Consider the following 228840-nt stretch of genomic DNA (forward strand, 5'->3'; position numbering starts at 1 on the left):
GGCGCCGGCGAGGTTGGGGTCGTCCAGGTCGCCGAACAGCGACAGAGCAGCGACAGAGCCGACGGCCGGCGGGGCGACGAGGATGAGCACCGTCGGCCGGAACTTCGGGGGCATCGCCTGGTGGGTGAACAGGCGCAGCAGCACGATCGGCAGGACGCCGAGCCACATGATGATGCCCACGGAGAAGCTGAACACGCTCATGCCGACGTTGCCGAAGCTCACGCCCGCCAGAGGCACCAGAACGTTGCCGACCACGGGGATGAACCATGCCGGGGTGACGTGGTCGAGGGTGATGCGCGGGTGGATCCACATGCGCATGGTCAGCAACATGCCGGCGAGGTGGCCGACGGAGCCGACCCACCACATGCCCTCGGCGACGGCGTCGGGTAGGACGGCGCGGCCGGACGTCGCCAGGATGACCAGCGACACCGTGATCGCCGTGAGGAACGTGACCTTCATCGGGTGGCGCAGGTCCGCCAGCAGGCGTTCGCGGGAGGAGATGCGCACGCCGTAGGCGATGAGGAGGGCGACGTAGACGGCGGCCGCGAGCCAGAACAGGGCGTCGGCGATGAACGCCGGGGTGCCCAGCACGTCGTGCGCGCAGCGCCACGCCATCGCGAGCCCGCCGGTGCCCATCACCGTGGCGAACAGGGGGAGCGGGGTCAGCCGCAGCTTGTCCATCAGGGTCGGGGCGGTTGCGCTTCCGGGCTTGCCGACGGCGCCGCCGGGCTGGTCATCGCTGGTCACGTTCATGAATTGCCATTAAACCCCAGGGGGTATAAATGGGCAAGTGATCGGCCACGCGGCCGGGCCTCCCCCTTGGCCGCGAGCGTGCAGGCGGGGGCGGGTATCGTCGTCAAGCATGTCTGATGTTCGCGTTCGCTTTTGCCCCTCGCCGACCGGCACCCCACACGTCGGCCTGATCCGAACCGCCCTCTTCAATTGGGCGTACGCCCGCCACACCGGCGGCAAGCTCGTGTTCCGCATCGAGGACACCGATGCCGCGCGCGACTCCGAAGAGTCCTACCAGGCCATCATCGAGGCGCTGACCTGGCTCGGCCTCGACTGGGACGAGGGCATCGACGTCGGCGGACCGCACGGCCCGTACCGCCAGTCGCAGCGCAACGACATCTACGCCGACGTCCTGGCCAAGCTCATCGAGGCCGGCGAGGCCTACGAGTCCTTCTCCACCCCGGAGGAGACCGAGGCCCGCCACCGCGCCGCCGGACGCGACCCGAAGCTCGGCTACGACAACCACGACCGCAACCTCACCGACGAGGAGAAGGCCGCCTTCCGCGCCGAAGGCCGCAAGCCCGTCATCCGCCTGCGCATGCCCGACGAGGACATCGCCTTCGACGACCTCGTTCGCGGGCGCGTCGAGTTCAAGGCCGGCGTCGTCTCCGACTTCGTCATCGCCCGCTCCACCGGTGAGCCCCTTTACACCCTGGTCAACCCCGTCGACGACGCGCTGATGGAAATCACCCACGTCCTGCGCGGCGAGGACCTTTTGCCGTCGACCCCGCGGCAGATCGCCCTGTACCGCGCCCTGGAGCGCATCGGCATCGGCTCCGGCGTTCCGAAGTTCGGGCACCTGCCGTTCGTCATGGGCGAGGGCAACAAGAAACTGTCCAAGCGCGATCCCGAGTCGGACTTGTTCATCCACCGCCGCAACGGTTTCCTCCCGGAGGGGTTGCTCAACTACCTGGCTCTGCTGGGCTGGTCCATCTCCGCGGACAACGAAGTCTTCACCATGGACGAGATGGTCGCCGCCTTCGACGTCGCCGACGTCAACTCCAACCCGGCCCGCTTCGACCAGAAGAAGGCCGACGCCATCAACGCCGAGCACGTCCGCCGCCTCGCGCCCGAGGATTTCGCGGCCCGCCTGCGCACCTACCTGGCCGAGACCCGCGACTGGCCCGTCGACTACCCGGCGAAGGACTTCGCGTTCCTGGCGGAACTGGTGCAGACGCGCATCAAGACCCTCGGCGAGGCCTGGGACCTGGTGAAGTTCCTCGTCGTGTCCGACGACGACTTCGAGCTCGACGAGCGCTCCGCCCGCCGCAACCTCAAGGACGACGCCGTCGCGGCGCTCGACGCCACCATCGCGGCGGTGGAGGGTCTGGCGGAGGAGGACTTCGCCACGCCGGCCATCGAGGCCGCGCTGCAGAAGGCCCTCATCGAGGATCTGGAACTCAAGCCCCGCAAGGCGTTCGGCCCCGTCCGCGTCGCCATCACCGGCAACCAGGTCTCGCCGCCGCTGTTCGAGTCCATGGAGCTGCTCGGCCGCGAGAAGTCGCTCGCACGCCTGAAGGCCGCCCGCGCCGTCACGCCCTGGCCGACCGACGCGTAAGCGGGAAGGTGCGCAACCGAGCGAATTACGCGCTTGTTTTCCCTCTGACCAGCGGATTTGTGTGGTTGCGCGCCTTCTGGCTATATTAGTCCTCGTTGCAACGGCAGCCGGTCGAAAGGCCGGAGGTCGAAGCGCGATGGCCTATGGTGTAATTGGCAACACTACGGTTTCTGGTACCGTCATTCTAGGTTCGAGTCCTGGTAGGCCAGCTGAATTCCAGCAGATCGGAAACGATCCGCAGCGAGTTCTGCGCCCCGTTCGTCTAGCGGCCTAGGACACCGCCCTCTCACGGCGGCGGCACGGGTTCAAATCCCGTACGGGGTACCACGAAAAGACCTCCACCTTCCGGTGGGGGTCTTTTTTCGCGTTGATTCCGGTCGCTCCGATCCTGGTTGGCCCGCGACGACCGGTGCCGGGCGCACGCCGCACGGTGGACGCGAAAATGGGGTCTCACCAGGCGATTAGGAGCGCACGGCGGGTGTTGCTAATCTTCTTCTCGTCAGCGCAGAGCGGGTGGGACGGAGTCGTTCCGGCCGCGCTCGCCGTCCGAGCCCCGTTCGTCTAGCGGCCCAGGACACCGCCCTCTCACGGCGGCGGCACGGGTTCAAATCCCGTACGGGGTACGAAGAGGAAAAGCCCCCGCGAAAGCGGGGGCTTTTCGCATGCGCGCCGCAGCTTGGGTTCTATCGGTCGTTGCAACACCCCTACCCACCAGGGGACCCAACGACCATGGCACCACGCCACCCGTTCTACTCACTGACGCCCACCGACCAACAGGCTCTTGCCCAAGCCCTGTCACAACCGGGAACTTCCATCCGCTCGGCGGCCCACACGCTGGGACTGCACTACCGGCATTGCCTCAACTTCGCCCACACCCATGGCCTGGTACCACCACGGCCAACACCACCGGCCGACACCATCAACCGGGCCGTCGACCGCGTTGCGGCCGGTTCCACCCTGACCCAAGCCGCCCGTGACTGTGGCATCAGCATCTCGGCGGTATTCAACGCCGCCCGCGCCGCCGGCGTCCACCAACCCCGCCCGATGCCTCGCGGTGCCGCAGCGACAACTCGCCGAGTCGAGTATCTAACGCTGCGTCTATCAGCACTGACCCGCACCGATGCCGCCGCAGCCTGCGGCATCAGCCCCCGCACCGCCTTGGACTTCGACAAAGGGGTAACCAAAACCGGTACCCGGCCGCGCACACGCTTCATCCCCACCGGCGCCGACGCCGCCCAGTACAACAGACTCATGACCACTTTGCTGACGCACCATGACGTCATCGAACCCGGCCGGCAACCCGATCCCGCCAATCACCCCACCATTGACCCGTATCACCGGATCCACCCGCGCTACCTGTCGCTGACTGAACGGGAAACCATCGCCGACCTGCGGCGGGAAGGATGGTCCATGCGGGCCATCGCCGGGCACCTGGGACGTAGCCCGTCGACGATCAGCCGCGAGTTAGCCAACAACCGCAGCGCCGACGGGCCCTACCGGCCCATCGCCGCAGCACGCAAAGCCGCGGCCCGTAGGCTTCGGCCCAAACAACCCAAAATCGCCGGTGACGCGATGCTGGCGCAGCTGATCCAAACAAAGTTGGATCTGCGGTGGTCCCCCGAACAGATCGCTGCATGGCTACGCCGGGCCTATCCCCACGCCAAGGAGTGGCACGTGTGCCATGAAACGATCTACCAGGCCCTCTACGTCCAAGCCCGCGGCGGGCTGAAAAAGCAAGTCGCCGCAGCGCTGCGCACCGGCCGCGCACGGCGAGTGCCCAACGGTGACCCGGCCCAGCGGCGGCGACGCTTCGTCGACGACATGGTCATGATCAGCCAGCGGCCCGCCGATGTCGAGGATCGGGCGGTGCCCGGGCATTGGGAAGGCGACTTGATCCTGGGTGCGGCCAACAAGTCCGCCATTGCCACGCTGGTTGAACGCACGACCCGCTACGTCATCCTGGTGCATCTGCCTGCCGGTCACGGTGCCACCGCCGTGCGTGATGGGCTCACCGCGGCGATCGGTTCGCTGCCCACGCACCTGCGGGGATCGTTGACCTGGGATCAAGGCTCGGAGATGGCCGGCCACAAGCAGTTCAGCGTCGCAGCCGAATGCCCGGTGTACTTCTGCGATCCGGCCAGTCCCTGGCAACGCGGTACCAATGAAAACACCAACGGCCTGTTGCGGCAGTACTTCCCCAAAGGAACTGACCTGTCGGCGCATTCGCCGGAGGACCTGGAGTTCGTCGCCCAGCAGCTCAACGGTCGTCCCCGGAAAACTCTTGGATGGGACACACCGGCTCAGCGGATGAGTGCTTTACTGGACGCGTCTTGATCCGCTGGTGTTGCAACGACTCCTAGAATCCGCCCAGTTACGCTTCGTCGGATTCTTCCTCGAGCGGGCCGAGCTCGGCGACGAGGACCTCCTGCGCGACCTTCATGGCCGACAGTGCGGCGGGCGCGCCGCAGTAGCCGGAGGCGTGGACGATGGCCTCGGTGATTTCGGTGCGGGTCAGGCCGTTGGCCAGCGCCCCCTTGATGTGTCCGCGCAGTTCCTCGGTGGCCCGCAGGGCGACCAGCATGCCGATGTTGAGCAGGGAGCGGTCGCGCTTGGCCAGCCCTTCGCGGCTCCAGACGGAGCCCCAGACGGTGGCGGTGATGTGCTTTTGCAGCGTCTCGCCGTCGGAGCCCGCGTTGCGTTCCAGGGCCGCGTCGACGAAGTCGTCGCCCATCACTTCCCGGCGGATACTGATGCCGGCGTCGTAGCGCTCGGAGGAGAAGAGGTCATCGTTGGGGTTGGTCATGGGCATCGAGTATAGGGCGCTGTGCAGGCGATTTCGGGACCTCGGGGACGGTTACCCCCATTGGTGACGCTTGCCTAAATCGGGAAGTGCTTGTGCGTGTTAGTGTTACGTTCCGAAAATCGTTGTCAAGAAGGACCTGATGAATCGAACGGCGACGCTGAGTCTGCGCGACGTCACCTCCCGTGCCGGTGACGCGACGCTGCTGCACATCGACGACCTCGATGTTTTCCCCGGCGACATCATCGCGGTGATGGGGCAGTCGGGGGCGGGGAAGACCACGCTGCTGAAGGAACTCCGGGACGCGGCCGCGGCCAAGGGACTGCCCGCGAGCTTCATCCAGCAGGACACGCTGGCGAGTCTCAATCCGCTCGTGCGCTGCGATCGCCAGGTCCGCATCCTCGCCGGCCGGGACGGAACGGAGGCGCTCGCCGCCTGCGGCATCACGCCGGAGCTCGCGCACCGTTATCCCATGAAGTTGTCGGGAGGGCAGCGTCAGCGCGTCGCCATCGCCGCGGCCTTGGCCGCCGATCCTGCTCCGGCGCTGCTGCTTGCCGACGAACCCACCTCATCCCTCGATCCGATCGCCACGCTGGAAGTGCTCGACGCCCTGACGTCCCTGCACCACGGCACGGATACGGCCATCGTCATCGCCACCCACGATCTCGGGGTGGCCCGGAAGATCGCCACGCGCCACCTCCTCGTCGAGGGCGGAGAAGTCCACGAGCGGGAGTGCCCATGATTTCCGTCGACAACGTCAATTGCCGGGGGCGTCTCACCGACGTCACCCTCGAGTTCCCGGCCGGGGCCAAGGTCGGCATCATGGGCCGGTCGGGTGCGGGCAAGAGCAGCCTGATCAGCGTCCTGACCGGCCAGCTGCTCCCGGATTCGGGCACCGTCGCCATGCCGTCGGGCGGCATCGGTTACATCCCGCAGGATCCGGGCACCACATTGCTGCCGAATCGCCCCGCCGTCGACAGCATCTGCGAGTTCGCCCGCGACTGCGTCAGCGACGTGCCGAAGGTGCTCGCCTCCCTCGGCCTGGATCCACAGCTCGCCGAGCGCAGGCCCTCGGAGCTGTCCGGCGGCCAGCGCCAGCGCATCGCCGTCGCCCGCGCCCTGATCGGCAACCCCGACCTGATCATCGCCGACGAGGCGTTTTCCGCCCTCGACTCGGACACCTCGGCGCTGCTGGAGCAGGTGCTGCTGGGAACCGAAGCGACGGTGCTGCTGATCTCCCATGACATCGCCAGACTGCTGCGGACGTGCACGCACATGGTCGTGCTCGCCGACGGCCGGGTCGTGTTTTCGGGCGACCTGGATGGTCTCGGCACCTGCGAGAAACCGGAGGTAGTGGAGTTGCTGGCGGCGGCGAAGGAGCTCGCGGGATGAGGACCGGAATGAAGGGGCTGCCCCGGAGAATCCAGGCGCTGCTGATCACCCAGATGCTCTTCAACATCGGGTTCTACCTGGTGGTGCCGTTCATCGCGGTGGAGATGACCGACTCCCTGGGCGCCTCCGGCGCCGTCGTCGGGCTGGTGCTGGGCGTGCGCACCTTCAGCCAACAGGGCATGTTCTTCCTCGGCGGCGGTCTGGCCGATCGGTTCGGCGCCATCAGGGTGCTGTTGGTCGGCGTGGCCATCAGAGTGCTCGGCTTCCTCGTCGCCGGCTCGGCCACGTCGGTGGAGATGATGCTCGTCGGCGTGATCCTCATCGGCTTTGCCGCGGCGCTGTTTTCTCCGGCGGTGGAATCGTTGCTGGCCTCCGGCGGCCATGAGCTGGAGGAACGGGGCGTGTGCACCAGGGCGCACCTGTTCGCGCTCGACGCCAGCTACTCGCGCATCGGTTCGCTGACCGGCCCGCTGTTGGGCGCGCTGCTGATCCCGGTGGGCTTTTCGTTGGTGTGCCACGTCGGCGCGGCCATCTTCGCGGGGATCTTCGTCATGCACCTCCTCCTGGTCCCGAGGTGGCGGGGCGTGCGCTCGACGAGCAGTGGATCGATGACCTCCGCGTGGGGCCGGATCCTGCGCAACCGCGGGTTCATGGTGTTCGCGCTGCTGTATTCGACCTACCTGCTGGCCTACAACCAGCAGTACCTGGCCCTGCCGGTGGAGCTGCGCCGCGCGACCGGCAGCGACGAGTATCTGAGCTGGTATTTCGCCATCGCCGCGGTGTTCGTCATCGGCCTGCAGACCACCATGACCGCCTGGGCGCAGCGCTTGGCCCCGTCGGTGGCCATCGGCGGCGGTTTCGCCCTGATGGCCCTGTCCTTCGCCGTCGTCGCGGTGTGCGCGCCGATCGAGATGTCCGGTTGGTGGGCGTTGGCGCCGTCGATGGTGATGCTGCTGGTCATGCACACCGGAATGATGATCGCGGTGCCGATCTCCAAGGATCTGGTGGGCACGCTGACCGGCAACCGGGATCTCGGTTCGGCCTACGGCTTCCTCAACAGCTTCGGCGGCTTGGCCGTGTTGCTGGGTTCGCTGGGCATCGGCGCGACGCTGGACTGGGCCGAGATTCCGCAGCCGGCGGCCGCGGTGCCCTGGATCATCATGACCGTGCTGCTGCTTATCTCCGCCGTGGGTCTGTCCAAGCTGCGCCACGGTGCCGGGCAAGAGAAATGACCATCAATTGAACGATCATCGAACGTTCATCGAACAAGGAACGCAACCAACCATGAAACGAAAGATCGGAATCCTCCTGGCCACCGCGGCCCTGCCGCTGACGCTGGCGGGGTGCTTCACCCAGGGAGCCGACGACGCCGACGCGCTGCGCGTCGCCCTGCAGTTCAATCCCGTGGCGGAGTTTTCGCCGTACTCCGACGACGCGGTGCTGGTGACCCGCGCCGGTGGCGCCGAAATGCTCGTGGGCATGGACGAAGACGGCATGGCCGTCCCGGAGCTGGCGGAGAGCTGGGAGGTCAAGGACGCCCGCACGGTCGTGTTCACCCTGCCGGAGGGCGTGACCTTCCAGGACGGCACCCCGGTCGACGGCGAGTCGGTCGCCAACTCGCTGTCCCGGTCCATCGGTGCCGCGGCGCGTCCGAAGGGGCTCGGCTCCAACACGCTGGAGGCCACCGCCACCGGTGAGCGGGAGGTCACGGTTACCTCGGACAAGGACGATCCGATCCTGGTCAACCGCTTCGCCGACCCGGGCACCATGATTCTCTCGCCGGGGGCGTACACGGGCGAGGCACCCGATCCCTTCGGCCACGGCACCGGTCCGTTCACGCTGACGACCAAGAACCCCGACGGCACCGTCTCGGCCGAAGCCTTCGAAGACTACCGCCTGGGCGCGCCCGCCACGGAGGCGCTGACGGTGTCCTTCATCGAAGACTCCGCCGCCCGCGTCAACGCGCTGCGCGCCGGAGAGCAGGACGTGGTCAAGGGCATCCCGATCGCCTCGCGCGGCGAGATCGGCGACGCCGACGTTTCCGACGTGGATCTGCCGCGCGTCAACCTGCTGCACTTCAACACGACCAAGGGCGTCTTCGCCGACGAGGAGCTGCGCACCGCCGTGGCTGCGGCCATCGACGCCGAGCCGGTCGTCCGCGACATCTTCGAGGGGCAGGCCGCCAACCCCAAGGGCTCGATCTTCAACCGGTCGTCGGACTGGGCCGACGCGACTCCGGAAACCACCGTGCAGCCCGGGGCCGAGGGCGAGGGCAAGAAGGTCACGCTGGCGACCTGGGACTCCCGTCCGGAGCTGCCGGATACCGCCAACCTGGTCGCCGACCAGCTGCGCACGATGGGCTTCGAGGTCGACGTCACCGTCGCCGACTACAACTCCCTGGAGCCCGACATGCTCGAGGGCAACTTCGACCTCATCGTCGGCTCGCGCAACTACATGATCGGCGCGTCCGATCCGGTCAGCTTCCTGCAGTCCGACTTCACCTGCGACAGCTCCTACAACCTGTCGCAGCTGTGCGACGCCGACATCGACGCCGAGATCGACAAGGCCGCCGAGCTGGCCGACCCGAAGGAGCGTCTGGCCGCGGCCGCCCGCATCGGCGCCATGATCGTGGCCGACGGCGCCGCCGTCCCGCTGGCGCACGAGCGGCTGCTCGTGGCCACCGACGGCGTCACCGGCATCGACCTGAACCCGATGGAGCGACACCTCATCACGGAGAAGACCGCCAAGTGATCGCGCGGAGGGTCGCCACGGTCGTCGTCTCGAGCGTGGCGCTGCTGGTTCTCACGGCCCTATTGCCGTGGCTGACCGGACGAGAGCCGGCCTACGCGGTGCTGCGCGCCCGCGAACGCGAGCGCGAGGCCACCCCCGAGCTGATCGAGGCCATCCGCACCGAGTACGACCTGCCGGCCAGTCCGTGGGAATCGCTGTCCCGGTGGTTCGGCGGCGCCGTCCGCGGCGACTTCGGCACCTCCTGGGTCACCGGCCGTGACGCGCTGGCCGCCGCCACCCACGGGCTCGGCATCACCATCGCGTTGACCATCGCCGCGACGGTGACCAGCGTCCTGCTGGCCTTCATCATCGTCCTGCCGCGCATCATCGGATCGCGGGCGGGGCGCTGGACTCCCGGCATCCTGGCGATTCTGGCGGCATTGCCCAGCTTCGTGCTGGCGGTGTTGCTGCTGTCGTGGTTCGCGGTCGGCTGGCGGATCTTCCCGGTCGGCGGGTGGAACTCCGTCGCCCACATGGTGCTGCCGACGCTGGCCATCGGCCTGCCCGCAGCCGGGCTCTACGGTCGTGTGTTGCTGATCTCCGTCGACACTGCGCTGGCGGAACCCTGGGTGGAATCGTGGCGTCTCAACGGTGTCGGGAAGTCCACGATCGTCGGCTACGTGGCCATGCGCGCCTTCCTGCCGACGCTGTCCCAGATCACGCTTTTCTTCGTGGGCACGCTGGCGGCGACCGCCGCGATCGAGGTCGCCTTCAACATCCCCGGCTTCGGCCGTGACGTCGTCGACGCCGCCACCGCGGGCGACATCCCGGTCCTGCAGGCCGCGGTCGCCGTCGTGCTGCTGTTCGGCATCACCTTCGGCACGGTCGCCCAGGTCGCTCGTGCGAGCGTTGCGCGCAAGCTCGCGGGCGGCGCCGCTCCGGCCGCCCGCCCGACCGTCTTCGGCGGGGGCGTGGGGTTGGCGCTGTCCATGATCCCGATCGCCTTCATCGCGGCGGGCCTGCCCCGAAGCGCCGCCATCGAGTCCTCCCGGAGGCTGCAGGCGCCGTCGTGGTCGCATCCGCTCGGCACCGACCAACTCGGCCGCGACATCTGGGCGCGGCTCGCCGACGGCATCGGCTCCACCATCGGCATCGCAGTCATCGTGACCGTCATCTGCGCCCTCATCGCGCTCGTGCTTGGCCACATGGGCCCGTCGGTCCAGTACCTCGGCGACGCCATGAACGCCGTGCCCGCCATCCTCCTGGGCCTGGTGCTCGCCGGCGTCCTGGGGCGTTCGGTGCTCACCGCGTCCATCGCGGTGCTGCTGGTCGGCTGGATTCCGCTGGCCGCCCACTGCGCGGAAGTGGCGGCGGAGGCGGCGGCGACCGGGCATTACCGATACGCCCGGACGATGGGTGCCGGTCGTTGGCATCTGCTGCGCCACCACGTGCTGCCGACGACAGTTCCGGCCGTGACCAAGCACGCCGTCACCCGCATCGCCCACAACGCCATCGCCCTGGCCTCGTTGGGCTTTCTCGGTGTCGGCGCCGCCGTGGGCAGCCCGGATTGGGGCGTGATCCTCAACGAATCCACCAATTATCTCGAACGGTCGCCGTGGATGGCCTGGGGGCCGATGATCGGTCTTGCCAGCCTCGGCGTCGCGGCCACGATCGCCACTGACCGCTTCGTCGGCCGGCGAGCCGCGAAATAGGGGTCACTCCAGGACGACCCGGCCATAGGCGGGCATGGCCAGGTACATGCGCATCCTTGGCAGCCGTACCCCGGCACACGCTGCCCCCTATGTCCGGGACCCGGCGCCTGATGTACCCGGCCATCAGGTTGGTAGCAGTCGGCTGACCGGCGGGTGGCCTCCGAGTGCGCTGTGGCGTCGTTCAGTGTTGTAGTACTCCAGCCACGGCGCAAGGGCTGCCGTCCGATCACTGTTACAGGCGTAGATCTGGCGGTAGGCCCACTCGGTGGCCAGAGTGCGATTGAGGCGTTCGACCTTGCCGTTCTGCCATGGACAATGCGGCTTGATGAACTTCTGGACGATGCCATGTTCGGCGCACACCTCACGCAATGAGTAGCGGTAGGCCCAGGCATTGTCGGTCATCAGCCGCTCGACCCGGTCGATGCCGTGCTCGGCGAAGTAGGCGATCGCCCGTTCCAGGAAACCGGAGCAGGTGGCCCCCTTCTCGTCGGGGAGGACCTCGCTGTAGGCCAGGCGGGAATGGTCATCGACCATCGAGTGGACGTAGTCGTAACCGACTCTGGTCTTGCGGTCGCGTGGGGCGTTCGGGCGGCCATGGGCGCGCCATCCACCACCGTCGGGGATCTTGCCCAGCTTCTTGACGTCCATGTGCACTAACTCGCCCGGCCGGTCGCGCTCGTACCGCACTGCGGTGGTCTTGGATGAGCGGATCACCTCGCCGGTGATCGGGTCACATTGGCGCAGGTACGGAACACCGTGGCGGCGCAGAATACGCGAGACCGTCCGGGCCGGCACCCCGACGCGGGGACCGAGGACGTCCGGGCCCTCCCGATGCTCGGCACGCGCGGCAAGAACCTGCTTCTCGACCTCGGCACTGGTCTTGGTCGGCGAGGTGTGCGGGCGCGAAGAACGAGTCTGCAGGCCGGCCTCGCCCTCGGCGGCGAAGCGGTCGATCCAGGTCTTCACGCACTTGCGGGACACACCCATCGCCGCGGCGATGTGGGATTGGGGCCACCCGCACTGATGACGCTCGACGATCAGCCGGCGACCATGAACGGTCAAACGAGCACTACCGTGGGACACGAGAACCTCCGGTTTGGAAGTGGGCCTTAGACAAGCCACATCCCATCCGGAGGTTCTCGCTTAATCAACCAGGCTCGCCGCTACCAACCTGATGGCCGGGTACACCTAGAAGGCCCAGTCGCCGTCGTCGGTCTCCTCGGCCCGGCCGATCACGTACGACGAGCCCGAGCCCGAGAAGAAGTCATGGGTTTCCGCCGAATCCGGCGCGAGAGCGGCGAGAATTTCCGGTTCCACCTTCGCGGCCTCGACCTCGTACTGGGGGCGGTACCCGAGGTTCATCAGGGCCTTGTCGGCGTTGTAATGGACGAATGCCATGACTCCGTCGATCATCTCGAAGCCGTCGTAAAGCTCGGAAGAATAGGCCTTCTCCATGGCGAGCAGTTCTTCCACGAGGCCCAAGGTGAAATCCTCCATTTCCGCCCGCCGCTCCGGATGAGCCTCCAGGCCGCGCTGGTACTTGTAGCCGGAGTAGTAACCGTGGACGGCCTTGTCGCGCAGGATCAGGCGGATCATGTCGGCGGTGTTCATCATCACGCCCCTCGAGGAGAAACGCAACGGCAGGTAGAAGCCCGCGTACAGCAGCAGTGACGACAGCAGCGTCGCGGCCGCCTTGCGCTTCAGCGGGTCGGGCCCGCGGTAGTGGGCCATCACCGCCGTCGCACGGACCTGGAGCAGGGGATTGGCGGTGGCCCATGCGTAGGCGTCGTCGATTTCGGCCGTCGAGCACATGGTGGAGAACACCGATGAGTAGCTCCGCGCGTGGACGGCCTGCATGAACGCGATGTTCGCGTAGACGGCCTGCTCGTGCTCCGTGCGGGCGTCGGGGATCTGGCTGACTTCGCCGACGGTCGCCTGCACCGTGTCCAACAGGGTCAGCCCGGTGAAGACGCGGACGGTCAGGTCCCGCTCGCGCTGCTCCATCTGCCGCCATTTCGGGAGGTCGTTGGATAGCGGCACCTTTTCCGGCAGCCAGAAGTTGGCGGTCAGGCGCTGCCAGATCTCCAGATCCTTGTCGTCCTGCAGCCGGTTCCAGTTGATCGGGCGCAGCGGGCGGGTGTCTCCGGGGCGCCATTCCGGCGGGGTGATGTCGATCATGGGGTCGCGTGGTCCTTCGTGTGGTCGTTGGTCGGGTGGGTGCGGGCTGCGGTGGCCCAGAAGTCGGCGAGGCCCGCGCGGACGACGTCGACGTCGTGGTCGGTGCCCAGCAGCTCGAAGTGGAAGAGCTCCGGGACCCCGCATTTCGCGGAGATGATCGGGCCGGCGCAGCAGAACGCCTCGCCGAAGTTGGTGTTGCCGGAGGTGATGACGCCGCGGATGAGCGCGCGATTGTCCGGGTCGTTGAGGAACCGGATCACCTGTTTCGGCACCGCGTGCCGCAGTGCGCCGCCCCCGTAGGTCGGGGTGATCAGGACGTACGGGCGCCTGACGCGCAGTGGCGGGTCTTTCGGGGCGAGCGGTATGCGCACTGCCTCGAGCCCCACTTTCTCGACGAAGCGCCGCGTGTTCTCCGATGCGGATGAGAAGTAGACGATGAGTCCCATTCATCCCTTTCCGGTAGGCCGAATATTGAAGTACGTAGCACCGTAGTTTAGAGTGTGGTGCACCGATCAATCAATCCCGCTCGAGCGGGAGAAGGAGTAGTCACATGGCGCTCATCGACGAGAGCATGCGAGAAATGCTGTCCGAGCAGCTGCCCATCCTGGCGACCGTCACCGACGGCGAGCGGCCCAACGTCGGGCCGAAGCGATCGCTGCGCGCGTACGGCGACGATGCCCTGATCTACAACGAGAACACCGGCGGGCAGCACCTGGAGAACATCAGGGCCGGTTCGCCCGTCGCGGTGGCGGTCATCGACCGCCCGAACCTCGACGGCTACCGCTTCCTCGGCCGCGCGGAACTGCATGACGACGGCCCGGCGTGGGACGATTGCCTGGCGTTCGCCGCGGCCAACGGCATGGGCGAACCGAAGCACGCGGTGGTCATCCACATCGAGGAAGTGCATTCCCTGCGTTCCGGGCCGAAGGCCGGGACCCGGGTGGCTGGAGGGCGATGAACCCGGAAACCAATCATTTCGGCGAGGGGCTGCGAACGTTCTTCCGCGGCTGCGCGGCCGGGGTGTGGGTGATCACCACGGTCGACCCCGATGGGCGGCCGGTGGGCTTCACCGCGTCGTCCGTCGCGTCGGTGTCCCTCGATCCGGCGGTGTTCACCATCTCCATGCAGGCGGGCTCATCATCGTGGCCCGCCGTGGATGCGACCGGGCGGCTCATCGTCCATGCGCTGTCCTCCGGCCAGCAAGCCGTGGCACGCCTCTTCTCGACCTCCGGCGTCGACCGTTTCCGCGGCGTGAACTGGAGGCCGACGGCGGACGGCCTGCCGCTGATCGAGGGCTCCAACGGCTGGATGAGCGCGGAAATCCTCACGATCGTCCCGGTCGGGGAGTCGAGGCTGCTGCTGTGCAGGGCCACCGAGACCCACATCCCGGGCAACCGCCGCCCGCCGCTGGTCCATCACGACCGCGCGTACTGGGCGACCATGCCCGCCTGAGGGTCAGCCGCGCGGCGCGGCGATGCGGATGGATTCCGCCACGTCGACGGACACCGCGACGGCGCCGCCCTCCGGCGAGGCCGGTTCCAGGGCGATGACGCCCGACGACGCCCCGTCGTCGGAGATCGTGAACCCCGCCCCGGGCACCACGCCCCGCGCGCCCAGATGGCGCAGCAGGGCGGGGTCGGCGTCCCTGATCCGCGTGATCTCGATGGCCTCGCCGATCCGCGACGACGTCAGCGGGCGATCACCGCGATCGCCCAGGTCGCCGTCGGGCCCGGGGATGGGGTCCCCGTGGGGGTCGTGGGCGGGCGACCCCAGGTATTCGTTGAGGCGTTCCAGCATGCGGTCGGAGACGGCGTGCTCGAGCCGGTCGGCGTCCTCGTGGACTTCGTCCCAGGGGTAGCAGAGCACTTCGGCGAGGAACGTCTCCACGAGCCGGTGCCGGCGCACCATCTGCAGCGCCAACCGCCGGCCCTCCGGGGTGAGCGACACGGCGCCGTAGGGCGCGTGCTCGACGAGTGACTGTTCCCGCAGGCGCCGGATCTGGTCCGACACCGACGACGGGCGCAGCCCCAGGTGGGCCGCCACCTCGGACGGCGGCACCGGCGCGCCCGACCATTCGGACAGCGTCCACAGGGTCTTCAGGTAATTCTGCGCGCTGTCGCTGAGGTCCGTGAGCTCCATGGCGTTCAGCCTAATCCGGGGGCGCGCGTCAGGGGTCGAGGGTCACGTGGCGGTTCTCGTCGTCACGCGGCGCTACCGCCAGCGCCGCGGCCGGGAACAGCGCCGTGACCGCGAACAGCGCGGGAAAACCCACCGCCGCGACGATCGCGCCGGCGGCCGGGGGAGTGGCGGCGTAGATGATGTTCTGGAACGTGTTCTGCGTGCCCAGGGCGCGGCCGGACCACAGGGGACCGGCGTACTCGGCCACGGCCGTGAAAGCCAGGCCATTCGGCGACACCGATGCGACGGCCACGGCGCCGATGACGATCGTCGCCATGATGCCCAGGGGGGAAGCGGCGACCGCATCCGCGCCGGACGTCTCGGAGGCCCCGGCCGTCCAGCCCGCGCCCAAGCCGTCGAAAAGCGACATGAGCACCAGCAAGCCCAGCGTGACGCAGGCGACGTGCCGGTACGGACGCAGACGCGACCGCGCCCGGTCGGAAATGAAGCCCATCGCGGCACGCGACCCCGCCCCGCACAACTGCGCCACCATGACGATGACGCCCGCGGACACCTCCGAATGGCCCCGCGCGATGAGCCACACCAAGATGAACGACCCCATCATCGACTGCGGCCACGACAACAGCGCCGAGGCGACGTGAATGCGCACCAGGTACCCCGAACCCCGGTACGGGCTCACCGCGGCCGCCGCATGGTCGGCCGAACCCGACTCCGGACGCGGCGGATCCTTGATGCCCAACAGACACGCCACCGCCAGCAACCCGCACAGCACGGCGGCGAAGATCAGCGCGGCTCGGATGCCGTGGGCGGCGGCCAGCACCGGCAGCGTCACCGCCGACAGGGCCGAGCCCAGCGGCTGCGCCATCTGCCGGATGCCCATCGCCGTGCCGCGCTGCGACGGCGGGTACCAGCCCGACACCACGCGCCCCGACGCCGAATTCACCGACGCCGCGGCGCAACCGGCGAGGAACAGGGCACCGGCGAGCAACACGGGGCCGCCGCCGGAGGCCCACGCGGCCATGCCGGTCATCGCGGCCGTCGACCCCAGGCCCGACGACAGGGCGGCGCGCTCGCCGAAGACGTCGACGAACCAGCCCCACGCGATGAGCGTGAACACGATGCCCGCCGCCGGCATCGCCGCGATCAATCCCGCCGCGGGCAGCGACAGGCCCGATGCCGTCAGCGCCGGAATGAGAAACGGCGTGCCCATGTGGACGACGGAGGAGCCGACGGCGGCCAACGTCGACAAGCCGAGGACGAAATGCCGGTACGCGGGGGAGGCGGACACTACAGCCGCTTCTCCATGTCGGCCGCAGCGGCGAGCACCTCGCGGCCCCACGCCGCGTACGGCGACGGCGACAGGCGCTCGACGGGACCCGAAATGGACAGCACTGCCACGATCTCGCCGGTGCCGTCGCGGACGGGGGCGGAGACGCTGGCCAGGGCAGGGTCGCGCTCGCCCATGGACTCGGCCCATCCCTGCTTTGCGACGTCCGCCAACTCCTCCGCATCGAAGTCCGCCTCGGGCAACACGCGTTCGGCCAAACCGGCGGGGCCGTAGGCCAGGAGGATCTTCGCCGCCGAACCGGCCGACAGCGGCATGCGCGAACCGACCGGCACCGTGTTGCGCAGGCCCGTCGGCGGTTCGAGGGAGGCGATGCAGGTGCGGGCGTCGCCCGTGAGACGGTAGAGCTGCACGGATTCGCCCGTGGTTTCCATGAGCCGGGGAAGCACGTGGGCGGCGGCGTCGGCGAGCAGGTCCGAGGTGACCGGCGTCAGGTCCGTCAGCCCCGGGCCCGTGGTCCAGCGGCCGTCGGGCGTGCGGGTGACCAGGCGGTGCACCTCGAGTGCGGTGGCCAGGCGATGTGCGGTGGCCCGCGGAAGGTCGGTGCGCTCGCACAACTCGGCGAGCGTGCAGGGGCCTGCGGCGACCGTGGTGAGGATGAGAACGGACCGGTCGAGGACCTTGATCCCGCTCATCGGGGCCACGTCGGCTGTGCTAGTCTGTCCCATGCCATGATATTAACATCCCACGATCTGGGACGTGAGGATCGGAGCCGTCATCCCGGCCCGGTGACCCGGATCCGAGGATGACACAGCAGCCCAATCACGACCCGAGAGGTGACCATGAGCACCACGGACGCCAGCCCGAAGACGCTCGCCGAGAAGGTGTGGCGCGACCATGTCGTCAAGCCGGGCGATAACGGTGAACCCGACCTCATCTACATCGACCTGCACCTCGTCCACGAGGTGACGTCGCCCCAGGCCTTCGACGGCCTGCGCCTGGCCGGCCGCAAGGTCCGCCGCCCGGACCTCACCATCGCCACCGAAGACCATAACGTGCCCACCGACGGCGCCGGCGGCGGCGCGATCGAGCTCATCAAGGAGCCGACGTCGCGCACGCAGATCGCCACGCTGCGCAAGAACGCCGAGGAGTTCGGCATTCGCCTCTACCCGATGGGCGACCGCGAGCAGGGCATCGTCCACGTCGTCGGCCCCCAGCTGGGCCTGACCCAGCCGGGCACCACCGTCGTCTGCGGCGACTCCCACACCGCCACCCACGGCGCGTTCGGCGCCATGGCGTTCGGCATCGGCACCTCCGAGGTCGAGCACGTCCTGGCCACCCAGACGCTGCCGCTCAAGCCGTTCAAGACCATGGCGGTCAACGTCTCCGGCGAGCTGCGCCCGGGGGTGACCGCCAAGGACCTGATCCTGGCGATCATCGCCAAGATCGGCACCGGCGGCGGGCAGGGCCACGTCATCGAGTACCGCGGCGAGGCCATCGAGAAACTGTCGATGGAAGCCCGCATGACCATCTGCAACATGTCCATCGAGGCCGGCGCCCGCGCGGGCATGATCGCGCCCGACGCCACCACGTACGAGTACCTCAAGGGCCGCCCCCACGCCCCGCAGGGCGAGGAGTGGGACGCCGCCGTCGAGTACTGGGACTCGCTGGTCACCGACGCCGACGCCGAGTTCGACACCGTCGTCGACATCGACGGCTCCGCCTTGACCCCGTTTGTCACCTGGGGCACCAACCCCGGCCAGGGCGTCCCCCTGGGCGAGGCCGTGCCGGACCCGGAGCTCATCTCCGACGAAGACGAGCGCCTCGCCGCCGAGCGAGCCCTGGAGTACATGGACCTCAAGCCAGGCACGCCGATGCGCGAGGTTCCCGTCGACGTCGTCTTCGTCGGCTCCTGCACCAACGGCCGCATCGAGGACATGCGCGCCGTCGCCGACGTCCTGAAGGGCCGGACGGTCGCCGAGGGCGTCCAGATGCTCATCGTGCCGGGCTCCGCAAAGGTCCGCGAGCTCGCCGAGGCCGAGGGCCTCGACGCCGTGTTCACCGCCGCCGGCGCCGAGTGGCGTCAGCCGGGCTGCTCCATGTGCCTGGGCATGAACCCCGACCAGCTCGAACCGGGCCAGCGCTGCGCGTCGACCTCGAACCGCAACTTCGAGGGCCGCCAGGGCAAGGGCGGTCGCACCCACCTGGTCAGCCCGGCCGTCGCCGCCGCCTCCGCCGTCGCCGGTCATCTGGCGTCGCCGGAAGATCTCTGACGCACGCACACCGACACGTACTCCGAAAGGAACCGCGAAAATGGAGAAGTTCACCACCCACACCGGTGTCGGCGTGCCGCTGCGGCGCTCCAACGTCGACACCGACCAGATCATCCCGGCGGTCTACCTCAAGCGCGTGACGCGCACGGGCTTCGAAGACGGCCTGTTCAGCAACTGGCGCAACAACGAGCCCGACTTCGTGCTCAACCGCCCCGTGTACGCCAAGGGTTCCGTGCTGGTCGCGGGTCCGGACTTCGGCACCGGGTCGTCGCGCGAGCACGCCGTCTGGGCGCTGATGGACTACGGCTTCCGCGTGGTCATCTCGTCGCGTTTCGCAGACATCTTCCGCGGCAACGCCGGCAAGGCCGGTCTGTTGGCCGCGCAGATGGAGCAGTCCGACGTCGAGCTGCTGTGGAAGAAGCTCGAGGAGGAACCCGGACTGGAGCTCACCGTCGACCTCGAGGCGCGCACGGTCACCGCCGGCGACACGGTGCTGCCGTTCGACGTCGACGACTACACCCGTTGGCGTCTTCGCGAGGGCCTCGACGACATTTCGCTGACTCTGCGAAATGAGGCCGAGATTAACGCTTTTGAGGAATCCCGCCCCTCTCACAAGCCTCGTACGCTGCAGTAAATCCCCTGGTCGGGACGGGGTGAGGGCGCCACGCTCGCGTGGCGCCCTTTCGCATGCGCGGTTAAGTTGAGGAGGGAATCACGGCCCGGAAACGCAATCACGGCAGCACCATGAGCCGATGATTTTCCGAACGTCGATGCCCGCGCCCGCATGCCCACCTCGAAGCCACCGGAGGTCATCCGCGATGAACAAGGCCGACCTCGTCGCCGAACTGGCAGACAAGCTCGACATCAACCAGGCCGACGCCGCCGCGGCGATCGAGGGCACCCTCGACATCATCGTGCGGTCGGTGGCGCAGGGTGAATCCGTCACCATCATGGGCTTCGGCACCTTCGAATCGCGTCAGCGCGCCCCGCGTACCGCTCGCAACCCGCACACGGGCGAGACCATCGAGGTCCCGGCGACGCGCAGCCCCGCGTTTCGGCCCGGCAATTACTTCCGCGCCGTGGTCAAGGAGGGCCTCACCGACGACGCCGGCATCTCCGTGCGCCGCACCTCCTCGCACACGGGCTTCCGCGGCTGACCCGCGGCGTTACTTCACCGGCAGCGCGCTGGCGTAGTAGTCGGCGGTGGTCAGCACGCCGTCGTTGAAGCCCAGCACCCAGGCGGAGCCCTTCTTGCAGGGGATGTCCTCGATGGGCAGGGTGCCCTTGGCCGACAGCCACGCGATGGTGTCGGGGATGACGGTGCCCTGGGCGCAAATCACGGACACGCCGCCCTCGGCGACGACGTCCATGAAGCGGCGCTGCGCGTCGACCATGCGGGCAATGGAGGCATTGTCGCCGAAGAGTTCGTCGACGACGACGTCGACGCCCATTTCCGACGCCAGGGGCTCGACGGTGTGGATGCAGCGCACCGGTTCGGCCGAGTACACGCGCTCGGGGCGGAAGGGCAGCAGTCCGGGCACGAGCAGTTCCGCCTGGCGGCGGCCCTTCTTGTCGAGGGGGCGCAGGTTGTCGTCGCCGGCCCAGTTCTTGCGGTTGTGGGCGCGGCCGTGGCGGACGTAGATGATGCGGGTGTCGGGTTCGGTGCCCAGGCGCTTGCGGGCCTTGTTGAGCACGTCGACGTCGAGATCGTAGGTCAGCAGGTCGGCGGCGTCGTCGAAGCTCACCCAGCGCAGTTCGTCGACCTCGGCATTCGGCTCGAACTCGCCGTCGAGGACTTCCGCGGTCCAGTACCAGACGAGTTTCGTGCGGCCGGTGACCGGGTAGCTGACGTTGCCCAACAGCTTGCCCAGGCGCACGGTGTAGCCGGTTTCCTCGCGGATTTCGCGTTCGGCGGTCATGGGCAGGTTTTCGCCCGGGTCGAGCTTGCCTTTGGGCAGCGACCAGTCGTCGTAGCCGGGGCGGTGGATGATGCCGATTTCGGGGTTCGCCGCGTCTCCGCGCCACAGCACGGCGCCGGCGGCGTAGGTCGGCTTGGGCACGCCTTCGCCGGGTTCGACGCCGATCTCGCGCAGTCGCCCCGTCAGGCTCTGGTCGTTGACCTTGTCCTTGTCGTTTTCGTGCATCGTCATGGGGCTGCGACTCCTGTGCGGCGGACGGGGATTGCTGTCGATCAAGCATAACCCCGGCCCAGGTGGCTCACCTCCCGAACGCGATCGCCGTCCGGCATGGCTAGGCTTTACGACGACGGCGGGTGCCCGGGATCGACCCGCGCGAAACGATGGGGAAGGAGCCGACGATGGTGAGCGTTGCCGTGATGGGCGCTGGTTCGTGGGGAACGACTCTGGCCAAGGTCTTCGCCGACGCGGGCAACCCGGTGCGGTTGTGGGCCCGCCGCGGCGAGCAGGCCGAGCGGATCCAGGCCACGCGCGAAAACTCCGATTACCTGCCCGGGGTGGTGTTGCCGGAGAACATCGCGGCCTCCGACGACGCCGCGGCCACGCTCGACGGCGCCGACATCGTGGTGTTGGGCGTGCCGTCGCAGACGCTGCGCGGCAACCTGGCGGTGTGGCGCGATCTCATCGACCCGCAGGCGACGTTGCTGAGTTTGGCCAAGGGCATCGAGCGCGAGTCCCACAAACGCATGAGCGAGGTCATCACCGAGGTCGCCGAGGTCCCCGAGGAACGGGTCGCGGTGCTGTCGGGGCCGAACCTGGCGCGCGAGATCGCCGCGGGTCAGCCCGCCGCGACCGTCATCGCGTGCACCGACGTCACCCGCGCCCAGCTCGTCCAGGCGGCGGTGGCCACCGGCTACTTCCGCCCGTACACCAACCCCGACGTCGTCGGCTGCGAGATCGGCGGCGCCTGCAAGAACGTCATCGCGTTGGCGTGCGGCATGGCCACCGGGCAGGGGCTGGGGGAGAACACCCTGGCGACGATCATCACCCGCGGCCTGGCGGAGATCACCCGCCTGGGCGTCGCCGCCGGCGCGCAGCAGAAGACCTTCTCCGGTCTGGCCGGCCTCGGCGACCTGGTGGCCACGTGTTCGTCGCCGCTGTCGCGCAACCGCACCTTCGGCGAGCGCATGGGCCGCGGCGACACGGTGGAAGAGGCCCAGCACGCCACCCGCGGCCAGGTCGCCGAGGGCGTCATCTCGTCGATGTCGGTCCGCGAGCTCGCCCACGAACACGGGGTGGAGATGCCCATCACCGAAGCCGTCCACGCAGTCTGCCACCGCGGCCAGTCCGTCGAAGAGATGATTCGCGCGTTGATGGGACGGTCCCGCAAGGCGGAATGACCTCCGCGTCGGCGTCGTCAAGCAATCCGTGCCGCGAAGGCGGACGCATCCGGGCCCGGGGGTAGGATGCGAAACCATGACTTCGCCCGCACAGCGCACCGATGACCGCATTGCCGTCGCCGTCCTCTACGGCGGCGCGAGCCCCGAACACAACGTGTCCTGCGTGTCGGCCGGTGCCATCATGGCGCACCTCGACGCCGCCACGTACCGCATCGTTCCCGTCGGCATCACCCGCGATGGCACGTGGGCCCCGGGCACGTCGGATCCGGAGGCGCTGAGCAAGCACGGCCGCGAATTGCCGCAGGTCCCCGACGTCGCCGAGGGCGGCGACGAGCTGCAGCTGTCCGCCGACCCGAAGCGCGCCGGCGAGTTGCGCTACGTCGCGGGGCCGCGCGTGGGCGAGCTTCACGACGTCGTCGACGTGGTGTTCCCCGTGCTCCACGGGCCCAACGGCGAGGACGGCACCATCCAGGGCCTGCTCGAACTGTCGCGCATCCCGTTCGTCGGGCCCGGCGTGCTGGCGTCGGCGGCGGGCATGGACAAGGAACGCACCAAGAACCTCGCCGTCGCCGGCGGCATTCCCGTCGGCGAGCAGGTGGTGCTCCTCGACGGCGAGGAACTCGGCGAGGACGACCGCGACCGTCTGGGGCTGCCGGTGTTCGTCAAGCCGGCGCGCGGCGGATCGTCGATCGGCATTTCCAAGGTCGATTCGTGGGACGAGTTCGACGCGGCGCTGGAGCTGGCCCGCGCCCACGACGCGAAGGTGCTCGTGGAAAAGGGCATCGTCGGCGCCGAGGTCGAATGCGGCGTGCTGCAGCGGCCCGACGGCGAGCTGGTGGCGTCGGTCCCGGCGCTGCTGGCCGGCACCGAAGACTCCGACGAGGGCTTTTACGGCTTCGACACCAAGTACCTCGACGACGTCGTCACCGCGCAGATCCCCGCCCAGCTTCCCGCCGAGACCATCGAGCAGCTGCAGACGTTGTCGAAGCAGGTGTTCCGTTCGCTGGGCTGCGACGGCCTGACCCGCGTCGACTTCTTCGTCACCGCCGACGGGCCGGTGCTCAACGAGGTCAACACCATGCCCGGCTTCACGCCGATCTCCATGTACCCGCAGATGTTCGCCGCATCCGGCGTCGCCTACGCGGAGCTGCTGGACACCCTCGTCCGGCGCGCCCTCGTCGCCCGGAGGTAGCCCTACTCTTCGCTGGGCGAGGTGTTCTCCAGGTTCGCCGCGATGATGTCGGAGAAGGCGGGCAGCACGCCCGACGCCTCGGCGACCGGAAGGTGGACGGCGACGAACCGCTCGCGGCCCATCGCGTACCAGGTGCCCACGTCGCCGAAGGACATCGACGGCTCCGCGAACCACACGATGTCGTTGATCTGGGTCAGCTGCTCCTCGGTGTCGGCGTAGCCCTCCGGCTCGCCGACGCCGCAGCGCAGCGACACGATGCTGCCGCTATCGTCGACCCACACCATCGATCCGGCCGGCAGGTCGGCGTCGTCGACGCGGGTGCGTTCGCCGATCTTCGTCGGCAGGGCCGCCAGCAGGGCGGAGCAGCGCTCGTCGGCCTCGTCGGCGGCCAGGTCGGTCAGGGGCACGGGATTCGGTTCGTGGGCGCCGCCGACCTCGGAGTCGGGGAGCAGCGCCTTCGACAGGTCGTCGATGGCGTCGGCGCGATCGGAGTTGGCCGTCACGGCGACGACGGGCGTGCGGCCCACGGAAAACCACGTAGCCAGGTCGGAGCCGGCGGTGGCGTCGTCGACGCGGATCCACTTCACGCCGTCGACCTCTTCGGTCACCGACAGCTCGGTGTACTGCACCGGCACGTCCGCGCCGCAGCGCAGCGTCACCCGCTCGTCCGCGGTGTTGCGCCACACCGCCGCGCCCTTGGGGGCGGGGTCGGCGAGTTCGGCGCGCACCAGGCCGTCGACGCGGTCGGGAAGGCGCTCGAGAAGCTCGGCGCACTGCGGGGAATCGTTGTCCGGCATCTCCAGCGACGACAGCAGCACCGGGTTGCGGGCCTGGTCATCCTGGAACAGTTTCGCCCCGATGATCACGCCGAAAGTGAGCAGTACCGCGAGGGCCAGTGCGATGCCCGCACGGCGCCGGTTACCCTGTGCCTGAACGTTTTCTCCCATGTGGGAAAAGTCTACTTCGCCCCCGCCCCGGGCGATGCGCCGCCCCGCGGCCTCCCCGGCGGATCAGGGCGCCGCGGAAGGAACGGTGACCCCAAACCATGACGACAGTTGGAGAGGCCGGCGAGCACGCCGTCATCGCCGCCATCCGGGAAGCCGCGCCTTCGGCCCGAAACGGCGACGATGCCGCGGTGCTGTCCATGACGACCCCCAACGCCCGGTACATCGCGTCGACGGACATGCTCGTCGAGGGCCGTCATTTTTCCCTGGACTGGTCCACCCCCGAGCAGGTGGGGGCGAAGGCCGCCGTGCAGAATTTCGCCGACATCGAGGCGATGGGGGCACGCCCGACGGCGATCCTCATGAGCCTGTCGGTCCCGGAGGGCACGCACCTCGACGTGGTGCGCGGCATCGCGCGGGGACTGCGGGAGCAGGGGCGCAAGTGCGCCGCGGAACTCGTCGGCGGCGATGTCGTCGGCGGCTCGTCGCTGGTCATCTCCATCACCGCGATGGGCGAGCTCGGCGGCCCCGGCCGGCCCCTGGTGCGCTCGGCGGCGCGTCCCGGTGATGCGGTCATCGCCGCCGGCCGCATCGGGCATTCCGGCGCGGGCCTGGACATGTTGAAGCGGTACGGGTCGCCGTCGGCGGTGCCGGAGAAGTTCCGGGAGCTCGTCGACGCCCACCTGGTCCCCGATTTCGCCTACGGGCGGGGCCCGGTGGCGCGTGCCGCAGGCGTCAACGCCCTGACCGATAACTCGGATGGCCTCGTCGTCGACCTGACCGCGATCGCGGAGGCGTCGAACGTCACCATCGACGTCGACGAAACCGCCGTCGCCCCGTCGGAATTGCTCATGGCCGCCGCCGATTGCCTCGACACCGACCCGTGGCGCTGGGTGCTTGCCGGCGGGGAGGATCACACGCTGCTGGGCACGACGCCGGGGGAGCCGCCGACGGGATTCCGTCGCATCGGCACGGTCCACCGTGACCGGGGGCTGCCGGTGTCCGTCGACGGCCGCGAGCCGTGGTTGCGCGGGGGATGGGTGAGCTTCTGATGGGCGACGTCACCGATCGGCATCAGCGTCCCCTGCCCGTGGAGGCCGGGTGGGCCCGTGCGTTGGAGCCCGTCGCCGACCGCATCCATGCGATGGGCGACTTCCTCCGTGCGGAAAACGCCGCCGGGCGGGGTTACCTGCCGGCGGGCGAGGATGTGCTGCGGGCGTTCACCAAGCCTTTCGACGACGTCCGCGTCCTCATCGTCGGCCAGGATCCGTATCCCACGCCCGGGCATGCGATGGGGCTGAGTTTCTCCGTGCACCCGGACGTGCGGCCGTTGCCGCGGTCGCTGGCGAACATCTACCGCGAATACGAGTCCGACCTGGGGCTGACGCCGCCCGAGCACGGCGACCTGTCGCGCTGGACGGACAACGGGGTGGCCTTGTTCAACAGGGTCCTCACCGTCCAGCCGGGCAAGCCCGCCTCGCATCGGGGCAAGGGGTGGGAGGAGGTCACCGCCGAAGCGATTCGCGCCCTGGCCCGCCGCGACGCCCCGCTGGTGGCGATCCTGTGGGGCCGCGACGCTCAAACGGCGCAGCGGCTCCTCGGCGACGTGCCGTGCATCTGCTCCCCGCACCCGTCGCCCTTGAGCGCGTCCCGCGGCTTTTTCGGGTCGCGCCCGTTTTCCCGCGCCAATGACGCGCTGCGGTCGATGGGAGCCGAGCCGGTGGACTGGACGCTGTAATATGCGCGCCATGTCCTCGTCCGCCCGGCCCGCCCGGCCCACCCGCATCGATGGGACGTCCCTGCTCGACTGGGCGCGTCGCTGCGTCGCCGTCCTGGACCGGCGCCGCGAGGAAATCAACGAACTCAACGTTTTCCCCGTCCCCGATTCCGACACGGGCTCCAACATGGCCGCCACCATGTCCGCGGCGCTCGCCGAAGCGGAGTCCGCGGCGGAAGGCTCCTCTGATCAGCGCCTCGATGCGCATGACATCGCCATCGCTCTGGCCACCGGCGCGGTGCGCGGCGCGCGCGGCAACTCGGGCACCGTCCTGTCGCAGGTCCTGCGGGCCCTGGCGGAGGCGGCGGCCCCCGGCGGCTTCGGGGGCGAACACGTGCAGAAGGCCCTGAGCACCGCAGTCGAACACGTCGACCGGGCCATCGCCGATCCGGTGGAGGGAACCATTCTCACGGTCCTGCGCCAGGCCTCCGCCGCGGCGGGGCGGGAGAATCCCGACGACCTCGTCGGCGTCATCGTCGCCGCGGCCGACGCCGCTCGCCGGGCCCTCGAGCGCACGCCGTCGCAGCTGCCGGCCCTGCGTGAGGCGGGGGTCGTCGACGCGGGCGGGGCGGGACTGGTGTTGCTTCTCGACGCGCTCGTCGACGAAGTGTCCGGCGAGGCCCCCGAAGAACCCGATCTGCACGTCACCCCATCCACGCCGGAGGGCCCCGAGCTGGAGGTGATGCTGCTCGTCGACGTCGCCGCCGACCGGCTGGACGAGTTCCGCGCCACCATGCATTCGCTGGGCAATTCGCTGGTCATCGCCGGCGAGGGCGGCGACCGGCACATGATGCACATCCACTCCACCGACGCCGGCGCGGTCATCGAGGCTGTCCTTGATTTCGGGCGTCCGGAGAACATCCGCATCGAAGTCATCGACGACGGTGCCGGTCACGGGGCCGCGCCGTCGCGGTCGCTGCTGGCCGTGGCGCCGACGGGCCCGATTTCCGATCTGTTCGCCTCGGCGGGCGCGACGCCGGTGGGACCGGACGGCGACGTCGTCGGTTCGATCCTCGGCGCCATCGCGGGTCTGCGCGGCGACGGCGACGTCCTGCTGCTGCCCAACGGGCTGGTCGGCAACCGGGAGCTCATCCAGGTGGAGCTGGCGGCCCAGGCCGGCGGGCATTCGATCACCATCCTGCCGACGGCGACGCTGGCCAACGGGCTGGCCGCCGTCGCCGTGCACGACCCGACGATTCCGCTGGCCGTCGACGCCTACGCCATGAGCGAGGCGTCGGCGGGCATGCGCACCGCCACCCTCGGCGAGGCACCGAGCGCCGGGCTCACCGCCGCCGGCCCGTGCGCGAAGGGCGACGTGCTCGCCACCGTCGGCGGGGACATCCTCGTCGTGGGCGACACCGTCGCCGACGCCCTGACCCGCACCGTCGAGCTGATGCTGCGCTCCGGCGGCGAACTGGTCACGGTGTTGCTGGGCACCGGCGTCGACCCCGAGGCGGCCACGGCCCTGCGTCTGCGCCTGGAGGACGTCGCGCCGGGCGTCGATGTCACGGCCTACGCCGCCGACGGCATGGTCGAGCTCGCCCAGATCGGCGTCGAGTAGCGGGCGTCGGGAATGCTGGGCTGGTTGTCGACGGCGACGGCCATGACGCCGTTGCGGGAGGTCCTGGGCGCGAAGGCCGCGAAGAAGGTGAAGGACGCCCTCGGCGACACGTCCGTCGGCGAATTGCTTCGCCGCCTGCCCCAGCGCTACGCGACGCAGGGGCACAGTCTCAACGTCGATTACGCGCAGGTCGGGGAGTCGATCACGGCCGTGGTGGAGGTGGTCGGCGTCGTCACGCCGGACTCCGGTGACCAGTCGCAGCTGACCCCGAGGGGTAGGCCCCGCCAACCGTTGCGGATCATGGTCACCGATGGCGTGCGCACCATGCCCATGCCCATTTTCGGCCAGGCGTGGTTGGGCAAGGTGCTGCATTCCGGCACGCGGCTGCTGGTGCTGGGCACGCTCGGCGAGTTCCGGGGGCAGCCGCAGATCACCAACGCGGACATCCTGGTCATCGGCGCGGACGGCAAGCCGGGGGCGGCGACGGGGAAGCTGAAGAAGCTCATCGACGGCGCCGACGGGATGGCGGAGCTCAGGGGTCTGCTGGCGCGGCCCTACCTGCCGATTCACCGGGGTCGCAAGGGCCTGTCGGGCATCCTGTTGGCGCTGTACATCCGGCGGGTGCTGCAGTGGTTGCCGCGCCAGGCCGAGCCGTTGCCGGAGTTTCCGTCGGCGCTGCCGGGGTTCGACGAGGCCCTGCGGGAGGCGCATTTCCCAGGCGTCGACGGCCCGTTGGCGGCGTTGAACCGACTCAAGTACGACGAGGCCCTGGAGTTGCAGCTGGCCCTGGCCCTGCGCCGCGCCGGCAACGCCGACCGTGTGGCGCCGGAGTGCCCGCCGACGGAGACCGACTACGACCGCGTGTCCCGTCTCGCCGCGAATCTGCCCTTCGAGCTCACCCGCGGCCAGGAGGCCGTGTTCGCCGACGTCTCCGCGGACTTGGCGCGCCCGGTGCCCATGAACCGTTTGCTGCAGGGCGAGGTCGGCTCCGGCAAGACGGTGGTGGCGCTGCTGGCCATGCTCCAGGTCCTCGACGCGGGCCGCCAGAGCGTGCTGCTCGCCCCGACGGAGGTCCTGGCGGCGCAGCATGCCCGCACCATCCGGGGGTTGCTTGACGACGCCGGCGTGGACGCGCGGGTCGCCCTGTTGACCGGCTCGATGTCGGTCGGGGAGAAGCGGGCGACGCTGCTGGACACCGTCACCGGTGAAGCGGGGATCATCATCGGCACGCATGCGTTGCTGAGCGAGGGCGTGGATTTCTTCGACCTGGGGCTGGTGGTCATCGACGAGCAGCACCGGTTCGGCGTGCGCCAGCGCGACCGGCTGCGCGAGCGGGGCCGTGACGGCATGACGCCGCACGTGCTGGTGATGACCGCGACTCCCATCCCGCGCACCCTGGCCATGACCGTCTTCGGCGATCTCGACGTCTCCGAGCTGGCCGAGTTGCCGGGGCAGCGGCGGCAGGTGACCACGGTGGTGGTGCCGAGCGTCGAAAAGCCAACATGGGAGGCGCGCGCCTGGGAGGTCATCCGCGAGCAGGCCGCGTTGGGGCACCGGGCGTTCATCGTGTCGCCGCGCATCCTCGGCGAGGGCGAATCGGTGGAGGACAATTTCGACCTGGCGCGCCGCAACCTGCCGGGCGTCGACGTCGGATTCCTGCATGGGCGGATGACGCCGGAGGAGAAGGCCGCGGCGATGGCGGACTTCGTGACCGGGCGCACGTCGGTGCTGGTGGCGACGACGGTGATCGAAGTCGGCGTCGACGTCCCCGAGGCGACGGTGATGATGATCCGCCGCGCCGAAGGCTACGGCGTCTCCCAGCTCCACCAGCTGCGCGGACGCATCGGCCGCGGCGACCTGGAGGGCATCTGCTTCCTGTGCACCGAAACGTGGCAGGGCACGCCGGAGCGGGCCAGGCTCGACGCCATCGCGGAGACCAACGACGGTTTCCGGCTCGCCGAAATCGACGTGCGCACCCGCAAACACGGCGACGTGCTGGGCGAGGGACAGTCGGGTCTGGCGGCGGGCCTGGGGCTGCTCGACCTCGGCGAGGACGGCCGCATCATCGAGCGGGCGCGGAAGGACGCCGCCAAACTGGCCGCCGAGATTCCCGACTACGCGCGGCGGTTGACCTACGACATCACCGACGAACAGGCCGGGTACCTGGAGCGGAGTTGACCCGGATCCGCGCCATGCCGCGCCGCGTCCGTAGACTCGTGGCCATGAGCGAAACGAACGGTGACGACGGCGCCGTGGTCGTGTGCGCCCCCTTCGCGGGCGTGGCGCGGCTGCAGGTCGCCGAGGGCGACGACGTGACCGCCGGGGTGCCGGTCGCGGTGGTCGAGGCCGTGAAGCTGGAGGCCCCCGTGCCCGCGCCCTGCCCCGCGACGGTGGCGTCGGTGCTGGTGGAGGACTTTTCCGACGTTTCCGGCGGCGACCCGCTGGTGACGCTGACGCCGAAGGGCGACGGCCGATGACCCGCATCATCGCCGGCGTCGCGCGCGGCCGGAGGTTGGTGACCCCGAAGGGCGACGGCACCCGGCCGACGTCGGACCGGGCGCGGGAGGCGATCTTTTCGTCATGGTCGTCGCGCTTCGGCATCGAGGGCACCACCGTGCTGGACTTGTTCGCCGGTTCCGGTGCGCTGGGTCTGGAGGCGGCGTCGCGCGGCGCGGACGAGGTCGTCCTGGTCGAGTCCGATGCCGCCGCGTGCCGGGCGATCCGGCGCAACATCGAAACCGTCGGCCATCCCCGGGTGAGCGTGGCGGAGATGAAGGCGTCGACGTACCTGGCCGGCGCCCCGGCCGATCATTTCGACCGGGTCATCGCCGACCCGCCCTATGAGCTGGCGGGGGAGGCGGTGACGGAGATGCTGGAGGCGCTGCGTCCGGCGTTGCGCGACGGCGCCGTGGTCACCGTCGAGCGTCACTCCGCCGACGACGAAACCGTCTGGCCCGCGGGATACGGCATCCTGGAGCAGAAGCTCAAACGCCGAATCCACGGCCTGGCCCGCTTCGACACCGCGATCTACCGACGAGGGGAAGACCGATGACCCATGCCTGTTGCCCCGGTTCGTACGACCCGCTGACCAACGGCCACCTCGACGTCATCCAGCGCGCCGCCGCGCTTTTCGACGAGGTCACCGTGCTGGTCACCCACAACCCGAACAAGCAGGGGATGTTCACCCCGGAGGAGCGGATGCGCCTGATCGAGGAATGCACCGCCCACTTGGACAACGTCCGCGTCGATTCGTGGTCGAAGCTGCTGGTGGACTACACCACCGAGCGCGGCATCGCGACGTTGGTCAAGGGTCTGCGTTCGGCCATGGACTACGAGTACGAGGTGCCCATGGCGCAGATGAACCGCCGCATGTCCGGCGTGGACACGCTGTTCATCGAGGCGGATCCGAAGTACGGCCACGTGTCGTCGACCCTGATGAAGGAGGTCGTGCGCTACGGCGGTTCGGTCGAGGGGCTCGTGCCGGCGCCGGTGCAGAAGGCGCTTCGGGCGCGCCTGACCTAGGTGTACTGACCGGGGAGGTCGCACCGCAAAACGCCGTGGCCTGCAATCACCGCGAACATGCAGGTCATCGCGTACCCTGAGCGGCATGTACCGTGTTTTCGAATCCCTCGATGAACTTGTCCAGACCGTCGAGGAGGCCTATGGCGTTCCGATGACGGCCAACTGCATGGTGCCGCGGCGCGATGTGCTGGTGCTTCTCGACGAACTGCGCAACGCCTTCCCCGCGGAGCTGGACGACGCCCAGGACGTGCTCGATCAGCGCGACGTCATCATCGGCGACGCCGAGGCGTCGGCCGCCGAGTCGATTGCGGCGGCCGAGGAGGAGGCCCGCCGGATCATGGACGAGGCCGAGGACCGGGCCCGCCGCATGGTGGAGGACGCCGAGAATCGCGCCCACGCCACCGTCGCCGAGGCCCAGGAGGAGGCGGCCCGTCGCCGCGAGGACGCCGACCGCGAGTACCACCAGGTCACCGAGCGCGCCGCCGCGGAGGCCGATCGTCTGATCGCGTCCGGCAACGCGGCCTACGACCGTTCCGTCCAGGACGGCCTGGCCGAGCAGGAGCGCCTGGTGTCGGAGTCGACGGTGGTCCACGAGGCCAACGAGGAGGCCCGCCGGGTCATCGAGTCCGCCTACGCCGATTCGAAGCGTCTGCGCGGCGAGTGCGACGTGTACGTCGACGACAAGCTCGCCGAGTTCGAGGCGTCGCTGTCGGAGACCCTGCGTTCGGTCGGCCGCGATCGCGCCGCGCTGCGCAAGGGCGCCGGCGCCTCCGGTGCGATGGGCGACCGCGAGGGTCGCGATGGCCGCGACGACTACGGTTCGGACCGCCAGTACGACCACGGCGGCGACTACCGGCGCTGACTCCGACCGCCGGGGTGGGAACCCGGCGGGGGAGGTAGGATGACGGCATTATGAGTGCCGATTCCCCTTTCGTGTTTGACGTGGGCCGGGTGCTGCGCGAAGGCGCCCCCGAGCCCTTTTCCCGTGTCGGCGATTCCCCCGAGCGCATCGGCGCCGAGATGATCGCGGTGCAGCCGGGGACCGAGGTCCGTCTCGACGGCGTGATCACCCCGCTCGGCGGTGGCGTGCTCGTCGACGCCGATGTCCGGGCTCCGCTGACGGGCCGGTGTGTGCGGTGCCTCGGCGATCTGTCCGATGAACTCGACATCCACGTGTCCACCGTCTTTTCGGCGGGCGAGGGGTTCGTCGTCTCCGATGGCGAAGACGACGACGAGGACGTCGCCGACGACGTTCCCGCGCTCGTGGGCGACCTGGCGGACATCACGCAGGCCGTCATCGACGAGGTGGTGCTGTCGCTGCCGTTCAACCCGACGTGCGAGACGATCGAGGATCGCCCGTGCCGCGGCGACGAGACCGGGGTGCCCGCGCCCGATGGAGTATCCGGTGAGCAGGAGAACGCTCCCGATCCGCGGTGGGCGGGTCTGGCCGAGAAATTCGGTGACCTGCGCTCCGACGATGCTGCGGATGCCGGGGAGGGCAAGTGAGCAGGAAGCGGCGCCTGAGCGGTGAGGCGGCGCGGCAGGCGGCGTTCACGTCGGTCGACCATGCCCCGTTGCTGGAGCGTCTGGGGGTCGAGCTCGAGGACGATCGCCTGTGCCTGGCGTTGACGCATCGCAGCTTCGCCAACGAAAACGGCAACCTGTCCAACAACGAGCGCCTGGAGTTCCTGGGTGACGCGGTGCTGGGCATGTGCGTCGCCGAGGAGCTGTACCGGCGTTTCCCGGACCGGGCGGAGCAGGACATTTCGAAGATGCGCGCCGGCGTGGTGAACATGTACGCCCTGGCCGATCTGGCGCGGCGCATCGAGCTGGGCCCGCACATTCTGCTGGGCCGCGGCGAGAAGGCCACGGGTGGCGCCGACAAGCATTCGATTCTGGCGGACACGGTGGAGGCGCTGCTCGGCGCGATCTACCTGCAGCATGGTTTCGAGACGTCGAAGGCGACGGTGTTGCGGTTGTTCGACGCGATGATCGACGAGGCCCCGACGCAGTCGCGCGGCCGGGACTGGAAGACGCTGCTGCAGGAGCGGCTGTCGGCGAAGAAGCTGCCGGCCGCCGAGTACGTGGTCAGTTCGGAGGGCCCGGATCATGCCCGGACGTATTCCGTGGAGCTGCTCGTCGATGGCGTCGTGCGCGGCCGGGGGACGGGCGCGACGAAGAAGGAAGCCGAGATGCTCGCCGCGCACGAAGCGCATACGGCGCTGGGTTAGGGGAGCGGGGTGCCCGAACTTCCCGAGGTGGAGACCATCCGCCTGGGTCTCGATCCCCACGTCCGCGGTCGTCGCATCACCGGGGCGCGGGTGCTGCGCGACCGTGCGGTGCGCCGCCAGCCCGGTGGCGAAGGCGAGTTCGCCGCGCGCCTGGTGGGCCGCACGATCACGGGTACGGGGCGGCGCGGCAAGTTTTTGTGGCTGTCGCTTGACGACGAGTCGACGTTGCTCATCCATTTGGGGATGAGCGGTCAACTCATCATTCCCGGGCCCGATACGCCGCCGTCGCCGCATGTCCGGACTGTGGTGGAACTCGATGGCGCGACGCTGCAGTTCCGCGATCAGCGCACCTTCGGGTGGGTGTGGGCCTGCGACGCCGACGCCGACGGTGTTCCGGTTCCGGCGTCGCACATCGCCCGCGATCTGATGGATCCGCGCGTCGATCCGGTGGCCCTGGCGCACGTCATCCGGCGGCGCACCAGCGGCATCAAGCGGGTGCTGCTCAACCAGGAGGTGGTCTCGGGCATCGGCAACATCTACGCCGACGAGATGTTGTGGGCGGCCCGGGTCCACGGGGAAACTCCGGCCGACGAGGTGTCGGTGCGCATCCTGGCCAAGCTGCTGCGCGCCGGGCGCGAGGTGATGGGGCGGGCGATCGAGGTCGGCGGCACCAGCTTCGACGCCCTGTACGTCAACGTCAACGGCGAGTCCGGGTACTTTGCCCGGGACCTGGAGGCCTACGGCCGCGAGGGTGAGCCGTGCGGTCGCTGCGGCGCTCCCATCGTGCGCGCGACGTTCATGAACCGTTCCAGTTTCTTCTGTCCGCGTTGCCAGCGGCTCCCCCGAAAGGCCGCATGATTCACCACGTCACCGATTCCGCGGCAGAGTCCGCGCACGCGCCCCTCGACCGCATCGCCGGGTTCGTCCGGCACGGTTGGGTCCGCGCCGTCATCGTCGTCGCGTTTGCGGCGTTGGCGGCGACGAAGCTCGTCGATTTTTCCGGGCGGCCTCGTTATTTCCTCGACGCCGACGTCTACGCGGTGGGCGGGCGTCGCCTCCTCGACGGTTTGCCGCTGTACGACGGCGCCTTCCCGACGTCCACGGACGTGTGGCTGCCGTTCACGTACCCGCCGGTCGCCGCGGTGCTTTTCGCGCCGCTTGCGATGATCCCGCTGCAGCTGACGTTTCTGCTCGTCGCGGCCGCATCGATGGCGTCGCTGTGGTGGGTGCTGCGGGTGGTCGTCGTCAAGCTCGGGGGCCTGCGCGTCGTCGACGCGGGATGGCTTGCGCTGGCGTTGACCGCCGCCCTGCTGTGGTTCGGGCCGGTGCACACGACCATCGGGTTCGGCCAGATCAACGTCATCTTGATGATGCTCGTGACCATCGACGCCCTCGTCGTCCCGCCCCGCTTCCGGGGGCTGCTCACCGGTGCTGCGATCGCGATCAAGCTGACGCCGGCGGTGTTCGGGCTCTGGTTCCTGCTGCGACGGGACTGGGCCGGCATCGCGCGCATCGCGGCGTCGGCCGGCGGGCTGACGCTCCTCGGGCACCTGGTCGTGCCGGCCGATTCCACGAAGTATTGGCTGGACACGCTGGCCGACACCGGCCGCATCGGCGGGCCGATGTACGCCTCGAACCAGTCCATCGACGCCGAGTTGTGGCGCCTGGGCCTGCACACCGACGACGGCGGTTCGGGATTGTGGCTGGCGCTGGTGCTGGTTGCGTTTCTGGCCACGGTCGCCGTCATGGTGCGTTTGCTTCACGACGGCCACCCGTTCCTCGCCGTGTGCGCCAACTCGCTGTTCGGCCTGCTGGCCTCGCCCGTGTCGTGGTCCCACCACTGGGTGTGGGTGCCGGTGATGCTCGTCGCCGTGGCCGTCCTGGCGTTGCGCGGGACGGATGTCGGGGTTCTGCCGTGGGTGTTCGTCGCCTCCGGATTGGTGTGCTTCGCCCTCGAACCGCAGGCGTTGGCCCCCGCCGAACAAGGCCGTGAACTGGACTGGAGCGTGTTCTGGCACGTGGTCGGCAACTCGTACCTGTGGTGGGCGATCGCCGCCATGGTGATGCTCCGGTTCCTGTCAAGGCGTTTACCCGCCGTCGACGGGGGTCTAGAGTTCCATCCATGACCTGGATGGAAAGCGCCACGGACGCGGTGACGGCCTGGAACGACAAGTACTGGCTGTTCATGATCGGATTGCTCGTCGCGACGGGCCTGTACTTCTGCGCCAGGACGTTCGTGGTGCAGATCCGCTACCTGCCGGACATGTTCCGCGCCATCGGCGAAAAGCCGTCGGAGATTTCCGAGGGCGTCAAGGGAATCTCCAGCTTCAAGGCGTTCACCATTTCCGCGGCGTCGCGCGTGGGCACCGGCAACGTCGCCGGCGTGGCGGTGGCCATTTCCACCGGCGGCCCCGGTGCGGTGTTCTGGATGTGGCTGCTGGCCATCATCGGCGGCGCGACCAGTTTCGTGGAGTCGACGCTGGCGCAGCTGTACAAGGTGAAGGACCGGGATTCCTACCGGGGCGGTCCGGCGTACTACATCACCCGTGGCCTGGGCGAGAAGTTCCGGTGGCTGGCCGTCCTCTTCGCGCTGGCCATCACCGTGACCTACGGGTTCGTGTTCAACGCCGTGCAGTCGAACTCCATCACCGCCGCCGTCGCCGAGTCCACCGGTCGGGATTCGACCGGAATGAAGACCGCCATCGGCCTGGTGCTCGCCGCGGCGACGGGCGTGATCATCTTCGGCGGCGTGCAGCGCATCTCGAAGTTCACGCAGGTCGTCGTGCCCGTCATGGCCGTCGCCTACATCGCCCTGGGCCTGATCGTGTTGGCCATCAACTGGCGCAAGGTGCCGGGGATGCTGGCGCTCATCGTCGAGCACGCCCTGGGCATCCGGGAGATCGCCGGTGCGGCCGTGGGTACGGCGATCATGCAGGGCGTGCGCCGCGGCCTGTTCTCCAACGAGGCCGGCATGGGCTCCACCCCGAACGCCGCGGCGACGTCGTCGGTGTCGCACCCGTGCAAGCAGGGTCTGATCCAGACCCTCGGCGTGTACTTCGACACGATCATCGTCTGCACCGTGACCGCGGTCATCATCCTGCTGTCGAATCCGGAGTACGGAACGGGCGCGGAAGGCACGGCGCTGACGCAGGCGGCGTTGGCCGCGCAGGTCGGCGGGTGGGCGATTCACGCGGTGACGGTGATCATCTTCTTCCTGGCGTTTTCGTCGATCATCGGCAACTACTACTACGCCGAGGCCAACGTGCCCTTCCTCACCGGAAATAAGGCGGTGCTCAACGGGGTGCGCGCGTTGATCATGCTGTGCGTGCTCGGCGGGGCGTTGGGGTCGGTGCCGCTGGTGTGGGCGCTGGCCGACGTGTTCTCCGCTCTGATGGCCACCATCAACCTCGCCGCGATCCTGCCGCTGGGCGGAGTGGCCGTCGCGCTTCTGGCCAATTATTCGGCGCAGAGGGCCAAGGGACTCAACCCCGTGTTCCACCGGGACGACCTGCCGGGCATCCGGGGCCACGCCAACATCGAATGCTGGGACGGTTCCGACCCCATGACCGTGCGCGCCGACGCCGGTGGCTCTACCGGGGTCATCCGATGACCACCGCACCCGTTCGCCTCACCGCCTGGGTCCACGGACACGTGCAGGGCGTCGGGTTCCGGTGGGATACCCGCGTGCGGGCCCTGGAGCTGGGCCTGACCGGTTACGCGAAGAACTACCCGGATGGTCGGGTGCTGGTCATCGCCGAGGGGCCCGGGTCGGCCTGCAAGGCGCTGCTTGAGTGGCTCGAGAGCCCCGACGCGCCGGGATCCGTCTCCACCGTCGTCGCCGACGTCGGCGCCGCCCGGGGCGGTTACGAGGGGTTCGCCAGAAAGTAGGGGCGCCGTCCGCCTACGACGCCGCAGCCGCGAGGAACTCGCGAATTTCCGCGACGGCGGCGAGATGATCTTCCCGATGTTCCCCGGGGTCGAGGATGCCGAGGACGCGGGCGCCCTGCTCGCCGACACGGAGGAGTCGCTCATCGGCGGTGCCGGTGATCTTGACCCATCCGATGGCGGCGGCGATGCGGGCCTGGGCTTCGGCGGCCAGCGCGTGCACCTCCGCCGGGTTTTGCGCGACCCAGGCCCGCACGTCGTCGTCGCCGGCGCCGAACAACTCCGGGTCGATGCCGAAGTCCCAGTCGGACAGGAGTTCATGGAGCGCGTCGAGGGCGTCGACGCCGTCACCGTCGGATTCGGCCAGTTCCTCGAGGACGACCAGGACGTCGGCGCCGGAGTCGTTGCCGAACGGGGCGAACTCGTCGATTTCGGAGTAGAAGCCCTCGGGCGCGAGTTCGACGAACCGGGGATGGCTGGTACGCGGGGACAGCCCCTCATCCGGATTGGTCACGTGGATGCTCATGCGGGCATGATATCCCGGCCACGGGTGGGCGCGCGCGGTGCAGTTCAGGCCCGCGACATGGCACAATGATCAGCCGTGCACCTCAAATCGCTGACCCTCAAAGGATTCAAGTCCTTCGCGTCGGCGACCACGCTGAAGTTCGAGCCGGGCATCTGCGCGGTCGTCGGCCCGAACGGCTCCGGCAAGTCCAACGTCGTCGACGCCCTGGCGTGGGTGATGGGCGAGCAGGGCGCGAAGACCCTGCGCGGCGGGAAGATGGAGGACGTCATCTTCGCCGGCACGTCGGGCCGCAAGCCGCTGGGGCGCGCCGAGGTGACGCTGACCATCGACAATGCCGACGGTGCGCTGCCGATCGGCTACTCGGAAGTGTCGGTGACGCGCCGCATGTTCCGCGACGGCGCCAGCGAGTACGAGATCAACGGTTCGCGCTGTCGGCTCATGGACGTCCAGGAGTTGCTCAGCGATTCCGGCATCGGCCGCGAGATGCACGTCATCGTCGGTCAGGGGCGGCTGTCCCAGATCCTGGAGTCGCGGCCGGAAGAGCGTCGCGCGTTCATCGAGGAAGCCGCCGGCGTGCTCAAGCACCGCCGTCGCAAGGAAAAGGCCCAGCGCAAACTGCAGTCGATGCAGAGCAATCTCGACCGTCTCGAGGATCTGGTGGGGGAGTTGCGTCGTCAGCTCAAGCCCCTGGCCCGGCAGGCGGAGGCCGCCCGCCGCGCGCAGACCGTGCAAGCGGATCTGCGGGAGGCGAAGTTGGCGTTGGCGGCGGCCGATCTCGTCGCATTGCGGGAAGCGCTTGACGACGCCGCCGAGCAGGCCAGAATGGTCGCCGCGAAGGTGGCGGCCGAGGAGCAGGTGGCCGAAGCCGCGGCCGAACGTCGCGACGAGCTCGAGTCGGAGTTGGAAGACCTCGTCCCGCGCGCCGACGCCGCCCGCGACCTGTGGTTCCGTTTGTCCGCGTTGGCGGAGCGGGTGGGCGCGACCCGCCGCATCGCCGCCGACCGTGCCGCCGATGCGGGGCCCGTGCCGTGGACGGGGCAGGATCCGGAGGAGTTGGAGGCCCGCGCCGAGCGCGCCGCCGCCGAGGAAGAGGAGCTGGCGGAGGCGGAATCCGAGGCCCGCGAACGACTCGAGTCGGTCCGGGACGTGCTGGGCGAGGCCGAGGACGCCTTCCGCGCCGCCGAATCCGAGCACATGGCCCAGGTCCGGGCGTTGGCCGACCGGCGTGAGGGCGTCGTCCGCCTCGTCGCCGCCGAGGAATCGCTGCGTGCACGCATCGAGTCCGCCGAAGCCGAATCCGCGCGTCTGGCCGAGCACGTCGCCGAAGCGGGACAGCGCCGTGACGACGCCGCCGACGCCCTCGACGACGCCGCCGAAGCGTTGGCCGAAGCCGAAACCGCCGGCCCCGAGCTCGCCCGCGCCCACGAGCGCGCCGACGCCGAGTCCGCCGCCGCCACCGCGCGGGTGAAGGAATTGCGTGACCGGGAGCGGACGCTGGAAAAGACCGTGTCGGGCCTGTCCGCCCGCATCGAGGCGCTCGACGCCTCCCGCCGGGCCGCCGCCACCGACGGCGCGGGGTGGTTGCGCGACACCCACGGCCTGCCGCCGTTGTCCGGTGCCCTGCACGTCACGGGCGGGTGGGATTCCGCCATCGCCGCCGCCCTCGGCCCCGCCGCGGAAGCCCTGGTCGCCGGCGACGAGGGCGCGCCGGATCACTCGGCCGACGACTTGATCTCCCAGCTCGCCGACGCCGAAGCCGGCCACGCCACCATCGTGGAACCCCGGGCGGGCGAGGGGTGGCGCCTCGACGTCGACGCCCCTCCGGGGTGCACGTGGGCGCTCGACGTCGTCGACCATCCGGCGGAGCTGGCGGCCGCGTTGTCGGCGCTGCTCGTCGACGTGGTGCTGTGCCCCGACGCCGCCACCGCCCGCCGCGTGGTCGACGAGGACAACCGGTTGCGCGCCGCCACCGCCGACGGACGTCTCCATGGGCCGGGGTGGGTGTCCGGCGGTGCCGGCGGCGCGCGGTCCAGCGTGGAGATCGGCGCGGTCATCGCGGCGGCGGAAGAGGAATTGGCCGCCGCCCGCGCCGATCTCGCCGATCTGGCCGGCGTACTGTCCGGTGCGGCCGCCGAGGAGGAGGACCGCCGCACCGACGCCGCAGCGGCCCGCGCCGCCCTGCGCGAACACGAGCGCGGCCTGAAGGCGCTGAAGGACGCCCGCACCCGCGCCCAGTCGCAGTTGGCCGGGGTCGACCATGACGCCGAGCGCGCCGCCGCCCGCCGCGAGGAGGCCGAGTCCCGGCTGGTGACCCTGCGCGCCGAACTCGACGAGGTTTCCGACCGTCTGGCCCGCGTCGACGACGATCCGGCCGAGGGCGAGCCCTCCACGGAGGAACGCGACCACGCCGCCGCGGCGCTCGCCCAGGCCCGCGCCATGGAAACCGAGGCCCGGCTGGCGCTGCGCACGGCGGAGGAACGCTCGGGTGGAGTGCGGGGCAAGGCCGAACGGCTTCGTCGTCAAGCAATGTCGGAACGCCAGGCCCGCGCCCGCCACGAAGCTGCCCAGGTGCGCCGGGAACGCTCCCGCCTGCTGGCCGCGACCGTCGCCGAGTTGTCCGGCGACGTCGCGCAGCAGGTATCGGTGTCGCTGGAACGCGCCGCCGCCGACCGCGACGAACTCGACGCCGCCCGCAATGCCATCGGCGCCGAGCTGAACAAGGCCCGCGCCGACGCCTCGGCCGCCGCCAAACGCGTCGCCGAACTCACCGACGGCGCCCACCGCGGCGACATCGCCCGCGCCGAAGCGCAGCTGCGCGTCGACCAGGCGGAGGAGACCATCGTCGATCAGCTCGGGGTGCCCGTCGCCGACCTGCTCGAATCCCACGCGCCGGGGGAGGACTTCGACCGCGCCGAAGCCGAGGCCCGTCTCAAACGCGCCGAGAAGGACCTCCGGGTGCTCGGCCGCGTCAACCCGCTGGCGCTGGAGGAATTCAAGGCGATGGAGGAACGCCACGACTTCCTGGCCACCCAGCTCGACGACGTCCGCCGCGCCCGCGCGGACCTGCTCGACGTGGTGGAGGAAGTCGACGACACCATCCTGCGCCTGTTCACCGAGGCCTGGCTCGACGTGGAGCGGGAGTTCCCGAAGGTGTTCGACACGCTGTTCCCCGGCGGCGAGGGGCGGCTGGTCCTCACCGAACCCGACGACATGCTGACCACCGGCATCGAGGTGGAGGCACGCCCGCCGGGCAAGAAGGTCAAGCGCCTGTCGCTGCTGTCCGGCGGCGAGAAGTCGCTGACGGCGCTGGCGATGCTCGTGGCCATCTTCCGGGCCCGGCCGAGCCCGTTTTACGTCCTCGACGAGGTCGAAGCCGCGCTTGACGACGTCAACCTGCGGCGCCTCATCGCCCTGCTGGAGGAATTGCGCGAATCGTCGCAGCTCATCGTCATCACGCACCAGAAGCCGACGATGGACGTGGCCAACGTGCTCTACGGCGTGACCATGCGCGGCGATGGCGTGACGCGGGTGATTTCGCAGCGGATGTCGCCGGATTCGCACAGCTAGCGGGAGCCGTCCGGGTATACGGTTGGGGCATGAGCATCATCGCCCGGAACGTGCGCAGGACATTCGGCGACCACGTGGCCGTCGACCACGCCGACGTCGACGTTGCGCCGGGCCGGATCACCGGTTTGATCGGCCCCAACGGCAGCGGCAAGACGACGTTGCTGCTGGTCCTCGCCGGCCTGCTGGCGCCGGATGCGGGCAGCGTGGAGGTCGCCGGCGCCGATCCCTCCGCCGACGGTCCGGGGGCCCGGGCCCGCATCGGGTGGATGCCCGATCAGGTGGGCACGTGGGAGACCCTGACGTCGCACGAGATCGTCGCGAGCTTCGGCCGCCTCTACGGTCTGCCGCGCGGCGATGCCGATGCGCGGGCCACCGAGTTGCTCGCCGAGGTGGGGTTGTCGGAGTTCGCCGGGGAGCGCGTGCGCGTGCTGTCGCGCGGCCAAAAGCAGCGGCTGTCGCTGGCCCGGGCCCTCGTCCATGATCCGGCGGTGCTGCTTCTCGACGAACCGGCCTCCGGGCTCGACCCCGATTCGCGGGTGGCGCTGCGGCGCATTTTGCGGCGTCGGGCGGATGCGGGGGCGGCGATCATCGTCAGTTCCCACATCCTGCCGGAGCTGGAGGAGATGGTCGACGACGTCATCATGATGCGCGACGGCCGCACCGTGCTCGCCGACTCCGACGCCCGGGCGCCCCTGTGGCGGTTGGCCGTCGCCGGGCCGGGCGAGGCGCTGCGCGGCTGGGCCGACACCGAAGACCCTGCGCTCGGCATCGTGCTGGGTGGCTCGGCCCCCGGCGACGGGCCGGGAATGGAGTGGGCGGATTTCTCCGCCGAACCGCAGGAAGCGTCGGCGGCGTTGGCCCGCGCGCTGGCCGTCGGAGTGGTGGTGGCGTCCTTCGGTCGCAGAACGTTGGAATCCCGATACCTGGAATGGGGTGCGCGACGATGAACGCGATGCGAGAGGTGCTGTCCCTCGAATTGACGCAGCGGGCCCGGTCGACGAGATGGCGGGTGCTGCTGGTCGCCTGGTTCGTCGTGCTCGTGGGCACGGTGGTGCTGCAGACGCTGTTCTTCGATTCGGTGGGTCCGGGCGTGATGGGCGACGAATCCACGTGGACCCGGTCGTCGGCGGAGGCCATCGCCACAGGCACGCTGCTGTTCGTGCTGCTGGTGGGCCTGCTGGTGGCGCCCGCGCAGACGGCGACGTCCATCAACGGAGACCGCCGCGACGGGGTGCTCGCCCTCGTCCAGGCGGCGCCCGTGTCGACCTGGGCGGTGGCCGTCGGCAAGCTCCTGGCCGCCTGGCTGGCGTCGCTGGCCTTCCTGCTGGTGTCGCTGCCGGTGCTCGTGTGGACGGTGATCCGCGGTGGCCTGACATGGTGGGCGCTGCTGCTGGGCGTGGCCGTGGTGGCGCTGCTGTTGCTGGCGGTGTCCGGCATGGGGTTGGGCTTGTCGGCGCTGACGCCGCGGACCGCGTCGTCGACGATGCTGTCCTACCTCATCGTGGCGGTGCTCACGGTCGGCCTGCCCCTGGTGTTCGCGCTGTCGATGCCATTGACCGAGCACCGCGAAACCCGCCAGGTCGCCTACCTGACCAGGTACGACGACAATCTCGACCTCGACGACCCGGCCAGCTGGTGCCGCGAGGAGGTCACCCCGGTGTCGACGATGGACACCCGTTCCATCGCATGGCTGCTCCTGCCCAATCCCGTCGTCGTGCTTTCCGACGCCTTGCCCCATTCCGGAGACGCCCCGGGGGTGACCAACATCGTGCGCAACGTCGTGGACCGGTCCTTCCGGGCGCCCGAGAGGCAGCCGGAGACGTGCGCCGAGCTTGCCGAATCGATGCGGGAGTCGGGCGACGACCCGATCCTCCAACCGGCGTCGGATCCCGGCAACGGCGCGCCGGGCTGGAAGTGGGGGCCGGGTTTGGCGGTCAACCTGCTGCTCGGCGGGGCCGGCGTCGCCGTGGCGCACCGGCGGTTGAAGGTGCCCGCGGGCGAGCTGCCCAAGGGAGTGCGCATCGCCTGACGGGCGCGAACCTGCAAGACTGGGGTCATGACGGTTACGCAATGGATCATTCTCGCCGCGGTTGTCGTGGTGCTGCTGTTGGTGATTCTGCTTCTGGTGGGCCTGGCCCGCCGGAAGAAGAACACCATCTCGTTCGAGGAGAAGAAGGCTCCCGAACAGCTGACTCAGCAGGAAAAGTCCGGCAATTACCAGGCCCAGGGTGGTTTCAACTTCGCCCCGGCCACGCCGACGACGAAGCCGGAGAAGCAGCCGGACCTGCTTCCCGGCCAGGAGCTGGGCACCCCGCCGGCGAAGCCGACGCCGCCGACCCCGCCGGTGCCGCCGCGTCTGGAGGAACCGGAGCCCGAGGTCATCGAGCCGGCGACCACGCCTGAACCCGAACCCGAGGTCGAGCCCGTCGAGACCGAGGTCATCGAACCGGAGCCGGAACCGGAACCGGAACTGGAGCCTGAGCCGGAACCCGAACCCGTCGAGACCGAGGTCATCGAACCGGAGCCCGAACCGGAACCCGAGCCCGAGCCCGAACCGGAACCGGAGGTCGTCCGCGAGCCGGTCGCCGACACCGCCCCCGTGGAGGATCGTCCGGCCGACGTTCCCGACGAGGAGACCGAGGCGGTCGCGCCGGTCGAGCCGGAGCAGAAGCTCGACGACATCGAGCCGACCGAGGGCCGCATTTCCCGCCTGCGCGGTCGTCTGTCCCGTTCGCAAAACGCCATCGGCCAGTCGGTGCTGGGCATCCTCGGCGCCGGCGATCTCGACGAGGACGCGTGGGAGGAGATCGAGGACACGCTGATCATGGCGGACCTCGGCACCGCCGCGACGATGAACGTGGTGGACAAGCTGCGCGAGCGCATCGCCTCCCGCGGCGTCGGTTCCGAGGCCGAGGCCCGCGCCCTGCTGCGCGAGGTGCTCATCGAAGAGTGCGGCCCCGACATGGACCGTTCCATTCGCGCCCTGCCGCACGAGGGCAAGCCGGCCGTCGTGCTCGTCGTCGGCGTCAACGGCACGGGCAAGACCACCACCACCGGCAAGCTCGCCCGCGTGCTCGTCGCGCAGGGCCACGATGTTCTGCTCGGCGCGGCCGACACGTTCCGCGCCGCCGCCGCCGACCAGCTGGAGACCTGGGGCCGCCGCGTCGGCGCCACCACCGTCCGCGGACCCGAGGGCGCCGACCCGGCGTCCATCGCGTTCGACGCGGTGGCCAAGGGCATCGACGACCAGGCCGACGTCGTCCTCATCGACACCGCCGGCCGCCTGCACACCAAGACCGGCCTGATGGATCAGCTGGGCAAGGTCAAGCGCGTCGTGGAGAAGAAGGCCGCCGTCGACGAGGTGCTCCTGGTCCTCGACGCCACCGTCGGCCAGAACGGCCTGATGCAGGCCCGCACGTTCCGCGACGTCGTCGACATCACCGGCGTGGTGCTGACCAAGCTCGACGGCACCGCCAAGGGCGGCATCGTCTTCCAGGTCCAGCGCGAACTCGGCGTGCCGGTCAAGCTCGTCGGTCTCGGCGAGGGCGCCGACCACCTGGCGCCCTTCGAACCGGAGGGCTTCGTCGACGCGCTGCTGGGGTAACATCCGCGAAACATGAACCCGCCGATCGGTGACGGAAACGTAACCGGTCGGCGGGTTCCGTCGTAACACGGCCGTTGGATCATCATCTCGTTCCCGACACCGATAAGGATCAAAGGAGACGTGATGACACCGGATACGGTTGCGCTCAACTCCGGAAACGCGGCATGGATGCTCGTTTCCGCTTCGCTCGTGCTGCTGATGACGCCGGCCCTGGCCATGTTCTACGGAGGCATGACCGGCCGTCGCGCAGTGCTCAACATGATGATGATGTCCTTCGGGGCGCTCGGCGTGGTCGGCGTCGTCTACGTGCTGTGGGGCTGGTCGATGTCCTACGGACCGACGTCGTGGGCCGGCATCGTGGCCGACCCGTTCGAGCAGTTCGGCTTGGCCGGGCAGATCGCCGATGACGCCGGCCGATACATCGAAGGCGCCAACGGGTACGCCAACGTCATCGACATCGGCTTCCAGCTGACGTTCGCCGTCATCTCCACCGCGCTGATCTCCGGCGCGCTGGCGGGGCGCGTGAAGTTCGGCACGTGGCTGGTGTTCAGCGGCCTGTGGGCGACGTTCGCCTACTTCCCGATGGCCCACATGGTGTGGGGCGGCGGTTTGCTCGGAGAATCCGCGTCCTCGCTGTCGGCGATGCTCTTCGGCACCGTCACCGAAGGCGGTGAGACCGTCGCGGCCGTCGCGCCGATCGACTTCGCCGGCGGCACCGTCGTCCACATCAACGCCGGCATGGCCGCCCTGGTGCTCGCCCTGGTCGTCGGCCGCGGCCACGGATTCGGCCGTGAGGCGCACCGGCCGCACAACCTCCCGCTGGTCATGAGCGGCGCGGCCCTGCTGTGGTTCGGCTGGTTCGGTTTCAACGGCGGCTCCGCCTTCGCCGCCGACGGTTTCGCCGGCCTGGCGTGGCTCAACACCACCGCGGCCACCGCCGCGGCGATGCTCGGCTGGCTCGTCGTCGAACGCGTCCGCTACGGCCACTTCACCTCGCTCGGCGCGGCGTCGGGCGTCGTCGCCGGTCTGGTCGCCATCACCCCGGCCGCCGGTGCGCTGACGCCGGTGACCTCCCTGATCCTCGGTGCCGTGGGCGGTGCGCTGGCGTGCCTGGGCGTGTCGCTGAAGTACCGCTTCGGTTTCGACGACTCGCTCGACGTCGTCGGCGTCCACCTGGTCGCCGGCCTGTGGGGCACCGTCGGCGTCGGCCTGCTGGCCTCCGGCGAGGGACTGCTCACCGGCGGCGGCGTTTACGGCCTGAAGCTCTTCGCCATCCAGGTGATCGTCGCGGTGGTCGCGATGGCCTTCAGCGGCATCGTCACCGTCGTCATCGCCCTCGGCCTGAAGGTGACGATGGGCTGGCGCATCGACGAGGACGACGAACGCGGCGGCGTCGACGACGCCGAGCACCGCGAAACCGCCTACGACGGTTCCACCGCCATCCCCGTCACCCTGACCCGCTGATCCACCGACCCTCCGACCCGCGGAGAAACGCGGGGGAAAGGAAATCACCGACATGAGGCTCATCACGGCGATCATCAAGCCCACCACACTCGAGGACGTCCGGGCGGCGCTGGAGGAACTGGGCGTCTCCGGCCTCACGGTCGCGGAGGTCCGCGGCTTCGGGCGCCAAAAGGGCCAGGTCGAGGTCTACCGCGGAACGGAGTACCTGGTCGACTTCGTCGAAAAGCTCCGCCTGGACGTGGTCGTGCCCGATGACCTGGCCGAGGCCGCCCTCGACGCGGTCGCCGAGGCGGCCCGCACGGGCTCCATCGGCGACGGCAAGGCCTGGGCCACCGAGGTCACCGGCGCGGTGCGGGTGCGCACCGGCGAACGCGGCGAGGCCGCCCTGCGGTGATCGGCCAGTCGGCGGGTATGGTGGGAAAGCCATGTCCATGACACCGACACCATCAGGGAGATCGACCACCCGTGTTTGAATCACTCTCCGAACGGCTCACAGGGGCACTGAAGGATCTTCGGGGCAAGGGGCGTCTGTCCGAGGCGGACATCAACGCCACCGCCCGCGAGATCCGACTCGCCCTCCTCGAAGCCGACGTCTCCCTGCCCGTGGTGCGCGCCTTCATCAAGCGCATCAAGGAGCGCGCCGCGGGCGCGGAGGTCTCCCAGGCGCTGAACCCGGCGCAGCAGGTCATCAAGATCGTCAACGAGGAACTGATCCAGATCCTCGGCGGCGACACCCAGCGGCTGCGCCTGGCGAAGAACCCGCCGACGGTGATCATGCTCGCCGGCCTCCAGGGCGCCGGCAAGACCACGCTGGCCGGCAAGCTGGCCAAGCACCTGGCCGGCCAGGGACACACCCCGATGCTGGTGGCTTGCGACCTCCAGCGCCCGGGCGCCGTCCAGCAGTTGCAGATCGTCGGCGAACGCGCCGGCGTGCCCACCTTCGCGCCGGACCCCGGCACGTCGATGGATTCCCACGACCACGAGATGGGCACCTCCCACGGCGACCCCGTGGCCGTCGCCCAGGCCGGCATCGAGGAAGCCAAGCGCACCCAGCACGACGTGGTCATCGTGGACACCGCCGGCCGCTTGGGCATCGACGAGACCCTGATGACCCAGGCCCGCGACATCCGCGACGCCATCAACCCGGACGAAGTCCTCTTCGTCATCGACGCGATGATCGGCCAGGACGCCGTCGTCACCGCCGAAGCCTTCCGCGACGGCGTCGACTTCACCGGCGTGGTGCTGACCAAGCTCGACGGCGACGCCCGCGGTGGCGCGGCCCTGTCGATCCGCGAGGTCACCGGCAAGCCGATCATGTTCGCCTCCACCGGCGAAAAGCTGGAGGACTTCGACGTCTTCCACCCGGAGCGCATGGCCAGCCGCATCCTGGGCATGGGCGACATGCTCAGCCTCATCGAGCAGGCCGAGCAGGTCTTCGACCAGAAGGAAGCGGAGAAGACCGCCGCCAAGATGGGCTCCGGCGAGCTGACGCTGGAGGACTTCCTCGAGCAGATGCTCATGGTCCGCAAGATGGGCCCCATCGGCAACATCCTGAAGATGCTGCCCGGCGGCGCCCAAATGTCGGAGATGGCCGACATGGTCGACGAAAAGCACCTGGACCGCATGCAGGCGATCATCCGCGGCATGACCCCGGCCGAGCGCAACGACCCGAAGATCCTCAACGCGTCGCGTCGCAAGCGCATCGCCGCCGGTTCCGGTGTGTCGGTCAGCGAGGTCAACCAGCTGGTCGACCGTTTCTTCGAGGCCCGCAAGATGATGGCCCAGATGGCCGGCCGGTTCGGCATGCCCGGCGGCCGTCCGTCGAATCGCAGGAACAAGAAGGGCCGCAAGGGCAAGAAGGGCCGGGGCCGCGGTCCGACGCCGCCGAAGGCGATGCGTCAGGGCGGCATGCCGGGTATGCCCGGAATGCCGGGAATGCCCGGTATGCCGGGCATGGGCGGCGGCGGAATGCCGGACATGTCCGAGCTGCAGAAGATGATGAAGAACCAGATGCCCCCGGGCATGGAGGGCATCGACCTGGACAACCTGGACTTCGGCCAGGGCGGCGGGGGCCGGAAGTAGAAGCCCCCGGCCGCCCGGCGGTCAGCGGCGCTCGAGTTCGTCGAAGATCGGCTCGAGCTCGCGGGCCAGCAGCGGCTGGAGGGAATCCGCGTAGGCCACGCTGAGGTGGTTCGAGTCGCGGTAGACGATGATGTTGCCGACCACGGCGGGGCAGTGGTCGGGCAGGCAGATCGCGTCCGACATGTCGATGGACCAGCCGTGCTCGAAGCCGTCCAGCAGGGGTGCGGCGGGGTCGCGGTCGGCCAGGCCCTCGTCGCGGGCGATGCCGCAAGCCTTGGCGGCCTCGGCGGCGTCGGTGTCGTCGCGCCAGTTGACCTTGCGTTCGGCGAGGCATTCGGGGGCGTTGGTGGGGGTGCCGTCGTCGTCGACGAGCCAGGGGTTGCTGCGCAGTCCCACCATCGGGATGCCCTCGTCGTCGAGGAAACGGAAGGCCGCGGCCATGCCGGGCGCGAGTTCGTCGGTGCCTTCGCCCCAGTCGCCCCTGGCGCGGGTCGAGGCGGTCACGACCAGGTCGGGCCGTTCGAACGCGATGCGTCCGAGGACGTTCTTCGACCATTCGATGCAGTCGTCGTCGGAGCCGTGCAGGGGAGTGTCGAGGGTGATCACGCAGCCCTGACGGGTGACGGGGATGAGCCGCCAGCCGCGGTCGCGGGCGATGCGGTCGAGGACGCTGCTCCACTGTTCGGAGTGGGAGCTGCCGATGAGGAACATGGTCCTCTTCCCGTGCGGGTCGCCGTAGACGCACGGTTGGCCGGCGCCGGGGCCGAAGCGTTTGCCGTCGGCCATGTGCGTCGGTTCTTCGTCGGAGTAGGTCAGGCAGCCGTCTTCCGCGGTGATCGGGTAGGCGTCGCCGACGTATTCGGGGGCGGGCCTGGGTTCGAGGCCGCGGGGGACCGGGTAGCCGTCGCTGAGCGCGAGGGCGCCGGGGTAGGCGATGGGGTCGAGGCGGGTCGCGGCGGAGGCTTCGGCGCGGCGGGTGTATTCCTGGCCGAGGCCGAGCAGCGACCCGTACATCGCCACCAGCACGACTGCGGCGACGGCGCGGGCGGCACCAGGGCCGGTGGCCAGGGAGCGCAGGCCCGCGCGGAGCCGTCGTTCCCCGACGAGCGGCCGCGGGGCCTTCTGCATCAGGGGCTTTTCGACGAAGCGGTGCGTGAGCCATGCCAGTCCGAGGGACGCGGCGATGACGGCGGTGCCGATGCCCGCATCGACCTCGTCGAGTCCCAGCGCCGACATGGAGATGATCAGCAACGGCCAGTGCCACAGGTACAGGGCGTAGGCGAGGTCGCCGAGCGTCGTCATGAATCCGGATTCCAGGAACCGGGACATGAAGCCGGCGCCTCCGCCGAGGATGACCAGTGCCGCGCCGCCCAGGGGCCACAGCGTCCACGGCCCGGGGAACTCTGCGGCGCCGTCGAAGAGGAATCCGGTGGACACGATCATGGCCACGCCCAGGACGGGCAGGGCGGGGGCGATGAGGCGGGGCGTCGCAAAGCGGGCGACCGCCAACGCCAGCAGACCGCCGGCGGCGAGCTCCCACATGCGCGACCAGGTGGAGTAGTAGTTCTGGCCCTGGTCCTGACCGTGCAGGACGGTGGCGTACCAGAAGGACGCGACGGTGGCGGCGACCAGCAGCGGCGCCATGATCGTGGCGACGCGCGGTCGGGCGTGGGTGGCGCGCAGCACGAACGCGATGGCGGACACGATGAGGATGCCGAACAGGTAGAACTGCCCCTGCACCGACATCGACCACAGGTGCTGCAGCGGCGAGACCTGCGCCGACGCCGCGGCGTAGTCGGCGCCCTGGTCCGCCAACACGATGTTCTGCACGTACAACAGCGCCGCGGGCAGCTGGGCGGCGATTTCGCCGTTGATCAGCGCCGGCGCGAAAGCCAGGACTCCGGCGGTGGTGGCGGCGACGACGACGATGAGCGACGGCAGCAGCCTGCGGATGGTCCGCCACAGCGAATGCCAGACGTTGATCGACCGGTCGCCGCGATCGGCGTTGCGCATCTGCGAGCCGAGGAAGAAGAACCCCGACAGCAGCAGGAACACGTCGACGCCGCCGGAGACCCGGCCGTCGAACACGTGAAAGACCACCACGAGGGCGATGGCCAGGCCGCGCAGCCCGTCGAGGTCGTGACGGTACGCGCCCGTCGATGCATTGGCCGTGGTCATTCGGAGTCCTCCCTGGTGCGGCCGGTGCGTTCGATGTCGTCGAGGATCGGGGCCATGCGGCGCTTCATTTCGGCGGACATCGTCTGCGCGAACTGGTCGGACAGGTGATTGTCGTCGCGGTAGACGTAGATGTTGCCGATGACCGCCGGACAGTGGACGGGGCCGCACAGGACGTCGGAGAAGTCGAGGGGGTACCCGCCGGGCAGGCTTTCGAGGATGCCGTGAGCCGGGTCGCCGGGGGAGAGCACCCGTTCGCGCAGCGGTCCGCACGTGACGGGGTCTCCGCCGGCGGCGACGCAGTCGGTGGCGCGGTACGGGCCGTCCGCGTCGTCGATGAGCCACGGGGTGTCGCGGATGCCGACGACGGGGATGGACATGTCGGTCAGCGCCCGCCAGAAGTCGACGTAGCCGTCGGGGGTGTAGTCGGTGTTTTCGAACCCGGGGCGACTGGAGGTGGTGACCACCAGGTCGGGGCGAACGTCGGCGAGGTGGGCGACGACGGCATGCGACCAGTCGGCGCACCGGTCGCTCATGTCCCACACGGGCGACAGGAACGTGGCGCAGCCGGGCCGGAGGATGACCTCGAGTCGGTAACCGTTGTCGCGGGCGACTTCTTCGAGAGGGGAGAACCACTGTTCGGAGTGGGAGCCGCCGACGAGGACGATCGATTTGTCGGAGTCGACGTCGCCGTAGACGCAGGGGGACTCGTCGGTGTAGCGCTTGACGGTTTCGATGTGGTCGGCGTCGTCGCCGGATTCGGACAGGCAGCCTTCCTGGGCGGGCAACGGCCACATGTTGTTGATCAGGTCCTGGCCGGGGCGGTAGGGCACGTCGTCGGGCACGGGTGCGCCGTCGGTGACGGCCCGCGCGCCGGGGTAGGCGGCGGGGTCGAGGACTTCGGCGCGGGCGAGTTCGATGCGGTGCTTCTGCACGGGGAAGGCGGCGAGCATCGTCAGGGCGAGCAGTCCCAGCGCGGCACCCGCCAGCGCGCGGCGTCGGGCTGCGGGCTCGGTGCGCAGGTCGGCCCGCGCCCGGCGGACCGGGTGGTCGCCGATCTTCGGTCGCTTGCCCTTCATCATGAGGGGCTTTTCGACGAAGCGGTGGGTCAGCCACGCCAACACCAGAGAGGCGGCGATGACGGCGGCGCCGAGCTTTTTGCCGGGGGCGTTGGCGCCGACGGCGAGCAAACCGAGGATGAGCAGCGGCCAGTGCCAGAGGTAGAGGGCGTAGGCGATGTCGCCGAGTCGGCGCATGGGGCGCGAGGCCAGCCACGCGGAGACGACGCCCGTGCCGCCGCCCAGGACCACCAGTGCGGCGCCCAGCAGGGGCCACAGCGCCCAGGGGCCGGGGAACAGTGCGGCACCGTCGAGGAAGAAGCCGGTGGCGACGATCATGGCCACGCCGATGGCGGGCAGCCAGGGCTTGAGCTTCGCGGGGATCGGAATGGCGGCGGTGACGTAGATGAGCAGACCGCCGACGGCGATTTCCCAGATGCGCGACCAGGTGGAGTAGTAGTTCAGGCCCTGCGACGTTTCGTGGAGCCACGTGGCGTAGCCGAAGGAGGCGATGGTGGCGACCAGGAGGATGGGCGGCATCACGGAGCGGACGGTGCGACCAGAATTACGTCTGCGCAGCACGTACGCGATGGCGGACACCAGCAGGATGGCGCCGAGGTAGAACTGTCCCTGCACCGACATCGACCACAGGTGCTGCAGCGGGGACACCGTCGACCCGGCGACGGCGTAGTCCTCCGCTTGGCGGGCGAGGACGATGTTCTGCCGGTACAGGACGGAGGCCGACAACTGGCCGGCCATCGACGGCGATTGCAGCTGGGGGAACCAGGCGATCGCGGCGGCCGTGGTGGCGGCGAGAACGACGATCAACGCGGGCAGGAGGCGGCGGGCGGTGCGCCACAGGGAATGCAGCGGGTTGATCGACTGACCGGATCGGTCGGCGTTGCGGATCTGCGCGCCGAGGAAGAAGAAGCCCGACAGCAGCAGGAACACGTCGACGCCGCCGGAGACGGTGCCGCCGAACACGTGGAAGAGCACGACCAGCGCGATCGCCAAACCGCGCAGACCGTCGAGGTCATGGCGGTACGCGCTGGCGCGGTCGGGCGTGTTCAGTTGGGCACCTCTGGGATCTTCTGGCTGGTCGGTGACGCTGGCAGGATAACAATTCGATGTAGGTGGGCGTCGGACCGGACGCCTTTTGGAGGTCTGCGTCGCCGCTGGTATCGTTTTCGGGGTTGTCCGCGCGCCGCGTGGGCGACGCTGCGGTTCGTCGGGCCCGACCACGGTCGACCGATGGTCACCCGCAGATCAATCCAAGGGCAAAACCGGCCTCCGCCGCGAATGCGGGGGTGTCACAAGAATTGCCCCGTGACCGAGAGGAAGACGCCACATGGCCGTCAAGATCAAGCTTCAGCGCATCGGCAAGATCCGCACCCCGCACTACCGCGTCATCGTCGCCGACGCCCGCACCCGTCGTTCGGGTCGCGTCATCGAGAACATCGGCATCTACGAGCCGAAGTCCGAGCCGTCCGTCATCAAGATCGACTCCGAGCGCGCCCAGTACTGGCTGTCCGTCGGCGCCCAGCCGACCGAGCCGGTTCTGGCCCTGCTGAAGGTCACCGGTGACTGGCAGAAGTTCAAGGGCCTGCCGGGCGCCGAGGGCACCCTGAAGGTGGCCGAGGAGAAGCCGTCGAAGCTGGACCTGTTCAACCAGGCTCTGGCCGAGGCCAACGAGGGCCCGACCGCGGAGGCCATCACCGAGAAGCGCCGCGCCGCCAAGGAGGCCGCCGAGGCCAAGGCCGCGAAGGAGGCCGAGGAAGCCGCCGCGAAGGAGGCCGCCGAGGCCGCCGAGGACGCTCCGGCCGAGGAGGCCGCCGAGTAATTCGGTTGCTTGACGCCGTCACCCATCGGGTGGCGGCGTTTTCGCATGTCCGGGGTAGCATTTTCGCCCATGGCCCCGGCACGTTGCCGTCGCTGCTGGTCGGCGAGCGCGCACCCGAACGGTGTCCGTCGACGGTGGCCGCGTGACGGATCTTTGACCCCGGCGCGATAGTCTGGGCGCGTGAGCCAGAAGAATTCGGGAAACCAGGGCGGCGCCGGTGGCGACCTCGTGCAGATCGGCCGGGTCATCAAGCCCCACGGCGTGCGCGGCGAGGTCGTCGTCGACGCGACCACCGACGATCCGGAGGGCCGCTTCGCGGTCGGGGCGGTGCTCGTCGGCAAGCAAGCCGGACGCGAGCGCGAGCTGACCGTGAAGTCCATGCGCCCCCACCAGGGGCGGCTGCTCGTCTTCTTCGACGAGGTCCCGAACCGCAACGACGCCGAAACGCTGCGCGGCATGCGCTTTTTCGCGGCGCCCGTGTTCGACGACGATGAGGCTTACTACGACCACGAGCTCATCGGACTGCGGGTGCTCGACGTCGGCGACGTCGACGAGGACACCGCCAACGCCCGCGCGTACGAGGGCCAGCTGCCGGAGCCGGAGGACATCGGCGAGATCGTCGGCGTCATCCGCAACCCCGCCCAGCGTCTGCTCGAGGTGCGGCTGGACGACGACGGCCGCGACGTGTACGTGCCCTTCGTCCACGCGCTGGTGCCGATCGTCGACGTGGACAACGGCGCGGTCGTCATCACCCCGCCGGAAGGACTGCTGGAGCTGTGACCGCCATGCGCCTGGACGTGGTGACCATCTTCCCGGACTACCTCGACCCGCTGCGCCACGCTCTGCTGGGCAAGGCGATCGAGAAGGGCATCCTCGAAGTGGGGGTGCACGACCTGCGGCAGTGGGCGACCGGCGTGCACCAGGCCGTCGACGATTCGCCGTACGGCGGCGGCCCCGGCATGGTCATGAAACCCGACGTGTGGGGCCCGGCGCTCGACGACGTCGCCGCCGGCACCGGTCCGGCCGCGCGCGCGGAGGCCCTCGATTCGGCGATGCCGCACCGCGGGCAGGCCCGGCACGACGAGCTGGCCGGTCTGCCGGAGACGTCGTCGTACCCGGAGGCCGCGGGCGCGGGCGAGGACGTCGCAAAGCCCCTGCTCGTCGTGCCGACCCCGGCGGGCGCCCCCTTCACGCAGGACATGGCGCGGCGCTGGTCGCACGAGGAGCACATCGTGTTCGCGTGCGGGCGCTACGAGGGCATCGACCAGCGCGTCGTCGACGATGCCGCGCACCGGTACCGGGTGGAGGAGGTCTCCATCGGCGATTACGTGCTCATCGGCGGCGAGGTCGCGGTGCTGGTGATGGCCGAGGCCGTCGTGCGTCTGGTGCCGGGGGTGCTGGGCAACCGGCGCAGCCACGAGGAGGACAGCTTCTCCGACGGCCTGCTGGAGGGCCCGGGCTACACAAAGCCGCGGGTGTGGCGGGGCCTGGAGGTGCCGCCGGTGCTGCTGTCGGGCAATCATGCGAAGGTCGACCGGTGGCGGCGGGATCAGGCGTTGCTGCGCACCGCGGCCCGTCGGCCCGAGCTGCTCGACGACGTGGACCTGTCGGCCCGGGACCGCAAGACGCTTGACGACGGCGTCAGCCCGGAGGAGTAGCGCCCGGGCCGGTGGGGTGCGCCGCTAGGTCGACAACATGAGCAGGAAGATCGCGTCGCGGTGGTCGGCGTGGACCGAGTGGACGACGCCCTCGGGCACGTGGAGGACGCGGCCCGGCTTGAGGTGATGGTCGCGGTCTTCGACGGTGAACGTCAGGCAGCCTTCGATGACCTGCACGGTCAGCGGGTGGGGTGCGTGGTGGTCGTCGAGGCGTTGGCCCTTGGCGAAGGTGAACACCACCATCGTCGCGCCGTCGGCGGTCAGGACGCGTGTGGCGGCGGGGAAGTCGCCGTCCTTGGCTTCGGGGGCGGCGTCGAGAACGTCGATGAAGGTTTCGGGGGTTTCGCTCATGGCTGCTCCTGGGGAGGGCTCGGTGCGGATACTCGAGCCTTAAGTGGAACGGCAGATACCACAACAATAGGTGGGATCCGGGCGACGTGCTAGACAGTTCCCATGACCCGATACCAGACCATCACGCGCGCGCTGTTCGACCCGGAGGATCTCCCGGCCATCGGCGAGCGCATCCTCGCCGAGTTCGCGTCCCTGAACCTGACCGTGGTGAAAAACCGCGTGGTCATGCCGTTGGCGGGGGAGGACGGCGCGGTCGACGCCCAGGCGGAGTCGCTCATGGACCGGTGGTTGTCGATGAGGTCGCAGCCGCCGACCGTCGAGAAGCTCCATGCGCTGCACATCGTGGCCGACGGCCCGGCGGCCCTTGAGTCGGAGGTCACCGAGGCGGTCGGCCGCGGTCTCGGCGAGTCGACCCCGTGGGTGGGCGAGACCACGGTGATCGAATGAGCCGCGTGTCCGTGGCCCGGCCGTCGCACGTCGTCGGGTGGGGCACCGCGTTGGTGGCGTTGGCCTGGTTCGCGTCGACGTCGACGGGGGCGGAGATGGACGTGCGTTTCGCCGAGTGGGTGCGCGATCTGCGGGCCGGGGCGCTCGACGGTGATCTCGACGGCGCGTTCATGGGCGTGACCGAGGTGTTCCGCCCGCTGTTCGTCGCCCCGGCGACGCTGGTGGCGGCGTTTTTCCTGTGGCGGCGCCTGCGGGCGATGGCGCTGCTGGTGCCGTTGGCGTTCGCGGCGTCGATCGCCATGACGTACGTGATGAAGTGGCTGCTCGACCGGGATCGTCCCGCTGGCCCGTTGCGCCTGTCGGAGTTGCCGGCGCTGCACGACGGCGCCTTCCCGTCGGCGCACGTCGCGGGTGTCACGGCCACCGGCATGGCGCTCATCCAGGTGCTCGCCCCGATGGTGCGCCGTGGCCTGGCCGTCGCGTTGAAGTGGGCGGTCGTCGCCTTGATCGGCGTCGTCGCGTTGAGCCGCGTGTGGGTGGGGGCTCATTGGCTTTCCGACGTCGCCGGCGGATTGGCGGCCGGTGTGGTGGGCCTGATCATCGCGTTGCTGATCATGCGGTCGGCTCCGGTACGGCGGATCACTGCAGGCGCCGCAGGTACGCCTGCGCCAATTCCGCTCCCCGGGCTGCGTCGTCGACGCCGATGAAAAGCGCCTTTCCCGTCGCCCTGTCGATGCGCAGGCCCTGTCCTCCGCGCAGGAGGATCGCGGTGCCTTCGCCGCCGAGGCGGTAACCCCAGCCGCCCCAGTCCGCGGCCTTGAGCTCGACCGCGGTCACCGAACGGATGTCGTCGATGGGGACGTGGCCGCGCGGGAGGCCGGGACCGAGCGACCACCGCACGCCCGTGGCGTCGATGCGGACGCGGACGACGGCGAAGATCCACGTCGCCAGGGCGACCAGTGCGGCCGATGCGCCCAGCACGATGGCCAGGTCGGTTTCACCGCCGCGGATGGCGAATGCCGCGGGTATGGCGGTGACGGCCACCGCGAGAGCGAGAATGAGAAGCATCGTCGACGAGGCCCGGCCACGGCCGAACCAGGCCGCGTGCGTCGATTCGGTGACCTCCACGGGCGCGGCGGCGGGGACGGTGCCCTCCGGTTCGGCGGGCGGGTGGATGAACGTCGCGACGAGCACGCCCACGACGATGCAGGCGACGAAGGCCGCGATCGTGCCCGGCATGGGCAGCGTCGCCTCCGATGCGTCGGACATGCCCGTTTGCGGGTGGGCGACGGCCACCATCAGCAGCGGGGCCAGCGCGATCGATCCGGCGCCCACCCCCGACACGATCCGGCCGGTGCGAGTGGAGGAGACGCCGGTCATGGTCAGGGCGCCGAACACCACGGCGGTGGCGACGGCGGCGCCGACGTTCGCCGCGATGAACGTGCCGGGGGAGATGAAGCCATCGGCCCGCCCGTCGAACGAAAAGTGCGTGGCCATGGGGTCGGGCAGTCGGGGCAGCACCCACAGTCCCCAGACGGCCGCGGCGAAGGTGAGCAGAAGGGGCCCCGCGATCATCGCCGCGGTGAACCGGAGGCGGGCGGTGGTTGCGTCGGTCATGTCAGCGCACCCCCCGGACGGTGAGGCCGGCGATGAGGTCCGACATGGGCACGGATGCGTCGCGTGCCGCGGCGGCGAGACGATCGAGGGCCGTTTCCACCGCCCCGTGCCCGGCGGTCTCGGCGTCGGAGGCGGCGCCGGCGATGACGGTGGCGCCGCGGCCCCGGCGCAATTCGACTATTCCGTCGTCGCGCAATTGCCGGTACGCGCGCAGGACGGTGTTCTTGTTCAGGTCCAGGGAGTCTGCGAGGTCGCCGGCGCTGGGCAGCTTTTCCCCGATTGCGACGTCGCCGTCGTGGATCGACCTGCGCAGCGCCGCGACGAGCTGCGCCCACAGCGGCGTCGTCGACGCGGAGTCGAGGTGGATGAGCATCCGGGATCACAATTCCTTTCGGTTGAATGATGCGATGCCGAGGGCGATGGCCGCCGCGATGACCGCGATGGTGACCCCGATCGCGCCCGGTTCGGCCGAGGCATCCTTGGCGGCGAGCACTCCTGCCGGGCTCCACTCCATCAGGGGCGGCCACATGCCGGCGACGGCCATCATCGCGAAGTACGCGATGCCCGCCGCTGCAGCACCGAGCGACGACGCGCCCGCCCCCGACGCAGCCATGGTCACGGCGATGACGGACAGTGCGAACAGCAGCCACAGCGCGGTGCCGGTCACGGGGGCGGCGATGCCGGATGCGGAGATGCCGTCGAAAAGCAGGGAGGTGACGGCAATGACGAGAGCCGTGGAGGCGACGGCGACGATGCATACGGTTACCGCCACTGCCGTGAACGCCGACGCCCACAACCCCGTGCGAGAAACGCCCCGGGCGAGGATTGGCGCCGCCGTGCCACGGGCGACGTCGGCGGACACGGCTGAGGCGGCGACGACTGCCACGATGACGATGATCAGCTGCGTGAGGTTCGACGCCCATTGAGCCCACGCGTCGGCGGGTGTTGGGTCCGGCAGTGCGGACACGTCGATGGGAATCATTTGATCACCGCCGATAATGCCGCCTAGGATCTCCGGCAGGTACCGCGCGGTGACGGGGGAGAGCACCGCGAAGAACACTGCGGCGCCGACCAGAGCCCACGTCGCCCACGAGGCGCGCAGAGCGCGGAATTGTCGGCCGAGGAGGACCACCATGGTCGTGGTGCTCATCGTGCACCTCCCATCGCGGTGGTGAAGGCATCGTCGAGGGCGCCGCCGGGTGTGACCCTGACGTGATCGAAACCGGCATCCGCCAACGTGCCCTTGATGTCAGTGCCGGCGGGCGCCCGGAACGTTGCGGTGACGCGCTCGGGATCCCCAAAGCGCGCGACCAATTCCGTCAATGTGCCCGTGGCGAGTATTCGGCCGCGCCCGAGGAACGCCGCCCGGTCGCACACCGCCTCGACGTCGGCCATGGAATGGGTGGAGAAGCACACCGTCGCCCTGCCGCGCAGCGATGCGATGACGTCTAGCACCTCGCGGCGGGCGATCGGATCGAGCGCCGACGTCGGCTCGTCGAGCACCACGATTCCCGGCGTCGCGATGAGGGCCTGCGCAATTCCCAGCCGCTGCCGCATGCCGCGCGACAGTCCCGAAATAGGCCTGTGCACCGACTGCAACCCCGACACCTCCAGAGCTTCGGCGACGCGCTCGTCGAGCTCGTCGCCCTCGAACCCCTCCAGGCGCGCGGACAGCCGCAAATACTCCGCTGGGGTCAGCCACGGCTCGAAGGCGGGGACGTCGGGAAGATACCCGGCCTTTCCGTCGAGCTTCACGACGCCCGCGTCCGCACGGGCCAGGCCCATGAGAATGCGCAGCGCCGTCGTCTTGCCCGAGCCATTCGGCCCGAGGAAACCGAAGACCGACCCGTGCGGCACCGTGAGTGAAACGTCGTCGAGGACCACGTGATCCCCGTAGCTCTTGCTCACCCCGTCGAATTCGATGGCTGGACCGGGCGAGGGGGCCCGGCCCTCGTACCTGGCCAGAAGCGTCGTGCCGGGCCGCACCGTTGGGCCGTCGTCGCGCCGCTCGCCCCATTCCCGGCCGACGGCGAAGAAGATGATCGGCCCGATGCCGTTGGCCAGCAGAACGACCAGCGTCCATGCCCACGGGGGCAGGAGCTTCACCCGTTCCCGCGGCGTAGTCGCCAGGACGGCGAGCGCAGCGACGATGAGGATGACCTGCACGGCGGCAATGGCCCCCAGGGCCACCTGGAGGCCCTGCGGCAGGTCCCGGAATTCGTTCAAAGTGGCCATAGTGCTATCTACACTAGCACATTGCTTCGTTGGCGGGCCGTCGTCAAGCATGCGGGGCCGGGCCACTAGACTCGCCGGAATGATCGAGACCACCATCGCCCGCGAGCTCGGGGTGGACCAGGCGCACGTCGCCACCGCCGTGAAGCTCCTCGACGAGGGCAACACCGTGCCCTTCATCGCCCGCTACCGCAAGGAGGCCACCGGCGGCCTCGACGACGGCCAGCTGCGCACCGTCGAAGAACGCCTCACCTACCTGCGCGAACTCGAGGACCGCAAGACCGTGGTGCTCAAGGCCATCGAGGAGCAGGGCAAGCTCACCGACGACCTGCGCGCCCTGATCCGGGCGTGCGACACGAAGGCGCGGCTGGAGGACCTCTACCTGCCGTTCAAGAAGAAGCGCCGCACCAAGGCCGACATCGCCCGCGAGGCGGGACTCGACCCGCTTCTCGACGACCTGCTGCGCGACCCGTCCGCCGACCCGGCGCAGCTCGCGTCCGGATACGTCACCGAGGGATTCGCCGAACCGAAGGACGCGCTGGCCGGTGCGCGGGCGATCCTCGTCGAGTCGTTCTCCACCGACGCCGACCTGGTCGGCGACGTGCGCGAGCGGGTGTGGTCCACCGGATCCGCGGCGGCGAGCGTCGTCGAGGGGAAGGAGCAGGCCGGCGCGAAATACCGCGACTACTTCGACCACGTCGAGCCGCTGGAGACCATGCCGGGCCACCGCGTGCTCGCGGTGCTGCGCGGCGAGTCCGAGGGCATCCTGCAGCTGGGCATCGACGCCGGCGACGACGCCGTGTACGAGGGCATGGTCCGCCGCGCCTTCGACCTGCCCGAATCCGAGTGGATCGACCAGGCCATCCGGTTCGGGTGGCGCACCAAGCTCGAGGTGTCGGCGGCGCTGGACGCCCGCATGCGCCTGAAGGAACGCGCCGAAGCCGAGGCCGTCGAGGTCTTCGCCCGCAACCTGCGCGACCTGCTGCTGGCCGCGCCCGCCGGCCAGCGCGCGACGCTCGGCCTGGACCCGGGGTTCCGCAACGGCGTCAAGTGCGCGGTGGTCGATGGCACCGGCAAGGTGCTCGACACCGCGATCGTGTACCCGCATCAGCCGCAGAACAAGTGGGGCGCCGCCCGCGACGCCCTGGCCACCCTGTGCGCCACCCACCGCGTCGAGTTGATGGCCGTGGGCAACGGCACCGCCTCGCGCGAGACCGGGCAGCTCGCCCGCGAGGTCGCCGACCTGCTGGTCAAGGCCGGGGGAGCGCGCCCCGAGCCGGTGACCGTGTCGGAGTCCGGTGCCTCGGTGTACTCGGCGTCGGCGCTGGCCGCGGCGGAGTTCCCCGACATGGACGTGTCCCTGCGAGGTGCGGTGTCCATCGCGCGCCGACTGCAGGATCCGCTGGCGGAGCTGGTGAAGATCGACCCGAAGTCCATTGGCGTCGGCCAGTACCAGCACGACGTGTCGCAGACGAAGCTGGCGCACACCCTCGATGCGGTCGTGGAGGATGCGGTCAACGCGGTGGGCGTGGAGGTCAACACCGCGTCGGCGCCGCTGCTGGGTCGCGTGGCCGGCGTGAGCTCGACGGTGGCGGACAACATCGTCGCCTACCGCGACGAGCACGGCGCCTTTTCGTCCCGCAAGGAGCTGCTGAAGGTGCCGCGCCTGGGGCCGAAGGCCTTCGAGCAGTGCGCGGGCTTCCTCCGGGTGCGGGGCGCGGACAATCCGTTGGACGCCTCGGCCGTGCACCCCGAGTCCTATGGCGTGGTCGACCGCATTGCGGCGGCGACGGGTCTGGGCGTGGCGGAGTTGATCGGCAATACGCGGGTGCTGCAGGCGTTGGACCCGCGGGATTTCGGCGACGAGGCCGCCGGCGTCGGCGTGCCCACGGTCACCGACATCATCGCCGAGCTGGACAAGCCGGGCCGGGACCCGCGTCCGGAGTTTAAGACGGCGACGTTCAAGGAGGGCGTGGAGAAGGTATCGGACTTGACTCCGGGCATGATCCTGGAGGGCACGGTCACCAACGTCGCCGCGTTCGGTGCGTTCGTCGACGTCGGAGTGCACCAGGATGGCCTGATCCACGTCTCGGCGATGAGCAAGGGCTTCGTCTCCGACCCGCATGAGGTGGTCAAGTCGGGGCAGGTGGTCACGGTGAAGGTCATGGACGTCGACGTCGACCGTCAGCGCATCGGCCTGTCCCTGCGTCTCGACGACGAGCCGGGCGAGAAGCCGCAGCGTGGCGGTCGTGGCGGCAATCGGAGTCGCGGCGGCAAGCCCCGCAAGTCCCGTAATTCCCGTGGCTCCGGTTCGGGCGGCGCGGGCGGCGGTTCGATGGCGGATGCCCTGAAGCGCGCGGGTTTCGGCGGTTAAGCGGGCGTAGCCTCGGGGCATGGCTTCTTTCACCACTCACCTCACCGCGTTGCTGGATGCGTCGCGGTGGGGGGACGTCGAAAAGCGCATGCGTGCGGCCCTGGCGGATGCGGGGTTGTGGAACGACGGCATCGACGTGCGGATTCAGCGCAATTACTGCGAGGAGGACAACATGCTCCTCGACCAGCATTTGGCCACGCACGAGGCGCCGCCGACGGTCGAGGAGATTCACCTGATCCGCGTCCGGTCGTCGGGGGAGCCGTTGGGCGGGCTCGTCGGGGTGGAGGCGGATCGGGCGATTACGAAGGCGCTGGTCGGCGCGTTGCCCGAGGGAACCAGCTGGTACGGGACGACCGTCGGCACGGATTAGCGTCGGTTGGGGTCGGTTTTGCTTGACGACGGCCCGTCGGTGGGCGTTCGGCCCCGCGTGGCGCCGCTCTGTGCGATGCGCATGTGGCTGATGGTGTGAAAAGAGTTCGAATCGTTATTCTGTTTTCGATGGAATTGAATCGAACGTATGTATCATGAGTGGTGAAGGCGGGGCCGGGGAGGCTCTGCATCGGGGCAGATCAGGTTCGGCGATCACGTTGAAAACCTTCGTCAAGCAGTGCATTCGGCACCGGGGGAATCGATATGGCGTTCGATCAGGGAGCAGTCGGCAGTCATCACGGCACCAACCACGACACACACGACACCAACGGCATAGGCCGCGATGGCCATGCCGGCCGCAACGATTGCGCCGAGCAGCCTCCGCCGCGGAAACGGTGGGCCACCGAGCGCGACGAACCGGCGACCAACCTGGCCCGGGCCCGCAATCTCAACGAGCTGGAATTGGCCATTGCCGTCACGCCGGAAGGCGATGCCGATGTCGCTTCCCACGCTGCATCCGTGGCGATGCGGATCGGAGGCGGCAAAGCGCGTGCGATGGACTACTGCGACGTGGGACTCATGCTGCGGCACATGCCGAAGCTCCTGGAACCGTGCCGGTCGGGAGCGTGGCCGTTGTGGCATTTGACCAAGATCGCCGATGCCATCGTGGCCGTCTCCGCTGAGCATCTGCCCGACGTCGAGGACCGGATCCTCGACTACCTCACACCGCGCCGGGATTTCCAGGCGCTGCCCGGAATCCGGGTCTTCGCCCGCGAATTGCGCCGCATCGTCGAGTCCGTCGAACCGGTGTCCACGCCGCCGGATGAAGACGAACATCATCCGGCCACCGGTGAGTCGTACGGGGCCGACAACGGATACCGCGGTGAATACGGCGAGCTCCGGGCGATCCTGCGCAAGGACCGAATGGCAGAGTTCGACGCCACGGTTCGCGCCATCCGCGATTCGAAGATCAAGGCCGGATACGAGTGTTCCTTGGCGGACGCGCTGATGGCGATGTGCCGCGGCGATTTCGCCGGGGCGACGGTGACGCTGAACGTCTACGCGGACGGCAACGCCGACGACAACGAACTCCGGCTCTGGCTGGACGGGGCCGGGTGGTTGTCGAAGTACCTCACCCGCGAGTGGTTGGAGCGGGCCGACAACGTCCGATTGTCCGCCGATTCCCGCACCGAAGGTTACGTTCCCACCGATGCGCAGAAGGCGCGGGTGCGGGGCCGTGACGGCGGGTGCAGGTTTCCCGGGTGCGAGGTGCCGGCGCACAGGTGCCAGCTCGATCACGTCATCAACTACGGCCCGGGCGAGACCGCCACGTGGAATCTGCAGTGCCTGTGCCAGCACCACCACAATCTGAAGACCAGCAGGCACTGGCACGCGGAGATCCACCCCGACGGGACGGTGACCTGGGCGGATCACACCGGTGAAGTGTTCGCGACGACCGTGCCGCATGGGCCGATCGCCCACATCAAGCGGCAGACCTTCGATCAGCGGGCCACGCGGCTGACCAGAACCGTCCGGGCCGCCAACCACGCGAAGATGCGGGCTGCCGCAGTCTCGGACTTCGCTGCGGGACAGGCGGAGAACCAGCCGCACAACTCTGAAACCGATGCCGCCCGGGAGGCGTACCTCGACGACCTGTGGCTGAACTCGCCCGCGAAGAAGAGCGACGAGTGGGGCGAGTGGAATGAGCGGGAGGCCTGGGACGATTCGGACGAGTGGGACGACTGGAAGGCGGGCGGTTATCCCGATGAGGCGGATGACCCGGATGCGTGGGACGAATGGGCCGGCCCGTGGGACCACTGCCCGGAGGACAACGACCCCCAGGCGATGGAGCGGTTGTGCAAGATCGATCCCGCCCTCCGCATGAACCCGGGCAATCTTCGGTGGGAGGGGGCGGCGAAGGAGAGGTAACCCGAGCTACCCGTGCAGACGATCCAGGCGAGCGTTGATGTCGCCGGCGATGGCGTCGGCGGTCCCGTCGGGAACGACGATCGTCCAGTTCGTGGTGGTCGTGTCGATGTCGATGGCCTCGCCGGACCGCGACGCCACGGCGATGCGCTTGCCCCTGTCGCTGCTCGGCCCCGAATAATCGACGACGCGAATGCCGACCCCGCCCGAATCGCCCCAGTCGTAGCGGGACGGGCGGGCGGCGGTGATGGTCTCCAGGGGAATCGTTTCCCAGATCAGGGCCCGCAACCGCACCGCGTCGTCGTCGACGCGCAGCCGCACGACCATCGTCTGCGCCAACAACGGCACGCACAAGAACAGCAGAACGGCCAAACCCGGCGAAATCAACGCGGACGCGGCGGAGGCCACCACCCACACCGCCAGCAACACCTTCATGCCCGTAGCGGCTCCCGTGCGCACCTCTTCGGAATGCTGTCCGCGGGGGAGCGCCGGATCCGGCGCTCCCTGCGCGGCGACGGCCGTCGGCTCCCGCAACACTGCCGCAACGGCCACGCCGACGAGCAACCCCGCCACAGTGCCGCCGATGGTCCAGACTTCCCCGATCACGACTCCCTCTGCCGTCGCCCGATCCAGCTGCGGCATCACGAGATCCGGGACCATCCCCGCCATGAACCCGGCGAACGTGGTCGCCACGGGCCCAAGGGTGCGCCGAAGAATGCGGGGGTAGCGCCGCGCCGAACCGAGCAGGCCCATCACCAGCACAATCGGAACGGTCACCACCACCAACACCACCAGCAGCGTCGTCGGTGAGCCGAAACCATCGGCCCCGCCGCCCGCGCCGAAGTGCACGGCGACGGGATCGGGCAGCCGCCCCCGCACGGACGCAGCCCACCACACGACGCCGGCCACCACGATCAGGGGAAACGCCACGAAACCGGCCAGGGCGGCACCATCCCAACGGCCGTGCGGGTCGGGGCGCCGGGACGTCGTCAAGCCATTCATGCCCCCCAACACTGCCATGGCGCCGTCAGATTTGGCTCCGACCTGGGCTTCATGACATACTGTCCCGGTTGATCGCGGGTCCGCCGTTGCCCAACGAGGCAGCGGGGAGCGTCGCGACGGCTGAACATGTTTCGGGCACGAACCGGCCGAGCGCCCAACGGGAAGAGCCGCCAGGGTCCTCTGTCCAGCACAGTAGATAGGAAACCAATTCCATGAACATTCTCGACAAGGTTGATGCCGCGTCGCTCCGCGACGACATTCCCGACTTCCGCGCCGGTGACACGGTCGAGGTCAACGTGAAGATCGTCGAGGGCAAGACCGAGCGCATCCAGATGTTCAAGGGTGTCGTCATTCGCCGCCAGGGCGGCGGCGTCCGCGAGACCTTCACCGTCCGCAAGATCTCGTTCGGCATCGGCGTCGAGCGCACCTTCCCGGTCCACTCCCCGAACATCGACTCCATCAACGTCGTGTTCCGCGGTGACGTCCGTCGCGCCAAGCTGTACTACCTGCGCAACCTGCGCGGCAAGGCCGCCCGCATCAAGGAGAAGCGCTGAGCACCGTCCGTGCTTTGCGACGGCGCCGGTTCCACCGATTCGGTGGAGTCGGCGCCGTCGGCGTTTTCGGGCCGGTGGTCGGCGCGTATAGTCGCGAAGCATGACCGAGGACGATCCCACCGCCGGCGAAACCAGCCCCACCGGGAAGAGCTGGAGGCCCTCCGGGCACCGCGACACCGCCGATGCCGATGCCGCCGACACCACCGACCGTGACGGCGACGACGACCGGGGCGTGCGGACGCCGTGGTGGATCGAGATTCCGATCATCATCGTCATCGCCCTGCTGATTTCCGTGGGCGTGCAGACGTTCGTCGGGCGCGTGTACCTCATCCCGTCGGAGTCGATGCAGCCGACGCTGCACGGCTGCGAGGGGTGCACCGGCGACCGCATTTGGGTGGACAAGTTGTCGTACCGGTTCTCCGAACCCGAGCCGGGCGACGTGCTGGTGTTCAACGGCCCGCCGTCGTGGGACGACACGTTCGTCAACCCGCGTTCCACGAATCCGGTGATCAACTCGATGCAGACGTTGGGCAGCTGGATCGGCGTCGTCGCGCCGAACGAGAACGCTCTGGTCAAGCGCGTCATCGCCACGGGCGGGCAGACCGTCCAATGCCGCGAGGACGATCCGGGGATCATGGTCGACGGCAAGCTCGTCGACGAGTCGTTCACGCTGGCCCCGCCGCAGAACCCGATCGACCCGACCGTCGGTTCCGAGGCCTGCGGTGGCCCGTACTTCGGGCCGATCACCATTCCCGACGATCACCTGTGGATGATGGGCGACAACCGCACCAACTCGCTGGATTCCCGCTACCACCTCGGCGACGAATACCAGGGCAGCGTGCCGGTGGAGTTCGTCGTCGGCAAGGTGCAGGCGATCATCCTGCCGTTCAGCCGCATCGGCGGCGTCGATGACCCGGACATCCAGGGCCAGTAGCCTTCGTCCCGCGCTCGTCGACGATCTGCCGCGGCCGACGCTGCGCAGGCTCGCCCAGGACCGGATGTACGAGGTGGCCCTGGACAAGCGCGGGTTCGGTCCGGTCGCCGGGGTCGACGAAGCGGGGCGGGGCGCCTGCGCCGGCCCGATCGTCATCGCCGCCTGCGTGTTGCCGCGCCGCACCATCCCGGAGCTGGCGGCCCTCACCGATTCCAAGGCACTGTCGCCCGCGGCCCGCGAGCGCCTGTTCCCGATCATCCGACGCTTTGCGACGGCCACGTCCACCGTCGTCATCTCCGCCGGGGAAATCGACGCCCGGGGCATCCAGCACGCGAATATCTCGGGAATGCGGCGGGCCGTCGCAAAGCTCCCGGTGCGCCCGGGATACGTGCTCACCGACGCGATGACCGTGCCCGGGCTGGAATCGCCCCATTTGCCGATGATCGGGGGCGACGCGGCGGCCCGATGCATCGCCGCCGCGAGTGTCGTCGCAAAAGTGACGAGGGATCGCATTATGTTTGAGCTCGATGCGCAACTGCCGGGTTACGGTCTGGCCGGGCACAAGGGCTACGGCACCGCCGCGCACATGGCCGCAGTGGAGATGCTCGGCGCGAGCCGGGAACACCGGATGAGTTACGCCAACGTGGCGGCGGCGCACCGGCGCCACCGCCGACAAGATGCATGAGACGACCGCACCGCAACCGAGGGGAGACGCTGACGTGAGCGCCGAAGATCTGGACAACTACGAAGCCGAAGTCGAGCTGTCCCTCTACAAGGAATACCGCGACGTGGTCAGCCAGTTCGCCTACGTCGTCGAGACGGAGCGGCGGTTCTACCTGGCCAACGCCGTCGAACTGATCCCGCACAACTCCGGTGGCGAGGTCTACTTCGAGCTGCGCATGTCCGACGCGTGGGTGTGGGACATGTACCGCCCGGCGCGTTTCGTGCGCTACGTCCGCGTGATCACGTTCAAGGACGTCAACATCGAAGAGCTGGACAAGCCGGATCTGCGCCTGCCGGACTGATCTGCGCCTGCCGGACCAGGGGTGGGCGCGCGTCGTCCACAGGACGCGATCCATCCACAAAACCCGCCCGCCGGGGCACCGGCCGGCGGGCCTTTTTGCCGTCCCCGCCGCATGGTCGGGGCATGACGCGAGCAGGACGGAAAAAACAAGCGGAGCGGCGACGACTCGGCGCGGCGGGAGAGACCGCGGCGGTGGGGTTCCTGAAAGGGCGGGGGCTGACGCTGATCGGGACCAATGTCCGGGTGGGCCGGGACGAACTCGATGCGGTGTTCCTGGACGGTGATGCGGTGGTCGTCGTCGAGGTGAAGACCCGGTCGACGGCCATGATGGGCGACGGTCTGGCGGCGGTGACCGGGCGGAAGATGCGTTCGCTGCGCCGGGGCGTCGCCCGATGGCTGCGGGAGACGGGGAGGGACTGCGATCACGTGCGTTTCGACGTCGTCGACGTCAGGCCCGCCGGCGGGGAATTGACCCTCGAGTGGTTCCGGGGCGTGGCGTAGATGAGCGTCGGCAGGTCGGTGTCGGTGGCGTTGCAGGGGCTCGACGGGGTCGTCGTCGCGGTGGAGGCCGACGTGGGCCCGGGATTGCCCGGTATGCACATCGGCGGATTGGGGGACGCCGCCGTGGCCGAGGCGCGGGATCGCGTGCGCACCGCGGCGGTGAACTCGGGGTTGACGTGGCCGCGGACCAAGGTGGTGGTGTCGATGTCTCCGGCCAGCCTGCGCAAGCACGGGTCGTCGTTCGACCTGTCCATCGTGTGCGCGGTGCTGTCCTCCGGGCTCGACGACGGCGACGAGGCGCGCGGTCGGCTCGAACGCACGGCGCTGCTCGGGGAAGTCGGGCTCGACGGGACGGTGCGGCCGGTGCAGGGAATCCTGCCCGCCGTCATCGCCGCCCGGGACGCGGGACTGCGGTGGGTGGTCGTGCCCGCCGGCAATCTCGACGAGGCGGCGTTGGTCGGGGGAATCGCCGTGGGAGGGGTGTCCACCCTGGCGCAGTTGTGGCGGTGGGCGCTCACGGGTGACGGGGTGGATGCGCCCGGTGAGGGGCGGCGGGCCGTCGTCACGCAAGAACTGCCGGACATGCGGGACATCCACGGCCAAGACGAGGCGCGCCGGGCGCTGGAGGTCGTCGCGGCCGGCGGGCACCACGTGTTCCTGACGGGGCCGCCCGGAACCGGCAAATCGATGCTCGCGGCGCGGCTGCCGGGGATCCTGCCGCCGCTGGCGGAGGCCGAGGCACTGGAGGTGACGGCCGTGCATTCGGTGTCGGGGCGCATCGGGGCGCACGAAGGCGGGCTGATCACCCGGCCGCCGTTCGTGGCGCCGCATCATACGGTGACTGCGGCGGCGCTGCTCGGCGGAGGATCGGGCGTGCCGAAACCCGGGGCGATGAGCCTCGCGCATGGCGGGGTGCTGTTCCTCGATGAGGTGACGCTCATGCCCGCCCGGGTGCTCGACGCGCTGCGCACCCCGCTGGAGCGCGGGGAAGTCACGCTGCTGCGATCGCGACACCAGGTGCGGTACCCCTGCCGCGTGCAACTGGTGATGGCCGCCAACCCCTGTCCCTGCGGTGCCGCCGAGCCGGGGGAGTGCACGTGTCCGCCCGGGGCGCGGCGTCGGCACATGGCCGCGGTGTCGGGGCCGCTGCGCGACCGCATCGACGTGCAGCTGTCCATCCACCCGCGGCATTCCGTCGTGAGGCCGGAGCCGGGCGAGGAATCGGCGGCGATCCGCGAGCGGGTGATCGCGGCGCGGGACCGGGCGCGCGCACGATGGACGGCGATGGGCATCGAGGCGGCGGGGGCGAATTCCTCGGTGCCCGGACCGGTGCTGCGCAGAAACGCACCGGCCGACGATGCGGGGATGGCGTACCTGGAATGCCGACTGGCGGACCGGAGCGTCACCCAACGCGGCGTCGACAGGGCGCTGCGGGTCGCCTGGACGCTCGCGGACCTCGACGGACGGGAGCGGCCGACCCTCGAGGACGTGGCCGCGGCGTGTGGCCTGCATGCCCCGACCGACGGCGAGGTGGCGGCATGACGCGGGCGCGCCGGGCGTGGGCGTATCTGGCGCGGACGGTCGAGGGGCCGCATCCGTCGCTGAACGTGTTGTTGGGAGAAGTCGGGCCGGAGGAGGCCGCCGAACGCGTCAAACGACGGGTCGGGTTGCCGCGGGATCTGGCGGGGGCGACGGAAACCCGGTACCACCGGGATCAATCGGACGAGGACCTGGCCGCCGCCGAGCGGCACGGGTTCCGTCTGGTCACCCCCGAAGACGACGAATGGCCCGTAGACGCGATCCAACAATTCCTCGGGTCGACCGCCACGGGGCCGGAGGCCGCGCCACCGCATGCGTTGTGGGTGCGGGGCGGCGAGTTGGGTTCGCTTTTCGACGACTCCGTGGCGATGGTCGGCACCCGGGCCGCCACGTCCTACGGCACCCGGATGACCGAGCGATTGGCGGCGGGCGTGGCCCGTGCGGGGGCGACGATCGTCAGCGGCGGGGCGCTCGGCATCGACGCGGTGGCGCACCGGACGGCGCTGGAAGCCGGCGGTCGGACAGTCGTGGTCGCCGCATGCGGTCCGGGGGTCGACTACCCGGTGTCGCACGTGGACCTGTTCCGGCGGATCGGGGCGACGGCGAAACACGGGGCGATCGTCACCGAGTACCCGCCGGGGGTCAGGCCGGCCCGGCACAGGTTCCTCACCCGCAACCGTTTGGTGGCCGGGCTGACCGGGGCGACGGTGCTGGTGGAGGCGGGGTGGCGCTCGGGGGCGCGCAACACCGCCGGGTGGGCCAGAAGCATGAACCGTCCGGTCGGGGCGGTTCCGGGGCCGGCGACGGCGGCGTCGTCCACGGGTTGCCACGATGCGATTCGGCAGGGGGACGCGGTGCTGGTGACCAGTCCGGAGCACATTCTCGGCCTGTACCGGGGCGTCGGCGCCGTCGACGAGGACGCGCAGCTGGAGTTGGATTGGGCCGCCGATCCCGTGCAGGCGCTGGGCCGCAACGAACTGCGGGTCTACGACGCCACCCCGATGGCCGGGGTCGGGGAAGGCCGGGGTGCCGATACGGCGGCCATCGCGGCAGAGGCGGCGCTGACGTTGCCGTTGACCATGCATCTGCTGCTGGCCCTGGAGGGAAAGGGCCTGGTGGTCCGTGAGGGGAGTACGTGGCGAAGGGCGAGGTAGGGGCCTTCGAAAATCGGGGGAAAATTGGGGGTTGCGACTTCCGTAAGGCTATGTAGAATAGGGCAGGCAAGCCTAAGGGAGGGGCCGATACGGGCTGGTGTCGGCCACTCTTCCCGCTAACGGTGGGCCGGACGAGGGCGTCGTGTCTTCAGGGGTCGCGACGGCCACCCGGCTCACCGGGGTAGGGTCTTGCATCATGGGTGAGGCACTGACGACGGCTTCCGGAGGGCCCGCGGATCACGCGGACCGCCGGGGGCCGTCGTCGCCGCTCTCCGACGCATTGTCCCCGAACCTCGAGGCGGTGCTGGGAGACTTCCTCGACCACCTCGAACATGTCCGGGGACTCGCGCCGCGCACCATCCGCGCGTACCGGGCCGACCTCGTGCCCTTGCTCGCGGGCATCGACGACATCGGCGAACTCGACGTTCGCGTCATCCGGGCCCACCTCGGCGCCAAGCATCGGGCGGGTGCGGCTCGTTCGTCCCTGGCCCGGGCCGTGACCTCCATCCGCCGGTTCGGGGCCTGGGCGGTCTCGGCGGGGCTTCTCGACGTCGACCCCGCCGCCCGCGTGACCGGACCCCGCCCGCATCGCCACCTTCCCGAGATCCTCACCGTCGACCAAGCCGACGCCATGCTCGACGGGAAGGGGGGAGAGGGAGAGGTCGCTTCCGGCGAAAACGCCACTCCCGCACGGCGGGCGCTGGCCCTGCGGGACCGGGCGTTGATGGAGATCCTCTACGCGGCCGGCATTCGAGTGGGCGAGTTGTGCGCCCTTGACGTCGGCGACGTCGATCTGGCCCGCGGCACCCTCACCGTCACGGGCAAAGGCGACAAGCAGCGCACCGTCCCCTTCGGCGAACCTGCGGCCCGCGCCATCGAGAACTGGATCGGCGCCCGCGACGAGGTGGCCGCCGGAGAGAACCCGGCCCTGTTCCTCGGGGCCCGCGGCGGGCGGCTGGATCCCCGTCAGGCCCGCCGCATCGTCCACGCGGCGACGTCGGAGGCCGGGGCGGACCTGTCCCCGCACGGGCTGCGCCACACCGCAGCCACGCACATGGTCGAAGGTGGCGCCGATCTGCGCGTCGTGCAGGAGATGCTCGGCCACGCGTCGCTGGGCACGACGCAGATTTACACCCACGTCTCCACCGACCGGCTGCGCGAGGCGCACCGCCGGGCCCACCCCCGGGCGTGAGCGGGCCCTTCCCTCAGCCCCTCACTCCACGGGTTTCAACACGATCGGCCTGAGCCACAGCAAATCCAGCGGATTGAGGTAATCCCGACCCCGCAGCGCGCCCCAATGCAGGCCGGGGTCCTGGCCGGCCTCCAACGTCCCGATCACGTCACCCCGGCGCACCCGATCACCGCGACGCACCGACCACCGCACCGGCTGATAGGTGGTGCGGATGCCGTCGGCGTGCATCACCGACACCGTCGGCGTCCCCGCCACCATCCCGGCGAAGTGCACGACACCGTCACCCGAGGCTCGCACGGCCGATCCGATCGGCGCCGCCAGATCCACGCCCCGGTGTCCGGGCAGCCAGCGTTGGGCCGGCGGATCGTAGGGCGTGACGACGTCGCCCGGCACCGGTTTGGCGTGCTCTATCGCTGAGATGCCGCCGGAGCGAGGGGCGGCATCGGCCACCGTGGATTCCGGAATGACGGAAATGCAGACAAAGAGCGAGCAGCACAGGACAATGCACAGGCACCGGGCCAGCGATCGAATGGCCGTATGTTGGAGGGGCGCGGTCACGGCCTCAGATGACCGTGAAGGTCGGCCGTCGTCAAGCGAAAAAGCCCGGCCCCGACGCCCGATTGTGGATAAAAGTCGACCTGTGGATGAGCCCGTTGGCGCCACCAGCGGCGTTGCGCTAAACTACCCCCCGCAGTGTGCCCGGACGACCCGGGCACGCTGACTTCGCGCGCCGCACATCGCAGCCCACGTCGCCGGGTGCCCGGTCACAACCGGGAGGCGACGCAGGTTCCAGCGGCGCCAGGGTGCGGAGAAAACCCGCACGCGACATCAACCGAACATCAATCAGAAAGCGAGGAAGGGAAGCAGCCGCGGTCCTAGTCAGACCGGACGAGAGGCCTTCCCTGAATTCACATGGCTGTCGTTTCCATGCGCGAACTCCTCGACGCCGGCGTCCACTTCGGACACCAGACGCGTCGCTGGAACCCCAAGATGAAGCGCTTCATCTTCACCGACCGCAACGGCATCTACATCATCGACCTGCAGCAGACGCTGACCTACATCGATGAGGCCTACGAGTTCGTCAAGGAGACCGTCGCCCACGGCGGCAACATCCTCTTCGTCGGCACCAAGAAGCAGGCCCAGGAGGCCGTGCAGAACGAGGCCGAGCGCGTCGACATGCCCTACGTCAACCACCGTTGGCTCGGCGGCATGCTCACCAACTTCTCCACCGTCTCCAAGCGTCTGGCCCGCCTGAAGGAGCTTCAGGCCATGGACGCCGCCGAGAACGGCTACGAGGGGCGCACCAAGAAGGAAATCCTCATGCTGACCCGCGAGCGCACCAAGCTGGAGCGCACCCTGGGCGGCATCCGCGACATGGCCAAGGTCCCCTCGGCCCTGTGGATCGTCGACACCAACAAGGAGCACATCGCCGTCTCCGAGGCGAAGAAGCTCAACATCCCGGTCGTCGCCATCCTGGACACCAACTGCGACCCGGACGACGTCGACTACCCGATCCCGGGCAACGACGACGCCATCCGCTCCGCCACCGTCCTGACCCGCATCATCTCCTCCGCCGTGGAGGAGGGCCGCCGCGTCCGCGCCGAGCGCGAGACCGCCGCCAACCGCGAGGCCGCCGGTGACGCCCCGGTCGAGGCTCCCGCCGCCGAGGCCACCGAGGCTCCGGCCGAGCAGGCCGAGACCCCGGCCGCCGAGTAGTTTCGCGGGGACGGGAAACCGTCGATGTGGGAGACTGTCCGCACGGACAGTCTTTCCGGGCCGCATCCCGACGGCCCATCCGACAAACGACACCAAGGAGGATCGCCGCACATGGCGAATTTCACCGCCGCCGACGTCAAGAAGCTCCGCGAGCTCACCGGCTCCGGCATGAAGGCCTGCAAGGACGCCCTGGTCGAGACCGAGGGTGACTTCGACAAGGCCGTCGAGATCCTGCGCATCAAGGGCGCCAAGGACGTGGGCAAGCGTGCCGAGCGCACCGCCGCCGAGGGCCTCATCGCCGTCTCCGGCAACACCATGGTCGAGGTCAACTCCGAGACCGACTTCGTGGCCAAGAACGCCGAGTTCATCGAGTTCGCCAACAAGGTCGCGGAGGCCGCCGCCAAGGTCAAGGCCAACTCCCAGGAGGAGCTCGCCGCCGCCGACCTCGACGGCCAGTCCGCCGCCGACGCCACCCAGGAGCTGTCCGCCAAGATCGGCGAGAAGCTCGAGCTGCGTCGCGCCGTGACCCTCGAGGGCGACGACGTCGCCGTGTACCTGCACCGTCGCTCCGCCGACCTGCCCGCCAGCGTCGGCGTGCTCGTCGCCTACACCGGCTCCGGCGAGGAGGCCCAGCAGGCCGCCCACGTCGCCGCCATGCAGGTCGCCGCGCTCAAGGCGCAGTACCTCACCCGCGAGGACGTCCCGGCCGAGCGCGTCGATGCCGAGCGCACCGTCCTGGAGAACATCACCCGCGAGGAGGGCAAGCCGGAGGCCGCCCTGCCGAAGATCGTCGAGGGTCGCCTCAACGGCTTCTTCAAGGACATCGCCCTCCTGGACCAGGCGTCCGTCGCCGACTCCAAGAAGACCGTCAAGCAGCTGATGGACGAGGCCGGCGTCACGCTGACCGGTTTCGCCCGCTTCGAGGTCGGCCAGCACTAAAGGCCGCCGCGACAGCGCAGGGGCGGGCCCCGGACCTTCGTCGGTTCGGGGCCCGCCCCTTTGCGCGTGTACCATCTGCGATAGCCGATTACCCCGCACAGAAAGAAGGGTCATGACCGACACCACCGAAAAGGACGCCCGCACCGGTTTCCGGCGAGTGATGCTGAAGCTGGGCGGTGAAATGTTCGGTGGCGGCTCCGTGGGCGTCGACCCCAACGTGGTCGAAAACGTCGCCCGCCAGATCGCCGAGGTCGCCCGCGCGGGCACCGAGGTGTGCGTCGTCATCGGCGGCGGCAACTTCTTCCGCGGCGCGCAGCTGCAGCAGCGCGGCATGGATCGCGCGCGCTCCGACTACATGGGCATGCTGGGCACCGTCATGAACTGCCTTGCGCTGCAGGACTTCCTGGAGCAGCAGGGCGTGGACTCGCGGGTGCAGACGGCCATTCAGATGACGCAGGTCGCCGAGCCGTACTTGCCGCTGCGCGCCAAGCGTCACCTGGAGAAGGGCCGCGTCGTCATTTTCGGCGCCGGCATGGGCATGCCGTACTTCTCGACGGACACCACCGCCGCCCAGCGAGCCCTGGAGATCGGGTGCGACGTGCTGCTGATGGCCAAGGCGGTCGACGGGGTGTACTCCGACGATCCGCGCGAGAACCCGGACGCCGAGATGTTCGACCACATCACCCACCGCGAGGTCATCGAGCGCGAGCTGCGCGTCGCCGATGCGACGGCCTTTTCGCTGTGCATGGACAACGACATGCCGATCCTGGTGTTCAATCTGCTCACGGACGGCAACATCGCCCGCGCCGTGGCGGGCGAGCACATCGGCACGCTCGTGCGCAGCTGATAGATTAAAGACCCGTAACACCCGCAGGGGACGAGACCGACAGGTCCCAGATAGAAGAGGCGACGATGATCGACGAGACGCTGCTCGATGCAGAAGAGAAGATGGCCAACTCCGTGGAGCACTGCCGCGAGGAGTTGACCCACATCCGCACCGGCCGCGCGAATCCCGCGATGTTCAACGGCGTCATCGCCGAGTATTACGGCGCGCCGACCCCGATCACCCAGATGTCCACCATCTCGGTGCCGGAGCCGCGGATGCTCATCATCAAGCCGTACGAGCCGTCGGTCATGCAGGACATCGAAGATGCCATCCGCAACTCGGATCTGGGCGTCAACCCGACCAACGACGGCCAGGTTCTGCGCGTCACGGTGCCGCAGTTGACGGAGGAGCGTCGCCGCGAGATGACGAAGATCGCCAAGGGCAAGGGCGAGGACGCGAAGATCGCCATCCGCAACGTGCGCCGCAAGGGCATGGAGGCCCTGAAGAAGATCCAGAAGGACGGCGACGCGGGCGAGGACGAGGTGCAGACCGCCGAGAAGGAGCTCGACGGCGTCACCAAGAAGTACGTCGAGCAGGTCGATGCGCTCGTCGAGCGCAAGGAAGCCGAGCTGATGGAGGTCTAGGACCTCCGCTTTCCCGTATGCCCCCTTTTTTCACGAACCGGAGCTGACGTGCCCTCGCCGAATTCCGAGCGCCTCATCGAGGAGCTCCGCCTTCCCAAGCCGCGCAATTCCGCGGGGCGCAACGTGCCCGTCGCCATCGGCATGGGCGTGTTGCTGGGTGCCCTGGTCATCGGTTCGCTGCTGCTCGGCCCGGTGGCGTGGTACGTCCTCGTCGCGGTGGCCGCGGCGGCGGCCACGTGGGAGGTGGCGCAGCGGTTGCGGGAGTCCGATTGGATGTTGCCGCGGCCGGTGCTGATCCTCGGCGGGCAGGCGATGATTTGGCTGTCGTGGCCGATGGGGGTGTCGGGCATCGCCGTGGGCCTGTTGGCCACGTTGATGGCGTTGCTGGTCAGCCGGTTGTTCTTGTACGGCGCGAACGAGGCGCCGCGGAACTGGCTTCGCGACGTCGGCGTGGGCTGTTTGGTGATCATGTGGATCCCGCTGTGCCTGGCGTTCGCCGCGAGCCTGGCGCACATGCCCACTCCGGGCGACGTGAATCCGGTGTGGGTGATCGTCACCTTCATGTTGTGCGTGGTCGCCAATGACGTCGGCGGCTACGTGGCCGGGGTGTTCTTCGGCAAGCATCCGATGGCGCCGGCGGTGAGCCCGAAGAAATCGTGGGAGGGTTTCGCGGGCTCGGTGGCCTTCGGCTCCGCGGTTGGTGCGGCGTCGGCGGTTCTGCTTCTCGACGCCCCGTGGTGGTTCGGCATGGTGCTCGGCATGGTGCTCGTCGTCGCCGCCACCCTCGGCGATCTCGTGGAGTCGCAGTTCAAGCGGGATCTGGGGATCAAGGACATGTCCGACCTGATCCCGGCCCACGGTGGCCTGATGGACCGCCTGGACGGCATGTTGCCGGCGGCGGCCATGGCCTGGATGATGTTGACGATCTTCGGCCTGTGACGGCAGGGCCCCGGGGGCGGGGGAGGGGCCGGCGGGTCAGCCGCGCTTGTGGTTGCGCTTCATTTCGAACATCTTCCAGATGCCGGCGCAGGCCATGATGAGGCCGCCGATGATGGAGGCCAGCAGGAGACCCACGCCGAGCGGGAAGTTCCACGTCCACGCGAACAGGTTGAGCTCAACGGACTGCTGGTTCTGCATGATGAACACCAGCAGCAGGATCAGCAGCAGGGCACCGACGATGAGGGCGACCCACGTACTCGACGCCGCGGTGCCCTGCTTGGCGGGTTTGGCGGGCTTGTCGTCGTGGAAGGGGGTGGGGGCCTTTTCCGTCGCCGGGGCGATCGCGGTGTCGTCGCTGCCCGGGGCGGGAGGGAGGTCCGCTGTGTTCTCTGCGGGCAGGGGGTAGTCGTCGCGGGAGCGCCCGGAGGCGGCGGGAAGGTCGTTTTCAGTCATGCACACCATTCAACCTTGCCGTGCGGTTCGCCGCCAATGGTCGCAGCATGCGATGATGAGGCCATCATGACCAAGCAACTTCCGCTCGTCTTCAAGGCGCCCCGGCGCGGCATGCCCGACACCCACCTCGCGGACCTGGATGGTCCGGCCCTCAAGGAAGCGGTGAAGGATCTCGGCCTGCCGGCGTTCCGCGCCAATCAGATCGCCCGCCATTACTACGGCCGCCTCGAGGCGGACCCGGAGACCATGACGGACCTGCCCGCCGCCGCCCGCGGCAAGGTCAAGGACGCGTTGTTCCCGCCTCTTCTGGAGCCGGTGCGGCACATTTCCTGCGATGACGGCGAGACCCGCAAGACCCTGTGGAAGGCCGGCGACGGCACGTTGCTGGAGTCGGTGCTGATGAAGTACCCGGATCGTGCGACGCTGTGCATTTCGTCGCAGGCAGGTTGCGGCATGGCGTGTCCGTTCTGCGCGACCGGCCAGGGCGGTCTGCAGCGCAATCTGTCGACCGCGGAGATCATCGACCAGGTCCGCGAGGCCGCAGCCACCATGCGCGACGAGGGCGGTCGGTTGACGAACATCGTCTTCATGGGCATGGGCGAGCCCCTGGCCAATTACAAGCGCGTCGTCGCCGCGGTGCGCCGCATCACTGACCCGGTGCCGGATGGTTTCGGCATTTCGCAGCGCAACGTCACGGTGTCGACGGTGGGGTTGGCGCCGGCGATCCGCAAGCTTGCCGACGAGGACCTGTCGGTGACGTTGGCGGTGAGCCTGCACACGCCGGACGACGAGCTGCGCGACACCCTGGTGCCCATCAACAATCGGTTCACCGTCGCCGAGGTGCTCGACGCCGCCCGCTACTACGCCGACAAGTCCGGACGTCGGGTATCCATCGAGTACGCGCTCATCCGCGACATCAACGACCAGGGGTGGCGCGCCGACATGCTGGGCAAGAAGCTGCACAAGGCCCTCGGATCTCGCGTCCACGTCAATCTCATCCCGCTCAACCCGACGCCGGGGTCGAAGTGGGACGCGTCGCCGAAGGAGCAGCAGGACGAGTTCGTCCGCCGCGTCCGCGAACAGGGCGTGCCCTGCACCGTGCGCGACACCCGCGGCAACGAGATCGCCGCGGCCTGTGGTCAGCTCGCAGCCGAGGGCGCCTGACCCACACGGTCGTCCCACGCGGACGCGAAAAACGCCCGCGCCGTGCGAACACGGTGCGGGCGTCGTCGTCCCGGGGGACCTCCAGTGAGGATTAGGCCTGGAGGGTCTTGCCCTTGTCCTCGTCGGTCGCCGGAATGCCGGCGGTCACCGGGGCCTGGGCCTTGTTCTTGCCGTAGGTCTCCGGGGTGTGGTTCCAGGCGCGCATCTGGGACTCGGTGAGCTCGGCGTAGACGCCGGTGCCGTTGAGCTGGTCGCTGGTCCACTGCGGCTCGACGTGGCCGAGCGGCTTGTTGTGGGCGGTGACGGTGCGGACCTGCTTGCCCTTCGGCGAGAAGGCGCGCAGCAGCAGGCCGATGGTGAAGAGCGCGGCGATGCCGATCAGCCAGATGTTCTCGACCTTGCCCGGGTGGTTGCCCCAGAGCATCGCGATCAGGAAGATCACGGAGATCCAGCCGGCCTTCTGCAGGGTCGCCTCGCTCAGGGCGCTCCAACCCCACTTGGCGGCGGGGACGTCGAGATTGCTGACGCCGTTGTAGAATTCTTCCTTCTTCTGTCCGTGGGCCACGGTAATCCTCCTGTTTGCGCCGTACCTTCGCCGCCGCAGTGCCTGGTGTTGCTTGTGCTCGTCACGGTGTTCGTCACCGTCGCATCCGCGGCGGTCCCGCTAACGTGCATTTTGGCACACTCTCAGCGAATGTTGAGTATCGGGTGTAACAATACCCCAGTGAAGACCAGGATTCTCGTTCTCGGCAGCACCGGTTCCATCGGCACGCAGGCGCTGGAGGTGATCGCCGACAATCCGGAACGGTTTGCCGTGGTCGGACTGGCCGCGGGCGGGGGGAACCCGGAATTGCTCGCCGCCCAGGCGAAGGCCCACGGCGTGTCGTTCGATCATGTCGCCTGCGCCGATCCGGCCGCCGCGGCGTCCATCGACGCATCCGTCCTCCACGGCCCCGACGCCGCCGAGCGTCTGGTTCGCGAGGTCGAGGCGGACGTCGTGCTCAATGCGCTGGTCGGTTCCATGGGGCTCGGGGCGACCCTCGCCGCCCTGGAGTCCGGGGCGCGTCTGGCGCTGGCGAACAAGGAATCCCTCGTGGCCGGTGGTTCGCTGGTCCTGCGCACCGCGCGGCCGGGCCAGCTGGTGCCGGTCGATTCGGAGCATTCCGCCATGGCCCAGTGTCTGCGGTCGGGCACCCTGGACGAGGTCGACCGGCTCGTGCTCACGGCCTCCGGCGGCCCGTTCCGCGGTTGGACCCGCGAGCAGCTGATGACCGCCACCCCCGAGCAGGCGGGCGCGCACCCGACGTGGTCGATGGGCCCCATGAACACCCTCAACTCGGCGTCGCTGGTGAACAAGGGTCTGGAACTCATCGAGGCATCCCTGCTTTTCGACGTTCCGGCCGATCGCATCGACGTCACCGTGCACCCGCAGTCGATCATCCATTCCATGGTGACCTTCATCGACGGGGCGACCATCGCGCAGGCGTCGCCGCCGTCGATGAAGCTGCCCATCGCCCTGGCCATGGGGTGGCCGGACCGCGTCGCCGACGCCCAGCCGGCGCTGGACTTCCGCGACGCGATGGATTGGCGTTTCGAACCCCTCGACGACGACGTCTTCCCGGCCGTGCGCCTGGCGCGCGAGTCGGTGACGGCGGGCGGTTGCACCCCGGCGGTGTACAACGCCGCCAACGAAGAGGCCGCGGAGGCGTTCCTCGCAGGCCGCATCGCCTTCCCGCACATCGTCGACATCGTCGGGGAGACCCTCGACGCCATCGACGCGACGGCGCAGCCGCGCGACATCGCCGACGTCCTCGAAGTCGAGGGCCGGGCCCGGGCGCTGTCCACCGAGTTGGCGGATAGGCTGGCGCGGTGAGTTTTCTTCTCGGGGTCGTCCTTTTCGCGCTCGGCATCGCAGTGACCATCGCCCTGCACGAGTGGGGCCACATGCGGGCCGCCCGCGCATGCGGCATGCGCGTGCGCCGTTACTTCATCGGCTTCGGACCGACGGTGTGGTCCACCAGCCGCCGCCACGCTGGCGCCGGGGGCCATCTCACCGAGTACGGCGTCAAGGCCGTGCCGTTGGGCGGTTTCTGCGACATCGCGGGCATGACCGCCCAGGACCCGGTGGCGCCGGAGGAAGAGGAACACGCCATGTGGCGCCGCCCCTGGTGGCAGCGCATCGTGGTGCTCTCCGGCGGCGTGGCCATGAACCTCGTCGTCGGCGTCATCCTCATCTACGTCGTCGCCGTGGCGTGGGGCCTGCCGAACCTCAACGCGGACTATTCGCCCCGCGTGCAGGCCACCCAGTGCGTGCCCGCCACCCAGCACGCCGACGGGACCCTGTCGGAGTGTTCCGGCACCGGGCCCGCCGGAGACGCGGGGTTGCGGGCCGGCGACGTGATCACGTCGGTCAACGGCCGGGAGGTGGAGACCTACCCGCAGGTCATCGAGGCCGTCGGGTCGTCGGAAAGCGGCCCCATCGAATTCACCGTCGAGCGGGCGGGCACCACCGAAACGATCACGGTGCAACCCGACGTCGTCGAACGCCGCGCCGCCGACGGCACCGTCGTGGAAACCCCCGCCGTCGGCGTGCTGTTCCAACGGCCGGACAACACCCTCAACGAGTACACGCCGCTGACCGCGGTGCCCGGGGCGCTGACGTTCACCGTCGACATGTTCGGCGCCGTGTGGGACGGCCTGCTGTCCATCCCGTCGAAGGTGCCCGGCGTCGTCGCGTCGATCTTCGGCGGCGAACGCGACCAGGAAAGCCCCATGAGCGTCGTCGGCGCCAGCCGCGTCGGCGGCGAGATGGTGGAAAACGACATGTGGAGCGGGTTCCTCATGATGCTCGCCAACCTCAACTTCTTCCTCGCGCTGTTCAACCTCGTGCCGCTGCCGCCGCTCGACGGCGGGCACATCGCCGTCGTCGTCTACGAGAAGCTCCGCGACTTCGTCCGCCGCCTGGCCGGCAAGCCCGCCCTGGGCCCGGCGGATTACACCAAGCTGATGCCGGTGACGATGGCGTTCACCGCCGTCCTGCTGACGTTCGGCGTGATCGTCATCGCAGCCGACGTCGTCAACCCGATCCGGCTTTTCGGCTAACGTCCATGTGTAGACGCCATCCAGGCATGGCTATCCACGTACCGCCATCCACGTACCGTCCAGGAATGAGGAAGCACTTCCCGTGAACGTCTCGCTCGGAATCCCCGAAACCCCCGCCGTCCTCGCGCCGCGTCGCAAGACCCGCCAGCTGATGGTCGGCGGCGTCGGGGTCGGGTCGGACCACCCGATCTCGGTGCAGTCGATGACCAACACGAAGACGCACGACATCAACGCCACGCTGCAGCAGATCGCGCAACTGACCGCGTCGGGCTGCGACATCGTCCGCGTCGCGTGCCCGAAGACGATCGACGCGGAGGCGCTGCCGATCATCGCGAAGAAGTCGCCGATCCCGGTCATCGCGGACATCCACTTCCAGCCGAAGTACATCTTCGCCGCCATCGACGCGGGATGTGCGGCGGTGCGCGTGAACCCGGGCAACATCAAGGAGTTCGACGGACGCGTCAAGGAGGTCGCCAAGGCCGCCGGTGACGCGGGCATTCCCATCCGCATCGGCGTCAACGCCGGTTCGCTGGACAAGCGGATCATGGAGAAGTACGGCAAGGCCACCCCGGAGGCGCTGGTGGAGTCGGCGCTGTGGGAGGCGAGCCTGTTCGAGGAGCACGGCTTCGGCGACATCAAGATCTCCGTCAAGCACAACGACCCGGTGGTGATGGTGGAGGCCTACCGTCAGCTGGCCGCGCAGTGCGATTACCCGCTGCACCTCGGCGTGACGGAGGCCGGCCCGGCGTTCCAGGGCACCGTGAAGTCCGCCGTGGCGTTCGGAGCGCTGCTGGCGGAGGGCATCGGCGACACCATCCGCGTGTCGCTGTCGGCTCCGCCGGAGGAGGAGATCAAGGTCGGCGACCAGATCCTCCAGTCGCTGAATCTGCGTCCGCGCAAGCTGGACATCGTGTCGTGCCCGTCGTGCGGTCGCGCGCAGGTCGACGTGTACGAGTTGGCCGACAGGGTCACCGCAGGCCTGGAGGGCCTGGAGGTGCCGTTGCGCGTGGCCGTGATGGGCTGCGTAGTCAATGGTCCGGGCGAGGCCCGCGACGCCGACCTGGGCGTGGCGTCGGGCAACGGCAAGGGGCAGATCTTCGTCAAGGGCGAGGTCATCAAGACCGTGCCGGAGGATCAGATCGTGGAGACCCTGATCGAGGAGGCCATGCGCATCGCCGCCGAGATGGGCGAGGATGCGGGCACCGTCACCGGTGCGCCGGAGGTCAAGATCACCGGCGCCTAGCGTCGCGCGTCCGGGGCAAGGTTTCGGGCTTGACGACGGCCGATCTTGGGGCTTTTCGGCGTGCCGTACGGGGGCGCCGGGGTGCCCGGTGATAGCGTCCGCGGCATGAGCCCCAGTTCCCCGCGCCGGCGCATCGCCGCGCTGTTCACGGCCGTCGCGATGGCCGCCACGACGGTGGCGTGCACCCCGCGCCCGGACACCGGGGAAGACGTCCTGGAGGACTTCTTCGAGGCGTTGTCGGCCGGTGACGTCGTCGGTGCCGCGGAGCTGACCGACCACGAGTCGACGGCCCGGGCGGATCTCGACGCGGCGTGGAACGGTCTGTCCGCCGAGTCGCTGGAGACGGAGATCGGGGACGTGCGCGGCGACGGGGGACGAACCACCGCGCAGGTGACCATGAATTGGGATCTGGCGGGCGACCGCGAGTGGTCGTACGACACGACGTTCCACCTGACCCGGTCGGACAGCCGGTGGGCGGTGCGGTGGAGCCCGTCGGCGCTGCATCCGCGGCTGGGCAACAATCAGCATCCGGAGTTGCGGCGCGTCCCGGCGCCGCGGGCGTCGGTGGTCGGCTCCGATGGTGCGCCGCTGCTGGAACCGGGGACGGTGCACCGGGTGGTGCTCGACCGGTCGGCGGTGTCGGACGTGCAGGGGGCGGTCAACCGCATCGCCACGGTCGTCAACAACGGCATGCCCGCCGATGACGAGGGGCGTCGGGCGGCGAGCGTGGACGCCCGCGCCGTGGGCAAGCAGGCCGTCGGGGGAGAAGGGCCGTATTCCGTCGTGGTGCTGCCGGCGGATTCGCCGGTCGAGATGCGCGACGAACTCGCGTCGCTGCCGGGTGTGACGGTCAACGACGAGGCGGCGATGGTGCGGCCGGATCCGGGGTTCGCACCGGATCTGATGAGCCGCGTGGAGCGGATCGTCTCCGACGACGTCACCGGCGACGACGGGTGGAGCATCGTGGCGGCCAACCCGGACGGGGGCGTGCTGGCGTCGCTGCATTCGGTGGATCCGGAGGTGCGTCCGGCCATCCGCGCGTCGGTGAGCAAGACGGTGCAGGACGCCGCGCAGCGGGCGGTGGATCTGCGGCCGGATGCCGAGGTCATGCTCGTGGCGGTGCGTCCGTCGTCGGGCGAGGTGCTGGCCGTGGCGCAGACGGGCAAGGCCGACGAAAAGGGTGACCTGGCGCTGATGGGGCAGTTCCCGCCGGGGTCGACGTTCAAGATCGTCACCGCGGCCGCCGGGATGGACCATCTCGACTTGGACCCGGGGTCGACGGTGCCGTGCCCGGGCACGATGACGTTGGGGCCGCGCGTGGTGACCAACTACAACGGCTCCGGCGTGGGCGACACCTCGCTCGACGACGCCTTCGCGCGGTCGTGCAACACCACCTTCGCCGACATCTCGTACCGCCTGGAGCCCGGTCGGCTGCAGTCGGAGGCCGAGCGCTTCGGCATCGGCGTGGACTACCGCATCGCGGGCCTGGACACGATCACCGGTTCGGTGTCCGACGGCACCGACGAGGCCGAGCGCATCGACGCCGGCTACGGCCAGGGCTTCGACTTGGCCAGCCCCTTCGGCATGGCGATGGTCTCGGCGACGGTGGCGGCGGGCCGCGTGCCCACCCCGACCCTGGTGCCCCAGGCCGGAACATGGGCGTCGACGCAGCCGGAGCCGCTGAACCCGGAGACCGTCCAGAAGCTGCGCAGCGTCATGCGTTCGGTGGTCACGTCGGGCACGGCCACGGCGATCGCCGGTCGCGGCGAGGTGTACGGAAAGACCGGCGAGGCCGAGGTCACGGGCGGTTCGCACGCGTGGTTCACCGGCTGGCGCGATGACATCGCCTTCGCCACGCTCATCGTCCACGGCGGCGGCTCGGAGCATGCGGTGGCGGTGACCGACGCATTCCTGGCCAACCTCGACGAGCAGGCGGACGCCGCGCCCGTCGACTGATCGATCCGGCGGCGGGGGTATCGTGTTCGCCATGACCGATCGCGCACCGTTGACCATGCAGGAGCCCACCCCGTCACGCACCGTGCCCGCCCACATCGAGCGGCCGGAGTACGCGTGGAAGGACGAGGTCGCCGAGGGAGTCGGCGAGCCGCTGGTCCAATCACCGGAGGACATCGAGGCCATGCGGGAGGTGTCCCGCATCGCCGCCAACGCGTTGGTGGAGGCGGGGAAGGCCTGCGTGCCGGGGGCGACGACGGACGACGTCGACCGGGTGGTCCACGAGTACCTGATGGACCACGACACGTACCCGTCGCCGTTGGGCTATCGGGGCTTCACCAAGAGCTGCTGCGTGTCGCTCAACGAGATCGTGTGCCACGGCATTCCGGGCCCGCAGGTCATCGAGGACGGCGACATCGTCAACGTCGACGTGACGGGCTACAAGAATGGCGTGCACGGCGACACCAACGCCACGTTCTTCGCCGGCAACGTGTCCGAGGAGCACCGTCTGCTGGTGGAGCGCACCTACAACGCGACGATGCGCGGCATCAAGGCCATCAAGCCGGGCCGCGAGATCAACGTCATCGGCCGCGTCATCGAGGCGTACGCGCGGCGTTTCGGCTACAACACGGTCCGCGATTTCACCGGCCACGGCGTCGGCACGACGTTCCACAACGGCCTGGTGGTGCTGCATTACGACGAGCCGTCGCAGACCACCGTGCTCGAGCCGGGCATGACGCTGACGGTGGAGCCGATGATCAACCTCGGCGGGTTGGACTACGAGATCTGGGATGACGGTTGGACCGTCCAGAACACCGACCGCAAGTGGACCGCCCAGTTCGAGCACACGGTGCTGGTGACCGATTCGGGCGTGGAGATCCTCACCCTGCCGGACGAGGTCGTCGAGGGGCAGTTCCTCACCGGCTGGAAGCCGGGCGCCTGATCCGATGACCGGGTCGTCGCCCCGGGGCACCGCGTTTCTCGTCGCCGGCTGCACGTCCGATGCGGGCAAGTCGGTGCTGGTCGCCGGCCTGTGTCGGCTGCTGGTGCGCCGGGGCGTGTCGGTGGCGCCGTTCAAGGCGCAGAACATGTCCAACAACTGCGCGGTGACGCCCGACGGCGGGGAAATCGGCCGCGCCCAGGCGCTGCAGGCGTTGGCGTGCGGTCTGGAACCCAGCGTCGACTTCAACCCCGTGCTGCTCAAACCGGGCTCCGACCAGACGAGCCAGGTCGTGGTGCGCGGCCGGGCGGAGGGCACCGTGTCGGCGCTGACCTACCGGGAGCGTCGCAAAGCACTGCGGTCCGTCACCGTCGACTGCCTGGCCGATCTGCGCGCGCGGTACGACGTCGTGGTGTGCGAGGGAGCGGGATCGCCCGCGGAAGTCAACCTGCGGGAATCGGACATCGCCAACATGGGCTTGGCGGAAGCCGCCGACCTGCCGGTGCTCGTCGTCGGCGACATCGACCGCGGTGGGGTGCTGGCGCATTTCGTGGGCACGCACGCGATCCTCGGGGAGTCCGACCGCCGCCGGATCACGGGCTTCGTGGTGAACAAATTCCGCGGGGCGGTGGAACTGCTCACGCCGGGACTCGACGTCGTCACGCAGCGCACGGGCGTGCCGGTGCTCGGCGTCGTCCCGTTCATTTCCGGCCTGTGGATCGACGCGGAGGATTCGCTGGGCACCGTCGCCGCGACGTCCATCGGACCGGCCACGCGGCCACTGGGGGAAGAGACGCTCACCGTCGCCGCCATCCGACTGCCGCGGGTGTCCAACGCCACCGACGTCGAGGCCCTGGCCGCCGAGCCGGGCGTGCGCGTCGAGTGGACCGTCGACCCGAGCACCGTCGCCCGCGCCGACCTGGTGGTGCTGCCCGGCACGAAGGCCACGGTGCACGACCTCGGCTGGTTGCGGGACCGGGGGCTCGACGACGCCCTGATCCGGCGGGCCGCCCGCGGAGCGCCGACGCTGGGCATCTGCGGGGGATTCCAGATGATGTGCGCGTCCATCGTCGACGAGGTGGAGGCCGGTGACGGGGCCGCCCCGGTGCGCGTCGACGGTCTGGGCATCTTCGACGCCGACATCGGCTTCGCCGAACCGAAGGTCCTCGCCCGCCACGACGACGGCTCCTACGAGGTGCACAACGGCCGCGTGACCAGAAGCGGCGAAGAGCCGTGGCCCCATGGCGAAGGGGCCGTGCGGGGAGCCGTCGCGGGCACCCACCGCCACGGTCTGCTGGAAAACGACGACCTGCGGCGGCAATACCTGCGATCCGTCGCCGAGGCCGCCGGGCTGGAACGGTTCGTCGTCGCCCCCGGCACCGACTTCCGCGCCGAGCGGCTGCGGCAGCTCGACCTCATCGCCGACGCGATCGAGGAACACCTCGCCGGGCCCGCGCTGGCCGCGGCGACAGGCGTGCGGGAACTGGGGTGATCTCGGGAAAGCGGGGCGCTGGTGCCCGGCGGCGGTTATGTTCGTGGGGCAATGGCAAAAGGCGCGCCGGCGACGGCGCCTGACCAGGGGAGCGGTAGTTGATGCGGGTGCGGCTGTCGAGGTGGATGCGCAGCGGGTGGGCCAAGGGGGCGGCCATCGCCGTGGGAGCAACGATGGCGATGAGTGCGAGCACGGCATCTGCTGTGCCCGTTGCCGCGACTCCGGCCGACACCGCGGGGGAACCGTTCCCCGCGCTGGACTGGGCCAACGACCCCGAATGCGTGCCCGACCCGGCGCACCCGGAGCCGGTGCTGCTCATCCACGGCACGTGGAGCAAGGCCGAGGACATGGAGACGATCGGCGTCCCGTTGGCTGAGCAGGGCTACTGCGTGTTCTCGCTCGAGTACGGGTGGCACCGCGAATCGCTGAGCGGAATCATCCCCGGCGTCAACGGCGTCGGCGACATCCGGGACAACGCCGCCGCCGTAGACCGGGCAATTCGCTACGTCGCGGGGGAGACCGCCACCGGCCGGGCCGCCGGGAAAGTCGATGTGATCGGGCATTCGCAGGCCGCCGCGCTCATGCACGTGGCGATGAGCGACCACGGCGCCGCGGAATTCGTCGATGACGCGATCTACCTGGCCGGCACGCACCGCGGCACGGCGATGAGCGGCGTCGACCAGCTGAACCTCCACTCCAGCCCCGAGGCCGTGGCCATCGGCGACGCACTGCTCGGACCGGCGGCGATGCAGCAGCTGAACGGATCCGACTTCGTGATGCATCTGGAGACGCTTCCGGACACGCAGCCCGGCGTCGACTACACCGTGATGGTGTCCAGCGACGACACCACCGCCACCACCGCACCCGACGCGTTCCTGGAGGCGGGCCCCGGCGCGACCGTCACCAACGTGCTGATCCAGGACGTCTGCTCCGACATCCCCTCGCCGTTCAGCCACGACGACGTGCGCGATCATCCCATCGCCCACGGCCTGATCATCGCCGCGCTGGAGGGCCGCCCCGTCGTCTGCGACTAGTCGAACTCGAGGCCGAGAATCGCGTTCTCGATGAGCTCGGGCAGCGCCGGGTGGATCCAATGCTGCTTCGCCACGACCTCGCGGACGTCCAGGTCGAATGCCATCATCTGGATGCACTGCTGCACCAGAGTGGCGGCCTGCTCGCCGATGAAGTGGGCGCCGAGCAGACGGCCGGTGCGCTTGTCGGCGATGAGCTTGGCGAAGCCGTCGCGATCCTCCAGCGCCCAGCCGTAGGCCACGTCGCCGTAGTTCTGCACCTTCACGGTGATCTCGGTGCCGTTGTCCCGCGCCCACTGCAGCGCCTCGTCCTCGGTCATGCCGACCTGGCCGATCTGGGGGTGCGAGAAAATCGCCGACGGAATGTGCCGGTGGTCGAAGGACCGCAGGTCGCCGGGGTTGAGGACGTTGTGGAAGACCACCTTCGCCTCATGGTTGGCGATGTGCTTCAGCTGATGCGGGCTGGACACGTCGCCCAGGGCCCACACGCCCTCGGCGGAGGTGCGGCCATGCTCGTCGACGGCGATGCGGCCGTCGGCGGTCATGTCCACCCCGCCGGCGGCGAGCTCCATCAGATCGCCGTTGGGGGTCCGCCCGGTGGCGACGAGGAATTCGCCGCCTCGGACCTCGGTGCCGTCGGAAAGCTTCGCGACGACGACGCCGTCCTCCTCGCGCAGCGATTCGATGGTCGTGTTGAGGCGCACGTCCCAATCCCGGGAGGCGACCTCGGTGAACCGGGCCGACACGTCGGCGTCGGACTGGCGGTTGAGGGCGCCGGAACGGACGATGACGTGGACCTTGACGCCCAGCGACGAGAAGACGTGCGCGAACTCGGTGGCGATGAACCCGCCGCCGAGGATGATCATCTCCTCCGGCAGCCGGTCGATGCGCATGATGTCGGCGTTCGTGCGGTACCGCACGCCGGATTCGGTGACGAAGCCCGGGATCGTCGTGCGCGAGCCGGCGGCGATGATGATCTGGTCGGCGGTGATCTCCATCTCCTCGTCGCCCTGGCCGGTGCGGATGCGGCGGGGCCCGACGAAGACGGCGTGGCGGTCGTAGACGTCGATGTTCGGCGTCTCCGGGCCGCGGCGGTACGCCTCGCCGCCGTCGGCGATGGCGTCGATGCGGTCGGCGAACACCCGCTCCTTGATGGAATCCCAGTCGATCGAATCGACGTGGGCGTGAACCCCCAGTCGGGCCGCCTCGGACACGGTGCGGGCGGCGTCGGCGGCGAGCACGTACATCTTCGTGGGGATGCACCCGACGTTGAGGCACGTGCCGCCGAAACGGCCCTCCTCGACCAGCGCGATGCGCACGTCATCGAAAGCGGGGGACGGGATCGAGTTGCCCGATCCGGTGCCGATGATGATCAGGTCGTAATGCCGGGCGTTGTCGCTGGTCAAAGCATCTCCTCGGTGGTTGGGGTCGTGTGCGCGGGGGTCAGCGGCCGTTGACGGAATCCAGGAACAGGATCGTCTCCCTCATCGCCTGGGCGCGCGCATGGTCCTTGGACAAATAGACGTCGTGGCGGGCGCCGGGGATGGTCCGGTGGCGCGCCCCGCTTCCCAGACAACGCGTGCGGCGGGCGATCTGTTCCACGTCGAGCACCGCGTCGGCGGTGTCCAGCGACGGCGACCACTTCTGGTTCACGGCCGAACGGTCCGAGTGCAGCACCAGGCAGGGCACTCCGACCTCGATGCCGCGGTGCAGGCGACGCTGGGCGACGAGCACGGCGTTGAGCCACGACCAGGACTTCACGTGGCCGGCGATGGGCTTGAAGGTCGTGTCGAAGTCCCACTCGCCCTTGGCGCTGCGGTGGATCGATTGGCCGTAGCCGCCCAGGCCCTTGTCGGGGGTCAGGCGGTCGGGCGCGCGGCGCGCCATGACGGTGGCCGCGAGCTTGACGACGGCGCGCTGCATGGGCGGGAACTGCAGATCCAGCCAGGGGCTGTTGAGCACCGCCCCGGCCACCCGCGCGTGGACGTCGGGGCGACGCTCACGCAACCCGTCGAGCCACAACGCGGCGATGAGACCGCCCGTCGAGTGGGCCAGCGGGACGACGGTGGGATGGCCGACACCGAGGATCAGGTCCGCGGCTGCGTCCAGGTCGGCGTCGTAAAGCCCCAAATCGGTGATGTGATGCCACCGCTGCCCCTCGCGCCGCGACCGACCGCACTTGCGCAGATCCACCGCGTAAAAGGCGTAGCCGGCCTCATGGAGCTCCCGGGCCACGTGATCCTGGAAGAAGTAGTCGCTCATCCCGTGGATCCACAGCACCGCCGGGCGCGAAGTGAAGTCGGCCCCGTCGGCGCCGGGGGGCGCGTACTTGATCACGGTGGCGACGACTTCGCCCTCACCATCCGGGTCCGGGCCCAGGTCGGCGACGGTTTCGGGGAAGTCGGCGCCCAACGAACCGGGCTTCCATTCGGGGGTGGGGGACGTCATGTCATTGAAGGTCACGGCCCACAGCCTAGCGGCACATTATGGGGGTGCACCCGGGGTTGTGCCACAATGGACGGGAACAGTGTGTCAGTCCGGGGGACGTGCGTGCGCCGCCCGATTACCTAGTCATGAAGGATGTTGACCGCAGTGTCTGAAAACAATCTTCCCGCCACCGTCGGTGATGAAGTCGACGTTGTCCTGATCGGTGCGGGCGTCATGAGCGCCACCCTCGGCGTCCTGCTCACGGAGCTCGAACCCGGCTGGTCCCAGCTCATCTTCGAGCGCCTTGACCAGCCCGCCGAGGAATCGTCCTCCCCGTGGAACAACGCCGGCACCGGCCACGCGGCGCTGTGCGAGCTCAACTACACGCCCGAGTCCAACGGCGTGGTCAACGTCGACAAGGCGCTGAAGATCAACGAGCAGTTCCAGGTCTCCCGCCAGCTGTGGACCAACCTGGTCGAAGACGGCGTCATCACCGACCCGAGCGCGTTCATCAACGCCGTCGACCACACCACCTTCGCCCAGGGCCCCGAGCAGATCGCGTTCATGCGCCGCCGCTTCGAGGCCCTCGACAAGCAGCCCCTGTTCCACGACCAGGAGCTCATCGAGGACCAGGACCGCTTCGCCGAGTACCTGCCGCTGATGGCCGAGGGCCGCGACTTCTCCACCCCGGTGTCCGCCATCCGCAACCCCAACGGCACCGACGTCAACTTCGGCGCGCTGACCAAGCAGTACCTGGCGGCCCTGTCCGACCGCGGCACCGAGATCCGCTACGGCCACGAGGTCAAGAACATCACCCGCGAGGGCGCCAAGTGGGTCGTCACGGTGAAGAACATGCACACCGGCGACACCCGCACCGTCCGCGCGAACTTCGTGTTCGTCGGCGCCGGCGGCAACGCCCTGCCGCTGCTGCAGAAGTCCGGTATCCCCGAGATCAAGGGCTACGGCGGCTTCCCCGTCGGCGGCCAGTGGCTGCGCTGCACCAACGAAGAGGTCATCGCCCAGCACAACGCGAAGGTCTACGGCAAGGCGTCCGTCGGCACCCCGCCGATGTCCGTGCCGCACCTGGACACCCGCATCATCGACGGCAAGAAGGGCCTGCTGTTCGGCCCCTACGCCGGCTGGACCCCGAAGTTCCTGAAGCAGGGCAAGATCACCGACCTGCCGATGTCGCTGCGCCCGCACAACCTGGCCACCATGCTCGGCGTCGGCGTCCACGAGATGGGCCTGACCAAGTACCTCATCACCGAGGTGCTCAAGAACCACGCCGCCCGCGTCGAGTCGCTGCGCGAGTACGTGCCCAACGCCCGCGACGAGGACTGGGAGATCGTCCACGCCGGTCAGCGCGTGCAGGTGATCAAGCCGGCCAAGGCCCCGACCTTCGGCACCCTGGAGTTCGGCACCGCCGTCATCAACTCCGCCGACGGTTCCATCGCCGGCCTGATGGGCGCGTCCCCGGGCGCCTCCATCGCCCCGGCCGTGATGATCGAGCTGCTGGAGCGTTGCTTCGGCGACAAGATGAGCGCCTGGACCCCGAAGCTCAAGGAGCTCGTGCCCTCCTACGGCACCTCGCTGGCCGAGGACACCGCCCTGTACAAGAAGGTGTGGGACGCCTCGCAGAAGGCCCTGAAGCTGGAGCGCTGACCCCGGTTTCGCACTGTCGCGCACGGCGGCGGTTCCCGCGGATTCGCGGGGGCCGCCGCCGTCGATTTTTTCGGTACAGGGTATAAGTGGGCTCATGTCTGCCTTTCCGGGTTTTCCGTTTTCCGCGATCGTCGGCCAGGAGCGCCTTCGGCTGGCGCTGCTGTTGACGGCGGTGTCGCCGGGCATCGGCGGGGTGGTGGTGCGCGGCGAGAAGGGCACGGCGAAGACCACGGCCGTGCGCGCGCTGGGGCCGCTGCTGCCGAAGGGCACGGTGGTGGACCTCCCGCTGGGCGCCACGGAGGACCGCGTGGTCGGGTCGATCGACGTGGAGTCGGTGTTGACCACCGGCCACGCGGAGTTCCGTCCGGGGCTGCTGTCGAAGGCCGATGGGGGAGTGCTCTACGTCGACGAGGTCAATCTGCTCGCCGATCACCTGGTCGACGTGCTTCTCGACGCCGCCGCGACTGGTCGCGTCACCGTCGAGCGTGACGGGGTGTCCCACGTGGAGGAGACGTCGTTCGTGCTGGTGGGCACGATGAACCCGGAGGAGGGGGAGCTGCGTCCGCAGCTGCTCGACCGGTTCGGCCTGGCCGTCGACGTCGTCGCCTCGCGGGACCCGGAGGTGCGGGTGGAGGTCATGCGCCGCCGCCTGGCCTACGAGTCCGACCCCCACGGCTTCGCCGCCCGATGGGCGCAGGCCGACGGCGAATTGCGGGATCGTCTCACCCGCGCCCGCGGGTTGGTCGGGCAGATTCCGCTCGATGACGTTCATTTGGCGCGCATCGCGTCGCTGTGCGCGGATTTCGACGTCGACGGCATGCGCGCCGATCTGGTCATCGCACGCACCGCCCGCGCCCACGCGGCCTGGCGCGGTGCCGAGGAGATCGATTCGGAGGACATTCGCGTCGCCGCCGAGCTGGCTTTGCCGCATCGTCGCCGCCGCGACCCCTTCGACGAGCCCGGCGTCGACCAGGGCGATCTCGACGACGCGCTCGACCGGGCGGAGGAGCGGTACCCCGACGAACGGGACCACGCCGAGGAGCCGCCGCAGCCGTCACACGACGACGAGTCGCAGGAGCAGCAGGAGGGCCCCGCGCCGACGGGAGGTACTGCCCGATTGGGCGACCCCTTTCGCGGCCAGGACGCTGGTTCTCGACGGCATCGGTGAGGGCGGCGACGGTCGCCGCGGCCGGGCCACGGGACCCCGGGGCCGGGACATCCGCGCCGTGCGGGGCGGCCGGGGCGTGCACGTGCCGGGCACGGTCTTGGCGGCGGCGGAGCGTGGCGCGCGCGTCGACGGGGCGATGGTGCCGCTCATCGGCACCGACCTGCGGGGAGCCGAGCGCGAGGGGCGCGAGTCGAACCTCATCGTGTTCCTCGTCGACGCCTCCGGGTCCATGGCGGCCCGCGACCGGCTCGAGGCGGTCACGGGGGCGGTGCAGTCGTTGCTTCGCGACGCCTACCAGCGCCGCGACCGCGTGGCCGTGGTGACGTTCCGGGGCGACGACGCGACGGTGGAGCTGCCGCCGACCCGGTCGACGGTGGCCGCCAGCAGACGGCTCGAGGACGTGTCGACGGGCGGCCGCACGCCGTTGGCGTCGGGGCTGGAGACGGCCCGGAAGCTGATCGAGCGCGAACACCGGCGGGATCCGTCGCGGCGCGCGATGCTTGTCGTCCTGTCGGATGGGCGGGCGACGTCGGCCGGCGGGCGCGAGGCGGCGGGGCTGGCCGCCGATGCGTTCCGCCGCCGGGGAGTCGCCGGGTCCATCGTCGTGGATTGCGAATCCGGGCGCGTGCGGTTGGGGCTGGCCAAGGAATTGGCGACGAAGCTCGGCGCGCCGTGCGTGCGCATCGAGGACCTCGACGCCGACGCCGTCGCGGGCGTGGTGAAGGCGGCGGTAGTCTCGCGGTCATGAGCGACCCGCAACCGGACACCGTCGTCGTCAACGTCGTCGAGATCACCGTCTTCGCCGAGCGGTGGCGGGCGGACCTGCTGCTCGGGCGGCTCGGTCTGGCCATCGGGGCGCGCCTGGGCGGCGTCGACGCGGGTTTTTCCGTCACCGACGCCGAAGACGACGACTGGGACCTCGTCGACCAGTGGCGCCAGCTCAACGCCGGTGTGCGGCCGCCGGCGGACAAGGGGCTGCACACGGTCGTCGCCTGGTTCACGGGAGAGCCGAAGGGCGCCGGCGACGATGACGCGGACACCGCCGACGAGGACGAGACGCTGGCGATCATCCTCGACGCGCTCGACGGCCTGGCGCAGGCCGGGGTGGGGGAGTCCGAGCTGGACTACGACGGGGCGAACCCCGACCACGTGCCCTTCGGCGACGTGCGCCACGTCATCGAACTTCCCGCCGCGACGATGGCCAAGGGCGCCGACCTCGCCCCCGACGTCGCCGCGGCCGTGGGGCGGCTGCGCGGTCTGGTCGCCGCCGGTCGCGGGCCCGCGCCTGAGGTGACGAGCATCCAGATGCGGTCCCGGGCGGCTTTCGACGAAGCTCGTTCGGCGTGGTTGGCCGACGAGGGACGGGCCCGCTGACCTGCCGCGCCGACCCCGGCTACCATGTCGGCCATGGCACAGGGACAGGTTGATCCGAAGAACATTCCCGACGACGGGCTGACGACGCGGCAGCGCCGCCAGCTGCCCATCACCGCGGTCCACACCGGCCACGGCAAGGGCAAGTCGACCGCGGCGTTCGGCATGGCGTTGCGCGCGTGGAACCAGGGGCTCGACATCGGCGTGTTCCAGTTCGTGAAGTCGGCGAAGTGGAAGGTCGGCGAGGAGTCCGTGTTCAAGCGCCTCGGCGAGCTTCACGACGACACCGGCGAGGGCGGTGCGGTGCAGTGGCACAAGATGGGCGAGGGCTGGTCCTGGTCCCGCAAGAAGGGCACCGAGGAGGACCACGCCCGCGCCGCCGCCGAGGGGTGGGCGGAGATCAAGCGCCGCCTGGCCGCGGAGGAGCACGACTTCTACGTCCTCGACGAGTTCACGTACCCGATCAAGTGGGGGTGGGTCGACGTCGACGACGTCGCCGAGACGCTGGCCAATCGTCCGGGCCGCCAGCACGTCGTCATCACGGGCCGCGACGCCGACCCGAAGCTCATCGAGGTCGCGGATCTGGTCACGGAGATGACCAAGCACAAGCATCCGATGGACGTCGGCCGCAAGGGGCAGAAGGGCATCGAGTGGTAGATCGGCTCGCCCCGGGCGTCGTCATCGCGGCGCCGGCGTCGGGCACCGGCAAGACCACCATCGCCACCGGCCTCATCGCCGCGTTGGCCCGCCGGATGTCCGTGGCGCCGTTCAAGGTGGGCCCCGACTACATCGATCCCGGCTATCACGCCATCGCCGCGGGCCGGCCGGGCCGCAACCTCGACTCCGTCATGTGCGGCGCCGACGCGATCGGCCCGTTGTACGCCCACGGTGCGAGGGGACTGGACGTCGGCGTCGTCGAAGGCGTCATGGGGCTGTTCGACGGCCGCATCGGCGGCGATCCCCTCGACGCGAGCGCCTCGACGGCCGAGATCGCGCGGCTGCTGGGCATGCCGGTCATCCTCGTCGTCGATGCGCGGCACATGAGCCAATCCGCGGCGGCCCTGGTCCATGGCTTTGCGACGATGGACGACCGGGTCCACGTCGCCGGGGCGATCATCAACCGGGTGGGCTCCGACCGTCACGAAACCGTCGTCCGCGATGCCGTGGAGGCCGTCGGGGTTCCGGTGTTGGGGGCGATTCCGCGCGTCGACGGCATCGAGGTGCCCTCGCGTCATCTGGGCCTGGTCACGGCCGCGGAAGGCGGTGCAGAGGCCCGTGCGGCGGTGGCGATGATGGCCGACCTCGTCGAAAAGCACGTCGACCTCGACGCCGTCGTGTCCCTGGCCGACGTGCGGCCGGGGTCCGAACCGTGGGATCCGGCTGAGGCGATCGGCGGCGAAGCGGCGCACGGCGACGGCCCCCGCATCGCGCTGGCCGGAGGGCCCGCCTTCACCTTCGCGTACGCCGAACACTCCGAGCTGCTGGCCGCCGCGGGCGCCCGGGTCGAGGTGTTCGACCCGCTGGTCGACGATCTTCCCGACGCCGACGGGCTCGTCGTGCCGGGCGGTTTCCCGGAAGAACACGCCGCCGATCTCGCCGCGCGCGACGACCTGGCGGCGGCGGTGCGCGCGATGGTCGCCGACGGCGCCGCCGTCCACGCCGAGTGCGCCGGACTGTTGTGGCTGCTGGAATCGCTGGACGGCCACCCCATGTGCGGGGTCATTCCCGGCTCGGCGTCGATGGGCAGGCTCAGCCTCGGCTACCGCACCGCGACGATGCTGTCGGACTCGCCGCTCGGCGGCGTCGGCGGGCGGGTGACCGGTCACGAGTTCCACAAGACCCGCCTCGATCCGGGCACCGAACGGGCCGCCCACGACGCCGGATGGACCCGCGCGTGGGGCTGGCGCGGCTGGGGCGGAGAGACCGTCACCGAGGGTTTCGTCTCCCCGAACGGCCGCCTACACGCGTCTTACCTGCACGTTCACCCCGCAGGCGCGCCGTCGGTGTTGCGCAGTTTCGTCGACGCCTGCCGCTGAGGGCCGATGCGCGGGGCCCGGGCGCCGGGCGATAAGATCCCCTCATGACATTGATGTTGAAGGGCAGCCGCGTCCTCGTCGTCGGCGCGTCCACCACGGCCGAACGGGTCATCCCGGGACTGGTCGGCGGGGGCGCCGAGGTCATCGTGTGCGAGGGCGGCGAGATTTCGCCGGCCATCGAGGGGTGGGCGGAACGGGGCCGCATCCAGCTGTGGCGCACGCCGTTCACTCCCGCGATGCTGTGGGGCAAGCGGATGGTCGTCGTCACCGACCCGGATCTGCTGCGCGAGGTCATGGTGCAGTCCAACCTGCACGGCGTGCTCGTCGACGACGCCACCGACGGCGCGGCCCAGCACGCCCAGGCGTTCAAGGGCCGCCGGGCCTCCCGGGCCGGTCACCTCGCCGGCACCGTCGCCCTCGTCGGCGGCGGGCCGGGCGACCCGGGCCTCATCACGGTGGAGGGGCGTCGCCTGCTGCGCCTGGCCGACGTCGTGCTCGCCGACCACCTCGGCCCGCTGTCGCTGTTGGGGGAGTTGGACGTCGACGTCGAGATCATCGACGCCGCGAAGCTGCCCTACGGCCGTGCGATGGCGCAGGAGCGCATCAACGAACTGCTCATCGACCGCGCGCGGCAGGGCCTGTTCGTCGTGCGCCTCAAGGGCGGCGACCCGTACCTGTTCGGTCGCGGGTTCGAGGAACTGTCCGCCCTGCGCGAGGCCGGCATCCCCGTCACCGAGGTGCCCGGCATCAGCTCGGCGATTTCCGTGCCGGCCGCCGCGGGCATCCCAGTCACCCAGCGCGGCGTCAACCACGACTTCACCATCGTCTCCGGCCACGTGCCGCCGGGGCACCCGACGTCGCTGGTCAACTGGGAAGCGCTGGGGCAGCTCAAGGGCACGCTCGCGGTGATCATGGGCGTGAAGAACGGCCCGAAGATCGCCGAGGCGCTCATCGCCGCCGGCCGCGCCGCCGACACGCCCGCCGCGATCATCCAGGAGGGCACGACCGAAAACCAGCGCGTGCTGCACTGCGATCTGGGCACCCTCGGCGACACCCTCGTCGGGCGGGAGGTCAAGCCCCCGGCCGTCATCATCATCGGCGACGTGGTGGCCCTGGGCCGTTAGGCGGGCACCGTCACGACGATCCCGCCGTCGTCGGCCTTCGCATCCAGTCCGGCGTCGCGGGCCACGGCGACGGCGTCGTCGAGCGAGTCGACCGGCCCCGCCGCCTCCGCCAGGGCGCGGGCGAGCAGACCCTTGTGGTGCTTGTTGAAATGCGAGACGACCTTGCCCTCCGTTGTGAGCACCGTGGCCGTCACCGCACCGGGGACCTTGCCCAGGTTCATGTAGGCGCCCGACCGCAGGTCGACGATGAGCCCGTGGTCGCCGCCGGTCAGCGCCTCGGTGATGGCCGTGCCCCAGCGGGCGCGCATGGTGGGGGCGGCCCCGTCGGCACCGGGCAGCTTCGAGCCGCCGGACAGCCGGTACGCGGGGATCATGTCTTCGCCTCCCACGACGCCGAACAACGCCGAACCGACGGCCAGCCGGCTCCGGGCGGCGGAGGAGAGGGTTTCCGCGTCGAGTGCGTCGTAAAGCACGCCCGTGTACCGGTCCAAGGCGGGCATGGTCGGGGACGTGAACAACGCGGCATTGGCGTCGACTTCCCCGGCCAGCTTCGGCCCGAGCTTCAGCGCGGCCATGGCGGCGTCGCGGTCGGCGGACAGGGCGACGAGGTCGTCGGCGATGGTCCGGCGCACGTCGGTCAGCTCCGGCCACGACAGGCCCGGCAGATCCAGGGGTGCGCCCGAACCGCCGGTCGACTTCGACTCGGACGGCGGCAAAAGGATCAACATGGGCACCGACTTTAACCGTCCCGATTCCGTGCCCGACGACCGCCGACGCACGGGCCGCCCCATGCCCGCCGCCGTATGCCGCGGGCGGTAGAGTAGCCGCCATGATCACGCGTATGTCTCGGCTGTTCCTGCGCACGCTGCGGGACGACCCGGCCGATGCCGAAGTGCCCAGCCACAAGCTTCTCGTCCGCGCCGGCTACATCCGGCGCCACGCCCCCGGCATCTACTCCTGGCTGCCGCTCGGCCTGAAGGTGCTGCGCAACATCGAGACCGTCATCCGCGAGGAGATGGACGGCATCGGTGCCCAGGAGATCGCGTTCCCGGCGCTGCTGCCGCGCGAGGCGTACGAGGTGTCCAACCGGTGGACCGAGTACGGCGACGACCTGTTCCGCCTCAAGGACCGCAAGAAGGCCGACTACCTGCTCGGCCCGACGCACGAGGAGATGTTCGCCCAGGCCGTCAAGGACCTGTACAGCTCCTACAAGGATTTCCCGGTCACCCTGTACCAGGTGCAGACCAAGTACCGCGACGAGGCCCGCCCGCGCGCCGGCATCCTGCGCGGCCGCGAGTTCATCATGAAGGACTCCTACTCCTTCGACATGGACGACGAGGGCCTGGAGCAGTCGTACCAGCTGCACCGCGGCGCCTACCGGCGCATCTTCGACCGTCTGGGCCTGGAGTACGTCATTTGCTCGGCGACGTCCGGCGCGATGGGCGGTTCGGCGTCGGAGGAGTTCCTGGCGGTGTCGGAGTCCGGCGAGGACACGTTCGTGCGCTCCACCGCCTCCGATTACGCCGCCAACGTCGAAGCCGTGACCACCCCGGCGCCGCCGGCCGAGCCCATCGAGGGCAAGCCGGAGGCCGTCGTCCACGTCACCCCGGACGCCACCACCATCGACGCCCTGGTCGAGTGGGCGAACTCCGAGGAGGCGGGCCTGGGCCGCGAGGTCACCGCCGCCGACACCCTCAAGTGCGTCATGGTCGCCATCCGCCAGCCGGGCGGCGAGTGGGAGCTGGCCGGCATCGGCGTGCCCGGCGACCGCGAGGTGGACATGAAGCGCGTCGAGGCCGGCCTGGAGCCCGCCGAGGTGCGGCTGCTGGAGGACAAGGACTTCGCGGCGAACCCTTTCCTGGTCAAGGGCTACATCGGCCCGCGTGGTCTGGCGGCCAACGAGGTCCCGCTGTACGTCGACCCCCGCGTCGTGGAGGGCACCGCCTGGATCACCGGCGCCGACGAAGCCAACCGCCACGTCGTCGATCTGGTCTGCGGCCGCGATTTCCACCCGACGGGCACCATCGAGGCCGCCGAGGTCCGCGAGGGCGACGCCGCGCCGGATGGCGAGGGCACGCTGACGCTGCGGCGCGGCATCGAGATCGGCCATATTTTCCAGCTGGGCCGCAAGTACACCGATGCCTTCGAGGTCGACATCCTCGACGTCAACGGCAAGCGTTCCCGTCCGACGATGGGTTCCTACGGCATCGGCGTGTCGCGTCTGGTGGCGGTGCTGGCCGAGCAGCTTCACGACGACCGCGGCCTGCGCTGGCCGGCGTCGGTGGCGCCGTTCCAGGCGCACGTCGTCATCGCGAACAAGGATGCCGCGGCGGCGGAGGCGGCGGAGAAGCTGGCCGAGCAGCTCGACGCCGCCGGCGTGTCCGTGCTTTTCGACGACCGCCCCAAGGTCAGCCCGGGCGTGAAGTTCAAGGATTCCGAGCTGCTGGGCATGCCCGTCGTGGTCGTCGTCGGCCGCGGCTTCGCCGACCACAAGGTGGAGCTGCGCGACCGCATGGGCGGCGAGACCGCCGAGATCGACTACGACGACGCCGTGGACTCGGTGCTGGCCCTGATCAAGTAGCCGACAGGCCCGGCAGTGCGGCGGCTCCGTCGCCGCGGAAGACCGCACCACCGGCGTGGCACAGACCCGCCGCCTGCAGCGCAAACGCGCGGGCGGCGGGTTCTTTCGCCTCCATGAGCGCGCGCCGCCAGGCCTCGGCGCAGGAATCCTCGAGTGCCGCGGCGAACCCGGCGGCGTCCCGCTCCGGGGCGGGGGCGCCGTCGACGACGGAGTACCCGGGTTCGGCGACCGGCACGGCCACGTCGGCGTCCTCGAGCATCGAAATGACCCGATCGCGCAGCATGCGGTGGCGGTCGGCGCTGGTCGCCGTCGATTCGCGCAACTCCGGGGCGATGCGGGGAGCCGCCACGCCCATCCCGTAGACCAGCGCGTATTCGGCGATGAGGGCGTCGGCGAAGGCTGCGGCGTCGTCGCCGTCGATTCCCTCTTCGTCGGTGTGCTCGGGCACGAGGTCACGCCAGCCGACGTCCAGTCCCCGCAGCGACAGCACCACGCCGCCGTCGACGGCGGAGACCAACGCCGCCTCGTACGGATCGCGCAGCGCACGGCCGGACGACAGGGCGTCGTAAAGCAAAGACGAGCCGCGGGAATCGCGCAGAACCGACTCCGCATCGGCCGGGGCCGGAGCCGCCGGCAGGGGAGACGGGGCGGCGACGCACTCCTCCGGGGAAGTGCCGTCGTCGAGGACTCCGCACGCGCGGGTGACCTCCGCGGCCAACGCATCGGCCTGGGTGCGGCGCACATCCGCGGCAGCCGGTGCCGCGTCGCCGAGGACGTCGACGTCGCGCAGGGCCAGCGCCCACGCCGCCTCCACCACGGGATCCGCGGAAGGGCCGGAAATGGGGGAGCAGCCCGCGGCGGCCAGCGTCAACGCACCGCCGAGGCCCGCGGCACCCGCGAGGAACGCGCGGCGGGGCAGGGGAGCAGTCGGGTCAATCACGCGTCCATCGTGCCACGGTCGGCGGGGGCTAGACTGCACGGCATGGCCTTTCCCCCCGCAGAAGCAATCGCCGACGTCATCCGCCCCGCAGCCGCCGCCCGCGGCCTCGACATCGAGGACCTGAAGGTCACCGGCGCCGGACGCATGTCGCGGGTCACCGTGCTCGTCGACGGCGACGACGCCCCCGACCTCGACGCCATCGAAGCCGTCACCCGCGACATCTCCGCGGCCCTCGACGAAGCCGAGGCGGCCGGGGAGATCGACTTCGGCGAGAAGGAATACACCCTCGAAGTGAGCACGCCCGGAGTGTCGGCGCCGCTGACCGCCCCGCGGCACTGGCGCCGCAACCGCAACCGCCTGGTCCGCATCCGGCTCGACGACGGCGGCCAGCTGGTCGGCCGCATCGGCGCGTTCGACGAAGACGGCGACCGGGTGATCATCGTCACCTCCACCGGACCCAAGGGCCGCCCCAAGGCGACCGGCGCGATTCTCGAGTTGGCCATGGTCGCGCAGGCGGTGGTAGAAATTGAGTTCTCTAAGGCACCGGCGGTCGAGCTCGACCTGGCCGGACTGGATTTCGACGACGCCGTGACCCGGCTGGAGGAACTGGACAAGTGAAGATCGAACTCGCCGCCCTGCGCACGCTGGAAAAGGAACGCAACATCCCGTTCGGCGAAATGATGGGCCTGCTCGGCCGCGCGCTGCGGGAGGCCTACCGGGGCACCGACTCGCCGGCTGAGTACGCGCGAGTCGACATCGATTACGACACCGGCGAGGTCACGGTCTTTGCCCAGGAACGCGACGAAGAGGGCAACCTCGTCGCCGAATGGGACGACACCCCCGAGGACTTCGGGCGCATCGCCGCCTACCCCGTGCGGCAGACCATCCTCCAGCGGCTGCGCGACGCCGAAAGCGACAAGGTCTTCGGCGAGTACGCCGACCTGGAAAACCAGATCGTCTCCGGCGTGGTCCAGCGCGACGTCCGCGCCAACGACAAGGGCATCGTCATCGTCCACATCGGCTCCGAGGCCAACGGCCGCGACGGCATCCTCCTGCCGGCCGAGCAGCTGCCGGGCGAAACCCTCGAACACGGCGACCGCACCAAGTGCTACGTCGTCGGCGTCAACAAGACCCCGCGCGGCGTGGCCATCAACCTGTCGCGCACCCACCCCGAGCTCGTGCGCAAGCTGTTCGAACTCGAGGTGCCCGAGGTCGCCGACGAGGCCGTCGAGCTGGTCTCCATCGCCCGCGAAGCCGGCCACCGCTCCAAGGTCGCCGTCCGCGCCACCGTCAAGGGACTCAACGCCAAGGGCGCCTGCATCGGCCCGCGCGGCCAGCGCGTCAGCGCCATCATGAACGAACTCGGCGGCGAGAAGATCGACATCATCGACTACGACGAGGACCCCGCGAAGTTCGTCGGCAACGCCCTGGCCCCGGCCAAGGTCGTCTCCGTCGAGATCCTCGACGAGGAGGAGCGGCAGGCCCGGGTCGTCGTCCCCGACTACCAGCTCTCCCTCGCCATCGGCCGCGAAGGCCAAAACGCCCGCCTCGCCGCGCGACTGACGGGCTGGCGCATCGACATCCACTCCGACGCCGAATAAGCGCCCCGGCGGGCCGTCGTAAAGCGACCGTCCCGCCGCGCCGGAAAACCCCGGGGTTGGGATTCGGGGCCCGTTTCGGGTTAGGCTGTAAGACGGCCAACGAAGACGAGACGGTGAAAGGACAGGTGCGTTTGCGCATGACGACGATCCGGGACGACCACGCCCCGCACCCCGTCGAACGCGAACGAACCTGCATCGCCACCCGCACCAAGCTGCCCGAAGGGCGACTGCTGCGGATGGTGGCCCGCCGTGACGGCGACGCCACCCGCGTCGTCCCCGATCCCCGACGACGAATGTCGGGACGAGGTGCCTGGATCACCCCCACACTCGACGCATGGGCGGTGGCCGACAAGCGCCGCGCGTTCGGCCGCGCATTGAAGGTGTCCGCCAACGCGGACGCGAACCCGGTCCGCGAGTACCTCGAAACCCTCGAGGCGCAAACCGATGCCGCACGCCTCGGATCCGGCGACCGGGAACCGACCAACGGAAAGACCTGAACACTGATGAGCGCACGATGAAGCATCAGCGATGAACGGCAACCGATAACGGGAGTCGGCAGTAGGCCAATGCGCGGGGAAACGAACCCGCCCGGCACTGTTCGACTCCGCAAGTGAGGAGAAAAGTGTCCGGAAAGCTCCGTGTCCATGAGCTCGCAAAGCAGCTCGGGGTCACCAGCAAGGAACTTCTCGCCCAGCTCAAGGAGCAGGGCGAATTCGTCAAGACCGCGTCGTCGACGGTGGAACCCCCCGTCGTCAGGCGCATGAAGCAGCTCTACGCGGCCAAGGAGGCCAAGCCGGCCGACGGCGACGCGAAGCCGGCTACCGGCAAGCCCGGCCCGAAGCCGGGTGCCGCCGCCAAGCCGGGCCCGAAGCCGGGTGCGGCCAAGCCGGGCCCCAAGCCCGCCCCGAAGGCCCCGGCCGCCAAGCCGGGCCAGCCCGCCCCGAAGGCCCCGGCCGCCAAGCCGGGCCAGCCGGGCTCGAAGCCGGGTGCGGCCAAGCCGGGTCAGCCCGCCCCGAATCCCGCTGCGGCCAAGCCGGGTCAGCAGGGCCCGAAGCCGGGTGCCAAGCCCGGTCCGATGCCGCGCCCGCAGGCCCGCGGCGGCAAGCCCGGCCCGAAGCCGGGTGCCCGCGCCCCGCGCGTGGCCAACAACCCGTTCTCCACGGGTGAGCGCCCCGCGCCGCGTCCGTCGGCGATGCCCCGCCCGCAGGGGGGCGGTCGACCCGGCCCGAAGCCGGGTGCCCGTCCGGGTGGCCCGGGTCAGGGTGGCCCGCGCCCGCAGGGTGGCGGCAAGGGCGGCCCCCGTCCCCAGGGCGGCGGCCGCGGCGGTCAGGGCGGCGGCAACCGTCCGACCCCGTCGATGATGCCGGCGCACCCGAACCCGGGTCAGATGCCCGCCAAGTCCTCCGCCGGTGGCCGTGGTGGCCGCGGTCGCCCGGGCGGCGGTTTCGGCGGCGGTGGCCCGCGCGGTGGTCGCGGCGGTCGTCGCGGCGGCACCGCCGGCGCCTTCGGACGTCCGGGCGGCGCCCCGCGCCGTGGACGCAAGTCGAAGCGGCAGAAGAGGCACGAATACGAGTCGATGCAGGCGCCTTCGGTCGTCGGCGGCGTCAAGCTGCCCAACGGCAAGGGCCAGACCATCCGGCTCGCCCGCGGCGCGTCCCTGTCGGACTTCGCCGAGAAGATCGGCGCCGACGCGGCCGCCCTGGTGCAGGCCCTGTTCAACCTCGGCGAGATGGTCACCGCGACCGCCTCGGTGAGTGACGAGACCCTGCAGCTGCTGGGCGAGGAGATGGACTACAAGGTCCAGGTCGTCTCGCCGGAGGATGAGGACCGTGAGCTCCTCGAGTCCTTCGACCTGCAGTTCGGCGAGGACGAGGGCGACGAGGAGGACCTCGTGGTCCGCCCGCCGGTGGTCACCGTCATGGGTCACGTCGACCACGGCAAGACCCGCCTGCTGGACACCATCCGCAAGGCGAACGTGGGCGGCGACGAGGCCGGCGGCATCACGCAGCACATCGGCGCCTACCAGGTCAACGTCGACTTCGAGGACACCGAGCGCAAGGTGACCTTCCTGGATACCCCGGGTCACGAGGCGTTCACCGCCATGCGTGCCCGTGGTGCCCAGGCCACCGACGTCGCGATCCTCGTGGTCGCCGCCGACGACGGCGTCATGCCGCAGACGGTGGAGGCCATCAACCACGCGAAGGCGGCCGACGTGCCGATCGTCGTGGCGGTCAACAAGATCGACAAGGAGACGGCGGACCCGCAGAAGATCCGCGGCCAGCTGACCGAGTACGGCCTGACCGACGAGGAGTGGGGCGGCGACACGATGTTCGTCGACATCTCCGCGAAGCAGGGCCTGAACATCGACAAGCTGCTGGAGGCGGTCCTGCTGACGGCCGACGCCGCGCTGGATCTGGTCGCCAACCCGAACATGGACGCGCAGGGCATCGCCATCGAGGCGCACCTGGACCGCGGTCGTGGCCCGGTGGCCACCGTCATCGTTCAGCGAGGCACGCTGCGCGTCGGCGACTCCATCGTCGTCGGCGACGCCTACGGTCGCGTCCGTCGCATGGTCGACGAGCACGGCAACGACGTCGAGGAGGCGGGCCCGTCCCGTCCGGTGCAGGTGCTCGGCCTGACCTCGGTGTGTGGCGCCGGCGACAACCTGCTGGTCGTCGACGAGGACCGCACGGCCCGCCAGATCGCGGATCGTCGCGACGCCCGTCGTCGTAACGCGCTGCAGGCCCGCAACCGTCGTCGCGTCTCCCTGGAGAACCTCGACGAGTTCATGAAGGAGACCAACACCCTCAACCTGATCCTGAAGGGCGACAACGCCGGTACCGTCGAGGCACTGGAAGAGGCGCTGCTCAAGATCGAGGTCGACGAGGAGGTCCAGCTCAACATCATCGACCGCGGCGTCGGTGCGGTGACGCAGACCAACGTGACGCTGGCCGAGGCGTCGGATGCGGTGATCATCGGCTTCAACGTCCGTTCCGAGGGCAAGGCCACCGAGGCCGCCAACGCCGCCGGCGTGGACGTGCGCTACTACACGGTCATCTACAAGGCGATCGAGGAAGTCGAGCAGGCGCTCAAGGGCATGCTCAAGCCGATCTACGAGGAGCGCGAGCTGGGTCGCGCCGAGATCCGCGCGATCTTCAAGGCGTCCGCCGTCGGCCTCATCGCGGGTTGCATGGTGGAGTCCGGCAAGATGCGCCGCAACGCCAAGGTGCGTCTCATCCGCGACGGCAACGTCGTGGCGGAGAAGGCGACCATCGATTCGCTGCGCCGCGAGAAGGACGACGTCACCGAGGTGTCCGCCGGCTACGAGTGCGGCATGGTGCTGTCGTATCCGGACATCCAGGTCGACGACATCATCGAGGCCTACGAGATGGTCGAGGTGCCGCGCGACTAGTTCGCCTCGCATCGCCGGTTTCCGGCGGGCACCGCTTTACGACGGCCGGCCCCCACGCCCGAATGGCGTGGGGGCCGGCTTCGTCGTGAAGCATGGAAGGGCGGGGCGGACGCCCACGATCCGGGCGAGCGGCTATTCTGGGAGGCCGGAGTTCCGGGCGTGATCACCTCGCGGCCCGGCATGAAGGACGGATCCGCCTTTCGTTGGCGGGTCGTCGAGAAAACAGTCCCCGACCAGAGGAGATGATCGAGATGGCCGATCCCGCACGCGCACGCCGCATGGCCAAGCGAATTCAGGAGGTCGTCGCCGCCGCGATCGAACGGGAGGTCAAGGACCGCCGCCTCGAGCTGGTGACCATCACCGACTGCCGCGTCACCGGCGACCTGCACGACGCGACGGTCTTCTACACCGTCCGTGGCCGCACCATCGACGAGGATCCTGACTGGGACGCCGCCGCCGAGTCGCTCAACCGCGCCCGCGGGCAGCTGCGCTCGATCGTCGGTCGGGCGCTGGGCGTGCGCTACACGCCGACGCTGGCGTTCGAGGTCGACACCGTCCCCGAGGTCAGCGCCCACATGGAGGAGCTGCTGGCCAAGACCCGCCAGCGCGACGCCGAGTTGGCGAAGCTGCGCGAGGGCGCCGCCCCCGCCGGCGAGTCCGACCCGTACCGCCACGCCGACGAGGCGGAGGCCTGACGTGGGGCCGGGGGAGCAGGCGGCGCATCAGCTGTCGCAGTCGATCAGCAGGCGCATGTCCGGTCCGATCCAGGACTCGATGGACATGCTCGCCGACGCGGAGTTCGTGGCCGTGGTGTGCCACATCCACCCCGACGCCGACGCCATCGGCGCGGCTGCGGCGATGGTCATGGCGCTGCGGCAGCGCGGCATCCGCGCGGTGGCGTCCTACGGCAACGACGAGGCGCCGGCGAAATCGCTGTTGACCATTCCGGGCTGGGAGTTCTTCGTCGCCCCCGGCGACATCCCGGAGACGGTGGACACGTGGGTGTCGGTCGACTGCGCCAGCCCCGAACGCCTGGGTGTGCTGCGTGACCGGATGATGGAGTCGGAGCGGCTCATCGTCGTCGACCACCACGACACCAACTCGCTGTACGGCACGGTGAACATGGTCGACGACGAAGCCGAATCGTCGACGATGGTGCTGCTGGACTTCTTCGAGGTCTGGGGCATCAAACTCACCCGCGACATGGCGCATGCGTTGTACGCCGGTCTGCTCACCGACACCGTGTCCTTCCAGTTCGGCCGCTCCCGCATGCACACCGCGGCGGCGCGGCTGCTGAACAAGGGCCTGGACCCGCGAACCATCGGCGCGCAGCTGCTGGAGGGCCACCCCTTCGAGTACCTGCCGTTCCTCGGCCGAGTCATGGCCACCGCCGTCCGCGTGCCCGAATGGGCCGACGGCGCCGGCCTGGTGCACGTCACCATTTCCCACGAGGACATGGCCGACGTCGGCCACGATGAGGTCGAGGCCGTCGTCGACGTGGTCCGCACCACCAACGGCGGCGACGTCGCGGCCGTGTTCAAGGAGTACTCGCCGCGTTTTTGGTCGATGTCGCTGCGTTCGCGCGAACTCGTCGACGTCGCCGCAGTGGCCGCCTTCCTCGGCGGCGGCGGGCACCTTCGGGCGGCCGGGTACAACTTCAACGGCGACCGCGATGCCGTGCTCGGAGCGCTGCTCGGCGCGACCGACGTCGCGGCCGCCACGATCGAGCAGGCGACCGACGCCGACGGCAGCTGACGTGACCACGGAACTCGACCGGCCCGTCACCGCGGGCCGGATCCTCGGCCTGGCGCTGCCCGCCCTCGGAGTGTTGGCGGCGCCGCCGCTGTACCTGCTTCTGGACACCGCCGTCGTCGGTCGTCTCGGCGCCATCGAATTGGCGGCGCTGGCCGCCGGCGCGACGGTGTTTTCCATGCTCACCGCGCAGCTGACGTTCCTGGCCTACGGCACCACGGCCCGGGCCTCCCGAGCGTTCGGCCGCGGCGACGTGCGCGGCGCGGTCGCCGAGGGAGTGCAGGCGACGTGGGTGGCGGTGTTCGTCGGCGCGATTCTCCTTGCGCTGGTGGAGGTCTTCGCCGGCGGCATCACACGGCTGCTCACCCCGGACGCGGACGTTGCGACGGCCGCGGCCGGGTGGCTGCGCATCGCGGCATTCGGCATTCCCCTCACGCTCATCGCCCAGGCCGGCAACGGGTGGATGCGCGGAGTGCAGGACACGCGACGGCCGTTCCTCTACGTCGTCGGCGGCTTGGGTCCCGCAGCACTGTGCATCGTGCCGCTCGTCGGCTGGCTCGGACTCGACGGCTCGGCATGGGCGATGATCATGGGCGAGACGATCACCGCCTCGCTGTTCCTGCGAAAACTCGCCGTTTCCGCGTCGGCGCAGGATGTCGACAAGCGGCCCAGATGGACCCTGATCAAGCGCCAGCTGGTGCTCGGCCGGGACCTGATCCTGCGGTCCCTGGCTTTCCAGGTGGCGTTCCTGTCGGCCGCCGGCGTGGCCGGGCGGTTGGGCGCGTTCTCACTCGGCGGCCACCAGATCCTGCTGCAGTTGTGGAACCTGCTGTCGCTGGTGCTCGACTCGCTGGCCATTGCCGCGCAGACCCTCGTCGGGGCGGCGCTGGGCGTGGGGTCGGTGGCGGCGGCGCGGTTCACCGCCCGGCGGGTCATCGCGTGGTCGACCGTGTTCGCCGGCGTGCTGGCCGTGGCGTTCGCGGTGCTGCACGGGGTGCTGCCGGGGCTGTTCACCAGCTCCGACGGGGTCATCGCGGCGATCGCCGAAGGGCCCTGGTGGATTCTCGTGGCCATGATCCCGGTCGGCGGCGTCGTCTTCGCCATCGACGGGGTGCTCCTCGGAGCCGGCGACGCGGCGTTTTTGCGCAACGCCACCATCACCGCGGTGGTGTTGGGCTTCCTGCCGCCGGTGTGGCTGACCCTGTCCATGGGCTGGGGGCTCACCGGCGTGTGGTGGGGCCTGCTCACCTTCATGCTGCTGCGTCTCGTGTTCGTCGCCGTGCGCTACCGCGGCACGGGGTGGACGGTCGCAGCGGGGGAGTAGCCGCGAGTTCGCCTCCGGGGGAGACGTCGGTGATTTGTTGCACCAACATTGTTGACGTTGTGGAGGTTGTGACTAAAGTTGCCTACGGGTCATTCGTGAACCAGGCGGGTCGCCGTCGTCAAGCAAATGGCCTTGATTACCGCCATGGCGTTACGAATTCGTGACACACGGCGATACGGGAAGTAGGGTTCACGGCACACGAAGCGGAGGAGGCGCCCATGGCGGAGGACGATCATCCGTCGACCACCCTGTGGGCGGTCTCCGACCTGCACGTGGCCGTCAAGGCGAACAAGGCCGTCGTCGAGACGCTGCGCCCGCGCAACCCCGCGGATTGGCTCATCGTCGCCGGCGACGTCGCCGAACGGCCCGAACTGGTGCTCAAGACCCTCGGCGAATTGTCCCGCCGCTGGGCGCAGGTGATCTGGGTCCCCGGCAACCACGAACTGTTCTGCCGCGGCGCCGACGCCCACGTGGGCGAAGACCGCTACGCGCAGCTCGTCGACGGTTGCCGCCGCCTCGGCGTGCTCACGCCCGAGGACCCGTACCCCGAGTTCGGCGGCGTCACCATCTGCCCGCTGTTCACGCTGTACGACTACTCCTGGCGCCCGGCCGGCACGACCATCGCCGAAGCGCTAGAGATGGCGGGCGCCAGCCAGGTCATCATGACCGACGAGTTCGCCATCAAACCGTTCGTCGACCCGGTGCTGTGGTGCCGGCGCCGCCTGGCCTACACCGTGCGCAGGCTCGCCCGCGTCGACGGGCCGACGATCCTGGTCAACCACTGGCCGCTCGCCCGGGAACCGCTGTCCGCGGTGTTCTACCCGGAATTGTCCATGTGGGCCGGCACCCGGCACACGCAGGACTGGGGCACGCGGTACCAGGCCCGCCACGTCATCTACGGGCACCTGCACATCCCCGGCACCACCGTCGTCGACGGCGTGCCGCACACGGAAGTCTCCCTCGGTTACCCGAGGGAATGGCAGCCGCGGGAAGGCGACCGGACGTGGCCCTACCCGGTAATGGAGGTTCGATGACTGTGCTCACGAAGGCCATGCTCCCGGCGCACGCCTCGTTCCATCAGATGTGGACGACCGGCGACAGCCTGGAGAACTACCATGCGCTCGACCCGGCGGAACGCAATCTCGTCGCAGGCGCCGTCGACGCGCGCAAGGCCGAGTTCGGCGACGCCCGCTGGTGCGCCCACCGGGCCATCGAGGAGCTGACCGGCAAGCCGTCGGCCAAGCCGATCCTGCGCGGCGAACGGGGCATGCCGCTGTGGCCGAACCAGATCACCGGCTCCATGACGCACACCCGCGGGTTCCGCGCCGCCGTCGTCGCCCCGCGCCTGCTGGTGCGTTCCATCGGCGTCGACGCCGAGGCCGCCGAGCCGCTGCCCGACGGGGTGCTGGCCTCCATCGCCAGCGCCCGCGAGCTGGCCACCATCGGTTCCTCCGGCCTGGCCTGCGCGGATCGTCTGCTCTTTTGCGCCAAGGAGGCCACGTACAAGGCGTGGTACCCGTTGACGGGCCGCTGGCTCGGCTTCGAGGACGCCGACATCGACCTGCGCCCCGACGGCACCTTCGTCTCCTACATCTTGGTCCGGCCCACGCCCGTCCACTTCATCGAGGGTCACTGGACCGTGGACAACGGCTACGTCATCGCCACGGCCATCGTCCGGTAGGGCGGTCGGCTACTGACGGGCTGCCGACCAGCTACTACAGCGTCGAGGGCCGCACCACGAACACGGTCTTCGCGCGCTTTCCGGACTCGGTGATGAGGGCGACGACGCGCCCGTCGGGGGTGCGCGCCGCCTGCACGCCGTCCATCCCGATCGGTTCGAGCCACTTGCCCTGCGACAGCGCCACGCCTTCGTCGGCGGTGACGTCGCGGGCGGGGAAGCACGCCAGGCACGCCTCGTCGAGGCTCATCGTCGGCGTCGGATCCGCCTCCAGCTGCTCCAGGGTTTTCGCGCCCTCGATCCGGAACGGCCCCGCCGCCGTGCGCCGCAACGCCGTGAGATGCCCGCCGACGCCCAGGCCGGCCCCCAAATCCCGCGCCAGGGACCGGATGAAGGTTCCGGCCGAGCAGTCCACGCTGACGTCGAGATCGATCCATTCCGCGTGACGACGAATCCCGTGGACGTCGAAAAGCGACACGGTGACCGGACGCTCTGGCAGCACGACGTCCTCGCCGCGACGCATGCGCTCGTGGGCGCGGACCCCGTCGATTTTCACCGCCGACACCGACGCCGGACGCTGCATGATGTCGCCGGTGAGCTCCGCGACGCCGGCCATGATCGCCTCATCGGTCACCGCCGCGAGCTGCTCGGGCGTCGCTGTGGCCAGCACCTCGCCCTCGGCGTCGTCGGTGACGGTCGAAGCACCCAGGCGGATCGTCGCGTCATAGGACTTCGCGTCGGCGTGGACGTGCGGCAGAAACCGGGTGCCGCGATTGACGCCCAGCACCAGCACACCCGTCGCCATCGGATCCAACGTCCCCGAATGCCCCACCCGGCGCGTGCCGAACATGCGCCGCAGCTTTGCGACGACGTCGTGGCTGGTCATTCCGGCCGGCTTGTCCACCACGACGAGCCCCGAATCGGCGAGCGGATCGACCTTCGGATCACGCGTGTTCCCGGATGCGTTCATGAGGGGCATCCTATTCGGCGGAAGCCCCCGCCGGTGTCGTAGGGTTGGCGCGTGGACATCTGGCACGGGATTGACAACGTACCCGCCGACCTGGGCGACACCGTCGTGACCATCGGCGCCTTCGATGGCATCCATCGCGGCCACCGGCGGCTGATCGGCCGTGCGGTGGACAGGGCCCGCGAACTCGGCGTGCCCGCCGTGCTCGTCACCTTCGACCCGCACCCCATCGCCGTCTTCGCCCCCGACAAGGCGCCGGCGACGCTGGCGACCTGGCCGCGGCGCGCCGAACTCGCAGCGGAGATCGGCGTCGACGCGATGCTCGTGATGCGCTTCGACCGCGCCCTCGCCGCCGTCGAACCCGAGGACTTCGTCGCCGACATCCTCGCCGGAAAGCTGCACGCCAAGGCCGTCGTCGTCGGCGAGAACTTCACCTACGGCCACAAGGCCGCCGGCACCACCGACACGTTGCCCGGCCACGGCGCCGCGCACGGCATCGACGTCGAGATCGTCGAGTTGCTCGCCGACGGGGGCGACCGGGTGTCGTCGACCCGCGTGCGCGGACATCTCGCCGACGGCGACGTCGCCGCCGCGGCCGACTGCCTCGGCCACCCGCATCGCGTCACCGGCGAAGTCATCCACGGGCAGGGCAGGGGAGGAGCCCAGCTGGGCTTCCCGACCGCCAACATCGACGTCGCCCCGGGACTGGCCGTGCCCGCCGACGGCGTCTACGCCGCCTGGTTCACCGCATCCGAGGGCCCGGAACGCACCGACGTCGACTCCGACGGCGACATCGAACTCGGCCGCGCCTACCCGGCGGCGGTGTCCGTGGGCACGAACGTCACCTTCGGCGACACCGCCCGCACCGTCGAGGCGTTCATCCTCGACCGTTCCGCCGACCTGTACGGGCTCACCGGTTCCATCGACTTCGTCGGCCGCATCCGCGGGATGGAGAAGTTCGACGGCGTCGATCCGCTCATCGAACGGATGAACCTCGACGTCGTCGAAACGCGACGGATCCTCGGCGCGGACGGCGATTAGGTTTCCGAGCCGGACTGCTGGTACTCTCGCCCGTTGGCCGTGACTGTGGTCCACGAACAGTCGCCATGACGCCGGTGTCGCCGGGGCCGCGAAGTGGACTGAAACAACCATCGACGAGAAGGAGACGCCCCATGGCGCTTTCGACCCAGGAGAAGGCCGACGTCCTCAAGGAGTTCGGCCTGCACGAGACCGACACCGGTTCGCCGGAGGCCCAGGTCGCGCTGCTGACCGCCCGCATCCGCCAGCTCACCGAGCACCTGAAGTTCCACAAGCACGACCACCACTCGCGCCGCGGCCTGCTGCTGCTCGTGGGTCGTCGCAAGGGCCTGCTCAAGTACCTGGCCGACAACGACGTCCAGCGCTACCGTAACCTCATCGAGCGCCTCGGCCTCCGCCGCTAAGAGCTTTTCGTCGCCGGAATCCGGCGGCCGGACGAGCCCGCCGCGACCAGGATCACCCTGGTTGCGGCGGGCTTTCTCGCGTTCACCGTGGTAGAGTCGCCCCGATGCCCCGAGATGAACAGGATAGGGCGGCACCGACGATCGCCCCGGGGGCTCACCAAACGAAAGACGTGGTTTTCCCCGTATGACCGACAATCAGTACGACTACGACGACAACGGCTACGACGACATCGTGGAGACCGTCGCGGTCATCGACAACGGTGACTTCGGCACCCGCGAGATTCGCTTCGAGACCGGCCAGCTGGCCCGCCAGGCCGACGGCGCCGTCACCGCGTACCTCGACGACGACACGATGATGCTCGCCACGACGTGCGCGTCGAACAACCCCCGCGAGGGCTTCGACTTCTTCCCGCTGACGGTGGACGTCGAGGAGCGCATGTACGCCGCGGGCCGCATCCCCGGTTCCTTCTTCCGCCGCGAGGGACGCCCGGGCCAGGACGCGATCCTCGCGTGCCGCCTGATCGACCGCCCGCTGCGCCCGACCTTCGTCAAGGGCCTGCGCAACGAGGTCCAGATCATCATCACCGTGCTGTCCCTCGACCCGAAGGACATGTACGACGTGGTGGCCATCAACGCCGCCTCCGCCGCCACCCAGCTGTCCGGCCTGCCGGTGTCCGGCCCGGTCGGCGCCGTTCGCATGGCGCTCGTCGCCGACGACGCGCACCCGAAGGGCACCTGGGTCGCGTTCCCGACCATCGAACAGCACGAGCAGGCCCTGTTCGAGATCGTCGTCGCCGGTCGCCTGGCCGACGACAACGCCGCCAAGGGCCGCGGCAAGTCCCGCAAGGCCAAGGCCTCCGCCGACAACGTGGCCATCATGATGGTCGAGGCCGGCGCCACCGAGCACGTCGCCGACCTCATCGCCCAGGGCCGTCCGGCGCCGACGGAGTCCGTCGTCGCCCAGGGCCTGGAGGCCGCCAAGCCGTTCATCGCCGAGCTGTGCCGCGCGCAGCAGGCGCTGGCCGACGAGGCCGCCCAGGACGTCCGCGAATTCCCGCTGTTCCCGGCCTACAACGACGACGTCTACGCCGCCGTCGAGGCCGAGGCCGCCGCCAAGCTGCCGAAGCTGTTGAAGAACCCGTCGAAGCAGGACCGCGACGAGGCCACCAACGTCTTCATGGACGAGGTCATCGAGACCCTCGAGCCGCAGTTCCCGGAGCGCGGCAAGGAAATCGCCGCCGCGTACAACGGTCTGATGAAGTCGATCGTGCGCGACATGATCCTCACCGACGGTTTCCGCATCGACGGCCGCGCCACCGACGCGATCCGCGACCTGGGCGTCGAGGTCGAGCTGATTCCGCGCGCCCACGGCTCCGCCCTGTTCGAGCGCGGCGAGACCCAGATCCTGGGCGTGACCACGCTGGACATGCTGAAGATGGAGCAGCAGATCGATTCGCTGGGCCCGGTGTCCGCGAAGCGCTACTTCCACCACTATAACTTCCCGCCGTACTCCACCGGCGAGACCGGCCGCGTCGGTTCCCCGAAGCGCCGCGAAATCGGCCACGGTGCGCTCGCCGAGCGGGCCATCGTGCCGGTGCTGCCGTCGCGCGAGGAGTTCCCGTACACCATCCGCCAGGTCTCCGAGGCGCTGGGCTCCAACGGCTCGACGTCGATGGGCTCGGTGTGCGCCTCGACGCTGTCGCTGTACAACGCGGGCGTGCCGCTGCGCGCCCCGGTGGCCGGCATCGCCATGGGCCTGGTCTCCGGCGAGGTCGACGGCGAGACCCGCTACGTCGCGCTGACCGACATCCTCGGCGCCGAGGACGCCTTCGGCGACATGGACTTCAAGGTCGCCGGCACCTCCGGCTTCATCACCGCGCTGCAGCTGGACACCAAGCTCGACGGCATCCCGTCGAAGGTGCTGGCCGACGCGCTGGAGCAGGCCCGCGACGCGCGCCTGACCATCCTGGAGGTCATGGCCGAGGCCATCGACGAGCCGGACGAGATGAGCCCGTACGCCCCGAAGATCACCACGATCACCGTGCCGCAGTCGAAGATCGGCGAGGTCATCGGCCCCAAGGGCAAGGTCATCAACGGCATCACGGAGGAGACCGGCGCGAACATCTCCATCGAGGACGACGGCACGATCTTCGTGTCCGCCACCTCCGGCGAGGCCGCCGACGCGGCGATCGAGAAGATCAACGCCATCGCCAACCCGCAGCTGCCGAAGGTCGGCGAGCGCTACCTGGGCACCGTGGTCAAGACCACCGCCTTCGGCGCGTTCGTCTCCCTGGTCCCGGGCCGCGACGGCCTGGTGCACATTTCCAAGCTCGGCGACGGCAAGCGCATCGACAAGGTCGAGGACGTCGTCAACGTCGGCGACAAGCTGCAGGTCGAGATCGCGGACATCGACAACCGCGGCAAGATCTCCCTGGTTCCGGTCCAGGAGTAATCTCCTCCGGCAACCGGCCGACGGGCCCCGCATCGTGTTCCTCACGGTGCGGGGCCTCCGTGCGTTCACGGGCAGGCTCGGTATCCGGATGCGTGGGGGAAGTGGGATTACACGTCGCCTGAACCGAGCAAGCGCTCCCGGATGTGTCCGAATAGACATTCCGGTTATGACCAGTTCTGACGTTACAGTGCTATGGTCGATGTCAATGGGGTCACACCCGAAGCATTTCGCCGCAGGAGCGTCATGATGGCCACCACCGCAAGCGCAGGGACGCCGAAGCGCCCGCGTCACGGGCATCCGTTCATCGAGATTTCGGCGGGACGGTACCGCGCCGACATCTCCGCCTTCGGCGGCGGCCCCCGCTTGCTCGAATACGACGGCCGCCCTCTGCTGGTCGACTACCCGCGCGGCGAATTCCCGCCCCTGAACGCCGGGACGATGCTGGCGCCGTGGCCCAACCGGGTCGCCGACGGCGTTTTCATCCACGACGGCGTCGTCCACCGTCTGGAAATCACGGAGCCCGGCCGCTCCAACGCCATCCACGGTTTCGTCGACGACCGCGTCTGGAACTTCGTCGAAGCAGGCGACGACCACGTCACCCTGGCCATTGACGTCGACCCGCAGCCCGGCTGGCAATGGCCGATGCGCTTCACGGTGCGCTGGAGCGTCGACGCCGACGACGGCCTGCGCGCCGCCGTCACCGCCGAAAACCGCGGCGAGACCGCCTGCCCCTTCGGCTTCGGCTTCCACCCCTACCTCAGCGCCGCCGGTGCGGACGTCGCCGACTGCATCCTGTCCGTCGACGTCGAGGCCAACCTCCCGCTCGAGCCCGCCCGCAACCTGCCCGCCGGTCCCATGATCCCCGCCGACGCCGTCGTCCCCGGCCTGTCCGACGGCATCGCCACCTCCGGCCTGTGGCTCGACCACTGCTTCAACTCACCGGCCGCCGACGCCCGCGCACGCCTCATCGGCCCCGACGGGCACGGCGTCGAACTGTGGGCCGACGACCACTTCCGGTGGTTCCAGATCTTCACCGCCGACCCCGCCCGCCGCGAAGGATTCCCCCGCGTCGGCCGCGCGGTGGCGGTCGAACCCATGACCTGTCCACCCGACGCGCTGAGATCCGGTCGCGACCTCATCCGCATCGACGCCGGCGAAAAGATCGAACTGGCCATGGGCTTGCGTGCCGTGACCACATCGACGTCGTAAAGCAACGACCGACGCACGACACGCCGCCAACAAACGTTTCCCCCGACCACACGACCACCACACAGTCAGGAGAATGCCGTGATTCAGGCTGAAGCCGCACTCCGGCTGGACGCGAGCTGGGTCGATTACCTGCTCGTCGCCCTCTACTTCGCATTCGTTCTGGGCATCGGCTGGGCCGCCCGGTCCAAGGTGTCCTCGTCCATCGACTTCTTCCTCTCCGGCCGCTCGCTGCCGGCGTGGGTGACGGGCCTGGCGTTCATCTCCGCCAACCTCGGCGCCGTCGAAATCGTCGGCATGTCCGCCAACGGCGTCCAATACGGATTCCAGACCATGCACTACTTCTGGATCGGCGCGATCCCCGCCATGGTCTTCCTCGGCATCGTCATGATGCCCTTCTACTACGGCTCGAAGGTCCGCTCCGTCCCCGAATTCATGCTGCGGCGCTTCGGCCCCGGCGCACACCTGGTCAACGCAATCTCCTTCGCCGTCGCCCAGCTGCTCATCGCCGGCATCAACCTGCTGCTGCTGGCGAAAGTCGTCAACTCCCTGCTCGGCTGGCCCCTGTGGGTGACCCTCATCGTCGCCGCCGTCATCGTCCTGTCCTACATCACCCTCGGCGGCCTGTCCGCGGCGATCTACAACGAAGTCCTGCAGTTCTTCGTCATCATCGCCGCCCTGCTGCCGCTGACCCTCATCGGCCTGCACAACGTCGGCGGCTGGAGCGGACTCAAAGCCTCCATCGCCGCCGAATCGCACTTCCACACCTGGCCCGGCACCGACATCTCCGGCTTCGACAACCCCGTCGTCTCCGTCATCGGCCTGACCTTCGGCCTCGGCTTCGTGCTGTCCTTCGGCTACTGGACCACCAACTTCGTCGAAGTCCAGCGCTCCATGGCCGCCGACTCGCTGTCCGCGGCCCGCAAGACCCCCATCATCGGCGCCTTCCCGAAGATGTTCGTCCCCTTCATCGTCGTCGCCCCCGGCATGATCGCCGCCGCGACGGTCACGCCGATCATGAACCAGACCGCCGCGCCGAACGACGCCATCCTGTACCTGATGCGCGACCTGCTGCCCAACGGCCTGCTCGGCGTCGCCATCGCCGGCCTGCTCGCCGCCTTCATGGCCGGCATGGCCGCCAACATCTCCGCGTTCAACACGGTGATCAGCTACGACATTTGCCAGGCGTACCTCATCAAGGACCGCGACGACGACTTCTACCTGAAGTTCGGTCGCTGGGCCACCGTCGCCGCCGCCGTCATCGCGGTGTTCACCGCCCTGATCGCCAACAACTTCGGCAACGTCATGGACTACCTCCAGACGCTGTTCGGCTTCTTCAACGCGCCGCTGTTCGCCACCTTCATCCTCGGCATGTTCTGGAAGCGCATGACGCCCACCGCCGGTTGGGTGGGCCTGGTCATGGGTACCCTGTCGGCGATCGTCTACTGGTACATCTCCACCTTCACCGGCGTGGAGGCCGCCGTGTTCAACCTGCCGGGCCAGGGCACCGCGTTCGTCGCCGCGTCCGTCGCCTTCGTGGTCGACATCGTGCTGTCCATCGTCGTCTCCCTGGTCACCACCCCGAAGCCGGACCATGAGCTGGTCGGATTCGTGAAGTCGGTGACCCCGAAGGAGAACCTCACCGACGCCAACGAAGCCGCGCTGCCGTGGTACCAGCGCACCGTGCCGCTGGGCATCCTGTGCCTGGCCATGGTCATCGTCCTCAACATCGTGTTCGCCTAGGAGTGACCGACATGAACGCAACACCCGAGAAGAACGCATCGTCCGAGAAGAAGGCCGCCGGTGCCTTCGACGTCCGAAACATCATCGGCATGCTGCTGGGCATTTACGGCATCGTGCTGCTGCTGTCGGCGTTGCTGCTGGATCCGGGCATCAACCCGGACACGGGCCTGCCGAAGGACGCCTCCTACAACACCTGGACCGGGTTGGCCCTCGTCTTGGCCGCCGCGGTGTTCCTCACCTGGGCGAAGCTGCGGCCGATCATCGTGCCGGCCGACCCCGAGACCCCCGCCGATGTCGCGAAGGAGGCGTAGCGCGCCATGACCGCCCATGCTTTTTCCACCACGCGGATGACGCTTGCCGACGGCCGCGAGCTCATTTACTTCGACGACGAACCCGATTACGTCGAGGGCCGTCGCACGCGCAAGACCGTCGACGAGCGTCGGTTGCCGGAGGCGGTGACGGAGTCCGAGCTGCGCCGCGATCCGCTCACCGGCGAGTGGAACGTCTACGCCGCGCACCGCATGAACCGGACGTTCATGCCGCCGGCGAACGAAAATCCGCTTGCGCCGACGAAGCCGGGGGAGTTGCCGACGGAGATCCCGGCCGACGACTACGACGTCGTGGTGTTCGAGAATCGGTTCCCGTCGTTGTCGATGCACATGGAGGTGCCGGAGGATTTCGCGGTCGAGGTCGACGGCGAGGGCCTGTTCCCGCGTCGTCCGGCGCTGGCCCGGTGCGAGGTCGTGTGCTTCACCCCGGACGTGACCTCGTCGTTCCGCGATCTTCCGTATCACCGTGCGCGCACCGTGGTGGAGGCGTGGGCGCACCGCACGCGTGAACTGTCGGAGATCGATGGCGTGCGTCTGGTGTTCCCGTTCGAGAATCGCGGCAAGGAGATCGGCGTCACCCTGCAACACCCGCACGGGCAGATCTACTCCTACCCGTACCTGCCGGCGCGGGCCGCGGCGATCGCGGACCAGAGCAAGAAGCATCGCGAGCAGACGGGTCGTTCGCTTTTCGACGACGTCCTGGCGGCCGAGAAGCGGTCGGGCAGGAGGATCGTGGCGGAAGGCGAGCATTTCACCGCCTTCGTGCCGGCCGCGGCGAAGTGGCCGGTGGAGGTCATGCTCATGGCCAATCGGGACGTGCCGGATTTCGCGGCGCTCACCGACGTCGAGAAGGACGAGCTGACCCGCATGTATCTTGACCTGCTCGGTCGCATGGACCGGTTCTTCGAGGGCGTCGAACGCACGCCGTACATCGCGTCGTGGAATCAGGCGCCGGTGGGGGAGGACCGGGAGCACGGTCGTCTGCATCTGCAGCTGTACTCGATGATGCGATCTCCGGGGCGCATGAAGTTCCTGGCCGGATCGGAGTCGGGCCAGGGCGCCTGGATTTCCGACACGACGCCGGAGCGCATCGCGGACCGGTTCCGCGAGATCGGCGGGGCGCGGTGGTCGCCGACGCGTGACGATGCCACCGGCGCCGCCGATGCGACCGCCCTGTTTACCAGGGCTTTCGGCACTGCTCCCGCGGGAGTGTGGGCCGCGCCCGGCCGGGTGAACCTCATCGGCGAGCACGTCGATTACGCCGGCGGCATCTGCCTGCCCTTCGCGCTGTCGCAGCGCACGTGGGTGGCCGTGGCGCCGCGCGACGATGGCCGGTACCGCCTCGTGTCCTCGATGGGCGGGGACGACCCGCAGATCGTGGAGGTCGGCGTCGACGAGGTCGGCCCCGGAAAGCCGAAGAACTGGACCGGGTACGTGGTCGGCGCGATCTGGGCGCAGCAGCAGGCCGGACTGTTGCCGAAGGATCTCGGCGGCTTCGACATCGCCGTGACCTCGGATGTGCCGATCGGCGGCGGGCTGTCCAGCTCGGCCGCGCTGGAATGCTCGGCGGCGTTGGCGGCGTACGAGCTGACCGTCGGACCCATCGGCGCCCCGGGCGAAGAGAAGGGCTCCGAGGTGCGCGCCGCGTTGGTGGCCGCGTGCATCAGCGCCGAAAACGACGTCGTCGGCGCGTCCACCGGTGGCCTGGATCAGCGGATTTCGCTGTTCGGGCAGGCCGGCAACGCCCTGGCCATCGACTACGCCGACGATTCCGCGGTGCAGGTGCCCTGCGATTTGCCCGCGCATGACCTGGCCATTCTCGTCATCGACACCAAGGCGCCGCACTTCCTGGCCGACGGCCAGTATGCCTCGCGTCGCGGCGTCATCGACGCGGTGACCGAGGGGCTGGGAGCGGCATCGCTTCGCGACGTCGACGACGCGGAGACCGCAGCCGCCGAGTGGGCGCGGAAGAACGTGCCCAATGGTGCGGATGCACGGGAATGGGAACGCGTCGTCGTCAAGCGCGTGCGACACGTCGTATCCGAAATCGAGCGCACCGCGACCGCGATCGAGCAGCTCAAGGCGGGTGACATGGCCTCGTTCGGCGAGTCGATGTGCGCCAGCCACGCCTCGCTGCGCGACGACTACGAGGTAACCTGCCCCGAGCTGGACCTGGCCGTGGACACCGCGATGGAGCACGGGGCGGTCGGAGCGCGCATGACCGGCGGCGGATTCGGCGGCAGCGCCATCGCCCTGGTCGACGCCGCGCAGGTGCGGCCGGTGGCCGACGCCATCGCCGGGGCATTCTCCGATGCGGGTTTCCGGCCCCCGGAGTTCCTCGTGGCGGTGCCGTCCGACGGCGCGGAAAAGATCGCATGATCGCGTGAAACGCTGACCGGCGGGGCCGCCGAGTGCGGGTGAAAAATGGCCCGGCCACCTCGATTCGGGGCGGCCGGGCTTTTCGCCGTGCGAAGACGTGTTCGATGCCGTAGCATCGCGGATGAATCGAAAACGAGTGCGATGCCCGGTGGTCGGGGCGCACGTGATGGGGCGGGCCGAGGTCCGCGCCGAAGGGGGAAGGTTCAGATGGGGTCGATGCGGGGAGACATCCGCGACAAGGTCCGCAAGCTGCTCAATCAGGCGGCGGACCGGGAGGGCACGCCGGAAGGCGACGTGTTCCGCGACAAGGCGTTCGAACTGATCGTGCGGTACGGGTTGGATCCGGAGAAGCTGGGTGACCCGGCGGATGCTGGAGCGGAGATGAAGGTCGTGGAGCTGGACATGTCCGGGGCGTATCAGCGCCAGCAGGTCGGACTGCTCCATGCCCTGGCCAAGGCGCTGCACTGCGAGGTCGTGCTGTGGGCCGGCGGCCGCGGGATCGGTCGCAGCGCCGATCGGGGGACGCTCATCGGCGCGGTCAGGCACGTCGAGCGCGTCCAACTGCTGTTCTCGGTGCTGTGCCCGCACATGTTGGCCGGTGCCGCGCGGTTGCGGGCGGGTAGTGCGGCGGCGACGGCGCAGTGGCGGCGGTCGTACATGATCGGATTCACCACGGTTGTCGGAGATCGACTCGCGGTCATGGAACACCGCGCGGCGACCCGGGCGAGTGAGGCTCCCGGGGACGGCGAGGCAGATGGGGGCGGTGGGACGAACGCCATGCTGGTGCTCAGGGATGATGCGCAGCGGGCCAACGACGAAATGCGCCGCAGGTATCCGCACCTGCGGCGCACGACCTCGAGGGCCCGGATCGACGGCGACGCGTTCAGGCACGGGTGCGCCGCCGGACACGACGCCGACCTCGGGCAGACCAGGGTGGCCGGCGTGCGGGCCCTGGGCGCGTGAACCGGTGGGCGCGCGCCTATTCCAGTTCGATGCGCTTGCGGGTGCGCCTGACCTGGGTCGACAGGGCGATGGTGATCACGCCGATGCCGACGCCCACCCACAGGGCGATGCGGTAGCCGCCGATGGTCTCGGCGATGGTCGGAGTGGTCGACGACGTCATCGTCGCGGTGGCCGCGGCGGCGATGGCCACGAACGCGGCGGTGCCGACCGCGCCGAAAACCTGCTGCAGGGTGTTGACCACCGCGGAACCATCCGGATAGAGATTCTGCGGAAGATCGCTCAGGCCCCAGGTGAACAGCGGGGTGAACAGCAGGCCCAGGCCGATTTCCAACACGATGTGGGCGGCGATGATCCACCACAGCGGCGTGTGCAAACCGATGAGCGCCAGGCCCAGGATGCCCAGCGTCACCATCACGGCTCCCGGGGGCACCAGCGGACGCGGTCCGTACTTGTCGTACAGGCGGCCGACGAACGGGCCCATCAGGCCCATCACCAGCGGTCCCGGCATGAGCATCAGGCCGATGGTCAGCACCTCGACGCCGCGCAGGGCCAGGTACAGCGGGAGGATGATGATCACGCCGAACATGGCCACCATGCCGAGCGACAGGATGGCCGTGGAAATGGAGAAGCTCTTCGTGCGGAACACCCGCAGATCCAGCAGCGCCGAGTCCGTCCGGGCCAGACGGAACTGGCGCAGGCCGAACAGGACCAGCGACGTCAGGCCCACGGCCAGGGAGATCCACAGCGCCGCGCCGGCGTCGGTGCCCACCAGGGACAGGCCGTAGACGGTCACGCCGAAACCGACCGCCGACAACAGCACCGAGATCACGTCGATGCGCTTGTCGGAGCGTTCGCCGAAGGAGGGGAGCAGAACCGTGCCGACGATCAGCGCCGCGGCGCCGATGGGCAGCATCGTCCAGAACAGCATGTGCCAGTTGTTGCCGGCCAACTTCAGGATGAAACCGGACACCGTCGGGCCGATGGCCGGGGCGACGGCGATGACGATCGACAGATTGCCCATCATCGTGCCGCGGTTCTGCTCGGGAACCAGGCGCAGCACCGTGGTCATCAGCAACGGCAGCAGCACCGCGGTGCCCGCGGCCTGGATGACGCGGCCGACGATGACGACGGTGAAGTTCGGGGCCAACGCACCGATCACCGTGCCCGCCACGAACAGCCCCTCGGACACGACGAACAGCTGCCGCAACGTCAACTTCGAGATGAGGAAACCGGTGACGGGGATGACCACGGCCATCGTCAGCAGAAACGCCGTGGTGACCCACTGGGCCAGGGTCGCGGTGATGTCGAGGTCGGCCTTGATGACGGGGATGGCGACGCTCATGACGGTCTCGTTGAGGATCGCGATGAACGCGGCGGCCAGGAGGACGTAGATGGCCAGGTACGGGCTCCGGCCCGACGGGGTCTCCATCCGTTCGTCGTTCGGCTTCGAACCGCCGTCGTGGGCGGACTCGGCGCTGGACATGCGCCACTCCTTTCCCCGGTATGCCGGGACGCTGGACGGTGGGATGGATTCGGCGTGAAGGGGACTCGACCCGAATGGTGTTCGCGATCGAAGACCGGTGCACGACTGTGGCGGGAGCACGCAACTAAGTGCACCCGCACCAAATCCGATGAATATACGCTTATCTCATCAGCCGTGCCAGTCGTCCTCGTTCGACGCCGTGAAACGGCGGGTCGGCACGAAGTCGACTGCCCTCCGCCTAAGGTGGGGACACGGAACGCGGCGGCGGCGACGTCGCCGCACCCGTTTTCGCGATAATTCAATCCACGACAATCGAATCCGCGACAGCAATCCGAAACAGCAGACCAAAACAGCAGAAAAGGCGCGCCCGGACGGGCCCGCCGCGAGGGGAGAGCCAGGAGAACATGGGCAACATCAAGGTCGGCGTGCTCGGCGCCAAGGGCAAGGTCGGATCCACCATCTGCGAGGCCGTGGAAGCGGCCGACGACCTCGACCTGGTCGCCGCGCTGGACTTCGGCGACGACCTGGCGACGCTGAGCGAAGCCGGCGCCGAGGTCATCGTCGACTTCACTCAGCCCGACGCCGTGATGGGCAACCTCGAGTACTGCCTGGCCAACGGCATCCACGCCGTCGTCGGCACGACCGGCTTCACCCCGGAACGCCTTGACCAGGTCCGCGCCTGGATCGACGCCGGCGCCGAAGGCCGCAAGTCCAACGTGCTCATCGCCCCGAACTTCGCCATCTCCGCCGTGCTCACCATGCGCTTCTCCGAGATCGCCGCCCCGTACTTCGAGTCGGCCGAAGTCATCGAGATGCATCACCCGCACAAGAAGGACTCCCCGTCGGGCACCGCCATCCACACCGCCGAAGGCATCGCGCGGGCTCGTCGTGAGGCGGGAATGTCGGCCCAGCCCGACGCCACCGAGCAGTCCCTCGAAGGATCCCGCGGCGCCGACGTCGAAGGCGTGCCCGTCCACGCGGTGCGCATGACCGGCGCGGTGGCCCACGAAACCGTCATCTTCGGAACCGAAGGCCAGTCCCTGACCATCAAGCAGGACTCCTACTCGCGGACGTCCTTCGTGCCGGGCGTGCTCGTCGGCGTGCGCAAGATCGCCGACCACGAGGGCCTGACCGTCGGCCTCGAGTCCTACCTGGGCCTGTAATCGGCCGGCAAGAGGAAAAACCATGTCCGAGATCGTGGGACTGAGCGCACAGCTCATCGCCTCGACGCAGTTCACCACGCCCGCCGACATCGACTGGGACACCGACGCCGACGGCGGTGAAGCCCTCATCGAATTCGCCGGCCGCGCCTGCTACGAAACCTGGGACAAACCCAACCCGCGCACCGCGACCAACGAGGGATACCTCCGGCACGTCCTCGAAGTCGGCCACACCAGCCTCTTCGAACACGCGTCGGCGTCGATCTACGTCCGCGGCCTGTCCCGGTCCTGCTCGCAGGAACTGATCCGCCACCGCCACTTCTCCTTCTCGCAGCTGTCCCAGCGGTTCGTTCCCGACACCGCCAACCGCGTCGTCGCGCCGGCCGCCATCGCCGAAGACCCCGAACTGGTCCGGCTGTTCGAGGCGGTCGTCGACCAGTCGCGCTTCGCCTACCAGGAACTGCTCGACGCGCTCGAGGAGAAGTGGGCCGAGGAACCCAACGCGCTGCTGCGCCGCAAACAGGCGCGCCAGGCGGCGCGGGCCGTCCTGCCCAACGCCACCGAAACACGTATCGTGGTCACCGGTAACTACCGTTCGTGGCGGCATTTCATCGGAATGCGGGCCACGGAACACGCGGATTCGGAAATCCGGGCACTGGCGGTGGCGTGCCTGCGCGAACTGCAGGCGGTCGCGCCGACGGCGTTCGGCGATTTCGAGGTCAGCCGCCTCCGCGACGGCTCCGTCGTCGCGTCGAGCCCGTACGCATTTGAAGGATAAGCCGGGGCAATGCCCGGCACAGCGACATAGAACAGGTAGCCTCTCAACAATGACCACTGGATTCGCTTCGAACCGAGGCGTCGATGCCTTCGGCACCGTCGCCGTCGCCATGGTGACACCGTTTGACGCTGATGGCGCCCTGGACGTCGATGCAGGCGTGCGACTGGCCGGTCACCTGACCGACAACGGTTGCGATTCGCTCATCCTCGCCGGCACGACCGGCGAGTCCCCGACGACGACCACCGCCGAGAAGATCGAGCTGCTGCGCGCCGTGCGCGCCGAGCTCGGCGACTCGGTGAAGCTGGTCGCCGGCGCCGGGACCAACGACACGACGGAGTCCATCGAACTCGCCAAGGCCTCCGCCGAGGCGGGCGCGGACTCCCTGCTGGTGGTTACGCCGTATTACTCGAAGCCGAGCCAGGAGGGCATCTACCGGCACTTCACGGCCGTCGCCGACGCGACGGACCTGGAGGTCTGCCTGTACGACATCCCGCCGCGCTCGGTCATTCCGATTGAAACGGACACTATTTTCCGTCTCGCGGAGCACCCCCGCATCACCGCGGTCAAGGACGCCAAGGGCGACCTCGGCTCCGCCGCGCACATCATCGCCAACACGGGCCTGGCCTGGTACTCCGGCGACGACGTGGTGAATCTGCCGTGGCTGTCGATCGGCGCCACCGGCTTCATCTCCGTCGTCGGCCACGCCGCGCCCCGCAAGCTCGCCGACCTGCGCGACCAGTTCGACGCCGGTCAGCTCGATGCCGCCCGCGAGACCCATGCTTCCATGACCCCGCTTTTCCGCGCCCAGGGCCGCCTGGGCGGGGTGAGCTTCGCCAAGGCAGCGCTGCAGCTGCAGGGCATTCAGACAGGAGACCCCCGTATGCCTCAGATTCCCCCGACCCCGGAGCAGCTCGATCTGCTCGCCGCCGACCTGCGAGAGGCCGGTGTCCTCTAAGTGAGCGAGAATCGCAGCCGCCCCCGCAAGGTCGTCCGCAAGGCCGGACCCCCGCAGGAGAAGGAAATCGCCCGCGCCGAGGCCCAGACGCCGAAGAACGACGGCGCCGAGCAAAAGAACGAGTCCGCGCAGAAGAACGAGTCCCCGCAGGACCGTGATTCCGGCCAGAACCAGAATCAGGGCCAGAACCAGGGTCGCTCCGGCGGCTCCAACCGTGGCAACCGCGGTGGTCGCGGCGGCCGTGGTGGCCGTGGCGGCCGCGGTGGTCGCGGCGGTCAGAACCAGGGCCAGAACAACAACGGCGGCAAGGGCGGTGGCCGTGGCCAGCGCAACCGCCGCAACGTCGTGCAGTCCATGCAGGGCGCGGACCTGACCCAGCGCCTGCCGGAGCCGCCGAAGGCCCCGAAGGACGGCCTTCGCATCGTCGCCCTCGGCGGCATCTCGGAGATCGGCCGCAACATGACGGTCTTCGAATACAAGGGCCGTCTGCTCATCGTCGACTGCGGCGTTCTCTTCCCGAGCTCCGACGAGCCGGGCGTCGACCTGATCCTCCCGGACTTCTCCTACATGGAGGGCAAGTGGGATCGCGTCGAGGCGCTCGTCGTCACGCACGGCCACGAAGACCACATCGGCGCAATCCCGTGGATGCTCAAGCAGCGCGGCGACATCCCGATCATCGCCTCGCGCTTCACCCTGGCGCTGATCCAGGCGAAGCTGCAGGAGCACCGCATCCGCCCGAAGACCATCGAGGTCAACGAGCACGACCGTCAGCAGCGCGGCCCGTTCGACCTGCGGTTCTTCGCCGTCAACCACTCCATCCCGGAGTGCCTCGGCGTGGCCATCAAGACCGGCGCCGGCCTGGTGGTCCACACCGGCGACATCAAGCTCGACCAGACCCCGCCGGACAAGCGTCCGACCGACCTGCCGGCCCTGAGCCGCCTGGGCGACGAGGGCGTCGACCTGTTCCTGTGCGACTCCACCAACGCGACCACGCCGGGGGTGTCCGGCTCCGAGTCGGACATCATCCCGACGCTGCGTCGCCTGGTGATGGAGGCCAAGCAGCGCGTCATCTTCGCCACCTTCGCGTCGAACGTGTACCGCGTGCAGGCCGTCATCGACGCCGCCGTCGCCGCCAACCGCAAGGTGGCGTTCAACGGCCGGTCGATGATCCGCAACATGCGCATCGCCGAGGAGCTCGGCCTGCTCACCGCCCCGCGCGGCACGATCGTCGACATGAACGAGGCGTCCCGCATGGCGCCGCACAAGGTCGTGCTGGTCACCACGGGTACGCAGGGTGAACCGATGGCGGCGCTGAGCCGCATGGCCCGCCGCGAGCATCGTCAGATCACCGTCCGCGACGGCGACCTGATCATCATGTCGTCGTCGCTGGTGCCGGGCAACGAGGAGGCCGTCTTCGGCGTCCTGAACATGCTGGCCCAGATCGGCGCGAAGGTCGTCACCGGCCGCGACGCGAACATCCACACCTCCGGCCACGGTTACGCCGGCGAGTTGCTGTTCCTGTACAACGCGGTGCGTCCGTCCAACGCGATGCCGGTGCACGGCGAGTGGCGTCACCTGCGCGCCAACAAGGAGCTGGCCATTTCGACGGGCGTGCCCGCCGAGAACGTGGTCCTGGCGCAGAACGGCGTCGTCGTGGATCTGGTCGACGGCCGTGCGCGCGTGGTGGGTCAGGTGCCGGTCGGTCAGCTCTACGTCGACGGCACGTCCATGGGCGACGTCGACGCCGACGTGCTGGCCGATCGCGCCGAGATGCGCGAGGGCGGCCTGATCACGGTGACGTCGGTCATCGACAACCGCACGGGTCGTCCGCTGGAGAAGCCGCGCGCGCAGGCCCGCGGTTTCTCCGACGACGTCAAGGAGGTCCTGGCGGAGGTCGAGTCGCTGGTCGACGAGACCATGTACGACCTGGCCGGTTCGGGCGAGAACAACCCGTACCGCATGGCGCAGGAGGTGCGCCGCCGGGCGGAGAAGATGATCAACCAGAAGTACCGCCGCAGCCCGATGATCGTCCCGACCATCGTGCCGATGTCCTCCGAGTCCGTCGACGCGGTCTCCGACGAGGACGTCGACGGCAGCCGCGAGAGTCTGTAGCTTTCCGGCAGCCGCGCGTCCCGGTCGGTTCGTGCTTGACGACGCCCCTTTCGGCCTTGTGGCCGAAAGGGGCGTAGTCGTGTCCGGCGGGTGATCCGGTCGGGCCCGTACACTGGCGGCCATGACTTTCGCGCAGGACGAACGACGGCAGTTGGCGGATTTGCTCCGGGAGGTGGGCCCGGATGCTCCGACGTTGTGCGAGGGGTGGACTACGCGGGATCTGGCGGTGCACCTGGTGGTCCGCGAGAATCGGCCCGATGCGGCGGGCGGGATGTTCGTGCCGGCGTTGCGGGAGCGGCTGGAGAAGGTGACGGCCGAATACGAGGCCAAGCCGTTCGATGAGTTGGTGGACACGTGGGCGGAGGGGGCGCCGGTGTGGAACCCGATGCGGTGGGCGGATCAGCTGGTCAATGCGGCGGAGAATTTCGTGCATCACGAGGACGTGCGGCGTGTGCGCGAGCGGTGGCGGCCGCGGGAGTTGTCGCCGTCGGGGCGCAGGGATCTGTGGCGCATCGCGTCGACGATGTCGCGGCGGATGCTGCGGGATTCGACGTCGACGGTGGTGCTCGTGCGGGATGACGGGGCGGCGACGACGCCGGTGGATCGTGCGGCCACCGGTGCTCCGACGGTGACGGTGAAGGGGGACCCGGGTGAGTTGGTGCTGTGGCTGTTCGGCCGCGATGAGGCCCGGGTGAGCGTCGACGGCGATGAGTCGGGTGTCGTGCGTCTGTCGATCTGACGCGAGCGGCCGCGTGACGTGGGGCAGGGGAGTGGTCGGCGGGCGTCCCGACTGACACGCGTGTGACTAATGTGAAAATAGGGACGAAAAGCGACTAAGGTGGTGCCCATGTCAACCACCAGTCGCACCCGCAGCCCCCGGACGCGCCCCACCTCGCGCGGTCCGGCTCGCAGGCCCGCGGATTCCCGGACCGCCCGTGACGCCACCCGCCGCATGGGCGACGGGTACGACGATGGATTCGAACGCACCGGCAGCGCCTACCGCGCCGTCGGCAGCGGTTTGTCCGGCGCGTGGGAGCAGACCGCCCGCGGCGTGGCTGGGCTGGCCCGCAAGATCGGCGGCCGCAGCGGGAGCTCGAAGCGAGATGCGGTGGAGGTCCGCACGTCGGATGATGCACCAGTGAAGGGTCGTCGGCGGGGCGCCTCCGGCGGAGACGTCGATGGGGGCGGTCAAGTCGAAAAAGTTGATTCCCGTCCGAAGCGTCGAAAGAAGGCCGACGGCTACGACGACGTGACCACCCCGGCCGACTCTCGGGACCATGACCGGGACCAGGCCTACGCGCACGATTACGCGGATCTGCCGCCGGAGGATTCGGCCGCGCGGGGATCGCGCGATGGCGCCGCCCTCCTCGTCCTCGCCCTGGCCATCGTTCTCGCCGGGGCAACGTGGTTCTCGCTGGCCGGCCCGGTCGGCGACGTCATCGAGACCCTGTTCCGCACGATCATCGGCGTCGGCGCGTACGTGCTTCCGGTGGTGCTGGGCATCGTCGCGATCATGATGATGCTCGGCACCATCCCGCCACGCGAGCGTTCTTCGGCGGCAAGCGTCGGCGTCGCGCTCATCGCCGGCGGCATGTTGTCGATCGTGCACATCGGCTCGGGCCGCCCGGAAGATTGGGACGGCCGCCGTGCCGCCGGTGGCGCGATCGGCGGGTACATCGGCACGCCGTTGGCCGCGGGCTTCACTCCGTGGGTGGCCGTGATCCTGTTGTTCGGCGTCATCTTCTACGGTGCGCTGCTGCTCAGCGGCACGACGGTTCGTCAGCTCGTCGACGTCGTCGGCGAGTACCTGAATCTGGGCGCCTGGTCCGGCCGGACGGGCCGTCGTCATGTCGGCGAGGCTGATCACCTGGACCCCGATGACCTCTACGCCGGCGTCGACGGCATGCTCGACGAGCGCGCCGAGGCCTACGACGGCCCCGATGCGGGTTCGCGTGACGACGCCCACCCGGAACCGGCCGATCTGGATGCGTCGTCGAGCCGCTCCCGCCGTCGTGCGCAGACGCCGAAGCGGACCCGCGCGACCCGGCGCAATCAGGCCCCGGTGGAGGACAACCTCTACGACCTGCTCGACGACGACGCCCCGACTCGGCCGTCGCGGCCCACGCGTCGTCCGTCGCCCGCCGACGCCTACCCGGTTGACGAGTACGCCGACGATTCCCGCACCCGTCAGCTGAGCCTCGACGATGTGGTGGAGGCGCCCACCGCGCCGCAGCCGGTCGTCGACGATGCTCCGCGCCGTGCAGCCGAGGACACCTCGGACACCACCGTCGATTCGGACCTCACCGCAGACTCGGACGACGCCGACGCCAACCACACCACCGTCATGCCCGCGGCGGACACCGAGGACGTCGCCGTCGTAAAGCGGGAAAAGCCGGCGACCCCCGACCGCACGCCGGGGAAGGACGCCGTCTCCGAGGCGACCCGCCGCCAGATGGACGCCATCGCGGCGCGATCGGGCATCGACGCCTCCGCGATCCCCGCGACGACCCCGAAGTCCGAAACCGAACCGAAGACCGACGTCGCCCCCGCGCGGCCCGCCGTCGCCGACGGATACCGCCTGCCGTCCACCGACCTGCTCATCGCCGGCGAGCCGCCCAAGACGCGCACGGCCACCAACGACCGGATGATCGAGGCCATCACCGAGGTCTTCTCCGAATTCAACGTCGACGCGCAGGTCACCGGGTTCTCCCGAGGCCCGACGGTCACGCGCTACGAAATCGAGCTCGGCCCCGGCGTGAAGGTCTCCAAGATCACCAACCTGCAGTCCAACATCGCCTACGCCGTCGCCACCGACAACGTGCGACTGCTCACGCCGATCCCGGGCAAGTCCGCCGTCGGCATCGAGGTGCCCAACAACGACCGCGAAATGGTCCGCCTGGCCGACGTCCTCGAAGCACCGAAGACGCTGGCCAACGACGACGCCATGCTCATCGGCCTGGGCAAGGACATCGAAGGCGAGTTCATCAGCCACTCGATCCAGAAGATGCCGCACCTGCTCGTCGCCGGCTCCACCGGCTCCGGCAAGTCGGCGTTCGTCAACTCGATGCTGGTGTCGCTGCTCACCCGCGCGACGCCGGAGGAGGTGCGCCTGATCCTCGTCGATCCGAAGATGGTCGAACTCACCCCCTACGAGGGCATCCCGCACCTGATCACGCCGATCATCACCCAGCCGAAGAAGGCCGCCGCCGCACTGCAGTGGCTCGTCGAGGAGATGGAGCAGCGGTACATGGACATGAAGTCCGCCCGCGTGCGCCACATCAAGGACTTCAACCGCAAGGTCAAGTCCGGCGAGATCACCGCGCCGCTGGGCTCCGAGCGCGAGTACCGCCCGTACCCGTACATCGTCTGCGTCGTCGACGAGCTCGCCGACCTGATGATGACCGCGCCGCGCGACATCGAAGACGCCATCGTCCGCATCACCCAGAAGGCCCGCGCCGCCGGCATCCACCTGGTGCTGGCCACCCAGCGCCCGTCGGTCGACGTGGTCACCGGGTTGATCAAGACCAACGTTCCGTCGCGACTGGCGTTCGCCACCTCGTCGCTGACCGACTCCCGCGTCATCCTCGACCAGGGCGGCGCCGAAAAGCTCATCGGCATGGGCGACGCGCTGTTCATTCCGCAGGGCGCCGGCAAGCCGCGCCGACTGCAGGGCGCGTTCGTCACCGACGAGGAGATCCAGGCCGTCGTCGACGCGTGCAAGGTGCAGGCCGAGCCCGACTACACCGAAGGCGTCACCGAGGACAAGGCCGCCGAGGCCGTCAAGAACATCGACCCGGACATCGGCGACGATCTCGAGGATCTCGTGCAGGCCGTCGAGCTGGTGGTCACCTCCCAGTTCGGTTCGACGTCGATGCTGCAGCGCAAACTGCGCATCGGTTTCGCCAAGGCCGGCCGCCTCATGGACCTCATGGAGACCCGAGGCGTCGTCGGCCCCTCGGAGGGCTCGAAGGCCCGCGAGGTGCTGGTCAAGCCGGAGGAGCTGGAGACCATCATCTGGATGATCCGCGGCGCCGACCCCGCCGAAGCCCCGACCGATGACGCGAACGTCGTCGACGCAGAGCCGACGGAGGGCATGGCCTAGGGGGGGGCGTGAAGCGCCGTGCTTTCCGACGATCCACCCGACGAACCCCGTGCGAGGCAACTCGTACGGGGTTCGTCGACGTGTACAGTGGTGGGCCGTGGAGGGGAGTATCCCCGGTTTTCACCGTGATGGCCGTCGTCAACACGGGAGTCGGGCGCCGGCCGTCGAGGCGGGTGCCGCGAGTTCCCCGGCGCCATCGGCCGACGTGAGTCGTGCGGTGGGAGAGACCTCCGGTTATTCGTCGACCGACCGGAGGAGCACCACCCGTGCACGTACCTTTTTCCGTTTGGGCGATCACCGTCGTGATCGTCATCGGCTTCATCGCCTTCGATTTCTACGCCCACGTCAAGACTCCCCATGAGCCGACGCTGAAGGAAGCCGGCGGCTGGACCGCGTTCTACGTCGTTCTGGCGCTGTTGTTCGGCGGGTTCATCTGGTTGTTCTGGGACCACGAACGCGGCGTCGAGTTCCTGTCGGGTTACGTCACCGAAAAGGCGTTGAGCGTGGACAACCTGTTCGTGTTCGCGCTGATCATCGGGGCGTTCAAGATCCCGCGCAAGTACCAGCAGAAGGTGCTGCTGTTCGGTATCGCGATGGCGCTGGTCTTCCGCACGGTGTTCATCCTGTTGGGTGCCGCGGTGATCAACAAGTGGTCGGACGTGTTCTACCTGTTCGCGCTGTTCCTGCTGTACACCGCCATCAAGACGGTGTGGGACGAGGCGGCGGACAAGCCGGAGACCGATCCGAACGACATGAAGATCATCATCTGGCTGCGCAAGATCGTCCCGATTTCCAGCGGCTACAACAAGGACAAGTTGACCGCACGGGTCGACGGCAAGCGGTACTTCACCCCGCTGGCGGTGGCGCTGGTGGCCATCGGCTTCGTGGACATCATGTTCGCGTTCGACTCGATTCCGGCGATCTTCGGCCTGACCGACGAGCCGTACATCGTCTTCACGGCCAACGCCCTGGCGTTGATGGGTCTGCGTCAGATGTACTTCCTGCTCGACGGTCTGCTCGACCGGCTGGTGTACCTGGCCTATGGCCTCGGCGCGATCCTGGGCTTCATCGCCATCAAGCTGTTCCTGCATGCGCTGCACGAGAACAACCTGCCGTTCATCAACGGCGGGGAGGACGTGGCGGTGCCGGAGATCGGCACGTGGGTGTCGCTGGCGTTCATCGTCGTCGTGTTGGTGGTCACCGTGTTGGCCTCGTGGCTGAAGAACGTCCGCGACCGGAACATGGGCGGCATCGCCTCGGCCCGGTGGACGGGCCACGACGTGGAGCACGAGGAGCTCGTGGTCGACGGTTCCGTCAAAGCGAAGAAGTTCCGCGGGGCTTCGCGTGACGACGGCCCGTCGTCCGAATCCAGCGGCCGAGGGACCTCCGATTAGAACGTCTCGGATTCGGCGGTAGGGTTGACGGCGTGACCGATCAATCCCGCCCCGTCGCGGATGCCGCGCCCTCCAACTGGAACCTGCCGAACGCGCTGACCGTTTTGCGCATTCTCGGCGTCCCCGTCTTCCTGTGGCTGCTGCTGCGGGAAGGCGGCGACGACGCCGGGTGGCGATGGTGGTCCTTCGGAGTGTTCGCGCTGCTGATGATCACCGACAAGATCGACGGTGATCTCGCGCGCGCCCGCAACCTGGTGACCGACTTCGGCAAGATCGCCGACCCCATCGCCGACAAGGCGCTGATGATCGGCGCCCTGGTCGGCCTCAACATCATCGGCCTGCTGCCGTGGTGGATCACGGCGATCATCGTGGTGCGCGAACTCGGCATCACGTTCTGGCGCATGTTCCAGCTGCGCGCCGGCCACGTCGTGCCCGCCTCGAAGGGCGGCAAGCTGAAGACGGTGACCCAGTCGCTGGCGGTGGCGTTGTTCCTCATGCCCGTGGCCTGGCTGCACTGGCCGGCGTGGGTGGTCATGATCCTCGCGGTGGTCATCACCGTCGTCACCGGCGTCCAGTACATCGTCGACTCCCGCAAGGCCGCCGCCTAGATGGGTGCCGTCGATCCGCTTGCCGACGGCACCGCCGCAGTCGACGTCATCGGCGTGCTCACCGCCCGGGGGCAGACGCTCGCGGCGGCGGAATCGCTGACGGCCGGCCTGTTTTGCGCGACGGTCGCCGGAGTTCCCGGAGCGTCGGCCGTCTTGCGCGGCGGCCTGATCACCTATGCCACCGACCTCAAGGCGACGCTGGCCGACGTCCCCGCCGACACGCTCGACGCCGTCGGCCCCGTCGCACCGGACACCGCCCGGGCAATGGCCATCGGCACGAAGAAGCGCTGCGGCGCCGATTGGGCAGTGGCGCTCACCGGCGTCGCCGGCCCCGCACCCCAAAACGGCCACCCGGTCGGCGAAGTCTGGTGCGCCATCGCCCGACCCGACCACGGCGTCGTCGTCAAGCAACTCGACATCGACGCCGACGCGGGACGCTGGGGCATCCGCACCGCAGCCGTCGCGCGGGCGTTGGACCTGCTCACGACCGAGCTCGATCGCTGACGCCGTACCCGCGCCCGGCCGGAAAACCGCCCCTGAATCGTCGAACCGGGAACAAACGCGCCCATTCGTGCGTTAATTGGGGTGATGATCAACGACACCATGACCATTCCCGCCCCCGCGCAATCGCCGCTGCCGGTCGCGGCGCCCGCGCGTGAACCGCTGCTGCGCGAAGCGCTCGGCGAGGCGCTGCGCGACATCCGCACCCGCAACGGCATGACCCTCCGGGAACTGTCCGACCTCGCCGCCATCAGCCCCGGCTACCTGTCGGAACTCGAACGCGGCCGCAAAGAAGTGTCGTCGGAACTGCTGGCCTCCGTGTGCCACGGACTGTCCGTTTCCGTCTCCGACGTCATCATCGACGCCGCCGGCGCCATGGCACTGCACGCCGCGCAGCCCGAAATGGCCGCGATGTAACCCGACCGCGTTCCGCGGCGTTGCTGCGGCACGAACCACCGCCGGGTATTCTGGGACGCCGGACGCCCGGGGCTCCCGCCCACTCCCGCCGACTCTCTGAGGAAGGTACCGAGCAACAATGGCAAACCCCTTCGCCAAGCTGTGGAACTACATGATGGCCCTGTTCGACTCCAAGATCGAGGAGAACGCGGACCCAAAGGTCCAGATCCAGCAGGCCATCGAAGACGCCCAGCGTCAGCACCAGGAACTTTCCCAGCAGGCGGCGGCCGTCATCGGCAACCAGCGCCAGCTCGAGATGCGCCTCAACCGGCAGCTCGCCGAGATCGAGAAGCTCCAGGGCAACACCCGCCAGGCCCTGCAGCTGGCCGACAAGGCCCGCGGCGAAGGCGACGAAGCCAAGGCCGTCGAATACGAAAACGCCGCCGAGGCGTTCGCTGCCCAGCTCGTCACCGCCGAACAGTCCGTCGAGGATCTGAAGGGCCTGCACGACCAGTCCTTGCAGCAGGCCGCCCAGGCGAAGAAAGCCGTCGAGCGCAACTCCATGGCCCTGCAGCAGAAGGTCGCCGAGCGCACCAAGCTGCTGTCGCAGCTGGAGCAGGCGAAGATGCAGGAGAAGGTCTCCGAGTCCCTGCAGTCCATGAACGAGCTGTCCTCCGGCTCGACCCCGAACCTGGATCAGGTGCGCGACAAGATCGAGCGTCGTTACGCCAACGCCCTCGGCCAGGCCGAGCTGGCCCAGAATTCCGTCCAGGGCCGCATGGCGGAGGTCGAGCAGGCGGGCATCCAGCTGGCCGGCCACTCGCGCCTGGAGCAGATCCGGTCCGAGATGCGCGGCGGCAACCAGCTGCCGTCCGGCGGTGCGCAGGGTGCCATCGAGCAGGGGCAGGGCGGCCAGTCCGGCTCCGTCGACCCGGCGGTCGAGGCGAAGCTGCGCGAACTGCGCGGCGGTCAGTAGAGGGCGGCAGGAGGCGGCGGCCCCGCGCGCGATGACCGGCGGTTCACCATGATGGTGGGCCGCCGGTTTTTTGCGTGGAGTCGCGGGGCGGGGTGCGTCAGAAAGTCATGCCACCGCTTTGCAAAAGCCAAGGTGGGGTGTTGGTGGCCGCGAAAAATGTCGAGTTTCTGACCGGCCGACGTGTTTCTGACCGGCCGGTGTGGGGGCAGGAGCCGGGGAGCGTCAGAAAGTCATGCCACCGCTTTGCAAAAGCCAAGGTGGGGTGTTGGTGGCCGCGAAAAATGTCGAGTTTCTGACGGGGCGGTGTGTTTGTGACCGGCCGGCCAGTCCCGGGCCGCCCTAGTCCCCGACGCCGCGGGCTAGTAGGGCGTCGGACATGGCGCGGGAACGGCGAATGGTGCGGATGATCACCGGCACCCCGAACGCGGTCGCCGGCGCGGAGGCTCCACGGGCGCGGCGGGCGTCCAGAACCTCGCGCACGGCCTGCACCTGGAGGGGAATCAGGCGCAGCGTGAGGGACATCGCCAACGAGATGGTGGCCACCGGCAGCCCGAACTTCCCCAGCGGCGCCAACAATCGGTCGAAGGCGTTCATCAGGTCGGAGACGCGGGTGGTCAGCGTCAGCAGCGTCGCGGCGATGACGCAGGCGAGGATCTGCAGAAACAGCATCGCGCCGAGTTCCCAGTCGCCGGTGAGCCCCTGGATGACGGCGATGAACGCCAGCAGCGGCACCGCGCCCAGCAACTGCGCCACCGCGACTTTGAGGGGGATGCGGGCGACGGCGTAGCCGCACAGCGCAACGGCCAGCGCGACCGCGGCGGTGGGGATGGTGCGGGCGAAGATCGTGGCGACGACGATGAACGCGACGACGAGTCCGAGCTTCGGCCCCGCGGGCATCCGGTGGACGGGGGAGTCGCGTTTGACGTACACCGACAGGGGCACGACCAGCGCGCCGCGGCCGGCCATCAGGCGCCCATCCGGGAGACGTAGCTGTCGATGACGGTTCGGGGGTCGCCGTCGTCGACGATGAGTCCGTCTTCGATGCACAGGACGCGGTCGAAGTCGGCGACGAAGTCGAGGTCGTGCGTGACGACGATCAGCTGTTGGTCAAGTCTCGCGAACGTCGCGGCGAGCGAACGGCGATTGCGCAGATCCAGCAACGTGGTCGGTTCGTCGGCGATGATCAGTTCGGGCTCGAGGACGAGCACCGACGTCAGGGCCAGGAGTTGTTTTTGCCCGCCGGACAGGAGGTGGGGGGAGTGGTCGGCGTGGTCGTGGAGGTCGAATCGTCGTAAAGCGGAAAGGGCCAGACCGTCGCGGTCCTTCGGTGCGATGCCGCGCTGGCGCAGGGAGAAGGCGACGTCTTCGGCGACGGTGGGCATGACGATCTGGTTGTCGGCGTCGGAGAAGACGAAGCCGACGTTGCGCCGGACCTCGCGGCCCTTGCGGGCGGGGTCGAGGCCGCCGACGTCGACGCGGCCGGACGACGCGTCGGTGAGGCCGTTGATCAGGCGCACGAACGTGGATTTGCCGCCGCCGTTGGGGCCGATGATGCCGATGCGCCGCTCGGACAGTTCCACCGTCACGGGCCCCAGGGCGCGGCGGCCGTCGAAGTCGCAGGTGACGGAGTCGAAGCGGATGACGGTCATCGTGCTGCGGTGGCGGCGGTGGCGGCGGTGTTGGCGCGCAGGTCGGGGAAGGCGCGCAGGACGGGGGCGGCGATGAGCGCGGCGACGACGACCTTGACGATGTCGCCGGGGATGAAGGGGACGTTGACCAGCAGGGCCTCGACGAAGCCCATTTCGGCGCGGACCATGAGGCCGAAGGTGCCGAAGAGGTACTGCACGAGCACGCCGACGAGGCCGGCGGCGGTGAACAGGCCGATCATGGCGCCGTTGCCGCGGGGGCGGCGTTCGGTGAGCAGACCGATGACGAGGGCGGCGACGATGTAGCCGACGAGGTAGCCGACGGTGGTGCCGGGCAGGGCGGACAGGGTGGTGCGGAATCCGGCGAGGTTGGGCACGCCGATGAGTCCGACGGCGAGGAACAGCACGACGGACAGGGTGCCGCGGCGCCAGCCGAGGAGCATGCCGGCCAGTGCGATGCCCATGTTCTGCAGGACGATGGGCACGCCGACGGCGCCGACGGGGATGGAGACCGCGCCGAGCACGATGATGAGGGCCGCGAAGGCCGCGATGTAGACGAGGGATTGGATCGCTGTTTTCTGCACGGGAAGTGATTCTAGGCGACGGTTTGAGCGGTGTTCAGGGAGGGGTTTGGGGTCGGGGGCGGCGGTGTTACCGTGGTCGCATGCGTTTGGCCGATTTTCATCGCTTCGTCGAGGCCGAGTTCGGCGATGCCCAGGGGCCGTGGTTGTTGGAGTCGCATGTGTTGGCGGAGTACGGCGCCACGCCGGCGGAGTTGATCGAACGTGGCGTCGAGCCGCGGGACGTGTGGTGGGCGTTGTGCCGCGACCATGATGTTCCGGAGGAGCGGTGGTTGGGGCCGGACGACTGATCGTCGCCGGTGGCTCGGGGTTTTGCTTGACGACGCCCGCCTGGTCGGCGAAACGGCGTCGTCGGCGTGTTGCGGCGCGCATTCGAACGGGCTTTCGTCTATAGTCGAACGCGTGCGGTCCGCGGATCCGCTCGGCCCGGTACAACCACGGGTGTGGGCGGCGAGGGTGCCGCGGAAAAGCAAAATGGAACCGATTCGCTCCGGGGCGCGTCCAACAGGGCGTGACGGATACATCGGCGCCGGGTGCGCATCAGGTGAGGGACGAAACGGATCTGGACGTGGCGGAAGCGCCGCGTGGACGGGAGAAGGACATGGCCAGGAAGAAGGCGACCGCGTCGTCGGGTGGCGGCGATCGGCTCAAGGCGCTCGACGTCGCGTTGGCGAACATCGAGAAGGATTTCGGCAAGGGCGCGGTGATGCGTCTGGGCGATGATGATCGTCCGCCGATTCGCGCGATTTCCTCCGGCAACATCGCCATCGACGTGGCGTTGGGCATCGGCGGTTTCCCGCGTGGTCGCATCGTCGAGATCTACGGCCCGGAGTCGTCGGGTAAGACGACGGTGGCGCTGCATGCGATCGCGGAGGCGCAGCGGGCCGGCGGCATCGCGGCGTTCATCGACGCGGAGCATGCGCTCGATCCGGATTACGCGCGGAAGTTGGGCGTGGACACCGACAATCTGCTGGTGTCGCAGCCGGACACCGGTGAGCAGGCGCTGGAGATCGCCGACATGCTGGTGCGTTCCGGTGCCATCGACATCATCGTGGTCGACTCGGTGGCGGCGTTGACGCCGAAGGCGGAGATCGACGGCGAGATGGGTGACTCCCACGTGGGTCTGCAGGCGCGGTTGATGAGCCAGGCGCTGCGCAAGATGACCGGAGCGGTGTCGAATTCGGGTACCACGGCGGTGTTCATCAACCAGCTGCGCGAGAAGATCGGCGTGATGTTCGGTTCGCCGGAGACCACCACCGGCGGCAAGGCGCTGAAGTTCTATGCGTCGGTGCGGTGCGACGTGCGGCGCATCCAGACCCTGAAGGATGGCCAGGACGCGGTGGGCAACCGGACCAAGCTGAAGGTCGTCAAGAACAAGGTGTCGCCGCCGTTCAAGATCGCCGAGTTCGACATCATCTACGGCCAGGGCATTTCCCGCGAGGGGTCGATCCTGGACATGGGCGTGGACAACGGCATCATCAAGAAGTCGGGTTCGTGGTTCACCTACGAGGGCGATCAGCTGGGGCAGGGCAAGGAGAAGGCCCGCGAGCACCTGCGCTCGAACCCGGAGTTGGCCGCGGAACTCGAGGACAAGATCAAGCGGAAGCTCGGCGTCGGCGAGTACACGAACGCCGCGGAAGAGCCGGATGCCGATGCGCCGGTCGACGTGGTGCCGGACATCGATTTCGACGACGAGTAGCAGCGCAGACGAGTAGGAGAGGGGAGCGCGGCGCGTGGCGGACCGATCTGTGACGGCCGAGCAGGCGGAGCAGGCCGAGAAGCTCGAGAAGCTCCGGGCCGCGATGGAGAAGGTCGCCGCCGAGGGTGGTGAGCCGATCATCGATGCCGATGCCGAAGCGGTGAAGGCGCCGATCCGCTCCCGGGCCCTGCGGCTTCTGGACCAGCGGGCCCGCTCCCGCGAGGAATTGCGCGGCCGGCTGGCGGAAAACGAGGAGTGGCCGCCGGCCGCCATCGGCGAAGTGCTCGACGACCTGACGGCGTCCGGGCTGCTCGACGACGCCCACTTCGCCCATGAATGGGTGCGGCAACGCCACGCGGCCCGGGGGAAGTCGCGGATGGTGCTCGACCGCGAGTTGGCGGACAAGGGCATTGCCCCGCACCTGCGCGCGGAAGCGCTCGAGCAGATCACCGACGCCGACGAGTCGCACATTGCACGGGCGTTGGCCGCGAAGAAGGCCGGCACCATCTCGTCGCCGCCGACCGACCGTGCCGCCCGGGATAGAGACCTGCGGCGCGTCGTCGGGGTGCTCGCCCGCCGCGGATTCGCCCAGGGCATGTCCATGGTCATCGCCCGGGAAGCCCTCGATGCCCGCTACGACGAATTGGGCGCGCGGTGAAAGGTGCCGGGAGGGCGGCGTCGTCAAGCAAAACGCGCACGGCGGTTCCCACGGCGATTGGGGAAGGCACGCCCGCTCGCGATACCCTTTCCCGCGTGACGCACGCCAGCCCCACCACCGAAAACACCGCCCCCGCAGCCGCCGGCCCCCGCACCTACGAAGTGCGGACCTTCGGCTGCCAGATGAACGTCCACGACTCCGAGCGCCTGTCCGGCCTGCTGGAGGACAACGGCTACATCGCCGTCGCCGAGGGCGAACGACCCGACCTGGTCGTGTTCAACACCTGCGCCGTGCGCGAAAACGCCGACAACCGCCTCTACGGCACGCTCGGCAGGCTCAAGCCGGTCAAGGACGAGCACCCCGACATGCAGATCGCCGTCGGCGGGTGCCTGGCGCAGAAGGACAAGGCCGCCGTCGTGAAGAAGGCGCCGTGGGTCGACGTGGTCTTCGGCACCCACAACCTCGGCTCGCTGCCGACGCTGCTGGAACGCGCCGCCCACAACCACGAGGCGCAGGTCGAAATCAAGGACGCGCTCGAGGACTTCCCGTCGGTGCTGCCCGCCAAGCGCGAATCGCCGTACGCCGGGTGGGTATCGGTGTCGGTGGGCTGCAACAACACCTGCACCTTCTGCATCGTGCCGTCGCTGCGCGGCAAGGAACGCGACCGCCGCCCGGGCGACATCCTCGCCGAGGTGCAGGCGCTGGTCGACCAGGGCGTCACCGAGGTCACGCTGTTGGGGCAGAACGTCAACGCCTACGGCGTGCATTTCGACGACCCGGAACTCGAACGCGACCGCAGCGCGTTTTCCAAGCTGCTGCGCGCCTGCGGCGAGATCGAAGGCCTGGAGCGCGTGCGGTTCACGTCGCCGCACCCGGCGGAGTTCACCGACGACGTCATCGACGCGATGGCCGACACCCCCAACGTCGCCCCGCAGCTGCACATGCCGCTGCAGTCGGGTTCGGACAAGGTGCTCAAGGAGATGCGCCGGTCCTACCGTTCGAAGAAGTTCCTCGGCATCCTGGACAAGGTTCGCGAGCGGATGCCGCATGCGGCGATCACCACCGACATCATCGTCGGCTTTCCCGGCGAGACCGAGGAGGACTTCCAGGCGACCCTCGACGTCGTCGAGCGCGCTCGCTTCACCTCGGCGTTCACGTTCCAGTACTCGCCGCGCCCGGGCACCCCGGCGGCCGACATGCCCGACCAGGTGCCGCCGCACGTGGTCAAGGAGCGCTACGGCCGCCTCATCGAGCTGCAGGAGCGCATCAGCGAGGAGGAGAACGCAAAGCAGGTCGGCCGCACCCTCGAGCTGCTGGTCACCGCCGACGATGGCAAGAAGAACGCCGAAACCCGCCGCATGTCGGGGCGCGCGGTCGATGGGCGGCTCGTTCACTTCGCGCCGGTCGCAGTGGACGAGGCCGAGGGCGCCGATTCGCTTGACGACGCCGGCCGACCCCACATCGACGGCGAGATCCGTCCCGGCGATTTCGTCACCGTCACGGTGACGGAGTCGGCTCCGCACTTCCTCATCGCCGATTCCGGTGTCACGGCGCACCGCCGTACCCGGGCCGGCGACATGTGGGAGGCGGGCAACACCCCGACCACCGCCCCGATTGGCGTGGGGCTAGGCTTGCCCGGTGTGGGACGGCCGTCGACGCCGGCCGTGAACCAGACGATGAACCAGGACAGGGGTTGCGGTTGTGACTGACCAAAACGTGACGCCGGAGGGCAGTGCGGAACGCGACAAGCTCGCCGAGTTCCGCGGTGACCTGCGGGAGGCCGAGCGCAAGGCCGGCGGTGAAATCCAACTGGGCATGGCGGTGGTGCCGGTGGGCGTGCTGCTCGTCGGGTTGATCTTCACCTTCTTCGCCCCGCACTCCGGCGTCGTCCTCGGTTTCGACGTGCTGTTGGACACCGACGTCGCCCGCCAGTACTTCACCATGCTGCCGGAGCGGATCTACTCGATCATCCTGCTCGTCGGCATTTTGCTGGTCATCGCGACGATCCTGTCGCGGTCGGCGGTCGTCGCGTTCGTGGCGTGGGCGGCGGTGTGCATCCAGGCGGTGTACTCGATCTTCGCGGGGTGGATGCGCCAGTCGCGTCCGCCGTCGGAGGCGTCCGAGGGCATCGGCTGGGGCTTGGCCATGGGCATCGCGCTGTCGATCCTGATGGCCATCACCTTGAGTTTCGTGGTGTTCCGCAAGTCCACGTTCCAGGCCGCGCTGGCCGCCGCCCGCCGCGAGGAGGTCGACGAGGATCCCGTGCTGCGCGCCCAGCAGCAGTATCTGCGCGCCGGCCTCATCGACAACACCGGCACCGACGTCGACGCCATGGTCGACGATCGACGCGACCGGTCCAAGCGCCGCCGCGCCAAGCGTGCGGAGCAGGCAGAGCAGGCTGAAAAGACGGAACAGACGCCGGACGCCGACGAGCAGTAGGCCACGACCGCAGGCGTCGGCGCCCGCGTCTCCGAGCTACATCTCCTCGAGGGCGCGCTCGGCGGCGTCGGCCCATTCGCGCCACTGGGCGGCCTGGGCACGGGCTTCCTCGGCCTTCTTCGCCTTGCCGGCGGCCTCGAACTCGGCGGCCTTGGCCTCGAACTCGGCGGCGCGGTCGGCGAACTGCTGCACGCGGGCCTGGGCCTCCGGGTCTGTGCGGCGCCACTGGGAATCCGCGGCGTCGGCGACGCGGCGCTCGAGCGCGCCGATCTTGTCCTCGAACTCGCGGACGCGGCCGCGGGGCACGAATCCGATTTCGTCCCACCGCTCCTGCAGCTTGCGCAGCTCCGAACGCGCGTGGTCGAGGTCCTTGTCGGGGCGGATCCGCTCGTCGAACTCGGCCAGCAGGGCGTCCTTGGCCTCGGCGTTGGCCTCGAACTCCTTGTCGCGCTCGGCGTGGGCGGCGTTGCGGGCGCCGAAGAAGGTGTCCTGGGCTTCCTTGAAGCGCTTCCACAGCTTGTCGTCGATGTCGCGGGGTGCGCGGCCGGCTTCCTTCCAACGGGCCATCAGGTCGCGGTAGGCGGCGGCGGTGGGACCCCAGTCGGTGGAGTGCTGCAGGGCCTCGGCTTCCTCGATGAGGGCTTCCTTGGCCTTGCGGGCCGACGCGCGGTTGCGGTCGAGTTCGGCGAAGTGGCTGCCGCGGCGGCGGTTGAAGGCGTCGCGGGCGCGGGAGTAGCGCTTCCACAGCTGGTCGTCGGTCTTGCGGTCGATGCCGCGGATCTGCTTCCACTCGTCGAGGATCGCGCGGATGCGGTCGCCGGCGGCCTTCCAATCCTGGGAGTTTTCGGCGATGTCCTCGGCCTCGGCGGCCAGCTTTTCCTTGCGGGCGATGGCGGCGGCGCGACGCTCGGCTTTCTCGGCCTTGGCCTTTTCGCCGGCTTCGTCGGCGTGGACGAGCACGATGTCAAGGCGGCGATCCAGGGCGTCGAGGTCGCCGACGACGGCGGCGTCGGGCAGCTGGCCCTTGAGCTCCTCGGCGGAGGCGCGGACGGTGGCGGCTTCCTCCGGGTGGGACTGGATGCGGGCCTCGAGCAGTTCGATTTCGGTGGCCAGGTCGTCGTACCGGGCGCCGTAGTGGGCCAGGCCCTCCTCGGGGGCGCCGGCCTGCCACGATCCGACCTGCCGCTCGCCGTCGCCGGTGCGAACCCACACCGTGCCGTCGTCGTCGACGCGTCCCCACTTGGCGGGGTCGGTTTTGCGGGGGACGACGGGGGTCACCGCGGGCGTGCCGGCCGGTGCCGCGGGGCGGCGGGGCCGTCCTCCCGGTCGGGGGCCGGGGCGGGGGCCGGGCTTCGGGGTGGGGGTGTTGTCGGTCATGGGTTCTATCCAATCGGTGCTTTAGCCGCGCGGCACGGCTGCCGGATCACATTCCTCCCATCGAGTATCGCAAAGGTCGGGCCCGCGTGCCGCAACCGTTGGCGGTCGGGGTGCGGGCGCCGGGTAGATTCGAGGCCGTGACACGTCGACTCCTGCTCATTCCCGGGGCACCCCTGGTGGTGCCGGAACTGTCCGGCGCCGATTCGGGGGCGGCCGAGGTGCGGGCTGCTGTGCTTTCCGCCGCCCGCCGCGTTCTGGACGGCAACGGCCGGTCGCGTCCGCTCATCGTGCGTCGTCCGGATGATCGCTTTGCGACGTCCCACCTCGGTTCTTTCCGGGCGTGGGGGGCGGATGTGCGGGTGGGTGGAGGAGCCCATCTGCCGGAGTTGGTGGCCCGGTGGGTGGTGCGCGAATCCGGCCTGGATCCGGCGGAGGTCGACGTCGCGGCGCAGTTGCCCGACCCGTTCGCGGCCGGTGAAGGTCCGATCATCGTCGTGGCCGAGGGACCGTCGGCCTTGACCGCCCGGGCGCCGTTGACGTTGCTTCCCGACGCCGCCCCGATCGACGACACCTGCGCCACCATCGCCGCCGGCGCATTCAACTGGGAACCGGGCGACGACCCCTTCGGGGCGTTCGGCCCCCGCCTGTGCGAGTCGGTGGGCCTGCACACCATGGGCGTGTGGCAGGACGTGGCGTCCTTCGGCGCCGAATTGCGCCTGGACGCCGGATCATTCGTCGCGAAGCAGACGTACCGCGGCGCACCGCATGGCGTGGGCTACCACGTGGCCGAATGGGAATGGGAGGCGTAATGGGAAAGACGGAAACCACGTCGGACCGGGATCTCACGCCCATCGCGGTCATCGGACCGACCGCCTCCGGCAAGTCCGACCTGGGGCTGGCGCTGGCCGAGGAGTTCGGCGGCGAGATCGTCAACGTCGACTCCATGCAGCTCTACCGGGGCATGGACATCGGCACCGCCAAACTCACCGTCGACGAGCGCCGCGGCATCCCGCATCATCAGCTCGACGTCCTCGACGTGGTGGAACCGGCATCTGTGGCGACGTACCAGGAGGAGGCCGTCGCCGACGTGGAGGCGATCATGGCCCGCGGCCGGGTCCCCATTCTCGTGGGCGGTTCGATGCTCTACGTGCAGGCGCTCATCGACGATTGGCGATTCCCGCCGACCGACCCCGCCGTCCGCGCGAAGTGGGAGGCCGTGCAGGAGGAGGTCGGCGTCGAAAAGCTCCACGACCACCTTGCCGACGTCGACCCGGCAGCGGCGGCGATCATCGAGCGCCGCGACCCCCGGCGCATCGTCCGCGCCCTCGAGGTCATCGAACTGACGGGGCAGCCGTTCGGGGCGTCGAAACCTCCGATCGACGCGCCGCCGCGTTGGGGCACCCGCATTCTGGGGCTGGGCACCGAGGCCGAATGGCTCAATGAGCGCATCGAGCGCCGCACCCGACTCATGTTCGAGCGAGGGCTTCTCGACGAAGTGGAGGCGCTGATCGGGCGGGGGCTGCGAGACGGCGTCACCGCATCGCGGGCGATCGGATACGCGCAGGTGCTGGCCCACATGGACGGAGAGTACGACCTCGACGAAGCCGTGGACCGCACCATCACCGGCACCCGCCGCTACGTGCGTCGCCAGAAGTCGTGGTTCACCCGGGATCCGCGGGTGCGGTGGCTGGACGCTGCAGCGACCGGCGGCAACGGCGTGCGCGAGCAGGCGCTGGCCGCGTTGGGGTAACGGTGCCGCCGGACGGCCCCGTGGTCGGGTGTCCTAGTGGCCCCCGCAGCCGCCGGAACCGCAGCCGCAACCGCCGTCGCCGCAGGAATCGCCGCAGCCCTGCGGGGCGATGACCTCGCCGGCCAGCAGGAAGGTGCCCGACACGACCGTGCCGGGCTGCGGCGCAGCGTCAACGTCGGCGGGGATGACCACGTCGAGGGGGACCGGCACGTCGAGGTGCACGAGCCAGAAGTCCTGGCCGGTCAGGCGGTTGGTGCGCTTGGTGGCGGAGTTGACCACGCCGGACAGCGTCGCCGAGGCATCGGGGGACGTCGAGCCGGCGGCGGCTCCGGTGACGGCCTCCGCGCCGGTGAAGCGGACGTCGCCCGGCTGCCCGCCCGTGCGGGCCTCGAAGGCGGCGGCATCCTCATCGACCGCCACGTCCACGGCGAGGGCGGCGAGGTTGACGTGCTCGAAGGTCTGCGTGCCCTCGTCGACTAGCAGCGGCGACTGGGCCAGGTGGCACGTCGCCGTCGCCACGACCTCGTCGAAATCCGGGCGCGACGGGTCGTCGCCGACGATCTCGATGAGCGCCAGGACGTCGTCAAGCGCGGAGACGTGCGCGGTGACCTGGGTCAATCCCGCGAAGCCGGCGAAGGTGGAAAACGGCTCGACGCCGAGGATGTGCAACCGCGCGCCCGAAGGGTCCTCGAAACGGACGAGCTGGCCGCCGCGGACCTCGCCGATGACGGACAGGTGGTCGGTGGCGATGGCCGCCTCGATGGCGTCCTGCCAGCGCGGGTAGTCGAGGCCGATGCTCTTCAGGTCGGAAGTCATGGTGATCCATCCTAGCCCCGCGCGGTGCGGGAGCGGGCTCGGGGTTTTCGGGGGCTTTTTCGGCTTTGCGACGATGTGACGTATTGCTCATCGGCAGCGGCATGAATGGGTTGGTGTTTCGCCGATCAATGGGAGTAGGCTGACCTTAGTTAATTAAGTCAGTGCGTGCTTCGGATTGGGAGAGGCTGTCGGACTGACTGACGTTGATTCGGGAGGATCACCGACATGGCCATTCGAATGATGGGTGGAAGGGCACGCGGACACCGCGCCGCCGACGCTCCGGAAGCGGTCGTCACCGCCGCACCCGAGCGCACCCGCCTCAGCGACGTCGCGGTGGGGGACACCGTCGTGCTCTCCGCGCCGCGCACCGAACCGCAGCTGTGCCGCCGGCTCGCCCAGCTCGGCCTGCGGGCCGGCATGAGCGTCACCGTCGGGTCCAAGACCGCCGGCGGTGGCCGCGTGGTCAAGTCCGGCACCTCGCGCTACGCCATCGACCGCGAGACCCTCGAGCTGATGGACGTTCTGCGATGAGCGCCGCACCGCGTTCCGGCGCCTCGCCGCTGGCCGTCGCCCCGAGCTGCCACGACTGCGCCGGTGCGTCGCCCGCCCCGGCAGGCTCGCCCGTCATCGCGCTGGTCGGCGCACCCAACTCCGGCAAGTCGACCCTGTTCAACGCGTTGACCGGCGCCAAGGCCCAGATGGGCAACTGGCCGGGCACCACCGTCGAAGTCAGCCGCGGCGCGTGGAAGGCCGGCGACGTCACCTACGACGTCATCGACTTCCCCGGCGCCTACTCGCTCGACGCGATGAGCCCCGACGAGGAGCTCACCCGCGAGATGCTCATCAACCGCGAGTCGGAGGAGCGCCCGGACCTGGTCATCGTCGCCGTCGACGCGACAGCCCCGGCCCGCGGCCTGTACCTGTTCGCCGAGATCGCCGAGCACCCGTACCGCATGGTCGTGGCGCTGACGAAGACCGACGTCGCCGCCGCCCAGGGCGTCGACGTCGACGCCGGCGCGATGCAGGAGGCTCTCGGCGTCCCCGTCGTCGACGTCGACCCGCGCCGCCGCGCCGGCGTCGAGGACGTCCGCGTCGCCGTCGCCGGCGCGATGACCGGCTGTGCGCGCGTCATCCGGGCGGGGGCCGGCGAGGACGTCGACGCCGCCGACGAGGCCCGGTTCGCGTTCATCGACCGCGTCGTCGCCGCGTCGACCACCGACCGCGGCCAGAAGCCGACCTGGTCCGACCGCATCGACCGCGTCGCCCTCAATCCGTTCGCCGGTCCGCTGCTGTTCCTCGGCGTCATGTGGCTGGTGTTCCAGATCACCACCACCGTCGCCGCGCCGCTGCAGGACGGGTTGGAGGGCCTGATCACCGGCCCGATTTCCGATTGGGCGCGGTCGGCCATGGAGACCATCGGCCTCGGCGGTCCGATCCCGACCGGCCTGGTCGTCGACGGTCTCATCGGCGGCGTGGGCATGGTGCTCACCTTCGCGCCGTTGATGGCGCTGATGTTCCTGTGCCTGGCCGTCCTGGAGGACTCCGGCTACATGGCTCGCGCCGCCGTCGTCACCGACCGCGTCATGCGCGCGATCGGTCTGCCCGGCAAGGCGTTCATTCCACTCATCGTGGGCTTCGGCTGCAACGTGCCGGCGATTTCGGCGACGCGCGTGCTGGGCAACCCCCGCCACCGTATTCTCACGTCGCTGCTCATCCCGTTCACGTCCTGCTCGGCGCGGCTGACGGTGTACGTCATGCTCGCGGCGGTGTTCTTCCCGGGGTCGGCGGGCACGGTGGTGTTCGCCATGTACGTCATCTCCATCGGCCTGATCGTGCTGACCGGCCTGGTGCTGCGGCACACGCTGTGGCGCACGATGCCGTCGGAGCCGCTGGTCATCGACCTGCCCGGCTACCAGCTGCCGATGCCCCGCCTGGCGCTGTCGGTGATGTGGGCGCGGCTGAAGGGCTTCCTGAAGACCGCCGGCGGCATCATCGTCATCACCGTCGTCGCCGTGTGGGCGCTGATGTCGGTGCCGGTGGTGCCGGGCCACGCCTTCGGCTCCGAGGAGCTGCCGCCGCGCGATTCCGCCTACGGCGCGGTGTCGGAGGCCGTCTCCCCGGTGTTCGCCCCGGCCGGCTTCGGGTCGTGGTCGCTGACCGGCACGCTGCTGACCGGTTTCGTGGCCAAGGAAGCCGTGATCTCCACGTGGGCGCAGACCTACGCGGTGGAGGACGTCACCGACGCCGACACCGAGGAGCAGCGCACGAGCCCGTTGGCAGACAACATCCGCGCCGACTTCGACCGCACCTCCGGCGGGCATGGCTTGGCGGCCGTGTGGGCGTTCATGATCTTCCTGCTGGCCTACACGCCGTGCGTGGCCACGGTGGCCGCCCAGAAGCGCGAGATCGGGTTGAAGTGGACGCTGTTCGGTTTGGCCACGCAGTTGTTCGGGGCGTGGCTGTTGGCGGTGGCCGTTTTCCAGGTGCTGAAGGTGTTCCTGTGAGTTCCTTCCTGACGTCGGTGTTCGCCGGTCGCCGCCGGTTGCGTGACGACGACCGCGGCTCGGCGATCACCGGGCGGGAGCAAGAGCAGGTGCCGTCCCGATCCCCGCTGGCGGCGGTGCGTGAGGCGATCGCCGACGGGGAGGTCTCCCGCGCCGACATCGCCGCCCGCACCGGGCTTACCCGCGCCACCGTCGACGCGGCCATCGAGCACCTCGAGCGCACGGGTGCGTTGCGCCGCGAACGCATGGCGTCGTCGTGCCCGGCGAGCGGGTGCGGCGGTTGCGCCCACGCCACGGCGGACGGTTCCGCGTGCTCGTCGTCACGCAACGGCGCGGGCACCCGCGGCCCCGTCGCCCTCGTGCTGACCCGTCGCCCCTGACCACCGGGGCCACCCCGGCCCCGGTCATGCGACAATGGTCGGAACATGACTGACACCCCCGACAACGACACGTACCCCGACGAGCGCCCCGACGACCGATACGACGGCGCGCCCGGCGGGATTCCGGCCGAGGACCGTGGCGGCCAACCCACCATCGGCGACCTCGACCTGGAGGCGCGTTCCTCGCTGCGCCGCCTGACCCGCGCGGCGACGCACACCACCGACGCCGAGGACATCACCGAGGTCGAGTACCGCCAGCTGCGACTCGAACGCGTCATCCTCCTCGGCGTGTGGACCCAGGGCACCCTCGCCGAAGCCGCGGCCGCCATGGACGAACTGGCCGCGCTGGCCGAAACCGCCGGCTCCGAGGTCCTCGAAGCGGTGCTGCAGCGCCGCGACAAGCCCGACCCGGGAACCTACATCGGCTCCGGCAAGGTCGCGGAGCTGCGGGACATCGTCAAGGCCACCGGCGCCGACACCGTCATCGCCGACGGCGAACTGTCGCCCGGCCAGCTCGTCGCGCTGGAGGACAAGCTCGACGCCAAGGTCATCGACCGCACCATGCTCATCCTGGACATTTTCGCCCAGCACGCGAAGTCCAAGGAAGGCAAGGCGCAGGTGTCGCTGGCCCAGATGCAGTACCTGATCACCCGACTGCGCGGCTGGGGCCACTCCCTGTCGCGCCAGGCCGGCGGCCGCGCCGGCTCCAACGGCGGCGTGGGCCTGCGCGGCCCCGGTGAGACGAAGATCGAAACCGACCGTCGGCGGCTGCGCCAGGACATGGCGCGCATCCGCCGGGAACTCGCCGGGATGAAGACCTCCCGGGAGATCAAGCGCGCCCGCCGCAAGGCCGGGCACCTGCCGCGCATCGCCATCGCCGGATACACCAACGCCGGCAAGTCGTCGCTGCTCAACGCCCTGACCGGCGCCGGCGTGCTCGTCGAAGACGCCCTGTTCGCAACGCTGGACCCGACGACGCGCCGCGCCGAGCTGCGCGACGGTCGCACGGTGATCATGACCGACACCGTCGGGTTCGTCCGCCACCTGCCCACCCAGCTGGTCGAGGCGTTCCGGTCGACGCTGGAGGAGATCCTCGAAGCCGACCTCATCCTCCACGTCGTCGACGGCTCGGACCCGTTCCCGCTGGAGCAGATCCGCACCGTCAACTCCGTCATCGAGGACATCGCCGCCGAGCAGGACGCCGAGGTGCCGCCGGAGCTGCTGGTGGTCAACAAGGTCGACCTCGCCGATCCGGCCACGATCGCGGAGCTGCGCCACGTCCTCGACGACGTCGTGTTCACCTCGGCCGCCACCGGGGAGGGCATCTCCGAGCTGGAGACCCGCATCGAACTGGCGCTCAACGCCATGGACGCCCACGTGTCCGTGCTCGTGCCCTTCGACCGCGGCGACGTGGTCTCGCGGCTGCACGAGGAGGCCACCGTCCTCGACGAGACCTACGGCGCCGACGGCACGACCCTCGACGTGCGCCTGCCGCGGTCGATGGCCCGCGAGTTGCAGGAGTTCATCGTCGACCCGACCGCGTAACATCACGCGGGTGACCAACGAGCATCATCCCACGGACCCCGCCCCGACCCACCCCTCCGGCACCGCCGCGGACGTGGACCACCCCGACCATCCCGATCACCCGGCCGCCCGCGGTCGACTGTTCGGCTGGGACGTCCACGGCGACGGCCGCACCATCGCTCCGGGCGCCGTCGTCGCCCCGGAGGAGCGGCTGGATTGGCCGCGCACCATCGGCATCGGCATGCAGCACGTCATCGCCATGTTCGGCGCGACGCTGCTGGTGCCGCTGCTGACCGGCTTCCCCGTCAACACCACGCTGCTGTTCTCGGGCCTGGGCACCATCCTGTTCCTGCTCATCACCCGCAACCGGCTGCCCAGTTACCTCGGTTCGTCGTTCGCGTTCATCGCCCCGCTGATGGCCACCCAGGCGCAGGGCATCGGCGCGCAGGCCGGCGTCGTCGTCACGGCGGGCGCGGCGCTGGTGCTGGTGGGCCTCATCGTGAAGAAGGCCGGGCGCCGGGTGCTCGACGCCGTCATGCCGCCTGCGGTCACGGGTGCGATCGTGGCGCTCATCGGCTTCAACCTGGCGCCGGTGGCGGCGACGAATTTCGCCACGCAGCCGCTGGTGGCGGCGGTGACAATGCTGACCATCCTCGTGGCCACCGTCGCCGGCCGCGGCATGGTCGCGCGCCTCGGCGTGCTCATCGGCGTCGTCGTCGGGTGGGCGTTCGCCGCGGCCACCGGCAATCTGTCGCCGGAGTCGACGGCGTCGGTGCGGGAGGCCGCGTGGTTCGGCCTGCCGACGTTCCACGCCCCGGAGTTCCACCTCAACGCCATGCTCATCGGTCTGCCGGTGATCGTGGTGCTCATCGCGGAAAACGTCGGCCACGTCAAGGCGGTGTCGGCGATGACGGGCCGCAACCTCGACGATCTGGCCGGCGACGCGCTCATCGCCGATGGTCTGGCCACGACGTTGGCGGGCTCGGCCGGCGGTTCGGGCACGACCACCTACGCGGAGAACATCGGCGTCATGGCCGCCACCCGCGTGTACTCGACGGCGGCGTACTGGGTGGCGGCGTTTACGGCGATCGCCCTGGCGTTCATCCCGAAGTTCGGTGCGCTGATCCTCACCATTCCCGAGGGCGTGCTCGGCGGTGCGACGCTGGTGCTCTACGGGCTCATCGGCATGCTGGGCGTGCGCATTTGGATGGACAACGGCGTCGACTTCAACAATCCGGTCAACCTCGTCGCCGCGGCGACGGCGATGATCGCCGGCATCGGCAACCTGACCCTGTCCATCGGTTCGCTGGAGCTGGAGGGCATCGCGTGGGGGTCGGTGGGCATCATCGTCGGCTACCCGATTCTGCGGTGGCTCTACCGTCGCGTCGGCGAGGGGCAGTTCACGACGGTCAAGGAGTAGCGGGGCACCGGGTTTTCGCGTGACGACGACGGGCCCCGACCGGATCGCTGTTCCGGTCGGGGCCCGTCGTCGTCGACTATCGACGGATCACTCGTCGTCGAGGTTGCGCTCGATGAGGGCGGCGATCTTCTCCACGGCGTCGGCGTCGTCGGAGGTGACGGTGACCTGGTCGCCGTGCTCGGCGCCGAGGGCCATGATCATCAGGGAGCTGGCGGCGTCGGCGGGCTCGTCATCGTCGTCGCCGTCGACGAGCTCGATGAGGATCTCCTCGTCGTACTCCGCCGCTGCATCGGCGATGAGGGTGGCGGGGCGGGCGTGCAGGCCGACGGTGGAGCCGACGGTGACGGTCTTGGAGGCCATTGGGAATGGTCCTTTCTGTCGAGCGGATTACGTGGAAGCCGTTGGTGAACGATTTTACGCGGATGCGGCGGCCGCGGCGGGGGCGTCCGCAGGATCGGCGCTCGCCGAGTCGACGGCGGTCTTGCGGGGCCACAGCTGCTTGGCCGCGGTGACCGCAATCGCGCCGACGATGGCGCCGATGATGATTGCGACGAACCAGCCGAGGACGTTGTCGATGGCGAAGAAGACGAACACGCCGCCGTGCGGTGCGCGGGACGCGGCGCCGAAGGCCATGGACAGTGCGCCGGTGACCGCGCCGCCGGCCATCATCGAGGGGATGACGCGCAGCGGGTCGGCTGCGGCGAAGGGGATGGCGCCTTCGGAGATGAACGATGCGCCGAGCAGCCAGCCGGCCTTGCCGTTTTCGCGTTCGGCCTGCGTGTACAGCGACGGGCGCAGCGCGGAGGACAGCGCCATGGCCAGCGGCGGCACCATGCCGGCGCCCATGACGGCGGCCATGACCTGCAGGGAGGCTTCGTCGCCGGTGGACAGGCCGGCGGTGGCGAACAGGTAGGCGGCCTTGTTGATCGGCCCGCCCATGTCGGAGCACATCATCAGGCCGACGATGATGCCCAGCAGGATCGCGGAGTTGCCGGACATGCCGCCGAGCCAGTCGGTCAGGGCGTTCATCAGGGAGGTCAGCGGTCGGCCGAGGAAGAGGAACATGATCAGGCCGACGCCCATGGAGGCGACGAGTGGCACGACGACCACGGGCATGAGCGACGCGAGCCAGCGGGGCACGCTCAGGGAGGTCAGCCACAGTGCGATGAGGCCGGCGAGGATGCCAGTGACCAGGCCGCCGAGGAATCCGGCGCCGATGGCCACGGAGATGGCGCCGCCGATGAAGCCCGGCGCGATGCCGGGGCGTCCGGCCAGGCCGAAGGCGATGAAGGCCGACAGGATGGCGACGATGGCGCTCATGCCGAAGTTGCCCGTGGCGAAGAGGATGGCGCCGAGGTAGAGCATGAGGTCGGAGCGGTCGACGACGGTGACGGTGCCGTCGTCCATGGTGATTTCGTTGCCCGGCAGGTTCCAGGGGGTGTAGGCCTGCGAGACGCGGTCGGCGACGTCGGCGACTTCGTAGCCGCCGAACAGGAAGCCGAGGGCGAGCAGCAGGCCGCCGGCGGCGACGAAGGGGATCATGTAGCTGACGCCGGTCATGACGGCTTGCTGGATGCGCTTGCCCCAGCTCAGGGAGGAACCACCCGGGCTTGACGACGAGTCGGCGTCGTCGGCGCCGGCCGTGCCGGACACCCGCTTGGCGTCGGGGTTGCCGGCGGCGGCGATGGCCTCGTCGATCATCGCGGTCGGTTCGTTGATGGCCCGTTTGACGCCGGATTCGATGACGGGCTTGCCGGCGAATCGGGCGCGGTCCTTGACGCCGACGTCGGTGGCGAAGATGACGGCGTCGGCGGCGGCGATGGTCTCGGCCGGAAGCGGCTTCACCGCCGAGGAGCCCTGGGTTTCGACGGTGACCTCGACGTCGTCGCGGTCGTCGGCGGCCTGCGTCAGCGAGTCGGCGGCCATGTAGGTGTGGGCGATGCCGGTGGGGCACGCGGTGATGGCGACGATGCGGGTCACCGACTTCGTCGGCTCGGTCGGAGCCGGTTCCGGCTTCTTCGCCGCGGCGGTCGGCTCGGATGCGGTCTTCTGGGCGGTGCCGGCGATGCGGGCGTCGACGACGTCGACGATCTCCTCCGGCGTGGCCGCACCGCGCAGGGCGGCGCGGAAATCCTTCTTGACCAGCCCGCGGGCCAGCTTGGACAGGATTTTCAGGTGGGCCTTGCCGCCGCCTGCGGGAGCGGCGATGAGGAAGACCAGATCGGCGGGGCCGTCGGGGCCCTGGAAATCGACCGGCTTCGACAGGCGGGCGAAGGCCAGCGTCGGCTCGGCGACGGACTCGGAACGGCAGTGGGGGATGGCCACGCCGCCGGGGACGCCGGTGCCGGACTTGGCTTCGCGCTCCAGGGCGTCGGCGGCCAGTTCATCGGCGTCGGCGGCGCGGCCGGCGGTGGTGACCAGCGCCGCCAGATGCCGGATGACGGCTTCCGGGGCATCGCCCGGGGCGACGTCGAGGTCGACGAGCTCCGGAAGGATGACCTGGGGTGACATTGGGAACTCCTTTTCGAAGCGTGGGAAGGGGGCGGCGGGTGCCTAGACTTCCCGGACGACGACGGCGCCGGGGTTCGTTTGATCGGGGCGGGGGATGGTGGTGCCGGGCAAGGCGGTGGCGGCCGAACCGTAGGCGACCGCCTGGCCCAGGGCACCGGCCGCGTCGAGCCCGTCTTCGCGGGCGAGCAGGTAACCGGCCAGGGAGCTGTCCCCGGCGCCGACCGTCGACAGCGGAACGATCGGGGGAGGGGTCGCGGCGAGGGCCGGGCCGTCGTCAAGCACGAGAACCGCGCCGGCCGCACCCAAGGTGACCAGCACCTCGCCGACTCCGGCGGCGTTGAGCTTCCGTGCGGCGGCGACGACCGGGGCCAGATCGCCCGCGGCGGCGCGGCGCTCCAACTCGGCGCCGTCGATCCCGGCGAGCTGACCCAGCTCCAGGCCGTTGGGCTTCATGACTTCGGGCGCGGCGGTCGGGAAGGCCTCGCCCAGGGCGATCAGCGGTGCATCGGAGGTGTCGACGGCGATGCCGGCGTCCGGATTGGCCTCGCGGACGCGGCGCACGCACGTGGCCAAGAAATCAACCGGGGCACCCGGCGGCAGCGAACCGGCGAGCACCACCCAGGACGCCTGCGGCGCATGGTGAGCCAGACGCTCGAGCATCCGCAGCGCATCGGCGTCGGCCAGGTGCGCGCCCGGGGTGTTGAGCTTCGTGGTGGTGCCGTCGTCTTCGACGATGGTGAGGTTCACGCGGGCTTCGTCGGGAAGATCGATGACCTCGTGGGGGATGTCGGTCTGCGCCATCAGCCGGGAAAAGAGCCCGGACTTCGCAGCCGGGTACAGCGCCAGCGTGTCGTGTCCGGCGTTGCGCACGGCGGCCGAGACGTTGATGCCCTTGCCGCCGGGCACGTCCGACTGCATGGACAGGCGGTAGACCCCGCCGCGTTCGAGCCGGCCCTTGACGGTGGTGGTGCGGTCGATGGAGGGATTGGCGGTGAGGGTGAGGATCATTGTGCGATCATCACCGTGACATCGTGATCGCGCAGGTCGTCGATGAAGCCCTGCGGGGCCGACGGGTCGGTGATGACGACGTCGATGTCGTCGAGAGCGGCGAAGCTGACCAGGAAGTCCCGGCCGAGCTTCGTCGAGTCGCACATCACCACCACCTTGCGGGCGTTGGTGATCATGGCGCGCTTGACCGCGGCTTCCTGCGGGTCGGCCGTGGATAGCCCGTGGTCGATGGTCAGGGCGTTGGAGCCGATGAACGCGACGTCGGCGCGCATGAGCGCCAGCGTCCGCAGCGCGGTGTCGCCGACGACGGCCTGGGTGATCGCGCGGACCTGGCCGCCGAGCAACTGCAGCTCGATGTACGGCGCACCCGCCAGGGTCAGGGCGCTGGGCAGGGAATTGGTGACCACCGACCAGTGGCGCTCCTCGGGGAAGGCCGCCATGAGTTCGGCGAGCGCCTCGGTGGTGGTGCCGGCGTCGAGGAAGATGCCGCCGCCGGAGGAGGGCAGGAAGTCGATGGCCGCGCGGGCGATGGAGCGCTTGGCGTCCTTCTGGGCCTTCTTGCGGGCGTCCACGCTGACCTCGATGGTCTGGAACGACTTCGCGGCGACGGCGCCGCCGTGGACGCGGTGCACGGCGCCCTCGGCGTCGAGCTGCGAGAGGTCGCGGCGGATGGTTTCCGCGGTGACGTCGAAGTGGTGCGCGAGGTCGGAGACCGTCACCCTGCCTTCCACGGCCGTCAATGAAGCGATTTTGCGCCTGCGTTCTTCTGCGTACACGTCGTCTCCTGTGTCGAGCCGGCGTCGCCGCCGGGTGATGCCCGACCGTGGAGGGCGTATGCCCGATTTCGGAACGGGGCTTGGGTGAGCTTCATCTGCGTTGGCCTGGCGTTTGCCGTGGTGGGCGCCTTCCAGGTGAACAGTTTTTGCTACTTACGATTGTGCCCGAATGTGTGGGAAAGTCAAGTCTTATTTGGGTTTCAATGTGGGATGTTTCGCGTAGTATTCGGGGTGAGAGATTCCCGTTCGGTCCCCGCGCCGATTCGGGCCCCGCGTGGGCCGCGGACGGGGCCGGTCGGGTGAAACGAACCACGCCGTCCCGAGGAGAGATCATGTCCCCGTCCATGTCTTCGCCCGACTCCGACAACTCGTCCACCTCGTCCGCGCCCGGGTCGGTGTCGCTGCAGGCCACCGCCGTCGTGCCGGGGGTGGGTTACGCGCCGGCGGTGTGGGTGCGACCCCGGCCCGAGCTGCCGCAGGAGGGCGCGGCGATCGTCGGCGGGGACGTCGACGCCGAGATTGAACGGTTCCGGGCGGCGGCGACGGCGGTGTCCGAACGTCTTGCCGCGCGGGCGACGCAGGTGGAGGGCAACGCCTCCGAGGTGTTGTTGGCCACGTCGAAGCTGACGTTGGACCGCGGGTGGCACCGGGCGGCGGTGAAGGAGATCAAGGCGGGCGTCGCGGCGGAGTCGGCGACGATGTCGGCCATCGAGAAGTTCGTCGAGATGTTCAAGGCCGCAGGCGGCGTCATGGCCGAGCGCACGACGGACCTCGAGGACATCCGCGACCGCGTCATCGCCGAGTTGCGCGGTGACGAGGAGCCGGGCCTGCCCGCGGTGTCGGAGGCGTCCGTGTTGCTTGCCGACGACCTGTCTCCCGCCGATACGGCGACGTTGGATCCGGAGCTGTTCGTCGCCATGGTCACCAGTCTCGGCGGGCCGACCTCGCACACGGCGATCATCGCCCGTCAGCTCGGGGTGCCGTGCGCCGTGGCCGCCGGGGCGGGGCTGAATGCGATTGAATCGGGGACGTTGACGCTGGTGGACGGCGCGAAGGGCGTCATCACCGCCAACCCGGACCCGGAGGATGCGCGGGCCGCCGTCGCCGAGGCCGAGCGGATGGCGGAGAAGATCGCCGCGTGGTCGGGCCTCGGCCGCACCGCGGATGGGGAGCATATCCAGTTGCTGGCCAACGTCGGCGACGGCAACGCGGCGCGCATCGCGGCGGAGGGCGCGGCCGAGGGCATCGGCTTGTTCCGCACCGAGCTGTGCTTCCTGTCGGCCGCCACCGAGCCGACCGTGGAGCATCAGGCGGACATCTACGCCTCGGTGCTCAAGGCGTTCCCGGAGTCGAAGATCGTGTTGCGCACCCTGGACGCGGGGTCCGACAAGCCGCTGGCGTTCGCCAACCTCGATCACGAGGACAATCCGGCGCTGGGCGTGCGGGGCCTGCGCATCTCCCGGTCGAACTCGGGGCTGATGGAGCGTCAGCTCGACGCCATCGCGTTGGCCGCGGAGAAGGCCGGTCGCGGCGGGGATGCGCCCACGTGGGTGATGGCTCCGATGGTGGCGACGCTGGAGGAGGCCGAGTGGTTCGCGGACCTGTGCCGACGACGCGGGCTCACCCCCGGTGCGATGATCGAGATTCCCGCCGCGGCCCTGATGAGCCATGACCTGATGAAGGTGCTCGACTTCGTGTCCATCGGCACCAATGACCTCACCCAGTACGCCATGGCCGCCGACCGGCTGTCGCCGCACCTGGCGTACCTCACGGATCCGTGGCAGCCGGCGGTGCTGCGTCTGATCGACATGGCGTGCCGCTCCGGCAAGGACTCCGATACGCCGGTGGGCGTGTGCGGCGAAGCGGCGGCGGATCCGTTGCTGGCGTGCGTGCTCGTGGGGCTCGGCGTGACCTCGTTGTCGGCTGCGGCGACGGCCCTGCCGGGCGTGGGTGCCCAGTTGGCGGAGGTCACCGCCGCCCAGTGCGCGGACGCCGCCCGCGCCGCCCTGGATGCGTCGGATGCCGACGGTGCCCGTGCGGCGGTGCGCGCGGTGCTCCGACTGGAGTAGCGCGAACGGGGGACGTGCACGCGAAAAAGAACCGGGGCCCGAGCTCATGCTCGGGCCCCGGAGGAACTAGAGGAAGAACTAGAGGCGGCGCAGGACGCTGACGACGCGACCGAGAATGGTGACGCCTGCGTCGACGGGGATCGGCTCGAAGGCGTCGTTGTGGGGGAGCAGCCACGTGCCGGAGCGATCTTCGTGCCACTCCTTCACCGTGGCCTCGCTGTCGGCGTCGCCGTCGATCATCGCGGCGATGAAGTCGCCGTTGTTCGCCGTCTGCTGGGACTTCACGACCACCCAGTCGCCGTCGAGGATGCCCGCGTCGACCATGGACTCGCCGACGACGCGGAGCATGTACAGATCACCGGACTCGACGAGCTCGGCGGGCAGCGCCATGTGCTCGTCGATGTTCTGCTCGGCCAGGATCGGGTTGCCGGCGGCGATCTGGCCGACGATGGGCACGTAGGTGGGGGCGGTCGCACCCTCCGGGACATCGGGGACGTCGGCCGACTTCGGCTTCGGGCCCGGCTTTCCGGCGTGCGTGCCCAGCTGCTGCTTCAGATCGCGGACGTCGACGGCACGGGGCTTGTGGGGATCGCGGCGCAGCGCCCCCTTCTTCTCCAGCTCCTTGAGCTGGTAGGCCACCGACGACGTCGAGTTCAAGCCGACCGCGTCGCCGATTTCGCGGATGCTCGGCGGGTAGCCGCGAAGCGACACCGCATCCTGGATGACTTCGAGGATGCGCCTCTGGCGATCCGTCAACTGGGTCTTGTTCGACTGCTTCTTCTCGGCCATGTGTCCACTCCCACTGGTTCAGGTCGTGCTCGATCGCGTCGTGCTCGGTGTCGTCGTGCTGGGTGTCGTCGTGTCGGGGGCGTCGTGTTCGGCGTCCGTCGCGCCGGTCATTCCCGCCCGCCGTTCGAACACGACCCTACACCAAAACCACCCGTTGTGGCACAACTGTTCGAAGTTTTCGCCCCCATCTCTGGACGCGCTCCCGTGGCGGTGCTATAAATCGAACGCGGGAACGGAGTCGAACATCCGTGCGGCACGTTCGAAAGGGATTATCCGCGTCGTTTTTTACGATGCCCGCAGATTGCCGGATGGAAGGAGCCAACCGATGACCGCCTTTATCGAAGATTACCGCATCAACACCCTGACCAGGGGAGAAGAGCAGCTTTGCGACGGGGTGCCCGCGTGGGTCCGGCAACGCCCGATCGGCGCTTCGGCTCGTGTCGGCGCGTCCGTTCGTCGGTCCGCAGCTTCCGGCGATGTTCGACGTCGTGGTGGCTCGGATCGAACGGGGGTCCGCACGTCCCGTGGCCCGTCGAACGGCCGTCCGGGTGGCGTTCCGGGGGCTTCTCGGCGTCCGAACACAGGGCGAACGTCACCGGTGCCCGCACCCGGACACGGTGTTTCGAACATCGGCCACGTTCGGGGTAGCCGTTCGGTCGTCCGGGGTCCGGTGCAGGGAGTGCGCCGCAACGCCACGTCCATGGCCATCGTCGCGGGCATCGGCGCCGTGTTCGGTCTCATGCTCCACTTTTCCGGCCTGGGGGCGCCCATGCCGGACACTCCGCCCACGCCGACGTACGTCGGGGCGTCGAGCACGGCTGGGGAACCCGTGGCAGGCGGGGTCGCGAAGTAGGGGCTCGCCACAGAGGGGGTACCACGGAGGGGTCACCACGGAGTGGGGGACGAGTAAATGGGGTTGGCCGTACAGGAGGGTGCACGCCGTATGCTCGGAAGCGTGCATTGCCAGTTTTGCCACCATGATCAAACGAAGGTCATCGACTCGCGTCTCATCGACGACGGCATGACCATCCGCCGCCGGCGGGAGTGTTTGTCGTGCGGTAAACGATTCACCACGCTGGAACGCTCCCAGCTCGTCGTCGTCAAGCGTGACGGGGTCGTGGAGGACTTCAGCCGTGACAAGGTCATCCGCGGCGTGCGGCGGGCATGCCAGGGCCGTGACGTGCCGGAAGCATCGTTGAAGTTGCTCGCCCAACAAGTCGAGGAAACGCTGCGTTCGAAGGGCACGCCGCGCGTCAATTCCAACGACATCGGCCTGGCCATCCTGGAGCCGCTGCGCGACCTCGACGAAGTCGGCTACCTGCGGTTCGCGTCGGTGTACAAGTCCTTCAGCTCCGCCCAGGATTTCGAAAACGAAATCCGGTCTCTGCGCGAACGCGACGCGTAGCACCTACCGCAACTTGTCGATGGCCTTCTTCACTCGCTGCGGCGACACCGTGCGGGCCGTGCCCAGACGCTGGGCGAACAAACTGACGCGCAGCTCCTGAATCATCCACCCGATGTCGCGGACGGCAGCCGACTTCCGGCGGCCCTCCGGCAACGCTGCCAGACGCTTCTCCAGGTACTCCTTGACCTCGGTGACCTCGTCCTCCAATTCCGCATCACGGTCGGGATCGAGGACCATGTCGGCCAGACGAATCTCCATCGCCTCCAGGTACCGGGACAGATGACGCAGATTCGCCCACCCGTGACGGGCGACCGCACCCTTGGGCAGCATGAACGCAAGCTGCGACCGCATGTCGTCGATCGCCGGGCCATCCCACTCGTCCAACTGCGACACCACCCGGTGATACGCCGGAAGCATCTTCGCCATGCCCACGACGAGCTGACGAACCTGCCCCGCCACCTGCGGCTTCACCGTGTCGCGCAGCGTCGCGTACTCGGCGGGATCGCGGACCGGACCGCCGGCGTCGATCATCCGGTCGCGCACGACGGTCACCCGGCAGTCCTCGACGAGGCCCTCCGTCCCGGCATGCGGCCACGCGTCGACGGCGACCCGCTGCTGCAAGGGCAGTCCCTTGACCATCGCGGTGGTCTGCACGGTGCATTCGCGCAGCAGCATCGTCAGCGTCGCCGTCATCAGCGACGCCTTCGCCTGCGCCTCCGTCGGCACGACCTTCACCGCGACGCCGTCCTTGGTGGCCACCAGCGTCGGGTAGGCGGTGACCTTCTGGCCGTCGACGGTGTTCTCCACGGTCTCCGGCACGGCGCCGAGGTTGTCGGCGGTCCACTCCTTCACCGCCGCATGCTGGGACGAACCGGCCGCCTTCGCCACGGCCGTGGTCACCTGTCCGGCGCGCCGCTTCTGCAGCGCCAGCAGATCCCGGTCCTGGTCGGTGACGTCGCCGCGCCGGTCGACGGTGGCGAAGTTGAACCGCAGGTGCGGCGGCAGTTTGGTCACGTCGAAGTCGTCGGCGTTGATGCCCGTGCCGCCCAACTGGCGCAGCGCATCGGCCAGCGACTCCCGCAGCGGCCGCGCGTACGGGGTCATCGACGCCAGGGCGCGTGCCGCGAAGTCGGGGGCGGGCACGACGGAGCGTCGCGAGGCCTTGGGCAGGGTGCGGATCAGCGATTCCACCAGCTCCTGCCGCAGTCCGGGCACGAGCCAGTCGAATCCCTCGTCGCGCAGGCCGGCCAGCAGCGGCACGGGCACGTGGAGGGTGACGCCGTCGTCGTCGGCCCCGGGTTCGAAGCGGTAGGACAGTTGGAAGTCGAGGCTGCCCTGCTGCCACAGGTCGGGGAACGCGGCGGCGTCGACGTCGTGGGAATCCGGGTTGACCAGCGCGTTCGGGTCGAAGTCGAGCAGGTGCGGGTCGGATTGGGACGTCTTCTTCCACCACCGGTCGAAGTTGGCGGCCGTGGTGGCGTTGTGCGGGATCTTCGCGTCGTAGAAGGCGTACAGGGTGTCGTCGTCGACGACGATGCCGCGGCGGCGGGCCTTGTCCTCGATGCGGGCGGCGTCTTCGAGTTTGGCGCGGTTGTCGGCGAAGAACTTGTGGTGGGTGGTCCACTCGCCGTCGACGAGGGCGTGGCGGATGAACATTTCGCGCGCGGCGGCCGGGTCGACGCGGTGGTAGGGCACGGCGCGGTCGACGACGACGGGCACGCCGTAGAGCGTCGACTTCTGGTAGGCCATGGCCGCGCCGCGCTTGGTGGACCAGTGCGGTTCGGAGTACTGGTGTTTGAGCAGGTGGGAGGCGAGCTTTTCCACCCACGCCGGTTCGATGCGCGCGGCGTCGCGGGCGAAGGTGCGCGAAGTTTCGACGATTTCGGCGGCCATGACCCACCGCGGCGGCTTCTTCGCCAGCGACGACGACGGGTGCACGAGGAACTTGGTGTTGCGGGTGCCGGTGAATTCCTTGCCTTCGCCTTCGCGCACGCCGATCTGGGACAGCAGGCCGGCCAGCAGCGATTGGTGGATGGCGTCGGGGGAGGGGTCGTTGCCGTCGACGGACCAGTTCCAGCCGAGGTCGGCGACGACTTGGTTGAGCTGGCGAATCAGGTCCTGCCATTCCCGCACGCGCATGTAGTGCAGGAATTCACGTTGGCACATTTTGCGGAATTGGTTGCCGGACAATTCGGCGCGCTTTTCCCGCAGGTGTTCCCACAGTTTGAGGTAGGACAGGAAGTCGTTGGTGGTGTCCTTGAATCGCGCGTGGGCCTGGTCGGCTTGGGCTTGCTTTTCCAGGGGGCGTTCGCGCACGTCCTGCAGGCTGAGGGCGGCGACGATGACGGTGACGGGTTTGAGCGCGCCGTTGGCGTGGGCTTCCACCAGCATCCGGGCCAGTCGGGGGTCGACGGGGATGCGCGCCAGTTCGCGGCCGGTCGGCGTCAGGGACAGTGCGTTGTCGGCGCCGTCGCCGTCGTCGTGTGCGTCGCGGGTGCCGGTGCGTTTTTTGCTTGACGACGTCCCGGCGGTGTCTTTGGCAGAGGCCAGTGCCCCGAGTTCGTCGAGAAGTTGCACGCCGTCGCGGATGGCCTTGTGGTCGGGGGCGTCGACGAAGGGGAACGCCGCGACGTCGCCGAGGCCGAGGTTGGCCATCTGCAGGATCACCGACGCGAGGTTGGTGCGCTGGATCTCCGGATCGGTGAATTCCGGGCGGGACAGGAAGTCCTCTTCGGAGTACAAGCGGATGGCGATGCCGTCGGCGACGCGGCCGCAGCGGCCCGAGCGCTGGTTGGCGCTGGCCTGGCTGACCGGTTCGACGGGCAGGCGCTGGACCTTGGTGCGGGTGGAGTACCGGGAAATGCGGGCGGTGCCGGTGTCGACCACGTAGTGGATGCCCGGGACCGTCAGCGACGTTTCGGCGATGTTGGTGGCCAGGACGATGCGTCGTGAAGCATGCGGACCGAAAACCCGGTGCTGCTCCGCATTGGACAGGCGACCGAACAGCGGCAGCACCTCCACGCCGCGCCACTTCTGGCCCTCGATGGCTTCCGCGGCCTCGCGGATCTCGCGCTCGCCGGAGAAGAACACCAGGATGTCGCCGTCGCCTTCCCGCATGAGCTCGCGGCACGCGGCGACGACGCCGTCGATCTGGTCGATGTCGGTGACGCGGGTTTCGGTCTGCCCGTTTTTGCGGGTGACGGTCTCCTCGACGACCAGCGGGCGGTAGCGCACCTCGACGGGGTAGGTGCGGCCCGATACCTCGATGATCGGCGCGGGCTTGCCGTCGGCGTCGGCGAAATGCTCGGCGAAACGCTCCGGGTCGATCGTCGCCGAGGTGATGATGACCTTCAGGTCCGGGCGCTTCGGCAGCAGCCGCTTGAGGTAGCCCAGCAGGAAATCGATGTTGAGGCTGCGCTCGTGGGCCTCGTCGATGATGATCGTGTCGTACTCGAGCAGCAGCCGATCACGCTGGATCTCGGCGAGCAGGATTCCGTCGGTCATGAGTTTGACGCACGTGTCGCGGCCGACCTTGTCGTCGAAACGGATGGCGTAGCCGACGTGGCCGCCGATCTTCTCGCCCAGTTCGTCGGCGATGCGCTCGGCGACGGTGCGGGCCGCCAGACGGCGGGGCTGCGTGTGGCCGATCTTGCCCAGCACGCCGCGGCCGAGGTCGAGCAGGATCTTCGGGATCTGCGTGGTCTTGCCGGAACCGGTTTCGCCGGCGATGACGGTGACCTGGTTGTTTTCGATGGCCTCGGCGATGTCGTCGCGGCGGGCCGACACCGGCAGCGACGCCGGGTAGGTGATCTCCGGGATCGACTCGCGGCGTTCCTCGACGCGCAGGCGAGCCAGCTCGATGTCGTCGGCGATCGCGTGGATCGACGCCGGCGCCGACGCGCGCTTGAGGCGGCGGCGGAAGCTGCGGGCTTCCGCGTGGGGCACCCCGTCCAGGCGCGCGTAAATGGGCCGCTTGTCCACGTGGGGGCGGGAATCGGGGGAGCGGCGGCCGCGTCGCTGACCGCTGCGAGGGGCGCGGCCGGAATTCTCGTTGTGCTCAGACATGGTTGCCAGCAAGGGTAGCCGCTGGCGGCGTTAGCAATCTCACTGGCACGGGCGGGGCCGTGATGCGGGAATGAATGCCATCGTCATTTAAGGTTTTTCTCATGAACTCCGTGTTGATCGCCGTTTTGGTGATGCTCATCCTCGCGATATCGCGCGTCCATGTTGTCCTGGCGCTCTTCATCGGCGCCCTGATCGGCGGTTTGCTCGGCGGCCTCGGTTTCGACGGGACGCTGGTGGCGTTCCAGGAGGGTCTGTCGGGTGGTGCGCGCATCGCGCTGAGTTACGCCTTGCTGGGCGCCTTCGCCATGGCCGTCGCCCAGTCGGGTCTGCCGCAGTTGCTGGCAAACAAGATCGTCGGCACGGTCACCGGCAAGGACCCGGAAGAAAACGCCAAGGCGGTCGGCGTCGTGAAGTGGTCGATGCTCGGCGGTTTCACCCTGATGGCGGTGCTGTCGCAGAACCTCATTCCGGTGCACATCGCGTTCATCCCGTTGATCGTCCCGCCGCTGCTGGTGGCCATGAACAAACTGAAGATCGACCGCCGGGCCGCCGCGTGCGCTCTGACGTTCGGCCTGGTGACCACCTACATGTTCATCCCGCTGGGCTTCGGTTCGATCTTCCTCAACGACATCCTGCTGGGCAACATCGAAAGCGCCGGCCTGGACACCAGCGACATCAACATCCTGCAGGCGATGGGCATCCCCGCCGCCGGCATGTTCACCGGCCTGCTCGTCGCACTGTTCATCAGCTACCGCAAGCCCCGCACCTACGCCGATGAGCCCATCGCCGACACGGGCGCCCGCGGCAGCGCCGACGCCGATCGGGACGATCTGTTCCCGGCCGGTGCCGCCGACCCGGACGCCGCCGGCGACTACGCCGCCGTGGACACCATCGCGCGTGCGGCAACCGAGCCGATCGAGCGTCGCAAGGTGATCATCGCGGTGGTCGCGATTTTCGCCACCTTCGGCATCCAGGTGTGGATGCAGTCGACCGATTTCGAGGCCGACTCGCTGCTCATCGGCGCGCTGGCGGGTCTGGCGGTGTTCATGATCACCGGTGGCGTCAATTGGCGCGAGGCCGACGACGTGTTCACCGCAGGTATGAAGATGATGGCCCTGATCGGTTTCATCATGATTTCCGCCCAGGGCTTCGCCTCCGTGATGACGGAGACCGGCGACGTCGAGCCGCTGGTCGAGGCCACCGCCGAGATGTTCGCCGGTTCGCAGGCCGCGGCGGCGATCGCGATGCTCATCGTCGGTCTCATCGTCACCATGGGCATTGGTTCGTCGTTCTCGACGCTGCCGATCATCTCGGCGATCTACGTGCCGCTGTGCGCTGCGCTGGGTTTCTCGCCGCTGGCCACCGTCGCCATCATCGGCACCGCCGGTGCGCTGGGTGATGCGGGGTCGCCGGCGTCGGACTCCACGCTGGGCCCGACGGCCGGCCTCAACGCCGACGGACAGCACGACCACATCCGCGACTCGGTCATCCCGACGTTCATCCACTTCAACCTTCCGCTGCTGGCGGCGGGCTGGATTGCGGCGATGGTTCTGTAGGAAATCCGCGGCCGGTAGGCGGCGTTTGCCACCTACCGGGCAAGCCGGAAGTTCCCGGCCCATTAACGTCTCGACCGCGCACGGTGTCGGATCGGTGCGCGGTCGTGGTGTCTTTGGGCCGATGATCGGCGCGGCTAGATCGAGCCGGACGAAGCGTCGGCCGACGAGGACGCCGGGACGTCGACGCCGTTGAACTGGCCGATGAGCCAATCCTTGGCATCGACGAAGCCCACCGGCATCGGGCCGAGATGGCCGATCGAGAAGCGCGGCAGCACGGAGGGCAGCGGCATCGAACGGAACTCGACGTCGGCGCCCATGTCCGCCCACCGCTGCGCCAGGGCCTCGGCCTGATCATGCGGGATGGCGTCGTCGTTGACGTTGTTGACCACCAGCACCGGGGCGTTGGGCTTCAACGTGCCGATGAGCTGACGATCCACCAACGCCTTCAGCGTCGGATTGGTGCGGATGTGCTCCTGAATGGATCGGCCATCCTGGGTCAACTCGCCCGTCGGGTTGGGGTGGGTGGTGCCCATCACGCCGAAGGAGACGACGCTGTCGACGATGCACTGGGTGCGGGTCTTCTCCACGACTTCCCGTCCCTTGTCGTTGGTGATGGCGTCGATCTCACCCCGGATCTCCGGGTGGGCCTCCAGCAGACCGTTGATGGTGTAGCCGAGAACGCCGACGATGATGTTGCGATCGACCGCGCCGGCGACGACCTCCAGATCCGCCGGGGGAGCACCGGCGTAGGTGCCCTTCACGTCGAGCTCCGGCGCGTAAGACTCCGCCAGCTCGGCCGCCGCCGCAGCGGCACCCCCGCCCTGGGAGTAACCCCAGAAACCGACGGGAGAGTGCTCCCCGGTCAGCGCCGGCACGACCCGCGCGGCATCGAGCATCGCGTGTCCCTGATCGACGCGGTTCATGTAGGTGTGAACCCCCGGGGTGCCCAGACCAATGTAGTCGGTCATCACCACGCGCACGCCGTCGCGAAGCAAAATGTTGGCGAACATCAGCTCGTAGTTGATGCCCATGGACGGCTGCTCCACATCCAGACCGAGCATGCCCGACGCCAGACGCGACGGAGCGCACTGGTCACCCTGGCCGATGGTTCCGGAGCCGATGACCACCGTCGGACGCGCGCCCTCACCCGTCCACTCCGCGATCGGATCCATGGCGAAACCGGTCACCGCGACGATCTCGTCACGGCTGTTGAGCGAGGTGTACATGAACCGCTCCGCCTTGCCAGGCCACGGCCCATCGACGTTCGGCAACGTGACGTTGAGATCCATCGGTTCGGACCGGATCAACTGGCCCGGCGCGCCGGGAAGCTGCTCCGGCGGCATGTAAAACGCGTTGGCCCCCGTGAAGTCGGGGGACATGTCCAGGGAACCCAGCGACGGCGCGGGAACGTCCTGGGCCGTGGCATGGGGAGCCGCGAGAAGAGACGCGCACATCGCGGCGGCGGTCAACGAAGCGAAGGCGACGGAACGGGACGACTGGCCGAAACGGCGTCCGAGAGATCGACGGCGGAAAGACGAAGACACGAAAAAGCTCCTGGCGGAAATCGGCGATCGCCCGCGGGCACGTGCGGGCAACCGGGGGTGCTGCGTGGGGAGAAAGGGGCGGACGAAGGCCATGCGTCCTGGTGCGGCGCCGGTTTCGTCCATATGATTAGCCCCGGTGAAAGGTTAAGCGATGGCAATAGTCTCCACCCGGAAGGGGTCTCATCGCTGGATTTTGACCAAAAATTACATATATGAGTGTCGCGTCACACTAAGGTTCCGCCAAGAGTTCGGCGACGAACGTTTCGTCGCACGACCGCACACGAACCACCATCGTCGAGGGGAACCGCACATGACCGACGTCGCCCGAATCATCCCGACCCTGCCGCGCCGGGCCTTCCTCGGAGCCACCGCCGCCACCACTGCGCTGGGAGCCGCCCTGGCCGCCGATTGGGGCGGGCTGGCCCCCGCCGCAGCCCAACCCGCCGGCGACGCGGCAACCCCCGGGGCGTCGTCAAGCATCCCCATGACCGTCGGCCGCGGCATGGCCGACATGACCGGCGAACCCCTCGGCGCCGGCATGAACGGCTACGCGGTGCTCAGCCAGCAAACCAGCGGCCTGCGCCAGCGCCAGTTCGCCCGCGCCTTCGTCTTCGACGACGGCAACGGCGGCCGAGTCGCCCACGTCACCGCCGACATGGGCCTGATGTTCCAGTCCATCCAGATGGAAGTCCTCCGCCGCCTGCGCGCACGCTTCGGCGACGTCTACCACGAAGGCAACGTGCTCATCGGCGCGTCCCACACCCACGTCGCTCCCGGCGGCACCTCCGGCCACCTCATGGTCGACCTGACCACCCTCGGCTTCCGGCCCGTCACCTTCGAAGCCACCGTCGCCGGCATCGTGAAGGCCATCGAACGCGCCGACGCAGACATGGCCCCCAGCCACATCGCCCTGACCCGCGGCACCGTCGCCGACGCCGGCGTCAACCGGTCCAAGACGGCCTTCGACAACAACCCCGACGCCGACAAGGCCGCCTTCCCCGACGGAGTCGACCGCGATTCGGTCACGCTGCACGTGCTTCGCGACGGCAAGGCCATCGGCCTGATCAACTGGTACGGCATCCACCCCACGACCTTCGGCCCGGAACACACCATCGTCTCCGGCGACAACAAGGGATACGCCGCCTGGCTGGCCGAACACCGCGCCGGCGTCGACCACACCAATCCCGCGACGGCGCCGTACGTCGCGGCGTTCGCCATGTCCACCCCCGGCGACATCAGCCCCAACCACGGCCTGGTGCCCAACTCCGGGCCCGGCGACGGCAACGAATACGAGTCCGCCCGCATCCTCGGCCGCCGCCAGCTCGACGGCGTGGCGGGCCGCGCGGTCCCGCTGGCCGGCGGCGGAATCGACGCCCGCCACCAGTGGGTCGACATGCGCGACGTCAAGGTCGACGGCCGCTTCACCCCGGACGGCCAGCCCGGCACCACCGGACCCGCCATCCTCGGCGCGGCCTTCGCCGCCTCCTCGCAGGAAGACGGCGGCGGCGAACCCATGCTCGGCTTCAACGAAGGCGCCCGCGGCGGCACTCCCTGGGTGCGACAGGTCAACCAGGTCGTCGTGCCCGCCTCCGCTTCGGCCATCCACGGCGCCAAGGAAAACCTCCTGCCCGTCGGCTACATCCCCGGCCTGGTGCAGCAGACCCACGTCTTCCACCTGCACCGCATCGGCGGCATCACCATCGCCTCGCTCGCGTTCGAACCGACCACCGTGGCGGGCCTGCGCATGCGCCGCGCCATCGCCGAAGCGCTCGGCGTCGACATGGACACCGTCATCGTGCAGGGCTACACCTCCGGCTACGGCCACTACATCACCACGCCGGAGGAGTACGACCAGCAGGACTACGAGGGCGGCGCCACCATCTTCGGCCGCCTCACGCTGCCCGCGGCCACCCAGGTCTTCGACGGTCTCGCCTCCGCCATGGCCGCCGGCATCCCCGTCGACTCCGGCGCCGCCGAAGGCGACCTCACCGGCAAGATCCCGCCGTCGCCGGCCGGCAACCCCTTCGTCGACCTCGCCCCGGTCGGGAAGAACTTCGGCGACGTCCTGACCGGCCCCGACGGCCCGGTCGCCGTCGGCACCCACGTAGCCATCGCCTTCGTCGGCGCCAACCCCAACTCCGACCTGCGCCACGAATCGGGCTTCCTGTCCGTGGAAAAGCGCGGCGGGGACAACGGCGAAGGAACCCGCATCGCCGACGACTCCCACGAAGCGACCGTCATCGAATTCGCCAACGAGGGAGCCTCGACGACCACCACCATCACCTGGGACACCAGCGACGTCGAGCCTGGGGAGTACGTCATCCGCTACCGGGGATCCTCCCGCGGTGCGGGCGGCGAGCTCACCGCCTTCGAGGGCGCCGCCGACGTCACCGTCGTCTAACCTTGGACGTCATCGTCGTCAAGCACTGATTGATCCGGTGCCCGCCGACGTCGACGCGCTGCTGCGGCCCACCGGCCGGAGTTTTACACTGGAACATCTCATCGACCGATGGAGGATTGCACATGACCGATGACAACGGCCGTCCCGGCGACGGCAACGCCGGCAACGACCCCTACGGCCAGCAGGGATACGGCCAGGACCCGTACGGCCAGCAGGGATACGGCCAGGCCCCGTACGGCCAGCAGGGATACGGCCAGGACCCGTACGGCCAGCAGGGATACGGCCAGGACCCGTACGGCCAGCAGGGATACGGCCAGGCCCCGTACGACCAGCAGGGATACGGCCAGGCCGGCTACCAGGGCTACCAGGGCTACCAGGGTTACCAGGCGCCGGGACAGGGCTACTGGCAGCAGGGTCAGCAGGGCGCCGGAGATCCGGGCATCGGCGTCGGACAGCCCGGCGGTGAGGCCCCGCCGACGTCGCCCGTGATGTCCGGCGAAGCCCCGTTCAACATCACGCAGCCGATTACGACGGCGTTCAAGCGCGTCAACGCCAACATCGGCACGTGGCTCGGATTCATGGCGGCGGCCGGCGGCGTGATCGCCGTGGTCATGTTCCTCTTCTTCGGCGTCATCTTCGGCGGCATGTGGTCGAGCCTGTCCAACTACAACCCGTCGGATCCGTACAGCAGCCCGACGGACGCCGGACTCGGAGCAGCCGTCGGCGCGATCCTGTTGATGTACCCGGTGCTGTTCGTGCTCATCTTCGCGTTCACGGTGTTCGCCTACCGCGGCGCGTTCGAGGAAATCGACGGTCGCAGGCCGTCGTTCGGCACGTTCTTCCGCGTCACCCGGTGGGGATCGCTGGTCGGCGTGTGGTTTTTCACCAGCATCCTCGGCTTCGTCTCCCAGATCCCGGGTGTCCTCATGATGTTCGCCGCCGGTGCCGTGGCCGAACGTTCCTCCGCCGCGGGCATCGTGGTGACGATATTGGCGTACGTGCTGCTCATCGCCGGCTCCGTCGTGATGTTGCCGATCTCCGTGATGATGCAGATGCTCGTCATGGACGGCCGCGCCAAGGTGCTGGAGGCCCCCGCCGTGGCGTGGAACCTGGTCAAGGCGCGGTTCTGGCCGGTCCTCGGCGCGCTGGTGCTGGCGAGCATCATCGGCGCGGTCGGCGTTTTCCTCTGCTACGTCGGTGCGCTGTACACCCTGCCGATTCAAATGGTCGCCTACGTCGAGATCTACCGCCAGGTCGTCGGCGGTCGACGCCCCGTGCCGATTCCGTAGTTCGCCGCGGCCCCGGCCCCGGCGTGCGCCTCGTTTTCGCACGCTTTCACGGGCCCATCACCCCGAAGTCGCCCGCCGTTCATGGCGCGGCCGCTTCGGGGTCATGTGTTTCGGGGATGATCGTCGGCTCCCGCGGGCGTCGCCCCGCACCGGCCATCCCTAAACCACGGGGTCGGTCCGCCCCGTTCCTGAACCACGGGGTCCAAACTGCGGGGTCTCCTGTTTTTCGGCGCTAAACCACGGGGTCGCCATCGAACCCGTGGTTTAGACCCCGTGGTTTGGAAGACGGTGAGCTGACCCCGTGGTGTGTCGGCATTCGTGCCATTTCGGGCTTTGCGACGGCCGTCGTCACGCACACCGGCCCCGAAACACGGACAGCGCCCACGAAAAAACCGCCGCACCCGACCCGGGCGAAACCGGGGGAGTGCGGCGGCCTTCTCGAAGCCGTGAGGCTATCGCTGCCGTGAGGCGAGGAAACGCTTAGCGCGCGCCCTCGACCTGGACGGTCTGGGCGACGGCCTGGACCACCGCGGCGATCTTCACGGCCTCCCAAACCTGCTCCTTGGTCAGACCCTCCTCGCGGACGGTCTTGTCGTGGGCGACGGCGCAGTGCTCGCAGCCGTTGATCGTGGACACGGCCAGCGACCACAGCTCGAAGTCGGCCTTCTCCACGCCGGGCTTGGCGATGATGTTCATGCGCAGGCCGAACTTCACCTGGGCGTAGTCGTCGCCGAGCCAACCCTTGGCGCGGTAGGCGACGTTGTTCATCGCCATGACGGTGGCGGCGCCGAGCGCGGCCTCGAAGGCCTCGTCGGACAGGTGCTCCTTGGCCTCCTCGGAGATCTCCGAGAAGACGGTGTCATTGCGGGTCGCGGCCGCCGACGCCAGGAGGGTGCCCCACAGCTGCTGCTCGTTGAGCTCGGTGGAACGGGTCAGGGTGCCCAGGTTCAGCTTCTGATCCTTGGCGTACTCCGGCAGACCGGAGCGAAGGTTGTCAATGCTCATCTATTACTTCAGCTCCTGCTTCAGGACGTCCATCTTGTCGATGTTCTTGGTGGGGTCGTTCTTCTGCCAGTTGCAGGCGCAGACCTCCTCGGACTGCAGGGCGTCGAGGACGCGCAGGACCTCGTCGACGTTGCGGCCCACGGCGTCCGGGGTGACGGAGACGAACTGGATGATGCCGTCCGGGTCGATGATGAAGGTGGCGCGGTCGGCGACGCCGTCGGCGTTCTCGACGCCGAGCGCACGCATCAGGTCGTGGCGGATGTCGGAGAACATCGGGAACGGGATGTCGAGCAGTTCCTCGTGGGTGGCGCGCCAGTTGAAGTGGGAGAACTCGTTGTCGCCGGAGCCGCCGAGAACGATGGTGTCGCGGTCCTCGAACTCCTCGTTGAGCTTGCCGAACGCGGCGATCTCGGTCGGGCAGACGAAGGTGAAGTCCTTCGGGTAGAAGAAGACGATCTTCCACTTGCCCTCGTACGAGTCGTTGGTGACCTGCTCGAAGTAGTCGTCGGGCGAAGCGGCGTTGGCCTCGCGCAGGTTGCCGCCCTTCAGGGCGGTCAGGTTGAACTCGGGGAACTTGTCGCCAACGGTGAGCAGAGCCATGTGAATCCTCCTAGGGGATTGGCTTGGAGTCGGTGTTCGTACGGCGCAGACGGCGCGGTGACGATTTTCCCGCTCGGCCACCCGCCGGGGGATGGTGTATCCGCCCTGGTGGTGGTGCCGGCGGGGATCGTCCCATCCGGTGCATCGCCCATTATGCCTATGAAACCTCGGACTGTCAAGAGGTAATTTGAAATAGTCTCGTGTACGCTCATAGGCATGCGTAATCGCGAATACCGCCCCACCCTCCCGCAGCTTCGCGCTTTCGTCGCGATCGCTGACACCGGCCACTTCGGTCAGGCCGCCCAGCGAATCGGCATTTCCCAGCCCTCCCTGTCCCAGGCCCTGTCCACGCTCGAAGGTGGTCTGGGCGTCCAGCTCGTGGAGCGTTCCACGCGCCGTCTGCTGGTCACGCCGTTGGGTCGCAGCATTTTGCCGTATGCCCGCCAGGTGTCGGAGATCGTCGACGACATCGTGGCCCGTGCGTCGGGTCGCGCCGATGAGCTCGCGGGTCCGTTGGCCATTGGTTTCATTCCGACGGTCGCGCCCTACATCCTGCCGAATTTTCTGGTCAACGTCCGCGAGGAGTTGCCGGAGCTGGAGCCGCGCATCGTGGAGGAGCCCACGGCGCACCTCATCGAGGCGTTGCGTTCGGGTGCCATCGACGCGGCGGTGCTGGCGTTGCCGTCGGGGGTGTCGTCGTTCGAGGAGACTCCGCTGTACGAGGAGGAGTTCCATCTCGTGCTTCCGGAGGGCCATGACCTGGCCGGCCACGATGATGTGCCGTTGGATGCGCTGACGGATTTGAATCTGTTGTTGCTTGACGACGGCCACTGCCTGCGTGACCAGGTGCTGGATCTGTGTCGTCGGGTGGATGCCCATCGCGACGACAGCCTGGGGTTGGAGACGCGCGCTGCGTCGTTGTCGACCGTCGTGCAGTGCGTCGCCGGCGGGCTGGGCGAAACCCTGGTGCCCGAGTCGGCGCTGAAGGTGGAGGCGCAGCGCCCCGGTCTGGCCACCGCGCGTTTCGAGGGGCCGACGCGCCCCGGCCGCACCATCGGACTGGTCCACCGGGCGTCGTCGGTGCGCGGCGACGAGTTCACCCGCATCGGTGAGCTGGTCAAGGCTGCCTACGACCGGGCCGTGTCGGAGAACTGAGACAGCGGCGAAGAACGGAGGCCCGCGGAGAACTGATCCGCACCCGCCGGGTCAGCCCGCCTTGACCTCCAACGACCGCAGGCGGACCTCGCCGGCGGCGTCGGATTCGGCCAGATCGACGTCGGCGACGATGCGCCAACCGCGGTCGCCTTCGGGGTCGAGGATGGTCTGCTCGACGCGCCACACGCCGCCGTCGGGGGCTTCGCCGGTCGCACGGGAGTCGTCGACGCGGAAATGCTCCGGGCCCCGGGCGGACGGTCCCAGGTCGACGTCGTCGTATTCGTCGAAGTAGTCGTCCATGAGCGCCGGCCAGTCCGGCGCGTCGTCGAGGTAGGAGTCGAGCTCCTCCAGTTCGCGTTCCTTTTCCAGCGCGAACAGCTGGACGTGGCGGAACATGAGGTTGCGCACCATGCGGGTGAAGGCGCGGGTGTTGCCGGTCAGCGGGCGGGATTCGTCGCCGCCGAACGCCGCCTCGCGAAGAGTCTCCTCGTCGACCGGTTTGTCGGGGTCGGCCATCTGCGCCCACTCGTCGACCAGCGAAGAGTCGACCTGCTGGATGAGTTCGCCGAGCCATTCGATGACATCGGCGAGCTCGTCGTTGGCGGCCTCCCGGGGCAGGGTGTGCCGGAGGGTGCGCCACGCATCGGTGAGGTAGCGCAACAGCACGCCTTCGGCGCGGGCGATGCCGTATTCGGAGACGACGTCGGAGAAGGTCATGCCCTTTTCCACCATCTCGCGGACGACGGACTTCGGCGACAGTTCGAACTCGCGCACCCACGGGTGGCCCTTGGCGTAGGTCTGGTACGCCTGCTCCAGCTCCTCGTCGAGGGGCTTGGGCCAGGTGATGTCCTCGACGATGTTCATCCGCTCGGTGTAGTCGACGCCCTCGGCCTTCAACGCCGCGATCTCCTCGCCGCGCGCGGCCTTCTGCTGCGCGGCAAGCAGCGGTCGGGGATCGTCGAGGATGGATTCGAACACGGAGATGACGTCGAGCGAGTAGTCCTCGGCCTCCGGGTCGAGCAGTTCGAGTGCGGCCAGGGCGAAGGGGGCCAGCGGCTGGTTGAGAGCGAAGTCGCGCTGCAGTTCCACGGTCAACCGCGGCCGGATGTCGTCGTCGCCGCCGGGGCCGGTGGTCTCCTCGACGATGCCGGCGGCGACGAGGCCCCGGTAGAGCTCGATGGCGGTGAGGATCGCCTGGTTCTGCTGGTGGCGGGTGTCATGGTTGCCGCGCAGCAGGTCGCGCATGTTGGCGTAGGTGTCGCCGCCGCGGGCGATTACGTTGAGCAGCATGCCGTTGCTCACCCGGAACCGGCTGGTCAGGGCCTCCGGCGGCTGCTCGACGAGCTTGTCGAACGTCTTCTCCGACCACGTCACCTCACCCTTGGGGGCGGCCTTGAGGCGGAGCTTCTTCATCTTCGCCTCGTCCTGTCCGGCGCGTCGGCGCAGCTTGAAGTTCTCGATCTCGTGGTCCGGGGCCTGCACGACGACGGTGCCCTCGGTGTCGTAGCCCGCCCGTCCGGCGCGGCCGGCGATCTGGTGGAACTCGCGGGATTTCAGGATGCGTTGGCGCGTGCCGTCGTACTTGACCAGGCCGGTCATCAGCACCGTGCGGATGGGCACGTTGATGCCCACGCCGAGGGTGTCGGTGCCGCAGATGACCTTGAGCAGGCCGGTCTGCGACAGCCGTTCGACCAGACGCCGGTACTTCGGCAACATGCCGGCGTGGTGGACGCCGATTCCGCGGCGGACCAGTTTCGACAGCACGCGGCCGAAGGACGTCGTGAAGCGGAAGTCGCCGATCTCCTGGCGGATGCGTTCCTTCTCCTCCGGGTTGAGCAGGGTCAGGCCGGTGAGCGCCTGCGCCCGTTCGATGGCCTCGCGTTGCGAGAAATGCACGACGTAGATCGGCGCCTTGCCGTCGGCCAGCAGCTCGTCGAGGGTGTCGTGGACCGGGGCGTAGACGTAATGGAAGTCCAGCGGCACCGGGCGGGTGGTGCCGGTGACCAGTTCGACGTCGCGCCCGGTGCGTTCCTTCAGGTCGCGGCGGAACATGGACACGTCGCCGAGCGTGGCGGACATGAGCAGAAACTGCGCGCGGTGAAGAAGCAGCAGCGGCACCTGCCACGCCCAGCCGCGGTCGGGCTCGGCGTAGAAGTGGAACTCGTCCATGACCACCTGATCGATGCGCGCCTCCGGGCCCTCGCGCAGCGCGATGTTGGCGACGATTTCGGCGGTGGCGCAAATGATCGGGGCGCCGCCGTTGACGGTGGCGTCGCCGGTCATCATGCCGACGTTCTCCGCGCCGAACACCTCGCACAAGGCGAAGAACTTCTCGCTGACCAGCGCCTTGATCGGGGCGGTGTAGAAGCTGCGCTGCCCGCGCGCCAGGGCGACGAAATGCGCGGCGATGGCCACCATCGACTTTCCCGAGCCCGTCGGCGTGGCCAGGATGACGTGGTCTCCGCCGGCCAGGGCCAGCGTCGCCTCCTCCTGCGCGGGGTAGAGCGTGATGCCCGTCTGCCTGGTCCAGGCGATGAAGGAGTCGACGATCGCGTCGTCGATCAGTGATTCGGGGACGTCGGCGAGGTCGGGGAGCATGGCGGAGAGGGACACGCCGTCCACACTATCCAATTGCCCGATCTGACAGGCCCGCCGTGGTTACATGTTCATATGCAAACTGGAAACGGATTCAGGCGCACGGTGGCGGCGCTGGTGGCGGCGGGAATGTTCACGGCGACGGCGGGGGCGGTGCTTCCCGGCATTGCTTCGGCAGGCGATGGCGCGGCTGATGCGGCCTCGCTTTACGACGAAGACCTCCCCATCGTCGAAGCGGCCCCCGGGACCGTGCTGTCGTCTCGACCCGCCCCGTCGCCGTCGGGAAGCATCGGCGGCGGAAGCTCGGCCAACGGCTCGAGCGGAGGGGAATCGGTGGAGTACACGGCGCGGATCTTCAGGTTCGCCACCCGCGACGGCGCCGGCCGCGGTCGCGAGGTCGGGGGAGTCGTCGCCGTGCCGGACGTGCCGTGGGAGCACGAGGGGCCGCGGCCGACGGTAGTCGTCGCACCGGGCACCGTCGGACAGGCCGACAAGTGCGCGCCGTCGGCGACGTTCGGCGAAGAGGGCGGCGGACAGATCGACCAGGTCGAACCGCTGCTGGAGCAGGGTTTCCGCGTCGTGGTCACCGACTACATCGGGTTGGGTGCGCCGGGCGTGCACACCTACGTCAACCGCGTCGACCAGGGACAGACGGTCCTCGACGCCGCCCGCGCCGGCCTTGCCATCGACGGCCTGCCCGCCGACTCGCCGATCGCGTTGTGGGGTTACTCGCAGGGCGGCGGCGCCACCGCATCGGCCGCCGAGCTGGCGCAGACCTACGCGCCGGAACTCAACGTCGTGGTCACCTTCGCCGGCGCCCCGACGGCCGACCTGTCGCAGGTGCTCACCCGCATCGACGGCAACCTGATCATGGGGGCCATCGGCTACGCGGTCAACGGGTTCCTCGCCGCCGAGCCGCACCTGCGCCCGCTCATGGACGACATCGCGTCGCCCTACGGCAAGCGGATCCTGTCGGAGCTGTCGGAGGACTGCATCGACGATTCCGTGGCGCGCGTCGGCCTGCACCGCACGAACTCGTGGACGGTCGACGGCCGCTCGCTGTCGGATCACTTCGCCGAGCACCCGGAAATCGTCGAGGTCCTCGACCGCAACCGCATCGGCCGCCTGAAGCCGAATGCCCCGGTGCTGGTGCTCAACGGACGCAACGACGACGTCATCCCGTTCGGGCAGGCCGAGCAGCTGGCCCGCGACTGGTGCGCCCAGGGCGCCGAGGTCACGTTCGTGCCCGCCGAGATTCCCCGCCTCGCACCAGGTCTGGGCATCGGCCACGCCGCGCCCATGATGACCGGCTCGGAGCTGGCCACCCATTACCTGGCGGCGGCGTTCGGCATCGCGCTGAAGGAAGCCTCCGTCAACGGTTCCTCCTCCGACATCGAACTGCCGGGCGCCTGCCAGTTCTAGTCGGTCGTCAGTTCTAGAAGCGGAACCAGGGGCGGCGCGGACGTCGGCCACCCGGGTTGTCGGGACCGTCGGAATCATCGGAGTCGTCGGAGCCGTTGGAGTCGTCGGACTCGGTCGAGTCATCCGACTGCTCCGAACCGCGTGCATCGTCCGAATCGACGCCATCGGATCCGCGCACGTCGTCGTCCACGGCGTCATCGACCGAATCGGCGGGGGAGTCGGAGGCCTGCTCGTCGTCACGCGAAGGCTCGCCGATCTGCGACGCCAGGAACCGCTCGAACTCGGCGCCCAACTCATCGGCCGACGGCATGGTCCCGTCCTCCCGGACCAGCGGGTTCGACTCCAGCGTCGCGCGGCGGCGCTCCTCCTCGTCGTGCTGGCGCTCGAGCATGTGGACGATCCCGGCGACCTCCTCCGACTCCTGGGCCTGCGTGGCCAGCAGTTCGGCGACCTTGTCCGCCTCGCGTTCCAGGGCGGTCAGCGGAAAGTCCAGGTCACCGGCGTCGGCGACGGCCTCGAGCAGGCGCAACGCCGCCAACGGGTAGTCCGACGCCGCGACGTAATGCGGCACCTGGGCGGTGAAACCGCAGGTCTTGCGGCCGCGGCGGGTCAGCTCCAACTCGATGCGCAGGCTCGCCGCACCGGGCACCGTGACCCGCTGGCCCCACGTGCGGTGGCCGGACAGCAACTCGGGATCGTTGCCATGGGCGATGACGGTCAGCGGCCGCGTGTGCGGCACGGTCATCGGCGCTGAGTACAAGGACACGGTGCGCTGCACGTCGAAACGCTCCGCCAAGTCGGCGACCGCCTCGGAAAACGCGTCCCACCGCAGATCCGGCTCCGGGCCCGACAACAGCAGGAACGGCTTGCCCGCATTGTCGCGCACCACCTGCAGCGTCAGGTCCAAGTCGGCGCTTTCGGCGACCTCATCGCCCACCATGGTCACCGCCGGGCGGCGCGAACGGTAATCCACCAGTTCGTCGTTGTTGAAGTTCACCAGCGGCCGGTGGTCGAGCGCATCGGTGAGGTGACCTGCCGAACCCGCCACCGCCATCCCAGCGTCGGCGTAGCCCTGCAGGGCGATGACCATGGTCAGACCACCGTTTTTGGGCCCCACTTCCGGGGCGGGGAACTGCATTTCGTACATCTCGTGTCCCTCGTCCATGGTGTGCGCCTCCTTACTCACCGGTTCGGGTGAAACGTCGTGCCACTGTCGGCAACTGAACCGTGCAACCACCGTCGCCCCGCAGATATTCCACAGGACGGGTTTTCTCCACATTAGGCGGTTGCCGGACCGCTTTACGACGAGCCCCTCAGCGGCGCGTCACGCATCCTGCGGCCATGACCACACGAGGCCAAGACGCCGACCGGAATGCCCGCCCGCCGTACCCGATGGGGCCGACCATGAACCCCGCCGATGCCGTCGACATGCTGACCAACCTGCCCGGACTGCTGGGCTACCACCCGAGGGAATGCCTCGTGCTCGTCTTCGGCGACCGGTTCCTGTGCGAACCGGGGCCGGTGCTGGTGCGCGGCATCGACGGCGCGGACGTCGACGCCGTGCGCCTGGCGGCCGGCGAAATGGCCGCCGAAGGCCACGAGCGCGCCGACGTCTACGTGATTTCCGAAGCGTGGCCCGGCGGCGGTGACGGTGACTGCGGCGGTACGGATGACGGTACGGATGACGGTCGCGGCCTTCGTCGTCGGTGCGACGGAATCGTGGCGGCGCTGGAGGACTTCGACATCGACGTCGTGCAGTTCGCGGGAGTCGACGCCGTGTACGCCGGTGCGTCGGTGACCGATGCCGACGGGTACCTGCTCGGCGTCCTCGGCGACCCGGCGGTGTCCTGGGCCTCCGACAGGCTGCACTCGAGCGGAGAGGCCATCGCGGCGAACGTGGAATCGTTGCGGGAGCGGTTTCGCCCCGAACCCGCGGGCTTGCGGATCGCGGCGGGGGAGGCGTTGCGCCGCGCCGACGACGACGTCCGGGGGCTTCGGCGCGCCGACGGTGGGTCCGGGTCGCAGGCGATGGAGCTGGTGCGCGAGCATCACCTCGAATGGTTGTCCCTCGTCGGCGCGGTCGACCGGGGCGACATCAGCGTCGACGATGCGCTGACCGAACCGATGCACCTGCGCACCCTGGCCCGGCCGTTGGTCAGCTTGTTGCTGCGCGACCTGACCATGTGCGAGATCCTCGGCGACGCCGAAGACACCGTCCGGGCGCTGTGGCTCGGCTGCGCCCGCATCTTCCGGGGAACGGCGCGGGCCAACGCCCTGGCCTGCTACGCCATCGACCGCCACGTCCACGGCAACGCCACCATCGCCCGAGCCGCACTCGACGCGGCGCTGCTCACCGACCCCGGGCATTCGCTGTCCCAGCTGCTCCTGGTCGCCATGACCTCGGGGCGGGGCGAGGAAGCCCTTCGGTCGATGCTGGAGGCCACCACCGCCATCCTCGGTGAGGTGCATCCGGAAGACGGCGAGTACTGGTCCGACGAAAAACTGTCGATCAGCGGCGGGCGGAATGCGCGCGGTCGCCGAGGGACTCGGTGAACTTCCACGCGTCGGAGACGATGGTCTTCAGATCCGTCAACTTCGGATCCCACCCCAACTCGGAAATGGCGCGGGCGGACGAGGCGATGAGGGTCGCCGGGTCTCCGCCGCGGCGCGGGGCATCCTCCGCCGGGATCGGGTGGCCGGTTACCTCGCGGCAGGTGTCGATGACCTGGCGGACCGAGTACCCGTCGCCGGAGCCGAGGTTGAAGATGCGGTGCGTGCCCGCCTCATTCGAGCCCAACGCCAGCAGGTGGGCGTCGGCGAGGTCCTTGACGTGGATGTAGTCGCGCACCGCAGTGCCGTCGGCCGTCGGCCAGTCGTTGCCGAAGACCATGATCTTGTCGCGGTGGCCCAACGCCACCTGCAGCACCAGGGGGATGAGATGCGTTTCCACTACGCGGTTTTCGCCGTGGCCGTTCCACGCGCCGGCGACGTTGAAGTACCGCAGGCTCGTCGCCCCCAGCCCGTAGGCCCGGGCGTAGGAGGTGATGGCGTAGTCGATGGACAGCTTCGTCGCGCCGTACGCGTTGGTCGGGGCGGTGGGCATGTCCTCGGTGATCGGCACCTGCGTCGGCTCGCCGTAGGTCGCGGCGGTGGAGGAGAACACCAGGTTGTCCGTGTTCGTGTCGCGCATCGCGTCGAGCAACGTCAGCGTGGTGCCGACGTTGCCGTGCCAGTACTCCGCCGGCACCTCCACGGATTCTCCGACCAGGGAACGCGCCGCGAAATGCAGCACCCCGTCGAATGCGCCGTCGGAAAGCACGTCGCCGATGACGTCGGCGACGTTGGCCTCGATGAACTCGGCGCCTTCGGGCACGCCGTCGCGATTGCCCGTCGACAGATCGTCGAGGACCGTCACCTCGTGGCCCCCGGACAGCAGGACGGCGGCGGTCACGCCACCGACGTAACCGGCACCACCCGTCACCAGGAGTTTCACTTGTCGTGCACCACCATCACCGCGTGGGAGAGCGTATCCGGGATGTCCAGCGAATGATCGCCACGCGCCAACGTCACACGCCCCGGATGGAGCTCGACCTCGGCTTCGGCGCCCGGCATGATGCCGGCGGTGTGAAGCCGCTTCATGTAGGTCGGCTCGACCTGAAGAATCTCGTTGATCTGCAACACCGTCACATGGTGCGGGCCGCCCTCGGGCAGCTCGGACAGGCGGACGGCGTCGGCCGGCAGGTCAGCCGCGGCGGTCGAATCCAGTTCCTCCAGCCCCGGGATGGGGTTGCCGAACGGCGACACCGTGTGCTCGTCGAGGACGTCGAGCAGCTTGCGCTCGACCTCGTCGCTCATCACGTGCTCCCACCGGCAGGCCTCGTCGTGGACCTTGTCCCACTCCAGCCCGATGACGTCGGTGAGCAGGCGCTCCGCCAGCCGGTGCTTGCGCATAACCGCCGTCGCGCGGGCGCGGCCCTCCTCAGACAACTTCAAGCTGCGGTCCGGGGCGACCGACAGCAGGCCGTCGCGTTCCATGCGGGCCACCGTCTGGCTCACCGTCGGGCCGGACTGCTCCAGCCGCTCGGCGATTCGGGCACGCAGGGGGATGATGCCCTCTTCTTCGAGCTCGAAGACGGTGCGCAAATACATCTCCGTGGTGTCTACCAGGTCCTTCACTGCTGTCCTCCGGGGGCTCAAAACGTCTGCCCGCGCGCGTGCGCGGCGGCGCGCCGCGCCATCGACGTGGCGACGGGCGGCGCGAATACTTCAACAATAACCGCAACCGGGGTTCGTTTGTTCCCGACAAAGCGGCGCGCCCCGTCACCGAGCGGATGCGGTGACGGGGCGGCGGATGTTCCCGCGGGGATCCCGGCGACCGGGAACTCCGGGAAAGCGGGGCTATTTGGCGTAGGCGCGCAGCTTGTCGGCGCGCTCGCCCTCGCGCAGCTTGGCCATGACCTCGCGCTCGATCTGGCGGACGCGCTCGCGGGACAGGCCGAAGTGGCGGCCGATCTGATCGAGGGTGCGGGGCAGGCCGTCATCGAGGCCGTAGCGCAGCTTGATGACCTCCTGCTCCCGGATCTCCAGCGTCGACAGCACGCGGCGGACGTCGTGGTGGCGCAGCGACGCGACGACGGCCTCTTCGGCGTCGGTGGCCTCCGAGTCCTCGATGAAGTCGCCCAGCGGCGCTTCCTCGTCGGTGCCCACCGGCATGTCCAGGCTCACCGGGTCGCGGGACTGGCGCAGCAGCATTTCGATCTTGGCCTCGGGGATGCCGGACTCCTCGGCCAGCTCCTCGTTGGTGGCCTCGCGGCCCAGCTGCTGGTACAGCTCGCGCTTGATGCGGGAGATCTTGTTGACCTGCTCGACCAGGTGGACGGGCAGGCGGATGGTGCGCGACTGGTCGGCCATGCCGCGGGTGATGGCCTGGCGGATCCACCAGGTCGCGTACGTGGAGAACTTGAAGCCCTTGGTGTAGTCGAACTTCTCCATCGCGCGGATGAGACCAAGGTTGCCCTCCTGGATGAGGTCCAGCAGCGGCATGCCGCGGCCGGTGTAGCGCTTGGCCAGCGACACCACCAGGCGCAGGTTCGCTTCCAGCAGGTGAGCGCGGGCGGCCTTGCCGTCCTTGGCGATGATCTTCGCGTCGCGCTTCTTGGCGCGGGTCATCTTCGCGCCGGTCTTCAGCAGGTGTTCGGCGTAAACGCCGGCTTCAATGCGCTTGGAGAGTTCGACCTCTTCCTCCGCACTGAGCAAGGCCGTCTTGCCGATTCCGTTGAGGTACACGCGAACCAGATCCGCGGAAGGGTTGTTGTTGTTCCCGCTGCGGCGCCCGGTATCTCGCTCCCGGGTTTCGCGCTCGTCAGTTCGGACATCGGCACTAGTCATGTGATCCGGCCTTTCCTTGGGAAGTCGACGATCTCACCCGGTCCAACGGACCGGCGCCTCGGTTTGTTCCCGCCGCGGCATATCGGTGACGAGTCGAATGGGGGAATTCGGGTCGACCTTTGTGTTTCTTCGGCAAAACTGCAGGTGAAGTGCGTCACGTCGCCGATTTCGCACTACCGGGAAGCGTTCCACGTCGTCTTTTGGTGCCCCATTTCGGGGGAGGGGCAATGCTTTACGACGGTGACACCTGGGAACGGTTCAGTGTGCCGACGCCAGGCTCGACGGGTGTCGGATCAACATTCCACGAGCACGGTAAAGGGACCGGAGTTGACCGACTCGACGTCCATCATCGCCCCGAACCGTCCCTCGGCGACCTCGAGGCCGCGTTCGCGCAGTCGGCCGACGATCTTCGCGATGACCGGCTCGGCCACCTCACCCGGTGCGGCGTCGGTCCACGACGGTCTGCGGCCCTTCTTCGTCGCGCCCATGAGCGTGAACTGGCTGACCACCAGAACCGGAGCGCCCACGTCGACGGCCGACTTCTCGCCGTCGAGGATGCGCAATTCGGCGATCTTGCGCGCCATCGTCTCCCACGCGTCCGGATCGTCGTCCCGCCCGACGCCGACGAGGGCGAGCAGCCCGCCGGTGTCGCCGCCGTCGATTTCCCCGACGACTTCTCCGTCGACGCGCACCGCCGCACGCGTCACCCTGGTCACGACCGCCTTCATGTGTTCGCCGTCTCCTTCTCGTTGGTCTCGTTCGGCTGGTTGGTTTCGTTCGACGCGCTTGTGGCCGCGTCAGGCGCGTCGGCTACTCGTCGTGGGCGTCGGCGTCGTCAAGCAACTCGGCCGGCAACAGCAGCCCATGCCGGACCAGGTCGACGACGACGGGGACGAGCGCCTCCTTGACGTCGTCGAGGCCGTCCTCCGGAAGCGCTCCGAGCATGGCCATGACGTCGAGCACCGTCGCCAGCGGCGCGTCCGGAGTGATCGCGGACAGGATGCGCACGACGGCGTCATCGGTGTCATGGCTCCATCGCGGCCCATCGGTGCGGGTGATGCGCAGGGCGGCGGGGGAGAAGCCCTGCTCCGGATCGGCCTCGGTGCCGGCCAGCTCGACTCGCTCGACGGCCACGCCCGGCCGGACCCGGTACCGGGCGTCGAGAATGTCCCCGGCGTTTCGGTCGCGCAGCCAGGCGGTGCGCAGCAACCACTCGGCCGCCTCGTCGCGGAACGGCCCACCCAACGGCTGTGGCATGTCCTCGCACGTGATCGACGAAGGCCCGTCGACGCGCTGCAGCGTGATGTAGCCGAAACCGATGCCCACGACGTCGTTGGCGGCGAAATGGTCGAGCCACCGGCGGGTCTTCGCCCGGCCCCCGGCGCTCCGCGGGTCGATGGACTCGTCGCGAAGCCACGTGCCCACGTAGGCGGCCGGGTCGACGACGTCGCGCTGGATGATCCACGCCTCGACGCCCTCCTTCGGCAACCACGACGCCACGCGAGAGGCCCAATCCGCCCCATCGCCGGAATCGACGTGCGCCCACGCGCCCAGCAGATGCGCGGTGCCGTCGGGCTCGAGGTGATCCGGCACCTCGCGCAACATCAACTCGGTGGCGCCGTCGAGGTCGAGACCGGAGTCGCGGTAGACGTGGCCGACCTCCGGCACGCCGACGACGAACGGCGGGTTGGCGACGATGCGGTCGAAACGGCGACCCGCCACCGGCTGGAACCACGAGCCGACCAGAACCTCCGAGGAGTCGGCCAGACCCGCCGCGGCCAGCGTCGCCTCCGCGAACAGGCACGCCCTGGGGTGGACGTCGGTGGCCGTGATGGAACCGGCGCCATGCTGTCCGAGCGCCTGCACCCCGCATCCGGCCCCCAGATCCAGGGCGGAGCCGACGGGATCCATCGGCGTGATGTCCAACAGGGACCGCGATGCCCGGCCCACCCCCAGAACGTGGTCCGGGCCGGGAACATGATCGGTCATGGAGGCGTCGCGGTCGGAGAAGACCAGCCGCTCCACGCCGTCGACCTCCACGGGGCGCGCATCGATGGCCGCGGCATGACGGGGGTGCTGCCCCGCGTCTCCGACGTTGCGCAGCACTCCGCAGCGAATGCAGTCGGCGACGAGTTCTTCACCCAGCCACGGCACCAGGTCCACGGCATCTCCCACGATGAACGCGGAGACGACCGCGGCCAGCCCCGGCCGGTCCAACGCGAGATCGATCTTGCACACCACCGCCTCCGGTTCGCCCCGGTCGAGGGCGGCCAGGCCGTCGTCGTCAAGCAACTGACGCAGGCCGGACACCCCGTAGCCCAAGCCGCGCAACGCATCGGCCAAACGCGGGGCGAGGGCCGGCAGCCCGGCAAGCTCCTCGTCCGAGGGCGGGGTCACGATCGGATCGGTGCTCACTTCTTGCGGTTCTCCCGTGATTCGGTGGTTGGGTTCTGGTCGGCGTCGGCCGGGTCATCTGCGTCCGCGTCATCGTCTTCCATGTCGATGATCATCGACGGATCGATACCCCCGTAGGGGCCGACGCCGACCTCGTCGCCGCGAACGGCCGGCAAATTCACGTCGCGCGGATCGGCGTCGGAATCGCTGGTGGCACCGGACCCGCCGGCGGTCAGGGCGTGGGAGGGGCCGTCGGAAAGCCGGGCCAGCCGTTCCCGCTGCGCCTCCTCCCACCTGCGATTCTGCTCGCGCACGACGCCCGGCTTGTACACCCGCGGCGACCGCTTGTCCGCCGGCTCACCCACGCCATTGGCGATGACCACAGCAACCCACGGCATCGGCACCGACAACACGGTGAGGATCGCCGCCAACCACGCCAGGTCCCACCACAAAAACGCGGCGGCGGCCAGCAACAGCAACGGAATGCGCGACCACTGCAACACCGCGTAGGTGTGCCGACGGTAGTTGTAGTTGCGAATGCGGGACTGCCGCGCGTCCGTGATCAGCACCGCTTCGGGGCCGCGCCTGCCCCGGCGGTTCGTCCGCCGATTCGCCATGGCCACAACGGTACTCGCCGCGCAAACTCCCGCAGTGCCGGGCCGGTTCCGGGGCCGGGCGCCTGCCGATCCGGCCGATGGTGCACAATCGGGAACCGTGAGCACGCCCCTGAAGACCACGAAGACCATCGAACGGACCGACACCCGCGTCGACGAGACGACGCGCGATGACACCCCGAAGTTCTTCCATTACGTCAAGAAGGACCGGATCGTCGACTCCGCCGTGTCGGGCAGCTACGTCGTCGCCCTGTGCGGCGAAACGTTCCCGGTGACCAAGTCGGCCAAGCCCGGCTCGCCGGTGTGCCCGGAATGCGAGCGGATCTACAAGACCCTCCGCCGCAAGTGAGCGGCCTGCGCAAATGGCAGCAGGAGGCGCTGGACAAGTACCTGTCCACCAACCCGCGTGACTTCCTCGCGGTGGCGACCCCCGGCGCGGGCAAGACGACATTCGCGCTGCGCATCGCCGCCGAGCTGCTGGCCCGCCGAATCGTCGAGCGGGTGATCGTCGTCGTGCCCACCGAGCATCTGAAGGTGCAGTGGGCGGAGTCGGCGGCGCGGTCGGGCATCGCGCTGGACCCGGCGTTCACCAACGCCAAGGGAGTGGTCAACCCGGCCTACCACGGCATCGTGGTGACGTACGCCCAGGTGGCGGTGCACCCGTTCAAGCATCGCGCCGTCGCCGATGCGCGGCCGACGCTGGTGATCCTCGACGAGGTCCACCACGGCGGTGACGCGAAGAGCTGGGGCGACGGCATCGCCGAGGCGTACGGGGGTGCGGAGCGCCGTCTGTGCCTGACGGGTACGCCGTTTCGTTCCGACGACGCCGCGATTCCGTTCGTGCGGTACGCCGAAGACGGTGAGGGGCATCTGAAGTCCGTCGCCGACCACGTCTACGGGTACGCCGACGCTCTGCGCGACGGGGTGGTTCGCCCGGTGGTGTTCCTGGCGTATTCGGGCGAGGCCCGGTGGCGGGACTCGGCCGGCGAGGAGTTCGCGGCGCGGCTGGGCACGATCATGAGCCCGGAGGAGACGACCCGGGCGTGGCGCACGGCGCTGGACCCGGGCGGCGATTGGATTCCGTCGGTGCTGCGGGCCGCGCACACGCGGTTGCTGCAGATGCGCAAGCACATTCCGGACGCCGGCGGGTTGGTCATCGCCACGGATGCGACGACCGCGCGCGCCTACAAGCGGGTGCTGGAGCAGCTCAGTTCCACTCCGGTGGCGTTGGTGCTTTCCGACGAACCGGGTTCGTCGGAGCGGATCCAGACGTTCTCCGATTCCACCGACGAGTGGATGGTCGCGGTGCGCATGGTGTCCGAGGGCGTCGACGTGCCCCGGTTGGCGGTGGGCGTGTATGCGACCAGTTCGTCGACGCCGCTGTTTTTCGCGCAGGCCATCGGCCGGTTCGTTCGTTCGCGCCGCCCCGGCGAGACCGCGTCGGTGTTCCTGCCGTCGGTGCCGGTGCTGCTGGATTTGGCGTCGCAGATGGAGGTCCAGCGCAACCATGTGTTGGGCAAGCCGCACCGTCCGAGCGAGGGTTGGGACGATGACCTGGTCGCCGAGGCCAACCGCACCCGCAACGAGCCCGATGAGCTGCCGGCCTACGAGTCGTTGGGGGCCGACGCGGAGCTCGACTATCTCATCTACGACGGTTCCTCCTACGGCACGGCCACAATGGCCGGTTCGGAGGAGGAGGCCGATTACCTGGGCTTGCCGGGGCTTCTCGACGCGGAGTCGATGCGCACTCTGCTGCGGAAGCGCCAGGAGGAGCAGTTGAAGGCGTCGACGGCGAAGGCCGAGCACGAACGGAAGACGGGTGAGCTCGACGCGGCGGAAGCGAAGCCCGAGTCCGGTGGCGCGCCGGAGGTGCCCATGCCCCGGCCGGGCGGGGTGGCCAGCGACGTGATCCCGAAGTTGCGCAAGGAGCTCAACACCCTCGTCGCCATGACGGCGGCGCGCACGGGCCGCAAGCACGGGCAGATCCACAACGAGGTGCGCCGCAACTGCGGTGGCCCGCCGACCGCCCTGTGCACGGAGCAGCAGTTGCGCGACCGCATCGGTTACCTGCGCAACTGGTGATGACGCCCGGCGCGCCGGGCCGGGTGGGGTACCGTTGGCACCCGCAGGAGAATGAGCCGCAGGAGTCAACCACCGCAGGAAGGAATCCCGATGTCGCGACCCGATAACGCCGGATACGACCCGTTCGACACGCCGCAGCCCGGGCAGGGGCAGGGATTCCCGGGCGCCCAGGGCTTCGACGCCGGTGCCGGCTACCAGGGCAGCTACGACTATTCGTCGAACAATCCGTACCAGGCGCCCGTCGGTCAGCCGATGGCGCCGATGGCCTCGACGGCTCCGGCGGTGTCGACGGGTACGGGCCTGGCGGTCACGGCGCTGATCCTTGGTTTGCTCTCCATCCCGCTGGCGCCCGTGATTTTCGGCGGTGTGCTGGCCATCGCGGCGATCGTCTTCGCCATCTTCGCCCTGCGCGCCGCGTCGAAGGCCCGCAAGCTCGGACCGGTGCAGACCGGCGGCACCACGGCGATGTCGATTCTCGGCATCATTTTTTCGCTCGTCGGGTTGTTCATCGCCGCCTTCATGCTCTGGGCGGTGTGGCTGGGTGCCGGCGCGGTCTCGGGGTGCGAGCACCTCATCGACGACCCTGATGCGTTCGATGCGTGCGTCGAGGACGAGATCTTCGACCGCCTCGGACTGAACTGATCCTTCCCCGTCTGACCTTTCGACCAACAGGAGCACCACCGCAATGAGCAATCTCGCCACCGACGGATACGGGCCCGACGGCATCGACGGTTCGTCCGTCGGTCGCCAGCTCGGACTCATTTCCCTGGTCACGGGTCTCGGCGGGCTCATCACGTCGGCGTTCATCATCGGTGCGCCGGTGGGCGCGGTCGCGGTGATTCTCGGGCTCATCGCGATCGTGAAGTCCATCCGCGCGCACAAGCGCATCGAGGCCGCCGGCCGCGAACCCCGCACGGGCGGCGCGTTCGGCATGGGCCTCATCGGAGTCATCACCGGCGCATTGGCCATCGCCATTTCGTTGGCGCTGATCGTCGCCGCGCAAAACGTCATCGAAGAAGCCGACGAAAAGTGCGGCCACCTGGGCAACACCACACCGGAGTACCTCGAGTGCGTGCGCGATAACGTCGGACGGTAGCGGACGATGGAGCGAATCCTGGCGCCGGACGTGGCGCGCGGCTTCATGCTGCTGGGCATCGCCGTGGCCAATGCGGTGACGGCGTGGCTGATGATGGGCTCGCCGTCGACGGGGGACGAGCGCTCCCTGCCGACCGACGAATTCGTCATCGTGCTCAACGACGTCCTCGTGCACACCCGCGGGCTGCCGATGTTCGCGACGCTGTTCGGCTACGGCATCGGCATGCTGGTCATGCGCGAGTACCGGCGCTGCGCCCCGTGGCCTGCGGCGCGGGCGCTGTTGTTGAAGAGGTACGGGTGGTTGGCGCTGTTCGGAGTCATCCACGCGATCTTTCTTTTCTTCGGCGACATTCTGCTCCTGTACTCGCTGTTGGGGCTCATCGTCACGTTCCTCGTGCCGCTGAAGAACAGGACGCTGCTGTGGATCGCCGGCGTGCTCGGCGTGGTGTCCATCGGGATCAGTTTCCTCACCGCCGGAATGAACGGTGACATCGAAGACGCCGTGTTCTCCGGCGCCGACGACACCTTGCTGCCCTTCATGGGCGAAGGCTTCGTGGGCCAACAGCTCGTCGTCGGCGTCATCGCCGTCGTGTCCTCGCCTTTCGTCATTGCGATCGCCGGGCCGCAGCTGATGGCGCTGATGCTCGTCGGTCTCGTCGCCGCCCGGATGCGGGTGCTGGAGGAATCGGCCGCTCACGTTCGGCTGCTGTCCATCGTCGCCGCCTTCGGCATCACCGCCGCAGTGGTCACCGGTGTGCCGGCGGGACTGGACACGCTCGGGGTCGTCGACGCGGCCTGGACGCAGGGGCTCAGCGACGCCGCCGGCCTGTTCGCCGGTCCGGGGCTCGTCGCCCTCATCGCGCTGGTGTGCCTGCCGACGCAGCGCCGCATCCGCGAGGCCGCCGCCCGGGGCGACACCCTCGCGCCGCCGTTGCCCCTGGGCATGTTGCAGGCGCTGGGCCAGCGGTCCATGTCCGGCTACGTCACCCAGTCGGTGTTGTTCCTCGTGCTCGCCGGATCGTGGAGCCTGGACCTGTTCACCGATGAGTCGGTGACCATCATCTGCCTGTGGGCCACCGGCGTGTGGCTGTTCACCCTCATCGCCGCATGGCTGCTGGCCAAGGCGGACAAGCCCGGGCCGCTGGAGGCCGTCCACCGGCGCCTGACCTACGGGTCGAAGAACGGAAAGGGCGGGCGTCGCCAAGCAATGCCGCCCATGCCGGGACCGCACGCCGGAGGAGCGCCGGGCGCGGCAACACCCTGATTCGGGGGCACCCTCGGGCGGTGATAGGCCACGGTTGTCAATGCGATATTGTGGGTTTGTACCACGTTCATCCGGCGCCGTGACGGACTACACCGATCGAACGGCGGCGCCCGTGCAGAGGGAGCGACGTCACGATGTCGACCGCACACCCAACCGGACGGACCTCGGCCAGCGCGGCCGCGGAGTTGTCACCGGGCCAGCAGGATCGGGGCGACGGCCCCCGCGAACTATTCCGCAAAAGATTCGGACTGATCACGGGCGTGGTCCTCGCCCTGGCGGTGTACTACTTCATGCCGTCGGATCTCGACCACATGCTGCGCGGCACCGCGGCGATCGCCGTGCTCATGGCCGCGTGGTGGATGTCGGAGGCCATCCCGATCACCGTCACGGCGCTGCTGCCGCTGGTGCTGTTCCCGGCGCTGGGGATTGCGAAGATCGGCGACTTTTCGGGGCAGTACACCGCGCCGACGATCTTCCTGTTCATGGGCGGGTTCCTGCTGGCCCTGGGCATGCAGCGGTGGAACCTGCACAAGCGCGTGGCGCTGTGGGTGCTGGTGGCCATGGGGTCGTCGCCGAAGATGCTGATCCTGGGCTTCATGATCGCCACCGGCTTCCTGTCGATGTGGGTGTCCAACACCGCCACCGCCGTGATGATGTTGCCCATCGGCGTGTCCGTCCTGTCGCTCATCGTGGGCATGCTCCGGGATGAGGCGAAGGCGGCGAAGGAGGGGGCCCCGTCCCGCACGGGCGGTTACCGGCACGCGTCGCTGTCCGAAGGCGAGGCCGAGATCCTCGAGGCCGACGGCGACGCCGTGGCCGGCGAGGCGGGGGAGCAGCAGTACGAGCACTCCACCGACCCGGAGCCGCAGTCGAACTTCGGCATCGCGTTGATGCTGGGCATCGCGTACGCGGCGTCGATCGGTTCGCTGGGCACGATCATCGGCACTCCGCCGAACGCGATGTTGGCGGCGTACATGGCCGAGCAGGGCGTGAACATCGGCTTCGGCCAGTGGATGCTGCTCGGTGTGCCGGTGGCCGTGGTGCTGATGGCGGCGGCGTGGTTCGTGCTGACGAACGTGATCTTCAAGCCGGAGATCGACCACATTCCCGGTGGCCGCGCCCTGATGCGCGAGGAGTTGGGCAAGCTCGGCGGCATGTCGCAGGGCGAGCGTCGCGTGCTGATGGTGTTCTTCGTCGCCGCGGCGGCGTGGGTGTTCGTGCCCGTGCTGTGGCCGGAGACGATGATCGCCGACGCCGTCATCGCCATGGCGGTCGGCATCGCGCTGTTCATCATTCCGGGCGGGCCGAACGGCGTGAAGCTGCTGCGGTGGGAGGACGCCCTGGAGTTGCCGTGGGGCGTGCTGTTGCTGTTCGGCGGCGGCCTCGCGTTGTCGAAGCAGTTCACCGAGTCGGGCCTGTCGGACTGGATCGGCGACCAGATGTCGAGCCTCGGGTTCCTGCCGATTGCCCTGTTGGTCGTCGCTGTGGGCCTGGTGGTGCTGGTGCTGACGGAGTTCACGTCGAACACGGCGACGGCTGCGACGTTCCTGCCGTTGGTTGGTGCGATGGCCATTGGTCTGGGCATCGATCAGATGCTGCTGGCGGTGCCGGTGGCGTTGGCTGCGACGTCGGCGTTCATGATGCCGGTGGCCACCCCGCCGAACGCCATCGCGTACGGCTCGGGTTACGTGTCGATGGGCAACATGGTTCGCGCCGGCATTTGGCTCAACATCATCGCCCTGGTGGTCGTTTCCGCGGCGGCCATGACGTTGTTGGGCTGGGTGTTCGGGGTCGTGTACTAGAGGTCCCGGCCAGAAGGTCCGGCATGGGCCCTGAGCAGGGCCGTTGCGTGACGACGAGGCGGCGCACCGGTGGGGCGGTGCGCCGCCTTTGGCATGGTCGGGTCGTGATCGCCGGGTGATGTGCTTCTCAAGCCGATCTGCCGGCGACGAAAGGTGCGCCTGGCCCGGAACTGGCCGGGATTATTGCAAAACGGGGGCCAATTCAAAGTCATGTCTAATGAGTTGTGGAACTCATCTGCGGGGGGGGCGCCCGAACGGCGCTCTTTAAGTATCAAATTAAATAACGCTTTGGTAAGATTCAATAGTCCGTCAAGAATTGACCGCCGGAAGGAAGCTAGTATGAAGAAGATCACTCGCCGCGTCGCGTCCGTGGGTGTCGCGACGTCGATGCTCGTGTCGGGGGCGGCGATCGCCGCGCCGACTGCTGGAGCGCAGGCGCAGTCCGGCCTGGCCATCGCCGCCATCGTCATCGGGGGTTCGTCGGCTCTCGGTTCCTCCGCTCTGGGCTCCTCGGCGCTGGGCTCGTCCGCCGCTGGGTCCTCGGCGCTGGGTTCGTCGGCCCTGGGTTCGTCTGCGGTTGACTCCAGTGCCGCCGGCTCCGCTGCCCTGGGTTCCGCTTCGCTGGGCTCCGCCAACCTGGACACGCCGGGCATTGAGGTTCCGGAGCCCCCGACTCCGGAGGCCCCCGAGGCTCCGGCCGAGGAGGAGGCCCCGGCTCCGGAGAAGCCGGAGGGCGACGGCAAGGCTGCCGAGGAGGCCAAGCCGGCTCCCGCCGAGATCAACAAGGCCGCCGAGGCTCCGTCCGGCCTGGCTCAGACCGGTGTCGAGGCCTGGATGTTCCTCCTGGCCGGTGGGCTCGCCGCCATGCTCGGCGCTGCTCTGATCGTCCTCCGTAAGTTCGCGAAGTAGCTTCCTGCGGGCATTTGCTTTTGTGACGGCATCGATCTAGAGAAAGAATCACGAAATTCAATGACCAAGCGATCCGTGTGCAAGCGGGCACTGTCGGTGGTTGGCGTCGCAGGACTGGTGGTTGCCTCTGCATTTGTCGCCCCTCACGCCATGGCGTCTCCTGCGGGCAATTACGTCGCGTTCGGTGACTCGTACCCCGCTGACGCGGGGCAGATGTCTCCCGTGGAGGTGGGGGCCGGCGGCTGTGCGCAGTCGGTGCGCAACATCTCCCGGCTCGTGGCAAATCAGGTTGACCTGGAACTGAGGGACTACACCTGCAACGGAACGGTGGTGTTTACTCCAACACCGAAGTACCTGAACAATCAGGTCGACGCGGCTGTCAGGTCCGGAGCCCTGGATTCGGGCACCAAATTGGTGACGCTGCTCGCCGGAGCGAATGACGCCTTCCAGGCATCGTGGACGCCCACGGCGTTCCAAGATGAGATGTTCCACACGGCCATGGTGATGGCGGTGGAAAAGGTCCAGCAGGCTGCGCCCAACGCGAAGATCATGATCGTCGGTTATCCGGAATTCACTTCCCGGGATGGTTCGCATTACGGATGTCCGGTGAACGTATTCGGGTTTGCTCCTCAGGTGTCGATGCCGATGGTCAACGCTGCGGAGAATGCCGTGCAGAACAGGCAGGTGAGGGCGGCAGCCGAAACGGGCGTGATGTTCCTCAATATGAAGGATCGCTCCAACGTTGAGGCGGGAATGTGCGCGCCGGATGGCGAACGCAACGTTTCTGCGGTCATCGATTCCGATGTGTACCAGTACAACATGGGAAATCACTTGACCTTCAAGGGTAGTGGCGTGTTCGCGGACGCAATTGCCGAGGCGTATAGGGGCTAGCCTTACGTAGGGTGCGCTAGTGGTTCGCCTCACCCACTTAATGCCCCCGTTATGGTTACGTGATACCCCCGTTAAGGTGTGGTAATCATCACATAATCCTTTTATAAAAGGTCTGTGTGGTAATTTTACCGAGTCCATTGGGAATTGACCTCTGAAAGGAATTCAACATGAAAAAGTTTGGCCGCCGGGCTCTTGCCGCAGGTGTTGCGGCGTCGATGCTGCTGGCGATGGCGCCCTCGGAGGCGTCGGCGGTAAGTGACTCCCGACGTCTGCCCATCATCATCGGTGGCGTCGTGGCCGGTTCGGCCGCGCTGGGTTCGTCTGCATCCTCTTCTGGTTCGTCGTCTCTCGGCTCTTCCGCGCTCGGCTCGTCGGCGCTGGGCTCCTCTGCTTTGGGATCGTCGGCCGTCGGCTCCTCCGCTGCCGGGTCTGCTGCGGGCTCGTCCGCCCTGGGTTCGTCTGCTCTCGGTTCGTCCGGCCTGGATACCCCGGGCATTGAGCTGCCGACCCCCGAGGTCCCCGAGGTCCCGGCTCCGGAGGCCCCCGAGGCTCCGGCCGAGGAGGAGACCCCGGCTCCGGAGAAGCCGGAGGCCGACGGCAAGGCTGCCGACGAGACCAAGCCGGCTCCCGCCGAGATCAACAAGGCTGCCGACGCTCCGTCCGGTCTGGCCCAGACCGGTGTTGAGGCCTGGATGTTCCTGCTGGGCGGTGGCCTGATCGCCATGCTCGGCGCCGCCCTGATCGCGGTTCGCAAGTTCGCCAACTAACGGCCGCACTGCGGTTGAGCCAACCGCCGCATTGCGGCGGGATCAGTGGCCGCACCGCGACGCAAAAACATCGCGCCCATCACCATCCGGTGATGGGCGCGATGTTGCTTCGTGCAGGGGAGTGCCGCCCTATTCCAGGTAGTCGCGCAGCACCTGCGAACGCGACGGGTGGCGCAGCTTCGACATCGTCTTCGACTCGATCTGACGGATACGCTCACGGGTGACGCCGTAGACCTGGCCGATTTCGTCGAGGGTGCGCGGCATGCCGTCGGTCAGGCCGAAACGCAGGCGCACCACGCCGGCTTCGCGCTCCGACAGGGTCTCCAGCACGTCGCCGAGCTGATCCTGCAGGAGGGTGAAGCTCACCGCGTCGACGGCGATGACCGCCTCGGAGTCCTCGATGAAGTCACCGAGCTGGCTGTCGCCTTCGTCGCCGATGGTCTGGTCCAGGGAAATCGGCTCACGGGCGTACTGCTGGATCTCGAGGACCTTCTCCTCGGTGATGTCCATCTCCTTGGCCAGTTCCTCCGGGGTGGGCTCGCGGCCAAGGTCCTGCAGCAGCTCGCGTTGGATGCGGCCGAGCTTGTTGATGACCTCCACCATGTGGACCGGAATGCGAATGGTGCGCGCCTGGTCGGCCATCGCGCGGGTGATCGCCTGGCGAATCCACCACGTGGCGTAGGTGGAGAACTTGTAGCCCTTGGAGTAGTCGAACTTCTCCACCGCGCGGATCAGACCGAGGTTGCCTTCCTGGATGAGGTCCAGGAACGCCATGCCGCGGCCGGTGTACCGCTTGGCCAGCGACACCACCAGACGCAGGTTCGCCTCCAACAGGTGGTTCTTGGCGCGCTGGCCATCGCGGGAAATCTCCCGCAGATCGCGGCGCAGAACATGGGCGAGGCGTTCGCCGGACTCCTTGGCCTGGTCGATCTTGTACTGGGCGTACAGGCCGGCCTCGATGCGCTTGGCCAGCGAGACTTCTTCCTCCGCCGTCAGCAGCGCGACCTTGCCGATCTGCTTCAGGTACGCGCGCACCGAGTCGGCCGATGCGGTCAGCTCGGCGTCCTTGCGGGCCTGGCGCAGCGCGGCGGACTCGTCTTCGTTCCACACCTCGTCGACGGTGTCCGACTCTTCCTCGGTGTCGTCGTCCGAGTCGTCGCCCTCGTCGAGCTCGGGGTCGAACTCGCCGTCGATCGACAGGTCGGAGTCGTCCTCCTCGAGCTCTTCGTCCTCGAGGGCTTCGGCGGCCAACTTGTCCTTCGCGGCCGCGCTGGTGGCCTTGGCTGCGGTCTTTTTCGCCGCCGTCTTCTTCGCCGCGGTCTTGCGCGCGGTGGCCTTCTTCGCCGTGGTCTTCTTGGCGGCCGTCTTCTTCGCCGCGGCCTTCTTCGTGGTCTTCTTCGCCGTCGTCTTCTTGGCGGGCGCCTTCTTCGCCCCCTTCTTGGCCGGTGCCGCGGTTGCGGTGGTCTCCGCCTCGCTTGACGACGCCTCCGTGGCGGCAGTCGCCGCAGTGGCCGGAGCCGCCTTCTTCGCGGCGGTCTTCTTCACCGCCGTCTTTTTGACCGCGCTCTTCTTCGCGGCGGTCTTCTTGGCCGCCGTCTTCTTCACGGCCTTCTTGATCGCCTTCTTCACGGCCTTCTTGGCCGGGGCGGGCGAGTCGGCGGAGCCGCCCGCAGTGCCCTGGCCGTTCGGCTGCTCGGATTCTTTGGCTGTCACGAAAGCCCTTTCACGATGATGTCGATTGCCGCCGGCGAGCCGGACTGAACCGGTGCGCGGCCCCGATGATCCCTGACCCGGTCACCGGGGGACGGGGCGCCCGATGAGCGCCACCGCCGGACAAATGTCTGCAATGTCGATGTTTCGTGCCACGAATCTCGGTTGCCGTATCGCGGGTGCCGGCCCTGCCGCCCCGCCTTAGTCATGTTCAACCGTCCGTGAATCAACTCCCCAGTGTAACCCAATGGGGACGATCACCTCGGCGTCCCCCCGTGCGGGGTTGCCTTGGCAATGCATGAATCGGTCATCGGGACCCGCCTCAACGAGGGGAGACGAGCCCCGAAACTATTACGGCAGCAGTCCGGTGGCCGCCGCCAACGCGGCACCTGCGATACCGGCGTTGTTGTGCAACTTCGCGGGAACCACCGGGGTGCGGCACTCCAGCAGCGGCACCCACTTCTCGTGCTTTCGGCTGATTCCGCCGCCGACGACGAAAAGATTCGGCCAGAACAACGCCTCGTAGGTCCGCAGCACCTTGGACACGCGCTTGGTCCACTTCTTGTAGCTGAGTTCCTCGCGCTCCTTCACCGCCGCCGATGCCATGTGCTCGGCTTCGGTGTCGCCGATGTACAGGTGGCCCAACTCGGAATTGGGGTACAGCAGGCCGTCGTGAAGCAACGCCGAACCGATGCCGGTGCCGAAGGTCAGCAAAATCACCGACCCCCGCCGGGCCTCCTCGTTGCCGAAGCGAACCTCCGCAAGACCCGCGGCATCGGCGTCGTTGAGCACGTGCGCCGGATTGTCGGGCAGGTGCTCGGCGAACAACTCGCGGCAATCCGTGTCCACCCACGACTTGTCGATGTTCGCCGCCAACAGCGCCGTCTGGTCCCGCACCACCGACGGCAACGTCACACCCACCGGGCCCTCCCACCCGGCGATGCGCACGATCTCCGCGACGGTTTCCGCCACCGCATCCGGAGTCGCCGGCTTCGGGGTGAAGATCTTGATCCGATCGCCGACCAGCTCGCCCGTGTCCAGGTCGACGACACCTCCCTTGATGCCGGAACCGCCCACGTCCACGCCAAAACCGATGTTGTCTGCCATATGACCGATTGTACGAAAACGAGCACAATGGGCCCATGACCGTCAACGACCCCGAAGCCGCCCACACCTCCGACTACGCCGACGCTCCGGCCGATCTGCGGGCCATGGCCGTACTGTTGGCCTCGGCGGCAGCCGACCACATCCGGGTTCGGCGACGGGAATTGGGCGTCGGCGGTGGTCGGGCCGAGGGGACCGACGTCAAGTCCAGCCGCGTCGATCCGGTCACGGTCGTCGACCGGGAATCCGAGGACCTCATCCGCCGTCTCGTCGCGTCGCTGCGCCCCGGCGACGTCGTTTTCGGCGAGGAGGCCGGCGGCGCCGGAGCCCGTGCCGAGGGCGTGCGGTGGATCGTCGACCCCATCGACGGCACCGTCAATTTCCTCTACGGCATCCCCGCCTACGGCGTGAGCATCGCCTGCGAGAAGGACGGCCGCATCGTCGCCGGCGCCGTGGCCGACGTGGCGGGAAGCCGCATCTTCCATGCCGCAAAGGGAGGGGGAGCGGTCATGCGCGACGCGTCCGGGCGCGAGGAGCCGCTGTCCTGTTCCGCCCCGACGGACCTCGGCGTCAGCCTCGTCGCCACCGGCTTCGCGTACGCGGCGCAGCGCAGGGCCGCGCAGGGTGGCCTCGTCGCCGATTTGCTTGCCGACGTCCGCGACATCCGCCGCATCGGTTCAGCCGCCCTGGACCTGTGCCTGCTGGCCGCCGGTGCGGTGGACTGCTACTACGAGCATGGCCTCAACCTGTGGGATTGGGCCGCCGGGGCGCTGATCGCCGAGGAGGCCGGCGCCGTCGTAAAGCGCCCGGCCACGGAGGCGGGATCCGCCGACGGCGAACTGGTCGCCGCGGCCGCACCGACCGTGGCGGAGGAATTCTTCGCGGCGCTTCAGTCGCGGGGTGCGCTGGAGTCGATCAACACGCTCGGCCGCTGAGCGACTGCAGCGTCGCGGCATCGACGTCCTCGCCGGACCGAAGGGTCTCCATCGCCGCACGAACCGGGCCGGAATCGTCCAGCCCCCGGAAACCCGTGCCCAACGCCACGTCGACCGACCCGTCCTCGCGGGCGTCGTGGACGAGCTCCAGGCATGGGAACACCGCATGCAACGTCGCCCCGTGGGCCGCGAAGCCCGCGCCGAAGCGCAGTTGGCCATAACAATCCAAATCTAGGTTCGGGGTCAAGGGATCATTGCCGACCCCGCCTTCGGCCGCCGTGAAGCCCAACCCGGCCAGCCCCTCCGACACCGTCGTGGCCTGCCCCGACTCGCCATTGGCGTTGAACACCCGCACCGGAATGTCGCCGGGGGCCGCCGGCGCCTCGCCGAGCAGGTCCGTCGACGACACTACCGCCCCCGCATCGGGGTGATGGCACGCGACGTTGGTGACCTTCACCGGACGGGTGAACGCCACCGACCACGCGACCACGGCGAGCACCGCGACGACGCCGACGATGATCCCGTACGGCAGGCCTTTTCGGCGCGGGGGAGGGCTCGGCAGACGGTGCGACATGCGCACCATGTTAGTCGGGGCGGCGTCGACACCGTTCAGATGCTGGATTGCCCGCTCAAAACACCTGGTGATCTGCGGATATGACAGATTCTTAGAGTTGACCTAGTATCCGCGGGGAATACGGCGCACGACACGCTGCGCCGCGACCCGACGGAGGAGGGCCGACAGATGGCTGTCGATTACGATTCGCCCCGGACGCGCGAAGAAGAGGACATCGCCACCGATTCGCTCGAGGGGCTGCAGGCCGCCAGCGAGAACAATCGCATCGCCGATGACGACGACGGCGAGATCGTTGAGCCCTACGAGCTCCCCGGCGCCGACCTTTCCGGCGAGGAGCTGGAGATTTCCGTCGTGCCCCGTCAGGACGACGAGTTCACCTGCGGGTCGTGCTTCCTGGTGCAGCACCGCTCCATGATGGCCCACGACCCGGGCGACGGATTCCCCATCTGCCGCGATTGCGCCTGAGTCCGGGCGGACCAGAATAAACGCCCCGGGCGACCCGATCCAATGGAATCGGAGTCGCCCGGGGCGTTGGCGTTTTGCCGAGTCGTGCGTCGCGGTCGGAGAACCGACACAGGGTGGCGCTTCCGGGGTGACGCTAGGCCGACGGGCGGTCGGCGCCCAGGAAGGCGTCGAGAAGCTCCTCCGGCCGCCTGGTGGACACCAACCAGTACGGGGTCGGATCGTCCGGGTCGTCCAGGACGAGCAGCACCATCGTGCGCACCCAACTGTGCGTGACCAAAAACGCCGCCGGGTCGAGCTGACGGCCCAGCGCGTTGCGGTGCGCGGATTCCGGCACGGCCAGCGACTTCGACACCACCGAGGCCGGCAGCACCGCCGTGCCGGCGTGCAGCCACCGTTCGCCGGTGGAATCGACGTCGACGGTGATCTTCGTCTTCGACAGGGTCACCAGGATCCACACGCCGATGAGGGTGATGATCACCGCGCCGACGATGAGCCAGATGATGCTGCGGTTGAACGCGACCTGCGCGGTGCACACGACGACGGCGGGAACCGCCAACGCCCAGTACCACCAGGGCACCCACAACTGTTCTCGATAGAGAATGTTGCCGGAGGCGGCCGTCACGGTGCTGTCGTCTGAGGTGCTCACGGGCATCGAGTCTACCCATCCCGCCCCCGCGGGGGACCGGGGAGGCCGCGGTGCGTATCGTCTGGTGCGTGAACGACGACGCGACCCGAAACACCGCCCCCGCCGACGCCGACGCCACCGCCGCGACCACCGCCGCCGAACCGGCGCCGGTGCGCGTGCGACTCCTTTCCCCGGATGCCGTCGCCCCCGTCCGGGCGCACCACGACGACGCCGGCGTCGACCTCGCCTCCGCCGAAGACCTCGTCCTCGAACCCGGCGAACGCGCGCTGGTGGGCACCGGAATCGCCATCGCACTGCCCGCCGGCACCGTCGGCCTGGTCCACCCGCGGTCGGGTCTGGCCGCCCGGGCCGGACTGTCCATCGTCAACGCGCCCGGCACCATCGACGCCGGTTACCGGGGCGAAATTAAGGTCAGCCTGATCAACCTGGACCCGCGCGAGCCGATCACCATCGCCAAGGGAGACCGCATCGCACAGCTGCTGGTACAGAAGGTCGAGCTCAGCCCCTTCGTCGTGGTCGACGAACTCGACGCCACCGATCGCGGCGACCGCGGCCACGGCTCCACCGGCGTCGCCGGCGCCCCGACGGGACGCCCCTGAGCCCCGACCGCACACGCGCATCCCGGGCACTTCGCCCGCCCCGGGGTGCGGTTGCCGTTACCCTGAACACCACACGCCCGAATCAACGACGAATGAACGTCGGGCGACGCAGACGCCATTGATCCCCGATCAATGCCAGCGACAGTCGACGACACGAGGGAGACCCCGGCCATGTGGCCCTTTGGCAAGAAGAAGAACGACGACACCGCCCCCGCCGCCGACGCCGGCCGGGCCGCCGAAGCCGACCAGGCGGCTGAGACGGCCGACACCGCCATCGATGCCGGCGCTGGCGCCGCCACCGCGACCGAGCAGGCCGCCGCTGGCACCGCGCTGCCCACCGAGTCCGGTCCGTTCGACGTCGCCGACGCCAAGCCCGAGGAGTTCGACTTCTCCGACTTCGCCAAGGCGAGCGTCAACCTCGGTTCCGTTCTGCTCGCGGTGCCCCACGCCGGCGACATTCAGGTCGAGATGGGCCCGCAGGGTCCGACGATGCTGCACGTGGTCACCAGGGCCGGCCGCATCACCCCGGTCGCCTTCGCCGCCCCGACGTCGGGTGGCCTGTGGGGGACCTCCAGCCGTGAGATCGCCGAGGGCCTGTCCAACGACGGCCTGCAGGTTCACCTGGAGGAGGGCCCGTGGGGCGACGAGGTCGTGGGCGTGCGCGACGAGATGCAGATGCGCATCATCGGCGCCGACGGCCCGCGCTGGATGATGCGCCTGACGCTGTCGGGCCCGGTGGCCTCCGCCGACGAGCTGGCCGACATCGGCCGCGGCGTCATGGCCCGCTGCTTCGTCAGCCGCGGCAACAATCCCATGCCCGCCGGTCAGCCGCTGCCGGTGACCCTGCCGGTGCAGATGGCCGAGCAGATCCGCCAGGCCTACGCCGCCCAGCAGCAGGCGCAGCAGGGTCAGCAGAACCAGCAGAACCAGTAGGGCGGCACCGGTCGGCTGCCCGCGCCGGCCGGTCCACACCATCCCCTTTCCAGGAGAACACCCCATGAGCACCCCGGCCATCGGCCCCACCATCGTCGAGGCGGTCGTCGACCGGCCGGCGCACGGCGGCGAGTCCATCGCACTGCTCGACGGCAGGGTGATCCTGGTCCGCGGCACCATCCCGGGGGAGCGGGTCCGCATCGAGCTTGACGACGCCGACGCCAAACTGTGGCGGGGCCGGGCCGTCGAAATCCTCGATGCGTCACCCCACCGCATCGACCCCGTCTGCGAGGCCGCAGCCGCCGGCGCCGGATGCTGCGACCTCGGGTTCGTCGACCCGGCCCACGCCGTGGAGCTGAAGCGGGACGTGCTGCTCGACGCCCTGCGCCGCATCGGCCGCTTCGACGCCGACGAATTGCCCGAGCCCACCGTCACGGCACTGGCCCCGGCCACCGGGTGGCGCACGCGGGTGCGGCTCGGCGTCGACGACAACGGCCGGGCGGGACTGCGCAAACGCCGCTCCCGCGACTTGGTCGTCGGCCACGACTGCGCCCAAAACGTCGCCGGGCTCACCTACGGCCTCGGCGAGCCGGGTGCCGTGCCCGCCGGGGGAGAGCTCCACGTCGTCCACGACGCCGACGGCACCCGCCACGTCCTCCACGTCATCGGCTCGGGCCGCAAACGCCGCGTGACTCGGGTGGAAGGCTCCGACACCGCCGTCGAGCGCATCGACGGCCGCGAATTCGACGTGCCCGTCGACGGTTTCTGGCAGGCCCACTCCGCCGCCGCCGGCCATTACGTCTCCCGCATCCGCGAACTGCTCCCGGCGACCCCCGGCGGTCGGGCCTGGGACCTCTACGGCGGCGTCGGCGTGTTGGCCATCGCGCTGGCCGACCTCGTCGGACCCGACGGTACGGTGACGTCCGTGGAATCCTTCGCACGCTCCGCCGCCGTCGGACGCGCGGCACTGTCCGACCTTCCCGTGGAATTCCGCACCGGCCGCGTCGAGACGGTCGTCGCAAAGCTCGGCCACGCCGTCGACCTCGTCGTCCTCGACCCGCCCCGCACCGGCGCCGGCGCGAAAACCATCGACGCCATCGCCGCCGCCCGCCCCCGGAAGATCCTCCACATCGGCTGCGACCCCGCCACCTTCGCCCGCGACGCCCGCACCTGGGCCGACAACGGCTACCGCATCGACGCCCTCGACGTCATCGACGCATTCCCCGGCACGCACCACCTGGAGACCATCTCCGTGCTCACGCCGACGTCGTAAAGCAACGCAGCGACGGCCCCACCCACCGCGACGCGAAGGCAAGCCTTAGTCACCCGGCGCCGCCGTCACCCGTACTATTGAAAGACCAGCCCGGCCACCCGCGCCGGACCGCCGAGACGTGAAAGGAACGGGTACCGGTTCATGGCTCTCCTCGAATCGATCAACTCACCGGCCGACGTGCGCGCACTGCGCCCGGAGCAACTCGATGAGCTGGCCCGGGAGATCCGCGAATTCCTCGTGGAGAAGGTCTCCGCGACCGGCGGCCACCTCGGCCCCAACCTCGGCGTCGTCGAACTGACCATGGCCCTGCACCGCGTCTTCGACTCGCCGACCGACCCCATCATCTTCGACACCGGCCACCAGGCCTACGTGCACAAGATGCTCACCGGACGCGCCGGCGACTTCGACACCCTGCGGCAAAAGGACGGCCTGTCCGGCTACCCCTGCCGCGCCGAAAGCCCCCACGACTGGACCGAGTCCTCCCACGCCTCCGCCGCCCTGTCCACCGCCGACGGCCTGGCCAAGGGCTTCGACATCCGAGGTGAACACCACCGACACGTCGTCGCCGTCGTCGGCGACGGCGCACTGACCGGCGGCATGTGCTGGGAAGCGCTGAACAACATCGCCGCCGGCAAGGACCGCTCCGTCGTCATCGTCGTCAACGACAACGGCCGCAGTTACTCGCCGACCATCGGCGGACTCGCCGAAAACCTCGCCGCACTGGCGCTGCAGCCCGCCTACGACATGGTCATGCGGCAGGGCAAGTCCGGCCTGCAGCGGCTCGGCCCCGTCGGCGACTTCCTCGCGCGCATCGTCTACGGAGCCAAGGAAGGCCTCAAGTCGACGGTCATGCCGCACGAAATGTTCTCCGACCTCGGCCTGAAGTACATCGGCCCCGTCGACGGCCACAACATCCGCTCGCTGGAAAACGCCCTGCGCCACGCCCGCGAATTCGGCGGACCCGTCATCGTCCACGCCAAGACCCACAAGGGCCGCGGATTCGCGCCCGCCGAAGCCAACGAAGACGACCTGATGCACGCCACCGGCGTCATCGACCCCGTCACCGGCGAATCCAAGTCCACGCCCGTGCGCGACTGGACGTCCGTGTTCGCCGACGAACTCGTCGCCCTCGGCCACGAACGCGACGACATCGCCGCCATCACCGCCGCCATGGCCGGGCCGACCGGGCTGGCGAAGTTCGGCAAGGCCCACCCCGACCGCTTCTTCGACGTCGGCATCGCCGAACAGCACGCCGTGACCTCCGCGTCCGGCCTCGCCCTGGCCGGCATGCACCCCGTCGTCGCCGTCTACTCGACGTTCCTCAACCGCGCCTTCGACCAGCTGCTCATGGACGTGGCGCTGCTGAAGCTGCCCGTCACCCTCGTACTCGACCGCGCCGGCATCACCGGTTCCGACGGCGCCAGCCACAACGGCGTGTGGGACATGGCCCTGACCTCCATCGTCCCGGGCATCCGCGTCGCCGCCCCGCGCGACGGCGCCCGCCTGGTCGAGGAGCTGCGCGAGGCCGTCGCCGTCACCGACGGCCCGACCGTCGTGCGATTCCCCAAGGGCAAGATCGCCGACGACATCGACCAGGTCGAGCGCACCCCCGACGGCGTCGACGTGCTGCACCGCACCCGCGAAGACGGCGGCGACGTGCTCGTCGTGGCCGTCGGGTCCTTCGCCGGCGCCGCAGTCGAGGCCGCCCGGACCCTGGAAGACGAGGCCATCGACGTCACCGTCGTCGACCCGCGCTGGATCGTGCCCGTGGCCGGCGACCTGCTCGCCATGGCTGACAACCACTCGATGGTCGTCGTCGTCGAAGACGGCGTCGTCCACGGCGGCGTCGGGTCCCTGCTCGGCGACGCGCTGCGCGCCGCGGCCATCGACGTGCCCACGCGCCAAGTCGCCGTGCCCCAGAAGTTCCTGGACCACGCCTCCCGCGGCGAGATCCTCGACGAACTGGGGCTGACCGCCGACACCATCGCCGACGACGTGTCGGCCTGGTGGGCGGCCGTGCAGCGCGCTTAGCCCAGCGGCTGCCTGCGCGGCAGCAGCACCGCCTCGCCGACCAGACCGGCCATGAAGTCGACCTGCCACGGCCGCGCGCCCAAGCCCGCGAGCAGGGCGCGCACCTCGTCGTCGGTGCGGGGCACGTCGTCGCCGCCGGCGCCCGACATGGTCCACGCGACGTCGCGCACATCCGAGGGGCGGAACAGCGTCTCCGGTGCGATGCCGAGATCCTCGGCCAAAAGCTCGTGGCCGCCGCGCAGCCGCTCCAGTACGGCGGCGGCCTCCGGCGCACGCTGCTCCCACGTGCGGTGGTGCGGCCGGGCCGGACCGGTGGGGCGGGGCCGCTCGGGCCACGTGTCGCGGGGCAGGGCGAGCGCGGCGCGGACCTCCCGCATCCATAGCTGCGCCGCACCACGACGCCTGCGGGGAAAACCCTTGATCGCAGTGAGCGCCCGGTCGTCCCGGGGCAGTTTCTCGGCGATCGACGCCAGCACGTCGTGAGGCAGCACGGAAACGGGGGAGACGTCGCGCTCGCGCGCCATCCGATCGCGGGCCAACCACAGTTCCCGGCCCACGACGAGCTGTTCCGGGCGCCGCAGCTTGCCGACGCCCTTCATGGAGCGCCACTTCTCCTCGTCGGGCACGTCGTGCGAACCAGGGGCGTGGGCGAGCCGCACCGCCTCCGATTCCTGCCGCAACCATTCGAGGCGGTCGAGTTCGGCCAATGCGGCGGTCAGGGCGTCGGAAAGCTCCACCAGAAGCTCGACGTCCAATGCGGCGTAATCCAGCCACTCGGCGGGCAGGGGCCGCGTCGACCAGTCCTCCCGGCCGTGGCCCTTCGCCAAGGTGACGCCGAGGAGGCCTTCGGTCATGGCCGCAAGGTTGACCTTCGGCAGCCCCAGCAGGCGGCCGGCGATTTCGGTGTCGACGAGTCCGTGCGGATGCAGTCCCAGATCCGCCAGGCACGGCAAGTCGGACACCGCGGCGTGGATGACCCACTCGAGCGGATTGAGGTGGTCGGCCAGCCCGGAGTCGTCGATCACGCCGGGCACCGTCTCGGGATCGACGAGAAACGTGCCGGCGCCGTCGCGACGCAACTGGATCAAAAAGGCGCGGTCGCCGTAACGGTAGGCCGAGGCGCGTTCGGTGTCGACGGCCAACGGCCCGGTGCCCGCCGCCAGAAGCCTTCCCGCGTCCGCAATGTCATCGGAGGTGACCAGAACATCCGGGGTTCCGCCACGCGGGGAAAGCAACGCCGAGCACATGAGAAAGAGCTTAACCCGCAGGTGTGGAGCCGGTCATGCGGCCTGATCGGGGACACGTACGCAAACGTTTAGGTAGTACCTGCGTTGGTTGTGTTAGCGTGTCCTAAGGCCCGAAGGGAAGTGCTGCTTTCCACGGGTCGGAGATTTGCCACCACATGAACCGGGGCGCCCGCGGCTGATACCGCAACCGCCCACGACAGCGAGGAGACTCCCTCTTGATCACGACGCTTCGCCGCCGCACGATGGCGGTCGCCGCCGCCGCGGCCCTCACGTTCGGCCTCGTCGCCTGCTCCGATGACGCGACCTCGACCGACACCGACGCCGCCGGCACCGGCGAGACCACCACCGTGGAGATCGAGGACAACTTCGGCACCCACACCGTCAACGTCCCCGCAGAGCACGTCGTCGCCACCGACAACCGCGTGTTCCGGACCCTCGAGGACTGGGGCGTCGAATTGGCCGCCGCGCCGGTCGCCCTCATGCCGCCGAACCTCGATTACAAGACGGACGACTCCATCGTCAACCTCGGCAACCACCGCGAGCCCGACCTCGAGGCCGTCGTCGCCGTCGAGCCGGACCTGATCATCAACGGCCAGCGCTTCCAGCAGTACGCCGAGGACTTCGCCAAGCTGGCCCCGGACGCCACCATCGTCGACTTCACCCCGCGCGAGGACAAGCCCTTCGACGAGGAACTGCGCCGCCAGACCACCGCTCTCGGCGAGCTGTTCGGCAAGCAGGAGGAGGCCGACAAGCTCATCGAGGAGTTCGACAAGTCCATCGAGCGCGCCAAGGCCGCCTACGACTCCAACGACACCGTCATGGGCGCCATCACCTCCGGCGGCAACATCAACTACGCCGCCCCCGGTTCCGGCCGTTCCGTCGGCCCGGCCTTCGACATCCTCGGCCTGACCCCGGCCCTTGAGGTCGACAACGCCACCACCGACCACGAGGGCGACGACATCTCCGTCGAGGCGGTCGCCGACGCCAACCCGGACATCCTGCTCGTCATGGACCGCGACGCCGCCGTGGCCGCCAACAAGGGCGAGGAGTACACCCCGGCCAACGAGCTGATCGCCAACTCCGCCGCGCTGAAGAACGTCAACGCCGTCAAGAACGACCGCATCATCTACATGCCGCAGTTCACCTACATCGACGAGGGCATTCAGACCTACACCGAATTCTTCAATTCCCTGGCCGACGCCCTGGAAAAGAAGTAGCCCCAGCGGCGCGACCCACCGGGTTCGCGCCGTCGGTCGAATCCGGCCCGGCCATGCCGAGAAGCATGGCGGGGCCGCGTCCGTCCGGCGGCGACGCCCGCCGCGCAGCACCAGCAATCCGAGAAAGTCTGAGCGCATGACCGCACCCAGCACGAACACGACCGCCGGACGCGACCCGTCCGGCGCAGAAGCATCGCACGATGCCACGTCCAACGACCCCTCAGCCGCCCCCGCGGCGGCGAAGGGTCGTCTTTTCACGTGGCCCCTGCTCATCGGGGTCCTGGTGACCGCCGGCCTGGTGGTCACGTCGCTGTTCATCGGCGTCTACGACGTTTTCGGCGCCGACGACGGCATCGAGATGTTCGGCATCACCCGCATTCCGCGCACCATCGCGTTGGTGTTGGCCGGCGCGGCGATGTCGATGTGCGGCCTGGTCATGCAGCTGCTGACGCAAAACCGCTTCGTCGAGCCGACGACCACCGGCACGACCGAGTGGGCGGGCCTGGGCCTGCTGCTGGTGATGATCGTGGCACCGGATTCGTCGATCCTCGTCAAGATGGTCGCCGCCGTCATCGCCGCGTTCGTGGGCACGATTATCTTCTTCGCGTTTCTGCAGCGCGTGACCCTGCGGTCGTCGGTGATCGTCCCGATCGTCGGCATCATGCTCGGCGCCGTCGTCGGCGCGGTGTCCAGCTACATCGCCCTGAAGACGAACATGTTGCAGAGTCTGGGCATCTGGTTCGCCGGCTCGTTCACGTCGGTGCTCAAGGGCCAGTACGAGCCGCTGTGGTTCGTCGCCGTCGTCGTGGTGCTCGTGTTCATCGTCGCCGACCGGTTCACCGTCGCGGGCCTGGGGGAGGAGATCGCGACGAACGTCGGCCTGAACTACCGGCGGATCGTCTTCCTCGGCACCGGCCTCATCGCCATCGCCACGGGCATCGTCACCGTCGTCGTAGGCAATCTGCCGTTCCTCGGCCTGATCGTGCCGAACATCGTCTCCATGTTCCGCGGCGACGACCTGCGGTCGAACCTGCCGTGGGTGTGCCTCGTCGGCATCTCCGTGGTGACCGTCTGCGACATCATCAGCCGCATCATCATCCGCCCGTTCGAAATTCCCGTGTCGACGATCCTGGCGATCGTCGGCGCCGTCGTCTTCATCACCCTGCTGCTGCGCCAGCGTCGTCACGCATGAGCCGCCGCCGCAGAGAGGAGCGAATCATGAGCACCGCAATCGACCGCACCACGCCCGGCCTCCCGGACGAGGCGTTCGCCGAGTTTTCCGAGGTCGCCGGCATCGACGAGTTCGACACCGCCGACGCCACCCCCGACCGCACGAGGGGCGACTCCGGCACCCGGCAGGCCACCGGCCCGCTGCCGACGGCCCGTGCGCGCAGGCGCTACTGGATCATCTTCGGCGCCCTGGCGGTGCTGGCCGCGGTCTTCGCGACGGGAATCCTCGCCTGGAACAACCCCATGCCCTTCGGCTCCCGGGGATTCCGCCTCATCGCCGAAATGCGGCTGAGCAACCTGGCGGTCATGGCCGTCGTCGCGTTCTGCCAGGCCACCGCCACCGTCGCATTCCAGACGGTGACGCACAACCGCATCCTCACCCCGTCGATCATGGGCTTCGAATCGTTGTACGTGGTCATCCAGACTGCGGCGGTGTTCTTCCTCGGCGCGGCCGGCATCGTCGCGGTCACCGGCACGCCGCAGTTCCTCGGCCAGGTCGCCATCATGGTGGTGTTCTCCGCGATCCTCTACGGCTGGCTGTTCGGCGGGCGCTTCGGCAACATGCAGATCATGCTGCTCGTCGGCATCATCCTCGGCGGCGGCATGGGCGCACTGTCGACGTTCATGCAGCGCATGCTCACCCCGAGCGATTTCGACGTGCTCACCGCGCGCCTGATCGGCTCGATCGCCAACGCCGACACCGACCACCTGCTCATCAGCCTGCCCATCGTCGTCTTCGCCGGCTCCGTGCTGTGGCTGCGCGCCACCAAGCTCAACGTTCTGGGCCTGGGCCGCGACACCGCCACCAACCTGGGCATCAACCACAAGAAGGACACCATCATCGTCCTGGTCATGGTGTCGATGCTCATGGCCGTGTCCACCGCACTGGTGGGGCCGATGACCTTCCTCGGCTTCCTCGTGGCGATGATCGCCTACCAGCTCGCCGACACCTACGACCACCGCCACGTGTTCCCGATCGCGTGGCTCACCGGCTTCGTCGTCCTGTCCGGCTCGTACTTCGTCCTCAAGAACGTCTTCTACGCCGAAGGCTCCGTCGGCATCATCATCGAAATCGTCGGCGGCACCTTCTTCCTCATCCACATCCTGCGAAAGGGGCGCCTGTGATCACCCTGACCAACGTCGCAAAGCACTACAACGACGAGGTGTCCATCGGCCCCGTGGACCTGAAGATCCCGGCCGGCGGCGTCACCGCACTCGTCGGACCCAACGGCGCCGGGAAGTCGACGCTGCTGACCATGATCGGCCGCCTCGTCGGCATGGACGAAGGCAGCATCGAAATCGCCGGTTACGACGTCACGTCGACCAAGTCCGCCGACCTGGCCAAGATCGTGTCCATCCTGCGGCAGGAAAATCACTTCATCACGCGTCTGACCGTCCGCCAGCTCGTCGGCTTCGGCCGCTTCCCGTATTCCAAGGGGCGGATCACCGCCGAGGACGAGAAGATCATCTCCCGCTCCATCGACTTCCTCGGCCTGACCGAGCTGGAGGGCCGGTACCTCGACGAACTGTCCGGCGGTCAGCGTCAGCGCGCCTACGTCGCCATGGTGCTCGCGCAGGACACCGAGTACATCCTCCTCGACGAGCCGCTGAACAACCTGGACATGCGGCATTCGGTGCAGATGATGCAGCACCTGCGTCGCGCCGCCACCGAGTTGGGCCGGACCGTGGTCATCGTCGTCCACGACATCAACTTCGCCGGCCACTACGCCGATCGGATCTGCGCGGCGAAGAACGGGCGGATCGTGCATTTCGGCACGCCGGACGAGATCCTGCGCGACGACATCCTGTCCGACGTGTTCGACACTCCCGTCGAGGTCATCGACGGCCCCCGCGGACGCTTGGCCGTGTACTACTAGCCGGTCGGTCGGCGCGGTTTTGCTTGACGACGGCGCCCGGGTCGGGAGCAGCGGCCGGAATCAGCGGCCGAGCTCGGCCACACCCTCCGGCGGCAATCCGGCGACATTGGCCAACACGCGGGAAAACGCCTCGACGTGCGGCGCAAGATCGATGTCCTCGGCGGTCCAGGACGCGCGCATCTCCAACTGGAAAGCTTCCGGCGGCCCGCCGATCTCGCCGTAGCGCACCGAGTTCGTGGTGGTCACGGTGCCGCCCAGGTTGCTGAAGCCGGCACCGCACTCGGCGAAACCCTCCGTCAGCCACTGCCACGCCACCTGGGGCAGCAGGGGATCGGAGGCGACGTCGGCATCCATGTCGGCCTGGATGTAGGCCACCAGGCGCATCGTGCCCTCCCACGTCTCGTCCGCGCGGGGATCGTGGAGCAGAATCAGACGACCGAACGCGTCGCCTTCCGACGTCTCCGGAACGAGGTCGGTTTCCGGGTGGAGCACCTCCAGGCCGACGGCATGGCTGAACGGGGCCAGCTTCTGCGGGGGCCTGATGTCACCCAGCGAAATCTCGGCGCGCACGTGCGCGGCGTGCATCGACTTGACGGCGTCGCGGAAGGGCTGCGGGGCGGTGTCGGTGGCTGTCACGGTGCTTGAATGTAGCGGCGCCGGCCGCCCCGGCCGTGGAGGCGCGCCGCGAAGGGGAGGCGGCGGTGTCGAAGATGCCGGATGGGGCATGATGGGAGCATGTCTAATCGCCGCAACTTGTCCGACGCCCCCTTCCTCGAGGCCGCCGCCGGGCGCACCCCGTCCCGCCGCCCCGTGTGGTTCATGCGCCAGGCCGGGCGGTCCCTGCCCGAGTACCGCGAGATCCGCAAGGACATCGGGATGCTCGATTCCTGCTTCAACTCGGAGCTGCTGGCGGAGATCACCATGCAGCCGGTGCGTCGCCACGACGTCGACGCGGCGATCCTTTTCTCCGACATCGTCGTGCCCGTCAAGGCCGCCGGCGTCGACCTGGACATCGTCGCCGGCCGCGGCCCGGTGGTCGCCGAGCCGATCCGCACCGCCTCGGACATCGACCGACTGCCGGAGCTCGACCCCGCCACGCTGCAGCCGGTGGCCGACGGCATCGCGGGCATTCTCGAGGAGCTCACGGACCGTCAGGCGCTCATCGGTTTCGCCGGCGCCCCGTTCACCCTCGCGTCCTACCTGGTCGAGGGCGGCCCGTCGCGCAACCACGAGCGCACCAAGGCGCTCATGCACTCCGAGCCGGAGCAGTGGGACAAGCTGATGCGCCGCATCACGCCGATCATCGTCGGCTTCCTGCGCGTCCAGATCGAGGCGGGCATCGACGCGATGCAGCTGTTCGACTCGTGGGCGGGCTTCCTCACCGAACGTGATTACCGTCGTCACGTGCTGCCGTACTCGCAGGAGATTTTCGAATCCGTCGCCGACGCGGGCATTCCGCGCATCCACTTCGGTGTCGGCACCGGCGAGCTGCTCGGTGCGATGGCCGAGGCCGGTTCCGAAGTCGTGGGCGTCGACTGGCGCGTGCCGCTCGACGCCGCGGCACAGCGCATCTCCAACACCCTCGCCGACGCCGACCCGGCGGGCGACCGCGCCAACCACGCCCGCGTGCTGCAGGGCAACCTGGACCCGGCGATGTTCTTCGCCGGCGATGCGGCCATCGAGTCCGAGGTGCGCCGCATTTGCGCCGAGGCCGACCGCGCCATCGAACGCGGCACCGCCCGCGGCCACATCTTCAACCTGGGCCACGGCGTGCCGCCGAACACCGACGCCGACGCCATCACCCGCACCGTGAAGATGGTGCACGAGCTGTGAGCACCAATCCGCTGACGGTCGTGGTGGCCGGCGCAGGTCTCACCGGCCTGGTCGCCTCGCACCAGCTGCGTCGGAGCCTGGGCCCGGGCGCTCGCATCGTCGTCGTCGACCCGGATGACCGGGTGGGCGGCAAGTTGCGCACCGTTGACACGCAGGAGGGACCGATCGAGGTCGGCGCCGAGGCGTACCTGGGGTTCCGCAAGGATGCGACGGATTTCTTCGAAAGCCTCGGGCTCGGCGATGAGCTGGTCACCCCGTCCGGGCTGCCGTCGACGATTTTCGCGGCCGGCGAGGTGCGGTCGATGCCGCGCACGACGGTGATGGGCGTGCCCGCGTCGTCGGAGGGCCTGCAGGGGCTGCTTTCCGACGACACGTGCGCCCGCATCGACGCCGAGGGCGACCCGGAGCATACGGCGCCGTTGCATTGGGTGCATGGTGACGACGTGAATCTGGGGCAGCTGGTGGAGTCCCGGCTGGGCCGCGAAGTCGTCGACCATCTGGTGTCGCCGCTGCTCGGCGGGGTGTACTCGTGCCTGGCCGACGATCTCGGCTTGCGCGCGACGGTGCCGCAGTTGGCGGAAACGCTCGATGCGATGACCGCCGTGGGCGAGCCGGTGAGCCTCACCGCCGCCGCGCAGCGCGTGCTGGATCAGCGGGCGGCGGCCAACGAGGCCCGCCTGGCCTCCGGTGCCGTGTCCGCACCGATTTTCCGGACCTTCCGCAACGGCTACCGCAGGCTCTACGACACGTTGGTGGAGCAGGCCGGGCCGGAGCTGGAGCTGGGCGTGGGCGTGGATAAGATCGCCGACGCCGCGGACGTTCCCGGCACCGGCGTCAAGGACGTGACCTTGTCCGACGGTCGGGTGCTGCGCGCCGACGCGGTGGTGCTGGCCGCCCCGGCCCCGGTCACCGGTGCGCTGCTCGCCGACGTCTGCCCGGACGCCTCGGAGATCATCGGCGGCGTCGACCTGGCGTCGTCGGCGGTGGTGGCCATGCGTTTCGACACCGACGAGGGATTGCCGGAGTACTCGGGCATCCTCGTCGCCGCCGACGCTGGCCTGGACGCCAAGGCGTTCACGTTCTCGTCCCGCAAGTGGCCGCACCTGGGCGAGCGCGGCGGCGCGGTGGTGCGCGGTTCCTTCGGGCGCTTCGGCGACGAGTCGTTGGTCAAGCTTTCCGACGACGAGCTCACGGCCGCAGCGCGGGCCGACCTGAAGTCGCTGACGGGCTTCGACGCCGAGCCGGCGGAAGTCGTCGTCCAGCGCTGGTGGGGAGGCATCCCTCGTTACGGCGTCGGCCACGGTGACCTCATGCGGTTCGCCGACGCCGCCCTCGGCGAGGTTCCGCGAATCGCCGCAGCCGGGGCGTGGCACCGCGGTCCGGGCGTGCCGGCCTGCCTGTCCGATGCGAAGGCGGCTGCCGCGAAGGTCGTGGCCGACCTCGCCTGACCCGGTGAGGGTAGCCTTGTTCGCAGTGCCAGCCCGGCCCGCGCGCACCCGACGCGGATTTTCAACACAGACATTCCCCGAGTTCACATTTCCCGAGTTCAAGGAGACGATCGTTTCATGGCGAAGCTCGACTACAAGAAGCTCAACGACACCATCCGCTACACGATGTGGTCCACGTTCAAGGTGGCCCCGGGGGCGCTGGGCGATGACCGCGACGCGGCGGTCGCCGAGACCCGCGAGTTCCTCAAGCGCTACGAGGCCGACGACGTCGATCTGATCGTCCGGGGCTTCTACGACGTCTCCGGCATGCGCGCCGAGGCCGACTTCATGTTCTGGATCCACGCCGAGAAGATGGAGGACCTGCAGGCGTTCTACAATGCGTTCCTGCGCGAAACCCCGCTGGGCCGGGCGTCGACGCCGCACTGGTCGAACGCCGCGCTGCACCGTCCGGCGGAGTTCAACAAGTCGCACCTGCCGTCGTTCATCATGGGCGAGGAGCCGCAGCGCTGGATCGCGGTGTACCCGTTCGTGCGTTCCTACGACTGGTACCTGCTCAAGCCGGAGGACCGCCGCCGCATTCTCGCCGAGCACGGCCAGGCCGGCCGCGACTACCCGGACGTGCGCGCCAACACCGTGCCGGCGTTCGCGCTGGGCGACTACGAGTGGATCCTGGCGTTCGAGGGCCCGGAGCTCGACCGCATCGTCGACCTGATGTGGAAGATGCGCTACACCGAGGCGCGTCTGCACGTCCGCGAGGAGATTCCGTTCCACACCGGCCGTCGCGTCGACGACATCGCGGAGATCATCAACGCCCTGCCGTAGCCCGGCCGCGTTTTTCGCTTTACGACGACCAGGCCCCCGCCACCCGACGACCGGGTGGCGGGGGCGCTGGTCTTTTTCCGTAATCGAATCGATGTGGACCATTCATCCGTCGTTAACCCGTTCCGGGACGCGTGCCGGTATTTTGTTTGGCCAGTGAAGCTGCACGAGCGTGGGCTCGGCATACGAAAGAACCGGGAGGAACAAATGGAGCAACGCAAACCGTCGCGATCAGTGGGAACGTCACAGATCATCGGATTGGCGACGATAGCGGCGATCGTCCTCGGGGTGGGGGTGTGGGCCATCGCCGAGTTCGCGATGGGCACGCCGCGTTCCGATGCGATCGGCTCGGGGGCGTCGGCCGCCGGACTGGTCCTCGTCATCGCCGTGATCTACGCCGTGGTTGTGGCGCTGCGTTCCGGAAAGGAACGCTGAACGGTCGATTCGCGGGCCGTCGTCGAGCAAAGGCGAACGCGGAGCCGTTCGTGAACCGGGTCGGCGAGGCTGACGTCGAGCGGTGGGTTACGGCGAGACCGGCTTTTCATCCAGCGTCAGGCAAATCGAATTGATGCAGTAGCGCTGATCGGTGGGGGTGGGGTAGCCCTCGCCGGTGAAGACGTGGCCCAGGTGAGACTCGCAACGGGCGCAGAGCACCTCCGTACGGCGCATGCCCAGGCTGTCGTCGGCGCGCTCGATGACGGCGTCGCCGGCCAACGGGGAAAAGAACGACGGCCACCCGCAGTGCGAATGGAACTTCTCCGTCGAACGGAACAATTCCGCGCCGCAGGCCCGGCAGGAGTAGACGCCCTCGGTCTCGGTGTCGGTGTACTCGCCGACGAAGGGGGCCTCGGTGCCGGCCAGCCGCAGCACCCGGAACTCCTCCGGGGTCAGGCGGGCGCGCCACTCGTCGTCGGTGAGGTTCCAGTCGTTCGTCATGCGTGCGTCCTTTCCGTCGGTCCCGAGTCCGCCGGTCGTGTGCCGGGGCGTTCATCCGTTGCAACGGCGGACCGGGCCGACGATGTTCCAACCCGCCCGAAAAACGACGTCGCGCCGGCGCGCCCCAACCAGTCGTAGTCTGCCGCGTGCTCCTCGATGGTCCACTTGATCAGCACCGCGAACATGGTCAGGCACAGCAGCATCCAGCCGATCCACGCCATCACCTGGATCCACAGCAACGAGCCCACGGCGTAGTCGTCCATGAACCAGTTGAGGCTGAAGTAGAACATGGTCGCCGCCAAGCCGGCGGGGGCGTTGAGCACCAGCGAACGGGGAGCGTCGCCTTGGGCGTCCGAGGGGCCGAAGAGAGCGTGGAAGATGCCGATGAACGTCGGCAGGATCAGCAGCGCGTAGTACTGCTGGCCCAGCGAGCTCAGCAGGAGCACGCCCGTCATCAGTACGCCGGACGTCGACAGGGCCCAGAAGACCTCGTCGCGCCACTGCCACCGCAGCAGCAGGATCAGCGCGAAGATCACCGGCGCGGCAAACGCGATGAGCCATAGCTTCACCAGCAATTCCGGGGCCCCGAAGTAGAGCAGCTCGCCGGAGATGGACGCATTGGCGTGGAGGCGAACCTCGCCCAGGTACGGAATCGTACGCTCGACGTATCCCATCGGGTCGGCGGCCAACGGCCATGCCACGATGTTGAACGCCACCGGGATGCCGAACGCCCAGATGATGGTCGACCAGTCCTTCCGCACGAAGGCGAGGAACAGCAACGGCGCGACGATGGGCTTGACCGTGATGGCGAGGCCCAGGACGATGCCCGCCAGCGTGCGGCGGCCGCCGAGCAGAAGGACGATGAACAGCACCTGGGCGAGCATCAGCGTGCCGTTGACGTTGGCGAAGCGCAACGTGCTGGTCGCCGATTCGGTGAGGAACGTCAGTGCCAGCGTCAATGGCACGATCCAGCTGGTCAGCGGCACGCGACACAACCGCAGCAGCAGGAGGACCGCCGCGACGATGCCCGCGGCCTGCACGAAAATGAACCACATCCGGGCCGTGTCGTAGTCGCCGAGCCACGTCACCGGCTGCAACGCCAACGTGCCGCCGGGGGAGTACAGGTAATGCGGGTCCACGTGCGCGTAATTGGCCGTGTACACGGGGTTGCCGTCCCCGAACCGGATCAGGGCGCGCCACACCGTGGTGAAGTCGTCGGTGCCGCCGCTTTGGTGGGGCAGCGCCCAGGCGCGGTGGATGATCATGAAAATCGCCAATGGCCACAACAAGGGGGCCACCATCCGCCGGGCGTGGGCGCGTGCGCCGTCGGTCGTCGTCGGGGAGGTAGTCACGGGTACGAAGCTACCCGGCGGCGTCCCCGGAATAGCGGACAAAAAGGTGCGAGTCGTCAAATGCCGCCGCCTCCGCCCGGAAGCCGAGGGGGAGTGCGGAGCCGGTGGCGTCGAAGGTGTCGGTGGCGTTGGTGTCACCGTCGGAGTGCGAGTTTCCGTCCGCCTCTTCCCGGGAACCGAACGTCGCCGGCCCGTCGCCGACGACCATCGGCGCCAAGGTCACGTACGCGCGGTCCACCACATTGGCGCGGAGAAAATCGCGGTACACGCCGGGCCCGCCCTCCAGGGCGATGCGCGTGAGGCCGCGCCGTCGCAAAGCATCGACTACCCGGTGCGGCGCGGTGTCGGGGACGTCGAGGAACTCCGCCCCGGCAGCGGCGAGGGCTTCGCGACGATCCGGCTCGGCCCGTCCGCCCCCGACGAGAATGGGCGGATTATCGGGGTCGTCGAAGATCGCGGAATCCGCATCGACCGAGAACGAACCGCTGAGCACCGCCAACCGGGTCGGGGCCGCCGCAGGACCGTAGTTTTCGGCGCGCACCGTGCCGGCCCCGACGAGGACGACGTCGCTCGCGCGGCGCACCGCCTGCAGTAGCGCAGCGTCGGCCGGATTGCCCAGGCCGCCGGACACGCCGTCGACTGCGGCGCGGCCATCGATCGAGGTCACCGCGATGAGCGTCACCCCGTCGAGCGGCTCGACGAAACCCGCCGCGATCGGGTCGCCGGCGTCGAGTTGTCCCATCCACTTCATGCACGCCGAGCCTAGGCAACGCGGCTCAACCCCGCCAATGCCCCTAGGTTAGGGCACCCTTCTTTGGCTAGCCGAATAACCCTTGTGGGATTGATCGGCATGCGCATATGGTTACGGTATGCGACTCAACGACAAGCTTGAAAAGGCATTCAACGACCAGGTCACCATGGAGCTCCAGGCCTCCAACGTGTACCGCCAGCTGGCCATCGAACTGGACCGACTCGACCTCAACGGCATGGCGCAGTGGATGCGCGCCCAGTCCGAGGAGGAGATCGTCCACGCCGAGAAGTTCATCGACCACCTCGCCGCCCGCGACAACCACGCACTCATCGGCGCCGTCCCCGCGCCGGAGGTGAAGGTGGAGACGGCCCTCGACGCCTTCCGCATCGCCCTGCAGCACGAGGAGAAGGTCTCCGCGTCCATCCGTGACCTGTGGAACCTCGCCGCCGACGAGCGCGACGTCGACTCCCGCCCGCTGCTCGACACCTTCATCGACGAGCAGATCCAGGAAGAGGACACCGTCCGCAACATCATCGGCCGCATCGAGCTCATCGGCGCCGACGGCCACGGCCTGCTGCGCATCGACGAGGAGCTCGGCTCCCGTCAGGAGGAGCTGGACTCCAAGGCCTAAGTCGGCGCGCCGCATCCGCGGCACCTGCTTGACGACGACCCGCCCCCGCGACTTTCACCGCGGGGGCGGGTTTTCTCGTGGGAACATGCCCCGGACGCGAAAAACCCCGCCGGATCAACGTGATCCGGCGGGGTAGTGGAGCGGATGACGGGACTCGAACCCGCGACCCTCACCTTGGCAAGGTGATGCGCTACCAGCTGCGCTACATCCGCGTGAGGCACCAGGTGCCTTGGTGCGCGATACTGGGATTGAACCAGTGACCTCTTCCGTGTCAGGGAAGCGCTCTCCCGCTGAGCTAATCGCGCTTGTGCAGAGACTGCATATGCAATTTGATTGCGAGGTGGAAACGGGAATCGAACCCGTGTGCACGGCTTTGCAGGCCGTTGCCTCACCACTCGGCCATTCCACCGTGGCGTTACCGCCTCTCGTGATTCACTCCGAAGTTATACCAGATGGCGTCTCTCCGGAGAAAATCCGAGCGGATGACGGGACTCGAACCCGCGACCCTCACCTTGGCAAGGTGATGCGCTACCAGCTGCGCTACATCCGCACTGCGTTCCGTTGCGCTTGCCCGGTTTCCCGTGCCCCGCTTGCGGTGCGAGAAGAACATTAGCGGGATTCGTCGAAAATCCACAAATCCCCAGCATGTAAGCCGTTTCGAGGAGTCTTGGCGTCCACGTCGTGCGCGGCATTCGGGTGCGGCGCGGGGGTGCGGGCGTCGCATTGGCGGGCGGTGATCCACATTGCGTGGCGACGCCCGGCGGCGAAGCGGGGAACCGGTGGACGTCGCAAAGCCCGGGTGGGGTGAGAAGCGTGGGCGGGGCGCCGGCAAACATGCGGTGAACATGCGATTAGGCCACCGGTCGAAGGCGTGCTAACTTAATCACCCGTAAGCGGGACAGGCTCCCGACTACGTGCAGTCCCATAGCTCAGCGGAAGAGCGTTCCGTTCACACCGGAAAGGTCGCTGGTTCGAACCCAGTTGGGACTACCGCAACCGCCGGAGGCCAGCCCTCCGGCGGTTTTTTCGTGTCCGGCCTCGGTTTCCGGCGGGTGGCCCCGGCTGGGGTGATCGAAGGCAACGGGGTGCCGGGGTACACTCGGGGGTATTCGTCGGGTCGTCAACAATCATCGCGGGAACCAATCGAACCCATGGCCCGACTACTGATGTGGGCCGGGCGCGGAAAGTCCGGTCCACCTGGTTCCCGCAGTCGAAGGCCGAACAACGGTCACGGAGGTCAATGCCGGTGCACATGCGCAAAGGATTCATCGGGCGCTCGGCGATCGCCGCGACGCTCGCGACCGGACTGGCGTTCGCGCCCGCCCTGGGCGGGGCGGACACCGCGCCCGTCGCCCATGCGCACGACTCCGTCATCGCCTCCACCCCGGCCGACGGCCAAAACCTCGACGAATTTCCCCGCCGCATCGAGATGACCTTCTCCGGCGTTCCGCGCGACTCCTTCAACACAGTCGCGGTCAGCAACGCGGACACGAAGGAAGTGCTGCTCACCGAGCAGCCGGAACTCGACGGTCAGGTCATCTCGTTCGACATCCCCGACTCGCTCGACCCCGGTCCGGGCGCGTACATCGTCGGGTTCCAGATCACCTCGTCCGACGGGCACTCCACCCGCGGCAAACTGTCCTTCTCCGTCGGCGACCACCAGGTCGACGCCGGAGGAGGGTCCGACCTCGAAGAGGACTCCGGCGTACCCACCTGGGCGTGGATCGCCGGCGGCGGGCTCGTCGCCGTCATCCTCGCGGTCGTCGCCGGAGTGGCCGTCGTCAACCGAAAGGCAGATTGATCCCCATGAAGCTCCACCGCACCACCAAGGCTCTCGTCGCCGGTTCCGCCGCCCTCGCCCTCGCTCTCGCGGGCTGCTCGAGCGACGACGCCGCCGACACCACCGCGGCCGACGGCTCCGCCACCACCACCGCGGCCGACGGCACCGAGTCGGAGGCTTCGGCGGCCGTCACCTTTGAGGACGCCTACATCAAGGAGAAGCCGGCCGACAAGGGCATGACCGGCATCTTCGGCACCCTGAAGAACAACACCGACGAGGACCTCGAGGTCGTCGACTTCCGCGTCGAGGGGCTGAAGGAAGGCACCGTCTTCGAGCAGCACGCCACCGAGGACGGCAAGATGTTCAAGATCGAGGGCGGCCACACGATCCCGGCCAACGGCGAGAAGGTCCTGGCCCCGGGTGACGACCACCTGATGATCATGGACAACGACGAGGCTCTGGAGCCCGGCCAGATGTACACCGTCGTGCTCGAGCTGTCCGACGGCTCCACCCTGACCCAGGAGCTGGAGGTTCGAGTGCAGGCCGCCGGCGAAGAGGACTACGGTGAGGACGGCGAACTGGGCAACCCGGGCATGGGCGAGGACGGCCACATGAGGAACATGAACGACGGCATGGGCGACGAGCACGACGAGCACGACGAACACGCCGGTCACTAGAACCGGACCGGCCCGGTACACCGGGCCGGACCTGCGGTCATGGCGGTCGCGTCATCGACCGCATTGATCGAGTCAGAACCAGGAGCACCACCCGCATGAGCAGCAACCTGTCCCGCCGCCGTTTCCTCACCGGGCTGGGGGCCGGAGCCGGTGCCGGAGCGCTGGGCATCGCCGCGGCCGGCGACGCCGGAGCCATCGGCCTCGAGCGACCGTCGGACGAGGAGGAACTGCCTCCGCTGCAGACCCAGACCGTCGAGTTCGACGGCGAGCACCAGGCGGGCATCGCGACTCCGTCGCAGGCCAACCTGTGGTTGATCGCGTTCAACGTCAAGGACGACGTCGATCGATCCCGTCTCCGCGGACTGATGCGGGTGTGGACGCAGGATGCGCGGCGCATGTCCAAGGGGCAGGCGCCGCGCACCGACCTGGAGCCGGAGATGTACGACGCCCCGGCGAACCTGACGTTCACGTTGGGCCTCGGCGAGGGATTCTTCACCGCCGTCGATCGTGAGGACGAGATGCCGGAGTGGCTGGGACCGCTGCCCGAGTACAAGACGGATCAATTGCGTGACGAGTGGAACGGCGGCGACCTGTGCCTGCAGATCTGCTGCGACGATCCGCTCATGCTCTCGCATGCGGCGCGGTTCATGATCAAAAACGGTGCACCGTTCCTCGACGTGCGCTGGGTGCAGATGGGCTTCCTCAACGCCCGCGGCGCCAAGGACCCGGACGCCACCCCGCGCAACCGTTTCGGCCAGCTCGACGGCACCGTCAACCCCCGCGGCGAGGACGACTTCGATCGCGTGGTGTGGATCGACTCGGGGCCGGACTGGTTGCGGGGCGGTTCCGCCATGGTCGTGCGCCGCATCGAAATGGACATCGACGGGTGGGATATCCTCGACCGCCCGAGCCGTGAAGAAGTCGTCGGCCGCACCCTGGACACGGGAGCGCCGCTGGGCAAGGAAAACGAGTTCGACCCGGTCGACCTCGACGCCACCGACGAGTACGGCCTGCCGGTCATCGATCGCAACAGCCACGTTGCGCGTTCCATGCCCCCGAAGGAGTTCCCGAATCAGCGGATCCTGCGGCGTGTTTACAACTACGACCTGCCGCCGGAGCCCACCGGGCGCTTCACGTCCAACACGGGCCTGGTGTTCATCTGCTTCCAGAAGAACCCGATGGACCAGTTCCACCCCATCCAGGAGCGCCTGGCAGAGGCGGACCGTCTCAACGAGTGGATCTTCCACATCGGTTCGGCCGTTTTCGTCATCCCCCGCGGCACCACGGGCGACGAGTACTGGGCCCAGGACCTGTTGGAGGACTGACCCGACCCGGGGCGCTAAGGTTGTGGGGGTCCGCGGGGGTCGCCAGGTATGCGACACCCGCCCGATTCCGGAAAAGGAGCCACGCCAGCCGTGTCCGAACCCATCACCGTCCCCGCCCCGTTCACCGTCCCCGCGGGCGTCGCCGCCGGCGCCGCCATGCGCGACCTCGGTTACCCCAACAAGGGCCCCGACGCCATCGTCTGCGTCCGCGACCCCCGGGGTGACCTGAAGGACCTGTCCTATGTTCCGGCCGTCGACGAGACCGTCGAGCCCGTCGCCGCGAACACGGAGGACGGTCGCGGAGTCATCCGACACTCGACCACCCACGTGCTGGCGCAGGCCGTGCAGGCGGAGTTCCCCGGCACGAAGCTGGGCATCGGTCCCGCCATCGACGGCGGCTTCTACTACGACTTCGACGTCGCCGAACCGTTCACGCCCGAGGATCTCAAGCGCATCGAACGGCGCATGAAGAAGATCATCAAGTCGGGGCAGAAGTTCGAGCGCTTCGTCTTCGAGTCCCCGGACGACGCTTCCGATCAGCTGGCGCAGGAGCCGTACAAGCTCGAGCTCATCGCCGACAAGTCGTCCGGAGACATCGACGCCAACGAGGACGCCACGGTCGACGTGGGTGGTAACGAGCTGACCGGCTACCGCAACGTCAATCCCCGCACGGGCGAGACCGAGTGGTTCGACTTGTGCCGCGGCCCGCACGTGCCCACCACCCGCTACATTCCGGCGTTCACGCTGACCCGCTCGTCGGCGGCTTACTGGCGCGGCGATCAGTCCAATGCCGGCCTGCAGCGCATCTACGGCACCGCGTGGGAGTCCAAGGAGGCCATGGACGCCTACCTGGACATGCTGCTGGAGGCGGAAAAGCGCGACCACCGTCGGCTCGGCGCGGAGCTGGACCTGTTCAGCTTCCCCGACGAGATCGGCTCGGGCCTGCCGGTGTTCCACGTCAAGGGCGGCATCATCCGCAACGAGATGGAGCAGCATTCGCGCCGCCGTCATCTCGAGGCCGGCTACGACTTCGTCAATACCCCGCACGTGACCAAGGGTGACCTGTTCGAGCAGTCGGGCCACCTGGACTTCTACGCGGAGGGCATGTTCCCGCCGATGCAGCTCGACGGCGAATACGACGAGCACGGCAACTGCACGAAGGCGCCGCAGGACTACTACGTCAAGCCGATGAACTGCCCGATGCACAACCTGATCTTCGCGTCGCGCGGTCGCAGCTACCGTGAGCTGCCCATCCGCATGTTCGAGTTCGGCACCGTCTACCGCTACGAGAAGTCCGGCGTGGTCCACGGCCTGACCCGCGCCCGCGGGTTCACGCAGGACGACGCGCACATCTACTGCACGGAGGAGCAGCTGGAGGAGGAGCTGACCAGCGTCCTCGACTTCATCATCTCGCTGCTGCGCGACTACGGCCTCGACGACTTCTACCTGGAGCTGTCCACGAAGGACGACAAGAAGTTCGTGGGCACCGACGAGATCTGGGAACGCTCGACGCAAATCCTGCAGCGCGTCGCCGACGCTTCGGGCCTGGAGCTCGTTCCGGATCCGGGCGGAGCCGCGTTCTACGGCCCGAAGATCTCGGTGCAGGCCCGCGACGCCATCGGCCGCACGTGGCAGATGTCGACGGTGCAGCTGGACTTCAACCTGCCGGAGCGTTTCGAACTCGACTACACCGCCCCGGACGGTTCGAAGAAGCGCCCGATCATGATCCACCGCGCCCTGTTCGGTTCCATCGAGCGTTTCTTCGGCGTGCTGCTGGAGCACTACGCGGGCGCGTTCCCGGCGTGGCTGGCCCCGGAGCAGGTCGTGGGCATTCCGGTCGCCGACGACTGCATCCCGCACCTGGAGGCGTTCACCGCGCAGTTGAAGTCCCGCGGACTGCGCGCTCACGTCGACGTCTCCGACGACCGCATGCAGAAGAAGATCCGCAACCACACGCAGGCGAAGGTGCCGTTCATGGTGCTCGCCGGCGCCCGCGACGTGGAGGCCGACGCGGTGTCGTTCCGCTTCCTCGACGGTTCCCAGATCAACGGCGTGCCGGTGGCCGAGGCCGCGGACCTCATCGCGAACTGGGTGGCCGAACGGATCAACGATCAGCCCAACGGAGACAACATTGCTTCACGACGCTGACGGGACCCCCGACGACGCGGTGGTCGACCGCGGCGTGGGCGCCCCCGACCGACTCGAGCGTCTGTGGGCGCCGTACCGGATGCAGTACATCACGGACAACGGCGCCGGTGAGGACTCGGCGGGCTCGTCGTCAAGCCAACCGCGCTCGCGCAACCCCTTCGTCGACCTGCCGAATCGATCCGACGAAGACGCGCTGATCGTGGCGCGCGGCGAGTTGGTCTACTGCGTGCTCAACCTCTACCCGTACAATGCCGGTCATCTCATGGTGGTGCCGTACCGACAGGTCGCGAACCTTGAGGACCTCACCGACGAGGAGATGACGGAGCTGATGGCATTCGGGCAGCGGGCGATTCGCACGCTGAAGAAGGTGTCGCGGCCCCATGCGCTCAACGTCGGTTTCAACCTCGGGCGTGCGTCCGGCGGTTCGGTGGGGGAACATCTGCACATGCACGTCGTTCCCCGCTGGTCCGGCGACTCCAACTTCATGACCGTCATCGACGGCGTGAAGGTGCTGCCGCAGATGCTGCGCGACACCCGCGCACTACTGGCGGAAGCCTGGTAAGACCCGACCCACCGACGCCCAACCGAGAGGACCCCGATGCTCAGCGTCCACGGCCGCAAGCCCATCGCTCCCGTCGTCGAGCCGATCGCCCGCACGCTGAACTCGCTGGGCGTGTCGCCCAACGTGATGACGGTGTTGGGCACGGTCGCGGCCATCGCGATCTCGGTGACGCTGATCCCGACCGGGCACCTGTTCGCGGCGGCGGTGCTCACCGGCCTGTTCGCCGCGTTCGACCTGCTCGACGGGACGATGGCGCGTCTGCGCGGCGGCGGCACCCGGTTCGGCGCCGTGCTCGACGCCAGCTGCGACCGGATCACCGACGGCGCGTTGTTCGGCGCGATCCTGTGGTGGGTGTTCTTCTCCCACGGGGCGCCGGGGCACCTCATCATCGCGGTGTTGGTGTCGCTGGTGGCGGGTCAGGTGACGTCCTACGTCAAGGCGCGCGCCGAAGCGTCGGGGTTCACCGTCAACGGTGGTCTGGTGGAGCGGCCGGAGCGTCTGATCCTCGCGCTCGTCGGCATCGGATTGCAGGGGCTGGGCGTGCCGTGGGCGGTGGAGATCGCCATGTGGGTCCTCGCCGCGGGCTCCGTGTTCACGGTCGTCCAA

At 69.0% G+C, this 228840-nt stretch carries 210 protein-coding genes and 8 tRNA genes (2 of these 218 running past the window's edge); 155 read left to right on the forward strand and 63 right to left on the reverse strand.

Annotated features, from left to right (window positions below):
* A protein-coding gene (locus tag CFREN_RS05415; protein ID WP_209653314.1) for an SLAC1 anion channel family protein crosses the window boundary here: on the reverse strand, positions 1 to 753 show its 5' portion. The gene continues 249 nt to the left of window position 1, outside the view; the window shows 753 of its 1002 coding nt (coding positions 1-753); its start codon is at positions 751 to 753; its stop codon lies off the left edge, out of view.
* 109 nt (positions 754 to 862) lie between these two features.
* Between CFREN_RS05415 and gltX the strand changes: the two genes are divergently transcribed.
* The 5 genes from gltX to CFREN_RS05440 all read left to right on the forward strand — a co-directional run bounded on the left by gltX (position 863) and on the right by CFREN_RS05440 (position 4684).
* Positions 863 to 2350 carry a glutamate--tRNA ligase gene (gene gltX / locus CFREN_RS05420; protein ID WP_209653312.1) on the forward strand — a complete coding sequence of 496 codons (1488 nt, stop codon included), beginning with the start codon at positions 863 to 865 and terminating at the stop codon, positions 2348 to 2350.
* A gap of 137 nt (positions 2351 to 2487) precedes the next feature.
* A tRNA-Gln gene (locus CFREN_RS05425) sits at positions 2488 to 2559 on the forward strand.
* 42 nt (positions 2560 to 2601) lie between these two features.
* Positions 2602 to 2677 (forward strand) — tRNA-Glu (locus CFREN_RS05430).
* A 223-nt stretch (positions 2678 to 2900) separates the two neighbouring features.
* Positions 2901 to 2973, forward strand: a tRNA-Glu gene (locus CFREN_RS05435).
* 484 nt (positions 2974 to 3457) lie between these two features.
* Positions 3458 to 4684 (forward strand): IS30 family transposase, encoded by a 1227-nt coding sequence (locus CFREN_RS05440; RefSeq protein WP_141742971.1) that lies wholly within the window; start codon positions 3458 to 3460, stop codon positions 4682 to 4684.
* 37 nt (positions 4685 to 4721) lie between these two features.
* Here CFREN_RS05440 and CFREN_RS05445 read toward each other — a convergent pair whose 3' ends face one another.
* The gene (locus tag CFREN_RS05445) at positions 4722 to 5153 is read right to left on the reverse strand and encodes a carboxymuconolactone decarboxylase family protein (protein ID WP_035122119.1); all 432 of its coding nucleotides are present in this window, start codon (positions 5151 to 5153) and stop codon (positions 4722 to 4724) included.
* 139 nt (positions 5154 to 5292) lie between these two features.
* Here CFREN_RS05445 and CFREN_RS05450 point away from each other — a divergent pair, with 139 nt between their 5' ends.
* The 5 genes from CFREN_RS05450 to CFREN_RS05470 are packed head-to-tail and all read left to right on the forward strand — an operon-like array spanning position 5293 to position 10984.
* Complete coding sequence (locus tag CFREN_RS05450) at positions 5293 to 5892, forward strand: ATP-binding cassette domain-containing protein (RefSeq protein ID WP_209653310.1); 600 nt, start codon at positions 5293 to 5295, stop codon at positions 5890 to 5892.
* A complete protein-coding gene (locus tag CFREN_RS05455; protein ID WP_209653288.1) occupies positions 5889 to 6542 on the forward strand; it encodes an ATP-binding cassette domain-containing protein in 654 nt (217 codons plus the stop codon). The genes CFREN_RS05450 and CFREN_RS05455 overlap by 4 nt, the downstream gene beginning before the upstream one ends.
* Positions 6539 to 7774, forward strand: a complete 1236-nt coding sequence (locus tag CFREN_RS05460) for an MFS transporter (protein ID WP_425321490.1) — start codon at positions 6539 to 6541, stop codon at positions 7772 to 7774. Before CFREN_RS05455 ends, CFREN_RS05460 begins: the two co-directional genes overlap by 4 nt.
* A 52-nt stretch (positions 7775 to 7826) precedes the next feature.
* Positions 7827 to 9293 (forward strand): ABC transporter substrate-binding protein, encoded by a 1467-nt coding sequence (locus tag CFREN_RS05465; protein WP_209653286.1) that lies wholly within the window; start codon positions 7827 to 7829, stop codon positions 9291 to 9293.
* Positions 9290 to 10984: an ABC transporter permease subunit gene (locus tag CFREN_RS05470; protein WP_246580184.1), complete on the forward strand. Its 1695-nt coding sequence runs from the start codon at positions 9290 to 9292 to the stop codon at positions 10982 to 10984. The genes CFREN_RS05465 and CFREN_RS05470 overlap by 4 nt, the downstream gene beginning before the upstream one ends.
* A 123-nt stretch (positions 10985 to 11107) precedes the next feature.
* Here the strand turns inward: CFREN_RS05470 and CFREN_RS05475 are convergent, their stop codons facing one another.
* The 3 genes from CFREN_RS05475 to nrdI form a co-directional block, all read right to left on the reverse strand.
* On the reverse strand, positions 11108 to 12067 hold the full coding sequence (locus CFREN_RS05475) for an IS481 family transposase (RefSeq protein WP_156958419.1): 960 nt from the start codon (positions 12065 to 12067) through the stop codon (positions 11108 to 11110).
* Between the two features lie 105 nt (positions 12068 to 12172).
* Complete coding sequence (gene nrdF / locus CFREN_RS05480) at positions 12173 to 13162, reverse strand: class 1b ribonucleoside-diphosphate reductase subunit beta (RefSeq protein WP_070520179.1); 990 nt, start codon at positions 13160 to 13162, stop codon at positions 12173 to 12175.
* On the reverse strand, positions 13159 to 13608 hold the full coding sequence (gene nrdI, locus CFREN_RS05485; protein ID WP_035122129.1) for a class Ib ribonucleoside-diphosphate reductase assembly flavoprotein NrdI: 450 nt from the start codon (positions 13606 to 13608) through the stop codon (positions 13159 to 13161). The genes nrdF and nrdI overlap by 4 nt, the downstream gene beginning before the upstream one ends.
* Positions 13609 to 13712: 104 nt before the next feature.
* Between nrdI and CFREN_RS05490 the strand changes: the two genes are divergently transcribed.
* Positions 13713 to 14120: a pyridoxamine 5'-phosphate oxidase family protein gene (locus tag CFREN_RS05490; RefSeq protein WP_035122131.1), complete on the forward strand. Its 408-nt coding sequence runs from the start codon at positions 13713 to 13715 to the stop codon at positions 14118 to 14120.
* Complete coding sequence (locus tag CFREN_RS05495; protein WP_070520180.1) at positions 14117 to 14614, forward strand: flavin reductase family protein; 498 nt, start codon at positions 14117 to 14119, stop codon at positions 14612 to 14614. The genes CFREN_RS05490 and CFREN_RS05495 overlap by 4 nt, the downstream gene beginning before the upstream one ends.
* Positions 14615 to 14617: 3 nt before the next feature.
* Here CFREN_RS05495 and CFREN_RS05500 read toward each other — a convergent pair whose 3' ends face one another.
* Genes CFREN_RS05500 through CFREN_RS05510 form a run of 3 tightly spaced genes read right to left on the reverse strand, consistent with a single transcriptional unit; the run spans position 14618 to position 17314 of the window.
* Positions 14618 to 15301, reverse strand: a complete 684-nt coding sequence (locus tag CFREN_RS05500; RefSeq protein WP_070520182.1) for a metal-dependent transcriptional regulator — start codon at positions 15299 to 15301, stop codon at positions 14618 to 14620.
* 28 nt (positions 15302 to 15329) lie between these two features.
* Entirely contained in the window at positions 15330 to 16589 is a 1260-nt protein-coding gene (locus CFREN_RS05505) for an MFS transporter (RefSeq protein WP_246580185.1), read from the reverse strand.
* Positions 16589 to 17314: an IclR family transcriptional regulator gene (locus tag CFREN_RS05510; protein ID WP_209653284.1), complete on the reverse strand. Its 726-nt coding sequence runs from the start codon at positions 17312 to 17314 to the stop codon at positions 16589 to 16591. The genes CFREN_RS05505 and CFREN_RS05510 overlap by 1 nt, the downstream gene beginning before the upstream one ends.
* Before the next feature lie 114 nt (positions 17315 to 17428).
* On the opposite strand from CFREN_RS05510, the gene leuC reads away from it, so the two are divergent.
* The 3 genes from leuC (at position 17429) to CFREN_RS05525 (ending at position 20016) form a co-directional block, all read left to right on the forward strand.
* Positions 17429 to 18859, forward strand: coding sequence for a 3-isopropylmalate dehydratase large subunit (gene leuC / locus CFREN_RS05515; RefSeq protein WP_209653281.1), 1431 nt, complete (start codon positions 17429 to 17431; stop codon positions 18857 to 18859).
* 40 nt (positions 18860 to 18899) lie between these two features.
* On the forward strand, positions 18900 to 19493 hold the full coding sequence (gene leuD, locus CFREN_RS05520) for a 3-isopropylmalate dehydratase small subunit (protein WP_209653279.1): 594 nt from the start codon (positions 18900 to 18902) through the stop codon (positions 19491 to 19493).
* Between the two features lie 184 nt (positions 19494 to 19677).
* Positions 19678 to 20016 carry an HU family DNA-binding protein gene (locus CFREN_RS05525; RefSeq protein WP_070520189.1) on the forward strand — a complete coding sequence of 113 codons (339 nt, stop codon included), beginning with the start codon at positions 19678 to 19680 and terminating at the stop codon, positions 20014 to 20016.
* 9 nt (positions 20017 to 20025) lie between these two features.
* Here CFREN_RS05525 and CFREN_RS05530 read toward each other — a convergent pair whose 3' ends face one another.
* Positions 20026 to 21003, reverse strand: coding sequence for an NUDIX hydrolase (locus tag CFREN_RS05530; RefSeq protein WP_083291277.1), 978 nt, complete (start codon positions 21001 to 21003; stop codon positions 20026 to 20028).
* Positions 21004 to 21176: 173 nt separating this feature from the next.
* On the opposite strand from CFREN_RS05530, the gene CFREN_RS05535 reads away from it, so the two are divergent.
* Positions 21177 to 22175: an NAD(P)H-dependent glycerol-3-phosphate dehydrogenase gene (locus CFREN_RS05535; RefSeq protein ID WP_070520357.1), complete on the forward strand. Its 999-nt coding sequence runs from the start codon at positions 21177 to 21179 to the stop codon at positions 22173 to 22175.
* Positions 22176 to 22251: 76 nt separating this feature from the next.
* Complete coding sequence (locus CFREN_RS05540) at positions 22252 to 23367, forward strand: D-alanine--D-alanine ligase family protein (RefSeq protein WP_209653277.1); 1116 nt, start codon at positions 22252 to 22254, stop codon at positions 23365 to 23367.
* A gap of 2 nt (positions 23368 to 23369) precedes the next feature.
* On the opposite strand, the gene CFREN_RS05545 is transcribed toward CFREN_RS05540, so the two are convergent.
* Complete coding sequence (locus tag CFREN_RS05545; protein WP_209653275.1) at positions 23370 to 24314, reverse strand: DUF3515 domain-containing protein; 945 nt, start codon at positions 24312 to 24314, stop codon at positions 23370 to 23372.
* Between the two features lie 98 nt (positions 24315 to 24412).
* Between CFREN_RS05545 and CFREN_RS05550 the strand changes: the two genes are divergently transcribed.
* The 14 genes from CFREN_RS05550 to CFREN_RS05615 all read left to right on the forward strand — a co-directional run bounded on the left by CFREN_RS05550 (position 24413) and on the right by CFREN_RS05615 (position 37290).
* Positions 24413 to 25363, forward strand: a complete 951-nt coding sequence (locus CFREN_RS05550) for a thiamine-phosphate kinase (RefSeq protein ID WP_209653273.1) — start codon at positions 24413 to 24415, stop codon at positions 25361 to 25363.
* Positions 25363 to 26049, forward strand: coding sequence for a uracil-DNA glycosylase (locus tag CFREN_RS05555; protein WP_070520197.1), 687 nt, complete (start codon positions 25363 to 25365; stop codon positions 26047 to 26049). The genes CFREN_RS05550 and CFREN_RS05555 overlap by 1 nt, the downstream gene beginning before the upstream one ends.
* A 10-nt stretch (positions 26050 to 26059) precedes the next feature.
* Positions 26060 to 27649, forward strand: coding sequence for a DAK2 domain-containing protein (locus CFREN_RS05560; protein ID WP_209653271.1), 1590 nt, complete (start codon positions 26060 to 26062; stop codon positions 27647 to 27649).
* Positions 27650 to 27661: 12 nt separating this feature from the next.
* Complete coding sequence (locus CFREN_RS05565) at positions 27662 to 29827, forward strand: ATP-dependent DNA helicase RecG (RefSeq protein WP_209653268.1); 2166 nt, start codon at positions 27662 to 27664, stop codon at positions 29825 to 29827.
* Positions 29828 to 29871: 44 nt separating this feature from the next.
* Positions 29872 to 30126: a biotin/lipoyl-containing protein gene (locus CFREN_RS05570; RefSeq protein WP_083291279.1), complete on the forward strand. Its 255-nt coding sequence runs from the start codon at positions 29872 to 29874 to the stop codon at positions 30124 to 30126.
* Entirely contained in the window at positions 30123 to 30701 is a 579-nt protein-coding gene (gene rsmD, locus CFREN_RS05575; protein ID WP_209653267.1) for a 16S rRNA (guanine(966)-N(2))-methyltransferase RsmD, read from the forward strand. The genes CFREN_RS05570 and rsmD overlap by 4 nt, the downstream gene beginning before the upstream one ends.
* Complete coding sequence (gene coaD, locus CFREN_RS05580; RefSeq protein ID WP_209653264.1) at positions 30698 to 31171, forward strand: pantetheine-phosphate adenylyltransferase; 474 nt, start codon at positions 30698 to 30700, stop codon at positions 31169 to 31171. Before rsmD ends, coaD begins: the two co-directional genes overlap by 4 nt.
* 85 nt (positions 31172 to 31256) lie before the next feature.
* Positions 31257 to 32033 (forward strand): F0F1 ATP synthase subunit B family protein, encoded by a 777-nt coding sequence (locus CFREN_RS05585; protein ID WP_070520205.1) that lies wholly within the window; start codon positions 31257 to 31259, stop codon positions 32031 to 32033.
* A 50-nt stretch (positions 32034 to 32083) separates the two neighbouring features.
* Positions 32084 to 32677 (forward strand): YceD family protein, encoded by a 594-nt coding sequence (locus CFREN_RS05590; RefSeq protein ID WP_209653261.1) that lies wholly within the window; start codon positions 32084 to 32086, stop codon positions 32675 to 32677.
* Positions 32674 to 33402, forward strand: coding sequence for a ribonuclease III (gene rnc, locus CFREN_RS05595; RefSeq protein ID WP_070520209.1), 729 nt, complete (start codon positions 32674 to 32676; stop codon positions 33400 to 33402). The genes CFREN_RS05590 and rnc overlap by 4 nt, the downstream gene beginning before the upstream one ends.
* A gap of 9 nt (positions 33403 to 33411) precedes the next feature.
* The gene (mutM, locus tag CFREN_RS05600) at positions 33412 to 34260 is read left to right on the forward strand and encodes a bifunctional DNA-formamidopyrimidine glycosylase/DNA-(apurinic or apyrimidinic site) lyase (RefSeq protein ID WP_209653259.1); all 849 of its coding nucleotides are present in this window, start codon (positions 33412 to 33414) and stop codon (positions 34258 to 34260) included.
* On the forward strand, positions 34257 to 35528 hold the full coding sequence (locus CFREN_RS05605) for a glycosyltransferase 87 family protein (RefSeq protein ID WP_209653257.1): 1272 nt from the start codon (positions 34257 to 34259) through the stop codon (positions 35526 to 35528). Before mutM ends, CFREN_RS05605 begins: the two co-directional genes overlap by 4 nt.
* Positions 35529 to 35533: 5 nt before the next feature.
* Positions 35534 to 37012: an alanine/glycine:cation symporter family protein gene (locus CFREN_RS05610; RefSeq protein WP_209654700.1), complete on the forward strand. Its 1479-nt coding sequence runs from the start codon at positions 35534 to 35536 to the stop codon at positions 37010 to 37012.
* Entirely contained in the window at positions 37009 to 37290 is a 282-nt protein-coding gene (locus CFREN_RS05615; protein WP_209653255.1) for an acylphosphatase, read from the forward strand. Before CFREN_RS05610 ends, CFREN_RS05615 begins: the two co-directional genes overlap by 4 nt.
* A 13-nt stretch (positions 37291 to 37303) precedes the next feature.
* Here the strand turns inward: CFREN_RS05615 and CFREN_RS05620 are convergent, their stop codons facing one another.
* Positions 37304 to 37813, reverse strand: a complete 510-nt coding sequence (locus CFREN_RS05620) for a hypothetical protein (RefSeq protein WP_209653253.1) — start codon at positions 37811 to 37813, stop codon at positions 37304 to 37306.
* 75 nt (positions 37814 to 37888) lie between these two features.
* On the opposite strand from CFREN_RS05620, the gene smc reads away from it, so the two are divergent.
* The 7 genes from smc (at position 37889) to ffh (ending at position 48530) form a co-directional block, all read left to right on the forward strand.
* Positions 37889 to 41380, forward strand: coding sequence for a chromosome segregation protein SMC (smc, locus tag CFREN_RS05625; RefSeq protein WP_209653251.1), 3492 nt, complete (start codon positions 37889 to 37891; stop codon positions 41378 to 41380).
* A gap of 29 nt (positions 41381 to 41409) precedes the next feature.
* Positions 41410 to 42327 (forward strand): ABC transporter ATP-binding protein, encoded by a 918-nt coding sequence (locus CFREN_RS05630; protein WP_209653250.1) that lies wholly within the window; start codon positions 41410 to 41412, stop codon positions 42325 to 42327.
* Complete coding sequence (locus CFREN_RS05635) at positions 42324 to 43409, forward strand: ABC transporter permease (RefSeq protein WP_209653247.1); 1086 nt, start codon at positions 42324 to 42326, stop codon at positions 43407 to 43409. The genes CFREN_RS05630 and CFREN_RS05635 overlap by 4 nt, the downstream gene beginning before the upstream one ends.
* 27 nt (positions 43410 to 43436) lie before the next feature.
* Entirely contained in the window at positions 43437 to 44984 is a 1548-nt protein-coding gene (gene ftsY / locus CFREN_RS05640; protein ID WP_209653245.1) for a signal recognition particle-docking protein FtsY, read from the forward strand.
* Between the two features lie 123 nt (positions 44985 to 45107).
* Complete coding sequence (locus CFREN_RS05645; protein WP_209653243.1) at positions 45108 to 46448, forward strand: ammonium transporter; 1341 nt, start codon at positions 45108 to 45110, stop codon at positions 46446 to 46448.
* A 52-nt stretch (positions 46449 to 46500) separates the two neighbouring features.
* Positions 46501 to 46842 (forward strand): P-II family nitrogen regulator, encoded by a 342-nt coding sequence (locus CFREN_RS05650; protein ID WP_209653241.1) that lies wholly within the window; start codon positions 46501 to 46503, stop codon positions 46840 to 46842.
* Positions 46843 to 46913: 71 nt separating this feature from the next.
* Positions 46914 to 48530: a signal recognition particle protein gene (gene ffh / locus CFREN_RS05655; RefSeq protein ID WP_209653238.1), complete on the forward strand. Its 1617-nt coding sequence runs from the start codon at positions 46914 to 46916 to the stop codon at positions 48528 to 48530.
* Positions 48531 to 48551: 21 nt separating this feature from the next.
* On the opposite strand, the gene CFREN_RS05660 is transcribed toward ffh, so the two are convergent.
* Both CFREN_RS05660 and CFREN_RS05665 read right to left on the reverse strand, forming a co-directional pair.
* Entirely contained in the window at positions 48552 to 50708 is a 2157-nt protein-coding gene (locus CFREN_RS05660; protein ID WP_244979537.1) for an acyltransferase family protein, read from the reverse strand.
* Positions 50705 to 53005: an acyltransferase family protein gene (locus CFREN_RS05665; RefSeq protein WP_425321489.1), complete on the reverse strand. Its 2301-nt coding sequence runs from the start codon at positions 53003 to 53005 to the stop codon at positions 50705 to 50707. Before CFREN_RS05665 ends, CFREN_RS05660 begins: the two co-directional genes overlap by 4 nt.
* 106 nt (positions 53006 to 53111) lie before the next feature.
* Between CFREN_RS05665 and rpsP the strand changes: the two genes are divergently transcribed.
* From rpsP to trmD, 3 genes are all read left to right on the forward strand, one after another.
* The gene (rpsP, locus tag CFREN_RS05670) at positions 53112 to 53603 is read left to right on the forward strand and encodes a 30S ribosomal protein S16 (RefSeq protein ID WP_209653237.1); all 492 of its coding nucleotides are present in this window, start codon (positions 53112 to 53114) and stop codon (positions 53601 to 53603) included.
* A gap of 228 nt (positions 53604 to 53831) precedes the next feature.
* Entirely contained in the window at positions 53832 to 54383 is a 552-nt protein-coding gene (rimM, locus tag CFREN_RS05675) for a ribosome maturation factor RimM (RefSeq protein WP_396022150.1), read from the forward strand.
* 5 nt (positions 54384 to 54388) lie between these two features.
* Positions 54389 to 55261: a tRNA (guanosine(37)-N1)-methyltransferase TrmD gene (gene trmD, locus CFREN_RS05680; protein WP_070520368.1), complete on the forward strand. Its 873-nt coding sequence runs from the start codon at positions 54389 to 54391 to the stop codon at positions 55259 to 55261.
* A gap of 24 nt (positions 55262 to 55285) precedes the next feature.
* Here the strand turns inward: trmD and CFREN_RS05685 are convergent, their stop codons facing one another.
* Positions 55286 to 55612, reverse strand: a complete 327-nt coding sequence (locus tag CFREN_RS05685) for a cupin domain-containing protein (protein WP_209653232.1) — start codon at positions 55610 to 55612, stop codon at positions 55286 to 55288.
* Between the two features lie 102 nt (positions 55613 to 55714).
* On the opposite strand from CFREN_RS05685, the gene CFREN_RS05690 reads away from it, so the two are divergent.
* Together CFREN_RS05690 and CFREN_RS05695 are read left to right on the forward strand one after the other, a co-directional pair.
* Entirely contained in the window at positions 55715 to 56059 is a 345-nt protein-coding gene (locus tag CFREN_RS05690) for a hypothetical protein (protein WP_070520258.1), read from the forward strand.
* Positions 56056 to 56766, forward strand: coding sequence for a phosphatase PAP2 family protein (locus CFREN_RS05695; protein ID WP_209653230.1), 711 nt, complete (start codon positions 56056 to 56058; stop codon positions 56764 to 56766). Before CFREN_RS05690 ends, CFREN_RS05695 begins: the two co-directional genes overlap by 4 nt.
* Here the strand turns inward: CFREN_RS05695 and CFREN_RS05700 are convergent.
* Genes CFREN_RS05700 through CFREN_RS05715 form a run of 4 tightly spaced genes read right to left on the reverse strand, consistent with a single transcriptional unit; the run spans position 56699 to position 59911 of the window.
* Positions 56699 to 57676 (reverse strand): DUF1648 domain-containing protein, encoded by a 978-nt coding sequence (locus tag CFREN_RS05700; RefSeq protein ID WP_209653227.1) that lies wholly within the window; start codon positions 57674 to 57676, stop codon positions 56699 to 56701. The genes CFREN_RS05695 and CFREN_RS05700 overlap by 68 nt on opposite strands.
* Before the next feature lies 1 nt (position 57677).
* Positions 57678 to 58049: a GntR family transcriptional regulator gene (locus tag CFREN_RS05705; protein ID WP_035120808.1), complete on the reverse strand. Its 372-nt coding sequence runs from the start codon at positions 58047 to 58049 to the stop codon at positions 57678 to 57680.
* A 6-nt stretch (positions 58050 to 58055) separates the two neighbouring features.
* Positions 58056 to 58826 (reverse strand): DUF2705 family protein, encoded by a 771-nt coding sequence (locus CFREN_RS05710; RefSeq protein WP_070520268.1) that lies wholly within the window; start codon positions 58824 to 58826, stop codon positions 58056 to 58058.
* A complete protein-coding gene (locus CFREN_RS05715; protein ID WP_209653225.1) occupies positions 58823 to 59911 on the reverse strand; it encodes an ATP-binding cassette domain-containing protein in 1089 nt (362 codons plus the stop codon). The genes CFREN_RS05710 and CFREN_RS05715 overlap by 4 nt, the downstream gene beginning before the upstream one ends.
* A gap of 79 nt (positions 59912 to 59990) precedes the next feature.
* On the opposite strand from CFREN_RS05715, the gene CFREN_RS05720 reads away from it, so the two are divergent.
* The 3 genes from CFREN_RS05720 (at position 59991) to CFREN_RS05730 (ending at position 64580) form a co-directional block, all read left to right on the forward strand.
* Positions 59991 to 62282: a Tex family protein gene (locus CFREN_RS05720; RefSeq protein WP_209653223.1), complete on the forward strand. Its 2292-nt coding sequence runs from the start codon at positions 59991 to 59993 to the stop codon at positions 62280 to 62282.
* Between the two features lie 19 nt (positions 62283 to 62301).
* Positions 62302 to 62652 carry a hypothetical protein gene (locus CFREN_RS05725; RefSeq protein ID WP_209653221.1) on the forward strand — a complete coding sequence of 117 codons (351 nt, stop codon included), beginning with the start codon at positions 62302 to 62304 and terminating at the stop codon, positions 62650 to 62652.
* Positions 62653 to 62915: 263 nt separating this feature from the next.
* Complete coding sequence (locus CFREN_RS05730) at positions 62916 to 64580, forward strand: HNH endonuclease signature motif containing protein (RefSeq protein ID WP_209653219.1); 1665 nt, start codon at positions 62916 to 62918, stop codon at positions 64578 to 64580.
* 6 nt (positions 64581 to 64586) lie between these two features.
* Here the strand turns inward: CFREN_RS05730 and CFREN_RS05735 are convergent, their stop codons facing one another.
* Positions 64587 to 65579 (reverse strand): DUF1648 domain-containing protein, encoded by a 993-nt coding sequence (locus CFREN_RS05735; protein ID WP_209653217.1) that lies wholly within the window; start codon positions 65577 to 65579, stop codon positions 64587 to 64589.
* A gap of 212 nt (positions 65580 to 65791) precedes the next feature.
* Between CFREN_RS05735 and rplS the strand changes: the two genes are divergently transcribed.
* From rplS to CFREN_RS05775, 8 genes are all read left to right on the forward strand, one after another.
* A complete protein-coding gene (gene rplS / locus CFREN_RS05740) occupies positions 65792 to 66133 on the forward strand; it encodes a 50S ribosomal protein L19 (RefSeq protein ID WP_035120812.1) in 342 nt (113 codons plus the stop codon).
* Between the two features lie 100 nt (positions 66134 to 66233).
* Positions 66234 to 67067 carry a signal peptidase I gene (lepB, locus tag CFREN_RS05745; RefSeq protein WP_070520285.1) on the forward strand — a complete coding sequence of 278 codons (834 nt, stop codon included), beginning with the start codon at positions 66234 to 66236 and terminating at the stop codon, positions 67065 to 67067.
* Positions 67068 to 67107: 40 nt separating this feature from the next.
* On the forward strand, positions 67108 to 67752 hold the full coding sequence (locus tag CFREN_RS05750) for a ribonuclease HII (protein WP_070520371.1): 645 nt from the start codon (positions 67108 to 67110) through the stop codon (positions 67750 to 67752).
* Between the two features lie 34 nt (positions 67753 to 67786).
* A complete protein-coding gene (locus CFREN_RS05755) occupies positions 67787 to 68092 on the forward strand; it encodes a DUF2469 domain-containing protein (RefSeq protein WP_035120814.1) in 306 nt (101 codons plus the stop codon).
* Between the two features lie 122 nt (positions 68093 to 68214).
* Positions 68215 to 68592, forward strand: coding sequence for a YraN family protein (locus tag CFREN_RS05760; protein ID WP_070520287.1), 378 nt, complete (start codon positions 68215 to 68217; stop codon positions 68590 to 68592).
* Positions 68593 to 70134, forward strand: a complete 1542-nt coding sequence (locus tag CFREN_RS05765; protein WP_209653213.1) for a YifB family Mg chelatase-like AAA ATPase — start codon at positions 68593 to 68595, stop codon at positions 70132 to 70134.
* On the forward strand, positions 70131 to 71285 hold the full coding sequence (dprA, locus tag CFREN_RS05770; RefSeq protein ID WP_070520290.1) for a DNA-processing protein DprA: 1155 nt from the start codon (positions 70131 to 70133) through the stop codon (positions 71283 to 71285). Before CFREN_RS05765 ends, dprA begins: the two co-directional genes overlap by 4 nt.
* A 196-nt stretch (positions 71286 to 71481) precedes the next feature.
* Entirely contained in the window at positions 71482 to 72477 is a 996-nt protein-coding gene (locus tag CFREN_RS05775; RefSeq protein WP_209653211.1) for a tyrosine recombinase XerC, read from the forward strand.
* Positions 72478 to 72498: 21 nt separating this feature from the next.
* Here CFREN_RS05775 and CFREN_RS05780 read toward each other — a convergent pair whose 3' ends face one another.
* Entirely contained in the window at positions 72499 to 73035 is a 537-nt protein-coding gene (locus tag CFREN_RS05780; protein WP_209653209.1) for a M23 family metallopeptidase, read from the reverse strand.
* Between the two features lie 354 nt (positions 73036 to 73389).
* On the opposite strand from CFREN_RS05780, the gene rpsB reads away from it, so the two are divergent.
* The 5 genes from rpsB (at position 73390) to CFREN_RS05805 (ending at position 77541) form a co-directional block, all read left to right on the forward strand.
* Positions 73390 to 74193: a 30S ribosomal protein S2 gene (gene rpsB, locus CFREN_RS05785; RefSeq protein ID WP_070520292.1), complete on the forward strand. Its 804-nt coding sequence runs from the start codon at positions 73390 to 73392 to the stop codon at positions 74191 to 74193.
* Positions 74194 to 74304: 111 nt separating this feature from the next.
* On the forward strand, positions 74305 to 75132 hold the full coding sequence (gene tsf / locus CFREN_RS05790) for a translation elongation factor Ts (protein WP_209653207.1): 828 nt from the start codon (positions 74305 to 74307) through the stop codon (positions 75130 to 75132).
* Between the two features lie 112 nt (positions 75133 to 75244).
* On the forward strand, positions 75245 to 75979 hold the full coding sequence (pyrH, locus tag CFREN_RS05795) for a UMP kinase (RefSeq protein ID WP_070520296.1): 735 nt from the start codon (positions 75245 to 75247) through the stop codon (positions 75977 to 75979).
* Positions 75980 to 76044: 65 nt separating this feature from the next.
* Entirely contained in the window at positions 76045 to 76602 is a 558-nt protein-coding gene (frr, locus tag CFREN_RS05800; RefSeq protein WP_035120830.1) for a ribosome recycling factor, read from the forward strand.
* A gap of 141 nt (positions 76603 to 76743) precedes the next feature.
* Entirely contained in the window at positions 76744 to 77541 is a 798-nt protein-coding gene (locus CFREN_RS05805) for a phosphatidate cytidylyltransferase (RefSeq protein ID WP_083291282.1), read from the forward strand.
* Positions 77542 to 77577: 36 nt separating this feature from the next.
* Here CFREN_RS05805 and CFREN_RS05810 read toward each other — a convergent pair whose 3' ends face one another.
* A complete protein-coding gene (locus tag CFREN_RS05810) occupies positions 77578 to 77994 on the reverse strand; it encodes a LapA family protein (protein WP_244979535.1) in 417 nt (138 codons plus the stop codon).
* Positions 77995 to 78060: 66 nt separating this feature from the next.
* On the opposite strand from CFREN_RS05810, the gene rlmN reads away from it, so the two are divergent.
* A complete protein-coding gene (gene rlmN, locus CFREN_RS05815; RefSeq protein ID WP_209653203.1) occupies positions 78061 to 79158 on the forward strand; it encodes a dual-specificity RNA methyltransferase RlmN in 1098 nt (365 codons plus the stop codon).
* 91 nt (positions 79159 to 79249) lie between these two features.
* On the opposite strand, the gene CFREN_RS05820 is transcribed toward rlmN, so the two are convergent.
* Positions 79250 to 79723, reverse strand: a complete 474-nt coding sequence (locus tag CFREN_RS05820; protein WP_070520304.1) for a DUF2631 domain-containing protein — start codon at positions 79721 to 79723, stop codon at positions 79250 to 79252.
* Between the two features lie 129 nt (positions 79724 to 79852).
* Here CFREN_RS05820 and dxr point away from each other — a divergent pair, with 129 nt between their 5' ends.
* The 7 genes from dxr to CFREN_RS05855 all read left to right on the forward strand — a co-directional run bounded on the left by dxr (position 79853) and on the right by CFREN_RS05855 (position 88922).
* Positions 79853 to 81031, forward strand: a complete 1179-nt coding sequence (gene dxr / locus CFREN_RS05825; RefSeq protein ID WP_209653201.1) for a 1-deoxy-D-xylulose-5-phosphate reductoisomerase — start codon at positions 79853 to 79855, stop codon at positions 81029 to 81031.
* Positions 81028 to 82260 (forward strand): M50 family metallopeptidase, encoded by a 1233-nt coding sequence (locus tag CFREN_RS05830; protein ID WP_209653199.1) that lies wholly within the window; start codon positions 81028 to 81030, stop codon positions 82258 to 82260. The genes dxr and CFREN_RS05830 overlap by 4 nt, the downstream gene beginning before the upstream one ends.
* Before the next feature lie 82 nt (positions 82261 to 82342).
* Positions 82343 to 83503 carry a flavodoxin-dependent (E)-4-hydroxy-3-methylbut-2-enyl-diphosphate synthase gene (ispG, locus tag CFREN_RS05835; RefSeq protein ID WP_141742969.1) on the forward strand — a complete coding sequence of 387 codons (1161 nt, stop codon included), beginning with the start codon at positions 82343 to 82345 and terminating at the stop codon, positions 83501 to 83503.
* A 105-nt stretch (positions 83504 to 83608) separates the two neighbouring features.
* Positions 83609 to 85459 carry a penicillin-binding transpeptidase domain-containing protein gene (locus CFREN_RS05840; RefSeq protein ID WP_209653197.1) on the forward strand — a complete coding sequence of 617 codons (1851 nt, stop codon included), beginning with the start codon at positions 83609 to 83611 and terminating at the stop codon, positions 85457 to 85459.
* Between the two features lie 31 nt (positions 85460 to 85490).
* Positions 85491 to 86399 carry a type I methionyl aminopeptidase gene (map, locus tag CFREN_RS05845; RefSeq protein WP_070520380.1) on the forward strand — a complete coding sequence of 303 codons (909 nt, stop codon included), beginning with the start codon at positions 85491 to 85493 and terminating at the stop codon, positions 86397 to 86399.
* Positions 86400 to 86403: 4 nt separating this feature from the next.
* On the forward strand, positions 86404 to 87888 hold the full coding sequence (locus CFREN_RS05850) for a cobyric acid synthase (RefSeq protein ID WP_209653195.1): 1485 nt from the start codon (positions 86404 to 86406) through the stop codon (positions 87886 to 87888).
* 179 nt (positions 87889 to 88067) lie between these two features.
* A complete protein-coding gene (locus CFREN_RS05855; RefSeq protein ID WP_209653193.1) occupies positions 88068 to 88922 on the forward strand; it encodes an esterase/lipase family protein in 855 nt (284 codons plus the stop codon).
* Here CFREN_RS05855 and mtr read toward each other — a convergent pair.
* Positions 88919 to 90325 (reverse strand): mycothione reductase, encoded by a 1407-nt coding sequence (gene mtr, locus CFREN_RS05860; protein ID WP_209653191.1) that lies wholly within the window; start codon positions 90323 to 90325, stop codon positions 88919 to 88921. The two genes, CFREN_RS05855 and mtr, sit on opposite strands and share 4 nt — an antisense overlap.
* 37 nt (positions 90326 to 90362) lie before the next feature.
* Positions 90363 to 91382 (reverse strand): alpha/beta hydrolase, encoded by a 1020-nt coding sequence (locus CFREN_RS05865; RefSeq protein WP_246580187.1) that lies wholly within the window; start codon positions 91380 to 91382, stop codon positions 90363 to 90365.
* 117 nt (positions 91383 to 91499) lie between these two features.
* On the opposite strand from CFREN_RS05865, the gene mqo reads away from it, so the two are divergent.
* The 7 genes from mqo to cobA all read left to right on the forward strand — a co-directional run bounded on the left by mqo (position 91500) and on the right by cobA (position 98707).
* Positions 91500 to 93008 (forward strand): malate dehydrogenase (quinone), encoded by a 1509-nt coding sequence (gene mqo / locus CFREN_RS05870; RefSeq protein ID WP_244979534.1) that lies wholly within the window; start codon positions 91500 to 91502, stop codon positions 93006 to 93008.
* A gap of 94 nt (positions 93009 to 93102) precedes the next feature.
* Positions 93103 to 94176 carry a magnesium chelatase ATPase subunit I gene (locus CFREN_RS05875; protein WP_070520327.1) on the forward strand — a complete coding sequence of 358 codons (1074 nt, stop codon included), beginning with the start codon at positions 93103 to 93105 and terminating at the stop codon, positions 94174 to 94176.
* Positions 94177 to 94225: 49 nt separating this feature from the next.
* Positions 94226 to 94924 carry a vWA domain-containing protein gene (locus CFREN_RS05880; RefSeq protein ID WP_141742970.1) on the forward strand — a complete coding sequence of 233 codons (699 nt, stop codon included), beginning with the start codon at positions 94226 to 94228 and terminating at the stop codon, positions 94922 to 94924.
* A complete protein-coding gene (locus CFREN_RS05885) occupies positions 94921 to 95550 on the forward strand; it encodes a hypothetical protein (RefSeq protein ID WP_209653187.1) in 630 nt (209 codons plus the stop codon). Before CFREN_RS05880 ends, CFREN_RS05885 begins: the two co-directional genes overlap by 4 nt.
* Before the next feature lie 33 nt (positions 95551 to 95583).
* Positions 95584 to 96204, forward strand: a complete 621-nt coding sequence (cobO, locus tag CFREN_RS05890; protein WP_070520389.1) for a cob(I)yrinic acid a,c-diamide adenosyltransferase — start codon at positions 95584 to 95586, stop codon at positions 96202 to 96204.
* Positions 96198 to 97583 (forward strand): cobyrinic acid a,c-diamide synthase CobB, encoded by a 1386-nt coding sequence (locus CFREN_RS05895; RefSeq protein WP_209653185.1) that lies wholly within the window; start codon positions 96198 to 96200, stop codon positions 97581 to 97583. The genes cobO and CFREN_RS05895 overlap by 7 nt, the downstream gene beginning before the upstream one ends.
* A 44-nt stretch (positions 97584 to 97627) precedes the next feature.
* Positions 97628 to 98707, forward strand: a complete 1080-nt coding sequence (cobA, locus tag CFREN_RS05900; RefSeq protein ID WP_209653183.1) for a uroporphyrinogen-III C-methyltransferase — start codon at positions 97628 to 97630, stop codon at positions 98705 to 98707.
* On the opposite strand, the gene CFREN_RS05905 is transcribed toward cobA, so the two are convergent.
* Positions 98704 to 99435, reverse strand: a complete 732-nt coding sequence (locus tag CFREN_RS05905; RefSeq protein WP_209653181.1) for a YaaA family protein — start codon at positions 99433 to 99435, stop codon at positions 98704 to 98706. The genes cobA and CFREN_RS05905 overlap by 4 nt on opposite strands.
* 101 nt (positions 99436 to 99536) lie before the next feature.
* Between CFREN_RS05905 and CFREN_RS05910 the strand changes: the two genes are divergently transcribed.
* Positions 99537 to 101288, forward strand: a complete 1752-nt coding sequence (locus CFREN_RS05910; RefSeq protein WP_209653180.1) for a proline--tRNA ligase — start codon at positions 99537 to 99539, stop codon at positions 101286 to 101288.
* Here CFREN_RS05910 and CFREN_RS05915 read toward each other — a convergent pair.
* On the reverse strand, positions 101281 to 102228 hold the full coding sequence (locus tag CFREN_RS05915; protein WP_209653177.1) for a DUF4439 domain-containing protein: 948 nt from the start codon (positions 102226 to 102228) through the stop codon (positions 101281 to 101283). The genes CFREN_RS05910 and CFREN_RS05915 overlap by 8 nt on opposite strands.
* A 42-nt stretch (positions 102229 to 102270) precedes the next feature.
* Between CFREN_RS05915 and rimP the strand changes: the two genes are divergently transcribed.
* The 9 genes from rimP to CFREN_RS05960 all read left to right on the forward strand — a co-directional run bounded on the left by rimP (position 102271) and on the right by CFREN_RS05960 (position 111998).
* Positions 102271 to 102846 carry a ribosome maturation factor RimP gene (gene rimP, locus CFREN_RS05920; protein ID WP_070520346.1) on the forward strand — a complete coding sequence of 192 codons (576 nt, stop codon included), beginning with the start codon at positions 102271 to 102273 and terminating at the stop codon, positions 102844 to 102846.
* Positions 102843 to 103829, forward strand: a complete 987-nt coding sequence (gene nusA, locus CFREN_RS05925; protein WP_070520349.1) for a transcription termination factor NusA — start codon at positions 102843 to 102845, stop codon at positions 103827 to 103829. The genes rimP and nusA overlap by 4 nt, the downstream gene beginning before the upstream one ends.
* A 146-nt stretch (positions 103830 to 103975) precedes the next feature.
* Positions 103976 to 104326, forward strand: a complete 351-nt coding sequence (locus CFREN_RS05930) for a YlxR family protein (protein ID WP_425321494.1) — start codon at positions 103976 to 103978, stop codon at positions 104324 to 104326.
* 125 nt (positions 104327 to 104451) lie between these two features.
* Positions 104452 to 107241: a translation initiation factor IF-2 gene (infB, locus tag CFREN_RS05935; protein WP_209653172.1), complete on the forward strand. Its 2790-nt coding sequence runs from the start codon at positions 104452 to 104454 to the stop codon at positions 107239 to 107241.
* A 251-nt stretch (positions 107242 to 107492) separates the two neighbouring features.
* The gene (rbfA, locus tag CFREN_RS05940) at positions 107493 to 107936 is read left to right on the forward strand and encodes a 30S ribosome-binding factor RbfA (protein WP_209653170.1); all 444 of its coding nucleotides are present in this window, start codon (positions 107493 to 107495) and stop codon (positions 107934 to 107936) included.
* Between the two features lies 1 nt (position 107937).
* Complete coding sequence (locus CFREN_RS05945; protein ID WP_246580188.1) at positions 107938 to 108996, forward strand: DHH family phosphoesterase; 1059 nt, start codon at positions 107938 to 107940, stop codon at positions 108994 to 108996.
* A gap of 1 nt (position 108997) precedes the next feature.
* Entirely contained in the window at positions 108998 to 110317 is a 1320-nt protein-coding gene (locus tag CFREN_RS05950) for an MATE family efflux transporter (protein ID WP_246580189.1), read from the forward strand.
* 218 nt (positions 110318 to 110535) lie between these two features.
* Entirely contained in the window at positions 110536 to 111351 is an 816-nt protein-coding gene (locus CFREN_RS05955; protein WP_209653168.1) for a metallophosphoesterase family protein, read from the forward strand.
* Positions 111348 to 111998 (forward strand): 4'-phosphopantetheinyl transferase family protein, encoded by a 651-nt coding sequence (locus CFREN_RS05960; protein WP_209653166.1) that lies wholly within the window; start codon positions 111348 to 111350, stop codon positions 111996 to 111998. The genes CFREN_RS05955 and CFREN_RS05960 overlap by 4 nt, the downstream gene beginning before the upstream one ends.
* Positions 111999 to 112032: 34 nt before the next feature.
* Here the strand turns inward: CFREN_RS05960 and truB are convergent, their stop codons facing one another.
* Positions 112033 to 112965 carry a tRNA pseudouridine(55) synthase TruB gene (gene truB / locus CFREN_RS05965; RefSeq protein ID WP_209653164.1) on the reverse strand — a complete coding sequence of 311 codons (933 nt, stop codon included), beginning with the start codon at positions 112963 to 112965 and terminating at the stop codon, positions 112033 to 112035.
* A 51-nt stretch (positions 112966 to 113016) separates the two neighbouring features.
* On the opposite strand from truB, the gene CFREN_RS05970 reads away from it, so the two are divergent.
* The 8 genes from CFREN_RS05970 to CFREN_RS06010 all read left to right on the forward strand — a co-directional run bounded on the left by CFREN_RS05970 (position 113017) and on the right by CFREN_RS06010 (position 123476).
* Complete coding sequence (locus tag CFREN_RS05970; RefSeq protein WP_209653162.1) at positions 113017 to 114003, forward strand: bifunctional riboflavin kinase/FAD synthetase; 987 nt, start codon at positions 113017 to 113019, stop codon at positions 114001 to 114003.
* Positions 114004 to 114134: 131 nt separating this feature from the next.
* Positions 114135 to 114404: a 30S ribosomal protein S15 gene (gene rpsO / locus CFREN_RS05975; RefSeq protein WP_035120889.1), complete on the forward strand. Its 270-nt coding sequence runs from the start codon at positions 114135 to 114137 to the stop codon at positions 114402 to 114404.
* A gap of 184 nt (positions 114405 to 114588) precedes the next feature.
* Entirely contained in the window at positions 114589 to 116856 is a 2268-nt protein-coding gene (locus tag CFREN_RS05980) for a polyribonucleotide nucleotidyltransferase (RefSeq protein WP_209653160.1), read from the forward strand.
* Positions 116857 to 117102: 246 nt separating this feature from the next.
* A complete protein-coding gene (locus CFREN_RS05985; RefSeq protein ID WP_209653158.1) occupies positions 117103 to 118065 on the forward strand; it encodes an aldose 1-epimerase family protein in 963 nt (320 codons plus the stop codon).
* Positions 118066 to 118143: 78 nt separating this feature from the next.
* Positions 118144 to 119805 carry a sodium:solute symporter family protein gene (locus CFREN_RS05990; RefSeq protein ID WP_209653156.1) on the forward strand — a complete coding sequence of 554 codons (1662 nt, stop codon included), beginning with the start codon at positions 118144 to 118146 and terminating at the stop codon, positions 119803 to 119805.
* 11 nt (positions 119806 to 119816) lie between these two features.
* Positions 119817 to 120116: a cell wall anchor protein gene (locus CFREN_RS05995; protein WP_209653154.1), complete on the forward strand. Its 300-nt coding sequence runs from the start codon at positions 119817 to 119819 to the stop codon at positions 120114 to 120116.
* 36 nt (positions 120117 to 120152) lie between these two features.
* Entirely contained in the window at positions 120153 to 122513 is a 2361-nt protein-coding gene (gene galK / locus CFREN_RS12865; RefSeq protein ID WP_435384051.1) for a galactokinase, read from the forward strand.
* Between the two features lie 216 nt (positions 122514 to 122729).
* On the forward strand, positions 122730 to 123476 hold the full coding sequence (locus tag CFREN_RS06010; RefSeq protein ID WP_168161359.1) for a DUF2786 domain-containing protein: 747 nt from the start codon (positions 122730 to 122732) through the stop codon (positions 123474 to 123476).
* Positions 123477 to 123492: 16 nt separating this feature from the next.
* Here the strand turns inward: CFREN_RS06010 and CFREN_RS06015 are convergent, their stop codons facing one another.
* On the reverse strand, positions 123493 to 124959 hold the full coding sequence (locus CFREN_RS06015; protein WP_083291232.1) for an MDR family MFS transporter: 1467 nt from the start codon (positions 124957 to 124959) through the stop codon (positions 123493 to 123495).
* Positions 124960 to 125363: 404 nt separating this feature from the next.
* On the opposite strand from CFREN_RS06015, the gene dapB reads away from it, so the two are divergent.
* The 11 genes from dapB to CFREN_RS06070 all read left to right on the forward strand — a co-directional run bounded on the left by dapB (position 125364) and on the right by CFREN_RS06070 (position 137941).
* Positions 125364 to 126122, forward strand: coding sequence for a 4-hydroxy-tetrahydrodipicolinate reductase (dapB, locus tag CFREN_RS06020; protein ID WP_070519879.1), 759 nt, complete (start codon positions 125364 to 125366; stop codon positions 126120 to 126122).
* 22 nt (positions 126123 to 126144) lie between these two features.
* Positions 126145 to 126897, forward strand: coding sequence for an FAD-dependent thymidylate synthase (gene thyX / locus CFREN_RS06025; RefSeq protein WP_209653152.1), 753 nt, complete (start codon positions 126145 to 126147; stop codon positions 126895 to 126897).
* 49 nt (positions 126898 to 126946) lie between these two features.
* Positions 126947 to 127852 (forward strand): 4-hydroxy-tetrahydrodipicolinate synthase, encoded by a 906-nt coding sequence (gene dapA, locus CFREN_RS06030; RefSeq protein ID WP_070519875.1) that lies wholly within the window; start codon positions 126947 to 126949, stop codon positions 127850 to 127852.
* The gene (locus CFREN_RS06035) at positions 127853 to 129964 is read left to right on the forward strand and encodes a ribonuclease J (protein WP_070519874.1); all 2112 of its coding nucleotides are present in this window, start codon (positions 127853 to 127855) and stop codon (positions 129962 to 129964) included.
* Positions 129965 to 130085: 121 nt separating this feature from the next.
* Positions 130086 to 130703 carry a TIGR03085 family metal-binding protein gene (locus tag CFREN_RS06040; RefSeq protein WP_070519872.1) on the forward strand — a complete coding sequence of 206 codons (618 nt, stop codon included), beginning with the start codon at positions 130086 to 130088 and terminating at the stop codon, positions 130701 to 130703.
* 108 nt (positions 130704 to 130811) lie between these two features.
* On the forward strand, positions 130812 to 134066 hold the full coding sequence (locus CFREN_RS06045; protein ID WP_209653150.1) for a DNA translocase FtsK: 3255 nt from the start codon (positions 130812 to 130814) through the stop codon (positions 134064 to 134066).
* 266 nt (positions 134067 to 134332) lie between these two features.
* On the forward strand, positions 134333 to 135460 hold the full coding sequence (locus CFREN_RS06050; RefSeq protein ID WP_217124655.1) for a TerC family protein: 1128 nt from the start codon (positions 134333 to 134335) through the stop codon (positions 135458 to 135460).
* A 32-nt stretch (positions 135461 to 135492) separates the two neighbouring features.
* The gene (gene pgsA, locus CFREN_RS06055; RefSeq protein ID WP_070519870.1) at positions 135493 to 136068 is read left to right on the forward strand and encodes a CDP-diacylglycerol--glycerol-3-phosphate 3-phosphatidyltransferase; all 576 of its coding nucleotides are present in this window, start codon (positions 135493 to 135495) and stop codon (positions 136066 to 136068) included.
* The gene (locus tag CFREN_RS06060) at positions 136069 to 136572 is read left to right on the forward strand and encodes a CinA family protein (RefSeq protein ID WP_070519868.1); all 504 of its coding nucleotides are present in this window, start codon (positions 136069 to 136071) and stop codon (positions 136570 to 136572) included. It begins immediately after the preceding gene.
* Positions 136573 to 136656: 84 nt separating this feature from the next.
* A complete protein-coding gene (locus tag CFREN_RS06065) occupies positions 136657 to 136986 on the forward strand; it encodes a helix-turn-helix domain-containing protein (protein ID WP_070519866.1) in 330 nt (109 codons plus the stop codon).
* 118 nt (positions 136987 to 137104) lie between these two features.
* Positions 137105 to 137941: a PspA/IM30 family protein gene (locus tag CFREN_RS06070; protein WP_070519864.1), complete on the forward strand. Its 837-nt coding sequence runs from the start codon at positions 137105 to 137107 to the stop codon at positions 137939 to 137941.
* Positions 137942 to 138280: 339 nt separating this feature from the next.
* Here the strand turns inward: CFREN_RS06070 and CFREN_RS06075 are convergent, their stop codons facing one another.
* The 3 genes from CFREN_RS06075 to CFREN_RS06085 are packed head-to-tail and all read right to left on the reverse strand — an operon-like array spanning position 138281 to position 140171.
* Positions 138281 to 138907 (reverse strand): energy-coupling factor transporter transmembrane component T family protein, encoded by a 627-nt coding sequence (locus tag CFREN_RS06075; RefSeq protein ID WP_209653147.1) that lies wholly within the window; start codon positions 138905 to 138907, stop codon positions 138281 to 138283.
* Entirely contained in the window at positions 138907 to 139590 is a 684-nt protein-coding gene (locus CFREN_RS06080) for an energy-coupling factor ABC transporter ATP-binding protein (RefSeq protein ID WP_209653145.1), read from the reverse strand. Before CFREN_RS06080 ends, CFREN_RS06075 begins: the two co-directional genes overlap by 1 nt.
* Entirely contained in the window at positions 139587 to 140171 is a 585-nt protein-coding gene (locus CFREN_RS06085; RefSeq protein ID WP_035121961.1) for a biotin transporter BioY, read from the reverse strand. Before CFREN_RS06085 ends, CFREN_RS06080 begins: the two co-directional genes overlap by 4 nt.
* 80 nt (positions 140172 to 140251) lie before the next feature.
* On the opposite strand from CFREN_RS06085, the gene CFREN_RS06090 reads away from it, so the two are divergent.
* From CFREN_RS06090 to CFREN_RS06110, 5 genes are all read left to right on the forward strand, one after another.
* Positions 140252 to 140458, forward strand: a complete 207-nt coding sequence (locus tag CFREN_RS06090; protein ID WP_070519858.1) for a DUF3046 domain-containing protein — start codon at positions 140252 to 140254, stop codon at positions 140456 to 140458.
* 311 nt (positions 140459 to 140769) lie between these two features.
* Positions 140770 to 141867, forward strand: a complete 1098-nt coding sequence (recA, locus tag CFREN_RS06095; protein WP_209654691.1) for a recombinase RecA — start codon at positions 140770 to 140772, stop codon at positions 141865 to 141867.
* A gap of 103 nt (positions 141868 to 141970) precedes the next feature.
* Positions 141971 to 142525: a regulatory protein RecX gene (locus CFREN_RS06100; RefSeq protein WP_070519896.1), complete on the forward strand. Its 555-nt coding sequence runs from the start codon at positions 141971 to 141973 to the stop codon at positions 142523 to 142525.
* Between the two features lie 95 nt (positions 142526 to 142620).
* The gene (gene miaB, locus CFREN_RS06105) at positions 142621 to 144234 is read left to right on the forward strand and encodes a tRNA (N6-isopentenyl adenosine(37)-C2)-methylthiotransferase MiaB (RefSeq protein ID WP_070519856.1); all 1614 of its coding nucleotides are present in this window, start codon (positions 142621 to 142623) and stop codon (positions 144232 to 144234) included.
* Positions 144227 to 144964, forward strand: a complete 738-nt coding sequence (locus CFREN_RS06110; RefSeq protein ID WP_246580190.1) for an Rv2732c family membrane protein — start codon at positions 144227 to 144229, stop codon at positions 144962 to 144964. The genes miaB and CFREN_RS06110 overlap by 8 nt, the downstream gene beginning before the upstream one ends.
* Before the next feature lie 36 nt (positions 144965 to 145000).
* Here CFREN_RS06110 and CFREN_RS06115 read toward each other — a convergent pair whose 3' ends face one another.
* Positions 145001 to 146341: a DUF349 domain-containing protein gene (locus CFREN_RS06115; RefSeq protein WP_209653142.1), complete on the reverse strand. Its 1341-nt coding sequence runs from the start codon at positions 146339 to 146341 to the stop codon at positions 145001 to 145003.
* 137 nt (positions 146342 to 146478) lie between these two features.
* Here CFREN_RS06115 and CFREN_RS06120 point away from each other — a divergent pair, with 137 nt between their 5' ends.
* Both CFREN_RS06120 and miaA read left to right on the forward strand, forming a co-directional pair.
* A complete protein-coding gene (locus CFREN_RS06120) occupies positions 146479 to 147150 on the forward strand; it encodes a class III extradiol ring-cleavage dioxygenase family protein (protein ID WP_209653140.1) in 672 nt (223 codons plus the stop codon).
* Positions 147150 to 148091 (forward strand): tRNA (adenosine(37)-N6)-dimethylallyltransferase MiaA, encoded by a 942-nt coding sequence (gene miaA / locus CFREN_RS06125; protein ID WP_209653138.1) that lies wholly within the window; start codon positions 147150 to 147152, stop codon positions 148089 to 148091. The genes CFREN_RS06120 and miaA overlap by 1 nt, the downstream gene beginning before the upstream one ends.
* A gap of 33 nt (positions 148092 to 148124) precedes the next feature.
* Here miaA and CFREN_RS06130 read toward each other — a convergent pair whose 3' ends face one another.
* Positions 148125 to 148907: a hypothetical protein gene (locus CFREN_RS06130; RefSeq protein ID WP_209653136.1), complete on the reverse strand. Its 783-nt coding sequence runs from the start codon at positions 148905 to 148907 to the stop codon at positions 148125 to 148127.
* Positions 148908 to 149132: 225 nt separating this feature from the next.
* Here CFREN_RS06130 and CFREN_RS06135 point away from each other — a divergent pair, with 225 nt between their 5' ends.
* The 5 genes from CFREN_RS06135 to CFREN_RS06155 all read left to right on the forward strand — a co-directional run bounded on the left by CFREN_RS06135 (position 149133) and on the right by CFREN_RS06155 (position 154735).
* Positions 149133 to 149438 (forward strand): FeoA family protein, encoded by a 306-nt coding sequence (locus tag CFREN_RS06135; RefSeq protein WP_239253125.1) that lies wholly within the window; start codon positions 149133 to 149135, stop codon positions 149436 to 149438.
* Positions 149435 to 151411, forward strand: coding sequence for a ferrous iron transport protein B (gene feoB / locus CFREN_RS06140; RefSeq protein WP_209653134.1), 1977 nt, complete (start codon positions 149435 to 149437; stop codon positions 151409 to 151411). The genes CFREN_RS06135 and feoB overlap by 4 nt, the downstream gene beginning before the upstream one ends.
* On the forward strand, positions 151408 to 151791 hold the full coding sequence (locus tag CFREN_RS06145) for a FeoC-like transcriptional regulator (protein WP_246580191.1): 384 nt from the start codon (positions 151408 to 151410) through the stop codon (positions 151789 to 151791). Before feoB ends, CFREN_RS06145 begins: the two co-directional genes overlap by 4 nt.
* A 45-nt stretch (positions 151792 to 151836) precedes the next feature.
* Positions 151837 to 153336 (forward strand): GTPase HflX, encoded by a 1500-nt coding sequence (hflX, locus tag CFREN_RS06150; RefSeq protein ID WP_209653132.1) that lies wholly within the window; start codon positions 151837 to 151839, stop codon positions 153334 to 153336.
* A gap of 118 nt (positions 153337 to 153454) precedes the next feature.
* The gene (locus tag CFREN_RS06155; RefSeq protein WP_070523343.1) at positions 153455 to 154735 is read left to right on the forward strand and encodes a uracil-xanthine permease family protein; all 1281 of its coding nucleotides are present in this window, start codon (positions 153455 to 153457) and stop codon (positions 154733 to 154735) included.
* An 87-nt stretch (positions 154736 to 154822) separates the two neighbouring features.
* Here CFREN_RS06155 and CFREN_RS06160 read toward each other — a convergent pair whose 3' ends face one another.
* From CFREN_RS06160 to CFREN_RS06175, 4 genes are read right to left on the reverse strand one after another with little or no spacing between them, the layout of a single operon-like run.
* Positions 154823 to 155095 (reverse strand): HPr family phosphocarrier protein, encoded by a 273-nt coding sequence (locus CFREN_RS06160; RefSeq protein ID WP_035121949.1) that lies wholly within the window; start codon positions 155093 to 155095, stop codon positions 154823 to 154825.
* Between the two features lie 54 nt (positions 155096 to 155149).
* Complete coding sequence (locus CFREN_RS06165; protein WP_209653130.1) at positions 155150 to 157246, reverse strand: PTS fructose transporter subunit IIABC; 2097 nt, start codon at positions 157244 to 157246, stop codon at positions 155150 to 155152.
* 42 nt (positions 157247 to 157288) lie between these two features.
* Positions 157289 to 158254 carry a 1-phosphofructokinase family hexose kinase gene (locus CFREN_RS06170; RefSeq protein ID WP_209653128.1) on the reverse strand — a complete coding sequence of 322 codons (966 nt, stop codon included), beginning with the start codon at positions 158252 to 158254 and terminating at the stop codon, positions 157289 to 157291.
* Positions 158251 to 159030, reverse strand: coding sequence for a DeoR/GlpR family DNA-binding transcription regulator (locus tag CFREN_RS06175; protein WP_070519915.1), 780 nt, complete (start codon positions 159028 to 159030; stop codon positions 158251 to 158253). The genes CFREN_RS06170 and CFREN_RS06175 overlap by 4 nt, the downstream gene beginning before the upstream one ends.
* Before the next feature lie 344 nt (positions 159031 to 159374).
* Between CFREN_RS06175 and ptsP the strand changes: the two genes are divergently transcribed.
* Positions 159375 to 161099: a phosphoenolpyruvate--protein phosphotransferase gene (gene ptsP, locus CFREN_RS06180; protein WP_244979760.1), complete on the forward strand. Its 1725-nt coding sequence runs from the start codon at positions 159375 to 159377 to the stop codon at positions 161097 to 161099.
* Positions 161100 to 161177: 78 nt separating this feature from the next.
* On the opposite strand, the gene lexA is transcribed toward ptsP, so the two are convergent.
* Positions 161178 to 161888, reverse strand: a complete 711-nt coding sequence (gene lexA, locus CFREN_RS06185) for a transcriptional repressor LexA (RefSeq protein ID WP_209653124.1) — start codon at positions 161886 to 161888, stop codon at positions 161178 to 161180.
* A 670-nt stretch (positions 161889 to 162558) separates the two neighbouring features.
* On the opposite strand from lexA, the gene CFREN_RS06190 reads away from it, so the two are divergent.
* On the forward strand, positions 162559 to 162741 hold the full coding sequence (locus CFREN_RS06190; RefSeq protein ID WP_209653122.1) for a hypothetical protein: 183 nt from the start codon (positions 162559 to 162561) through the stop codon (positions 162739 to 162741).
* 102 nt (positions 162742 to 162843) lie between these two features.
* Complete coding sequence (gene nrdR / locus CFREN_RS06195; protein WP_035121996.1) at positions 162844 to 163293, forward strand: transcriptional regulator NrdR; 450 nt, start codon at positions 162844 to 162846, stop codon at positions 163291 to 163293.
* Positions 163294 to 163296: 3 nt separating this feature from the next.
* Here the strand turns inward: nrdR and hrpA are convergent, their stop codons facing one another.
* Positions 163297 to 167358, reverse strand: coding sequence for an ATP-dependent RNA helicase HrpA (hrpA, locus tag CFREN_RS06200; protein ID WP_209653120.1), 4062 nt, complete (start codon positions 167356 to 167358; stop codon positions 163297 to 163299).
* A 101-nt stretch (positions 167359 to 167459) separates the two neighbouring features.
* Between hrpA and CFREN_RS06205 the strand changes: the two genes are divergently transcribed.
* The gene (locus tag CFREN_RS06205) at positions 167460 to 168914 is read left to right on the forward strand and encodes a Na+/H+ antiporter family protein (protein WP_209653118.1); all 1455 of its coding nucleotides are present in this window, start codon (positions 167460 to 167462) and stop codon (positions 168912 to 168914) included.
* A 134-nt stretch (positions 168915 to 169048) separates the two neighbouring features.
* On the opposite strand, the gene CFREN_RS06210 is transcribed toward CFREN_RS06205, so the two are convergent.
* On the reverse strand, positions 169049 to 170458 hold the full coding sequence (locus tag CFREN_RS06210) for a lipase family protein (protein ID WP_209653115.1): 1410 nt from the start codon (positions 170456 to 170458) through the stop codon (positions 169049 to 169051).
* A gap of 310 nt (positions 170459 to 170768) precedes the next feature.
* Between CFREN_RS06210 and CFREN_RS06215 the strand changes: the two genes are divergently transcribed.
* Complete coding sequence (locus tag CFREN_RS06215) at positions 170769 to 172859, forward strand: neutral/alkaline non-lysosomal ceramidase N-terminal domain-containing protein (protein WP_209653113.1); 2091 nt, start codon at positions 170769 to 170771, stop codon at positions 172857 to 172859.
* A 122-nt stretch (positions 172860 to 172981) separates the two neighbouring features.
* Positions 172982 to 174148, forward strand: a complete 1167-nt coding sequence (locus tag CFREN_RS06220) for an MFS transporter (RefSeq protein WP_209653111.1) — start codon at positions 172982 to 172984, stop codon at positions 174146 to 174148.
* A 480-nt stretch (positions 174149 to 174628) separates the two neighbouring features.
* Here the strand turns inward: CFREN_RS06220 and ahpD are convergent, their stop codons facing one another.
* Positions 174629 to 175153: an alkylhydroperoxidase, AhpD family gene (gene ahpD, locus CFREN_RS06225; protein WP_070519929.1), complete on the reverse strand. Its 525-nt coding sequence runs from the start codon at positions 175151 to 175153 to the stop codon at positions 174629 to 174631.
* A gap of 3 nt (positions 175154 to 175156) precedes the next feature.
* Positions 175157 to 175753, reverse strand: coding sequence for a peroxiredoxin (locus CFREN_RS06230; RefSeq protein ID WP_070519930.1), 597 nt, complete (start codon positions 175751 to 175753; stop codon positions 175157 to 175159).
* A 216-nt stretch (positions 175754 to 175969) separates the two neighbouring features.
* Here CFREN_RS06230 and CFREN_RS06235 point away from each other — a divergent pair, with 216 nt between their 5' ends.
* The gene (locus CFREN_RS06235; protein WP_209653109.1) at positions 175970 to 176908 is read left to right on the forward strand and encodes a hydrogen peroxide-inducible genes activator; all 939 of its coding nucleotides are present in this window, start codon (positions 175970 to 175972) and stop codon (positions 176906 to 176908) included.
* A 51-nt stretch (positions 176909 to 176959) separates the two neighbouring features.
* Here the strand turns inward: CFREN_RS06235 and CFREN_RS06240 are convergent, their stop codons facing one another.
* Positions 176960 to 179506: a DEAD/DEAH box helicase gene (locus tag CFREN_RS06240; protein WP_209654684.1), complete on the reverse strand. Its 2547-nt coding sequence runs from the start codon at positions 179504 to 179506 to the stop codon at positions 176960 to 176962.
* A gap of 72 nt (positions 179507 to 179578) precedes the next feature.
* Between CFREN_RS06240 and CFREN_RS06245 the strand changes: the two genes are divergently transcribed.
* Positions 179579 to 180925 (forward strand): lipase family protein, encoded by a 1347-nt coding sequence (locus tag CFREN_RS06245; RefSeq protein ID WP_209653107.1) that lies wholly within the window; start codon positions 179579 to 179581, stop codon positions 180923 to 180925.
* Between the two features lie 13 nt (positions 180926 to 180938).
* On the opposite strand, the gene CFREN_RS06250 is transcribed toward CFREN_RS06245, so the two are convergent.
* On the reverse strand, positions 180939 to 182090 hold the full coding sequence (locus CFREN_RS06250) for a PAC2 family protein (RefSeq protein WP_209653105.1): 1152 nt from the start codon (positions 182088 to 182090) through the stop codon (positions 180939 to 180941).
* 176 nt (positions 182091 to 182266) lie between these two features.
* Between CFREN_RS06250 and CFREN_RS06255 the strand changes: the two genes are divergently transcribed.
* Entirely contained in the window at positions 182267 to 183478 is a 1212-nt protein-coding gene (locus CFREN_RS06255; protein WP_209653103.1) for a DUF4192 family protein, read from the forward strand.
* On the opposite strand, the gene galE is transcribed toward CFREN_RS06255, so the two are convergent.
* The 6 genes from galE to CFREN_RS06285 all read right to left on the reverse strand — a co-directional run bounded on the left by galE (position 183435) and on the right by CFREN_RS06285 (position 189324).
* On the reverse strand, positions 183435 to 184418 hold the full coding sequence (galE, locus tag CFREN_RS06260) for a UDP-glucose 4-epimerase GalE (protein WP_209653100.1): 984 nt from the start codon (positions 184416 to 184418) through the stop codon (positions 183435 to 183437). The two genes, CFREN_RS06255 and galE, sit on opposite strands and share 44 nt — an antisense overlap.
* Positions 184415 to 185101, reverse strand: coding sequence for an iron-dependent transcriptional repressor DtxR (locus CFREN_RS06265; protein ID WP_070519942.1), 687 nt, complete (start codon positions 185099 to 185101; stop codon positions 184415 to 184417). Before CFREN_RS06265 ends, galE begins: the two co-directional genes overlap by 4 nt.
* 222 nt (positions 185102 to 185323) lie before the next feature.
* Positions 185324 to 186313 (reverse strand): sigma-70 family RNA polymerase sigma factor, encoded by a 990-nt coding sequence (locus tag CFREN_RS06270; protein ID WP_035121912.1) that lies wholly within the window; start codon positions 186311 to 186313, stop codon positions 185324 to 185326.
* A gap of 293 nt (positions 186314 to 186606) precedes the next feature.
* Complete coding sequence (dtd, locus tag CFREN_RS06275; protein ID WP_209653099.1) at positions 186607 to 187041, reverse strand: D-aminoacyl-tRNA deacylase; 435 nt, start codon at positions 187039 to 187041, stop codon at positions 186607 to 186609.
* Positions 187042 to 187123: 82 nt separating this feature from the next.
* Positions 187124 to 188728, reverse strand: a complete 1605-nt coding sequence (locus CFREN_RS06280; protein ID WP_290252830.1) for a DUF7782 domain-containing protein — start codon at positions 188726 to 188728, stop codon at positions 187124 to 187126.
* Positions 188725 to 189324, reverse strand: a complete 600-nt coding sequence (locus tag CFREN_RS06285) for a DUF3099 domain-containing protein (protein ID WP_209653089.1) — start codon at positions 189322 to 189324, stop codon at positions 188725 to 188727. Before CFREN_RS06285 ends, CFREN_RS06280 begins: the two co-directional genes overlap by 4 nt.
* Before the next feature lie 97 nt (positions 189325 to 189421).
* On the opposite strand from CFREN_RS06285, the gene CFREN_RS06290 reads away from it, so the two are divergent.
* The 9 genes from CFREN_RS06290 to CFREN_RS06330 all read left to right on the forward strand — a co-directional run bounded on the left by CFREN_RS06290 (position 189422) and on the right by CFREN_RS06330 (position 198131).
* Positions 189422 to 189670 (forward strand): DUF3039 domain-containing protein, encoded by a 249-nt coding sequence (locus CFREN_RS06290; RefSeq protein ID WP_209653087.1) that lies wholly within the window; start codon positions 189422 to 189424, stop codon positions 189668 to 189670.
* Positions 189634 to 191403: a DEAD/DEAH box helicase gene (locus CFREN_RS06295; RefSeq protein ID WP_209653085.1), complete on the forward strand. Its 1770-nt coding sequence runs from the start codon at positions 189634 to 189636 to the stop codon at positions 191401 to 191403. The genes CFREN_RS06290 and CFREN_RS06295 overlap by 37 nt, the downstream gene beginning before the upstream one ends.
* 90 nt (positions 191404 to 191493) lie before the next feature.
* Complete coding sequence (locus CFREN_RS06300; protein WP_209653083.1) at positions 191494 to 192045, forward strand: hypothetical protein; 552 nt, start codon at positions 191494 to 191496, stop codon at positions 192043 to 192045.
* 43 nt (positions 192046 to 192088) lie between these two features.
* Positions 192089 to 192499, forward strand: coding sequence for a hypothetical protein (locus CFREN_RS06305; protein ID WP_070519953.1), 411 nt, complete (start codon positions 192089 to 192091; stop codon positions 192497 to 192499).
* Between the two features lie 6 nt (positions 192500 to 192505).
* A complete protein-coding gene (locus tag CFREN_RS06310; protein WP_070519954.1) occupies positions 192506 to 193762 on the forward strand; it encodes a DUF418 domain-containing protein in 1257 nt (418 codons plus the stop codon).
* Between the two features lie 134 nt (positions 193763 to 193896).
* Positions 193897 to 195564, forward strand: coding sequence for an SLC13 family permease (locus CFREN_RS06315; RefSeq protein ID WP_209653081.1), 1668 nt, complete (start codon positions 193897 to 193899; stop codon positions 195562 to 195564).
* Positions 195565 to 195903: 339 nt separating this feature from the next.
* Complete coding sequence (locus tag CFREN_RS06320; protein ID WP_209653079.1) at positions 195904 to 196473, forward strand: LPXTG cell wall anchor domain-containing protein; 570 nt, start codon at positions 195904 to 195906, stop codon at positions 196471 to 196473.
* Between the two features lie 60 nt (positions 196474 to 196533).
* Entirely contained in the window at positions 196534 to 197364 is an 831-nt protein-coding gene (locus CFREN_RS06325; protein ID WP_209653077.1) for a GDSL-type esterase/lipase family protein, read from the forward strand.
* Between the two features lie 167 nt (positions 197365 to 197531).
* Positions 197532 to 198131 (forward strand): hypothetical protein, encoded by a 600-nt coding sequence (locus CFREN_RS06330; RefSeq protein ID WP_209653075.1) that lies wholly within the window; start codon positions 197532 to 197534, stop codon positions 198129 to 198131.
* Between the two features lie 129 nt (positions 198132 to 198260).
* On the opposite strand, the gene CFREN_RS06335 is transcribed toward CFREN_RS06330, so the two are convergent.
* Positions 198261 to 199844, reverse strand: coding sequence for an RNA polymerase sigma factor (locus tag CFREN_RS06335; protein ID WP_420889154.1), 1584 nt, complete (start codon positions 199842 to 199844; stop codon positions 198261 to 198263).
* A gap of 348 nt (positions 199845 to 200192) precedes the next feature.
* Positions 200193 to 200948: a polyphosphate--glucose phosphotransferase gene (ppgK, locus tag CFREN_RS06340; RefSeq protein ID WP_070519964.1), complete on the reverse strand. Its 756-nt coding sequence runs from the start codon at positions 200946 to 200948 to the stop codon at positions 200193 to 200195.
* A gap of 35 nt (positions 200949 to 200983) precedes the next feature.
* Here ppgK and CFREN_RS06345 point away from each other — a divergent pair, with 35 nt between their 5' ends.
* On the forward strand, positions 200984 to 201880 hold the full coding sequence (locus CFREN_RS06345; RefSeq protein ID WP_209653073.1) for an inositol monophosphatase family protein: 897 nt from the start codon (positions 200984 to 200986) through the stop codon (positions 201878 to 201880).
* Here the strand turns inward: CFREN_RS06345 and cei are convergent.
* Positions 201861 to 202454 carry an envelope integrity protein Cei gene (cei, locus tag CFREN_RS06350; RefSeq protein ID WP_168161363.1) on the reverse strand — a complete coding sequence of 198 codons (594 nt, stop codon included), beginning with the start codon at positions 202452 to 202454 and terminating at the stop codon, positions 201861 to 201863. The genes CFREN_RS06345 and cei overlap by 20 nt on opposite strands.
* Before the next feature lie 168 nt (positions 202455 to 202622).
* Between cei and CFREN_RS06355 the strand changes: the two genes are divergently transcribed.
* On the forward strand, positions 202623 to 202919 hold the full coding sequence (locus CFREN_RS06355; RefSeq protein ID WP_070519970.1) for a DUF4193 domain-containing protein: 297 nt from the start codon (positions 202623 to 202625) through the stop codon (positions 202917 to 202919).
* Between the two features lie 133 nt (positions 202920 to 203052).
* On the opposite strand, the gene CFREN_RS06360 is transcribed toward CFREN_RS06355, so the two are convergent.
* Positions 203053 to 203571, reverse strand: a complete 519-nt coding sequence (locus CFREN_RS06360; protein WP_425321488.1) for a DUF3093 domain-containing protein — start codon at positions 203569 to 203571, stop codon at positions 203053 to 203055.
* A gap of 143 nt (positions 203572 to 203714) precedes the next feature.
* On the opposite strand from CFREN_RS06360, the gene dut reads away from it, so the two are divergent.
* The 4 genes from dut to dxs all read left to right on the forward strand — a co-directional run bounded on the left by dut (position 203715) and on the right by dxs (position 208401).
* Positions 203715 to 204164, forward strand: a complete 450-nt coding sequence (gene dut, locus CFREN_RS06365) for a dUTP diphosphatase (protein ID WP_224372111.1) — start codon at positions 203715 to 203717, stop codon at positions 204162 to 204164.
* A 171-nt stretch (positions 204165 to 204335) separates the two neighbouring features.
* Complete coding sequence (locus tag CFREN_RS06370) at positions 204336 to 205097, forward strand: DUF3710 domain-containing protein (RefSeq protein ID WP_209653067.1); 762 nt, start codon at positions 204336 to 204338, stop codon at positions 205095 to 205097.
* A 64-nt stretch (positions 205098 to 205161) separates the two neighbouring features.
* On the forward strand, positions 205162 to 206370 hold the full coding sequence (locus CFREN_RS06375) for a class I SAM-dependent RNA methyltransferase (protein WP_209653065.1): 1209 nt from the start codon (positions 205162 to 205164) through the stop codon (positions 206368 to 206370).
* 141 nt (positions 206371 to 206511) lie between these two features.
* Positions 206512 to 208401: a 1-deoxy-D-xylulose-5-phosphate synthase gene (gene dxs, locus CFREN_RS06380; RefSeq protein ID WP_209653063.1), complete on the forward strand. Its 1890-nt coding sequence runs from the start codon at positions 206512 to 206514 to the stop codon at positions 208399 to 208401.
* On the opposite strand, the gene CFREN_RS06385 is transcribed toward dxs, so the two are convergent.
* Entirely contained in the window at positions 208398 to 209648 is a 1251-nt protein-coding gene (locus tag CFREN_RS06385) for an HRDC domain-containing protein (RefSeq protein WP_209653061.1), read from the reverse strand. The two genes, dxs and CFREN_RS06385, sit on opposite strands and share 4 nt — an antisense overlap.
* A 242-nt stretch (positions 209649 to 209890) precedes the next feature.
* Between CFREN_RS06385 and CFREN_RS06390 the strand changes: the two genes are divergently transcribed.
* The 4 genes from CFREN_RS06390 (at position 209891) to CFREN_RS06405 (ending at position 213972) form a co-directional block, all read left to right on the forward strand.
* Entirely contained in the window at positions 209891 to 210865 is a 975-nt protein-coding gene (locus CFREN_RS06390) for a siderophore ABC transporter substrate-binding protein (RefSeq protein WP_209654676.1), read from the forward strand.
* 136 nt (positions 210866 to 211001) lie between these two features.
* Positions 211002 to 212057, forward strand: a complete 1056-nt coding sequence (locus CFREN_RS06395; RefSeq protein WP_209653059.1) for an ABC transporter permease — start codon at positions 211002 to 211004, stop codon at positions 212055 to 212057.
* A gap of 26 nt (positions 212058 to 212083) precedes the next feature.
* Positions 212084 to 213220, forward strand: coding sequence for an iron chelate uptake ABC transporter family permease subunit (locus tag CFREN_RS06400; RefSeq protein ID WP_083291245.1), 1137 nt, complete (start codon positions 212084 to 212086; stop codon positions 213218 to 213220).
* Positions 213217 to 213972 carry an iron ABC transporter ATP-binding protein gene (locus CFREN_RS06405; RefSeq protein ID WP_035121892.1) on the forward strand — a complete coding sequence of 252 codons (756 nt, stop codon included), beginning with the start codon at positions 213217 to 213219 and terminating at the stop codon, positions 213970 to 213972. The genes CFREN_RS06400 and CFREN_RS06405 overlap by 4 nt, the downstream gene beginning before the upstream one ends.
* A 60-nt stretch (positions 213973 to 214032) precedes the next feature.
* On the opposite strand, the gene CFREN_RS06410 is transcribed toward CFREN_RS06405, so the two are convergent.
* On the reverse strand, positions 214033 to 214608 hold the full coding sequence (locus CFREN_RS06410) for a DUF3000 domain-containing protein (RefSeq protein WP_070519976.1): 576 nt from the start codon (positions 214606 to 214608) through the stop codon (positions 214033 to 214035).
* Positions 214609 to 214707: 99 nt separating this feature from the next.
* On the opposite strand from CFREN_RS06410, the gene hemE reads away from it, so the two are divergent.
* The 4 genes from hemE (at position 214708) to CFREN_RS06430 (ending at position 218507) form a co-directional block, all read left to right on the forward strand.
* Complete coding sequence (gene hemE, locus CFREN_RS06415) at positions 214708 to 215805, forward strand: uroporphyrinogen decarboxylase (protein WP_209653055.1); 1098 nt, start codon at positions 214708 to 214710, stop codon at positions 215803 to 215805.
* A complete protein-coding gene (hemG, locus tag CFREN_RS06420) occupies positions 215802 to 217253 on the forward strand; it encodes a protoporphyrinogen oxidase (protein WP_246580193.1) in 1452 nt (483 codons plus the stop codon). The genes hemE and hemG overlap by 4 nt, the downstream gene beginning before the upstream one ends.
* A gap of 117 nt (positions 217254 to 217370) precedes the next feature.
* Positions 217371 to 218075, forward strand: coding sequence for a hydrogen peroxide-dependent heme synthase (gene hemQ, locus CFREN_RS06425; RefSeq protein WP_209653053.1), 705 nt, complete (start codon positions 217371 to 217373; stop codon positions 218073 to 218075).
* Between the two features lie 231 nt (positions 218076 to 218306).
* Positions 218307 to 218507, forward strand: a complete 201-nt coding sequence (locus CFREN_RS06430) for a hypothetical protein (protein ID WP_209653051.1) — start codon at positions 218307 to 218309, stop codon at positions 218505 to 218507.
* A gap of 87 nt (positions 218508 to 218594) precedes the next feature.
* Here CFREN_RS06430 and msrB read toward each other — a convergent pair whose 3' ends face one another.
* The 3 genes from msrB to CFREN_RS06445 are packed head-to-tail and all read right to left on the reverse strand — an operon-like array spanning position 218595 to position 221111.
* On the reverse strand, positions 218595 to 219008 hold the full coding sequence (gene msrB / locus CFREN_RS06435) for a peptide-methionine (R)-S-oxide reductase MsrB (protein WP_209653049.1): 414 nt from the start codon (positions 219006 to 219008) through the stop codon (positions 218595 to 218597).
* The gene (locus tag CFREN_RS06440; RefSeq protein WP_209653046.1) at positions 219005 to 220360 is read right to left on the reverse strand and encodes a glycosyltransferase family 87 protein; all 1356 of its coding nucleotides are present in this window, start codon (positions 220358 to 220360) and stop codon (positions 219005 to 219007) included. Before CFREN_RS06440 ends, msrB begins: the two co-directional genes overlap by 4 nt.
* Before the next feature lie 10 nt (positions 220361 to 220370).
* Positions 220371 to 221111, reverse strand: a complete 741-nt coding sequence (locus tag CFREN_RS06445; protein WP_209653044.1) for a dihydrofolate reductase family protein — start codon at positions 221109 to 221111, stop codon at positions 220371 to 220373.
* 118 nt (positions 221112 to 221229) lie between these two features.
* Here CFREN_RS06445 and CFREN_RS06450 point away from each other — a divergent pair, with 118 nt between their 5' ends.
* Positions 221230 to 221742, forward strand: a complete 513-nt coding sequence (locus CFREN_RS06450; protein ID WP_070519078.1) for a ferritin — start codon at positions 221230 to 221232, stop codon at positions 221740 to 221742.
* 136 nt (positions 221743 to 221878) lie between these two features.
* Here CFREN_RS06450 and CFREN_RS06455 read toward each other — a convergent pair.
* The 4 genes from CFREN_RS06455 to CFREN_RS06470 all read right to left on the reverse strand — a co-directional run bounded on the left by CFREN_RS06455 (position 221879) and on the right by CFREN_RS06470 (position 222292).
* Positions 221879 to 221954 (reverse strand) — tRNA-Gly (locus CFREN_RS06455).
* Between the two features lie 18 nt (positions 221955 to 221972).
* Positions 221973 to 222047, reverse strand: a tRNA-Val gene (locus CFREN_RS06460).
* A 33-nt stretch (positions 222048 to 222080) separates the two neighbouring features.
* A tRNA-Cys gene (locus CFREN_RS06465) sits at positions 222081 to 222151 on the reverse strand.
* 68 nt (positions 222152 to 222219) lie between these two features.
* Positions 222220 to 222292, reverse strand: a tRNA-Gly gene (locus CFREN_RS06470).
* A 368-nt stretch (positions 222293 to 222660) separates the two neighbouring features.
* Here CFREN_RS06470 and CFREN_RS06475 point away from each other — a divergent pair.
* From CFREN_RS06475 to pgsA (CFREN_RS06505), 7 genes are all read left to right on the forward strand, one after another.
* Positions 222661 to 222732, forward strand: a tRNA-Val gene (locus CFREN_RS06475).
* Between the two features lie 262 nt (positions 222733 to 222994).
* A complete protein-coding gene (locus CFREN_RS06480) occupies positions 222995 to 223543 on the forward strand; it encodes a copper resistance CopC family protein (RefSeq protein ID WP_244979530.1) in 549 nt (182 codons plus the stop codon).
* Between the two features lie 5 nt (positions 223544 to 223548).
* Positions 223549 to 224199, forward strand: coding sequence for a copper chaperone PCu(A)C (locus CFREN_RS06485; RefSeq protein ID WP_209653040.1), 651 nt, complete (start codon positions 223549 to 223551; stop codon positions 224197 to 224199).
* Positions 224200 to 224294: 95 nt separating this feature from the next.
* The gene (locus CFREN_RS06490) at positions 224295 to 225524 is read left to right on the forward strand and encodes a Dyp-type peroxidase (protein WP_209653037.1); all 1230 of its coding nucleotides are present in this window, start codon (positions 224295 to 224297) and stop codon (positions 225522 to 225524) included.
* Between the two features lie 48 nt (positions 225525 to 225572).
* Positions 225573 to 227672 (forward strand): threonine--tRNA ligase, encoded by a 2100-nt coding sequence (gene thrS, locus CFREN_RS06495; protein ID WP_209653035.1) that lies wholly within the window; start codon positions 225573 to 225575, stop codon positions 227670 to 227672.
* Complete coding sequence (locus tag CFREN_RS06500; protein WP_224369462.1) at positions 227656 to 228234, forward strand: ATP adenylyltransferase; 579 nt, start codon at positions 227656 to 227658, stop codon at positions 228232 to 228234. The genes thrS and CFREN_RS06500 overlap by 17 nt, the downstream gene beginning before the upstream one ends.
* 36 nt (positions 228235 to 228270) lie before the next feature.
* On the forward strand, positions 228271 to 228840 hold the 5' portion of the coding sequence (pgsA, locus tag CFREN_RS06505) for a phosphatidylinositol phosphate synthase (protein WP_070522050.1). It continues 87 nt past the right edge of the window; the window shows 570 of its 657 coding nt (coding positions 1-570); its start codon is at positions 228271 to 228273; the stop codon falls past the right edge of the window.

The organism is Corynebacterium freneyi (genome assembly GCF_030408835.1).
GTDB lineage: Bacteria > Actinomycetota > Actinomycetes > Mycobacteriales > Mycobacteriaceae > Corynebacterium > Corynebacterium freneyi.

Bases quoted from the DNA above. Each gene is read 5' to 3' on its own strand.
- gltX (WP_209653312.1), top strand. From the start codon at position 863: ATGTCTGATGTTCGCGTTCGCTTTTGCCCCTCGCCGACCGGCACCCCA.
- CFREN_RS05445 (WP_035122119.1), bottom strand. From the start codon at position 5,153: ATGACCAACCCCAACGATGACCTCTTCTCCTCCGAGCGCTACGACGCC.
- CFREN_RS05450 (WP_209653310.1), top strand. From the start codon at position 5,293: ATGAATCGAACGGCGACGCTGAGTCTGCGCGACGTCACCTCCCGTGCC.
- CFREN_RS05455 (WP_209653288.1), top strand. From the start codon at position 5,889: ATGATTTCCGTCGACAACGTCAATTGCCGGGGGCGTCTCACCGACGTC.
- CFREN_RS05460 (WP_425321490.1), top strand. From the start codon at position 6,539: ATGAGGACCGGAATGAAGGGGCTGCCCCGGAGAATCCAGGCGCTGCTG.
- CFREN_RS05465 (WP_209653286.1), top strand. From the start codon at position 7,827: ATGAAACGAAAGATCGGAATCCTCCTGGCCACCGCGGCCCTGCCGCTG.
- nrdF (WP_070520179.1), bottom strand. From the start codon at position 13,162: ATGATCGACATCACCCCGCCGGAATGGCGCCCCGGAGACACCCGCCCG.
- nrdI (WP_035122129.1), bottom strand. From the start codon at position 13,608: ATGGGACTCATCGTCTACTTCTCATCCGCATCGGAGAACACGCGGCGC.
- CFREN_RS05490 (WP_035122131.1), top strand. From the start codon at position 13,713: ATGGCGCTCATCGACGAGAGCATGCGAGAAATGCTGTCCGAGCAGCTG.
- CFREN_RS05495 (WP_070520180.1), top strand. From the start codon at position 14,117: ATGAACCCGGAAACCAATCATTTCGGCGAGGGGCTGCGAACGTTCTTC.
- CFREN_RS05500 (WP_070520182.1), bottom strand. From the start codon at position 15,301: ATGGAGCTCACGGACCTCAGCGACAGCGCGCAGAATTACCTGAAGACC.
- CFREN_RS05510 (WP_209653284.1), bottom strand. From the start codon at position 17,314: ATGGGACAGACTAGCACAGCCGACGTGGCCCCGATGAGCGGGATCAAG.
- leuC (WP_209653281.1), top strand. From the start codon at position 17,429: ATGAGCACCACGGACGCCAGCCCGAAGACGCTCGCCGAGAAGGTGTGG.
- leuD (WP_209653279.1), top strand. From the start codon at position 18,900: ATGGAGAAGTTCACCACCCACACCGGTGTCGGCGTGCCGCTGCGGCGC.
- CFREN_RS05525 (WP_070520189.1), top strand. From the start codon at position 19,678: ATGAACAAGGCCGACCTCGTCGCCGAACTGGCAGACAAGCTCGACATC.
- CFREN_RS05530 (WP_083291277.1), bottom strand. From the start codon at position 21,003: ATGCACGAAAACGACAAGGACAAGGTCAACGACCAGAGCCTGACGGGG.
- CFREN_RS05535 (WP_070520357.1), top strand. From the start codon at position 21,177: ATGGTGAGCGTTGCCGTGATGGGCGCTGGTTCGTGGGGAACGACTCTG.
- CFREN_RS05540 (WP_209653277.1), top strand. From the start codon at position 22,252: ATGACTTCGCCCGCACAGCGCACCGATGACCGCATTGCCGTCGCCGTC.
- CFREN_RS05545 (WP_209653275.1), bottom strand. From the start codon at position 24,314: ATGGGAGAAAACGTTCAGGCACAGGGTAACCGGCGCCGTGCGGGCATC.
- CFREN_RS05550 (WP_209653273.1), top strand. From the start codon at position 24,413: ATGACGACAGTTGGAGAGGCCGGCGAGCACGCCGTCATCGCCGCCATC.
- CFREN_RS05555 (WP_070520197.1), top strand. From the start codon at position 25,363: ATGGGCGACGTCACCGATCGGCATCAGCGTCCCCTGCCCGTGGAGGCC.
- CFREN_RS05560 (WP_209653271.1), top strand. From the start codon at position 26,060: ATGTCCTCGTCCGCCCGGCCCGCCCGGCCCACCCGCATCGATGGGACG.
- CFREN_RS05565 (WP_209653268.1), top strand. From the start codon at position 27,662: ATGCTGGGCTGGTTGTCGACGGCGACGGCCATGACGCCGTTGCGGGAG.
- CFREN_RS05570 (WP_083291279.1), top strand. From the start codon at position 29,872: ATGAGCGAAACGAACGGTGACGACGGCGCCGTGGTCGTGTGCGCCCCC.
- rsmD (WP_209653267.1), top strand. From the start codon at position 30,123: ATGACCCGCATCATCGCCGGCGTCGCGCGCGGCCGGAGGTTGGTGACC.
- coaD (WP_209653264.1), top strand. From the start codon at position 30,698: ATGACCCATGCCTGTTGCCCCGGTTCGTACGACCCGCTGACCAACGGC.
- CFREN_RS05585 (WP_070520205.1), top strand. From the start codon at position 31,257: ATGTACCGTGTTTTCGAATCCCTCGATGAACTTGTCCAGACCGTCGAG.
- CFREN_RS05590 (WP_209653261.1), top strand. From the start codon at position 32,084: ATGAGTGCCGATTCCCCTTTCGTGTTTGACGTGGGCCGGGTGCTGCGC.
- CFREN_RS05605 (WP_209653257.1), top strand. From the start codon at position 34,257: ATGATTCACCACGTCACCGATTCCGCGGCAGAGTCCGCGCACGCGCCC.
- CFREN_RS05610 (WP_209654700.1), top strand. From the start codon at position 35,534: ATGGAAAGCGCCACGGACGCGGTGACGGCCTGGAACGACAAGTACTGG.
- CFREN_RS05615 (WP_209653255.1), top strand. From the start codon at position 37,009: ATGACCACCGCACCCGTTCGCCTCACCGCCTGGGTCCACGGACACGTG.
- CFREN_RS05620 (WP_209653253.1), bottom strand. From the start codon at position 37,813: ATGAGCATCCACGTGACCAATCCGGATGAGGGGCTGTCCCCGCGTACC.
- CFREN_RS05630 (WP_209653250.1), top strand. From the start codon at position 41,410: ATGAGCATCATCGCCCGGAACGTGCGCAGGACATTCGGCGACCACGTG.
- CFREN_RS05635 (WP_209653247.1), top strand. From the start codon at position 42,324: ATGAACGCGATGCGAGAGGTGCTGTCCCTCGAATTGACGCAGCGGGCC.
- ftsY (WP_209653245.1), top strand. From the start codon at position 43,437: ATGACGGTTACGCAATGGATCATTCTCGCCGCGGTTGTCGTGGTGCTG.
- CFREN_RS05645 (WP_209653243.1), top strand. From the start codon at position 45,108: ATGACACCGGATACGGTTGCGCTCAACTCCGGAAACGCGGCATGGATG.
- CFREN_RS05650 (WP_209653241.1), top strand. From the start codon at position 46,501: ATGAGGCTCATCACGGCGATCATCAAGCCCACCACACTCGAGGACGTC.
- CFREN_RS05660 (WP_244979537.1), bottom strand. From the start codon at position 50,708: ATGACCACGGCCAATGCATCGACGGGCGCGTACCGTCACGACCTCGAC.
- rpsP (WP_209653237.1), top strand. From the start codon at position 53,112: ATGGCCGTCAAGATCAAGCTTCAGCGCATCGGCAAGATCCGCACCCCG.
- trmD (WP_070520368.1), top strand. From the start codon at position 54,389: ATGCGCCTGGACGTGGTGACCATCTTCCCGGACTACCTCGACCCGCTG.
- CFREN_RS05685 (WP_209653232.1), bottom strand. From the start codon at position 55,612: ATGAGCGAAACCCCCGAAACCTTCATCGACGTTCTCGACGCCGCCCCC.
- CFREN_RS05690 (WP_070520258.1), top strand. From the start codon at position 55,715: ATGACCCGATACCAGACCATCACGCGCGCGCTGTTCGACCCGGAGGAT.
- CFREN_RS05695 (WP_209653230.1), top strand. From the start codon at position 56,056: ATGAGCCGCGTGTCCGTGGCCCGGCCGTCGCACGTCGTCGGGTGGGGC.
- CFREN_RS05700 (WP_209653227.1), bottom strand. From the start codon at position 57,676: ATGACCGACGCAACCACCGCCCGCCTCCGGTTCACCGCGGCGATGATC.
- CFREN_RS05705 (WP_035120808.1), bottom strand. From the start codon at position 58,049: ATGCTCATCCACCTCGACTCCGCGTCGACGACGCCGCTGTGGGCGCAG.
- CFREN_RS05710 (WP_070520268.1), bottom strand. From the start codon at position 58,826: ATGAGCACCACGACCATGGTGGTCCTCCTCGGCCGACAATTCCGCGCT.
- CFREN_RS05715 (WP_209653225.1), bottom strand. From the start codon at position 59,911: ATGGCCACTTTGAACGAATTCCGGGACCTGCCGCAGGGCCTCCAGGTG.
- CFREN_RS05720 (WP_209653223.1), top strand. From the start codon at position 59,991: ATGATCGAGACCACCATCGCCCGCGAGCTCGGGGTGGACCAGGCGCAC.
- CFREN_RS05725 (WP_209653221.1), top strand. From the start codon at position 62,302: ATGGCTTCTTTCACCACTCACCTCACCGCGTTGCTGGATGCGTCGCGG.
- CFREN_RS05730 (WP_209653219.1), top strand. From the start codon at position 62,916: ATGGCGTTCGATCAGGGAGCAGTCGGCAGTCATCACGGCACCAACCAC.
- CFREN_RS05735 (WP_209653217.1), bottom strand. From the start codon at position 65,579: ATGAATGGCTTGACGACGTCCCGGCGCCCCGACCCGCACGGCCGTTGG.
- rplS (WP_035120812.1), top strand. From the start codon at position 65,792: ATGAACATTCTCGACAAGGTTGATGCCGCGTCGCTCCGCGACGACATT.
- lepB (WP_070520285.1), top strand. From the start codon at position 66,234: ATGACCGAGGACGATCCCACCGCCGGCGAAACCAGCCCCACCGGGAAG.
- CFREN_RS05760 (WP_070520287.1), top strand. From the start codon at position 68,215: ATGACGCGAGCAGGACGGAAAAAACAAGCGGAGCGGCGACGACTCGGC.
- CFREN_RS05765 (WP_209653213.1), top strand. From the start codon at position 68,593: ATGAGCGTCGGCAGGTCGGTGTCGGTGGCGTTGCAGGGGCTCGACGGG.
- dprA (WP_070520290.1), top strand. From the start codon at position 70,131: ATGACGCGGGCGCGCCGGGCGTGGGCGTATCTGGCGCGGACGGTCGAG.
- CFREN_RS05775 (WP_209653211.1), top strand. From the start codon at position 71,482: ATGGGTGAGGCACTGACGACGGCTTCCGGAGGGCCCGCGGATCACGCG.
- rpsB (WP_070520292.1), top strand. From the start codon at position 73,390: ATGGCTGTCGTTTCCATGCGCGAACTCCTCGACGCCGGCGTCCACTTC.
- tsf (WP_209653207.1), top strand. From the start codon at position 74,305: ATGGCGAATTTCACCGCCGCCGACGTCAAGAAGCTCCGCGAGCTCACC.
- pyrH (WP_070520296.1), top strand. From the start codon at position 75,245: ATGACCGACACCACCGAAAAGGACGCCCGCACCGGTTTCCGGCGAGTG.
- frr (WP_035120830.1), top strand. From the start codon at position 76,045: ATGATCGACGAGACGCTGCTCGATGCAGAAGAGAAGATGGCCAACTCC.
- CFREN_RS05805 (WP_083291282.1), top strand. From the start codon at position 76,744: ATGGGCGTGTTGCTGGGTGCCCTGGTCATCGGTTCGCTGCTGCTCGGC.
- CFREN_RS05810 (WP_244979535.1), bottom strand. From the start codon at position 77,994: ATGACTGAAAACGACCTTCCCGCCGCCTCCGGGCGCTCCCGCGACGAC.
- rlmN (WP_209653203.1), top strand. From the start codon at position 78,061: ATGACCAAGCAACTTCCGCTCGTCTTCAAGGCGCCCCGGCGCGGCATG.
- dxr (WP_209653201.1), top strand. From the start codon at position 79,853: ATGTTGAGTATCGGGTGTAACAATACCCCAGTGAAGACCAGGATTCTC.
- CFREN_RS05840 (WP_209653197.1), top strand. From the start codon at position 83,609: ATGAGCCCCAGTTCCCCGCGCCGGCGCATCGCCGCGCTGTTCACGGCC.
- map (WP_070520380.1), top strand. From the start codon at position 85,491: ATGACCGATCGCGCACCGTTGACCATGCAGGAGCCCACCCCGTCACGC.
- CFREN_RS05850 (WP_209653195.1), top strand. From the start codon at position 86,404: ATGACCGGGTCGTCGCCCCGGGGCACCGCGTTTCTCGTCGCCGGCTGC.
- CFREN_RS05855 (WP_209653193.1), top strand. From the start codon at position 88,068: ATGAGTGCGAGCACGGCATCTGCTGTGCCCGTTGCCGCGACTCCGGCC.
- mqo (WP_244979534.1), top strand. From the start codon at position 91,500: ATGTTGACCGCAGTGTCTGAAAACAATCTTCCCGCCACCGTCGGTGAT.
- CFREN_RS05875 (WP_070520327.1), top strand. From the start codon at position 93,103: ATGTCTGCCTTTCCGGGTTTTCCGTTTTCCGCGATCGTCGGCCAGGAG.
- CFREN_RS05885 (WP_209653187.1), top strand. From the start codon at position 94,921: ATGAGCGACCCGCAACCGGACACCGTCGTCGTCAACGTCGTCGAGATC.
- cobO (WP_070520389.1), top strand. From the start codon at position 95,584: ATGGCACAGGGACAGGTTGATCCGAAGAACATTCCCGACGACGGGCTG.
- cobA (WP_209653183.1), top strand. From the start codon at position 97,628: ATGACATTGATGTTGAAGGGCAGCCGCGTCCTCGTCGTCGGCGCGTCC.
- CFREN_RS05905 (WP_209653181.1), bottom strand. From the start codon at position 99,435: ATGTTGATCCTTTTGCCGCCGTCCGAGTCGAAGTCGACCGGCGGTTCG.
- CFREN_RS05910 (WP_209653180.1), top strand. From the start codon at position 99,537: ATGATCACGCGTATGTCTCGGCTGTTCCTGCGCACGCTGCGGGACGAC.
- rimP (WP_070520346.1), top strand. From the start codon at position 102,271: ATGGCCTTTCCCCCCGCAGAAGCAATCGCCGACGTCATCCGCCCCGCA.
- rbfA (WP_209653170.1), top strand. From the start codon at position 107,493: ATGGCCGATCCCGCACGCGCACGCCGCATGGCCAAGCGAATTCAGGAG.
- CFREN_RS05955 (WP_209653168.1), top strand. From the start codon at position 110,536: ATGGCGGAGGACGATCATCCGTCGACCACCCTGTGGGCGGTCTCCGAC.
- CFREN_RS05960 (WP_209653166.1), top strand. From the start codon at position 111,348: ATGACTGTGCTCACGAAGGCCATGCTCCCGGCGCACGCCTCGTTCCAT.
- truB (WP_209653164.1), bottom strand. From the start codon at position 112,965: ATGAACGCATCCGGGAACACGCGTGATCCGAAGGTCGATCCGCTCGCC.
- rpsO (WP_035120889.1), top strand. From the start codon at position 114,135: ATGGCGCTTTCGACCCAGGAGAAGGCCGACGTCCTCAAGGAGTTCGGC.
- CFREN_RS05980 (WP_209653160.1), top strand. From the start codon at position 114,589: ATGACCGACAATCAGTACGACTACGACGACAACGGCTACGACGACATC.
- CFREN_RS05985 (WP_209653158.1), top strand. From the start codon at position 117,103: ATGGCCACCACCGCAAGCGCAGGGACGCCGAAGCGCCCGCGTCACGGG.
- CFREN_RS05995 (WP_209653154.1), top strand. From the start codon at position 119,817: ATGAACGCAACACCCGAGAAGAACGCATCGTCCGAGAAGAAGGCCGCC.
- galK (WP_435384051.1), top strand. From the start codon at position 120,153: ATGACGCTTGCCGACGGCCGCGAGCTCATTTACTTCGACGACGAACCC.
- CFREN_RS06010 (WP_168161359.1), top strand. From the start codon at position 122,730: ATGCGGGGAGACATCCGCGACAAGGTCCGCAAGCTGCTCAATCAGGCG.
- CFREN_RS06015 (WP_083291232.1), bottom strand. From the start codon at position 124,959: ATGTCCAGCGCCGAGTCCGCCCACGACGGCGGTTCGAAGCCGAACGAC.
- dapB (WP_070519879.1), top strand. From the start codon at position 125,364: ATGGGCAACATCAAGGTCGGCGTGCTCGGCGCCAAGGGCAAGGTCGGA.
- thyX (WP_209653152.1), top strand. From the start codon at position 126,145: ATGTCCGAGATCGTGGGACTGAGCGCACAGCTCATCGCCTCGACGCAG.
- dapA (WP_070519875.1), top strand. From the start codon at position 126,947: ATGACCACTGGATTCGCTTCGAACCGAGGCGTCGATGCCTTCGGCACC.
- CFREN_RS06040 (WP_070519872.1), top strand. From the start codon at position 130,086: ATGACTTTCGCGCAGGACGAACGACGGCAGTTGGCGGATTTGCTCCGG.
- CFREN_RS06045 (WP_209653150.1), top strand. From the start codon at position 130,812: ATGTCAACCACCAGTCGCACCCGCAGCCCCCGGACGCGCCCCACCTCG.
- CFREN_RS06060 (WP_070519868.1), top strand. From the start codon at position 136,069: ATGGGTGCCGTCGATCCGCTTGCCGACGGCACCGCCGCAGTCGACGTC.
- CFREN_RS06065 (WP_070519866.1), top strand. From the start codon at position 136,657: ATGATCAACGACACCATGACCATTCCCGCCCCCGCGCAATCGCCGCTG.
- CFREN_RS06070 (WP_070519864.1), top strand. From the start codon at position 137,105: ATGGCAAACCCCTTCGCCAAGCTGTGGAACTACATGATGGCCCTGTTC.
- CFREN_RS06075 (WP_209653147.1), bottom strand. From the start codon at position 138,907: ATGGCCGGCCGCGGCGCGCTGGTCGTGCCCCTGTCGGTGTACGTCAAA.
- CFREN_RS06080 (WP_209653145.1), bottom strand. From the start codon at position 139,590: ATGACCGTCATCCGCTTCGACTCCGTCACCTGCGACTTCGACGGCCGC.
- CFREN_RS06090 (WP_070519858.1), top strand. From the start codon at position 140,252: ATGCGTTTGGCCGATTTTCATCGCTTCGTCGAGGCCGAGTTCGGCGAT.
- recA (WP_209654691.1), top strand. From the start codon at position 140,770: ATGGCCAGGAAGAAGGCGACCGCGTCGTCGGGTGGCGGCGATCGGCTC.
- CFREN_RS06100 (WP_070519896.1), top strand. From the start codon at position 141,971: ATGGAGAAGGTCGCCGCCGAGGGTGGTGAGCCGATCATCGATGCCGAT.
- CFREN_RS06115 (WP_209653142.1), bottom strand. From the start codon at position 146,341: ATGACCGACAACACCCCCACCCCGAAGCCCGGCCCCCGCCCCGGCCCC.
- miaA (WP_209653138.1), top strand. From the start codon at position 147,150: ATGGGAAAGACGGAAACCACGTCGGACCGGGATCTCACGCCCATCGCG.
- CFREN_RS06130 (WP_209653136.1), bottom strand. From the start codon at position 148,907: ATGACTTCCGACCTGAAGAGCATCGGCCTCGACTACCCGCGCTGGCAG.
- CFREN_RS06135 (WP_239253125.1), top strand. From the start codon at position 149,133: ATGGCCATTCGAATGATGGGTGGAAGGGCACGCGGACACCGCGCCGCC.
- feoB (WP_209653134.1), top strand. From the start codon at position 149,435: ATGAGCGCCGCACCGCGTTCCGGCGCCTCGCCGCTGGCCGTCGCCCCG.
- hflX (WP_209653132.1), top strand. From the start codon at position 151,837: ATGACTGACACCCCCGACAACGACACGTACCCCGACGAGCGCCCCGAC.
- CFREN_RS06160 (WP_035121949.1), bottom strand. From the start codon at position 155,095: ATGGCCTCCAAGACCGTCACCGTCGGCTCCACCGTCGGCCTGCACGCC.
- CFREN_RS06165 (WP_209653130.1), bottom strand. From the start codon at position 157,246: ATGTCACCCCAGGTCATCCTTCCGGAGCTCGTCGACCTCGACGTCGCC.
- CFREN_RS06170 (WP_209653128.1), bottom strand. From the start codon at position 158,254: ATGATCCTCACCCTCACCGCCAATCCCTCCATCGACCGCACCACCACC.
- ptsP (WP_244979760.1), top strand. From the start codon at position 159,375: ATGTCTTCGCCCGACTCCGACAACTCGTCCACCTCGTCCGCGCCCGGG.
- lexA (WP_209653124.1), bottom strand. From the start codon at position 161,888: ATGGCCGAGAAGAAGCAGTCGAACAAGACCCAGTTGACGGATCGCCAG.
- hrpA (WP_209653120.1), bottom strand. From the start codon at position 167,358: ATGTCTGAGCACAACGAGAATTCCGGCCGCGCCCCTCGCAGCGGTCAG.
- CFREN_RS06205 (WP_209653118.1), top strand. From the start codon at position 167,460: ATGAACTCCGTGTTGATCGCCGTTTTGGTGATGCTCATCCTCGCGATA.
- CFREN_RS06215 (WP_209653113.1), top strand. From the start codon at position 170,769: ATGACCGACGTCGCCCGAATCATCCCGACCCTGCCGCGCCGGGCCTTC.
- CFREN_RS06220 (WP_209653111.1), top strand. From the start codon at position 172,982: ATGACCGATGACAACGGCCGTCCCGGCGACGGCAACGCCGGCAACGAC.
- ahpD (WP_070519929.1), bottom strand. From the start codon at position 175,153: ATGAGCATTGACAACCTTCGCTCCGGTCTGCCGGAGTACGCCAAGGAT.
- CFREN_RS06230 (WP_070519930.1), bottom strand. From the start codon at position 175,753: ATGGCTCTGCTCACCGTTGGCGACAAGTTCCCCGAGTTCAACCTGACC.
- CFREN_RS06235 (WP_209653109.1), top strand. From the start codon at position 175,970: ATGCGTAATCGCGAATACCGCCCCACCCTCCCGCAGCTTCGCGCTTTC.
- CFREN_RS06240 (WP_209654684.1), bottom strand. From the start codon at position 179,506: ATGCTCCCCGACCTCGCCGACGTCCCCGAATCACTGATCGACGACGCG.
- CFREN_RS06245 (WP_209653107.1), top strand. From the start codon at position 179,579: ATGCAAACTGGAAACGGATTCAGGCGCACGGTGGCGGCGCTGGTGGCG.
- CFREN_RS06250 (WP_209653105.1), bottom strand. From the start codon at position 182,090: ATGGACGAGGGACACGAGATGTACGAAATGCAGTTCCCCGCCCCGGAA.
- CFREN_RS06255 (WP_209653103.1), top strand. From the start codon at position 182,267: ATGACCACACGAGGCCAAGACGCCGACCGGAATGCCCGCCCGCCGTAC.
- CFREN_RS06270 (WP_035121912.1), bottom strand. From the start codon at position 186,313: ATGACTAGTGCCGATGTCCGAACTGACGAGCGCGAAACCCGGGAGCGA.
- dtd (WP_209653099.1), bottom strand. From the start codon at position 187,041: ATGAAGGCGGTCGTGACCAGGGTGACGCGTGCGGCGGTGCGCGTCGAC.
- CFREN_RS06285 (WP_209653089.1), bottom strand. From the start codon at position 189,324: ATGGCGAATCGGCGGACGAACCGCCGGGGCAGGCGCGGCCCCGAAGCG.
- CFREN_RS06295 (WP_209653085.1), top strand. From the start codon at position 189,634: ATGCGAGCGGATCTACAAGACCCTCCGCCGCAAGTGAGCGGCCTGCGC.
- CFREN_RS06300 (WP_209653083.1), top strand. From the start codon at position 191,494: ATGTCGCGACCCGATAACGCCGGATACGACCCGTTCGACACGCCGCAG.
- CFREN_RS06305 (WP_070519953.1), top strand. From the start codon at position 192,089: ATGAGCAATCTCGCCACCGACGGATACGGGCCCGACGGCATCGACGGT.
- CFREN_RS06310 (WP_070519954.1), top strand. From the start codon at position 192,506: ATGGAGCGAATCCTGGCGCCGGACGTGGCGCGCGGCTTCATGCTGCTG.
- CFREN_RS06315 (WP_209653081.1), top strand. From the start codon at position 193,897: ATGTCGACCGCACACCCAACCGGACGGACCTCGGCCAGCGCGGCCGCG.
- CFREN_RS06320 (WP_209653079.1), top strand. From the start codon at position 195,904: ATGAAGAAGATCACTCGCCGCGTCGCGTCCGTGGGTGTCGCGACGTCG.
- CFREN_RS06325 (WP_209653077.1), top strand. From the start codon at position 196,534: ATGACCAAGCGATCCGTGTGCAAGCGGGCACTGTCGGTGGTTGGCGTC.
- CFREN_RS06330 (WP_209653075.1), top strand. From the start codon at position 197,532: ATGAAAAAGTTTGGCCGCCGGGCTCTTGCCGCAGGTGTTGCGGCGTCG.
- ppgK (WP_070519964.1), bottom strand. From the start codon at position 200,948: ATGGCAGACAACATCGGTTTTGGCGTGGACGTGGGCGGTTCCGGCATC.
- CFREN_RS06345 (WP_209653073.1), top strand. From the start codon at position 200,984: ATGACCGTCAACGACCCCGAAGCCGCCCACACCTCCGACTACGCCGAC.
- cei (WP_168161363.1), bottom strand. From the start codon at position 202,454: ATGTCGCACCGTCTGCCGAGCCCTCCCCCGCGCCGAAAAGGCCTGCCG.
- CFREN_RS06355 (WP_070519970.1), top strand. From the start codon at position 202,623: ATGGCTGTCGATTACGATTCGCCCCGGACGCGCGAAGAAGAGGACATC.
- CFREN_RS06360 (WP_425321488.1), bottom strand. From the start codon at position 203,571: ATGCCCGTGAGCACCTCAGACGACAGCACCGTGACGGCCGCCTCCGGC.
- CFREN_RS06370 (WP_209653067.1), top strand. From the start codon at position 204,336: ATGTGGCCCTTTGGCAAGAAGAAGAACGACGACACCGCCCCCGCCGCC.
- CFREN_RS06375 (WP_209653065.1), top strand. From the start codon at position 205,162: ATGAGCACCCCGGCCATCGGCCCCACCATCGTCGAGGCGGTCGTCGAC.
- dxs (WP_209653063.1), top strand. From the start codon at position 206,512: ATGGCTCTCCTCGAATCGATCAACTCACCGGCCGACGTGCGCGCACTG.
- CFREN_RS06385 (WP_209653061.1), bottom strand. From the start codon at position 209,648: ATGTGCTCGGCGTTGCTTTCCCCGCGTGGCGGAACCCCGGATGTTCTG.
- CFREN_RS06390 (WP_209654676.1), top strand. From the start codon at position 209,891: ATGGCGGTCGCCGCCGCCGCGGCCCTCACGTTCGGCCTCGTCGCCTGC.
- CFREN_RS06395 (WP_209653059.1), top strand. From the start codon at position 211,002: ATGACCGCACCCAGCACGAACACGACCGCCGGACGCGACCCGTCCGGC.
- CFREN_RS06400 (WP_083291245.1), top strand. From the start codon at position 212,084: ATGAGCACCGCAATCGACCGCACCACGCCCGGCCTCCCGGACGAGGCG.
- hemE (WP_209653055.1), top strand. From the start codon at position 214,708: ATGTCTAATCGCCGCAACTTGTCCGACGCCCCCTTCCTCGAGGCCGCC.
- hemQ (WP_209653053.1), top strand. From the start codon at position 217,371: ATGGCGAAGCTCGACTACAAGAAGCTCAACGACACCATCCGCTACACG.
- msrB (WP_209653049.1), bottom strand. From the start codon at position 219,008: ATGACGAACGACTGGAACCTCACCGACGACGAGTGGCGCGCCCGCCTG.
- CFREN_RS06445 (WP_209653044.1), bottom strand. From the start codon at position 221,111: ATGAAGTGGATGGGACAACTCGACGCCGGCGACCCGATCGCGGCGGGT.
- CFREN_RS06450 (WP_070519078.1), top strand. From the start codon at position 221,230: ATGCGACTCAACGACAAGCTTGAAAAGGCATTCAACGACCAGGTCACC.
- CFREN_RS06480 (WP_244979530.1), top strand. From the start codon at position 222,995: ATGCGCAAAGGATTCATCGGGCGCTCGGCGATCGCCGCGACGCTCGCG.
- CFREN_RS06485 (WP_209653040.1), top strand. From the start codon at position 223,549: ATGAAGCTCCACCGCACCACCAAGGCTCTCGTCGCCGGTTCCGCCGCC.
- CFREN_RS06490 (WP_209653037.1), top strand. From the start codon at position 224,295: ATGAGCAGCAACCTGTCCCGCCGCCGTTTCCTCACCGGGCTGGGGGCC.
- thrS (WP_209653035.1), top strand. From the start codon at position 225,573: ATGCGACACCCGCCCGATTCCGGAAAAGGAGCCACGCCAGCCGTGTCC.